The organism is Streptomyces sp. CA-106110 (assembly GCF_050936285.1).
In the GTDB taxonomy this organism is placed as follows: domain Bacteria; phylum Actinomycetota; class Actinomycetes; order Streptomycetales; family Streptomycetaceae; genus Streptomyces.
In genome coordinates this window covers 9,765,518-9,990,097 of record NZ_JBNJNB010000001.1, presented here as the reverse complement: position 1 = coordinate 9,990,097, position 224,580 = coordinate 9,765,518, and the positions used below count along the sequence as shown (strand labels likewise).

Genomic DNA, 224,580 nt, shown 5'->3' with positions numbered 1-224,580 from the left:
CACGGCCGCGACGGCCGTACAGCCGAGGAGAAGGGGTCTCGCATGGTCAGCAGGCGGAGCTTCGGCAGACTCGCGGGCGCCGGCGCGGTCGCGGCATCCCTGACCGGGGTGTCCTCGACGGCGTCCGCACAGTCCAAGGCGGGCGGAACGCCGGCGTCGGAGCCCACCGCCGCCAACCAGGGGCATCCCTCATTCGGAGCACTGCGGCAGATCAAGGCCGGCGTTCTCGACGTCGGTTACGCCGAGGCCGGCCCCGCGCACGGGCCCGCGGTGATCCTGCTGCACGGCTGGCCCTACGACATCCACAGCTACATCGAGGTCGCGCCCCTGCTGGCGGCGAAGGGCTACCGGGTGATCGTGCCCTATCTGCGCGGCCACGGGACGACGCGTTTCCTGTCCGGAAAGACCTTCCGCGACGCCCAGCAGTCGGTGGTCGCCCTCGACATCACCGCCCTGATGGACGCGCTGAGGATCGAGAAGGCCGTCCTCGCCGGCTACGACTGGGGGGCACGGACGGCCGACATCATCGCGGCGCTGTGGCCCGAGCGCTGCAAGGCCCTGGTCTCCGTGACGGGGTATCTGATCACCAACCGGGAGGCCAACAAGCAGCCGCAGCCGCCCCAGGCCGAGTGGGCGTGGTGGTACCAGTACTACTTCTCCACGGAACGCGGCCGGCTCGGGCTGGAGAACAAGCAGTACCGGCGCGAACTGGCGCGGCTCGTCTGGAAGTTCAACTCACCGACCTGGAACTTCGACGACGCCACCTTCGACCGCACCGCCGCCGCGTTCGACAACCCGGACTATGTCGCCATCGTGATCCACAACTACCGCTGGCGGCTGGGGCTGGCGGCGGGCGATCCGCGCTACGACGGCCTCGAGCAGCGGCTTGCCAAGGGTCCCGTGATCGGGGTGCCGACGGTCACCCTCGACGGCGAACGCGATCCGTTCACCCCCGCCGGGGACGGTGCCATGTACCGGGACAAGTTCTCAGGCCCCTACGCGCATCGGACCCTGAAGGGGATCGGCCACAACGTGCCCCAGGAGGCTCCGCAGGCGTTCGCCGAAGCGGTGGTCGAGGCCGACACCCTGCGGCGCGGTTGACCCGCGAGCCGCCCGGCGCAACGGCCGGTCCACCGGCGGGCGGGACGATCCCCTCTCCCGCCCGGCGAACCGGCCTCCTGCCAACCCCCGTCCGATGCGCGAGCGCCAGGAGACCCACGTCAGCGTGCGGCAGAAGCGTCTCTGACTGGCTTGGCGAGTCTGAGCGTTGCTCAGCCTTGGGAGCCAATCGCCTTCGTGCTCTGGTACTGAACGACAGGAGCCGCCAGCCCGCGTAGCACGTCCCTCCGGACGCTGGTCGACCGGGCCGCAATGCCCGACCGAGGAGGGTGCCCAACGTCGCCTGGGCGCCGGGCGTGCGCGTAGCACTCTGCCACAGGTTCACTACGCTTCGCTAATCCAACTGGTGAGCCTGTACCTGCTTCTTGCGCGCACGGTAGGCCTGAGCCTTGAGCTTGTTCCCGCACGACTCCATGCCGCACCAGTGCCGGCGCATGCCGCGCGAGCGGTCGATGTAGACGCGCGTGCACTCCGGATTGCCGCACTCCTTCATCAGCGGCACGTCCGGTCCGCTCAGCAGCTCGACGGCGTGGCGCGCCACGGTGGACAGCGCTTCTTCGGGAGTCGCGTCGGTCCAGCGTCCGGACGGGGTGAGCTGGGGCGTGGCGGGCGGCTTGCGGGCGGCGCCGTTCACCACCGCCAGTGCCGCGCGGTCGTACTCCTCGCCCGCGACCCTGGCGGAGACCAGTTCGTAGATCGCCTCACGGACCTCGATCGCCCGCTCGACGTCGGACTCACGGCTGGGAGTGACGGCATCCAGGATCCCGGACTCGACGTACCACGCGTCCAGGCGGTCCGGCGACACCAGCATCTCGAACCGCACCGTCCGGCGCGCGCGGAGCGTCGCGGCGAAGTCGAGCGCGGGACTCCCGCACGGAAAAGCGTGCTCCAGTTTCACAACACCATTCTGACAGGTGACGCAGGCAACCACAACCGCCCGTCACCTCTCAGACAAGTGATGCACCCTCGCGAGTGACGCCGGGCGCGGTGACACCCAACAGGGCCAGGCAGTTCGCCCACAGGGCATCGAGGCGGTGCGTGTCGTTGTAGAGCTTGGCGAAGAGCACCTGACCTTCGAGCTGGGCGACCACGGACCGGGCGGCCTCGTGACTGTCCGGGACGGTGACCTCGCCGCGCTCGCGGGCCTCCTCGACGACCACCTCGACCAACTCGACCTGCGCCTCGAAGATCTGCTGCAGCCGAGCACGGATGGCCTCGGTCTGGTTGCTCATCTCCAGCGTCAGATTCCCGAACAGGCAGCCCGAGACGGTTCCACAGGTCTGCTGCCCGGCGCGCTGCTCCGCCTCGGTCGCCTCGAACAGCCGCCGCAGGCGCTCCAGGGGCGGCCTCTCGCCCCCCAGGATGCCGATCCAGGCGTCGCGCTGGCCGGCCCAGTGCTCGTCGAGAACTGTGAGGGCCAGCTCCTCCTTGGAGTCGAAGAAGTAGTAGAAGCTGCCCTTCGGCACACCCGCCGCCTTGCAGATCTCGGCCACCCCCAGCGCGGAATAGCCGCGCTGCTCGATGAGCGACTGCGCGGCGGCGAGGATCCTCTCCCTGGCATCACTGCTGCGTCCCATGTTGCAAGTCTACGACCGGTCGACTACATTTTTACTAGACCGGTCGTCTATTCCTTCCTCAGTACGTCAGGAGACCGACACCATGACGGATCGCATGACCGACACCAGCACTGATCCCGTACGCGAGATCCTCGAGCGCTGGAAGGCCGCCTTCGACGGACACCAGGTCGAGACGATGGCCGGCCTGTTCACGGACGATGCGCTCTTCCAGGGGTTCGGACCCGAGGTCACGTCCGGGCGCGACGCGGTGCGCGCCTACTACGACGCGGTGGCGGACGACCGCTCGGCCGACGTCACCGTCCTGAGCACGTACACCATCGGCGATCAAGTGGCCGGCGGCTTCGCGGACGTGACCTTCAAGGACCCGCACGGCTGGGAGGCGCCGGTCCATATGTCGCTGGTACTCCAGCGCCAGAACGACGCGTGGCGGATCCGGCAGTACCACGTGTCCCGGGTCATCACCGACCACTGACACGCCTGCCCTACCGACGTGGACGGGAGTCAGAAGCCCTCGCGGATGCGGGCCTTGATTCCGGGCGCGATGGTGAGTCGTGAGGGGTTGCGCCCCGTTCACGCGCCGGGCGCCCGCCCCTGCACACGACGGAAAAAGTGGGCGGAGGCCGAGCGATGGACATCAAGGGATCGGTGGCTCTCGTCACGGGCGCCAACCGCGGCATCGGCAGAGCATTCGCACGGGTGCTGCTCGACCACGGGGCGCTCAAGGTCTACGCCGCCGCGCGGGACCCCGAAAGCGTGACCGATGCCGATGTCACGCCGCTACGTCTGGACGTCACCGATCACGATGAGGTCGCCGCGGCCGCCGGCACAGCGGGCGACGTGACGATCGTGATCAACAACGCCGGTGTGGGCGGCTGGGAGACCAAGCTCATCGAAGGCCCCTTCGACGGGGCCCGCCAGGCCCTCGAGGTCAACTTCTTCGGCACCTGGGCCGTCGCCCGCGCCTTCGCCCCGGTCCTGGCCAGGAACGGGGGCGGCGCCCTGGTGAACATCCTGTCGGTGGCGTCCTGGCTCCCCCGGCCCGGATGGCCCGGGTACGCGGCGTCCAAGGCGGCCGAGTGGTCGCTGACCGGTGCGCTGCGCGAGGGGCTGCGGGACCAGGGCACCCTGGTCGTCGGAGTGCACGCCGGGTTCGTGGAGACGGACCTGTCCTCCTGGGTGGACGTGCCCAAGCTCAGCGCCGAGGACGTCGCCGAGCAGACCGTTCAGGCCCTGGCCGACGACCGGGTCGAGGTACTCGCCGACGAGCGCACAAGGGAGGTCAAGGCAAACCTGTGCCGCCCCCTCGACGCCGAGCCTTTCTGAATACCGGGGCCGAACGGCCTGACTCCGGCGGCCGACCCCCGCAACACGCCAAGGCCCCGCACAACCCGTGTCCGACCGGCGCGCGCATCTCCTACGCCGCACCGCGTTCGGGTGACCAGCCGCGCAACCCGCAGTCTGCCCGCCGCCCGCCACGGCCCCGCACCACACGGCAGCCTGCTCACTCCCGCGCAACGGCCCCGCGCATCCCGGTGAGCCGTCTGCCGGGCACCGGCAGCTCTCTACCGCGCTCGCCGAACTCCTCTCGATTCCGGGGACGACCCGCGAAATCCCGGCGGCCGTCCGCCGCACACGCCAAGGCCGGCGCAACCCGTAGTCCGTCCGCCGCACGCAGCGGCCCCGCACCACACCGCAGCCCGGTCCCTCACACGCAACGGCCCCGCGCATCACGTACGCCGCACGGCATACGAGTCACTCGCCCCGCACGACATCAGTCGCCCCGCGCATGCAGGCGCCGCACGGCTCACCCGTCACTGCCCTCGCGCCGCACCGCACATGCGTCACTGCCCCGCGCATCGAGAGGCCGCACGGCACACCCGTCACTGCCCCCGCCATATGTTGTCGAACGCCGCCTTCTCTATGTCCCGCCGCTGCCGTACGGCCGTCAGTTCCGTCACCGCGTCGTCGACGGCGCCCAGTACCGTCGTCACCGCCTCGTCGGTGTCGTCCGGGAGTCCGTCGGCCGGCATCTCACGGATCCCCGCGGTCCCGGCGAGCGTGGCCAGTACGGGCTCCCCGGCGGCCCAGCGGTCCGTCGCCTCCCGCCGGGCGGGCGAGTCGATCAGCACCGCCTCACCGGTCCAGGACGGCAACCAGCGACGGCGCTGCCGGGCGAACAGCCCCTCCTCCTCGAAGGCGGCGAGATACGCCGAGGACAGACCGCGCCCTCTGCGCCACAGCCAGTCCTCGACCGACTCGTACGGGCTCTGCCGGACGAGTGACGACGCGGCCTCCTGCAGCATGCGGTCGTCCGTCACCGGCGGGTCTGCCGGGACCAGCAGGTCCCCGTCCAGCGAAACGGCACGGGCGTCCATGAGGTCGAGCAACTCGGCCCCCGCGAGCGAAAGCGACAGGTCACCCGGTTCGGCAGGACGGCCCGGGGCAGCGTCCAGGGCGACGATGAGCAGGTCCCGTGCGATGGTCATGCGTGGCTCCACGTCTCGGACTTGGTGGCAGCGCGTCGCTGAGCGCCCGCCCCGTCAGCCCGACCCTAACGCGGCCGGCTCAGGTGCGGTCTGCCGAGGCCGGAGCGGCGTCGACGGCCGTCGACGGGCTCTCGGAACCACCGTGCCGTACGGCCGCCATGTGGTGCGGGAATCCGATCCGGAGGACTCCCGACGCGAGGGCGGCGGCGAGGACCACGGCAGCGGCCAGCAGCAGGGCCCGCTGGTAACCGTGCTGGAGCAGCGGGGCGACGACCAGCGGACCGAGGATCTGGCCCACGGAGTACCCGGTGGTCAGCAGGGCGACGGACCGCGGATACCGCAGCTGGTCGCCCGTCGCCAGCGCGAGGGTGCTGACACCGATGAAGGTGGCGCCGAACAGGAGCGCGGAGAGCAGCGCGGCCGCCACCGACCCGAGCACCGCGGGCAGGGCGATACCTACCGCCTGGACGACGAGTGCGGCCAGCAGCAGGTCGGGCCGCGACCAGCGGCGCCCCAGCCGGGCCCACAGGGCCGCTGACGGCACGGCGGCGAGACCGACCAGTACCCAGGCGCCGGCGCCGACCCAACCCGGTGAGTTCTGCCCGATCGCGGCGACGAGGAAGGTGCCCGCCACGATGTAGCCGACGCCTTCGAGCGTGTAGCTGGCGAACAGCGCACCGAACCAGCGGTGCGTGGACGTCCTAGGACGCCGGGCCGTGGCACCTGCGACGGCCGGGGGCGTCCGCTCGGGACGCAGGTTCCAGGAGACGGCGGCGAGTGCGGCGCAGAGCGCGGCCGAGGCCCACCAGGCGGCTTGCCAGTCGGCGGCGGTGCGCAGCACGAGGACCAGCAGCCCGGACAGCGCGATACCCGCGCCGACTCCGCCGAACGCCCAGCCGGGCAGATGGGCGGGGTGCTCGCCCAGGTGGCTGAGCAGGGAGTTCGCCGCGATGACGAAGATCAGGGCGCTGGCGATCCCGGCCAGTAGTCGCAGTACGAGCCACACGGCCGTGCTGTGCGTCGCGGGCATCCCGGCCAGGGTGAGGGTCAGAGCGACCAGGCAGGCCCGAAGGGCGAAGGGCGAGCGGATCAGCGCGGGGGCGAGGATGCCCATCAGGGCCCCGAGGAGATAGCCGGCGTAGTTGGCGGTGGCCAGGTTCGCGCCCGCGCTCGCGGAGAGTCCGGCCTGGGCGTGCATGAGAGGAAGGATCGGGGTGTAAACGAACCGGCCCACTCCCATACCGGCCGCGAGTGCGGCGGCCGCCCTGGCGACATGCGCCCAGGGTGAGTTCACGGGGACGTTCGTTCCGGTGGCTGAAGGGCGCTGGATGCGCGCACTCATGAGGGAGTCCTCTGGAGGTGGTCCGGGGAGCGTGGAACCGCAGGCGTCGCCGGCCTTCGCCAACGAGGGCGTGAGGGGGCGGGGCTTCGGGGTCAGGACGCCGAGCCGGTCCGGCCAGGGTCGTTGGGGTGGGATTCGAGCGGCGTGACGGTGAAGGTCATCCACGGGCTCAGCGGCAGCGTGCCGAGCACCTTCTCGTGCAGTTGTGCCTCGTCGGCGGCACGCCAGATCCCGTAGCTGCGCAACTCGCCGACCGGGCGCCACAGCCGCACGAGGTGGCCGGTGGCGGCGAGTTCCCTCGCGCGCTCGGCTTCGGCCGCGCGCCGTCGGTCGACCTCTTCCTGGCCGGTGCCCTCGGGAACCGTGGTGGTGATCTCGACCAGGAACTCACGCATGCTCATCGCTCTCCAAAGTGGGTGGGCAAGCCCCCCGTGCGACCGGGGTGCCGAGGCAGGGCCACGAGCCCATCGTGTCCCCGCCGCCGCGAACGGCGCCACGACCGGCCATCTCGCTGCTGGTAGGCGCAACCTCTCAGCGCCGTAGCATGGCGAGCGTGGAACTGCGCCAACTGCGGTACTTCCTCGCGGTCGCCGAGGAGCTGAACTTCGGCCGGGCCGCCGAGCGGCTGCTGATCGCCGGTCCTTCGCTGTCACAGCAGATCAAGGCGCTGGAACGCGACCTCGGTGTGAAGCTCTTCGACCGTGACCGCCGTTCGGTGTCCCTGACCGCGGCCGGGTCGGCCCTCCTGCCGCACACCCGCGCCCTGGTGGAGCGGGCGGACGACCTCAAGCGGCGCGCCGGTCTCCTCGCCGGCTCGGAGGCGGTACGGCTCGGTTACGTCAACTGGCTGCCCCCGGACCTGACCACCCGTACCGCCTCCGTGGCCCAAGTGCACCTTGACGCGTGGGTCGCGCCCTCGCACACCCAGGCCGCCAGGGTCGCTGACGGCAGCCTCGACGTCGCCGTGTGCTGGATACGCCACGAGGATCTGGAGCGCCTGGATCTCAAGGCCCGGCTCATCGGCGCGGACCGGCTGTACGCCGTCGGCCCCGGTGCCGCAGAGCGCGATGTACGGGTCCGGGACACGACGGTTCTGATCGACGCGGACACCACGTCCTGGGCGTCCTGGAACGTATTCGCCGAGGAACTGTGCGAGGACACAGGTGCCCGGGCCGTCTCCATCACCGACGGCGGCATCACCGGTCCCGCCTTCTTCGACCATGTGCGCCGCTGCCGCCGTCCCGTGATCAACTCCCCGAAGGGCCAGACCACTTCCCTGCCGCCCGACCTGGTACGGCGCCCCCTGGTCGGCCCGAAGGTCTACTGGACGTGGTCGCTGGTGTGGCGCGGCGGCGAGCAGCGCACATCGGTCCTGGCCGTGGTGGACGCCCTGACCGAGGGGGTCGGCGATCTCGGCATCCACGCCCCGGACGCCTGGCTGCCCGACGGCGACCCCTACAGACTCTGACGGCCCCGGAGACCGGGGCCGCTCGAGAACATCCGGCCGCGCTCGGCCATCGCCGGATGGTTTCGGCACCGGCCGTACCGCCGCCGGTGGACCGGGCGTCTCAGGAAGCCATGTCGAGGACCATGCGGAAGCGGGCGTCCCCGGAGAGCATCCGCTCGTAGGCGTCCATCGCCCGCTCGAACGGCAGTGTCTCCACCATCGGCCGGATGTCCTGCGCCAGGCAGTAGGCGAGGTTGTCCTCGTTCTCGATGGACGACCCGGTGAGGCTGCCGGTGATGCTGCGCGTGCCGAAGATCAGGCTGATCGTGGACACCGAGAGGGGGTCGGGCGCGGCGCCGACCACGACCAGGTTTCCACCCGGCGCGAGGCCGTCGACCAGGGGGCTCATGGAGGCGCCGCTCGACGCGGTGGCGACGACGAGCGCCGCGCCGCCCAGGTTCCGCAGGGCCGCGGCGGGGTCCTCACGGGTGCTGTCGATGTACTCGTGGGCGCCCAGTTCCCGTGCCAGCTTCTCCTTGTCGGTCCCGCGCGCGATGGCGGCGACGCGGTACCCGAGACTGCGGGCGTACTGCAGGGCCAGGTGCCCCAGTCCGCCGATGCCCTGCACGGCCACCAGGCTGCCCGCCCGGCTGGCCTTCTGCTGGAGGGCGATGAACGTGGTCAGGCCCGCGCACAGCAGCGGCGCGGCCTCGGCGGCGGTCAGGCCGTCGGGGATCCGGACGAGGCCGCTGGCTCGTGCGTAGACCACCTCGGCGTAGCCGCCGTCGACGGTGGTTCCGGTCTGTGCCTGGTTGACGCAGTTGACGAAGTCGCCGCGGCGGCACGGCTCGCACTCCCAGCACTGGCCGCCGAGGAACCCGACGCCGACCCGGTCGCCCGGCCGCCAGGCGCTGACGCCGGGGCCCACCGCGTCGATCACCCCGACGATCTCGTGTCCGGGCACGAGCGGCTTCGAGGGGTCGGGGCGCAGGCCCTCCACCGCCAGCGCGTCGGTGTGGCAGACGCCGCACGCCTCCACCCGCAGCCGGACGTGCCCGGGTGCGGGCTCCACCAGTTCACGTTCCACCAGCCGCAGTTGGTGGACTCCGGTGGCCTCGAAGGCTCGATAAGTGGACATGTCGATACTCCTGAATAGCCTGTCGGTCCCGTGAACCGAACAGTGGATGTGATGGGGCCGCCGGCGCTCAGCACTCAGTGCAGGACGACGCCGAAGACCATGTGGAAGAAGCTGTCGAAGGGAACGGAGGACTTGTCGGCGCGGGCGACGAGCAGCGTGCCCTCCCAGGCGCTGAGGATGAACCGCGCGGCGTCGTCGGCATCGAGGCCGGCAGACACTTCTCCCGATTCCCGCGCCTCGGTCAGCACCTGGGCGATCAGGGCGGCCCATTGGTCGAAACCCCGCCGCACCGCGGCCCTGATCACTTCGTTGTGATCGCCGACCTCGGCCGCGAAGTTGCCCACGAGACACCCTTGCGAGAACCCGCTGTCGACGACGGGCCGCCGGAGGAAGTCGAAGTGGGCCCGCAACCGCTCAAGGGGGGATCGCCCGGGTGCGGTGAGGATGTCGAACCGCAGCCCGGCGCCGTAGCGGTCCAGCGCCTCCAGCGCGCTCTCCTCCTTGCTGGAGAAGTGGTTGTAGAACGACCCCTTCGGAGCTCCGGCGGCCGCGGTGATGTCGTTGATGCCGGTCGCATGGAAGCCACGCAGGTGGAACTGCTCAAGGGCCGCCTGCGCGATCTGCTCGCGCTTGGACGCTCGCGCCATCGGATGTCACCTCGTTCTGCCGTACGCCTATATGGCCGGTCTACTTGAAACTAATATGACCAGTCTACTTGGAATTCGTCAAGCGCCTCGGCATCCTCACCGGACACCACTCGACCGGAACCACGGAAGACTCGAAATCGGCGCCGCGGGACCGGAGCCCGACACCTCCGTGCGCTGTCGCCACCGACCCCGCCCGAACATGGGCGGCGCCCGGTCAACCGGACAGCGCCCCGCCCTCCGCAGGCGCAGGGGCGCCACGGCCGTCCTTGAGCACGAACTCCACATCGTCGAGATCGACGGCCTCGCCATGATCGTCCACGAATGCGACACCCAAGGGCCGCAGCGTGCTGCGGCTGCGGCGCAGGGCACTCGGTCCGCTCACGGGCGGACGGTGCCGGTCCCCCCATTGCTGGATCGCGCCGAGCACCACCAGCAACTCACGCCCGGCCGGCGTCAGGTGGTAGTCGAACCGGGCCCGGCGCCCCGGCTCCTGATAGGTGCGGCGCTCCATCACACCGCCCTCCACCAGCGCCGCGAGGCGCTGCGTGAGCAGGTCGGTGGCGATGCCCAGGGCGTCGCGGAAGTCGCTGAACCGGGTCACGCCCGCCATGGCCTCGCGGATGACGAGCAGGGTCCAGCGGTCCCCGAGGAGGCCCAGGCTCCGCTCGATGGAGCAGACGGGCTGGTCCGGAGTGATCTCGGGTCGCTTCGCTCTGGCCATGGTGACCAACCTACATGACTTGGAGAATCCAATCCACGTGCTAGCTTGGAAGAACCAATTCAGCTGGGGCCCATGGCGCCCCGGCTCTGAGCCGGGAGGCGACCCATGCGCATCAACGGACAGACAGCCCTGGTCACGGGCGCGAACCGCGGGATAGGCGCGGCTCTGAGCCAGGCCCTTCTGGACCGCGGTGCCGCCAAGGTGTACGCGGCGGTGCGCAACCCGGAGACCGTGACCGACCCCCGGCTGACACCGCTGCGGCTGGACGTGACCGACCCCCGGGAGGTCGCGGCGGCGGCCGAGGCCGCCCAGGACGTCACGATCGTGATCAACAACGCCGGACAGACCAGTGGCGGCACCCACCTCCTGGACGGCGACCTCGACGGCGCCCGCCGTGCGATGGAGGTCAACTTCTACGGCACCTGGTCGGTCTCCCGCGCCTTCGCTCCGGTCCTCGCGGCGCACGAGGGCGGAGCGCTGGTGAACGTGCTGTCCGCGGCCTCCTGGTGGGCGATCGAGGGAGCACCCGGATATTCGGCCTCCAAGGCGGCGCAGTGGTCGCTGACCAACGCGCTCCGCCAGGGTCTGCGCAAGCAGGGGACCCAGGTGCTGGGCGTGCACTGCGCTTTCGTCGACACGGACCTCAGCGCGGGAGTGGACGCCCCGAAGCTGAGTGCGGACGAGGTGGCCGAGCAGACGCTTCGCGCGCTCGAGGACGACGCGAACGAAATCCTCATCGACGAGTTCACCAGGAAGACCCGCGCGGCGCTCGCCGGCGGCATCGCGGGACTGCACGAGATCGGTTTCTGATCCGGCCGCTCTTTACGTTCGCGGTCGTCGGGGCGGCTTCCGGCTGCCCCGACGACCGTCCGGGCATCGGCTTGCGGCCCTTGGCGATCAGGACACCGCTCCCGGTGACGCGGCCTGCGTGTGCCACCGGACCGGCCGGACCGGTTCGGGTGACCGGACACCCCAAGGGCGACGGCCCCGCCCCGGCCGCAGCGGATGCGGCCCCGGCGGGGGACGCCGATGCTGAAGGAAGGGGGAAGACCCGGGAAGACCTGGGAAAACCCGCAAGGAGGCCACGATGTCCGTGATGGACAAGCTCAAGCGGATGCTGACGGGCCACGGGGAACACATGGGCGAGAGCGCCGAAAAGGCCGGCCGCATCGCCGAGGACAAGACCCGGGACATGACCGGCGGTCAGGTGGACAAGGGCCCCGACGCCCTCAGGGACCAGATGCGGCCCCCGCAGGACCGGGACAACCCGCCCCAGCCGTAGACAGCGAACTGACGCAGCGTCACGTTCGCGGACCCCCTCACCGGGCGTCCGCGGCGAGGCTCTAACGTGTGCCGCGTGACTGCCTTTGCCGACGAAGACATTCCCGGCCGCTACGGCCCCTCCGCGACCACCGAGGCCGACCCCCGTCAGGTGGGGCGGGTGAGGACCGAGTACTCCCCCGCGCACGACGGCGATCCCGACCCCGGGGAGATCGTCTGGACCTGGGTGCCGTTCGAGGAGAACGACGGACGGGGCAAGGACCGTCCGGTCCTCGTGGTCGCCCGGGAGACGTCCGGCACGCTGCTCGCCGTGCAGTTGTCCAGCAAGCAGCACGACCACGACCGGGAGTGGGTGGCGATAGGCAGCGGGCCCTGGGACCGGTCGGGGCGCGACTCCTGGGTGGATGTCGACCGCGTGCTGCGACTGCACGAGAACGGAATGCGGCGCGAGGCGTGCGCGCTGGACCGGATGCGGTTCAACCTCGTCGTACACCGGCTGCGGGAAAGGTACGGCTGGAACTGAGCGGCGGGGTCACGGGGCGCACACGTCGGCGAAGGCCTGTGCGAACGCGGCCCGTGTCGTGGTGCCCGGCGTGCGGTCCAGCACGCCGAAGACGATCTCCTCGAAGCAGCCCTCGAACCGCCCCTCGACCAGCAGTTCCCGAAACGCCCCGGCCACCTGTGCCGGGTCGTTCTGGAACACCCCGCAGCCCCAGGCACCCAGGACCAGCCGCCGGTAGCCGCAGACGACCGCGGTCTCCAGGACCCGTTCGGCCCGCACCGCCAGGGCACCCGGCAGTTCGGTCACGCGCTGCGGCGTCCTGCGGCGCACCACTCCGGCGTTCGGCGCCGCGGCGGTCAGGAAGCCGGCCGGGTACGGCTCGTCGAGCAGACGGCCCCGGTCGTCGCGGAAGACGGGCACGGCGGGCGAATGGATGACGCGGTCCGTGTAGAACGGGTCGCGGTGCGCCCGGTGGTGGTCGTAGAACTCCCTGACCTCACGGACGCACGCGTACAGCGCGGAGGCCCGGCACAGGGCCTCCTCCTGGGCCTGCGCGCCGTTCAGATAGCCACCGCCCGGATTGCGCGCGGAGGCGAAGTTCAGCACGGCCACCCGCTCACCCGAACGGCTCAGCAGGCGCCGGGCGGCCTCCAGACTGCTCTCCCCGGTGACCTCGAGGACGGTCGGGACGGTGCTGGGCTGCGGTGTCCGCACCGGATCCGGTCCGAACATACGCGTGCCGCTCCGCGCGGCCTCGACCGCCGCGGCGATGGCCACCGTCCGGCCACCGGCCGCGCGATAGGCGCCCGCAGCGACGATCTCCTCCGTCTGCTGCGCGATTCCCCGCAGGCGCGCGCTCACGGCGCCACCCCCGTGGGCGCCGTGAGCGCAGCGCGCACGGCCTCCTCCGGTCCACCACCGGTCTCCCCCGTCGTGCTCACGCAGGAATGGTGAGCGATCCTGGACCTGCGCCGCAACAGAGTTTCCCGCCCCCGAAAACAACCGATTTCGCCCCGACCAACAGAAAGCGATGGCACCGCAAAGCCCACTGGGCACCCTTGTGCGAATCGACGCCAAGGTCTTGGGTGGGACGAGTGAAACCGGCCCGGTCGATCAGGCACCGGGTCGAAGGCATGGTGGAATCTCAGGAGGATCCCGACATGTCCGATTCGGTGAGTGACTGTACGGAGCCCCGCTCCGCCGTCACCGACGCCGAGGTGGAGGCGCTGGTCCGCGGCATCTGCTTCAAGACCGGACCGCCCCGCTCGCTCGGTGTCGAGGTGGAATGGCTCGTCCACGAGCTGCGGAGACCGTGGCTCCCTGTATCACCCGAACGTCTACGAGCGGCCTACGCCGCACTGCGGTCCCTGCCCCTGAGTTCGGCGCTCACCGTCGAACCCGGCGGCCAGCTGGAGCTCAGCTCAGCTCCGGCCGCCTCCCTGATGGAGTGCATAGGGGCCGTCTCCGCCGACCTCGAGGCGGTCCGCGCGCTGCTGTGTGAGGCCGATATCGGCCTCAGTGGCTACGGCCAGGATCTCTGGAACCCTCCACGCCGCTTCCTTCGTGAGCCGCGCTATGACGCCATGGAGCGGTACCTGGACCGCACCGGCCCCGAGGGTCGTTTCATGATGTGCTCCTCCGCCTCCGTCCAGGTGTGCCTGGACGCCGGATACGAGGAGCCGGGCCCCCTCGGGCACGGGCGGCGTTGGTGGCTGGCGCACCAGCTGGGCGCGGTGTTGGTCGCCGCGTTCGCGCACTCTCCGCTGTCACGCGGCCGGCCCACGGGCTGGCGCTCGACGCGGCAGTTCGTGTGGGCCGCCATGGAACCGGGGCGCAGCAGCGCTGCGCCCCTCGGCGGCGACCCTAGGGTCGCGTGGGCCCGGCATGTGATGGACGCGCCCGTGATGTGCGTCCGGGCCGAGACCGGCCCCTGGCGTGTGCCGGACGGTATGAGTTTCCGGGACTGGACCCGGTCCGCGGACCCGCCGGGCCGCGGTGACCTCGACTACCACCTCACGACGCTGTTTCCTCCGATACGGCCCCGCGGGCATCTTGAATTCCGCATGATCGATGCCCAGCCGGGCGACGACGGATGGATCGTGCCGCTCGCTGTGACGACCGCGCTCTTCGACGATCCGCAGGCCGCCGAGACCGCCTACCGGACGGTGAAACCCCTGGCGGAGCGGGCTGGTTCACTTCCGGCTCCGTGTAATCCGCTGTGGGTCGCCGCCGCCCGCGACGGTCTCAGCGACCCCGAGCTGCACGAGGCCGCCGTCGCCTGTTTCGCGGCCGCGGCCGAGGCGCTGCCCCGGCTCGGCGCCACCGCCCGCGTGCGGCGCCTGGTCGCGGAGTTCACCGACCGCTACGTGGCCCGGGGCCGCTGCCCCGCCGACGATCTGCTGCTCCAGTTCCACGGGAAGGACACCCGTTCCGGCGGGGAGGACACCCGGTTCCACGGGAAGGACATCCGCACATGACCGACGACCGGTCACCGACAGACCCGGAGAAGCTCCGGGAGCGTGTACTGGACGCGCTGACCACGGCCCGCGACCGTACGGCGCTCCTGACCACCTGTGTCGACGAACCCGACCTCATGGCCCAGCACTCACCGCTGATGTCACCGCTGGTGTGGGACCTCGCGCACATAGGCAACCAGGAAGAGCTGTGGCTGCTGCGCACGGTCGCGGGACGCGAGGCCATGCGCCCCGACATCGACGGGATCTACGACGCCTTCGAGCACCCGCGCGCCGCGCGGCCCACCCTCCCGCTGCTGCCGCCCACGCAGGCCCGGCGGTACGCCGCCGAGGTGCGCGGCCGGGCCCTGGACGTGCTGGAGAGCACGCCGTTCGAGGGCCGGCGCCTGACCGAGGCGGGCTTCGCCTTCGGCATGATCGCCCAGCACGAACAGCAGCACGATGAGACGATGCTGATCACCCATCAGCTCCGCCGCGGGCCGGGGGCGCTGACCGCACCCGATCCGGAGCCGGTGGCGCCGTACGACGGTCCCTGCGAAGTCCTCGTGCCCGGCGGACCGTTCACGATGGGCACCTCGACCGAGCCATGGGCACTGGACAACGAACGGCCCGCGCACGAGCGTCTGGTCCCCGGCTTCTACATCGATGCCACCCCGGTCACGAACGCCGCCTACCAGGCGTTCATCGAGGACGGAGGGTACGGCGAAGAGCGCTGGTGGACCCCTGAGGGGTGGGCGCACATCCGCACCAACAACCTCGAGGCCCCGCTGTACTGGCGGCGCGAGGGCGGGCAGTGGCTGCGGCGACGCTTGGGGACCACCGAGGTGGTGCCGCCCGACGAGCCCGTCCTGCACGTGTGCTGGTACGAGGCGGACGCGTATGCGCGCTGGGCGGGGCGCCGGCTGCCCACCGAGACGGAGTGGGAGAAGGCGGCGCGCCACGACCCGGACACCGGCCGGTCCCGCCGCTACCCGTGGGGGGACGCCGACCCGGGGCCCGAGCACGCCAACCTCGGCCAGCGTCATCTGCGTCCGGCGCCGGCCGGCAGCTATCCGGCGGGCGCCTCACCGCTCGGCGTACGGCAGTTGATCGGCGACGTGTGGGAGTGGACGGCGAGCGACTTCCTGCCGTACCCGGGGTTCACCGCGTTCCCGTACAAGGAGTACTCGGAGGTCTTCTTCGGGCCCGAGTACAAGGTGCTGCGCGGCGGTTCGTTCGCCGTGGACCAGGTGGCCTGCCGCGGCACGTTCCGCAACTGGGACTATCCGATCCGGCGGCAGATCTTCTCCGGATTCCGTACGGCGAGGGATGCCTGATGTGTCGTCATCTGGCTTTTCTCGGCGCTGAGGAGCCCCTCGGCCGGATACTCATGGAGCCTAAGCACAGCCTCTACCGGCAGTCGTGGGCGCCGCGCAGGCAGCGCTATGGAACGGTCAACGCCGACGGCTTCGGGGTCGGTTGGTACGCCGCCGGCGATCCGGTGCCGGCCCGGTACCGCCGGATGGGACCCATCTGGAGCGACCCGTCCTTCGCCGATCTGGCGCGGGTCGTGCGCTCCGGCGCGTTCCTGGCCGCCGTACGCGACGCCACCGAAGGGTGTGCCGCAGGGGAGGCCGCCGCCGCCCCGTTCGCCGCGGGCCGCTGGCTGTTCAGCCACAACGGGGCCGTCACCGACTGGCCCCGTTCGGTCGCGGACCTCACCCGCACCCTGCCGCCCGCCGAGTTGCTGTCGCTGGAGGCGCGCACCGACTCCGCGCTGGTCTGGGCGCTCGTGCTGAACCGGCTGCGCACCGGCGACGAGGCGGGACAGGCGCTGGCCGACACCGTGCTGGAGATCGGCGAGGCGGCCCCCGGCTCCCGGCTCAACCTGCTGCTCACCAACGGGGAGACGATCGCCGCCACCGCATGGGGGGACACGCTCTGGTACCTGGCCGAGCCCGGCCGCACCGTCGTGGCCTCCGAGCCCTACGACGACGACCCGCAATGGCAGGAGGTGCCCGACCGCACACTGCTCGCGGCCACGCGCACCGACGTCCTGCTCACCCCTCTCAAGGATCTCCGCGACGACATGGCATCCGTACCACGCGAGGAGCCGAGCACGTGAGCCCGTTCCATCTCACCCGCACCCTTCCCGAGGACGCCACAGACGCCGCGCTGCGCGCCGATGTGCTCCACGGCCTCACCCGCATGCCCAAGACACTGCCGCCGAAGTGGTTCTACGACGCTCACGGCAGCAACCTGTTCGAAAAGATCACCGAACTGCCCGAGTACTACCCCACGCGCGCCGAGCGCGAGATCCTGATCGACCGCGCCGGGGAGATCGCGTCCGCGACCGGCGCCCGCACGCTGGTGGAGCTGGGCTCCGGCTCGTCCGAGAAGACCCGGTACCTGCTGGACGCGCTGACCGGCCTCGACACCTATGTGCCGGTGGATGTGAGCGAGAGCGCGCTCACCCAGGCCGGCCATGCGCTGATCGCCGAACGGCCCGGACTGAACGTCCACGCGCTCATCGCCGACTTCACCGCCGGCCTGGAGCTGCCGGACACACCCGGGCCGCGCCTGGTGGCGTTCCTGGGCGGCACGATCGGCAACCTGGTGCCGGACGAGCGGGCGGCGTTCCTGACGTCCGTACGCTCGCTCCTGGCGCCCAAAGACGCGCTGCTGCTCGGCACCGACCTGGTCAAGGACGAGTCGGTGCTGGTGGCGGCGTACGACGACGCGGCCGGGGTGACGGCCGAGTTCAACAAGAACGTGCTGACCGTCGTCAACCGTGAGCTGGGGGCCGACTTCGACCCCGGCGCGTTCGCCCATGTGGCCCTGTGGGACCCCGAGAACGAGTGGATCGAGATGCGGCTGCGGGCGCTCAGGGCGCAGACCGTGAAGGTCCCCACCCTCGACCTGGCGGTGGACTTCATACGCGGCGAGGAAATGCGCACCGAGGTGTCGGCGAAGTTCCGCAAGGACGGCATACGTCATGAACTCGCCGCAGCGAGACTGGCGTTGACCCACTGGTGGACGGACACGGACGGGAGGTTCGCGCTGTCGCTGAGCGTGACCCGCTGACCGAGCCGGTCCCGGATGACGCCGGTCCGTGCGGCGCCCGGTGACGGGCGCGCGGCCTGCCGCCGGCGCGTATTCGGGTGTTGCGCCGGGAGGCGCGGATCCCGCTGCCCAAGCGGGATCCGCGCCTCCCGGCGCGTTCGCCACAGAGGCCTTGAAGGGTTGTCCGCGCCGTCCGTGGCCCCGTTACCTTTTCCGTGGCCCCGCAATGGGGCGCCTGGCCCCCGGGCCCGGTATGGCTGTTTGCCCCCTGTCGAGGTGATGACCTGGGGGGTGTTGCCGCCGGGCTTTGGGGCACCGCTTGACCGCTGATGAGGGGCCTGACGACCGCCTGGCCCGGTGCAACGCCGGACCGCTTGTGGGCGGGGATGTCTGCGTAACGTGGTTGCCGGCGTGTGGTGCCGCAGGGACGGCCGGGGGGAGCACGAGTGACGAGGGGCACGCGTACATGGTCGACACCGCCGGGATAGATCTCTTCCTCGGCCTGGACCTGGGCAAGGAGTTCCACCACGCCCACGGTCTGACGTGCGAAGGGAAGACCGTCCACGACAAGAGACTGCCGAACACCGAACCGAGGCTGCTGGAGCTGTTCAGCCGGCTGGTGACGAAGTTCGGCACCGTCCTGGTGATCGTGGACCAGGTCGCCAACATTGGCGCGTTGCCGCTGACGGTGGCCCGCGCGGCAGGCTGCCGGGTCGCCTACCTGCCCGGCTTGTCGATGCGCCGGGCCGCCGATCTGCATCCGGGCGAGGCCAAGACCGACGCCCGTGACGCCTACGTGATCGCTGAGACCGCCCGGAGCATGCCGCACACCCTGCGCGCGGTGGACCGTGACGACGAGGCGCTGGCCGAGCTGACCATGCTCACCGGCTACGACAACGACCTGGCCGGCGAGGTCAACCGCACCACGAACCGGCTGCGCGGCCTGCTCTCCCAGATCCATCCTTCCCTTGAACGCGTCCTCGGCCCCCGCCTGGCCTACCCCTACATCCAGGTTCTCCTTCAACGGCACGGATCCCCGTCCAGGCTGAAGAAGCTGGGCCGTGCCCGCTGCGAGGCCCTGCTCAAGGCCCACGGCTCACGCAAGGCCCACCACCTGACCGCAGAGATCTTCGACGCGCTCGCCGAGCAGACCCTTGTCGTTCCGGGCACCGAGGCCAGCGCCGTGATCGTGCCGGGACTCGCCGCCCAGCTCGCCGCCGCCCACACCCAGCGCCGCCAGGCCGAGCAGGAGATCGCCGCCCTGCTGGAGGCCCTCCCTCTTTTCCACCTCCTGACGTCCCTGCCCGGCCTGGGCGTCAGGACCACAGCCGCCGTGATCGTCGCGATCGGTGACGGCACTTCCTTCCCCACCGCCGGACACCTCGCCTCCTACGCCGGACTCGCCCCGGCCACGAAGTCCTCGGGCACCTCCATCCGCGGCGAGCACGCACCCCACCGCGGCAACCGACTCCTCAAACGCGCCCTGTTCCAGGCCGCGTTCGCCGCGATCGGCTGCAAGTCCGACCCGTCCTCCCGGATCTACTACGACCGTCAACGCGCACGCGGCAAGACCCACACCCAGGCGATCCTCCGCCTGGCCCGCCAGCGCGTGAACGTCATCCACGCGATGATCCGCACCGGCGCCCTCTACGAAGCACGCACCCCGGGCGACGTCGGCCTCGCCGCCTGACGACCCCACCGCCCCGCCCTCCAGGCCCCATCACGCCCGCGCACCGGCATGGCCACTCCGGCTCCGCCGGCCACCGGGCTGCCCATCAGCCACCCGATCCACCGGGAACGTCCCGATCCCGCTTCGCGGGACGTTCCCGAAAACCAGGATCAACCCCTGCGAACCGACCCCACCGGGGTTGACGAAACAGATAGGGGCACCCCCCCCCGCACGACCCCCCCGCACGACCCCATGTCTCGCGATCCGCCGCATCGTACGGCACGGTGGAGTGACGTGTGACACAGCCGCCACGCGGAGAGGAGCACCCGCATGACCGACCACACCTACCGGGTCACCGAGATCGTCGGCAGCTCGCCCGAGGGCGTCGACCAGGCCGTTCGCAATGCGATCGCCCGTGCCTCACAGACCCTGCGCAACCTGGACTGGTTCGAGGTCACTCAGGTCAGGGGCCGTATCGAGAACGGCGAGATCGAGCACTACCAAGTCGGCCTGAAGGTGGGCTTCCGCATCGAGGGCGGCGAGTAGCAGGACCCGTCAGGTGCGCCCCTGCCGCTCCTGCGCGTCCTTGAGCGCGACGGAAGGGGTTCCCCAGCGCGCGCGTACGACGGGGAAACCCGCCCGTTCCGCGTCGTGGCAGACCAGTTCGTCGTCGTCCACGAGCATGCGGATCTCACTGCCACGGGCCAGCTCGTGCAGAATCTCCAGCTTGGTGAAGCGGGCGGGCCTGCGGTCGGTGTCCGGCCGCATGTACAGGCGCCCCTCGGGCAGGCCGTGGGTGGTGAGCCACTCAAGGGTGTCGTTCCGGTAGCGCGCGGGCCGCCCGGTCAGATAGACGATCTCGCACGACTCGGCGGTCTCCCGGGCCAGCGCGACGCCCTCGGCCAGCGGAGGGTCCTGCGGCGCGGCCGCGAAGAACGCCGCCCAGTCCCGCGGTTGCGCCTCCAGGAAGCGCTGCCTGTGCGCGGTGTCGGCGAGGGTGTTGTCGAGATCGAATACGGCGACCGGCCTGCTGTTGTCCGTCACCCGGCCCACTCTAGGGTGATCGGCGAGGTCCCCCGTACGAACCGCCCGCCCAGCCGCCCCCCGGTCGCCCCGGGTTCACGCTGTTCGACAGCAATGCACACGGCCCCCACCTCCACAGACCACCACTGGGCGAGTCGCCGGTGTGCACCGCCTGTTCCTCGCGGCCGCCGGACTTCTCCCCGCGTGACCCCGTTCCCCCCTCGTGACCAGGCATGTTTCACCCCGTTCAGTACTGACTCACGCCTGATTCTCGTACAGCAGTGGTATATGACCCATCCATGGCCAAACCTCACGTTGCGAACCGCACGCCGGTATCACAGGGTCAAGGTGTGAGCGCAATCCCGCCCGCCCCTGTCACCGAGCGCGCCGGGGGCGCAGCCCCTCGCGTCCGCCTGCCCTTGCCGAACCGGCTCATGCCCGGTGCCGCCCAGGCCCTCGCCCTGTTCGCCGCCATCCGTCTCGCCGGGATCGGCGCGATCGCCCTGGCGAACCACCTCGCCGGTCAACCGCTGTTCAAGGGCTTGGCTCATTCTTGGGATTCACGCTGGTACCTGCACATCGCCGAGTACGGCTACGGCACCCACGTCCATGTCATCGCCGCCACCGGTGCAGTCCAGCGGGACTGGGCGTTCTTCCCGCTCTACCCGGGACTCATCCGGGCCCTGTCCACCGTCCTCCTGCTCTCCCCGGGTGCCGCCGCCCTGTTGGTCGCGTGGAGTGCCGCCGGAGCAGCCGCCTACGGCATCTACGCGATCGGCCGTCATCTGTACGGACGAGCGGTCGGGACCGCGCTCGTCGGCGTCTGGGCGGCACTGCCGTGCTCCGTCGTCCTCGGGATCGCCTATACGGAGTCCCTGCTCACCGCACTGGCCGCCTGGTCCTTGTACGCCGTGCTGACGGGCCGGTGGCTCTGGGCGGGCACACTGGCCGCGCTTGCGGGCCTGTCCCGGCCCACCGGGTTCGCGGTGGCCGCCGCGGTGAGTGTGGTGGCGGTGCACGAGATCGTCAAGCGACGCGGCCGGGTTCCGCTCGGACTGTGGATCGGCACCGCGATCGCCCCGCTCGGCTGGGTGGGCTTCGTGCTGTGGGTCGGGGACCGCACGGGCGACCTGTTCGGCGGCTACTTCACGGTGCAGCGGGCCTGGGACTCCCGCTTCGACTTCGGCCTCGGTTCGCTGCGCTTCATCAAGGCGCTGCTGCTGCACGGCGGCCGGGTCACCTACCCGCTGGCGCTGGTCGTCGTCGCCGCGGCCGTACTGCTGTTCTGCCTGCTGTGCGTCGAGCGGGTCCCCCTGGCGCTGGTCGTGTACGCGGGCACGCTCCTGCTGATCACGGTCGGCGGATCCGGCCCGTTCGCGTCGAAGCCGCGCTTCCTGCTGCCTGCCTTCCCCTTGCTGATCCCTCTGGCGCTCGCCTTCGCCCGGAGCTGGAGAGTCCGGCCCAGGAACGCCGTACTGCCGGGTGCCGCCCTCGTCATGGTCTCCGTGGTCTACGGCACCTACCTCGTGACGGCCGGCCACACACCGCTGTGAACGGGGACCCGCCACACCCCTGGCATGCCGGGCCGCGACCGTACCGGTCAACGGGCCCGGTGCGCGGGGGCGGGGGTGCGGCACCCGGTCCTGACGGCCCCGCCGAGGCGGTACGGGCCCGTCCCGCCTCAGCGGTTCGGGTCGGCGTTGCAGATGTCCGCGAGCGCCGAATCGGGGTCCTCCATGGCGGCGAGGTCGCCCAGGCTGACGATGCCGACCGGGCAGCCGCCGCTCTCGACCACCGGGAGCCTGCGCACCGCGTACCTGCTCATCAACTCGCCCGCATGGTCGGTGGTGTCCTCGGGGGTCAGGGTCACCACGGGCGGACGGGTGCACACGGCCCCCACGGTCGTGGAGTGCGGATCGCGGTCCTCGGCGATCGTCCGGATCACGATGTCCCGGTCGGTGAGCACCCCGAACAGGTCGCTGTCGTAGGTCACGAGGACATCGCCGACATCCTGGTCCCGCATCAGGTGGGCCGCCCGCGCCACCGAGGTCATCGGCTCGACGGCGACCGCGCCGCGGGACATCACGTCACGTATCTGCCTGGTCATGGGAACCTCCCGGATCGTCTCGTCGGAGTACGTGCCCCGCCCTGCCCTCCGTCCGCCTGAGGGTCGGAAGCGGCGCGCCAGCCGCTCCAGCGGCGGACGGCGACCGCGATCACCGGTCCGTCGGGCGGGTTGTCCCGGTACTGCGGGTACTTCCGGACCAGATGTGCCAGGGCGGCCCGGTACTCGTCGCGGTCCTCCTGGGCCGTCGCCTCGGGCCGCACGATGCGGGCGTCCCCGTCCGCCCGCACCCACCACAACCGGTCCCAGTCCTCGTCGTACGCGTCCGCCAGCAGGCACACGGCCGGGCGGGCGGCGATATTGCTCAGCCGCCGCAGCCGCTGGGAGCTCTTCGGTTTCCGGTCGACGGCCATGACGATCCCGTCGTCACCGTGGTGGGCGAACACCACCGGTACGAGGTGGGGGCGCCCCACGGGGTCCACCGTCGCCAGCCGCGCGACGCGGGCTCCGGCGAACCGCCGCCGCGCCTCGTCCTCTGCCATCCGCGGCACTCCCGTTCCTCCTCCCGGATCGGTGGCGCCGTCGATGTACCCGCCCGTCCTCTGTCGTCGTCCGGCGCTCGCGGGTACCCGACGTCCGGCTCTTTACACCGTCTCACCCTCTGTCCGGGGCGTCGCCCGCAGAGCCGGGCCAGGCACCCCGGCAGGTCGGCCCGGGACGGGGCGGAGCCCACTGGAGGGCCGCATCCGTGTGCGACGGGCGAGCCCGTGGACCCGGCGCCCGCCTCCATGACAGCCGCCGGACCGCCCGGCCCTCGGACCGACCAGGGAAGGAGGCCGCCGCGGAGTTCGACGTGATCGTGGAGATCCCCGAGGGATCGCGCAACAAGTACAACATGGACCACGAACTGCACCGCCTGCGCCTGGACCGCATGCTGTTCACCCCCACCAGTACCCCGCCGACCACGGCTACGTCGACCACACGATCGGCGGCGACGGTGACCCTCCCCCACACTCCGTGCGGTGGGACCCCCGGACGCACTCGTCCTGGTCGGCGACCCCACCTTTCCCGGCTGTGTGATCGAGTGCCGCGCCGTCGGCATGTTCGTGATGAGGGACGAGAAGGGCCCCGACGAGAAGGTCCTCTGCGTCCCGGCACACGACCCGCGCTACACGGCCGTGCAGGACATCGACGACATTCCGATCTTCGACCGGATGGAGATCACCCACTTCTTCGAGGTCTACAAGGACCTGGAGCCGGGCAAGTCGGTCGAGGGGTGGCGAAATGGTCGTTTTCGGATGTGCAGGAGCGTACGTGGGTGTGCAGGAGCATGTACTGGTTCGTGGTGTTGTAGCGCACTCGCCTCGTATGGCGGCCGCTGATGAGTTCCTAACGGTGGTTTGTTAGTTCGGGGGGTAGAGGTTCAGGGTCTGTCCGGTGGTGACCGCGTCGATCAGGGCTTGGAGTTCGGGTGGAGGGGGCGCGTTGGACCAGGCCCGCCACCAGCGTTGCAGCACGATCGACGGGGTCAGCCAGCCGCGGACGGCGCGAATCGCCTTCGGCCAGCACGGCGGTGGGGGCGGGGCCGGCAGTGCCGGGCCCCTCTCTCCAGCGTCGGCTTCCGGCACCAGTGTTGACGTACTCTCAGGTCCCGCACTGGTGCGTCCTGCTTCCCAGCAGAAGGCGAACGCGCAATTGACCAGGGTCTGGTGGCGGCGGATCGCGACATTGGAGCGCACCTGGAAGTCGGCCCACCCCAGCTCGTCCTTGACCTGCTTGTAGCCCTGCTCGATCCAGTTTCGAATCCCGTAGATCCGCACGACCTCGGCCAGGTCCGCGGGCGGATAGGGGGACTCGGCCGCGCGGGGCGAGCCGGGGCGGGGCAGGTCGGTGGCCAGGTACCAGGTGGCCTTCTCCGGCAGGGTGGACGGATCGGCGGTGGCCACCACCAGCCGCGTCAGGCCGTCCGGACCCCAAAAGCCCAAGGTGGCGTCGGCGGCCCACCAGGTGGCGGTGTGCCCGTCGCGGAAGGTGCGCACCACCGGCGTCCAGGCGCCGGGCTCCTCGGGGCCGTGCCAGGCCAGTTCGCGGGCGGCGTCCACCGGGGTGCGGGCCTGGTCGCCGTAGGCCCACACCCCGCGGCGGCGCTTGACGGCCATCACGAACGGCACCTTGGCGGCGTGCAGCTCGCACCGGAAGTCGTCCAGGTCCCCGTAGGCGCCGTCGGCCACCGCCGCCCGGAACGCGATCCCCAAGGACCTGGCCTGACAGGCCAGTTGGGCGGCAATCTTCCACTTGGTACGGAAGGCCGGGTCGCTCTTCCCCCGCGGGAAGTGGTGGGCCGGGGTGTAGGGCACGGCGTGCAGCGGGTAGTAGAGGCGCTCGTCGGCCCACAGCGTGGTCACCGTGACCATGGCGTTGTCGGTCTTGCCGTACCGGCCCAGCCACTGCCGGCCCACGTGCGCGGTGGCAGTGCCGTCCTTGCGGTCCCCGGAGTCGTCGATGACCAGCACCCCGCCGGCGTGCGGGGCGGTCGCCTCGCCCTGCAGCAGCAGCTCCAGCCGCCGGGCGTTGACCCGCTCAGGGTCCCAGGTCGACTCGGACAGGAAGAACTGCAGCCGCTGCACCGCCGGGTGCTGGGCCCCCACGACCGGCTCCGCCCCGGCCAGGCAGGTCAGCGTCTTGTTCCGGTCCCGCGGGGCCAGCAGCCCGGTCAGGTACTCCCTAAACCCGCGCCGCTGCGCCAGCGACGAGAACAGGTCGTCGAACCGGGCCGCGTAGCCCTCCAGCGGCCCCGGCGCCGGCGGGCACGGACGCCTCGCGGTCACCATCGCGACCACCTCCGAACAACATCGCCCCCGCCTACCGGCCTACCGCACGTTCCGCCCCAGGTCAACAAATCACCGCTAATGCCGCGTTCCTCAAAGCAGGTAGGCGAACTTCCGGCGCAGTCGGCGGTGCGGTGGTGGTGGTCGTCCCCAAACCCACGGGTGGGCACGGGTGTTGAGTTGGGCGGTGGCCACCCTCATGGCGTAGGCGATCTCGCCGGGGTCGGCGAAGGTCTGCCCGGCCAGCGCGGCCTTGCGCAGCAGCCGCCACCAGCCCTCGGCCAGGTTCAGCCAGCACGCGCCGACGGGGATGAAGACCTGATGGACCCTCGGGTGCTTCCGCAGCCACCTGCGGACGGGGCCGCTGGTGTGGCTGGAGAGGTTGTCTGCGATCACGTAGAGCCGGCCGCGCGGGTTGGCCCGGGCGATCTCCTGCAGTAGCCGGAGCCAGCCGGCGGTGTTGCGGGACGGCGCGCAGAGGGTCACCTCCTGGCCGTCCGCCGGTCGCAGGGCCCCGTACACCCGGGTCTTCTCTCGCCCGCGGGAGTATTCCAGCGGCGCCTTGATCCGGTGCCCGCCGGGAGACCAGCCTGGGGCGGGGGCGAAGGTCCGCGGGATCACCGGGCCGAGCTCGTCCGCGCAGATCGCCGTGGAGCGCGGCGGCGGGTCGGTGTACAGCCCGACGACCCGCGCCCTTTTGGGGCGAACTCCGCATCGGTGCTGTGCGCCCAGGACCGCGGGTGCCGCCAGTGCACCCCCTCTGCCCGCAGGATCCGGCGCACCTGGCTGCGGTGGACGTCGATGCCCCGCTCGCGGGCGACTTCGGTGAGCGCATCCAGCGTCCACTCGCCCGGCCCGGCCTCGTCGGCAGCCTTCAGGACGCCGCCGGGACCGGGCACCGGGCGCCCGGGCGGGTCACTTTCGGCCAGAGCGATGATCACCGAGCGCTCGGCCTCGGTCAGCCGGCGGGGGCGTCCGGGGACCGGCCGGTCGCCGAGCCCGTCGATGCCCTCGGCGTTGAACCGGTGCAGCCGCTCCCGCACGGTCTTGGGATGGCAACCCAGTTCGGCGGCGATGGCGGTGACCTGCTTCCCGGCCCAGCTGAGGCTGATCATGCGGGCTCGCAGGATCCAATCAGCGGGGGCATGACGAGCGCCGGCCAGCTTGCGGATCTTGCGCTCCTCGTCCGGATCACGCGCCGGACGCGCGTACAGAGGCGGATACACGGCACAGTCCTTCACCACGCATCATGCGCCCCCTGACGCCCAGCGGTCCACACCCACTTTGAGGAACGCAGCACTAACGGACGTCAAGCAGATCGTGGTGATCTCGGGGGTTGGTTCGTAGGGTGGTTGTCGACGGGCCGGTTGCCGGAGCGCTTCGCGACTCCTTCTCGCGCCGGCTCGTCGTTGGGTTCTTCAGTTGCTGGGCTCGCCGTCGAACGTCGACTTTCGCTCGGGCGGTTTTGTCGATCTTGTAGCGGGTGGCGCAGATGGTCCGGCCTTCGGCTTCGGTGATCTCGCGTCCGTCGGTGTCGCGGAGTTCGTAGAGGGTGCCGTTGCGCCAGCAGGCGGCCAGGCGGGTGACCAGGACGGCGGCGAGTGTGCAGAGGGCGGAGTTGTGGTGTTTGCCCTTGCCTGCGACGAGATCGTGGTAACGGGCGGCGAGGGTGGGATCGACGTGCCGGGCGATGTCCGCGGCCTTGAACAAGGTCTCGCGCAGTCCGGGATCTCCTTGGCGGGTGGGTGGGCCGTTGCGGCCGGTCAGTCCGGACTGGCTGACACGGGGAACCAGGCCGGTGAAGGCGCGGATAGCGGCCAGGCTGGCGAAGCGGTTCGGGTCGCCGAGCCGGCCCAGGATGCCCGCGGCCGTGATGACGCCGAAGCCGGGCCCGGAGGCGATGACCTGGCCGGGGTCGGCTTCTTCGTAAAGGATGGCGATCCGGTCCTCCAGGGTGATGATCTGCGCGTTCAGGTGAGCGGCCATGCGGGCCTCGCCGGCGATGTCCTCGGCCAGTTCGGCGAAGTCCAGGGCGCCGTCGGGCCAGATCTCAAGGCTCTGCCGGGCGGCAGCCGTGATCTGTTCCGCGTGCTCCTCGCGCCACTGGCCTCGGCTGTGCCGGATCAGCAGGGCGGCCAGGCGTTTGCGGCCCAGTCGGCGGATGGCGTGGGGGTCGGCTCCGGTTTTCTCCAGCACGGCCAGCGCGGCTTTGGAGTAGGCGCCTGTGCCCAGGGCGTCGGCCCAGGCGGGTCCGAGCAGCTCCAGCAGGGCGTCGAGCCGGTAGAAAGTGGCCCTGCGGCGTTCGACCAGCGAGCTGCGGCGACGGACGGCTCGTCGCAGGGGGTCGGCCGGCCCTGTGTCTGACAGGTCCCGCAGTCCTTCGGGGTGCAGCAGTGGCAGCCGCGCGAGGATCCGGGAGTCGAGCCGGTCGTTCTTGGTGTGCTTGGAGTAGTAGTCGCGCAGGTCAGCGGACTGCTCCGGCGGCACCAGGACCACCTTGGCGCCACGGTGGGCGAACCAGGCGGCGAGCGGGACCCACGCGTTGCGGGTGGGCTCCATGATGACGGTGACGTCGTCGGTGGAGGGCAGGCCGTCCCATAACCGTTCGAGGTCGTCAGCGGTGGTGGTGAACCGCCGTCCGGAGAACTGGATCTGCCCGGCGGCGTCGGTGCAGGTGGCCCGGTGCGAGGCCCGGCAGGCCACATCGATTCCCAGGTGCAGCTTCAACAGATGCCTCCGTCCCGCAGCAGGTGCTGTCCGTGTCCGGAGGGCTTCCGCCACAACCAGGCACGTGCTCGGCAGGGTTGTGCTGACCGGACATTCGGTAGCAGAGGTCCACGCGCTTGCCGTGGCCACGGGTTCCCAACAGGGACGCACGTGCGTCGGGGGTTCAACCAGCCGTCGATCAGCGTGGAGAAGTCGCCTGCAGTCAGACGCTTCGGTCAGTGATCCAGCCGTGCCGGAAGAACCGGACCCGACGCACCCTACGCAGCCCCCGAGGATCCCGGGAAGCCACCGTCAACGCTAAATGTCAGTGCCCGCCCGTACCGTTCTTCCTGTTGCCGATCAAGCGTGATGGAGGGAGTACATCGATGCCTGACGAGGCGCTGCGCACGATCGCTGCTCCCTTCGTGGCCGTCGGCCCGTCGGGCGTGGCGATCCGAACCCGTCTGGGCCACCTGAGCGCCGAGGACGAGCGGGTGCTGCGCCTGGTGGGCGCGCATCTTGGCTCGCTGGCCTCTAAGGACCTCAAACGCCGGTGCGCTGAGGGCCTGGAGCACTCCGCGGAGAGGTGGGCGGGGCGTAAGCGGGCCCTGACAAAGGAGTCTTCGTCGCGTTGGGCCGGGAGCATTACCAAGGCCACGCATGATCAGTGGGCGCTGTCCAGGCGTGCCCAACTCGCGCACATCCACAGCCTTGAGGCGGGCGTGCGGACGATCGCGCACCGCCTGTCCCTGCCGATCGGCGAGAAGGGAAGCAGGCGGGGGTCGGGCGGCTACCGCAGCGCCAAGGAGTGGTTCGCCAAGACCCGACGCCTGCGGGTCCTTCACGACCGGCTCAGTGCCCAGCAGGCCGACCACGCCGTGGGCCGCGTCCGCATCGTGCGCGGCGGGAAGCGGCTCGCGCGCAACCGGCACCACCTCAAGGCCGCCCAGCTCACGCAGGCCCAGTGGCGGCAACGCTGGGAAGCATCGCGCTGGTTTGTGCAGGCGGACGGGGAATCGGGCAAGCGGTTCGGCAACGAGACGATCCGCGTCACCCCGGACGGCGCGGTCTCCCTCAAGCTCCCTGCCCCGCTCGCCCACCTCGCCAACGCCCCCCACGGCCGGTATGCGCTCACCGGCGCTGCCCTCTTCCACCACCGCAGCGACGAGTGGGCCGACCGCATCACCACGAACAAGTCTGTGGCCTACCGCATCCACTACGACACAGACCGCGCCCGCTGGTACCTCACCGCCTCCTGGACCATCCCACCAGTCAAAACCGTCCCCCTGTCCCACGCCCGCACCGGCGGACTGATCGGCGTCGACACCAACGCCGACCACCTCGCCGCCTGGCGGCTGGACGAGCACGGCAACCCATGCGGCCAACCGCGCCGGTTCTTCTACGACCTGTCCGGCACCGCGAACCATCGTGACGCCCAGGTACGGCATGCACTGATCCGGCTCCTGCACTGGGCCCAACGCCACGGCCTGTCGATCGCGATCGAAGACCTCGACTTCACCGCGGAGAAAACCCGGGAGAAACACGGCCGCCGGAAGCGGTTCAGGCAGGTGATCTCCGGCATGCCGGTGTCCAAGCTGCGGGCCCGGCTCATCAGCATGGCAGCCGAACTCGGCATCCCCATCATCGCCGTCGACCCCGCCTACACCAGCAAGTGGGGCGCCCAGCACTGGCACAAGCCCCTTTCCGGCAAGAACCGCAAGACCACCCGTCACGATGCTGCGAGCATCGCGATCGGCAGGCGCGCCCTCAGGCACCGCATCCGGCGACGGACGGCACCGCCCCCACACGACCAGAGCGATCGTGCGGGGCATCGGACCGCCCAGGCCGGACACGGCACCCGCGGGCGTGAGGAAACCCGCCCCCGCATCCCCGGACCACGGACACAATCCGTGTCGCCGGACGCGGCGCGAACGCGGGAGACCAGTGCATCCACCACCGTTCGGGATGCGCCAGTTGACCAGGACTGGGTACAAGACTCACCCCTGCTCACTGACTAGGAACGGTCCCACTGGGAGGGACGTGACCAGGCCTATGCGGAGATCGACGCGTCCCGCCGGCGCGCCGCCGAGAGCCGAGGCGTGCACGGTCCAGAGTAATGACGGCCGATCGCCGCTCCCGTGCCTGGGCGTTCACTTGTTCCGCCTCGACTGCGGGCACACCTGGGACACCGTCTTCCGGGTCACGTTCTTCGCCGACCCGGCCGCGAACCTCCCGAACGAGGCGGGCATCAGCCGCAGTTGATCAACTGCGCGGTGGCGGGCCCGGTACGCCCGGCGACGTTGCCGTGGCGCCACCCGCGTCCGCGTGATTCGAGGCGTTCGCCTCTCACCGACCGGCGCCCTGTCGGTCGCGCGGAAGCACCGTGACGCGACGGAAGTTGCAGGCCGCGGGCGGGTTTCCGGCCGGAGGCGTCTGGTGTGCCTTGAGCGCCACGCTGACCAGGCTCAGCAGCAGATCCACGTCGGCGTCGCAGTCCAGGTGCACCGTCACCCATCGTGAACCGGGCACCATGCGGATGGCGGTCGAATCGGCGAGGTCGCCGTAGATGCGCTCGATGGCACGACTGGTGAGATGCAGGTCCGCCTCGTGGTCGGTATGGAAATGGACGATCTCGCTGTACCGGGAGCGGAGCGCCCGCCCGACGCCGCAACTGGCCGGACCTGGCGTGAGGTCGGGCCAGGCGTCGAGTCTCTCCAGGGCGCGCTGGGCCAGAGTCATGTGCCCATCGTCGTCCCCTTACCGCTTCGACACCAGAGGTTGAGGGTTCCGTAACCGGGACGTGAGGTTGACCGCCCCGAAAGCGAACCCCCCTTCGATCGGCGTCCGTGAGTACTGCTCACACACGCAGCCGGTACGGCAGCATGCACACCACCACGTCGGTGCGGGCCCGCAGAACGGTGGCGAGCAGCAGGCCGCGCTGGTTCTGGAGGATCTCGTAGCGGCGGTGACGGGGTTCCACCTCGGGGATCAGGACGGCGATCTGCCGTCCGTCCTGGGCGACGCGCTGCACGTAGTCGACGATCGGCTGGACCAGGGAGCGGTGCGGGCTGTCGATGACGTCGAGGCGTACGCCCGGGTCCCAGCGGTCCCATGCCTCCTGCAGGGCGCGGGTCTTGTCCGGGTCGGCGTGGACGGCCACCGCGACCACCTCGTCGCCCAGGGCGAGGGCGGCGGCGATGGCGTGCCGGGCGAGCTTGCTGACCTCGCCGAGCGGGACGATCACGAGGCTCTCGGTCCGCCGGTCCGGGGGATCCGGGATGCGGCCGAGCCCCAGTTCCTCCCCGACGGCCGTGTAGTAGCGCTCGATGCGGTTGAACAGCAGCATCATCAGCGGTACGGCGATGACGACCACCCAGGCGCCCTCCAGGAACTTCGTGGTGAGGAGGATGACGCCGGCCAGCGTGGTGAGCAGTGCGCCGGTGCCGTTGATGAACGCGCGGCGCAGCCATCCCTCGGGTTGCTCGGTCGCCCAGTGCCGTACGAGACCGATCTGGCTGAGGGTGAACCCGATGAACACGCCGATCGCGAAGAGCGGGATCAGCCGGTGGGTGTCGGCGTCGACGGCGATGAGCAGCACGGCGGCCAGCAGGGCCAGGGCCACGACACCGTAGCGGTAGACCGGGCGTTCGGTCCGCAGCCCGAACAGGTGTGGCAGGCGGTGGTCGCGGGCGAGCAGGCTCATGAGTACCGGCAGTCCGCCGAAACTGGTGTTCGCGGCGAGCAGCAGCACCAGGGTGACGATGAGATTGGTGGCGTAGTAGGCCCAACCGGTGCCGTAGGCGCCGGCGGCGAGTTGGGCGAGGACGGTGACCTCCCCGCGCGGGGCGACGTGGTCGCGGCGGATGAGCACGGCGAGGCCGATGAGCATCAGCCCGAGCAGTGCGCCGAGCATGAGTTCCGTGCGCTGGGCGCGTTTGACCCGGGGGGTGCGGAAGGTCGGTACGGCGTTGGCGATGGCTTCCACGCCCGTGAGGGCCGAACAGCCGGACGAGAACGCCTTGAGGATCAGCAGCAGCCCCAGTGACTCGTGCGCGGGGAAGGACTGCTGGGTGCCGACGACGGCCGCGGGATGGGAACGGAGCAGACCGAGGAGGACGATGCCGAGGATGGCCACGATGAACAGCACGGTGGGCAGCATCAGCACTCGGGCGCTCTCGGCGACGCCGCGCAGGTTCACGCCGGTGAGCAGGGCGAGCCCGATGAGGCAGATGACGAGCTTGTCGTGGGCGAGAGCCGGGAACGCGGACGCCAGGGCGTCGGCGCCCGCGGTGAGGCTGACGGCGACGGTGAGCACGTAGTCGACGACCAGACTGGCCGCCGCGAGCAGGCTGGTGGTCTTGCCCAGGTCCTTCTTGGCGACGGCGTAGGCGCCTCCGCCATCCGGGTGCACCGCGATGACCTGACCGTACGACACCACCAGTGCCGCGAGCAGGAAGGTGATCGCGAGAGTGATGGGCAGCGTGGCGGTGAGCGCCCCGGTCCCGGCGGCGACCAGGGCGAGCACGATCGCCTCGGGACCGTACGCCACCGAGCTGAGCGCGTCCAAGGAGAGCGCGGCCAGGCCCTCCAGGCTTGTCAGATGGTGCTTCTCGCCCTCGCCCGGACGCAGGGGGACTCTCGGTCTCAGCTCTCGACGTGCCAGGCCATACGCCATCGGGACCTCACCACGGCCGGTCGGACGGTCCCCAACAGTGTCCGCTGCGGTGCCTTCGGGCGCGTCCCGGCAGATGCGACCGGGCGGGCCAGTGGTGAGGAGCACTGGCCCGCCCGGGGTTCGCGGATTCCTAGAGCAGCCCCTCCGCCAGCGACCCCAGCGAGAGGGCCGGCAGGAAGTTGAGCAGCGCCAGGATGAGGGCGGCACCGGTGGCCAGGGCGACGAAGTTGACGCCGCGGGCCTGGAGGGTGCCGACGGTGACCACACCCGGCTGCTGGCGGGCCAGCCGGCCGGCCAGGGCGAGCAGGAACACGATCGGCACATAGCGCCCGATCAGCATGGCCGCGGTCATCAGCAGGTTGTGGAAGTCGGTGGCGCCGTTGAAGCCCGCCATCGCGCTGCCGTTGCTGTTGACGTTGGACGTGTAGGCGTACACCAGCTCGGTCAGGCCGTGCGGCCCGGGGTTGCCCATGGACGACTGGCCGTCGCCCAGCGCCACGGCGAGCGCGGAGAAGCCCAGGATCGCGGTGGGGGCGACCAGCGCGTACAGGACGACGTAGCGCATCTCCGGGAATCCGATCCGCTTGCGCAGGTACTCGGGCGTCCGACCGACCATCAGACCGCCGATGAACACGGCGATCATCACCGCCACGATCAGGCCGTACAGACCGCTGCCGGTGCCGCCGGGGGCGATCTCGCCGAGCATCATCGCCGACAGCAGTACCCCTCCGCCGAGGCTGGAGAAGCTGTCGTACGAGGAGTTGGCCGCGCCGTCCGCCGACCCGGTGGCCGCCACACCGAAGAGCGTGGAACCGGGAACCCCGACGCGGGTCTCGGTCCCCTCGTACTGCCCGCCGACCGCCGCCGTCACGGTGCCGGTGTGGGCGCTCTGCGCGAGGCTGCCGGCCGCCAGCAGCAGGCCGAAGAGGATGCCGACGACCGCGAGCAGCGTCCAGCCCTGCCGCAGCGAGCCGATCATCCGGCCGTAGGTGCGGATGAAGGCGGTCGGGATCAGCAGCATCAGCACGATCTCGATGGCGTTGGTGTACGGCGACGGGTTCTCGAAGGGGTGCGCGCTGTTGACGTTGAAGACGCCGCCGCCGTCGCCGGACATCAGCTTCAGCGGCTCCCAGGAGCCGACCGGGCCGCCGAGCAGGGTCTGCTGGCCGCCCGCGACCGTGGTGACGGTGTGCGCGCTGCCCAGGTTCTGCGGAACACCCAGGGCGATCAGGATGATTCCGAAGACGATCGACAGGGGCAGGATGATCCGGAAGATCGTACGGATCAGGTCGACCCAGAAGTTGCCCAGCTGATGGGTGTCCCGGCGCACCAGGCCCCGGATGAGGGCGAGCGCGGCGCAGATGCCGACGGCGGCGGAGGCGAAGGCCTGGACGCCGAGGCCCGCCATCACCGCAAGGTGGCCGGTGGTGGACTCGCCCGCGTAGTTCTGCCAGCTGGTGTTGGTGGTGAAGCTGACGGCGGTGTGCAGGGCGAGCCGCCACGGCACGCCCTCGTGGCCGGTGGACCAGGGCAGCTTGCCCTGGAGGGTGAAGAGGGCGAAGAGCGCCGCGATGCTCATCAGGCTGAAGGCGAGCAGCGCGAACAGGTAGTGACGCCAGTCCTGCTCACGGTCCGGGTCGATGCCGCTCACCTTGTAGAGGGCGCGCTCCGCGCGTTTGTGCGGACCGCCGTCGAGGGCCTTCGCCATGTAGTCGCCGAGCGGCACGTGCAGTGCGACGACGACCGCGAGGATGAGGGTGGCCTGGAGCCAGGCGTACATGTTCAGGCCCCCTTCACGGGATGTGTGCGGTCGAGGGCCGCGTTCAACTGGACGACGTTCACGGCCGGTTCACCGAGGAATCCGAACCCGCGGTCAGTGGTGAAGTGGTCGATCAGCGTGCGCAGGGCCGCCTCGCTCAGTCCGCGTTCGCGGGCGACGCGCGGTGTCTGGAGCCGGGCGTAGGCGGGGCTGATCTGCGGGTCCAGTCCACTGCCGCTCGCGGTGACCGCGTCGGCCGGGACCTGGGGGTGGGCGGGCGCGTCACCGCGGTTCGGGGTGACCACTGCCTTGGCGTAGTCCTCCCCCGGCTTGGCGCACTCGACCGTGACGGCCTCGTATGTGGCGACGAACGGCTTGGCGGGGCACGCCTGGTCGAGGCTGACCACACGGGTGGCCTTGCCGGTCGTGCCGCCGTCGCGGAAGACGCCGAGCACGGCGCCGACGCCGTCGGCCGTGCAGTACGGCCGGGAGCCGTCGACGTGCTCCAGCTCGCCGACCGCCTTGCTGCGGGAACAGACCTGGGTGAGCAGGCTCTGCTTGCCGGAGTCCGGCTGTCCCTTCACCGGCAGGACGTCGACGGTCGACTCGGGGCCGAGGTTGCCGGCCGCCGAGGCCGAGGCGTCGTATCCGGTGCCGGCGTTGGAGGGCCGGGGCTGGAAGTAGTACGGGATCGGGTTGCCCTTCGCGTCGAGGAAGGACTGCCCGATCAGTTCGCTGCCGGCCTGCTTTCCGCCGGCACCGGTGAGCGGGGAGCCCTGCGCGGCCTGGCGCAACCCCGGGATCTGGGCGATCGCGGTCATGCCCAGGGGGTAGGCGAGCCCCACGAGCAGGGTGAGCACGATGACCACCCGGATCGCCGCCACGTGGTGGCCGACCCAGGCGGGCATCCTGGAGAGGAAGGTCATGGTCAGATCCCGGGGATGAACTGGACGACGGCGACGTCGATGAACTTGATCGCGAGGAAGGGCAGGATGAGACCGCCCATGCCGTAGATCCACAGGTTGCGGGTGAGCAGGGAGTCCGCGCTGCTGGGCCGGTAGCGCACTCCGCGCAGGGCCAGCGGGATCAGCGCGACGATGATCACCGCGTTGAAGATGACCGCGGACAGGATCGCGGACGTGGGCGAGTGGAGCCGCATGATGTTGACCGCGTTGAGCGCCGGGTAGACCCCGCCGAACATGGCCGGGAGGATCGCGAAGTACTTGGCGATGTCGTTGGCGATCGAGAACGCGGTCAACGCGCCCCGGGTGATGAGGAGCTGCTTGCCGATCTCGACGATGTCGATGATCTTCGTGGGGTCGGAGTCGAGGTCGACCATGTTGCCGGCCTCCTTGGCGGCCGACGTGCCCGTGTTCATCGCCACGCCGACGTCGGCCTGCGCGAGTGCGGGCGCGTCGTTGGTGCCGTCACCGGTCATGGCGATCAGGTGACCGCCCGCCTGCTCCTTCTTGATGAGCGCGAGCTTGTCCTCGGGCGTGGCCTCGGCGAGGAAGTCGTCGACGCCCGCCTCGTCCGCGATGGCCTTGGCGGTGACCGGGTTGTCTCCGGTGACCATGACCGTGCGGATGCCCATCCGGCGCAGTTCGGCGAAGCGTTCCCGCAGGCCGGGCTTCACTACGTCCTTGAGGTGGATGACACCGAGCAGCCGGGCCGGGCCGTCGCCAGCCTGCTCGGCGACCGCGAGCGGGGTGCCGCCGGAGGCGGAGACCTGCTTCACGCAGACGTCCAGGGCCTCCGATGCGGTGCCGCCGTTCTCCTGCACCCACGCCGCGACCGCGGACGCCGCGCCCTTGCGCAGTCGCCGCGCTTCCGGCCTGAAGGCTCCCCCGTCCAGGTCCACGCCGGACATCCGGGTGGTGGCACTGAACGGCACCCATACGGCGTCCTCGGGCGCGGACGGCTCCAGACCGAACTTGTCGCGCACGTACTCGACGATCGAGCGGCCCTCGGGCGTCTCGTCGGCGAGGCTGGACAACGCGGCGGCCTCCGCGAGCCGACGACCCGTCACGGAGTCGATCGGGAGCAGCGCGCTCGCGCGGCGGTTGCCGTAGGTGATGGTGCCGGTCTTGTCGAGCAGCAGTGTGTTGACGTCGCCCGCGGCCTCCACCGCGCGCCCCGACATGGCGAGCACATTGCGTTGCACCAGCCGGTCCATGCCCGCGATACCGATGGCGGACAGCAGGCCGCCGATGGTCGTGGGGATCAGGCAGACGAGCAGCGAGACCAGGACGATGCCGGTGACGCCGTCGGCGTTGATCGCCTGCGTGTCGTGCGCGGCGGCCATGAAGTCCTTGGAGAAGATCGCCATCGGCTGGAGTGTGAGGACCGCCACCAGGAAGACGAACGTCATCATGACCAGCAGCAGGTTGAGCGCGAGCTCGTTCGGCGTCTTCTGCCGGTTGGCGCCCTCGACCAGGGAGATCATCCGGTCCAGGAAGGACGCGCCGGGCTCCTGGGTGATGCGGACGACGATCCGGTCCGAGAGCACACGTGTGCCGCCGGTGACGGCCGAGCGGTCGCCGCCCGACTCGCGGATGACCGGCGCGGACTCGCCGGTGATGGCCGACTCGTCGATGCTGGCGACGCCTTCGATGACGTCGCCGTCGCCGGGGATCAGCTCCCCTGCCTCGACGACCACGACATCACCGCGCCGCAACTCGCCCGCGGCGACGCTCTCCTCCATGTACGAGCCCTGGGCGGCGCCGGGCTGCCAGCCCACCACCCGCCGGGCGACGGTCTGACGGCGCATCCCACGCAGGGTGTCGGCCTGGGCGCGTCCGCGGCTCTCGGCGACGGCCTCGGCGAGGTTCGCGAAGATCACGGTGAGCCACAGCCAGGCGGTGATCAGCCAGCCGAACCCTGACGGGTGCGCGATGGCGAGGCCCGTCGTCAGGGCCGCACCGATCTCGGTGACGAACATGACCGGGTTGCGGGCCAGGCTCACCGGGTTGAGCTTGCGCAGAGCGGCGGGCAGGGCCTGCCACAGCTGCTTGGGGTCGAGCAGCCCGGCGCCGATCCGCCGTGAGGGGCCGGTGGCGCGAGGTGGTGCGGCGTCTGCGGGTTTCTCCCGCACGGGAGCGGGCGCGGTCATCAGAAGCGCTCCGGCTTGATCAGGGCCACCACCAGGTAGGCCAGCAGGGCGATCGAGACGATCAGCCCCACGATGTTCTCGGCCGTCACAAAGACCTCACACGTAGTACTGGGTAAAGGGTTGGGGTCACCTCCGGGCGAGGGCCGTCGTCGACTCGCCCGGAGGTGGTTCAGAGAGCCGGCGGGCTAGAGCCCGACGTCCCGGCTGCGGATGTCGTCCAGCGACTCGCGGCGGACCAAGAGGCGCGCCTGACCGTCGCGGACGGCGACCAACGGCGGCCGGCCGACCATGTTGTAGCCGGACGCCATCGACAGGTGGTAGGCGCCCGCGACCGGGACGGCCAGCAGGTCGCCCGGGTGGATGTCGTCGGGCAGTTCGACGTCCGAGGCGAGCACGTCGCCCGCCTCGCAGTGGCGGCCCACCACGGTGACCGACGCCGTGGGCGCGGTGCTGTGCCGGCCCACCAGCCGGGGCGCGTAGCGCACGCCGTACAGCGCGGGCCGCGGGTTGTCGCTCATGCCGCCGTCCACCGCCACGAACGTGTGGGCGCCGGTGCGCTTGACGGCCAGCACGTGGTACACGGCGACGCCCGCCGGACCCGCGATGGCGCGTCCCGGTTCGATGATGAGGCGGGGCACGGGAAGCCCTGCCGCGGCGCACGCCTCGGTCAGTTCCGCACGGACCTTGCGGGCCAGCGTGGTGAGGTCCAGGGCCTCCTCACCGGGGCGGTAGGCGATACCGTGGCCGCCGCCCAGATCGAGCTCCGGAAGCACCACTCCGTGCTGCTCGTGCAGCCGGGCCATGAGTCCGACCATGCGGCGCACCGCGAGCAGATACGGCTTGACACTGGTGATCTGCGATCCCAGGTGGCAGTGCAGACCGGTGAGTTCGAGCTGCGGCTGGTCGAGTATCCGGGCGATGGCGTGCTGGGCGTAGCCGTCGGCGATGGACAGCCCGAACTTCTGGTCGTCCGTGCCGGTACGGATCTTGTCGTGACCGCCGGCGCTGATGCCGGGCACCACGCGGACCATCACCTTCTGGCGTCCGCCGGGGCCCACGGCCGCGGCCAGCCGCGCGATCTCCGACGGGCTGTCGATGACGATGCGCCCGACGCCGAGGCGCAGCGCGGTCTCCAGATCACGCGGGGACTTCGCGTTGCCGTGCAGCACGATCCGCTCGGGCGGAAAGCCCGTGGTGACGGCGAGTTCCAGCTCTCCGGCCGAGCACACGTCGAGGCCGAGGCCCTCCTCGTCCATCCAGTGGACCATGGCGCGGCACATGAACGCCTTGGCCGCGTACAGGACTTCGGCGTCGGGGAAGGCGTGCCGGTAGGTACGGCAGCGGTCGCGCACCTCGGCCTCGTCAAGGACGTAGACCGGGGTGCCGAAGCGGTCCGCCACCTCGGCCAGGGGTACGCCGCCCACCGCGAGGTCCCCGCGGTGCTGCTCGGTCGTCGAGGCGGGCCACACCGACAGCTCGCCGGTGGTGGTGACGGTGGGTTCGTGGACGGTGGTCATCTTCCCTACCTCTTTCAGCCGATCCACAACGCCAGGGCCGAGACGAACGCGGCGGCCCCGGTCACCCGCAGTACCCCGACGGCCTGCGGATCCCAGGTACTTGTGCGCGAGTGGCGCACGGGCGGCTTCTCCGGAACGCGGGGCAGGTCACCGGTGCGGGTCGGCGCGGGAGCCGGCGCCGAGAACTGGGGGTCCACCGTGACGGTGGAGACGCCGAGCGGTGCGGCCAGCGCGCGCAGCGCGGGCTCGGCCAGCCTGATCCAGGCCTGGTCGGGGCCGAGCGTCGCGGTCAGACGCTCCTCGGAGGTGAATCCGACGGCCGTACGCTCGCCGAGGGGGGTGCGGAAGAGCCGGGCCGCACAGCCTGACGAACCCGGCCGGACCGGTACGAACAGTGGTCCGGCCGGGAACCGATCAGAGGGCTCCGGGTCGTCGCCGCACAGGATGTCTGCCATGGGATGCCTCCTGGAGGATCCGATGTGAGTCACGAGATGGGGGGTGTGCCCGGGACGCGGGGAGGCGGCCTGGGGCTCGCCGATGACGCTATGCCCGGCCCCCCGGGATTCCGGATGTCTCATGACGCGATGCTGACGGCGATCGGGGCGACGCTGACGCAATGCTGATACGAGGTCCGATCGGACTTCGGAACGGCCGTCAGAGGAGCGCCAAGAAAGGGTGCACGTCCTGTTCGCAGGCCCCCCACCAGGGATGAGATGAAGACAGCCCCCTTCGGAGGGCTGCCCACGGAACACCCCGCGGGCGCGTGCGAAGAAACGGTGGAGTCATGTCCGATACCGGCGCCCCCTCGACCGCTGCCCGGGTTCTGGTGGGAGTGAGCGGCTCGCTGGGCAGTCTCACCGCCCTGCGCCGGGCCGCCGCGGAGGCGCGGGGCCGGGGCGCCGAGCTGTGGCCGGTGCTGGCCTGGGAGCCGCCCGGAGGGGACATGGCCGCCCGTCGCGGCCCCGGTGCGACCGTGATGGTCGAGGCATGGCAGGACCTGGCCCGGCAGAGGCTGCTCAGCGCCCTCGATGATGTCTTCGGCGACGCCGGGCCCGGCGTCGCGATGCGGGCCCTGGTCGCGCGGGGCGCCCCTGGCGTGGCGCTGGTGGAGATCGCCGATCGCGAGAGCGACGTGCTGGTCGTCGGGGCCGGACGACGCAGCCTCTGGCACCGGGCGTGCTCGCGCTCGGTGAGCCGCTACTGCCTGGCCCACGCCACGTGCCCGGTCTTCGCGGTGCCGCCCTCGCCTCTGGAGGCCGAACTCTCGGCGATGAACCGCCGCAACATCTTGCGGCTGGGCCTCGACACGTGCCGTCTGGCCGAAGAGGCGGCACATGTGACGGAGGGCGGCGGCCGGCGGTGGAACTCCTGAGCGTGCTTGGTCACTGAACCGGGCTGCCCCCACTGCCGCACGCTCGGCACGGCTCCGTCACGGTGGCCGGAAGACGACGCGTACTTTTCAGTCATGCCGTCAGGAAGCCGTAAATTCAGGGTCCTTGAGCGCATGAAACTCGTCAACGGACCTCGCCAGAGGAACCCGGGCGCAGTTCCTTGTACGGCGTTGGTCATTGCCGACCCGTGCTTGGGGTGAAGTCGCTCATGTCCGACCTCGCGTTCATCGGCCTCACGATTCTGTGCTTTCTCGCAATTGCCCTGGTTGCCAGGGGAGTTGATCGTCTGTGACTGCCGGAGACATCATCGGGCTCGCCGCTGCGGCGGCCCTCGTCGTGTATCTGATCATCGCCCTGGTGAAGCCGGAGAGGTTCTGATGCGCGATGAATGACACTCTCGCGGGCTGGCTCCAGATCCTGCTGCTGGTCGCGCTCCTCGCCGCTTCGTACCGTCCGCTCGGCGACTACCTGGCACACACTCTCACCTCGCCCCGCCACCTGCGTGTCGAACGGGCCGCCTATCGGCTCGGCGGCGTGGACGGCGACACCGACCAGACATGGCTGCAGTATCTGCGCAGCGTGCTGGCGTTCGCCGTGGTGAGCATCCTGTTCCTGTACGGCTTCATGCGCTTGCAGAACCATCTGCTGCTGTCCATCGGGATGAAGCCCGTCGATCCCGACGGTTCGTTCAACACCGCGGTCTCCTTCGTCACCAACACCAACTGGCAGTGGTACTACGGCGAGAACGCCATGGGCCATCTCGTGCAGATGATGGGCCTGGCGGTGCAGAACTTCGTCTCCGCCGCCATGGGCATCGCGGTCGTCGCCGCTCTCATCCGCGGCTTCACCCGCAAACACACCGACCGCGTGGGCAACTTCTGGGTGGACCTGACCCGGGTCACCTTCCGGGTACTGGTGCCGATCAGCTTCGTCTTCGCGATCATTCTGGTCGCGGGTGGCGCGATCCAGAACTTCGACGGGATCCATGCGATCTCCACCATCGCGGGTGACCACCAGTCGCTCACCGGCGGCCCGGTAGCCTCGCAGGAGGTCATCAAGGAGCTGGGAACGAACGGCGGCGGCTTCTACAACGCCAACTCGGCCCATCCTTTCGAGAACCCGAACGCACTGACGAACCTCTTCGAGATCTATCTGCTCCTGGTGATCTCGTTCTCGCTGCCGCGCACCTTCGGCCGGATGGTCGGCGACAACCGTCAGGGCTACGCGATCCTCGCCGTGATGGCGGTGATCTGGATCGTCTCCGTGGGCGTCGTGACGGCCAACGAGCTGCACAGCACGAGCAGTCCGGCCGGCCACGCGGCGGGCGGCATGATGGAGGGCAAGGAGCAACGCCTGGGTATCTGGGCCTCGGCGCTGTTCGCGGTGTCGACGACACTCACCTCGTGCGGCGCGGTCAACTCCTTCCACGACTCCTACACCCCGGGCGGCGGCGGCCTGCTGATCTTCAACATGCTGCTCGGCGAGATCGCACCCGGCGGCACCGGATCGGGTCTGTACGGCATCCTGATCATCGCGATCGTCGCGGTGTTCGTCGCCGGGCTCATGGTCGGCCGGACGCCGGAGTACCTCGGCAAGAAACTTCGCGGCCGAGAGATGAAGTTCGCCTCGCTGTACATCCTCACTACGCCGGCGGTCGTGCTGATAGGCACGGCGGCGGCGATGGCCTCCGCCGGCGCGCGGGCCAAGATGCTCAATCCGGGTGAACACGGTTTCTCGGAAGTCCTGTACGCGTTCACGTCCGCGGCGAACAACAACGGCTCGGCCTTCGCGGGCCTCACCGTCGACGGAACCTGGTACAACACCGCGCTCGGCCTGGCCATGCTCTTCGGCCGCTTCCTGCCGATGGTGTTCGTACTGGCGCTGGCCGGTTCGCTGGCCCAGCAGCAGCCCGTCCCGGTCACCGTGGGCACCCTGCCCACCCACCGCCCGCAATTCGTCGGTCTGATGCTCGGCGTGATCCTCATCGTCGTCGGGCTCACCTACTTCCCGGCTCTCTCCCTCGGCCCGATCGCGGAAGGGCTGTCCTGATGTCGCTGACCACCGCCAACCGTCCGGCCGCACCGCACGACGGCCGTTCCGTGCCCGAGCAGACCCACCGGGTCCAGGGTGGGTTGCTCGACCCGAGGATGCTCTGGCAGTCGCTGCCCGACGCATTCCGCAAGCTCGATCCGCGTACGCTTGCCAAGAACCCCGTGATGTTCGTGGTGGAGGCGGGCGCGGTCCTGACCACGGGCTCCGCGATCGCACACTCCTCGGTCTTCGCATGGCTGATCAGCGCCTGGCTGTGGCTGACCGTCGTCTTCGCCAACCTCGCCGAGGCGGTCGCCGAGGGCCGGGGCAAGGCACAGGCGGACACCTTGCGCAGGACCCGGACGGCGACCGTCGCCCGCCGGCTGACCGACTGGCGCCCCGGCGCCACCGATCCTGCCGAAACAGCCGTCCCCGCCGCCGAACTGAAGCTCGGCGACCACGTGGTGGTCGAAGCCGGCCAGGTCATCCCGGGCGACGGCGACATCGTCGAGGGCATCGCGAGCGTCGACGAGTCGGCGATCACTGGCGAGTCGGCCCCGGTCATCCGTGAGTCGGGCGGCGACCGGTGCGCGGTCACAGGCGGGACGAAAGTGCTGTCCGACCGGATCGTCGTCCGTATCACCTCCAAGCCGGGCGAGACCTTCATCGACCGGATGATCGCGCTCGTCGAGGGTGCCGACCGCCAGAAGACGCCCAACGAGATCGCGCTCAACATCCTCCTCGCCTCGCTCACGATCGTCTTCATCCTGGCCGTCGTGACGCTCCAGCCGATCGCGATCTACGGCGACGCCAAACAGAGCATCGTCGTGCTCGTCGCCCTGGTGGTGGCGCTGATCCCGACCACGATCGGCGCCCTGCTCTCGGCGATCGGCATCGCGGGCATGGACCGGCTGGTGCAGCGCAACGTGCTGGCGATGTCCGGCCGCGCGGTGGAGGCCGCAGGGGACGTCAACACGCTGCTGCTCGACAAGACCGGCACGATCACGCTGGGCAACCGGCAGGCCGCAGAGTTCCTGCCGGTCGGCGACCTGGAACTGAGCGCGCTGGCGGACGCGGCCCAGCTGTCGTCGCTGGCCGACGAGACTCCGGAGGGCCGCTCCATCGTCGTCCTCGCCAAAGAGCGCCACCAGCTGCGCGGCCGGAGCCAAGGCGAGCTGGAGGGCGCGGAGTTCGTGCCGTTCACCGCGCAGACCCGGATGTCCGGCGTGGACCTCGCCGACGGGCGTCGGCTGCGCAAGGGCGCCGCGACGGCCGTGATGAAGTGGGTGCGGGACGCGGGCGGACACCCCACGGACGAAGTCGGGCCGATCGTCGACGCGGTCGCCGCGAGCGGCGGCACCCCGCTGGTCGTCGGGGAGGTCACCGGCGACGGGGCGCACATACTCGGGGTCATCCACCTCAAGGACGTCGTCAAGGAGGGCATCCGCGAACGCTTCGACGAACTGCGGCGCATGGGCATCCGCACGGTCATGATCACCGGCGACAACCCGCAGACCGCCCGCGCCATCGCCGAGGAGGCCGGCGTCGACGACTTCCTCGCGGAGGCTACTCCCGAGGACAAGATGGCGCTGATCAAGCGGGAGCAGGCGGGCGGCAAGCTCGTCGCGATGACCGGTGACGGCACCAACGACGCCCCGGCCCTGGCGCAGGCGGACGTCGGCGTGGCGATGAACACCGGTACGTCGGCCGCCAAGGAGGCCGGCAACATGGTCGACCTCGACTCCAACCCGACCAAGCTGATCGAGATCGTGGAGATCGGCAAGCAGCTGCTGATCACCCGTGGCGCGCTGACGACGTTCTCCATCGCCAACGACGTCGCGAAATACTTCGCGATCCTGCCCGCGATGTTCGCCGCCAAGTTCGGCGGACTCGATCATCTCAACATCATGGCGCTGTACAGCCCGAAGTCCGCGATCACCTCGGCGATCATCTTCAACGCCCTGATCATCGTTGCGCTGATCCCGCTCGCCCTGCGCGGTGTGCGCTACCGCCCCTCGGCGGCGGCGGCGCTGCTCAGCCGCAACATCTATCTGTACGGCTTCGGCGGTCTGGTCCTGCCGTTCATCGGGATCAAACTGATCGACCTCGTCGTCCAGTTCATCCCCGGACTGCACTGAAGGGGCACCCCGACATGTCATCGCCGCTGCACAGGCATCTCCCGGCACCGGTGCGCAACCACCTCTCCGCGCTGCGGATGCTGCTGGTGATCACCGTCGTCACGGGACTGATCTACCCGCTGGCCGTGACCGGCGTCGCCCAGGCGCTCTTCCACGACCGGGCCAACGGTTCGCAGATCAGGACCGACGGCAAGGTGGTCGGTTCCAGTCTCCTCGGACAGAGCTTCGACCTGCCCAAGAAGAACCCGGACGATCCGAACGAGGCGCCGCGTCCGGATCCCAAATGGTTCCAGCCGCGGTTCTCGGCGAGTGGGTACGACCCGACGCTCACCGGCGCCTCCAACCTCGGCCCCACGAATCAGGAGTTGGTGAAGACGATCGAGCAACGCCGGGCCGAGATCGCAAAGTTCGACGGCGTGGACCCGGCCGCGGTCCCCGCCGACGCAATCACGGCGAGCGGCTCCGGACTCGACCCGCATATTTCGGTCGCCTACGCGAAACTCCAGATCGCCCGGGTCGCCGAGGCGCGGGGTCTGGACGAGGCAAAGGTGAGGAAGCTGGTCGACGACCACGTCCAGGGCCGCATCCTCGGTTTCCTCGGCGAGGAGCGGGTGAACGTGGTGGAGCTCAACCAGGCCCTGAGTACGTTGGGCTGACCTGGAGGAGCCCCCATGGAAGAGGCCAGCGGGCCGGCCGGCACAGGCGCCGACCGGCCCGGCAGGCTCACGGTCTATCTGGGTGCCGCCCCAGGCGTGGGCAAGACCTACCGGATGCTCGACGAGGGGCACCGCAGGGCGGAGCGGGGCACGGACGTGGTGGTCGGATACGTCGACTGCCACGGCCGCCACCGCACGGAGCAGATGCTGCGCGGGCTTCTGGTGATCCCGCGCAGGGTGCGGCCGTACCGGGGTCATCTCTTCGGCGAGATGGACGTGGACGGACTGCTGACCCTGCGCCCCGAGGCGGCCCTCGTCGACGAATGCGCGCACGCCAACGTTCCCGGCGGCCGCAACGCAAAACGCTGGCAGGACGTGAGGGATCTGCTGGAGGCCGGTATCGACGTGGTCACCACGGTCAACGTGCATCATCTTCAGTCCCTGTCCGACGTGGTGGAGAGGATCACGGGCGTGGCAGCCCCGGAGACGGTGCCCGACGGCCTCGTGCGCCGGGCCGATCATGTCGAACTCGTCGACGTCGAGCCGGAGGTGCTGCGCCGCCGCCTCGTGCACGGTGACATCTACCCGCCGGAGCTGATCGACTCGGCCCTCACGCACTTCTTCCGCCCGGGCAACCTCGCCACGTTGCGCGAGCTGGCGGCGCTCTGGGCGGCGAACCGGAAGCTCGACGCCGCGGACGCAGTGCCCGCACCGTTCGTGTCTCCCGCCGCCAACCTCCGGACACTCACTGCCCTCCGGTCGGGCGGGCTGTTCACGCGACCGAGGCCCGTCGCACTGGGAGACGTCCTGCCTTCCGCCGTCCACACGGTCCGGGCCGCGACCGGGATCGACGCATGCGTCGAGGTCCGGGGCGTGGCGAACGTGCCCGCCGTGTTCGCCGACCCGGAGCTCCTGGAGCGGGTGGTGAGCACACTGCTGCACTACACGATGCGCGAGGCCCCGCCCGGAGCCACGGTCCTCCTCAAGGCCCGCACGTCAGCGCGACGCGACCACGTGAACCTGCTGTTCAGCACCGGGACCGCGACCGTGGTGGCCGCGACCGCCGACCCGCGGTCAGGGGACGGCGGTCCTGCCCGCCTGGCTCTCGCCCTGACTCAGGCTCTCACCGCCGTGCTGCGGGGCACCGTCACCCCTGGGCTCACGCCCGGAGGCGAGCCGGCCCTGACACTCTCCCTGCCCGTAGGGCCCGGCCCGGACGACGCCGGGCGAACACCGTGACACGGCTCCCGAGCGTGGAGGACGGCCCGAGAGACACGTCAGAAGATCGCCAAGATGGGTTCCGGGAGGTGCACTCAGTCCCCGACCGGGAGTGAGATGGAGGGCGGACTTCGTACCGTGCGAGAAGACGACAGGAGCCATGAACGATTCGGCCACTCCAACGGCTTCCGGGCGTCCCCGGGTGGTTGTCGGCGTGAGCGGTTCGCCGGGCAGCATCGCCGCGCTGCGCCGGGCGGCCCGGGAGGCACAGCGCACCGACGCCGAACTGTGGGCGGTGGCCGCTTGGGACGTGCCCGGTGGCGACGTCACGGCAGGGCGCTCCTCCGCCCCGCCTCTCCTGGTCGAACAGCGTGAGCGGCGCGCCTTCGTGGCGTTGCTCGACGTGGTCGACCGGCTCTTCGGCGACGGTGGTCCGGGGGTGCCCGTCCATCTCGCGGTCGGCCGGGGTCCGGCCGGCCGCGTCCTGGTCGAGACCGCCGACCGGGAGGACGACCTCCTGGTCGTCGGAGCCGGGCGGCGAGGCCGCCTGCGTCGTCTCTTCTCCCGCTGCGTAAGCCGCTACTGCGTCGACCACGCCGTCTGCCCCGTCCTCGCGGTACCGCCGTCCGCGCTCGAAGCCGTGCTGGCCGCGGCACGCCGCAGAAGGATCTGGCGGCTGCGCCTGGACGTCGGACGGCTGAAGGAGGAGCACGCGCCCGGTGCGGGGCCCGGGGCGTAGGGCGCGGCGCACCGGCGGCATGTCATCGGCCGACGACCCGGTCGGCGGGTGGTCGGCCGATGAGATGCCGCCGGTGGTGGCAACTCGCCCCGGCGGCCTACGTCGTGGCTGTCGTAGCGGGCGCAGAGGGCTGTGGTGCCCGCTGTTCCGCCACCGGCAGGGTGAGCACCATCGTCAGACCGCCGCCCGGGGTGTCCTCGGCGTCGAGCGTGCCGCCGACGGCTTCGGCGAAGCCGCGGGCCACCGCGAGGCCGAGTCCCACGCCGGCGCCGCGCGGCGCGTCGCCGTAGCGCTGGAAGGGCTCGAAAATGCGTTCCTTGGCCTCGTCCGGTACCCCCGGGCCCCGGTCGACGACCCGCAGTTCCACACGGCTGCCGAGGGCGCTCGCGGACACCAGCACGGGTTCGCCCTGCGGGCTGTACTTGACGGCGTTCTCCACGAGGTTGGCGACCACGCGCTCCAGCAGTCCCTTGTCCACCGAGACCATCGGGAGGGTCTCCGGGATGTCCATCTCGACGCTCGCGTCCGGTACCCCGCCCAGCGCGATCGGAACGACCTCGTCCAGATCCACCTCACGGATGATCGGGGTGACGGTGCCGGTCTGCAGGCGCGACATGTCAAGGAGGTTGCCGACCACGTGGTCGAGGCGGTCGGCGCCTTCCTCGATCGCCTCCAGGAGATCCGCGTGGTCCTGTTCGGACCACTCGACGTCATCCGAACGCAGCGAGGTGACCGAGGCCTTGATGCCCGCCAGCGGGGTGCGCAGGTCGTGGCTGACCGCCGCCAGCAGGGCGGTGCGGATCCGGTTGCCCTCGGCGAGGGTACGGGCCTGGTCGGCCTCCTCCCGCAAGCGTCGCCGGTCCAGGACGACGGCGGCCTGGGCCGCAAAGGCGGCCAGCACCCGGCGGTCCTCTGCGGGCAGCACACGGCCCGTCAGGGCGAGCGCCATGTGGTCCCCCACGGGCATGTCCACATCGGCTTCCTCGGGGCACGGCGAAGGCCGCGGCCCCACACTGCCCGCGCAGGTCCACGGCGCCACGTCGCTCTGCCGCTCCAGCAGCGCGACCGACTCCATGCCGAAGGTCTCGCGCACCCGTTCCAGCACGGCTTCCAGGCTGGTCTCACCCCGCAGCACGTTCCCCGCGAGGAACGAGAGGATCTCCGACTCGGCGCGCAACCGGGCGGCCTGCTGGGTGCGCCGGGCCGCCAGGTCCACCACCGAGGCCACCGACAGGGCTACGCCGACGAAGATCGCGATGGCCACGATGTTCTTCGGGTCGGCGATGGTCAAGGTGTGGACGGGAGGGGTGAAGAACCAGTTCAGCAGCAGCGAGCCCACCACCGCGGAGGCGAGGGAGGGCACCAGCCCGCCGAGCAGTGCCGCCGCCACCGTCAGGGACAGGAACAACAACATGTCGTTGGCGAGGCCGACTTCGGGCGAGACGCTGGTCAGCAGGAAGGTGAGGAGAGCGGGCCCGAGCACGCCCACCAGCCAGCCCCAGATGATGCGCACCCGTCCGAGCCGCGCGACACGGGGTGCCGGCAGTCCGCGTCCCTTGCCCACCTCGGCGTGCGTGATCAGGTGGACGTCGAGGTCGGGGCCGGACTCCCGGGCCACCGTCGCGCCGACGCCCGGCCCGTAGACGTACTGCCAGGCCTTGCGGCGCGAGACGCCCAGCACGATCTGGGTGGCGTTGACACCGCGCGCGAAGTCCAGCAGCGACGCCGGGACATCGTCCCCGACCACATGGTGGAAGGTGCCGCCCAGGTCCTCGACCAGGGTGCGCTGGACGGCGAGTTCCTTGGGTGAGGCCGAAGTGAGGCCGTCGCTGCGGGAGATGTAGACGGCCAGCACCTCGCCGCCGGCGCCCTTCTCCGCGAGCCGCGCCGCGCGGCGGATCAGGGTCCGCCCCTCCGGACCGCCGGTGAGCCCGACCACGATCCGCTCGCGCGAACCCCAGATCTCCGACACCTGGTGCTCACTGCGGTACGCGTTCAGGTACTCGTCGACCCGGTCCGCCACCCACAGCAGGGCCAACTCGCGCAGTGCGGTGAGGTTTCCGGGCCGGAAGTAGTTGGACAGGGCCGCGTCGACCTTGTCCGGCTTGTAGATGTTGCCGTGCGCCATCCGGCGGCGCAGCGCCTGGGGCGACATGTCGACCAGCTCGATCTGGTCCGCCCGCCGCACCACTTCGTCCGGCACCGTCTCCTGCTGCCGAATGCCGGTGATCGACTCGACGACGTCGCCGAGGGACTCCAGGTGCTGGATGTTGACGGTCGAGACCACATCGATCCCGGCGGCCAGCAACTCCTCGACGTCCTGCCACCGCTTGGCGTTGCGCGACCCGGGGATGTTCGTGTGGGGCAGTTCGTCGACCAGCGCCACCTGAGGCCTGCGCGCCAGGACGGCGTCGATGTCCATCTCGGTGAAGGTGGTGCCCCGGTACTCCAGCTCCTTGCGCGGTATCTGCTCCAGTCCGTGCAGCATCACCTCGGTGCGGGGCCGGTTGTGGTGCTCGACGAACGCGACCACGCAGTCGGTGCCGCGTTCCACGCGCCGGTGTGCCTCGGACAGCATCGAGTAGGTCTTGCCGACACCGGGTGCCGCACCGAGGTAGATCCGAAGCTTGCCGCGTGCCATGTTCATCCTTCGAAGCGGTAACCCATGCCGGGTTCGGTGATGAGGTAGCGGGGGTGCGAGGGGTCGGATTCCAGTTTGCGGCGCAGTTGGGCCATGTAGACCCGGAGGTAGTTGGTTTTGTTGCTCTGGGAGACCCCCCAGACCTCCTGGAGCAGGTACTTCTGTGTGACGAGCCGCCCGGGGTTGGTGACCAGGATCTCCAGCAGGTGCCACTCCGTCGGGGTCAGCCGCACGTCCCGTCCGCCCCTGGCGATCCTCTTGGCGAGAAGGTCGATGGTGAAGTCGTCCGTCTCCACCCGCGTCGTCCCGGGCGTGAGCGGCACGTCCTCCGTCCGGCGCACGGCGGCCCGCAGCCGGGCCATCAGTTCGTCCATGCTGAACGGCTTGGTGACGTAGTCGTCGGCCCCGGCGTCCAGCGCGGCGACCTTCTCGTCGGACGCCTGACGGGCCGACAGCACGAGGACCGGGACGCGGGTCCAGCCGCGCAGCGCCTTGATCACGTCCACGCCGTCCATGTCGGGCAGACCGAGGTCCAGTAGCACCACGTCGGGCTGGCGCGCGGCCGCCAGACGCAGAGCCGTCGCGCCGTCGGGTGCCGCGTCCACCCCGTACCGGCGCGCCTGCATGTTGATCACAAGGGCCCGTACGAGTTGCGGGTCGTCCTCCACCACCAGCACCCGGGTCATGACTGTGCCTTTCGTGTCGTGCGTGGAGCCATGAAGCCGACTGTGCCGAACCGGCTTCATGGCTGCGGGAGTCGGCGCCGGGATGCCTCCCGGACCGCCGACTCCCGCTAGGGCCGTAACGCCATCAGCTCTTGGACACGAGACCCTTGAGCGCGATGTTGAGCTCGAGGACGTTCACCCGGGGCTCCCCGATGAAGCCGAGGGTACGGCCGTCGGTGTGGTCCTTGACCAGCTTCTCCACCTGGGCGATGGGCAGACCGTTCTTCTCGGCGACGCGGTGGACCTGGATCTCCGCGTACTGCGGGGAGATCTCCGGGTCCAGGCCGGAGCCGGAGGACGTCACCGCGTCGGCGGGGACGTCGGACGGCTTGACGGTGTAGCCGCCGACGGAGTTGTCCTTGACGACCGCGGCCTTGGCGTCCTTGACCCACTTGATCAGGTCGGCGTTGTCACCGGAACGGTTGGTGGCGCCGGACAGGATCAGCTTGTACTGGGTGTTGACGCTGTTGGCGCCGAGGCCGTTCTGCGGACGGCCCTGGAACCACTTCAGGTCGGGGTCCGGGGTCTCCTGCCCCTTCTTCAGCGGCAGGTTGTACGCCTGACCGATCAGCGAGGAGCCGACGACCTTGCCGTCCGCCTTGATCTCGGAGCCGTTCGCCTTGTTGTTGAACAGCCCCTGGGCGATGCCGGTGACGACCAGCGGGTAGATGACGCCGGTCACCAGGGTCAGCACGAGGAGGGCGCGCAGGCCCGCCCCGAGCAACCGGGCGGTGTTCGAAACGGAATTGTTCATCGCGATCAGCCGATTCCGGGGATGAGGGAGATGATCATGTCGATGATCTTGATGCCGATGAAGGGGGCGATCAGGCCGCCGATACCGTAGATCCCGAGATTGCGGCGCAGCATCTTGTCGGCGCCCACCGGCCGGTACTGCACGCCCCTGAGGGAGAGCGGCACCAGCGCGATGATGATCAGCGCGTTGAAGATGACCGCGGACAGGATCGCCGAGTCCGGGGAGGACAGCTGCATGATGTTCAGCTTGTTCAGGCCCGGGTAGACCGCCGCGAACAGCGCCGGGATGATCGCGAAGTACTTCGCGACGTCGTTGGCGATGGAGAACGTCGTCAGCGCGCCACGGGTGATCAGCAGCTGCTTGCCGATCTCCACGATCTCGATCAGCTTGGTCGGGTTGGAGTCGAGGTCGACCATGTTGCCGGCCTCCTTGGCGGCCGACGTACCGGTGTTCATCGCCACGCCGACGTCCGCCTGCGCCAGGGCCGGGGCGTCGTTGGTGCCGTCACCGGTCATCGCGACGAGCTTGCCGCCCGCCTGCTCCCGCTTGATCAGCGCCATCTTGTCCTCGGGAGTAGCCTCCGCGAGGAAGTCGTCGACGCCCGCCTCCTCGGCGATCGCCTTGGCGGTCAGCGGGTTGTCACCCGTGATCATGACCGTGCGGATGCCCATGCGCCGCAGTTCGTCGAACCGCTCCCGCATGCCGTCCTTGACGACGTCCTTGAGGTAGATGACGCCCAGCACGCGGGCACCCTTGTCGTCCTTGACGGCGACCAGCAGCGGAGTGCCGCCCGCCTCGGAGATGCGGTTGGCGATCGTGTCCGCGTCCTCGGCGACGGAGCCGCCCTGCTCCTGCACCCAGGCCATGACCGAACCGGCCGCACCCTTGCGGATCTTGCGTCCGTCCACGTCCACACCCGACATACGGGTCTGGGCGGTGAAGGCGATCCACTCGGCACCGGCCAGCTCGCCCTGGTGACGCTCGCGCAGACCGTACTTCTCCTTCGCCAGGACGACGATGGAGCGGCCCTCGGGGGTCTCGTCGGCCAGCGAGGAGAGCTGGGCGGCGTCCGCGACCTCGGACTCGGTGGTGCCCCTGACGGGGAGGAACTCGGCGGCCTGGCGGTTGCCGAGCGTGATGGTGCCCGTCTTGTCGAGCAGCAGCGTGGAGACGTCGCCCGCAGCCTCGACCGCACGGCCGGACATCGCGAGGACATTGCGCTGGACCAGGCGGTCCATGCCCGCGATACCGATCGCCGACAGCAGGGCGCCGATCGTGGTCGGGATGAGACAGACCAGCAGGGCCACCAGCACGACCATGGTCAGGTGCGTGCCCGCGTAGTTCGCGAGCGGCGGCAGCGTGGCACACGCCAGGAGGAAGACGATCGTCAGCGACGCCAGCAGGATGTTCAGCGCGATCTCGTTCGGCGTCTTCTGCCGGGACGCGCCCTCCACCAGGCTGATCATCCGGTCGATGAAGGTCTCGCCCGGCTTCGTCGTGATCTTGATGACGATGCGGTCGGACAGCACCTTCGTACCGCCGGTCACCGCGGACCGGTCACCGCCGGACTCGCGGATGACGGGGGCCGACTCACCGGTGATCGCCGATTCGTCGACGGACGCGACACCCTCGATGACGTCGCCGTCACCGGGAATGATGTCACCGGCCTCACAGACGACCAGGTCACCGATCTTGAGGTCGGTACCGGGCACCCGCTCCTCGGTCTTGCCGTCCTGCAGCAGCCGGCGCGCCACCGTGTCGGTCTTGGCCTTGCGCAGGGTGTCGGCCTGCGCCTTACCGCGGCCCTCGGCGACGGCCTCCGCCAGGTTGGCGAAGATGACGGTCAGCCACAGCCAGGCGCTGATCGCCCAGCCGAACCAGTCGCCCGGGTCCTTGAAGGAGAACACCGTGGTCAGGATGGAGCCGACCCACACCACGAACATCACGGGGGACTTGATCATCACCCGCGGGTCGAGCTTGCGGAAGGCCTCCGGCAGTGACTTGATCAGCTGTTTCGGGTCGAAGAGGCCCGCGCCGACACGGCCCTCGGCGGTCTTGTGCCCGGTGGGTACGTCGCTGTGCGGCGCCCGGGTCGGAGTGGCTGTGGACACTGTGTCCTCTTGCTTCTCTATGCGAGTGGTCATGACGCCAGCCCCTCGGCCAGCGGACCCAGCGCCAGCGCCGGGAAGTACGTCAGACCGGTGATGATCAGGATCGCGCCCACCAGCAGACCGGTGAACAGCGGCTTCTCGGTGCGCAGGGTGCCCGCGGTGACCGGGACCGGCTTCTGCTCGGCCAGCGAGCCGGCCAGCGCCAGGACGAACACCATCGGCAGGAAGCGGCCGAAGAGCATCGCCAGACCCAGGGTGCTGTTGAACCACTGGGTGTCCGCGTTCAGACCGGCGAAGGCCGAGCCGTTGTTGTTCGCGGCGGACGTGTAGGCGTACAGGATCTCGCCGAATCCGTGCGCCCCGCTGTTCGTCATCGAGTGCGCCGGGGTCGGCAGGGCCATCGCGAACGCGGTGAACACCAGGACCAGCGCCGGGGTGATCAGGATGTATATGGCCGCAAGCTTGATCTCGCGGGAGCCGATCTTCTTGCCCAGGTACTCGGGCGTACGGCCGACCATCAGACCGGCGATGAACACCGCGATGATCGCCAAGATCAGGATGCCGTACAGACCGGAGCCCGTGCCACCGGGGGCGATCTCGCCCAGCATCATGCTGAGCATGGTGATGCCGCCGCCGAGGCCGGTGAACGAGGAGTGGAACGAGTCCACCGCACCGGTCGAGGTGAGGGTGGTCGCCACGGCGAAGATCGACGAGCCGCCTACGCCGACCCGGACCTCCTTGCCCTCCATCGCACCGCCGGCGATCTGGAAGGCCGGGCCGTTGTGCGCGAACTCGGTCCACATCATCAGCGCGGTGAAGCCCACGAAGATGGTGCCCATGGCCGCGAGGATCGCGTAGCCCTGCTTGACCGAGCCGACCATGATGCCGAACGTGCGGGTCAGCGCGAACGGGATCACCGTCAGCAGGAAGATCTCGAAGAGGTTGCTGAAGGGCGTCGGGTTCTCGAACGGGTGGGCGCTGTTCGCGTTGAAGTAACCGCCGCCGTTGGTGCCCACCTCCTTGATGGCCTCCTGCGAGGCGACCGCGCCGCCGTTCCACTGCTGCGAGCCGCCCGTGAACTGGCCGACCTCGTGGATGCCGGCGAAGTTCTGGATGGCACCGCAGGCGACCAGGATGACCGCGGCGACCACGGCCAGCGGTACGAGAATGCGGATCGTGCCGCGGACCAGGTCGGCCCAGAAGTTGCCCAGGTCACCCGTGCGCGAGCGCGCGAAGCCGCGCACCAGCGCGACGGCGACGGCGATGCCGACGGCCGCGGAGACGAAGTTCTGAACGGCCAGACCGGCGGTCTGCACGACGTGGCCCATGGCCTGCTCGCCGTAGTACGACTGCCAGTTCGTGTTGGTCACGAAGGACACGGCGGTGTTGAACGCCTGGTCCGGGTCGATGGCCTGGAAGCCGAGCGAACCGGGCAGGACACCCTGGAGCCGCTGCAGCAGGTAGAGGAAGAGGATGCTGACCGCGGAGAAGGCGAGCACACCGCGCAGGTACGCGGGCCAGCGCATCTCCGTGTTGGGGTTGGCACCGATGCCCTTGTAGATCCACTTCTCGACGCGCCAGTGCTTGTCGGAGGAGTAGACCTTGGCCATGTAGTTGCCGAGGGGGACGTAGCAGAGCGCCAGTGCGGCGATCAGGGCGAGCAGCTGGAGCACGCCTGCAAGTACGGGACCCATGTCGTTTCTCAGAACCTCTCCGGGAAGATCAGGGCGAGGACGAGATAGCCCAGCAGGGCGACGGCCACGACCAGACCGACAATGTTCTCGGCAGTCACAGCTTCGTCACCCCCTTGGCGACGAAGATCACCAGCGCGAAGCACGCGATCGTGGTGACGACGAAGGCCAGATCGGCCATCGTGAACTCCTGGGTTGAGGTTCGTTGGACAAGGACGGTTAAGAGAAACAGCCCCCTGGCCGGTTTCGACTTCCGTTGACGGGTCCCTTACGGCCCCCTGCACGCCTTTGACGGGACTCTTACGGCGGCTGCCGTGACCTGCGGGGAGGCGGCGCCGTCCCGTTCGGAAATTCGTCAGAACAGCCGGAAGCGCAGCCTGCAGATGACCGCGTCGGTCTCCCGTCGCACGGCGTGCGCCACGAGGGCTCCCCGCTGGTTCTGCAGCAGGCGCTGCCACAGCCGCTCCGGCTCCGCCTCCGGGATCAGGACGGTCACTCGAGTGGCCGGTTCACTCACGCAGACCTGACGGACGTACGCGGCGATGGGGCGCCCGATGGAGCGGTGCGGGGAGGTCAGCCGGACCAGCGGCACACCGGGGTCCCACTCGGCCCAGGCACGCTCCAGGGCGTGCATCTGGGCGCGGTCCTCCGGGTCGGGGCAGCAGACGGTGACGGCGCGGACCTCGTCGCCGAGCGAGGCGGCGGTCGTCAGGGCCTCGGAGGTCAGGCGGGACAGCGAGGAGACGGGCACGACCACGACCGAGCGGTCCCGGTGCGGGGTCTCGGGGATGCGGCCCAGGCCAAGGCGCTCACCGATCCGGGTGTAGGCGCGGTGCACCGTCTCGAAGGCGAGCACCAGCACAGGCACAGCGATCACGACCAGCCAGGCGCCGTCGGCGAACTTGCTCGCCGTGACGACCACGCCGGCGACGCCGGTCAGCAGGGCGCCGAATCCGTTGAGCAACGCCTTTCCGCGCCATCCCGGCCCCCGCTCCCCGCGCCAGTGCCGGACCATGCCGACCTGGGCGATGGTGAAGCCGATGAACACGCCGATGGCGAAGAGGGGCACCAAGGTGTTGGTGTCACCGCCCGAGAACACCAGCAGCCCGGCGGAGACCAGGGCGAGGGCGAGCACGCCGTGGCGGTGCACCTGCCGCTCGGCTTTCAGGGCGAAGACGTGCGGCAGGTAGTTGTCACGGGCCAGCAGCTTCAGCAGAACGGGAAGGCCGCCGAAGGAGGTGTTGGCGGACAGGGCCAGCAGGATCATCGTGGCGAACTGGATGACGTAGAACGCCCAGTTGTGGCCGAACGAGGCGTCGGCGAGCTGGGCGAGCACAGTGACGCCCTCGACCGGCTGGAGGTGGAACCTGGAGATCAGCACCGACAGGCCGATGAGCATCACGCCGAGCACGGCGCCGAGGGCGACCTCGGCCCGCTGGGCACGCTTGACGCGCGGCACCCGGAAGGAGGGGACGGCGTTGGCGATGGCCTCGACGCCGGTCAGTGCGGCACAACCCGAAGCGAAGGCTTTCAGCAGCAGCAGGGCGCCCACGGTGGACGCGTTGTCCGCGAGGACCGAGGCGTGCCCGGCCGCGGAGAAGGTGCTCGCCGGCGCGGACCGGAACAGACCGACCAGGATCAGCACGAAGATCGACCCGACGAACACGACGGTCGGCACGATGAACGCCTTCGCCGACTCCACGATGCCGCGCAGGTTCACCGCCGTGATCACTGCGAGCACCGCGAGGCACAGCCACAGCCGGTCGTCGTACAGGGCCGGGAAGGCGGAGGTCAGGGCGGCCACGCCGGCCGTGACCGCGACGGCGACGTTCAGCACGTAGTCCAGCACCAGGGATGCGGCCGCCACCAGGCTCGTCCGCGCGCCCAGATGCGTCTTGGCGACGGCGTACGAGCCACCGCCGTCCGGGAAGGCCGCGATCACCTGCCGGTAGGAGGCGACGAGTACGGCCAGCAGTCCGGCGATGGCCAGCGTGACGGGAAGCGTGAAGCCGAGGCCGTGCGCGCCCGCGGCGGCCAGCACGAGGACGATCGCCTCGGGTCCGTACGCCACCGATGCCATCGCGTCCAGGGACAGCGCCGCCAGGCCCGTCGTGGCGGTGAGCCGGTGACGCTCGCCGGTATCGGGCGGTTCCTCGTCGGCCGGTACGGCGCCCGGGTCGGCGGTCAGAACGGACATCGGCGGTTGCTCCTTCGTGCCGGATCGACATCCGCGCGCGGGCGGTCGCACGCGGACGCACCAAGGTTGTGTCCCGCGCACGCCGCCACCGGCCGGTCCTTGCGCGTTCTTCGCGCTCAACCCGCCGAGCTTGACGACGCCTTGACGCCTGTGTGACGCGGGTAACTGCCGCCCGCCGCTTCCGCTGCATCAAGAACGGCCCCAGACCCGTCAGAGTCGTATCAAGGCGCGTTGCGGCGGCTCACGCGGTCCTTATCGTCGGCGCTATGGGAAGCAGCAACGACGCGCCGAACGCCACAGTCGGCGCGCACCCGCAGGAGGGCGACCACGCGGTGTACGACCGCCGCTGGTCCGCAGACCTGCACAGCTCGATCCGGTGCGCTGCCATGCTCCTCGCCATGCTGCTCCTGATCGACTGGGGCTCCGGCAACGCGACGTGGTGGCGTGCCGCGCTGTGGCTCGCGCTCTCGGGGCTGCTCTTCGTCGTGCTCTTCCCCCGGCGGGTGACCGCGGGCGAGGGGTGGCTGGCCTCGCGCGGGCTGCTGGGCACCCAGCGGGTCCGGACCGACATGCTGGTGTCGCTGCGCTCCCTGGAGGGCGTCTCCCAGCGACTCGTTCTGCGGGACGCGCTCGGCAGCCGGGTCGAGCTGGACCCCCAGGTGCTGGTGAACAATCCCGACCTCTGGTACCGCCTCCACGAGGACGTACGCAAGTCCGAGGACCTCGGCTCCCTGCTGTGCGGGGCGACGGCACTGCGCCGTGTCCAGGAGCGGATCGAGCGCGAGACCGCCCGGACCGTGTTCAGGATGTCCGGTCTGGAGTAGCGGCCCCCGCTGCCCCGTCGCGTGGTCGCCACGCCCCCGTTCCGTCCCCTGGATTGCGGGCCTGCGCCCCGGTCAGTCCGCCTTGCTGTGCGCCTGGGCGGGGGTCTTTCCGGTCCAGGAGTGGAAGGCCCGGTAGAAAGAGTTGGGATCCTCGTATCCGAGCAGGAACGCGATCTCCCGTACGGTCAGCCCAGAGTGCGCGAGGTAGTGGCGGGCCAGGGCCTCACGCGTGTCGTTGAGCACCGTCTGGAAGGTGGTGCCCTCGAGGTTCAGCTGCCGTTGCAGGGTGCGGGTGCTCACGGTCAGCGATCTGGCGACGGCGTCCATCGACACACTGCCGGCCGGGAGCAGCTCCAGCAGGGCCGCCCTCACCCGTTCGGCCGCTGTCGCACCCGATCGCAGCTCGGACAGCCGGCGTCGCAGTTCCGGTTCGAAGAACTCCCACATGCCCTGGTCGGCGGTGAGGAACGGCCGGTCGGCGTCGGCCGCCGAGAAGGTGATCGACTCCCGTGGGCCGCGGTCGACGGGGGCGCCGAGGAAGTCCAGGTACGGGCGCGGGTCCGCGGGCGGCTCGAGTGTGCTGATCCGCAGCGGGCGCACCGGTGTCCTGGTCCCCGTCCTGGCGAGGATCACCCAGAACGCCAGTTCCGTCGTTGCCAGGACGGCCGGGGGCTGAAGCGGCGGTGGCCACCGGTAGGCAACGGTGATGTCGTCCGGTGTCTCGGTGACCTGGACGGACATGGGTCCGATGAGCTGTTTGTACACGGCGATCCGGTGAGTCGCCGCTCGCAGGTCGGGGCTGCACAGGGCGGCGAACAGCAAGGGGTCGAAGACCTCCGGGGACAACGCCTGACCGATGGTGATTGGCAGCCGCGGGTCGTCGGCCTCCGCTTCGATCGCCCGCCACAAGGCGAAGTATTGCTCGGACGTCAGTTGGGCGGGGGTCCGCGCGAACAGGTCCGCCGGCAGCCCCGCCCGGCGCAGTACATGGGCGGGCGAAATGCCGAGGTCCGACAGCAGGGCGCGGACGGGGGCGTGGACGGTGAACCGGTCAGCTGCCACGGTACGGACCTCCGTCACGTACGGCCCGGGCCGCGAGTGCCGCCACGGACCCGCGCGGCGCCGGAGCGGACGCGGACGGCTGTGCGGCGCGGCCCGGGTCGGGGAGGTACATCAGACCGCCCGCATCACCATGCGGTCGAACATCCGGTCGCCGAGCCACTTGCGCGCGGTGATCAGCGGCCTGCCGTACTTGCCGGCCACATAGCGGGTCCTGGGCCGGCGGGCGGTGATCGACCGGACGATCACATCGGCCAGACGGGACGCGGACGTGCTGCGCCCGGGCCGGTAGCTCTCCCGGGTGGACACCGCCAGCTTGTGCGCGAGATCGCCGTAGGCGGTGAATCCGGAGCGTTCCAGCATGGGCTCCACCATCACCTCGCCGAATTCGGTCTCGATGATGCCCGGCTCGATGATGACGACGTCGATGCCGAGCGGGGCGAGCTCCAGGCGCAGGCAGTCCGACCAGCCCTCCAGAGCGTGCTTGGTGGCGTGGTACCAGCTGCCCAGCGGCGTGTAGATCTTTCCGCCCATCGAGGAGATGTTCACGATCCTGCCGGCGCCCTTCTTGCGCATGTACGGCAGTACCAGCTGGGTGAGCCGGGCCAGGCCGAAGAGGTTGACCTCGAACTGGTAGCGGGCGTCGTCGACGCTGGTGTCCTCCATGGCGCCGTACATGCCGAAGCCGGCGTTGTTGACCAGGACGTCGACCCCGCCCTGGTCCGCGACGATGCGCTCGACCACGGCCGCGATGTCCTCCTCCTTGGTGATGTCCATCCCGAGCGTCACCGCCCCCAGCTGCTCCAGGTCCCGCATCCGTTCGACCCGGCGGGCGACGGCGTAGACGGTGAACCCCTTCTCGAGGAGTTTCCTGGCCGTCTCCAGGCCCATGCCGGACGAGGCTCCGGTCACCAGTGCTGTAGGCATGACTCTCTTCTCTCCGTGTCGCTTCGCGGTCGATGACCCGGCTGCTGCCACCGAGAACGCTACGGACGGCCGGTGCACCCCGCACTGGCAGAAGGCGCCATCCTGCTCGCACAGCGCGCCAGATCCTGCGGGCGCCGTCGGCCGGTCCACGGCCGCCACGAACGGTTTCGCGTCGGCGGACACTGAGGCGCTTCGCCGGGAGATCCCGTCAAGGCCGGGCGTGAGCGGCAGGCGCCGGCGGAGCGAGGTGGTCGCGGGTGGGTGAGGAGCCCGTCCAGCCGCGGCCGCCCCCCGTGCCGCGCGGCTCCCGGATGCCGGCCGGGCCGGTCATGAGAGGCCACCCACGCTCTGCGCGCCCTGCCGACGGGGCTGCTGGGACGGCTCGGCGACGGGCAGGGACAGCACCATGGTGAGTCCGCCGCCCGGGGTGTCCTCGGGGGTGAGGGTTCCGTTCATCGCCTCGGCCAGGCCCTTGGACAGCGCGAGGCCGAGGCCGAGGCCGGTTTTGTTGTCGGTGTCGCCGAGGCGCTGGAAGGGCTCGAAGAGCCGGTCGCGGCCGGTGGGCGGCAGACCGGGGCCGCGGTCGATGATCCGCAGCTCCACACGGCCTGCGAGGGCGCTGGCGGTCACCAGGACGGTGGCACCGGCCGGGTTGTGGCGGGCCGCGTTGCCCACCAGGTTCGCGATCACACGCTCCAGCAGGGGCGGATCCACCAGCACCGGCGGGATGTCCTCCAGGTTCCCCGCCTCGACCCCGGAGAAGTCCGCCATCGCCATCGGCAGTACCTCTTCCAGCGTGGTGACGCGCAGTTTCAGAGTGAGAGCCCCTGCCTCGAGACGGCTGAGGTCGAGGAGGTTCTCCACCAGCCGGTTGAGTTTCGCCATGGACTCGTCGGCGGTCGCCAGCAGCTCGTCCCGGTCCTCGGGCGAGAACTGCACGTCGCGGCTGCGCAGCGAGGTGACGGCCGCCCAGCCCGCCGCGAGCGGGGTGCGCAGGTCGTGGCCGACGGCGCGCAGCAGCGCCGTACGCATCCGGTCGGCGGCCTTGACCGGTTCGACCTCGGCGGCGGCCTCGGCCAGCCGGGCCCGCTCGACGGCGGATCCCACATGCGCGGCGAAGGCGGCGAGGACACGCCGCTCGGAAGTCGACAGGGTGCGCCCGCGCAGCGCGAGGAAGGCGCCGGGACCCGCCGGCACAGCCGTGACACCCTCGGCATCCGGTGGTTCGTCGACCAGTTCGGCCGACTCCATCCCGAAGGTCTCCTGGGTACGCTCCAGCAGGGCCGGGATCGTCTGGCCACCGCGCACGATGCTGCCCGCCAGTGAGGACATGGTCTCCGCCTCGGCGGCAGCGCGTGCCGAGCGCCGGGACAGACGCAGCGAACGGTCGACGACGGCTGCCACGACGGCGGCCACCACGGCGAAGACGGCGAGTGCGATCAGCGCGTTCGGGTCGCCCAGCGTGAACTGCCCTATGGGCGGGATGAACCAGTAGTTGAGCAGCAGGGACGCCGTCACTGAGGCGATCACCGCCGAGACGACCCCGCCGATGCAGGCCACGCCCACCACGGCCAGCAGGAAGAGCAAGGCGTCGCTGGTGAGGTTCAGCGTGCCGCGCACCTGGGCAAGGGCGACGGTGAGCAGCACCGGGAGCACCAGGCCGGCCACCGGTCCGGCGATCAGGCGGCGTGTCGACAGGGTGCGGCGACGCGACGGCAGCAGGGTGCCCCGTCCGGCGCGCTCGTGCGTGACCTGGTGGACGTCGATGTCCCCGCTGATCGCGGTCACGGTCTCCCCCGTGCCCAGACCCGTCAGGAACCGCTCCAGACGCCCGCGACGGCTGGCACCGAGGACCAGTTGAGTGGCGTTCTCGGCGCGGGCGAACTCCACCAGGGCGGTGGCGACATCGTCGCCGACGATCGAGTGGTAGCTGCCGCCGAGGTCCTCGACGAGCCGCCGCTGCCGGGCCAGCGAGGCGAGCGAGACCCCGGCGGCGAGCCCGTCGCTGCGGGCCACGTGCACGGCGAGCAGATCGCCGCCGGCGGAGCGGTCGGCGATCCGGGCGGCCCTGCGGATGAGTGTGTCGCCCTCCGGGCCACCGGTGAGGGCGACCACGACCCGCTCGCGTGTCTCCCACACCCGGCCGATGGCGTGTTCGGCCCGGTACGCCTGCAGTGCGTCGTCCACCCGGTCGGCCACCCACAGCAGGGCCAGCTGGCGCAGCGCGGTCAGATTCCCGGGCCGGAAGTAGTGGGCGAGGGCGGCGTCGATCTTCTCTGGCGCGTAGATGTTGCCGTGCGCCATACGGCGGCGCAGCCCTTCGGGAGGAATGTCCACCAGTTCGATCTGGTCGGCCCGCCGTACCACCTCGTCGGGCACCGTCTCGTGCTGCGGCACCCCGGTGATCTTCTCGACGACGTCCTTCAGGGACTCCAGGTGCTGGATGTTGACGGCGGAGATGACGTCGACCCCTGCCGCCAGCAGCCGTTCCACGTCCTGCCAACGCTTGGGGTTGCGCCCGCCGCCGGGAACGTTCGTGTGGGCCAGTTCGTCGACCAGGGCGACGTCGGGCCGGCGTTCCAGCACCGCGTCCAGGTCCATCTCGGGGAACACCCCCTCGCGGTACTCGCACCGCGCCCGGGGCACGATCTCCAGCCCCTCCAACATCTCCTCGGTGTGCCGACGGCCGTGGCACTCCCCGAACCCGACCACCACGTCCGCGCCCCGGGCGGCCCGGCGCCGCCCCTCGTCGAGCATGCGGTAGGTCTTTCCCACTCCCGGGGCGGCCCCGAGGTACACCTTCAGTCGTCCGGGCCGTACGTCACTCATCGCAGCCGAGGCGCTCCGCTCACTGGCTCAACTCCCACGGAGGGGAACAGGTCACTTCTCGCAGTCACTGCTCCCACGGAAGCCGTTCCGTGACCTCGTCGGCACGGCCGTTAGCGGATCCTTGGCGCCGCCCATGTGGACCTTGACACTGTCTTGACGAGTGCAGGAGCCGATAGGGTGAAGGCGGTGTGCCGGGAAGTCTGGTCGGCGAGGAGCCAACGTGGCTCCGTTCGAGCCCAGGGGACGGCATGCGCAGCGTAGGGACGGTTCTTTCACTTGTGATATTGGCCACCATCGTGGCGACCTTCGCGCGACGGTGGCGTATCCCCGCGCCCTCACTGCTCGTGGTGGCAGGCTTGGCCGTCGCCTTGCTGCCGGGAACCCCGGAGATCCAGATCAGTCCCGAGGTCATCGGGCTCGTGGTGCTGCCGCCGCTGCTGTACGCGAGTGCCGAGGACATGTCGTGGCGCGAGTTGCGCGCCGTGTGGAAGCCGGTCGGAATTCTCTCCGTCGGCCTCGTCCTTGCCTCGGCGGCCGCGGTGGCCGCCGTGGCGTCCCTGGTGACGCCGCTGCCCTGGCCCATGGCGTTCGTCCTCGGCGCGGTTCTGGCCAGCACCGACCCGGTGGCGGTCACCGCGCTCGGCCGGCGGCTGGCGCTGCCGCCCAAGGTCCAGGTCCTGGTCCAGGCGGAGAGCCTGTTCAACGACGCGACCTCGCTGGTGCTGTTCCGGGTCGCGGTGAGCGTCGCCGTGGCCTCCGCGGCCGCCGACTGGGGCGCGGCGGGCGGCGAGTTCATGCTGCTCGCGGGCGGCGGCACGGTGATCGGTGCCGCGCTGGCCGGAGTGGTGACCCTGATCCGGCGGCGCACCGAGGACCCGGTGCTGGAGACCGTGATCGCCCTGGTCACGCCGTACGCCGCCTACGTCCTCGCGGAGGCCGCGCACACCTCCGGCGTCACGTCCGTCGTGGTCGCCGGGGTGGTCCTCGGCGGGCGGGGCGACCGGCTCACCAACGCCCGCATCAGGCTCCAACTGCACGCGGTGTACGGCACGGTGGTGTTTCTGCTCGAGAGCGTCGTCTTCAGCCTGATCGGCCTCGCCCTGCCCGCACAGGTGCGGGCGCTGTCCGACGGCGACCGGACCTGGCCGCTGTACGCGCTGGCCGTCGCCGGAACGCTCATCGCCGTGCGTCTGCTCTGGTTGGCGCCCCTGTCCGCGGTCGTGCAGCGCAGGGGCGGGATCCAGCGCATGAACTGGCGGGTGCCGATGGTCCTCACCTGGGCGGGCACCCGAGGGGTCGTCCCCCTGGCCGCGGCGCTGTCGATCCCGGTGACCACGGCACACGGCGCCGCGCTGTCGCAGCGGCCCCTGGTGCTCGTCCTGACGACGTCGGTCGTGGTCGTCACCCTCGTCGTCCAGGGCTTCACCCTGGCCCCCGTCGTCCGCCGCTCGGGCATCGCGCTCGAACCCGACCACACGGAACGCGAGGAGGCGGCGGCCCGCTGCAGCCTGGCCGGGGCCGGTATCCGCCGCCTGGACGAGCTGGCCGCGTTGGACGCGGCGCCGGACGTCGTCCTCGACCGGCTCCGCCGGGCTCTCAACGCCCGCCTCGACGACGCGCGCGACCGCCTCACGGACACCAACGGCGTGGTGCCCGCCGAATCCGCCGACCTGGTCTACCGCCAGCTGCGCCGCGACCTGATCGCGGTCGAAACGGTGGAACTGCAGCGCCTGTACGACGAGCACGCGATCAGCGACACCACCCGCAGGCGCCTGCAGCGCTCCTTGGACCTGGAAGAGGCCAGGCTGGCGGACGCCTGAGAGCGAGGAGGGCTCAGCGGAACTCGGCGAGCCGGGGCCGCAGTCCCAGGGCGGTGAGGGCGGCGGCCGCGAGCAGCAGGCCGCCCGCCCACGGCAGCAGTCCGCTCACGCCGGAGCGGCCCTCACGCACTGAGGACGCGAAGTGGGCCCGGTTGATGTCCGTCAGCTTGTCCAGCGCGGCCATCCATTCCCCGAAGTGGGCGTTGGAGGTGCCGGGCTCCCAGCCCATGCAGAACTCCGCCGCCTCGTGCTCCTTGCCGGCCGCGAGCAGGGCGCGGATCTTGCGGTCGTCGCGCTGGTACACGGCGTAGGTGCCGACGGTCCGCTCGGCCGCGATCCGCTCGCCGGGGAAGGTGATGTTGTCAAGTTCGCGCCGGAATTCGCCGGTGAAGCGCAGGTCGTGGTGGTCGGTGCGGTAGGCGTTCCAGGTGGCGGCAAGTCCTGCGTCGTACGTCGCGAGGGTGGCACCCTTGATGCCGTACAGCTGCTGGGACTTGATGAGGAACGAACGCGCGTACTGGTCGTGGCGCTCGGGGTCGAGGAGGTAGCGGCTCTCGTCGGCGTTGGCGTCGTAGGCGATGGCCCGGGCGCGGGAAAGGGCGACGACGGAGTCGAAGGCGTCACGGCGGGCGCTGCGCAGGTGTTCCGCGGAGGCGGAGAGCATCTGTGATCCGAGGATCACCGCGAGGAGGGTGCACACGGTGGCGGCGAGCACACCGGGATTGAGGATCCGGTGGAAGCGGCGGGCCAGATACCACTGCAGTACGGCCAGCACGGCGAGGAGCAGCGCGCCGAGGATCAGCACGGCGGTGAGCTGCGCGGACAGGGTCGAGCGGGCCTGGGCGTACTGTCCGTTGAACTCCGTGTTGTTGGACTCCACCAGCCGCCGCGCGTCCGGCAACAGGCTCCGCTGGAGCAGATCCGTCGCCGTGCGGTAGTCGGCCAGTGCGGCCGTCTTGCCGCCGCTGCGCGCGTCGTTCTCCAGTGCGCGGCCGATCAGTTCCTGGTACTCGGCGAAGTCGTCGGTCAGCGACTCGACGGTCCGCTCGTCGGCTGGGGCGCCCTGGGCTGCGACGGCCAGGGTGCGCAGGTCGTGGCCGATCTCGCGGCGCGCGGCCCCATAGAAGCCGACGGCCTTCTCGTACGGCGTCACAAGGCGCCCACGACCTGCGTCCCCGCTGGACAGCAGGATGTTGGCGGCCTGCGCGTCCATGTCGTTGAGGGCGAGGTTCAGGTCGGCGGCGCTGGTGGTGCGGGGCGCGTCGCGGCCGGCGACGGAGTCCCAGGTACCGGTGGCGGCCAGGCCGGCCAGCAGGAGCAGCAAAGCCAGGGCGGCGGCGAGCGAGACCGTGACCGCACGCAGGAAGCGCAGGCGCGCGGGCAGAGTGGCCCAGCAGCGGCGGCGCAGAGCGGCCCACGCGGCCACGGTCTCGCGGCGGAAGCGAGGCCTCCGCCCGCCCGGTCGCGGCCCCCCTCTTGGCCGCGAACCGGTCCCCCCCTCGGGCGGGACGACCGTCGGCTTTCGTGGTGGCGCGCCTTCCCCTTGCGGGGCACGCGCTGTTCCGGCCGTGATGGTCACGGTCCCTCCCACGTCAGACCACGGACGGTCGCCCGTCCCCCGTTGCCGCTCAGTCTGCGACCGGTTCCGGCCACGGACGACCTGCGTTGACGCGCCCCTGACGCTTTATCAAGCTGCTTTGACGGGACTTTGACGGGCCGCCCGCGAGTCCCGTATGAGCGCCGCAAATACCGCGCTGAGCAGGTAAGTTCAGACGCCTCGCGCGGTCGGGCTCTCCTTCCGCCGCCACAGAGCCGCGGACGTCGGCGGACCAGTCCTGCCGTTCGCCGGCATCAAGCTGATCAGCGTGGTGATCTTGCCGGAGCCCAGCCTCCACTGAGCCTCACCTCCGCTGAGCGAGAAGGCCCCGTCAAGAACGCGTATGCGCACGTCAGATCGGCGTATGGGATCACGTGTCGGGCTTGTCCTGGACCTGCGGAACGACTTCGATGGACGGCGTGAACAGCGCATGGCTTCTCTTCGACCGGCCGCCGAGTCCCGGCGTGACCTGTCGTGCGCCTCGCTGCCCGGAAACGCCCGTGTCCGCCGTCGTCCGCTGACGCCGACGCGTTTTCCGTAGCCCTCGGGGCGCCGTGATCCACGTCCGGCGCCCCTTTGTCGTATCCGCACATCACCGGCCGCCCGCGCGGGCCGAGCCGGCGTGCCCGCATCCCCGGAATGGACCATGTCCGACCTTTCGTCCCGTACCGTTCTGATCACCGGAGCCACCTCCGGCATCGGCCTGGAGACCGCCCGCCAGCTCGCCGAGCGCGGCGCCACCGTGCTGCTGCACGGCCGTACCGTCGAGGAGACGCAGGCGGCCGTCGACCGTCTCGTCGCCACGACCCGCATCGATGCAGCCCAACTGCGGCCCCTTGCAGCCGACTTCGCACACCTGGAGGAGGTCGAGGCGCTGGCCGACCGCGTCGTGCGTGAACACCCGCACCTGGATGTGCTGGTGAACAACGCCGGCATGGCGGCACCGGAACGCCACACCATCACTGCGGACGGCAACGAGATCGCCTTCCAGGTCAACTTCCTCGCGCACTACCTGCTGACCTGCCTGCTGGAGCCGGCCCTCACCAGCGAGCCGGGCGGCCGGGTCGTGAACGTGTCGTCCTCCCTGCACCGGACGGCGTCGATCCAGTGGTCCGACCCGAACCGGGCCCGCCGTTACTCGCGGCTCGCCGCCTATGCCCAGTCCCAGCTGGCGCTCACCGTTTTCGCGGCCGACCTGCGCGTCACCGCCGTCTCCGTGCACCCGGGCATCTGCGACACGGCGCTCCTGTCTCTTTACGGGCTCGAAGGCGTCGCCCCCGCCGAGGGTGCCGCCTCTGTGGTCCGGCTGTGCGACCCGGCGGTGGAGATCGTCAACGGCGCCTACTACGACCGCGACGAACGCATGGACCCGGCACCGGCGGCGCAGGAGGAGCGCACGGTCAAGCGCCTCAACAAGCTGGCGGACCTGCTGGTCGGCCGCAGCGCTTGAACAACACATCACAGAACAGGAGTTGACCCACATGTCCAAGCGAGCCCGGAAGAAGAAGGCCCGCCGCAAGAAGAAGGCGAACCACGGCAAAAAGGCCAACCAGGGGTAACGCCGACCCAGGGCGGGGCGAGCGTCCGGCCACGGGCGCTCGCCCCGCTCCATCCGTCCTCTATCACCGCCGAAGCGTCTTCGCCGTCCGAGCTCCTTCGCCGTCGAAGCGTCTTCACCGTCCTCACGTGGAGGCGTCGATGATCGAACTCGTACCCGACCAACTGCCGCCGCTCACCCGCTGGCTGCCCGCGGGCTCGCCGGGGCCGGCCGTCGTCGGCGAACACGTACTGAGCACCGGCATCGGCCACTGGTGGGCGGACCGGCCGGTCCAGCCCCGTGCAATCGCCGTGTCCTGCGCGGGATTCACCGTGCTCCGCGGGACGCCGGAGGTGCTCACCCCCGAGGCCCTGGCACCCCTGGCACACCACTACATCGACGCCCCGGCCCGCTTCCTGCCCACCCTGCGGGCAGCCTTCGACCGTCTCACGCCCTGGGAACGCATGGTCTGGACCCTGCAGGTCGATCCGCAGCCCGCCCCCACCCCGCGGGGCGTGACCGTACGCCGTCTCGGCCGCGGGGACGCCGACGCCCTGGCCGCGCTCGGCCCCGAGGCGGAGTGGATCCACGCCCCCTGGGGCGGCCCGGCGAGCCTCGCCTCCTCCGGTCACGGCTGGGCGGCTGTGGACGCGACGGGCCGGCTGCTGACGGTGGCCTGTACGCACTTCCGCGGCACCAGGTACGAGGACGTGGCCGTCTTCACCCGCCCCGAACACCGCCGCCACGGTCTCGGCCTCGCCTGTGTCACCGCTCTCTGCGCGGACATCACCGCACGCGGTCACATCCCGAGCTGGAACTGCTCGGTCCACAACCGGGCCAGCCGTCTGCTCGCCTGGACCGCGGGTTTCAGGCTGGTGCGCGAGTACGTCCATCACGCGGCGGGAAGCCCCCTCGCAGCCGGGGGAGACCACCTGCGTCATGACGCAGCGTGTTCGCCGCGGGCAGGGCGGTCCGCCGCACGCACCGCGTAACAGTACAAGTGGCGGCCTGCCGTTTTGATGCGTTCCTGATATCGCTTCGACGCATCATTGATGTCCGACCCGTCGTTCTTAACGGAAGCTTGACACCCCCGCCCCACGCATCCGTGGGCCCAGGCGTCACTCTCCGCATACGCTGGTGCGGCCGTCCGTGTGACGGCCCAGTCCCGCACCGAGCCGTACACCAGGAGAGCATTGCCGATGGCCACCACCGAACACCCACCTGCGAGCCGCTTGCGGGCGTGGATGCTGGAGGGGCTGTCCGACATGGGCAAGGGCTCCGCGACTCCGCACGCCCAGCCCGAGTCACCGCACAAGGGCCAGCCCTGGTGGCGGGTGATGTGCCTGACCGGCGTCGACTACTTCTCCACCCTCGGCTACCAGCCCGGCATCGCCGCCCTCGCCGCCGGACTGCTCTCCCCCATCGCCACCATCGTCCTCGTGATCGTCACGCTGGCCGGCGCCCTGCCGGTCTACCGGCGGGTGGCGCAGGAGAGCCCGCACGGCGAGGGCTCCATCGCCATGCTGGAAAGGCTGCTGTCGTTCTGGCAGGGCAAGCTCTTCGTCCTCACCCTGCTGGGCTTCGCCGCCACCGACTTCCTGATCACCATCACACTCTCGGCCGCCGACGCCTCCACCCACCTGATCGAGAACCCGCATCTGACCGGCACCCTCCACGGCCACCAGATGATCATCACCCTGGTGCTCATCGCCCTGCTGGGCGCGGTGTTCCTCAAGGGGTTCCTGGAGGCGATCGGCGTCGCCTTCGCCCTGGTCGGTATCTACCTCGCGCTGAACGCCGTGGTGGTCGTCGTGGGCCTGTGGCATGTGGCCACCGCCGGCCATGTGGTCACCGACTGGACGGGCGCCCTTACCACCGAGCACGGGAACGTCTTCGTCATGATCGGTGTGGCGCTGATCGTCTTCCCGAAGCTGGCGCTGGGTCTGTCGGGCTTCGAGACGGGTGTCGCCGTCATGCCGCATGTGCAGGGCGACGCCGGCGACACGGAGGAGCGGCCCACCGGCCGGATCCGGGACGCCAAGAAGCTGCTGACCACCGCCGCGGTCATCATGAGCGGCTTCCTCATCACCACCAGCTTCATCACCACCCTGCTGATCCCGGAGAAGGAGTTCCAGACGGGCGGCCAGGCCAACGGCCGCGCGCTGGCCTACCTGGCGCACGAATACCTGGGGAACGCCTTCGGCACGGTCTACGACGTCTCCACCATCGCGATCCTGTGGTTCGCGGGAGCCTCCGCGATGGCCGGCCTGCTCAACCTGATGCCGCGCTACCTGCCCCGCTACGGCATGGCCCCGCACTGGGCGCGCGCCGTGCGGCCCATGGTCATCGTCTTCACGCTGGTCGCCTTCCTGGTCACCTGGATCTTCGACGCCAATGTGGACGCCCAGGGCGGCGCCTACGCCACCGGTGTGCTGGTCCTGATCAGCTCCGCGGCGATCGCGGTGACCATCGCCGCCCGCAAGGCCGCACAGCGCAGATGGACCATCGTGTTCGCGATCATCTCGGCCGTCTTCCTCTACACGACGGTCGTCAACGTGATCGAGCGGCCCGACGGTGTGAAGATCGGCGCCTGCTTCATCGCCGGGATCATCCTGCTCTCGCTGCTCTCCCGCCTCGCCCGCGCCTTCGAGCTGCGGGTGACCAGCGTGACCCTGGACACCCTGGCCGAGCGCTTCGTCCGGGACATCGCCAGCCGCAAGATCCGGTTCATCGCCAACGAGCCGGACAACCGGGACGTCGCCGAGTACCGCGCCAAGATCGAGCAGATACGCGCCGACAACGACATCACGCCGCAGGACGACTTCGTCTTCGTCGAGGTGACGGTCGGCGACCCGTCGGAGTTCGAGGCCGGTCTGACCGTCCGCGGCGAGGTGCTGCACGGCCGCTACCGCGTGCTCACACTGGAGTCGTCCTCCATCCCCAACGCCCTCGCCGCTCTGCTGCTGCACGCCCGGGACATGACCGGCTGCATCCCGCACATGTACTTCGAGTGGACCGAGGGCAGTCCCTTCACCAACTTCCTGCGCTTCTTCCTCTTCGGCCAGGGCGAGGTGGCACCCGTGACCCGGGAGGTGCTGCGGGAGGCAGAGCACGACCGCAAGCGGCGGCCGAAGGTCCACGTCGGCTGACGCGGCGCACACACGGACGGCGCCCGGTCCATGGGCACGTGGCGCCGGACCCGCCGACCCGGGGTCAGCAGCCGGTCGGTGAGGTCCGCGCCGCGGGCCGGCGCAGCAGCCACTGGGCAAAGGTGCGCCGCGGAGAGCGCACCACGACCCGGCCGTACCGGATGTCGCCCGCCAGCTCGATACGCAGGGACACCGGCACCCCGGTGCCACCGGCCCCCTGTGTCCTGACCTTGGCGTAGCTCACCGTGAGGGAGTCGGTGTCCACCACGATTCCCGGACGGGTCATGAGCACCAGGGAGCCGCCGAGCATGTCCAGGTCGATCCGCAGGGCACTCTGCGTGATCACCGCCTGGGTGAGGTCGAGCGTGACGTCGCCCCACGACGAGCGGATCTCCATCCGGCGCGGGACCACCCAGCCGCCGTCCCTCCGGGCCGAACTGCCCTGCTGCTCGATGCGGATGAAGTCCTTCGCCGGGGCGGCGGGCTCGCCTGCCGCCCCGGCGACGGCCGGCAGATCGGCCGTGAGGACGGACAGCTCGCCGACGGTGCGCGCGGAGAGTGCTGCCTCCAGCCTGTCGTCGAGTTCCTCGGAGGTCAGCCGGCCGTCCCCCGCCGCGATGCGCAGCACGTCGACGACCCGGTCGCGGTCCGCGTGCGAGGCCCGCAACCCGAGTGACACTCCGGACCCCGCGAACTCCTCGGCCCGCGAGAGCTCTCCCGCCATACCGCTCACCCCGCAACTGTCGGAGACTCCACCGGGCGACGACACCGGAGCACCCGCCGTCATCGCCACGCTCTCCGAGTAACGCTATATCGCGTCATAGCTCCGGGCCAAGCCCGCGTCCACCCGCACGCCCGGGTGGGGCAGCGCACTCCAGAACACCGGCGGGTACGGGACCGTCGGTCCGTCGCCGAAGACGTGCGCCGAGGGTCCCGGCCCGTCCATGGGGCCGGGACCCTCGGCGCCGGCCGAGATCAGGCCGTTCCGAGCGCCGTCCGGAGGACGGCGACCGCCTGGCCGATGGCCGCACCGGCGGCGTGGGTCTCGCGCAGCGCGTTGAGCATCACGAAGTCGTGGATGACGCCCTGGTAGCGCACGGCGGTGACCGGAACGCCTGCCTCGCGGAGCTTGCCCGCGTAGGCCTCGCCCTCGTCGCGCAGCACATCGGCCTCAGCGGTGATCACGAGCGCCGGGGGCAGGCCCACGAGCTGCTCGGTGGTCGCGCGCAGCGGGGACGCGGTGATCTGGGCGCGCTCGCTCTCGTCGGTCGTGTACTGGTCCCAGAACCACTCCATGGCGTCGCGGCGCAGGAAGTAGCCGGTGGCGAACTGGTGGTAGGAGCCGGTGTCGAAGGAAGCGTCGGTCACCGGGTAGAAGAGGACCTGCTGCACCAGCGGGACGTCGCCGCGCTCCTTGGCCATCAGGGTCAGCGCCGCGGTCATGTTGCCGCCGACGGAGTCGCCGGCCACCGCTACGCGGGCCGCGTCCAGGCGGTGGCCCGCACCGTCGGTGACGATCCAGCGGGCGACGGCGTAGTTCTGCTCGATGGCGACCGGATAGCGGGCCTCGGGTGAGAGGTCGTACTCGGGGAAGACGACCGCGGCGCCGGTGCCGACCGCGAGTTCGCGCACGAGACGGTCGTGGGTGTGGGCGTTGCCGAAGACCCAGCCGGCGCCGTGGATGTAGACGATCACCGGCAGCACGCCCGTGGCTCCTGCCGGGCGGACGATACGGGCGCGGACCTCGCCGGTGGGGCCACCGGGCACGGTGATCCACTCCTCGTCCACGGCGGGCTTCTCGATCTCACCGGACTGCACCTCGTCGACGGCCTTGCGGCCCTCGGCCGGACCGAGGTCGAAGAGGTAGGGCGGGTTGGCGGTGGCTTCGGCGAAGGCCTGCGCGGCGGGCTCGAGGACGGGGCGGGGGCCAGTGGCGTCGGTCATGGCGATCTCCTGGGATCCGGTGCCGCGGGCAGACCCCACCGGCGTTGTCACCGGGGGCTGCGGCACATCAGAAGAGTAGCGCTCGATTAAGTCGTGCACAACCGGTTCGCTCTCGATAGAATGGCGACAGGCGCCGAAAGCTAGGGTGGAAGACCGCTGTGTGGACCACCGGACCGAGGAGCGATGCCATGAGCGCACCGACGGCCGAACCGGCCGAGGAGGGTTCCCTCCTTCTGGACGACCAGCTCTGCTTCGCCCTGTACGCGGCATCCCGGGCGGTGACCGCGCGCTACCGCCCCCTGCTCGACGCACTCGGCCTCACCTATCCGCAGTACCTCGTGATGCTCGTGCTGTGGGAGCAGGACTCGATCTCCGTACGCGACCTGGGCCAGGCCCTCCAGCTGGAGTCCAGCACCCTCTCACCACTCCTCAAGCGCCTGGAGGCGAGCGGCCTCCTGCACCGGGAGCGCCGCCCGGAGGACGAACGCTCCGTCGCCATCCGCCTCACCGACGCAGGGGCCCGGCTGCAGGAAAAGGCGCGCGACGTGCCCCTCGCCATCGGCGACGCCATGGGCCTGACCCCGGAACAGGACGCCCTGGCCAAACAGCTGCTCCGCCTCCTGACCGCCAACGTCACCGATCACTGAGGCCGCCGGGACGGGGAATCGCACACCCTTCAGGGCGTTGAAGCCGTTGTGAGCTCAGTGATCGAACAAACCCGCTTCTCGGTACTCGACCGCTCGCGCATCCGCGAGGGCCACGAAGGAGCCGAGACCCTGCGCGACACCGTGCGTCTGGCCCAGGAGGTCGAGTGGGATACCACCGGTTCTGGGAATCGTAGACACCCCCATAGCAGCGGCCGGAGCCTTCGCCCCAAGACGTGAACGCAGAACGGCCCCTGAACTGCCCCAGCAATGGGGACAGGACAGGGGCCTGTGTGAGCCTGACGCGCTGCCAGCGGGCAGGCACCTCCGTCAGCGGGAGGACTGTTCCTCCCGCTTCAGCACGTAGGTCCCCATGCCCTTCTCGCTGCGAGTCAGCCCCTCAGCACGGACAGCCTCCATGGCGCGCTGCGCGGTGCTGTTGACGACGTCGAACTCAGTGGCAATGGCGACGATGCTTGGCACCTTGCTGCCGGGCGGGTAGGTACCGTCCTTGATCCGCTGAAGGATCACGTCCCTGATCTGCGGCCACATCGCGCGGGTGCGGTCGATCTCCATGCAGTACACCGAAGTGCACTTCACTATTTCCTGCATCTTGCGTGCACTTCAGTACACCGAGATACACTGAGGCTTGGGAACGAAAGCGGCCCGGCGGAGCGGCGAACTCCCCGGGCCTGGCCGACTGACTGGAGTCGACATGACAGAGCGTACTTGCGACGCGCACGTCCCCGCGGGCCTGGCGCAGAACCTGACAGGTGATGCCGCGGAGCCTTGCTTCCTGGTCCCTGGTCACGACCAGTGGACGGACCACACGAACGCCCATGTGACCTGGCCCCGCCGCGCTGGCCGAGCCGCGCTGGCCACGGAGGCCGTGGAGGTGGTGGCAGCATGAACGCCCTTCGACGCCTGCCCTGGCAGGACAACGGCAAGGATGCGTACACGCCCCAGGGCAGCGGCATCGTGAACGCAATCGCGGACGCCATGGAAACCAGCATCCTGGTGACATCGCGGGAGGACGCCCGGCGGGCCCAGGCTCTTGCAGCGGACTCGGCAGCGTCGCGCGCTGAACTCCGCATGGCTGTTCAATACCTCGTCCGTGCCGTGGAAGACGCGGCCATGGTGGCTGACCTTCGTGGGGAGCGTCTGGGCATCGACAGCGAGGAGGACGCTGTACGTCGCTCCGCTGCCGCGCAGTTCCCGGCCGTCGCTACGTTCCTCGCCAGCGAGAGGGACCGCGATGAGCGCTGACGCCAAGGAAGCGGACATACAGCGCAACTTCAGGCTTGCCGAACTAGCGGAGGCTGAGCGGCGGTCACGTGCGCTGTGGGCCCGCATCAGGGCCGCCGAGCACAACGCTATGATCCGCGCACACCGTAACGGCCTGGAACGGCTCGTCACCACGAGCACATACGACCGCTCGGCGCTCCTGGACTCGTACCGGCGGCTCGCCCGGGTGGCCGGGCTAGGGACGGCCCAGGGCCCGGCCCGCGAGCGTCAGAGGCCGAGGTCGCTGAGTCCCGGGTGATCGTCGGGTCGGCGTCCCTGTGGCCAGTGGTAGAGGCGCTCCGACTCCTTGATGGGGAGGTCGTTGATGCACGCATAGCGCTTGAGCATCAGTCCGTTGTCGTCGAACTCCCAGTTCTCGTTGCCGTAGGAGCGGAACCAGTTGCCCGAGTCGTCGTGGCTCTCGTACGCGAAGCGCACGGCGATACGGTTGCCGTCGAAGGCCCACAGTTCCTTGATGAGCCGGTACTCCAGTTCCCGCCGCCATTTGCGGGTGAGGAAGGCGATGATCTCGTCACGGCCGTCGATGAACTCAGCGCGGTTGCGCCAGCGGGAGTCGACCGTGTAGCCAAGGGCGACCTTCTCCGGATCACGGGAGTTCCAGGCGTCTTCCGCCAGCCGCACCTTCTGCACGGCCGTCTCCCGGGTGAAGGGCGGGAACGGCGGGCGCGATTCGCTCGTCATGTCATCTCCGTCGTGAGAACGCTCGTTCTCCAGCTGACGGCCACGGTATGAGAACGACGGTTCTCACGCAAGGACGGTACTGCCGAATGGCCGCCGGAAGGCGGTTCCCCGGCGCGGGGCCCGGGTTGTGTGGCCGGGCCCGGCCGTCACACCAGCGGGATCGTCACCTCGTCCTCGACCGGTGGGTCGACTTCCTGGCGCAGATTGCCGGTCGCCGCGAAGCAACGCAGCCGGACCGCCTCCGCGGTGACGTCGAGGCGCAGGAAGTTCTTGAAGAACGGCGGGCTGTAGGTGGCCGAGCCCGGGGAGAAGAGCCGGGTGTAGATCTTGCGCACGGGGAGCCGGAAGCGGGAGGCCCGTTCGGGACGGCGCCCCGCCCCCAACAGTCCTGCGACCAGTCGGACGCGCGGTGTGACCCGGACCGGGCCCCCCGGGGTGCGGGTGGGCGGAATGCCGAGCCGCTCGGCGATGACAGCCATCGCCTCCGCCTCGGTGAGGGTGAAGAAGCGGCGCAGCCGCAGACGGCGCCCGTAGAGCCTGCTGTAGAAGGCCAGCGAGTCGCCCCGCAGCGGATAGCAGCGGAAGTCCTTCTCGGTCACGTTCGCGATGGACACGCGCGGGATGGTGTGGGTGGCGTGCATGAACGCACCGCCGCCGCCGGAGACCACGTACTGGATCGTGCGGCCGTCCACCTCCACCGGATAGCGCTGGTAGTTGTGGATGTCGCCGCCTATCGCCGCGACGTAGTGGTGGTCCGGGTCGCGGACGATGTCGTCGACCGTGCCGCCGCCCTCGATGGGACAGGGGTGGTGTTCACCGTCCACGTACAGGGGGGAGCCGGTGACGAGGATCTTGGGGCGGGGGCCCTTGGAGACCTCCCGCAGCCAGCGGCCCTGTTCGGCGTCGATGGTGCCCAGCAGGCCGGTGTCGATCCCGATGATGCGGACGCGTCCGGCGTCGATCGCCCAGTAGGGGCCGGGCTGAACGGCCTGCTGGGCCGGGTCCGGGCGCAACGCCTGTGCTTCTTGGATGAGTTGCCCGTCCGGCTCGGCCGGTCTGTGCCATAGCAGGGAGCGCAGCCCGGCCCGGCTCAGCGGGCACGGCGCGGGGGCCGGTGCCGGCGGCTCGGCGTCGCAGAAGACGCGCATGAACCCGTACAGGTCCTCGTACCAGTCGTGGTTGCCGGGTATCGCGTAGATGGGCGCCGGATACCCCTGGTAGGGGCGGAAGAACTTCGTGCCGTAGTCGGCGGTGGTCCCCACCGGATAGATGACATCGCTGGCGATCACCGCGAAGTCCGTGTCCTGACCTATCTTCAGGAAGCCGGGCACCACGGCGTATTGGGGGTCGTCGCCCTCGCCCGTGTCTCCGAGGACCATGAACGAGAAGCGGTCCGCGGTGTGCCGCCGGATCACCTTGTCGGTGGGCGCGCCCGCCGCTTCCTGCTGCTTCACCCAGCGGCTTCGGGTGCCTCCGGTGGGGTCGCCGAACCAGGAGGCCAGCACGCCGTTGCGGGCCGCCCAGAGCGTCTTGGGGTTCAGCCAGTAGACCTTCTCGACCTGACGTGGCATCAATGCGCGGTATTCACCGCGCTCTTCGGCGCCCCACCCGGCGCCCTCGGCCGTATCGCGTGAAGATTCGGACACCGGTGAACCGTAGCAATGGCCGAGACAAGGGCCGAGATCAGGTCCCACCCGGACGGCCTCGAACGGGCCGTGCACGTCGACAGGGGCGGCCGGCTCGTCGGAGGTCAGCGCGCGGGCGCCGCACCTCCATGCGTCCGTCCGCCCGGGCCGGGACACCTCCCGGCCCGGGGACGGGCGTCAGAACATCAGTGATGTGCAGGCAGGTCCGCGTGCCCGCCGGCCGGCAGGTCCAGGGCCCGCTCCGCGGCGAAGGCCAGGGCCCGACGGTCGGTGCCGGCGTCCGGCACCAGCAGCGGAGTGACCCGGACCTCCGCGACGAGCCGCCGCGCCGAGACGACCCGCCACACCGACGTCAGCAACGAGTCACTGCCCACGAACGCGGGCGCCGTGGTGGCGGAGCCCCCGTCGAGCCGGTAGTGCAGACGCACCGGCTGCACCGGGACACCCGCGTCCAGCGCCGCCTGGAAGGCGGCCCGGCGGAAGTACCCCTGCGCCCGCCCGCACCAGGTGCTCCCCTCGGGGAAGACCACGATCGCCGATCCGGCACGCAGGCCGTTCGCGATGCGGGCGACCGTGTCGGGCAGCGCCCGCAGCCGGTCACGATCGATGAACAGCGCCCCGCTGCTCGCGGTGAGCGCACCGGCCACCGGCCACTGCCGGATCTCGGTCTTCGCCAGCATCCGGCCCGGACGGACGGCGGCCAGCAACGGGATGTCCATCCAGGAGATGTGGTTGGCGACCATCAGCAGACCGCCGTCCTGCGGGGCGGCACCGGTGATCCGGAGCCGGACGCCCGCGGCGCGCACCACCGCCCGGCACCAGGCCCTGATGATCCGCGCGCGCCGTGCGGCGGAGAGCAGGCGCGCCGCCGGGAAGAGTGCGATCCCGGCGATGAGCAGGGTCAGCACGCTCACCAGCCGCAGGACGGCGAGCGGTGCGGTGGCCGCCGAGGCCGTGCCGTCCACGCAGGATATGGGCGAGCACGGTGCGCTCGGCAGCCAGGCGCTCACCGGGGCAGGGGCCCTGCGGCCGCTGCCGGGGCGCGGTCGCTCGGTGACCGGCGCGACGGCGGGGAGCGCCGTCGCGTTCGCGAGCAGCGCCGCACGGCGCGGGCGCAGCGTCAATCCGGGGCGGGACATGTCCCTCACACCGATCCGGGTGTTCATCACGCCGGGACGAGCGAGAGGAAGTGCCGCAGGTAGCGCGAGTTGACCCGGCGCATCGACAGCAGGACGTACAGGTCGGCGACGCCGAAGTCCGGGTCGTGCGCGGGCTCGCCGCACACCCAGGCGCCCAGGCGCAGATAGCCGCGCAGCAGCGGGGGCAGCTCGGCGTGCCCGGCCGGGGCCTCGACCTCGGGGCGCCAGGGCAGCAGCGGCTGTACGCGGTACTCCTCGGGCGCCAGGTACTTGTTCCGGACGCGCTCCCAGGTGCCGGCGGCCATGGTGCCGCCGTCGGCGAGCGGCAGGGAGCAGCAGCCGGCCAGCCACTCGTGGCCGCCGTCGACCATGTAGCGGGCGATGCCCGCCCAGATCAGGCCGATGACCGTGCCGTCGCGGTGGTCGGGGTGCACGCAGGAGCGGCCGACCTCGACGAGCCCGGAGCGGATGCCGTCGAGCGGAGTGAGGTCGAACTCGCCCTCCGAGTACAGCCGCCCGGCGACCGCGGCCCGCTCCGGCGGGAGCAGCCGGTAGGTGCCCACGACCTGGTCGGTCACCGTGTCGCGGACGAGCAGGTGGTCGCAGTACGCGTCGAAGGGGTCGATGTCGAGGCCCGGCTGCGGCGTGGACAGGAGGGCACCCATCTCACCGGCGAAGACATCGTGGCGCAGCCGCTGTGCGGCCCGGACGTCGGCCTCGTCACGGGCGAGGCTGACGGTGTAGCGCGTGGGTGCCACGGGCGATGGGGGGATGGCGAGCGTGGAAACGCCGGTCATGGCTCTCTCCTGGTCACGGGCCGGTTCGGCGGTGCGTCGGCAGACCGTGTCAGTGCGATCTGCGCGATCCTGTTCTTCCGATGCCGGTTGGCCTACGCGTAACCGCAGCCAGGAGAGTGGATGTGGGAATGTTGAATGCCAGGGGTCGCCTTTCCGCACGACTGTCGGCGGGACCGGGGTTGAGCACCACGCCCGGTCCCGCCCGTCCGCACCGTGCCGGCGAACGTCGTGCGGCCGGCGCCGCCCCGTCCCGAGCGGCGCCGGCCAGTCTCGGTGCTAGCGACCGCCCGACTTGCGGGTCGCGCGCAGCCACTCCTTGTTCATGTTCGTGATGGAGACGAGCGGGATGCCCTTCGGGCACGCGGTGGCGCACTCCCCGGTCAGCGTGCAGCCGCCGAAGCCCTCCGCGTCCATCTGGGCCACCATGTCCAGGACCCGGGTCTCGCGCTCGGGCGCGCCCTGCGGCAGCACATTGAGGTGGTTGATCTTGGCCGAGGTGAACAGCATCGCCGCGCCGTTCGGGCAGGCGGCCACGCAGGCGCCGCAGCCGATGCACTCCGCGTGTTCGAAGGCGAAGTCGGCGTCCGCCTTCGGCACGGCCGTGGCGTGGGCCTCGGGCGCGGCGCCGGTCGGGGCGGTGATGTAGCCGCCGGACTGGATGATCCGGTCGAAGGCCGAGCGGTCCACGACCAGGTCCTTGACCACCGGGAAGGCCGAGGCCCGCCAGGGCTCGATGTCGATCGTGTCGCCGTCCTTGAAGGACCGCATGTGCAGCTGGCAGGTGGTGGTCCGCTCGGGGCCGTGCGCGTCGCCGTTGATGACGAGCGAGCAGGCGCCGCAGATGCCCTCGCGGCAGTCGTGGTCGAAGGCGACGGGGTCCTCGCCCTTGAGGATGAGCTCCTCGTTGAGGGTGTCGAGCATCTCCAGGAAGGACATGTCGGTCGATATTCCGTCCACCTCGTATGTGGACATGGCGCCTTCTGCGTCGGCGTTCTTCTGCCGCCAGACGCGCAGGGTGAGCTTCATGCGTAGCTCCGCTGGGTGGGGTGGACGTACTCGAAGACCAGGTCTTCCTTGTGCAGGACGGGCGCCTCGCCGGTGCCCGTGAACTCCCAGGCGGCCGCGTAGGCGAACTCGTCGTCCTTGCGGGCGGCCTCCCCGTCGGGGGTCTGGGACTCCTCGCGGAAGTGGCCGCCGCAGGACTCGGAGCGGTGCAGCGCGTCGAGGCACATCAGCTCGGCGAGCTCCAGGTAGTCGACGATGCGGTTGGCCTTCTCCAGCGACTGGTTGAACTCCTCGCCGGTGCCCGGCACCTTGATCCGCCGCCAGAACTCCTCACGGATCTGCGGGATGCGCTCCAGGGCCTTGCGCAGTCCCGCGTCGGTACGGGCCATGCCGCAGAACTCCCACATGAGCTCGCCGACCTCGCGGTGGAAGGAGTCCGGGGTGCGGTCGCCGTCGACGGACAGCAGCAGGTTGAGCCGGTCCTCCGTCTCGGCGAGCACCTCCTGGACGGCGGGGTGGTCGGTCGTGACCTGGTCCTGGTGCGGGTTGCGGGCGAGGTAGTCATTGATCGTCGACGGGAGGACGAAGTAGCCGTCGGCGAGCCCCTGCATCAGCGCGGAGGCGCCGAGGCGGTTCGCGCCGTGGTCGGAGAAGTTCGCCTCGCCGACGGCGAACAGGCCCGGGATCGAGGTCTGCAGGTCGTAGTCGACCCACAGGCCGCCCATCGTGTAGTGCACCGCGGGGTAGATCCGCATCGGCACCTCGTACGGGTTCTCCGCGGTGATCCGCGCGTACATGTCGAAGAGGTTGCCGTACTTCTCCTCGACCTTCTTGCGGCCCATGCGCTTGATCGCGTCCGCGAAGTCGAGGTAGACGCCCTGGCCGCCGGGTCCGACGCCACGGCCCTCGTCGCAGACGTTCTTGGCGGCGCGGGAGGCGATGTCGCGGGGTACCAGGTTGCCGAAGGACGGGTAGATGCGCTCGAGGTAGTAGTCGCGCTCGTCCTCGGGGATCTCGTTCGGCGGCCGGTTGTCGCCCTTCGCCTTCGGCACCCAGATCCGGCCGTCGTTGCGCAGCGACTCGCTCATCAGCGTGAGCTTGGACTGGTGGTCGCCGGTCCGCGGGATGCAGGTGGGGTGGATCTGTGTGAAGCAGGGGTTGGCGAAGTAGGCGCCGCGCCGGTGGGCCCGCCAGATGGCGGTCGCGTTGGAGTTCATCGCGTTGGTCGACAGATAGAAGACGTTGCCGTAGCCGCCGGAGGCGAGGACCACGGCGTCCGCGAAGTACGTGTCGATCTTTCCGGTGATCAGGTCGCGGGCGACGATGCCGCGGGCCCGCCCGTCGATCACGATCACATCGAGCATCTCGGTACGCGGATGCATCTCCACGTTGCCGGCGGCGATCTGCCGCGCGAGCGCCTGGTAGGCGCCGAGGAGGAGCTGCTGGCCCGTCTGGCCGCGGGCGTAGAAGGTGCGGGAGACCTGCACGCCGCCGAAGGAGCGGGTGTCGAGGAGCCCGCCGTACTCGCGCGCGAAGGGCACGCCCTGTGCCACGCACTGGTCGATGATCTCGACCGAGATCTGGGCGAGGCGGTGGACGTTGGACTCGCGGGCCCGGAAGTCGCCGCCCTTGACGGTGTCGTAGAAGAGGCGGTGGATCGAGTCGCCGTCGTTGCGGTAGTTCTTCGCGGCGTTGATACCGCCCTGCGCGGCGATCGAGTGGGCGCGGCGCGGGGAGTCCTGGTAGCAGAACTGGACCACGTGGTAGCCCTGTTCGGCGAGGGTGGCGCCCGCGGAGCCGCCGGCGAGGCCGGTGCCCACGACGATCACCGTGTGCTTGCGCCGGTTGGCCGGGTTGACCAGCTTGGCCTCGAAACGGCGCTTGTCCCAGCGCTCGCCGACCGGGCCGGACGGGGCCTTGGTGTCGGCGACCGGCTCACCGGTCGCGTAGTCCGCATAGGAAGTCATCTCTAGCTCACCACTCCGGTCATGACGCCCACGGGCACGGCGATGAAACCGGCCGTGAGCAACAGCGCGAGGACATTGGCTGTGGTCTTCAGGGCGCGGTCCCGGGTGCGGCTGCCGACGCCGAGGGTCTGGGCGGCGCTCCAGAAGCCGTGCTGGATGTGCAGGCCGAGGGCGAGCATCGCCACGATGTAGATGACGTCGCCGTACCACGTGGAGAAGGTGTCGACGACGTTCTGGTACGGGTGGCCCTCCTGGAAGCCGCCGGAGTGCACGGTGCCGGTGGTCAGGTCGAGGATGTGCCAGACGATGAACAGGCCGAGGATGATCCCGCCCCAGCGCATGGTGCGGGTCGCATAGCTCGCCCGCGGCCTCGTGTGCACGTACTTGCTGGGGCGCGCCTTGATATCGCGGCGGCTGAGCTGGTACGCGGAGACGGCGTGCGCGACCACGGCGACGATCAGCACGATCCGGATGATCCAGAGCGTCCACTCGTAGTGCACGAAGGGCTCGCCGATGGTGCGCAGCCAGTGGGCGTAGTGGTTGAAGTCGCCTGCCCCGAAGTAGATCTTCAGGTTGCCGTACATGTGGGCGACCAGGTACAGCAGCATGATCAGCCCGCTGACCGCCATCACGGTCTTCTTGCCGACGGTCGAGTCCCACACGGTGCGTGCCATGGACGGCCGTCGGTCCGTCCGCGTTGCCAGAGCCATGGCAGAACGCTAGGGCGGGGGGTTGTCATCGGTCCAAGACATGGTCCGCCTGGTTTCGATAGGCAGGCCCTATGCTGGTGAGGTGCAGTTCCAGCAGCTCCAGTACTTCGTGGCGGTCGCCGAGACCCGGCACTTCACGCGGGCCGCCGACCTCGTCCATGTCGCCCAGCCGTCGCTGTCGCAGCAGATCAGGGCGCTGGAGCGGGAGCTGGGCGCCGATCTGTTCCTGCGGGCGCGTGGCAACATCACGCTCACGGACGCGGGCGAGGCGCTGCTGCCGCTGGCCCGCCGCATCCTCGCCGACGCGGAGACGGCGCGGCACGAGGTGCAGGAAATGGCGCAGCTGCGCCGCGGCCGGGTGCGCCTGGGTGCGACGCCGAGCGTGTGCACCGGACTGCTGCCGGACGTGCTGCGCGCCTTCCACGACCGCTACCCCGGAATCCAGCTGCTGATCGAGGAGGGCGGCTCCCACGACCTGGTCCGGGAACTGGCGCGCGGCGCCCTCGACCTGGCCCTGATCGTGCTGCCCCTGCCCACCCCCTCCCCCGCGCTGAGCACGGTGGAGCTGCTGCGCGAGGATCTGGTGGTGGTGTCCTCGCCCGACGAGCCCAGACCCGGTGGCAGCCGCCGCACCGTGCGTATCGCGGACCTGGAGGGCGAGCGTCTTGTCATGTTCCGCCATGGCTACGACCTGCGGGAACTGACGGTGGCGGCCTGCCGCGCCGAAGGCTTCGAGCCGGAGTTCGCGGTGGAGGGCGGTGAGATGGACGCGGTCCTCGGCTTCGTACGGGCGGGTCTCGGCGTCGCCGTCGTCCCGCGCATGATCGCCACCCGCTCCGGACGCGGTCTGCGCGTTACCCCGCTGGCCCGGCCCGGCCTGTACCGCACCATCGCCCTGGCCCACCGCAGCGACGTGGCCCCGCCGCGCGCGGCCAGGGAGCTTCAGCGGATGCTGCTGGAGCGGTGAGCGGCCGGCTTGCGCTCCGGGGACCGGACGGCGGCGCCACCGGGGGCCGTGCCTACCGGCTTCCCGTCAGCCGGGATCCCTCCGGGGTGCGGCGATAGAGCACGGCCCGCCCGGACCGGGCGCGTGCGACGAGTCCCGCCCGGTGTAGCACGCCCAGGTGGTACGACACCGTTGCGGGACTGAGGAAATGACGTGCCGCGAGTTGCGCGGTGGAGGCCGGTCGCGCCAGCGCCGCGAGCAGCCCGGCGCGGGTGGGTCCGAGCAGCCTGGCCAGCTCGGCGGAGGAGGTCGTCGGCGCGGTGGGCCTGTCGCGCGCGGGATAAGCCACCATCGGCGGCCTCTGCCCGTCCCGCACCGGGTCCACGGACACGCCCGGCCCCGCCGCCACGAGCGACGGCACCACGACGACCAGGGGCACGGCGAGCCCCACCGTGAACCGGCTGTCGACGCGCAGCGTGCCGTCGGCCCACCGGATACCGGGGTGCAGCGAGTTGAAGAGCCGGGCCGCGCCACGCCGCGCCAGCACACCGGCGCACCGGTCGACCTCCGATTCGAGGGCGGCCTTCGCGTCCTCCCAGTGCGGGGCGAAGGCCAGGTCCCAGTAGCGCCGGAGTTCCTCCGCGGCCTGCCGTGCGACATAACCGCCGCCCCGGGCCATCGCCCGTCGTACCTCCGGCGGCAGCTCCGACCCGGCCAGGCCGCTGCGCGGGCGGCCGTCGCGCAGCGCTTCCAGCTCGCCCACGACCCGCTCGGGCGGCGTGGACCGGACCCGCTCCAGTTCCTCCTCGACGGTGGGTGCGGGCCCGGACGGATGCGGACTGAGGAAATCCGGCACATACCCGCCGCCGTCCAGGGCCAGCTCCGACAGCAGCGGCAGACCGGCACGGCGCAGCACGCGCCGGGCGCGTGTGACCCACGGATCGGCGTCCGAGCCCGGGCACACGCCCCATGGCAGCAGCGTCGCCGCGACCTCGTGCAACGGTGAGACCGCGAAGCGGGAGCGGGCCAGCCCGGCGGCGTCCACGGTGAGTTCGATCACGGCTCCCCCTCGCCCAAGTCCCTTTGTCCCGTGTCCCTTTGCCCCGTGTCCCTTCGAATCTGCTCGAATCGTGGCACGAAAGCTGCCCCGGGGGGCCTGCTCCGCGCAGTCTTGTGGCCGACGAGGACAAGGGGGCGCGGAGGCGCGCGAGAGCCGGGGGGATGCCGGGGATGCGGAGAACACAGCGGATCGGGAAGGCACGGGTGCGCGGGATGCGGAGGCCCAGAGCGCTGGCGACGGTCGCGCTGGCCGCCGGCGCGCTGATGCTGTCGGGGACCTGCACCTCGACAGCCCAGGACCGGGCGGCCGCGGCGTCGGCCGGGGAGCACGGGGGACTCTCCGGCGTCGCGGCCTGCCCCGGGCTGGAGGGCTTCAGCTGCGGCACGCTGACGGTCCCGCTCGACCACAGCGGCGGCGTGCGGGGCCGGCTGGGCCTGCAGGTCGCGATGGCGGACAACGTGAAGGCCCCGAAGGGCGTACTGCTGTTCCTGACGGGCGGTCCGGGGCAGCCGGGTGTGCCGTTCGTGGAAGGACTGAGCAAGAAGCTGGCGCCCTTGCTGAAGGACTACCGGCTCGTCATGGTCGACCAGCGCGGCACCGGTGCGGGCGCGCTGCAATGCCCGCAGCTGCAGAAGGAGATGGGGTCGTCCGATCTCACGCCGCCCACCGCGGGGGCGGTGACGGACTGTGCCGCGGCCATCGGCCCCGACCGCCGTTTCTACGGTACGAACGACACGGTCGCCGACCTGGATCTGCTGCGCCGGGCGCTGGGCGTGCGGAAGATGACGCTGGACGGTGTCTCGTACGGCACGTACACCGCCGAGCGGTACGCCCTGGCGCACCCGCAGCACGTGGCCCGGATGGTGCTGGACTCGGTGGTGCCGCAGACCGGCTACGACCCGATGGACCGCGCCGCCATGCGAGCGGCGCCGCGTGTGCTGACGGAGGCATGCGCGGCGATCGGCTGCCATACGGACCCGGCGACGGATCTGGCCAAGGTGGTGGACACGTACGGCAACGGCGTCGACGTCCTGGACACCCTGACCACCTGGGAGTTCGTGGACCCGGACTACGCGGCGATGATCGACGCCCTGCACCAGGCAGCGGGCGGCGACCCCGGAGAGCTGCAGGGCCTGATCGCGGGCGTACGGGAGGGAAGCGCGGCCACCGCGGAGGAGCTGAGCCAGGGGCTGCACGCCTCGACCCTGTGCCTGGACGGGCGCTATCCGTGGGGCAGGGCGGACACACCGGTGGCGGGGCGCCAGGAGGCGCTGGAGAAGGCGGGCGCGGACCTGACGCCGGCCGACTACGGCCCCTTCGACGCGGCCACCGCGACGGGCCTCGGCTCGATGCTCAGCTGTCTGCACTGGCCGCGCACTCCGGTGCCGCCGCTGCCGCCGGAGCACCGCCGGCTTCCGGGCGTACCGGTACTGCTGCTCGGCGGCGACCGGGATCTGTCGACGCCGCTTGAATGGCTGTACGACCAGAAGAAGCTGACGCCGCGAGCTCGGGTCGTGGTGGTGCCGGGTGCCGCGCACTCGGTGCAGAACAGGGCGGCGAGCGACAAGGGCCGCCAGGCGGTGTTCGACTTCCTCTTGAGGCGCTGACCATGGAGTGGCTCATCGCACGATCACGGGGGCGGGAGCCCGGGCAGCGGCCCGGACGCGGTCGTCAGAGACACACATCACCGGGCCGGTGACACCGAGAGCGGAACGGACAACGACGAGGCCCCACCGGGGATCCGGGTGGGGGCCTCGTCTCTACCTGCCGTGCGGCCGCGCAGGACTCGGACTTCGTCCCGAAGCATGTCGGGCGGCGCTCGACCCGCGTTCGGCGCGGCCCTCGCGGAGCGAGGGTCAGGCGGCCTGTCCGGTCGACGCCGCGGCGGCCGTCCGTGCGCTGAGCACGGTCCGTCCACGGTCCGATTCCGGGAAGCGGTCGAGCATCGCGCGCAGTTCCCCGGCACCGACATCGGCGCCGAAAGGCTCGGTGCCCGGTTCGAGCCGCACTCCCTCGGCGAGAGGGCCCGCCACGACGGGGTCGAAGCCGACTGCGTCGACGAGGTGCGCGACGGTGGCGAGGTCGTCGGGATCGTCACCGGCGATCGCGATCGCCTTGCGTCCCGGCGCCCCCGCGGGCCGGGCCTCGTCCTCGAGGTCGTGGTACCCCATGTGGTTGAACGCCTTGATCACACGCGCTCCGGGCAGGTACGCCTGCACGATCTCGCTCGAGGAGGTGAGCGGGTCGGTGAGGTCCTCGCGGATGCCGTCGACCTCCCACCAGTAGTTCATCGCGTCGATGACGAGCTTGCCCCGCAGCGCTTCGGCGGGAATGCTGCGGTACTTGCCGAGCGGGAGCGCCAGGACGACCACGTCCGCCTCCGCCGCGGCCTGCGCGGCGGCGACCGGGACAGCGCCGGGCGTGAGGACTTCGACGGTGAGGGCGATCTTGGCGGGGTCGCCGGATCCGGCGATGAGCACGCGATGGCCGGCTGCCAGGGCGAGTCGAGCCAGCACGGTCCCGACCTTGCCCGCGCCCAGGATGCCGACGGTGCGCACAGTGGCGGTGTCCATGTCTTCTCCGTTCATGGCGTCAGCCGGCGAGGATGTCGCGGACCATCGGGACCACCTTGGTGCCGTACAGCTCCACGGCGCGCAGACGGGCGCTGATGGGTTGTGCCCCCGTGGTGTAGATGAGGTCGAACCGGCCGACGCCGAGTGCCTTGATGGCGCGGGCCATCTTGCGGGCGACCGTCTCGGGAGAGCCGATGTAGAGGGAGCCGTGCTCGATCTCGGCGTCGTACTCCTCCTTGCGGATCGGCGGCCAGCCCCGCAGCGCGCCGATGCGGTCACGGATGACCCGGTAGTGCGGCCAGTGCAGCTCCCGGGCCTCCTCGTCCGTGTCGGCGATGAAGCCCGGCGAGTGCATCCCGACCGGATGAGCGGTCGTGCCGAACTTGTCGGTGGCGCGCTGGTAGAGGTCGATGTACGGCGCGAAGCGCTCCGGGGTGCCGCCGATGATGGCGATCATGAGCGGGAACCCGTACTGCGCGGTGCGGATGACCGACTGGGGCGTACCGCCGACTCCGACCCAGGTCGTCAGGTGCCCGGACTCGGTCTTGGGGAAGACGTCGGCGTTGTCGAGGGGAGCCCGCTTGGTGCCGCTCCAGGTGACGGGCTTCTCCTCCAGCAGCTTGGCGAAGAGCTCGATCTTCTCCTCGAACAGCACGTCGTAGTCGCTCAGGTCGTATCCGAAGAGGGGGAACGACTCGGTGAAGGAGCCTCGCCCGAGGATGACCTCGGCCCGGCCGTTCGAGAGCGCGTCCACGGTGGAGAAGCGCTGGAAGACGCGGACCGGGTCGTCGGAGCTCAGCACGGTCACACCGGAGCCCAGACGGATGCGGTCGGTACGGGTGGCGATGCCGGCGAGGACGGTCTCGGGAGTCGAGATCGCGAACTCCGGGCGGTGGTGCTCACCGAGGGCGATGACGTCGACGCCGGTGTCCTCCGCGAGAACGGCCTCGTCGACGACCTGCCGGATGGCTCGTGCGTCGGACACCGGGGTCCCGGAGTCGTCCTGCGGCACATCACCGAACGTGTCCAGACCGAAGACGAGATCAGACATGGGTGGGCTCCTTCGTGAGCAGTTGCTTCACCCGCGGGGCGACTTCGCGGCCCAGCAGCTCGATGGTGCGGGCCCGGGCTTCGCGGGGCAGGTTCAGTACGTCGTACTTGAGGTCGAAACGGCTCAGCCGCAGGTCGCGGGCCATCGTGGCGATCTTGCGGGCGACGGTCTCGGGTGAGCCGACGAAGAGCGCGCCCGAGTCGACCTCCTGCAGGTAGCGCTCACGGGTCGGCTTGTAGAACCCGCGTTCCGCCGCGAGTTGGGCCACGAGCGGCTGCCAGTACGTCCACCAGGTCTCGAGTGCCTCCTCGTCGGTGTCCGCGACCATCCCCAGCGAGTGCTGGGCGACCGGTCGCCTGGCGTGTCCGAGCTGTTCGAGAGTGCGGTGGTAGAGCTCGACATGGCCGGCGAACCGCTGGGGGCGCCCGCCGATGATGGCCAGCATGAGGGGCAGGTCGTAGCGGGCGGCGCGGACCACGGAGTTCGGGCTGCCTCCCACACCGATCCAGGTGGGGATGCCGCCCGGCGGCATCCGGGGATGCAGCTGCTGCTCGACGAGCGGCGGCCGGAACTTCCCCGACCAGGTCACCGTCTCCTCGCGCTGCAGACGCATGAACAGGTCCAGCTTCTCCTCGAACAGCTCCTCGTAGTCGGCGAGGTCGTAGCCGAACAGCGGGAACGAGTCGGTGGCTGATGCCCGGCCGAGTACGAGCTGGGCACGCCCGTTGGAGACGGCGTCCAAGGTGGAGAACTCGTGGTAAAGCCGCACCGGATCGTTCGTGCTCAACACGGTCACCGAGGTGCCGAGCCGGATGCGTTCCGTCGCGGTGGCGATCGCGGCGAGCAGGACGGGGGTGGCGCTGTCGTTGTGGCCCCGGCGGTAGTGCTCACCGATGCTGAACACGTCGAGCCCCACGGCTTCGGCGAGCTTGGCCTCCTCGACGATCAGGCGAACGGTCTCGGCGTCGCTCAGCGTGCCGCCGCCATCGGTGGCGACCTCCCCGAACGAGTTGAGCCCCAGTTCGAAGCCTTGGGCCGTCATGGACTCCTCCTGCTGCGCTCTCCGGCCGCGTGCGGCACGACCGACAACTACTTGACGCGTCAATTATCTCTCGATGTGGTTGACGCGTCAACTACAGGCGGCTGTGATGGCTCTTCCCGTGTGCGAAGAGCAGGGCGGTGCCGACGGTCACGGGGCCGGCGCAGTGCAGGCCGGCTTGGGTAAGCGTGGCGCGGTGGATCTTGCGCCGGGCAGGCGCACCGGGATGCGGACCCGGCCGTGGTCCTCAGCAGGGGCGCCCTCTTCGTTCACCACGTGGGGACGAGGTTCTGGGCCGGGCAGCGCGAACGTACGTCGCCGGACTCGGCCTGCACCATGACGTCGCCGAGGCCGTGGCGGAACTGCGCGACGGTGAGAGAGACCGCGCGCCGCCGGCCGGACCGGTCGCCGAATACGGGCAGGGCGAATCGCGGGTGGGCCGGTGAGCCCTTCGCCCGCGACGCGGCCCGTCCTCGTGCGGGGCCCGCCCCCCGTGCAGGGGCGGACGGATCAGCCCGTCAGCCGGTCGCGTCCACCAGTGCCAGGTCGTGGAGTCGCTCGGGCGGGCCCGGGCGGGCGTAGTACCAGCCCTGGGCCGTGTCGCAGCCGAGGATCCGCAGCTGTTCGGCCTGGGCGCCGGTTTCCACGCCCTCGACCGTGACCGCGAGGTCCAGGCTGTGGGCCAGGGAGACGATCCCTTCGACGATCTTGAGATCGACGGGGTCCGCCGGGTACTGCTGCATGCTCTGGGTGAAGGAACGGTCCAGCTTGAGGACCCGGACCGGCAGGCGGCGCAGGTTGGCGAGGTTCGAGTAGCCCGTGCCGAAGTCGTCCAGGGCGATGTCCACCCCCATCTCGGCCAGCCGCCGCAGGGGTTTGAGCAGGTCGTCGTCGGCACCGATGAGTGCCGACTCGGTCACCTCGAGGCAGAGCGCGTCCGGTTCGAGGCCCGACTGCTGCAGGATGTCGACGGTGTCGGAGACAAGCCCCGGATGGCTGAGCTGGCGCGGTGACAGGTTGACGTTGATGCGCAGCGGTCCCGTCTGGGCGTACTTCTCCTGCCAGGCACGGGCCTGGCGGACCGACTCGGCGAGAACCCAGCGGCCCAGCGGGACGATCAGCCCGGTCCGCTCGGCGAGCGGGATGAAACGGTCCGGGCCGAGCACACCGTATTGCGGGTGCAGCCAGCGCACCAGTGCCTCGGCGCCGTGCACGGTGCCGTCGCCGAGGTGCACCAGCGGCTGGTACTCGATGAAGAACTCGCCCCGGTCCAGGGCCGTCGGCAGCGCCGTCGTCAGTCCGTGCCGCGTGATGACGCGGGCGTCCGCCTCCGGGTCGGCGAGCTCGAAGCGGTTGCCGCCCGCGGACTTGGCCCGGTACATGGTGATGTCGGCGCTGCGCAGCACCTCCGCCGGGCCGCGTTCCCCCGCGGGTCCCTCGACGATGCCGATGCTGCCGCGCACGGTCAATTCGCGTCCGTCCACGCTGATCGGGGTGACCAGCGCGTTCAGGATGCGCCCGGCGAGCTCGTCCACCTCGCGCTCGGTGTCGGGCCCGGTGGTCAGCGCGACGAACTCGTCCCCGCCGAGGCGCGCGACCATCTCGCCCGGCGCGGTCGCACAGGCCTGCAGCCGGTCGGCGACCTCGACGAGCAACCGGTCGCCGGCCGCGTGCCCGAGGCTGTCGTTGACGGTCTTGAAGCCGTCCAGGTCGAGGTAGCACAGTCCGAACCGGTGGCCCTCGCCCGCCGCGAGCGCCTTCTCCAGACGCTCGAAGAAGAGGGTGCGGTTGGGCAGCCCGGTGAGGGCGTCGTGCGTGGCCTCGTACCGCAGCCTCAGATTCAGCAGGCGCCGCTCGGTGGTGTCCTCCATGAGCGCGAGCTGGTACTGCGGGCAGCCGTCCGCGTCCCGAAGCAGGGACACGGTGAGGTTGGTCCACAGGACCGTTCCGTCGGGCCGGTAGAAGGCCTTTTCGACGTGGTAGTGGTCGCGCTCGCCGCGGACCAGCTCGTCGTACAGCCGCCAGACCTGCGGCGCGTCCTCGGGGTGGGTCCACTCGGTCACCTTGCGGCCGCGCACCAGGTTCTCGGAACCGCCGAACATGCGCAGCAGCGCGCCGTTGACCTGGAGGACGTTGCCACGGAGATCCGCGATGCCGATCCCTATGGCCGCGCCCTCGAAGACCGCCCGGAAGCGGGCCTCACTGGTGTGCAGGGCCTGCGCCACCGCGCCCTGGGCGGTCAGCGCTGCCTGTGCGATGGCGTCCTGCTCGGCCAGCGTGCGCTCCCGCAGGGCCCCGGCGAACCCGGCGGCCATCGCGTGCTGCAGCCGCGAGGAGCGGGTACGCAGCGCCTCCAGGGCCTCCGCGGAGGCGTCCGGGTCGCCGCAGTAGAGCACCAGATAGGCGCCGATGCAGTCCAGCGTGCGGCTGAGCGCCTCCGGGTCGGTGCAGTGCGCTTCGATCAGCGCCGCGCCGATGCCCTTGGCCACGGTCGCGTCGAAGGTCCTTGCCCGCAGCGCGTCACTGAGCCGCAAGGCCAGTGGCAGCAGCCGTTCCTCGAACTCCGGACGGGTCAGCGACGTCGAGGTGACCGGGAAGACCGCCCGGCTCCAGATCGTCGCGAACCTGCGCAGTCTGTCCTCCGGTCCCCCCGGTTCCGCGGTCACGCCGAGCGCCCCACGCCCGCGAATCCCGCGAAGGCATAAGGATCCTCGTCCTCGGGTGCCGTGTCGGGCCGCCACTTCGGCATCGGCACCAGCCCGGGTTCCACCATGTCGTACCCCTCGAAGAACCGCGCGATCTCCTCGCGCGAGCGCATGATCAGCGGATTTCTGATGTCCTTGTACACGTCGACCGCGCCCTCGGCCCGCTCCTGCGGGAGCGGGATCCCCTCGTACGACGCGTGCGTGACGATGAGCAGGCTGCCCGGAGCCAGCGCGTCGCGCAGCTCGGCCACCGCACCGTACGGGTCGTCCATGTCCTCCACGAAGTGCAGTATGGCAACGAGAAGGACCGCAACTGGCCGGTTCAGGTCGATCAGTCGCTCCAACTGAGGGCTCGACAGGATCTCCTGGGGCTTGCGGAGGTCGGCCGCGACGACGTCCACGTCGTCGTTGCCCCCGAGAACGGCCTGGCTGTGGGCCACTGCCACCGGATCGTGGTCGACGTACACCACGTGCGCGCCGGGGTGCGCCTGTTGGGCCACTTCGTGGACATTGCCGAAAGTCGGGATGCCGGAGCCGATGTCGAGGAACTGGGTGATGCCCTCCCCGGCGGCGAAGCGGACCGCGCGGCGCATGAACGCCCGGTTCGCCTGTGTGATCTTGGGGAGCCCCGGCAGGAACTCCATCACCTTGCGCGCCGCCCGCCGGTCGACCTCGAAGTTGTGCGAACCGCCCAGGTAGAAGTCGTACATACGGGACACGCTCGGCACCGAGATGTCGATGCTTCGTGGGGCCCAGGCGGGGCGCTCCATGTAGCTCTCCATGGCTAGGCGACGGGTGGCCGATCCGGTGTTCGAGCTGAGGCTACTGATCGTCCGCCAACGGAGCGAGCAAAAACGGAAATTGACCGTCCGTTCCCGGTCACAGTGCGTTGCTTATGCGACGGAGGGCGGTTTGGGTCTGCCTGCGGCTGTTGGTTGGTTGTGGGCGGGCGCGCGGGTGCGCTCGCGCGTGCGGGTTCGTCGTGGGTGGGCGCGCAGTTCCCCGCGCCCCTGACGCCTTCGGCCGGTGCGCCTCCGGTCCGCTCGCGCGTGCGGGTGCGTCGTGGCTGAGCGCGCCGTTCCCCGCGCCCCTTTCGGGGCGCTGCAGGTCCGTCTGTTTCGACGGGTACGCCCCCGGGGGGTGAGTGACCGGTCCGCTCGCGCGTGCGGGGCCGTCGTGGCCGATCGCGCCGTTCCCCGCGCCCCTGACGGGGCGCTGCAGGTCCGTGCGCACGGTTGCCCGCCTGCCGGACATGCCGGAGGTCCACCCCCCTTCGTGTGGTGTGGAGGGGGGTGGACCTGGTCGTGCGCGTCTGTGTCCCGTTCGTCCGGCACTGCTGTTCGGGTGTCCGCTCCCTCCGCTTCCTTGCCGACGGGCGAGACGCTCGATCAACCCTGGGGAGGCGACCTCTACTTGGACGCGCCGACCGGCTTTCCGTCGGGCCGGACGGCGTACCACGTGCCGCCCACGCCCTGCCCGTTGGTGTCTCCGGGCGCCTGGTCGCCGGAGAAGGTGTAGATCGGCCAGCAGTTGACGGTCATCTGCTTGGCGCCGTCCGGGCGGGTGAAGCCCATGAGACCCTTCTTCTTGACGCCCTTGGTGTCGTTCGCCGCCACAGGGGCGACGACCGGCCACTTCTCCAGGCACGCGCCTGTGCAGTTCGAGACCGACTTGGGCCAGGCCTGGTCCTTCATGAAGCGGTAGACCGTCATGCCGTTCTTGTCGACCACGATCTCGCCGAGCTTGGGGTCGTTGCGGACGGACAGGCCCGGCAGGGCGGCGCCCGCCTTCTTGCCGGTGGGCGCAGTCGCGAACCAGGTGCCCTTGACGCCCTGACCGTTGGTGTCGCCTGCCTTGACGTCCTTGGCGTAGCGGTACATCGGCCAGCCGGCGATGGTCAGTTGCTTGGTGCCGTCGGTGCGGGTGACCTCGCCGAGCAGGGACTTGTCGATGCCGGAGGCGACCGTGGCGCCGTCGGCGGGAACCGGCGGCCAGGCCTTGGCGCAGTCGCCGTCACAGTTGGACTTCGGCGGTTCGGCCGTGTCCTGGTCGAAGCGGTAGAGGGTGAACCCGGCGCCGTCCGTGACGATCTTGCCGAGCTTGGCGTTCTCGATGACGGCCAGCTGACCCGCGGACTGACCGCCCGCGGGGGCCGAGGCGCTCGGGGCGGTGGTGGAGTCGGCGCCGTAGCCGTTGCCGGGGTCCGTCACGCTCGAACCGAAACCGCCTGCGGCAGCGGTGGCCCCCACGTTCTGACTGCCCGTGGACTGGGTGCCACTCTCCTGACCGCACGCCGTCGTGAGCGCCAGCACGGCCGCAGCTGTCGCCACGAGGGAGGCGCTCCGCCAGGATGTCTTCATTCTCAACTCCCGCTATCCGCTTGGGTGTTCGGCTCCCTCTGGGCGCCGTGTATGGCCCTAGGTACGCGCGGGAGCGCCCCAAGCGTTCAATCGGGCCCCACTTTTCTTTCCAGAACCTGTGACGCGTCCCGGCCACTCGTCGCCCACACCCCCCTTTTCGCACATATGCACCCAACCGGTCGTCACGCAAGCATGATCGGGCAAACCATCCGAAGCGGGATCTCCTTCCTTCAGGGCAATTCCCCAGCACCCGGGCGTACCCGGGCACCGACGCGCCGATGATCTCGATCGTGCATCGACCCGAACGGACCGGATCCGCCCTCCTCACAAGGGTGTTGGCCCAGGTGACGCTGGTGTGGATCCTTGTGGGCGCGCCCGCGGGCGCGGCGTCGGCGGACGCGTGCGCGTACGCCTCCACGGGCTCGGGCGGCACGGACGCGGTGGCGATCGCGGGGGGCGACATCCTCTTCCCCCCGTGCACTTCGCCGAGTCCGAGCCCCACCCCGACGCCGAGCCCGACGCCCACCCCCAGACCCACGCCCACCCCGAAACCGCGGCCTACACCGAGACCCGCGCCGCCGCCTCCTCCGCCGCGCACCGCGGCACCGCCTCCCCGGCCGCGGCCGGCACCGGTGTCCCTGCCCGCACCGAGACCCACTCCGCCGCCCCCGCCCCGGCCGAGCCCGCGCCCCGCCGCGACCCCGGTGCACTATCCGGCATACCACGCGGTGACCCGCCCGCGACCGCCGCGCGACGGTCCCTCACCTCTCGTGTTCACCCTGCTCATCGCCGCGCCCGCGGTGTTCGCCGTCGCCGCGCTGCGTCCGCGCTGACCTCTGGAGGCACTCCTTGTCGGAATGGCTTGTTCTCACCCTCGCGATGGCAGCCGCCTGCGTCGTCGTGATCGTGGTGACGTTCCTGCGGCACCGTACGGCGGCGGAGGACGACGATCCGTCCGAGACGCCGGACGTGATCGAATACATGACGATGTGGATCGGCGTGGTGTACGCCATCGTGCTCGGCCTGGCCATCGCCGGGGTCTGGGAGGCCCGCAGCGCCGCCCAGGACCACGTCCAGGCCGAGGCGCAGGCGCTGCACGAGATCTCCGAACGGGTGCGCGTGTATCCGGCCGACGTGCGCGATCGCGTCCGCGCCGATGTCACCACGTACGTCGGCCATGTGGTGCACACCGAGTGGAAGACCATGTCGGACCACGGCAACGTCACGGCGCGCGGCGGGGAGCTGCTGCAGAAAGTCCGTCAGGACGTCACCGACTACGAGCCGAAGAACGACTTCCAGGCGCAGTCGTACCAACCGCTCCTCGATCAGGTGGCCGCCGCCGACGCGGCACGGGCCGCACGCGCCGACGCGACGGGCTCGACCATGCCGCCCGTGGTGTGGTTCGGGCTGATCGCGGGCGCGGTGGTCACCATCGGGATGGTGTTCGCGCTGCAGATTCGGCGCACTCCACGCGAACTCGTCCTCGCCGGGCTGTTCTCCGCGCTCATCGCCTTCCTGCTCTTCCTGATCTGGGACTTCGACGCCCCCTACAGCAGAGGCATCGCGGCCTCGGCGGAGCCGTTCCTGTCGTTGTTCCCGCACCTGCACGGCTGAGCATCTCCCGGTGCCGGTCCGGCCGGGGCGGGGCGGGCGCTGCTCGCGCCCGCCCCGCCGCGTACTCCGCCTCCCCTGTGCGGCGCACGGGCTTGCCCCATTCGCGCTTCTGAGATCGCGCGCCCGCACCCGCTTTCCTAGCGTTCCGATCATCGAGGTGCATTTCCGGTGCAGGCGGAATCGGTCCGCAGCAAGGCTCCTCGGGGACCTGGAGGCTTTCATGGGCGCGATACGCACACTCTCGGCCACAGTCCTGGGCGTCACCGCCCTGACCCTCACTGGATGTACGTCGACCGGAGGGGGTGACGACGACTCCAACGCGGCCTTCGCCTACAACCTGCAGCCGGAGAAAGTCTCCCCCGGCGGCCGGCTCGCACTGCCCGTTCAGGGCTGCAAGGACGATGCCACCGTCTACTCGGGCGTCTTCGACACGGTCACGATCCCCAAGGGGCGCACTACGGCGACGGCCACCGTCGACCGGAGCGCCAGACCCGGCTCCACGTACGACGTGACGTTCCGATGCGGCCAGGAGTACGGCCACCGCCGGCTGGCCATCGCGGCGTCGAGCGAGGACAACGACGCGAACGGGGACGGGTACCGCAAGACAGGCGGAGGGAACGGAGGGGGATACAACGGGAACGGCATCGGAAACGGCGTCGGGAACGGATACGGGATCGGGAACGGATACGGCGTCGGAAACGGATGCGGCGTTGGAAACGGATGCGGCGTCGGAGACGGGATCGGGAACGGATACGGCGTCGGAAACGGGATCGGGAACGGATACGGCGTCGGAAACGGATACGGCGTCGGAAACGGCGAGGGCTACCGCGGGAACGGGGGCGGCGGCGGGGGCGGATACGAGCAGCACGGCGTGCAGGCAGGCGGCGGGGGCAGCGCCGGCGGCTTCGACCCGAAGAAGATCGGTCTTGGCGCAGCGCTCATCGCGGGCACGGTCGGCGCGGCCTGGCGCATGACACGCCGGCGGAGCGCATCCGGGTCCTGACGCGCACCGCCTCCCCTCGACCGACCGCACCCCGGAGCCCATCGGGTTCCGGGGTGCGGTCTGTTCTGGTGCCGGGGCAGGCTCGGGATCCGGGCCGGGATCAGCTCTCGTCGTCCGACCGGCCACGCCACCACACCACCCCGCCCGCGATGATCGCCGCCGCCACCAGGCTGCCGCCGATCGCCATGTCGGTGGGCGTGGCGCCCGAGGACGTGCCGTTGGCACCGCGACGGACCGCGTCCCCTGTGCCGAGGACGGCGTCCGGCGGGAGAAGGGTTCTCTGACCGGGGGCGGCGACGGCGGTACCCGGCTCGTCCCGGGCCGTGGCCGCCGGTGCGGCGATCCCGAGAGCCGCGGCCGCGATGGCACTGACCGCCAGGGCAGGACTGGTATGCATGAGGCCTCCGTGGGAGGCGCCCCGGGGACCGTCCCCCGGTCGAATGGGAGAAAGCACCTCCTCGACGAACCCTCGAACGCGATACGCGCGAGCGCATGTCGAGGGTGGCCCGACCCGATGAGAGGACAAGCGGCGGACCGGACGGGCGGGCTGACGTCACCGTAGTTCACGACGTGTCAGAAATGCGGCTGATCCGGGCAACTCGGACGGCGCACCGCAGAACCGCCCCCCGCCACCCGTTCGCTCTCTCCCCGTCGCTCACACAGTTCGCTGCGCCTAGCGTTCTTCTTGTTGCGTGACGGACGCGGTGACGGCCGCGTGGAGAGGGGAATCGCGAATGTCTGCGTCCGAGTCGGCCGGCAAGGAGAAGCGCGCCCCGTGGGGCGTGATGGCCCTCGTTCTGCTGACGGGCCTCGCTCTCGTGCGCAACGGATCGGGCGTGGTGCACGTGGGCCCGCCGCAGCCGGCCTCCGCGGCGGCCCCGGGTACCAGCGGCACCCAGAGCCCCACCAGGACTCCCGCCCCCCTGCCGTATTCCGTGGTCAGCCGCGTCAAGATCCCGGCGATCCAGGTCGATGCCCCCGTCATGCCGGTGGGCCTGGACGCGTCAGGCTGGGTGAGCGCGCCGCCGTCCGAGGACCCGAACCTCGCGGGCTGGTTCACGGGCGGGGTCTCGCCCGGTGAGAAGGGCACGGCCGTGATCGTGGGGCATGTGGACAACAAGGAGGGGCCCGCCGTCTTCTACGGACTGGGCTCCCTGAGGCAGGGCAACCGCATCGAGGTCCGGCGCCTGGACGGGAAGACCGCCGTCTTCGAGACCTACGGCAACGAGGTCTTCGACAAGGCGCACTTCCCCGGCGCACGCGTCTACCGCAGCAAGGGCACCCCGGAACTGCGTGTCATCACATGCGGCGGCGGATTCTCCGAGGAACACGGTTACGCGGGGAACGTGGTGGTTTTCGCCCGTCTGGTCCAGGTGCGCTGAGCCGGACCGGCCGCATGGATTCCCCCGCCGCCCGCACAGCCCCGGACCTGCGACTTCCGATAGCCTCACTGCCGTGAAGGAACAGCACTCGCATCGGTTCGAGCGCGGCACCGACGGGCCCAAGGTCATCGTCGTCGGGGTGGACGGCTCCGACTCCTCGCTCCGGGCCGCGGCCTATGCCGGCGGACTGGCCAGGCGGCAGCGTGCGCTGCTCGCGGTCGTGTACGTGCAGCCGGTGATGGCGGCGGGGGCGGCACTCGGGGTGCCGGTCGCCGAGACGACCGACGCGATCGCCGAGGACCTGGTGAAGTACATCCGCGAGGCCACCGAGCGGGTCAAGGACATATTCGAGGTGCGCTGGGAGTTCCACACCTTCCGGGGTGACCCCTTCAACGGGCTGGTCAAGGCGGCCGACGAGCTGAAGGCGGACGCGGTCGTGGTGGGCGCCTCCGAGCAGGCCGGCCACCGCATCGTCGGCTCGGTGGCGATCCGGCTGGTGAAGGCGGGGCGCTGGCCGGTCACGGTCGTACCGTAGAAACAGCCTCCCGGCGGGGCCGGACCCGCCCGCGAGGCGGCGGCCATGAGTGGTCGCGCCCGGGCGCGAGGGCATGCACGCCGTCTTCCGTCCTTCGCCCCTCTGCGCCATCATGATCCGCCGTCAGCAGATTGCCGTCTGCGAAGAGGTGAGGCTCATGGCCGGGCTCAAAGCGGGCGAGGGGATTCTCCGCCGCAAACCCATCGAGCACATCGAGGAGACGGAGGCCCGTGAGGGCACCCGGCTCGACCGTTCGCTGGGGCTGTGGCAGCTGACCGCCATCGGTGTCGGCGGGATCATCGGGGCCGGCATCTTCACCCTGGCCGGTACCGTCGCCAACGGCACGGCGGGTCCCGCGGTCCTCGTGTCCTTCCTGATCGCGGGCGTGGCCAGCGCGGCCGCCGCACTCTCGTACGCCGAGTTCGCGGGCCTCATCCCCAAGGCGGGGTCCGCCTACACATACGGCTACGCGGTGCTCGGCGAGTACGCCGGCTGGTTCATCGGCTGGGATCTGCTGCTGGAGTACACGGCGATCGTGGCGGTGGTGGCGATCGGCATCTCCGGCTACTTCGGCTTCCTCGTCGGGGAGATGGGCGCTCATCTGCCGGCCTGGATGCTGGGCGCGCCGGGCACCGGAGCCGGTCACCGGGTCGACCTGTTCGCGGTCGTGCTGTGCCTGCTGATCGCGTGGCTGCTGAATCTCGGCATCCGCAACGCGGCCCGTTTCGAGACGACGGTCGTGGCCCTGAAGGTCCTCGTCGTCCTGCTGGTGATCGCCGTCGGCGTCTTCCACATCGACACCGCCAACTACCACCCGTTCTTCCCGTACGGCGTCGGCGGTGCGTTCACCGGCGCGGCGACCGTCTTCTTCGCGGTCTTCGGGTACGACGCGATGTCCACCGCGGCCGAGGAGTCCAAGGACGCGCAGCGCCACATGCCGAAGGCGATCCTGTACTCGCTCGGCATCGCGATGGTTCTGTACGTGGCGGCCTGCCTCGTGCTGACGGGCATGCAGAACTACAAGCACATCGACAAGGAGAGCGGCTTCTCCAGCGCGTTCAAGTCGGTGGGCCTCGGCGGTCTCGCGGATCTGATCGCGGTCGGCGCCATCGTCGGCATCCTCACGGTGATGTTCACGTTCATGCTGGGCGTCACCCGGGTGTGGTTCTCGATGTCCCGGGACGGGCTGCTGCCGAAGTGGTTCGCGAAGACGCATCGCACACGTCATGTCCCCACGCGTGTCACCTGGATCGTCGGGGCCGCCTCCGCCGTCATCGCAGGGTTCCTGCCGATCTCCGAGGCGGCCGAACTGACCAACATCGGGATCCTGCTGGCGTTCGTCGTGGTGTGCGTGGCGGTGATCGTGCTGCGCTACCGGCAGCCGGAACTGCCGCGTACCTTCCGCACGCCGTGGATGCCGTTCGTGCCGGCGCTGGGCGTGGTCTTCTCGCTCTGGCTCATCACGTTCCTGCAGTGGCAGACCTGGGTGCGCTTCGCCGTGTGGTTCGTGATCGGCCAGGTCGTCTATTTCGGTTACTCCTACAAGCACTCCGGGCTGGCCAGGACCGGCACGTCGCGGTGAGACGGCACCGCCCCCGGCCGACCGCTCGCCGCACCGTTCACCGATGAACAGCGACCGCCCACCGCACAGCCCGGTCGCGCACCTGTCCGGGCGACGTGCGGCGCGTTGCCATACGCGCATGACGGCCGGAACCACCACCCGCACCGGGACGACCGCCGAGCACGAGCTGGCCGAGCTGCAGCGCGAGCACGGCCGCCCCCTCTTCGCCCTGCTGCTCAGGCTCTCGGACGGCGACCGCCAGCGCGCCGAGGATCTGCTGCAGGAGACGTTCGTACGCGCCTGGCAGCACCCCGAGGCGCTGCGCGCACACGATTTCGACTCCGTGCGCCCGTGGTTGCTCACGGTCGGCCGACGGCTCGCCATCGACGCCCGGCGGGCCCGCCAGGCGCGTCCCGCAGAGGTCGGGGACGCCGTGCTGGAGAACCTCCGGGTGATCGCCGACCACGCGGAACGGTCCGCCGCGATGCTCGACGTACGCGAGGCTGTGAAGACTCTCACGCCCGAGCACCGGGATGTGCTGGTGCAGGTGTACTTCCAGGGGGCCAGTGTGGCGGAGGCTGCCGAGGCCCTGGGAATCCCGCCCGGTACGGTGAAGTCTCGCGCGTACTACGCCCTGCGCGCCCTGCGCAGGGTTTTGCCGGGTTACGCGGCCGACCTGCGGTGAAACCGAAGGCCGAGTCAAGCCTCCGTAAAGCGCCTTGCTGCCGACCATGGTTGAGCACTCAGCTTGCATCATCCGTGTTCCGGACTGGGGGCCCGGGTTCGGGCGACGCGCACGTACCGGAGGAAGGCAGGAAGGGATGCTGCACAGAGGCCAAGAGAGCACGGACGGCACCGGCGGCGGTGAACTGGCCGTCCCCATGGCGTGGCTGTACGCCGAGTACATCGCGGACGAACTGCTGCGGACCGGCGACCTCATGCCGCCGACGTCCTTCGAGTTCCGCGCCGGGCGCGACGCCCTGGCACTGACCATCTTCCTGTCCGACACCGGCGGCGAGCTGTCCGGGATCCGGGTGGTCTCACAGCTGGAGACCTGGCTTTCGCTGACGGCGTACGACCAGCCCTGGCAGGACTGGGTGCGCGAGCGGATGGCCGAGCTGACCGCCGAGGCGGTCGCGACGGCAGGCCCCGCACCGGATCTGGAGCTGGCGTCGGCGGCCTGGCGCTGGCTGGAGGAGACCGAGCTGCTCGCCCCTGACCTGGACGCGGTGCCCGGCGGCGCGGCCGTGGTCGGCGAGGACGACGGCCCCAAGGTCTGGACGCCGGCCTGGCAGCTGGGACTCCCCCTCGGGCATCTCGCCATCCATCTTTTTTGAGCACGGACCAATCCGCAGACCCGACGGCTCCGAATGTCTTGGCCGCGATTCGGTAACGGCCTTGAGTGATTCAGCCGTCAGGTCCGTACCGGTGAGCAACAGCAACACCACCCCCACCCTGCTCACCGGCATGAGGATTTGGTATGAGGTCCCTGGAACGCCATCGCGACGTCGGCGCCTACGCGCTCGGCGTGCTGGACGAAGCGGAAGCCTTTCGCTTCGAGGACCACCTCATGGAGTGCCCCAGTTGCACGGCACACGTGAGCGAGTTCCGCCCCGCGGCACGACAGCTGATGCTGTACCGCCAAGCGACCCCGCGGTCCGTGCATCCCTTCGCGGCCCCCGGGCCGCGCCTGTTGGAGCGGCTGCTCGAGGAGGTCACGGCCAAGCACCGCAACGAGCGCAGGCGCCGGCTGTACGCGGTCGCCGCCGCCGCGGTGTTCGCGGTCGGCGCGCCGGCAGCCGCGCTGGCGACCGGGCACGGCTCGCCGTCGGCGGCCACGGCCATGAGCGCCACCGACCCCGACACGGGCGTGTGGGCGGAGATCACCACACAGGACCGGCTCTGGGGCAGTCAGGTCGACGTCACGGTCAAGGACAAGTCCGGACCGCACCCGTGCCGGCTGGTGGTGATCGGCAAGGACGGCACGGAGCACACGGTGACGAGCTGGATGGTGCCCTCGGACGACGGCAAGGCGACCTCCATGCAAGGGGGCTCGGCGCTGCAGTCCGGGCAGATCGACCGCTTCGAGGTGCGCACCAGCGACGGGCAGCACCTGGTCACACTGAAGTCCCGCTGATCGGGTAGGACCGCGCGCCCGTGTCCCGCCGCCGACAGCCCGCGCTACTTCAGCAGCCGTGACAACCGGCGGTCTGCGAGCGGCTTGCCGCCCGTCTGGCAGGTGGGGCAGTACTGCAGCGAGGAGTCGCTGAAGGACACCTCGCGGATGATGTCCCCGCACACCGGGCACGGTTCCCCCGTGCGGCCGTGAACCCGAAGGCCGCTCTTCTTCTCCGCCTTGAGGCGGCCGGCGGCCAGACCCCGCGAGCGCTCCACCGCCTCGGTGAGCGTGGTCCGCAGCGCCTCGTACAGGTGCCCCGTCTCCTGCGGCGACAACGACGCGGCCAGTTTGAACGGGGACATCTTCGCCGCGTGCAGAATCTCGTCGCTGTAGGCGTTGCCGACACCCGCGATCAGGCTCTGGTCGCGCAGTGCTCCCTTGATCTGCCGGCGCTCGCCCGCGAGGAGCTGCGCGAGCCGCTGCTCGTCGAAGTCGGCGGCGAGCGGGTCCGGGCCCAGCCGGGCGATCCCCGGGACCTCCTGCGGATCGTGTACGACGTACACGGCGAGCCGTTTCTGGGTGCCCGCCTCCGTCAGGTCGAAGCCCTCACCGGTCTCCAGCGCGACCCGGAGGGCGAGCGGGCCCTTGCCGGGACGGGGCACGCCGTCGGGCAGGCGGTCCTTCCACTGGAGCCAGCCCCCGCGGGCCAGATGGGTGACGAAGTGCAGTCCGTCGGCCTCCAGGCCGAGGAACTTGCCGTACCGGCCGACCGCGGTGACGGTGCGGCCCTCGAAGGCGTTGACCGGCGGGTCGTACGTCTTCAGGACACTGATGGCCACGGGCAGCACCCGCACCACCTCGTGACCGACGACGTGCTCGGTCAGGAAATCCTTGAGCGCTTCGACCTCGGGCAGTTCCGGCATGTGTACCAGAGTGCCATCTGCCGCCGGCGACGGGCCCCGTCCTTGGGTGTCAGCCGCGTCGCGGGACCAGGAACTCGCACCACACGACCTTTCCATAGCCCCTCGGCTCCACCCCCCACACGTCCGTGAGCCGGTCGACGAGCAGCAGGCCGCGGCCCGAGACGCACTCCTCGCTCGCCTCCCGGCGCCGGGGCAGGGCACTGGAGATGTCCTCGACCTCCACGCGGAGCCTGCGGTCGTGCCCGGTGACGATCCGCAGGGTGACGGTGGCCGAGCCTTCGGTGTGCAGCAGGACATTGGTGATCAGCTCGTTGGCGACCAGTTCGATCTCCGAGGACCGCTCAGCCACCCCCCAGGCGCTCACGGCGGCGCGGATCGCGCGGCGGGCCCCGGTGAGCGCGTCCGGGTCGCCGGGCTCCACGTGCTGCTGGAGGCGTCCGCCGGACCGCTGGTACAGACACCCGCGCCGCAGCAGCAGGATGGCCACGTCGTCGTCGCCACCTCGCTCCTCGGCCACGTCGATGAGCAGGTCGGCGAGGTCGCGCACATCGTCCGGGCCGGCGCAGACGAGGTCCCGCAGGATCATCATGCCGTCGTCGATGTCGGCGCCCGGCTCTTCGATCAGGCCGTCGGTGCACAGCAGCAGGGTCTCGCCGGTCCTCAGCTCGACGGTGGTGACCGCATATTCGAGGCGGTCGAATTCGGCGGACAGCCCGAGTGGAAGCCCGCCCTCGATGGACACGAGCCGGCAGCCGCCACCGGGCAGCCGCACCAGCGGCTCCAGATGGCCCGCGCGGACCACCTGCACCACTCCGGTGGACAGATCGGCCTCGGCGTACAGGCAGGTGGCGAAGCGCTCGGTGTCGAGTTCCTTGAGGAAGACCGAGGCGCGGGCGACCACGGTGGCCGGTGTGTGGCCCTCGGCCGCGTAGGCGCGCAGCACGATGCGCAGCTGGCCCATGACCGCGGCCGCGTGCGTGTCGTGGCCCTGGACGTCGCCGATGACCGCGCCGACCCGCCCGCCGGGCAGCAGGATCACGTCGTACCAGTCGCCCCCGATGTCCCGGCCGAGGGCACCGGCGCGGTAGCGGACGGCGATGTCGGCGCCGGGCACGCAGGGGATGGAGCGGGGAAGCATCGCCTGCTGCAGCCCCTGGGCGAGGTCCTTCTCCTGCTCGTAGAACATGGCGCGCTGCAGGCTCTGCGCGATGCTGCCGCCGAGCGCGATGAGGATGTTGCGTTCCTCGGGAGTGAAGCCGTACCGGTCGTCGTACAGCAGGCCCAGGCCACCGATGGGCCGTGCCTGCACGATCAGCGGCAGATAGGCCGCCGAGGTGATGCGCAGGTTCGTCAGACTCGGCCACAGGACGGGGTAGCGCTCGGCGAACTCCTCCGGGGACTCGATGAACCGCGGGGTGAGGGTGCGCACCGCCTCGCTCATGGGGTACGGCTCGTCGATACGGGTGACCAGCGTGCCCGGTACGGAGCTGCCCGCGGGTCCCTGGACGACGAGCCGGAGGCGGCCCGCCTCCACCAGTCCCACGACGAGGCTGGTCGCACCGAGGTGGGTGAGGCCGCGACAGTCCTTGAGGACGTCGATGACGTCCTGGACGGTGCGGGCCTGGGCGAGTGCCGCGCTGGTGATCTGGACGACGTCCGTCTGCCGGCGCAGGGCCTCGTCCTGGGTCGTCTGCTCGGTGCGGGTCCGGCTTTCGCGCAGTTCCTGGGCGGCGTCGCGGACGATGCCGATGATCCGGCGCGGTCTGCCCGTCCCGTCGCGCCGGATGTGGCCCTGGGCGTGGGCCCAGCGCAGGGTGCCGTCGCGGTGGCGGACGCGGAAGTACGTGCCGTAGTTCTCGCTGCCGTCCTTGATGGCCCGGGAGATCAGGGCGTCGAGACGCTCGAACTCCGTCGGCGGGATGCGTGCGGAGAGACTCTCGGGGCGGCCGTCGTATTCGTCGAGGCGCACGTCGAAGATCTCATGGGCCAGGGCGTCCATGTGGAACAGCCCGGTGTCCAGGTCCCAGTCGAAGCTGCCCATCTGGTTGAGCGCCAGGATCGGATCCGGGTGGTCGGGCCAGTCCTTCGGGAGTGACAGGGCGCCCGCTCCCTGATCAACCATGGGGCCACCTTGCCAGGATTTACCCGAATATTCGACTTCTGCCACTCTGTCCCGCGGGCCTGCCGGTACGCCGCCGGTTCAGTGGCCGAGTATCCGGGCCGGGCTGTCCAGCAGAGGGCTCTCGGTGCTGGTGGCCTGGGGGACCGGACCGCCTCCGTCAGCAACGCCGGACGTCTCGGGCACGCCCGCGGGGCCCGTGTCCTCGCCCGGCGAGTACAGGGAGGCCGACGCGTCCGGGGCGGAGGGAGGGGAGGCCGGAGCCGAGGGGGAAACCAAGGGGTGCGTCGGCCGTCGGGGAGGCCGCCGGAGCCGTCGCGGCGGCCGGAGGCGCGGCCGCCGTGGCAGACGGTGTGCCCGAGCCGGAGGGGGCCGACGACGGAGCCGCGACGATGGTGGGGGCGGCGCAGTCGTCGCCCCGCTTGGTGGTCTCGGCCGGGGACTGCCCGGACTGCGACGGCTGCCCCTTCGGCGCGACGGTCACGGTCGCGCCCGGCGTCACACAGTCGAGCCCGGACCGCGCCGGCAACCGGCTCTTCTCGTACGGCGCGGCACCCGTCCCGCTCGGGGAGGGTGTGTCGAGCGGCGGCGCATCGCGCTCGTCCGGAACCTCCTCGGACTCGTACGCGTGCTCCTCGGGCTGTTCGGTCCGCGTGTCCTCCGTGTCGGGCGTGCGCATCCTGTCTTCGGACGACCCCGAGTCGCGCCCGGGCGGCGGTGGTACGACCACGTCCCGGCGCCCGTCGTCGCCGATCCGGCGCTCGATCCAGGTGTCCTTGTCCTCGATGTTGATGATCATGATGTTCAGGATGGTCTGAGGGGCCGGGGTCACCACGACCACCTGCCCGGGCCGGTAACCGGACCAGGGACGGCCTTGGATGGCGGGGGTGCCCTGCAACCGTGCGGGTTCGCTGATGGGGTTGCCGCCGGCGCAGCGCACGCGGGGCACACCGCGGTTGTCGACGAGGACGGCGGTTCCGGCCTCCAGGACGGACTGCCGGGCGGTCGCCTGTCCGTCGCGAAGGCCGTGCAACGTGACCAGAGTGTCGGCGCGCAGGACCACCGAGGTCAGTCCGCGCAGACGGTCGCGCAGGGACGCCTGGTCGATGCCGGCCGCCTGCGCGAAGGCCCGGGCCTTGGTGGCGTCGGCCGTCAGAAGGGCGATCTGCCGCTCGATGTCACAGCTGGGAGCGGACCGGGTGCCGCCGTAGAGGCCGGGCGTCGCGCCGGAGACCGAGCGTGCCGCCGACAGCGCTTCGTCCACGGTCGACTCCGGCAGCCGGGTGACGGGACGCGGCGAGGCGGCGGATCTGACGGTGGAGTCGGTGAAGGAGTCCGGATCGCTCGCCTCGAACGGCTGGAGGAAGACCTCACCGCCGGTCGGGACGGCGGATATCGGGTCCGCGCCTCCGCATCCGGCGCAGAGCAGGGCGGTCGCCGACAGGGTGCCTACGGCAGCGAAGGCCCTGGCGGGCACGTTCCGCTTCCTGGCGGAGCTCCTGGGTGTCCTGGGGGGTGCCTTTCGCGAGTGGATGGACGTCTTCACCGGTTTCTCCCGTTTCGTCCAAGGCGATTCGTCCCTCATTGTCTGCGCCACTCACTTGGGTTACGCAAGCCGAACAGTGGTGTACACAGAGTCACGAGCCCATCCGCCCCCACACGGGGTACTCGGGCACACTGAACGGAGAGGAGCGGTCGCCGTGGACTGGTTCGTCGCGCCGGAGTACTGGATGAGCCGGCTGGTCTTCCAGCGGGCTCTCGCGGTCGTGTACCTCTTCGCCTTTCTGACGGCCGCGCTGCAGTTCCGCGCGCTGATCGGGGAGCGCGGGATGCTGCCGGTGCCCCGCTATGTCGCCCGGCTCCCCTTCAAGCACGCGCCCAGCGTCTTCCACTTCCATTACTCCGACCGTTTCTTCGCCGTCTGGGCGTGGACCGGCTGCGCGCTGTCCGCGGCGCTGATCGCCGGAGTCGACCATCAAGTGCCGCTCTGGGCGGCGATGGTCATCTGGCTGATTCTCTGGGCGATGTATCTGTCGATCGTCAACGTCGGCCAGACCTGGTACTCGTTCGGCTGGGAGTCGCTGCTGCTGGAGGTCGGGTTCGTGGCCGTCTTCCTCGGCAACGACACGGTGGCCCCGCCGATCGTCGTGCTGTTCCTGCTGCGCTGGATCCTGTTCCGGGTGGAGTTCGGCGCCGGACTGATCAAGATCCGCGGGGACGCCTGCTGGCGCGAGCTGACCTGTCTCGACTACCACCACGAGACGCAGCCGATGCCGGGCCCGCTGAGCTGGTTCTTCCACCATCTGCCGAGGCCGTTGCACCGGGTGGAGGTGGCGGCCAACCATGTGACCCAACTGGTCGTTCCGGTGCTGCTGTTCACCCCGCAGCCGATCGCGACGGCCGCCGCCGCCCTGATGATCGTCACCCAGCTGTGGCTGGTCCTGTCCGGCAACTTCGCCTGGCTGAACTGGATCACGATCGTACTGGCCCTGTCGGCGGTTCAGTTCCCGTCCGCAGCCGCGAAGCCCGCCGGACCGCCGCTGTGGTACGAGGTCGTGGTCCTGGTGGTGGCCGTAGGCCTGGTCGCCCTCAGCTACCACCCGGTGCGCAACATGATCTCGCGGGCCCAGATCATGAACCGCTCCTTCGACCCCCTGCACCTCGTGAACACCTACGGCGCGTTCGGCAGCGTCAGCCGTGTGCGGTACGAGGTGGTGATCGAGGGCACGGCGGACGACGCGCCGCGTGAGGACTCCGACTGGCGGGAGTACGAGTTCAAGGGCAAACCGGGCGATCCCCGGCGCTGGCCGCGCCAGTACGCCCCGTACCACCTGCGGCTCGACTGGCTGATGTGGTTCGTGGCGCTCTCCCCCGCGTACGCGGGCGCCTGGTTCGGCGCTCTGGTCGAACGCCTCCTGGAGAACGACCGCGACACGCTGCGGCTCCTGCGCCGCTCCCCGTTCCCGCCGGACGCGCCTCCGCGCTACGTACGCGCCCGGCTGTTCCGCTACCAGTACACCAGCTGGCGGGAACTGCGGGAGACGGGGGCGTGCTGGAAGCGGACCTACGTACGCGAGTTCATGCCGCCGACCCGGCTCTCCGTCCCAGCGGCTCAGAGCCGGTAGACACGGGCCGCGGTGCCCTCGACGACCATCGCACGCTCGTCGTCACCGAGGCCCAGGGTCAGCGTCCGGGCCGTCCGCGACACCTCCGCGTATGTGGCGGCCAGCGTGCACACCGGCCAGTCCGAACCGAACATCAGCCGGGCCGGGCCGAAGGCGTCCAGCACGGTGTCGGCGTACGGCTGGAGATCCCGCGGGTTCCACTCCTTCCAGTCGGCCTCGGTCACCATCCCCGAGAGCTTGCACACCGTGTTGGGCAGGGCGGCCAGGTCTCTGATGTCCGACGCCCATGGTTCAAGGGCACCGGAGGCGATCGGCGGCTTGCCCAGGTGGTCCAGGACGAAGGTCAGCCCGGGCAGCGCGGCGGCCGCCTTGACGCACGCGGGAAGCTGGTGGGGCAGGACGATCAGGTCGTACACCAGACCTGCATCGGCGACCGCGGCCAGCCCGCGCCGTACGTCGGCGCGCAGCAGCCATCCCGGGTCCGGTTCGCCCTGGACCTGGTGGCGGATCCCGCGCAGATACGAACCGCCGGGCAGTTCGCGCAGCCGGGCCAGGGCCTCGGCGACGTCGGGTGCCGTGAGGTCGGTCCAGCCGACGACTCCGGCGACGAGTTCGTGCTCCTGGGCCAGGGCCAGGAACTCCGGGGTCTCCTCGGCCACCGTGATCGTCTGCACCAGCACGGTCCGGTCGACGCCGGCCGCGCGCGCCTCGGGCTCGAGGTCAAGGACGGTGAAGTCCCGCCGTAGCGGAGCCAGTTCGGGCCCCGTGAGCCAGTCCTGATCGCGGACGGCGAGGTCCCACACATGGTGGTGGGCGTCGACGGTCACGGCAGCTCCCACACGACGGGCAGGCCGGCGTCCGCGCCGTCGCTCGAGTAGTCGTGCACGACGTCGAGCAGCTCCGCCATCCGCGCCTGCCAGGCGACGTTGACCGGCAGCTTCTCCAGCTCGGCCAGCAGCCGCGCGTAGTCCTCGCACTCCAGGACGTGGAAAAGGTCCGTCCCGCTGCGCCAGATCGACCAGGAGGTGACCCCGGCCGCGCGGATCGCCGCCGTCAGTTCCTTCGGCACCTCCCGATGGGCGGCCTCGTACTCCTCTATACGGTCGGCACGCACCTTCGTGTGCAGAGCGACTCTCATGACGGCTCCTCGGCGTGGGGCTCGGGGACGGGGGCGTCGGCAGGCAGCAGGTTCGCGTCCTTCAGTTCCTGCCAGAACGCGGCCGGTGCTCCGGCCGCGAACTGCTCCGCGCAGTCCAGGACCTCGGCCGCCGAGCGCGCCCCGGCCAGTACGCTCACCACGGCCGGATGGGCGGAGCAGAACGCCAGCGCCGCGGCCCGCAGCGTGGTGCCGTGCCGTTCCGCGAGCGCCTGCAGCCGCAGCGCGCGGTCCAGCAACTCCTCCGGCGCGCTGGCGTAGTTGTAGGTCGCCCCCGGCCGCGGATCGGCCAGCAGGCCGGAGTTGAAGGCGCCGCCGACGACCACGGACACGCCGCGCTCCAGCGCCGCGGGCAGCAGCCCGGCCAGTGCGCGCTGGTTGAGCAGGGTGTACCGGCTCGCGCACAGCACCACGTCCACATCCGTGTCGTGGACGAACCGGGTGAGCATCTCGGCCTGGTTCATGCCCGCGCCGATCGCGCCCACCACGCCCTCGGAGCGCAGTTTCTCCAGCGCCGGATAGCCCTCACCGAAGGCCTGCTCGGCGTGGTCGTCCGGGTCGTGGAGGTAGACGACGTCCACCCGGTCCAGGCCGAGCCGTTCGAGACTGCTCTCCAGACTGCGTCGGACGCCGTCCGCGCTGAAGTCCCAGACGCGGCGGTGGGTGGCGGGAACGGCGAAGCCGTTCGCCAGGTCGTCGCCGCCCGCGCCGGTCGGCTCCAGCAGGCGGCCCACCTTGGTGGAGACCGTGTACCCGGTGCGCGGATGTTCGCGCAGGGCGGCGCCGAGGCGGCGCTCCGACAGGCCGAGACCGTAGTGCGGGGCGGTGTCGAAGTAGCGGATCCCGGCGTCCCAGGCGGCCTGCACCGCCGCGTACGCCTGCTCCTCGCCGACCTCGGTGTAGAGGTTGCCGACGGCGGCGGCGCCGAAGGCGAGTGCGCCGACCTCGACGGCGCTGCGGCCGAGCGCGCTCACCGGCCCGCCGGTCGCAGTCTCAGGCCCTGCATGCCGCCGTCCACGGCGAGGGCGATGCCGGTGGTCGCGCCGGACAGCGGGCTGGCCAAGTAGGCGATGGCGCCGGCCACTTCGTCGGCACTGACCAGGCGCCCGGTGGGCTGGCGGGCCTGGAGCGCGGTGCGTTCGGCGACCGGGTCGGGGGCGGCGTCGAGGAGCCGGCCGACCCAGGGAGTGTCGACCGTACCGGGATTGACGCAGTTGACGCGGATGCCCTCGCGGACATGGTCGGCGGCCATGGCAAGGGTCAGCGAGAGGACGGCTCCCTTGCTGGCGCTGTACAGCGCCCGCTGCGGCAGCCCCGCCGTCGCCGCGATGGAGCAGGTGTTCACGATCGACGCGTGCGCCGACTCGCGCAGATGGGGCAGCGCGGCGCGGGCCCCGCGGACCATGCCCAGGACGTTGACGTCGAGCACCCGCCACCATTCCTCGTCGTCGTTGTCCTCGACGGTGCCCTGGGCGCCGATGCCCGCGTTGTTGACCAGGACGTCCAGGCCCCCGAGGTCGGCGACGGCGGCGGCCACGGCCGCGCGTACCGAGGCGTCGTCGGTCACATCGGCCCGGTAGGCGCGCAGCGGCTTGTCCACCGATGAGGGATCGCGGTCCAGTACGGCCACCTGGGCGCCACGCTCGCTCAGCAGTTCCGCGGTGGCCCGTCCGATGCCGGAGGCCCCGCCGGTCACCAGGACCCTGAGGCCCTCGAAGTCGCTCATGCCGCATGCCCCTTCTTGCCGTCGAGGTCGGCGGCCCAGAAGGTGCCGCCGGGGAAGGTGTACTGCGCGATGGACTCAGGACGCATCACCGCCGAGAAACCCGGCGCGGTGGGCGCGATGTAGTGCCCCTCCCTGACCGCCACCGGGTCGAGGAAGTGCTCGTGCAGATGGTTCACGTATTCGATGACGCGGTCGTCGGTCGTGCCCGAGAGGGCGACGAAGTCGAACATCGACAGGTGCTGCACCAGCTCGCACAGTCCGACCCCGCCCGCGTGCGGGCAGACCGGCACCCCGAACTTCGCGGCGAGCAGCAGGATCGCGAGGTTCTCATTGACGCCCCCGACGCGGGCCGCGTCGATCTGCAGGACGTCGATCGCGCCGGCCTGGAGGAGCTGCTTGAAGACGATACGATTCTGCACGTGTTCGCCGGTGGCCACCTTCACCGGGGCCACCGCCTTGCGGATCGCGGCATGGCCGAGGACGTCGTCGGGGCTGGTCGGCTCCTCGATCCAGTACGGATCGAACTCCGCGAGCGCACTGGTCCAGGTGATCGCCTGGTCGACGTTCCAGCGCTGGTTGGCGTCGACGGCGATACGGATGTCCGGGCCGACGACGGACCGGGCGACCCGGCAGCGGCGCATGTCGTCGGCGAGGTCCGCGCCGACCTTCAGCTTGATCTGCCGGAACCCGTCGTCGACGGCCTGTGCCGCCAGCCGGGTGAGTTTCTCGTCGCTGTAGCCCAGCCAACCCGGTGACGTGGTGTAGGCAGGGTAGCCCCGCTCCAGCAGCCGGGCGGTGCGCTGCGCGGCGCCCTCCTTGCCGCGGCGCAGCAGGTCCAACGCCTCGTCGGGGGTGAGCGCGTCGGTGATGTAGCGGAAGTCGATCTGGCGGACCAGCCACTCCGGGTCGGCCTCGGCGAGCAGCTTCCACAAGGGCTTGCCGGCACGCTTGGCGGCCATGTCCCACACGGCGTTCACCACCGCGCCGATCGCCATGTGCATCACGCCCTTCTCGGGCCCGAGCCAGCGCAGCTGGCTGTCGGCGATCAGATCGTGGAAGAGCGATCCCGGATCGTCGCAGATCGTGTCCACGTCCCGTCCGACCACATGTCCGCGCAGCGCCTCGATCGCGGCGACCTGGACCTCGTTGCCCCGCCCGATGGTGAACGTGAATCCATGACCCTCGAGCCCTTCGGCGGCGTCGGTGCGCAGCACGAGATAGGCGGCCGAGTAGTCGGGGTCCGGGTTCATCGCGTCGGAGCCGTCGAGCTCCCGGGAGGTCGGGAAACGGATGTCGAAGGTGTCGACCGCGACGACACGGGCGGCAGTTGGGGACACAGGAGGCCTTTCGGTCCGGAGCACTGGGTCGTACACGATGTGGCTTGTCGTACGGCGATGTACGACAACGAGGAGGGTCAGTCCTGGGCACGGCCCGTCGTCACGCGCGCGATCATCAGGGCGACCAGGATGATTCCGCCGTAGATGGCCTGGATCCAGAACGACGGCACCTGCGCGAGAGTGAGCAGGTTCTGTACGACGCCCAGGAGGAGCACACCTGTCAGGGCGCCGAACATGGTGCCCTTGCCGCCGTCCAGGCTGATGCCGCCGATGACCGCCGCCGCGAACACGGTGAAGATCATGTTGTTGCCCTGGTTGGCACTGATCGCGCCCACATAGCCGGTCTGCATGATCCCGCCGATGGACGCGAGGCAGCCGGCGACGACGAACACGCCCAGCATCACGCGCTCGACGCGGATACCGGCCGCGCGGGCCGCGTCCGCGTTCCCGCCGATCGCGTACAGGGCGCGGCCGACGCGGTGGTAGCGCAGGACGAGACCGGCGACCGCGAAGGCCACCGCCGCCAGCCACACCGACATCGGGACGCGCAGGAAGGTCGTCGTGGCCAGGGTGAAGAACGCGTCGGGCATCCCGAACAGCGTCTTGCCCTTGGTCGCGCCGACCAGCAGGCCGCGCAGGACGATCAGCATGGCCAGAGTGACGATGAACGCGTTCAGCTTGAACTTCACCACGAGGATGCCGTTGAAGGCGCCGATCGCCGCGCCGACGACGAGGATCGCGACCAGCGCGAGCCCGGCGGGCCACTCGGTACCCCAACCGGACTGGGCCGCGGGCAGCACGAGCAGGGCGCCCACCGCCGGCGCGATGCCGACCACCGACTCGAGGGACAGGTCGAACTTGCCGGTGATCAGGACGAGCGACTCGGCGAGCACGACCATCGCGAGGGCCGCGGAGGCGCCCAGGATCGAGACGATGTTGCGTTCGGTGAGGAACGAGTCGTTGACGAACGCCCCCAGCACCAGCAGGAGCAACAGGGCCGGGACCAGGGCGAGTTCACGGGCCCTGCAGAGCAGGACGGCCTTGGCCGAGCGGGGGCCGGTGACCGGGACGGGCGTGAGCGGCGGGGCCTTGGTGTCAGCCATGGTCCACTCCTTCGATGGAGGCGATCAGCTCGTGGTCGTGCCAGCCCGCCGGGTGCTCGGCGACGATCCGGCCGTGGAAGAGGACGAGGACGCGGTCGCAGCGGCGCAGGTCGTCGAGTTCGTCGGAGACCACGAGCACGGCGGTGCCGTCCTCACGCGCGCTGTCCATCCGGGCCAGCAGCGACTCCTTGGACTTCACGTCGACACCCGCGGTGGGATTGATCAGGACGAGCAGACGCGGGTCGGAGGCCAGGGCACGCGCCATGACGACCTTCTGCGCGTTGCCTCCGGAGAGGTCCGACACGGGCTGGTCGGGCCCCTCGGCGTGAATGTCGAGGCGCTCGATCAGATCGGTGGCGAAGGCGCGTTTGCGCCGGCTGCCGACGAACCCGTACCGGCCGAGGCGGCCGAGGACACTCATGGTCGCGTTGTCGCCGACGGTCATCCCGGCGACGAGGCCCTGTTCGTGCCGGTCCCGGGGCACGCATCCGACCCCCGCCCGGAGCGCGGCCTGAACGTCGCCGAACGGAAGCGGTCGGCCGTCGAGACGGGCCGTGCCACTGGTCGGGGTGTGCAGTCCGGCCAGGGTCTCGGCGAGTTCGATCTTCCCGCTGCCGCTGGAGCCGGCGAGCCCGACGACCTCGCCGTGGCGGACGCTGAAGCCGATGTCCTCGTACGACGGGGCGGTGAGCCCCTGCGCTTCGAGGGCCACCGGCGCGTTGTCGGGCACGGCGTCCCGCGCGATCGCCGTCGCCCGCTCCGCGAGGCTCTCCCCCGCCATGGCCTCCACCAGGGCGGCGCGGGGCAGGTCCGCGACCGGGGCGGTGGTGATCCAGCGGGCGTCACGCAGGACCGTGACGGTCTGGCAGACCTCGTACACCTCCTGGAGGTGGTGCGAGATGAACAGGAAGGTGACACCGGAGTCCTGAAGCGCTCGCATACGTCTGAAGAGGCGCTCGATCTCGCGGTTGTCGAGCTGGGCGGTCGGCTCGTCGAGGATGATGAAGCGGGCGCCGAAGCTCAGCGCCCGGGCGATCTCCACCATCTGGCGGTCCTCGACCTTGAGATCGGCGGTGCGTGCGTCCGGGTCGACGCGCACGTCCCAGGTGGCGAGGACCTCGGCCGCCTCCGCCTTCAGCCTGCGCCAGCTGATGAGCCCGCCACGCCCGGTCGGCTGCCGGTTGATGAGGAGGTTCTCGGCGACCGTCAACTCCGGTACGACCGTGGGCTTCTGGTAGACGCAGGCCACCTTGCAGCGCCAGGCGTCCCGGTCGGCGAGCGCGGGTGCAGGCTCGCCGTCGAAGCGGACCGTGCCCTCGTCGGGGGCCTGGAGGCCCGTGAGGACGTTGACGAGCGTGGACTTGCCGGCGCCGTTGCGGCCGACGAGGGCGTGGGACTCGCCGGGGAACACGGTGAGCTGCCCGTCCTGGAGAGCGACGGTGGGACCGTACCGTTTGACGATGTCCCGCGCCTCAACGAGTGGGGTGCTCATTTGACCGTGTTGCCCCAGAGTTTGGGGTCGTCGACGTTGTCCTTGGTGACCAGCGGGGCGGGCAGCTGGTCCTCCAGGATGCCGCTGGGCAGCTTGACGATCTCGGAGTCGTGATCGGTGGGGCCGGGCTTGAACGTCTTCCCCTGCATCGCGGCCTTGATGTAGTACATGCCGTACTTGGCGTAGGCGTCCGCGGGCTGGGAGACCGTGGCGTCGATCTCACCCTTGCGGATGGAGTCGAACTCCTGCGGGATCCCGTCGTTGGAGACGACGACGATATGGCCCTTCTGACCCGCCGTCTTCAGGATGTTCTTGGACTTGAGGGTCTGCAGGGTGGGCGCGAGGTAGACACCGCCGGCCTGCATGTAGATCCCCTTGATGTCGGGGTTGGCGTTCAGCAGGGTGTCGAGTTTGGATGCCGCGGTGTCGGACTCCCACTTGGCGGGGATCTCCAGGACCGTCAGCTTCGGGTACTTCTTCTTCACACAGGAGCGGAACGCTTCGGACCGGTCCCGGCCGTTGACGGAGGCGAGGTCGCCCATGATCTGCACGACCTTGCCGCTGGTGATGTGCTGCCCGAGGTATTCGCAGGCCTTCTCGCCGTAGGCGACGTTGTCGGCACGCACCACCATCGCGACCTTGCCCTTGTCGGGCGCGACGTCGACGGCGACCACGGGGACGCCCTTGCGTTCGGCCTGGTCGAGTCCGGCCTGGATCGCGGCGCTGTCCAGCGGGGCGACGACCAGGCCCTTCACGCCCTGGTTGAGCTCGTTGTTGATGTCGGTGATCTGCTGCGAGGGGTCGCTGTTGGAGTTGACGGTCCCCAGGGCGTCGACGCCTTCCGACTTCGCCATCTTGGGCACGTAGTCGTTGTACGACTGCCAGAACGGCGAGGTCAGCAGGGGCAGGATCACTCCGACCTTGCCGGTGCCGCCGCCACCGGCGCCGGAGGAACCGCTGTCCTTGGTACTGCCGCATGCCGTGAGCGCCAGGGTGCAGCAGGCGGCCGCGGCCGTCGCGCGCACCGCCCACGGGGAGATCCGCCTGTCTTGCCTTCCGCTCCGCACAGTACTGCCGGCCATCTGTCGGCTCCTCATCGAGCGTGATCGAGCAGTTGCCCGCATACTTATCAGACCACTCGGCCGGTACAACACCCTTCGATGCCGAGTTTTCCCGCCTCTCGGCCATAGTGGTCGGACCACATCGATGGTTAGACTGCAGCGCACGGCGACAGGAGGAGTGGCGTGGACGAGACCCCGACCGGGACGGAACCGGAGAGCACGGCGGCCGCTCCGCAGAAGGGCACCGTGACGGAACGCGCCATCGAGCAGATCAAGGCGATGATCGCCGGCGGCCGGCTGGAACCGGGCGAGCGGCTGCCGACGGAACGCGATCTGGCGGCTCGACTGGGCATCTCCCGCAGTTCGATGCGGGAGGCGATCCGTGCGCTCACGGTCCTCGGCGTGCTGGAGGCCCGGCACGGATCGGGCATCTATGTCACCCAGTTGGAGGCGGGCGACCTGCTGGAGACCTTCGGCGTGGTCGCGGACCTCTCGCGCGGGCCACGCCTGGTCGAACTGCTGGAGGTCCGGCGCATCCTGGAGTCGACCGCGACCGCACTGGCGGCGGCCCGGATCTCCGACGAACAGCTCGCCGAAGTGGAGAAGCACCTGACGGCGATGAACGCGACGGACGACCCCGAGGAGATCCTCGCGCACGACCTCGCGTTCCACCGCGAGATCGCGGCGGCGGCCGGCAACGAGACCATGGCGGCGATCCTGGAAGGCCTGTCCTCACGCACCTTCCGCGCCCGCGTCTGGCGCGGCTACCAGGAAGAGGGCGCCTTCACCCGTACCCGCCGCGAGCACGCCGCGATCCACCGGGCCCTGGTCGCCCACGACCCGGAGGCGGCACGGGCGGCCGCGGCCGCGCACGTGGGTGAGGTCGAGCAGTGGCTGCGGGCGCAGCTCGGCCCCTAAGAGATATCCCGTAATGCGGTTCGGTGCGTGCCTCACCACCTCCGGGGCTTCAGTTAGCTGATGTCGATCTTGAGGTTGTGAAGCGCCGCGACGCCGGCGACGGCGTGGTTGATGGCGTCGCCGCGGCGGCGGCATTGCCGCAGGATTTGATGGTCTTTGAGGCGTGCGATGGTGTGTTCGGCTACTGCTCGCCGTTTCCGGAACCGTTTGTAGGTCCGATCTTTGATGATGCGGCCGTCTGGTCCGCGACGTGGTGTTCTGATGTGAGCGCAGCCGCGGTAGCCGCCGTCGCCGGCGAGCCGCGGGTGAGCTGGAAGGGTCCGGCCGAGAGTTTCCCGGAAGACGACGATGTCGTTGCGGTTCCCTGGCCATGCGTCACCGAGTGCGACGATGCGTCTGTCCCGGGCCCGGCAGACGACCTGCACGTTGACGCTGTGCCGGTAGTTCTTGCTTTTCGCGGTGTGGGTGTGGTCGTGGACGGGGATGAGGGTGCCGTCGACGACCCACAGCTCCCGCCGGTCACCCGGGGGCGGCCCCAGGAGTTCCCCGAGGAGCGGTGCGAGAGGGGAAATCACGCGGTGCACGGTGGAGTCGGTTGTTTCGAACAGTGACGCCAACTGCTGCCTTGTGAGGTTGGTCCGGTAGGCGAGGACGAGCAGCAGGACCCGGTCGGGGAACGCAAGCGCCCAGTTCCGGCCGTGGTCGGCCTCTGGTCTCCGTTCCCACGGCTGCTCGACGAGGTGCTGCATCTGTGGCCCGGTGAGCCCGGTCCAGGCGCGGAGTTCAACGCTCGTGCAGCGGGCCGGAGTCAGGCGCATAAGGGCACCTTAGAACGCCAAGCACGTCCGTCGCCCAGCCGTTGTCAGTGGGCGTCTGTAGCTTTGGACTTGCTTGCCGGAGCTGTCAAGTTCCGGACAGGGCATCGCCGTTGCCGTAGACAAAGGAGGTGGGATGCCGTGAGTGCAGAGCTGCTCGACCCGGTATCTGCCTGTGACGTGTCGGCCCGCCGGTTCCGTGGGAAGAACAAAGGCAAGCGGTGGACGCGTGGCGACGGCACCGAGCTCGCGGTAATCCGGCTGCCGCTCGAGGTGAGAGGGCTCGACAGCCAGTTGCGAGTAGAGCAACTGTACTGGGCGATGTGGTCGGTCAAACGCGCGCTACGGCGCGATGCCCGGGCCGCGGTCGACGCGTACTGGGCCGGGGACGTGCGCCGCGATGTCGACGCGAAAGGGTGGCGTGTCGAGCTGGGCCTGTCCCGTGCGGGCATGGAACGCCGCGGGTACCGACACATGGAACGCTCCCGGCATCTGGGCCGGCACGTCACCAAAGCTCTGGTGATGCATCAGGCCGACGAGGTGTGGGAAGGCGTCAGTCGGCACCTGTTCCCCGATGAGTCCGGTCGCCGGTTCGGGCGGCCGAGGACCGGCACCTGGTGGGACTACACCCGCATCCCCGGCCGTGCCCGCTCGCACACCACGGCCCGCAAGTGGGAGACGTTCCCTCTGCACGGCACCCTTGCCGGGCATCTGGACGCCTACCGGCACCGGGACCTCGACCAGGCCATCACCACCCCGGAGCAGGCAGCCGGGCTGCCGCCGGCCACGAGTGTTCTCGCGCAGCCGCGGCGCATGCCCGTGCCCGCGAGGCCCCGCCGAGTGGAGACCGGCGACGTCAGCGCGAAGGGAAAACCAAAAACCCGGGCTGCGACATGGTGGGACCACACCGGCCCGCTCGCCCTGGTGTTCACCGGCGGCGCCGACTCCCAGCGCGGCGACCTCGTCCTGCCCGTGCGGCTGCCTTCCGGGGCCGGCCGCTGGCCGCGGCTGGTGCACTTCCTGAACAATCCGACGACGTGTTGAACAATCCGACGACGTGGCACAAGGTGGACCTGGTCCGCCGCCGAGACGCCTCGTCTCCTGGTGGGTGGGCATACGAGGCGCACCTGATGGTCCTCACCAGCGGATACGCGTCCCCAGCCACGAAGGCGCGGCGGGCTGCCGCAGCCGACCTGAACCGGGTCGGTGGGATCGACGACAACGTCTCCAACCTGTCCGTCGTCTCCTTCCCAGACACCTTCGACCCCGCAGACGGACAGGTGCACTCGACCAGGGTCGAGCTCACCGACGCCGAGAGGGCCGCACTGGAAAAGGCCCGTCGCAAGGAACGGGGCCGCAAACGTGCCCTCGACCGGTCCCGCCGCGCCACCAACCCAGGCCAGTACGCGCCGTCGAAACGCCGGCAGGCCCGAGCCGCACGACGCAAGACCGCCGGACTCCCGGAACGGCACGTTCACGTTCCGGGCGGCGCGCGGGCGGCGAACAAGGCCGGAGTACCCAAACAGGCAAACCGCAGGGACACCCTCTCGGCCGGCTACCGCCTTGACCGGGCCAGGCTCGCCGAGGCCGCGGCCACTGCGGCCGCAGCGAAAGACCACCGCGCACGGCGCATCGCTGAGCGGATCGTTGGCGCTCATGGCGTCAACCTGACCGTCGAGGACTGCGACATCCGCACCTGGTTCCGGCTGTGGGGCCGCGCCCTGCAAGCCACCACACCTGGCCGGCTCATCGCCGCGATCGGCAAAGAATGCGAGAAGACCAGCGGCCGCCTGCTGCGCGCGTCGACCTTCACCACGAAGCTGTCCCAGACCTGCCTGTGCGGCGCCCAGGTGCGGAAAAGCCTCGCCGACCGGGCGCACACCTGCACCTCCTGCGGCCTGGTCGCCGACCGCGACATGGTCTCCGCCGCACTCGCCGCGCACGTCCGGGTTCAAAACCCGGACGATCCCAGCACTGCGGGCCTGGACACCGTCCAGGCCCGCACCACACAGATCTTGTTCTCACCAGGGCTGCAAGAAGCCCTGTCGAGTCAACCGCAGCGAGGTGGCCGCCCCAGCAGGGGCCGCACCCACGCGGCAGCCCACGATCCGGGAATCCCCGGCCGGCAGGCCTCTGCTCGACGAAACACCCCCGACCGGCACCGGCCCACCCCGAATGAGACCCGACCCGCGAATCAGCGGCACAAGGACCACGTCGGAACAGCCGCCCACACAGGAAACACCGCAGCCCGCGGCGGTATCCCTGCGCGGGAACTGATCGGGTGGCATCCCAATACGGGATGACTCTTAGAGCCTGTCGGGTGGCTGATCATGCGCGAAGCGTGACGGCCGCGATCTGCCCTCTGGGCATGGCGACGGCCCCGGAATGATCACGTGGTGTGTGCCAGTGCGACAACTCCGAGGCCGTCAGCGGCCCATGCTATCCGTCCAGCCTGACCGATGAGATGTGGGAGATCATCCAGCCGCTCCTTCCCATGCGTGACCTGCGGAAAGGCGGCGGGGTGCGCAAGTACCCGGATCGGCTGGTGCTCGACTCAATCTTCTACGTGCTGCGCTCGGGCTGCCAGTGGCGGATGCTCCCGCGCGACCTGATGCCCTGGGACGCGGCCCACCGCTGGTTCACCAAGTGGCGCCGGGACGGCACCTGGGACCGCGTCCACGACGAGCTGCGCCGTCAGGTCCGGATCGGGGCCGGACGCGATCCCGAGCCGTCAGCCGCCGTGATCGACGCCCAGTCGGTCAAAACCAGCGAGGGCGGCGAGGCGCGTGGATTCGACGCGGGCAAACGAACGACGGGGCGGAAGAGACATCTGATCGTCGACACGATGGGCCTGCTGCTGGTCGTCACCGTCACCTCCGCGTCCGTGCAGGACCGCGCAGGAGGCCGCACCGTCCTGGCCCGGCTCGCCGCCGGCTTCCGCACAGTCAGTCTGGTGTGGGCCGACGGCGGATACGCCAACTCTGTTGATTCCACGCTGCTTTCATGGGCTCGCAACGCGCTGGACATCGTCGTCCAGATCGTGAAGCGGACCGACGACGTCAAGGGTTTCAAGGTCCTGCCCCGCCGCTGGGTGGTGGAGCGAAGTTTCGGCTGGCTGGTCCGCAACCGCCGACTGGCCCGCGATTACGAACGGCTGACCGCGACCTCCGAGGCCATGATCAAGGTGGCGATGATCCGCCTGATGCTCGTCCGGCTCGCCGGGCAGCCAACGCGGTGGAGCCACGAATCCCACCGCAAGACCGCCCGAACCAAGACCGTCGAAGACCTCATCGCAGCGTAATCAACCAGCCACCCGACAGGCTCTTAGGGGCATTCCTCGCTCGCGGTCGCTGGGCTCGCGGGAGGCTGCGGATCCGGATGGCCACAGCGCGGAGACGGAGTCCGGCGCGGCAGCTCTCGGGCGCCTCGTCGTAGCACCGACGCGCCGGGCCGCAGGGGTGGTTCGCCCGGCGGGGCCCCCACCCGGCTCCCGGTGCGGCACCGCGCGCCGGGCGCGCGGTGCCCCACGTCCGCCTCAGGCCCGCTTCAGCCGCAGCGTCACCAGCTCGAACGGGCGCAGCCGCAGCGTGATCCGGCTGCCTTCGCGATGCGGTACGGGCGCGTCGGTGAGCGGCCGCTCCAGCAGGTCCGTCGCCACCACCGCCGCCACGTCGAAGTCCGCGGTGAGGGTGGCCCGGGTACGGCCGCCGCGGGACTCGTGGAACCGTACGACGACGTCGCCGCTGCCGTCGTCGGCCAGCTTCACGGCCGTGACCACGACCGCGTCCTGAGCCACCGTCACCAGCGGCGGCACCTCGGCCGCGCCGGTCAGCCGCCGTTCCGGCAGGTTGATCCGCCAGCCCTCGCGCACCGCGTCCCCGATCGACGCGCCCGGCACCAGCGCATGCCGGAACCGGTGGAGGCCCTGGTCGGTCTCCGGGTCGGGGAAGCGCGGGGCGCGCAGCAGGGAGACCCGGACGGTTGTGGTCGTGCCGGAGTCCGTCTCCCGCACCGTCCGGGTCACGTCGTGGCCGTACGTCGAGTCGTTCACCACGGCCACCCCCCAGCCCGGCTCCTCCAGATGCACGAAACGGTGGTTGCACGCCTCGAACTTCGCCGCCTCCCAGGAGGTGTTGGTGTGCGTGGGCCGGAAGAAGTGCCCGAACTGGGTTTCCGAGGCGTACCGTTCGGCGTGGGCGTCCAGGGGGAACGCCATCTTCAGGAACTTCTCCGTCTCGTGCCAGTCGACCTCGGTGTCGATCTCCAGCCGCCTCTCCCCCGGTGCGAGGGACAGCACCTGGATGACACGGGAGGCACCGAAGGACCGTACGACGCGGACCGACCCGCCGTCCTCGTCCGGGGCGATCTCATCCGCGTCCACCAGGTCGGTGACCGTGTTCCGGTAGAAGGCGTCCACGTCCCAGGCGTCCCACTGGTTCGGGAAGTCGGGGTGCAGTTGCAGCAGGTTCGCGGCCCGCCCGGGTGCGACCGTCTCGCGTTCGGCCTCGATGTCGTACGCGGAGACGACCAGTCCCCGTGCGTCGATCTCCACCCGCAGCAGCCCGTTGTCCAGCACGAAGCCGCCGTCCGGCCGCGCCGTCAGCGACACCTCGCCCGCGGCGGCGGGTGTGCCCGCGCCGCCGGCCGGTACCCCGGCGCGGGTGTGCGGGGCCGCGTTGAATACCAGCGGCACCGTGCCCTCACCGGCCAGGGACCGCTGCGCCGCCTCGATGATCCCGTTCAGTTCCCCGGCGACCCTGTCGTAGGTCGCCCGCGCCTCCCGGTGCACCCAGGCGATCGACGAGCCGGGCAGGATGTCGTGGAACTGGTGCAGCAGGACCGTCTTCCAGATGCGGTCCAAGTCCTCGTGGGGGTAAGCGAATCCGGTCCGCACCGCCGCCGTCGCCGCCCACAGCTCGGCCTCCCGCAGCAGGTGCTCGCTGCGCCGGTTGCCCTGCTTGGTCCTGGTCTGGCTCGTGAGCGTGGCGCGATGCAGTTCCAGGTACAGCTCGCCCACCCAGACCGGCGGGTGCGGGTACTCCTCCTGCGCCTTCTTGAAGAACGCCTCCGGTGTCTCCCACACCACCGTCGCCGAGCCCTCGAGGTCGCGCAGGCGCGCCGCCTTCGCGACCATCTCCCGCGTGGTGCCGCCCCCGCCGTCGCCCCAGCCGGTGGGCGCGAGGGAGTGCCTGGCCACTCCCTTGTCCTTGAAGTTGCGTGCGGCGTGGGCGATTTCGCTGCCCTTCATCGAGCAGTTGTAGGTGTCGACGGGCGGGAAGTGGGTGAAGATCCGGGTGCCGTCGATGCCCTCCCACAGGAAGGTGTGGTGCGGGAACTTGTTGGTCTGCGACCACGAGATCTTCTGCGTGAGCAGCCACTTGGAGCCCGCCGCCTTGATGATCTGCGGCAGCCCGGCGGCGAAGCCGAAGGTGTCGGGCAGCCACGCCTCGTCGTTCTCGATGCCGAACTCGTCGAGGAAGAAGCGCTTTCCGTGCACGAACTGACGGGCCATCGCCTCGGATCCCGGCATGTTGGTGTCGGACTCCACCCACATACCGCCCGCCGGCACGAACCGGCCCTCCGCGACCGCCTTCTTCACCCGCGCCCACACCTCGGGCCGGTGCTCCTTCACCCATGCCCACTGCTGTGCCTGCGACATGGCGAACACGAACTCCGGCTCGTCCTCGATGAGCGCGGTCATGTTCGACGTCGTACGGGCCACCTTGCGCACCGTCTCGCGCAGCGGCCACAGCCACGCCGAGTCGATGTGCGCGTGCCCGACGGCGCTGATGCGGTGCGCGGAGGGGGCGGCGGGGACCGAGAGCACACCGGCCAGCCGGTCGCGGGCCCGCTCGGCCGACCCGCCGACGTCCTGCAGGTCGACCGCGTCCAGCGCCCGCTCGACCGCGCGCAGGATCTCCCAGCGCCGCGCCGACTCCACCGGCAGCTCGGCCATCAGCTCGCCGAGCACCTCCAGGTCGAGCACCAGCTGCCACACGGTCTCGTCGAAGACGGCGAGATCCATGCGCTCCAGCCGGTACTGCGGCTCGCTGCCCGCGGTCTCCTTGTCTCCCAGGAGCGTGGGCCGGAAGGGGTGGTAGTCGAGGATGACCGGGTTGGACGCCGCCTCGATGTGCAGCTCGACCCGCTCGCCGCCCTCGACCGGGGAGCCGATCCGCACCCACTGGTTGCGCGGGTTGAGCCCCTTCACCGGGGAGCCGTCGGGCCGGTAGACGAGGCCCTCGCACTGGAAGCCGGGCATGTTCTCGTCGAACCCGAGGTCGAGCAGGGCCTCGACGGTCCTGCCGGCCCAGGCCTCGGGAACGGCGCCGGTCACCCGGAACCAGCTCGTGCCCCACGGGGCGCCCCAGCGTGTGCCCACCGTGATCGGCTCGCTCGGGGCGGCCAGGCCCTCGGCGACGGGTACGGGCTCGCCGGGCGCGTGCCACACCGCCACCTCGAGCGGTACGGACTCGGGGTACACGGCGGGGCGGATGCGCTCGTCGAGGACGCGCCTGAGGCGGGCTTCGACCAGGGTGCGGTCGTCATGCATGGGGTGCTCCGTGGGGTGAGGGTGCGGGTGTTACCAGTGGTGGGTGGTCGTGACCGGGGTCGAGACGTTGTAGAGCTCCCCGACCGCGCGCAGTTCGAATCGCGCGACGCTCTCGCCCTGCTCGGCCGTGAGCCCGCCGACGTAGTACGCCGACTGGCATGTACCGCCGAGGAAGCGGCGGGTGCCGTCGGGCAGGACGCGGTGCAGCTCGTAGTGGCGGCCGGCGGATGCGGCGGCCCGGTGGACGGCGGCGGGCGCGGCCCGCCAGGCGAACCGCAGGTTTCCGCCGTCGGCATCGGTGACCCGCAGACCGACGGGGGCGGCCGGGGCCGTCACCGCGTCCCGGACCGCGAGGCCGCCGAGCCGCCAGCGCACCGGGCCGCCGTCGCCCGTCAGGCGCACCGCCAGCGTGCGCACGGTACCGGACAGGCCGGTCAGCGGCACGGTGGTGGTCTGCCAGCCGTCGCCGGCGGCCAGCGGGAAGTAGGTGTACGAGGGTGCCTGCCCTGGGGAGCCCGGCTCGGCGGTGGCGACGGCCAGTTCGGCCCGGACGTCGCCCGCGTCGGCCCGATGGGTCAGCTCGACGGTCGTCCCGGGACGGATCGGCAGCCGGGTCGCGTAGAGGTCCAGGGTGGCGGGTGCGTCCAGAGCGCCGGAGATCAGCAGACTGCTGCCGCCGCGCCAGGCGACCGAGAAGTCGAAGGCGACGGAGGGGCGGGTGCCGCTCGTGCGGACGACCCAGCGGCGGGACGGCAGCCGGTCCTGGAGGCCCAGGTGGTTCCACGGGGTGTCCGAGGTGACCTCGCCGTTCTCGTACCACTTCATTCCGTGGCCGGTGTTGAAGACGGTCGCGAACGGGAGCGCGCCGACGGTGGAGCGGTCGGCGACCGACACGGCCGGGGCGCGCCAGTTCACCGTGGTGTCGGGCCTGGACGGGTCGAGGGACGCGCCGGTCCAGAAGAGGTCGTCGGCCGTGTGGAAGTCACCAGGGGTGCGGGTCGCGGGCAGGTGGTTGCGGGTCCACTCCGGCCGGTAGAAGCCGATGGACGTCACCTGCGCCGCCGTGGCCGGCACGATCGCGTCCCAGTTCACGAAGGTGTTCGTACCACCCGACTCCACGTCGACGCCCGCCCACAGCTCATAGCGGCTGCGCCCGAGCTGCCCGGCCAGCGTGCCCGAGGACGCCAGCGAGCTCTGCGACCATCCGAAGTCGACGAACATCGAGTCGGCGGACTGGAAGAACGCCTGGTTCTGGCTGTCGAGGGCGCCCTGCCAGGAAACCGTGCCGTTCACCGTCATCGCGTCGTACCAGGTGACGCGCAGCCCCTTGGCCGTGCCGAGCGCCTTCAGCTCCTTGACGAAGCCCAGCATGGCGGCGCCGAGCGCGCTGTTCCCGCCGCCGGTCTCGGCGTTGACGAACCAGCCGTCGAAGCCGTACGCCTGCGCGACCGCGACGAGCTGCTTGGCGAGCGAGTAGTGCCCCGTGCCGTCCTTCTGCACCAGGTCCCGCGTCCACTGGAGCTGTCCGCCGTAGGCGACGGGCGGCAGGAATACGGTGCCGAGGACGCGGACGCCGTGCCGGTGCGCGGCGTCGACTATGGGCGCGTTGGGCGCGAGGATCAGGCCCTCGCCGGCGGAGCCGCCCCAGAAGACCAGTTCGTCAAGGTAGGCCCAGTGGGTGAGGGCGTAGTAGTCGGCGGTCGGCGCGCCCTGGGAGGGGTTGGAGGAGGTGGGTCCGAAGGAGACGAGCGACTGGATACGGGCCTGGCCGGAGCGGGCGGTGGTGTTCACAGGGGCCGGGGTGAAGCGGGCGGCGAGCGGCACGGAGGCGGCGTTGAAGGCCAGGTCGGTGTCCGTGGCGGCGCTCCACGACTTCAGGCTGCGCCAGGTGATGCCGGGCTCCGGGGTGCCGGCGGGCAGGGAGTCCGGGTACCAGTAGGAGGCGTACGGCTGCAGGTCGCGGTTCGCGGCGGAGGCGATGGGTGCGGGCAGCGCGGGGGTCAGCGCGGCTGCCGCTCCGGCGAGCAGGACCGTGCGTCTGCTGAGGTTCACTGTGCGCTCCGTTTCGTCGTGGGGACGGTGTGGGGACGGGCTACTCGGTGACCTGTTCGGGGGTGACGACGTCGGTGATGCCACGGGCCGCGAGATGCTCTGCGTCGTCGGCGCGGCTCGCGAGAACGGTGGTGGGGCGGGCGCCGTCGGCGGTCAGCCGGGCGAAGGCCTCGAAGACCGGGCCGCCGGGGGCGCAGACCGAGCGGCCCGGGGTGGTGTCGACGACCAGCGCGGTGGTGCGGCCGGCGGGCTCGGAGGCCGGCTGCTCCTTGATGATCCGGGAGAGCGTCCGCGCGGCGGGCTTGGGCCGCCGGTCGTTGGTCAGCAGACCCAGTCCGTACTCGAGTTCGGGAAAGTCGGCGAGGTCGCGGCTGACGTCGTGCGAGCACCACCAGGTGACGCCCCACAGGGCGGGGCAGTCGAGGACGTTGCGCACCGTGGCCTCGGTGAAGGCCGCCGCGTGCTCAGGAGGGATCAGCGGGGCGGGCGCGCCGACCTCCTGGAGCCATACGGGACGGTGCGGGTCGTCCGCCCAGGCCTTGGAGAGCTCGACGAGGTAGGCCGCGTGGTGCTCGGTGGCCGTTCCGGTGCGGCCGTGGCGCTGGGCGGTGCCGTTGAACACCCAGGAGTGCACGGCGGTGAGGTCGCCGAGGCGCGCCGAGTGCTCGGGGGTGAAGGGCTGGTCGTCCTGGTACCACGCGGCGTCGTACGAGGCGTGCAGATGCAGCTTGCCGGGGGCGCCCTCGGCGCACGCGGCGAGCAACCGGGTCAGCCACTGTCCGGCCTGCTCGGCGGTGATGCGGTCCGGGTTGGGATGCGGGCCCGCGGCGAACTGGTTGACCTCGTTGCCGATCGTCATGCCGATGAAGTTCGGCCGGTCGGCCAGGGCCGCGGCGAGCGTCCGCAGGTAGGCGGCCTCGCCTTCGACGACCTCCGGATCGGTGAAGATGTTGCGCCGGTGCCAGGTCTGCGTCCAGGCGGGCAGGAAGTCGAAGCTCGACAAGTGCCCCTGCAGGCCGTCCACATTGACGTCGAGTCCGCGTTCGGCCGCCGCGTCGGCGAGCGCGACGAGCTGTTCGACGGCGCGGGGCCGGATCAGGGTGCGGTCGGGCTGGAAGTAGGGCCACAGCGGGAAGACCCGGATGTGGTCCAGGCCCAGTGCGGCGATCGAGTCGAGGTCGGCGCGTACGGAGTCCAGGTCGAAGTCGAGCCAGTGGTGAAACCACCCCTCGCTCGGGGTGTAGTTGACGCCGAAGCGCACGGCATGGGGCATGCGGATTCCTTCAAGCAGTGGTGCGCGTACGGAGGTTCAGCCCTTGACGGCGCCCTCGCCCACGCCGCGGAAGAAGTAGCGCTGCAGGCAGGCGAAGAGGACCATGAGCGGCGCCACCGCGATGACGGTACCCGCGGCGACGAGGCGCTCGTCGTTGGCGAAGGTGCCGTGCAGGTAGTTGAGTCCGATGGTCAGGGTGAACTTCGACGGGTCGCTCAGCACGATCAACGGCCACAGGAAGTCGTCCCAGGAGAACATGAACGCGAAGATCGCGACGACGGCCAGGGTCCCCTTGACCGAAGGCAGCGCGATCCTGACGAACCGCTGCCAGGCGTTGGCGCCGTCGACGAACGCGGCCTCCTCGATCTCGAACGGCAGGTTGAGGAAGGCGTTGCGCATCAGCAGCACGTTCATGGCGCCGACGCTGCCCGGCAGGACCACGCCGACCAGCGTGTTGTTGAGGTCGAGCTCCCGCATGGTGGTGAACTGGGCGATGATGATGCTCTCGGCGGGGACCAGCATCGCCAGGATGAAGACGAGGGTGGCGACCCTGCGCCCCCGGTAGCGCAGCCGGGCCAGCGCGTAGCCCGCGAGGGCCGAACCGACACAGTTGGTCACCACGTTGGCGGTGGCGACCTTCAGGGAGTTGAGGGCGTAGTCCCACACGGGGATGGTGTCCGAGACGCGCGCGTAGTTGTGCAGCGTCGGATGGGCGGGCAGGAAGGAGGGCGGGGAGCTGAAGATGTCCTCGGTCGGGCCCTTGAGCGAGGTGGACAGCTGCCACAGGAACGGGCCGACCGTCAGGGCCAGTACGACCAGCAGCAGCACATACCGGAGGACCAGTTCCCACACCCGGATGCGGCGGCCGTGCTCGTCGGTGACCGGTCCGCGGCGTACGGCGGCCGGGACCGGAGCCGGGACCGGCGGTGCCTTCTCGACGACGCTCATGCGTCCTCCCTCCGGTCCGCGCGCAGGACGAGCAGCATCAGCGCCACGGTGACGACGAACACGACGAGCGAGATGGCGGAGGCATAGCCGACCCGGCCCGTGAGGCCGGTGCCAGTGCGCTGGACGAGCATGACCAGGGTGGTGTCCTCGCCGGCCGGGCCGCCGCTGGGACCGGCCATCAGGTACACCTCGGAGAACACCTTGAAGGCGGCGACCGAGGAGAGGGCGGCGACCAGCACCATGGTGGAGCGGAGCGCGGGCACGGTGACCGTCAGGAAGCGCCGCACCGCGCCCGCGCCGTCCACGGCCGCGGCCTCGTGCAGTTCACGCGGCACATTGGCGAGGGCGGCCAGATAGATGATCATGTAGTAGCCGAGGCCCTTCCAGACCGTGACGGCCATGGCGCTCAGCAGGAGCAGCCACTGGTCGCTGAGGAAGCCGACCCGGCCGACCCCGATCGTCTCCAGCAGCGAGTTCACCAGACCGCGCTCGTCCAGCAGCCACACCCAGATCAGGCCCACCACCACGATGGAGGCGACCACCGGGGTGTAGAACGCCGAGCGGAAGAACGCGATACCGGGGATGTTCTTCTGCACGAGCAGAGCCAGCAGCAGCGGCAGCACGACGAGCGCGGGGACGACCAGGAGAACGTACAGCGCGCTGTTGCGCAGGCCGATCCAGAACATGTCGTCGTGCAGCAGCTCGCGGAAGTTGGCGAGTCCCACGAACCGGCCCGGGATCAGGGTGCGGCGGTCGGTGAAGGCGTTCACCACGGTGGAGACGAACGGATAGAGGATGAAGGCGCCGGTCACCACCAGCCCCGGGGCTGCGAAGAGCCAGGGGCTGGTGGGCAGTTGGCGCCGCACCCGTGACACGGTGGAAGTGGCCATGCTGGTTCAGCCCTGCTGCTGGAGGAGCTGGTCGCAGGCCTTGACAGCGTTGTCGAGGGCCGCCTTGGGGCTCTCCTTGCCCTGCAGCGCCTTGGCGACCTCGTTGCGCAGCCCGGTCTTCATCTGGTCGCTGAACAGGACGGGCGTGTAGTTGACCGCGTTCTTCAGGGACTTGGCGGCGGCGATCCTGACCCGCGTCTCGTCCGTGCCGTCCTCCTTGGTGAAATACGGGTCGTCGAGGGAGCCGGCCGTGCTCGGGAAGATGGCCACCTTCTTCGCGAACGACATCTGGTTCTGCGCGTCGGTCACGTAGTGAGCGAAGGCGACGGCGGCCGGGGTGTGCTTGGTGCGGGAGTTGACCATCACACCCATCACGTACATGTTGACGTGGCCCGTGCTGGTGATCTGGTCGGTGATCCCGATGTTCTTGTACAGGTTGGGCGCCTGCTTCTTGAAGTTCTCGAGGTCCAGCGCGCTGCCCGGGTTCATGGCGACGGCATCGGTGAGGAACTTCTTGCCGGAGGACTCGGGGGTGGCGGTCAGGGCCTGCGGGTCGAGCGCCTTGGCGTCGTACAGCTCCTTGTACTTGGTGAGGAGTTCGATGCCCTTCGCGTCGTTGAAGGCGAAGCCCGTGCCCTGCTTGTCCATGAGCTCGACGCCGTATCGGCCGAAGTCCTCGATGGTGGGCACGTTGGCCAGGGTGGCGACCTTGCCGTTGCTCTTCTTCGCCATCTGCAGGGCGTCGGCGAAGAGTTCGTCGTACGTCCTCGGGGGCGTGTCCGGGTCGAGTCCGGCCTTCTTGAAGAGGTTCTTGTTGTAGAACAGCGGCCCGGTGTTCAGGTACCAGGGGAAGGCGTAGGTACCGGTCACGCCCGGTGTCTGCTGTCCCGTCCAGGCCCCGTCGAGGTACTCGGGCCGGTACTTGGCGGCCGCCTTGTCCAGGTCGAGGGCGAGTCCGGCCTTGACGATGGGGGCGAGCAGGTCGGGCGAGACGTTGACGACGTCGGGCAGGGTCCCGCCCGCCGCGTCCGCGCTGAGCTTGTCGGCGTACCCCTCGGCGGGCTGGTCGATCCACTTCACGTGGGTGCCGGGGTACTTCTTCTCGAAGTCGGCGATCAGGCCGTCGAAGTAGGACTTGAAGTTGGCGCGCAGGTTCCAGGTCTGGAAGGTGATGTCTCCCTCGACCTTGCCGGATGCGTCGGTGGATCCGCTGCCGTCGTCCGAGGAGCCGCAGGCGCTCAGCGGCAGGACGAGAGCGGCGAGGGCAGCGACGGCGAATGTTCTGCGGGACGGAGTGGGCACGATGACACGACTCCCTTGGGGCGTCGGCGGCTGGTGTCGCCAGCGACCATGCACGGCACGTTCGAGAGAAGTCAATGGATTTGCCTCAGCTAATGAAATTCCCCGTTCATTAGTTCAGGTCAGAGGCGCTGCCGAAAGATACTTGCTCACGCTACTAATGCGCTTTAGAGTCTTGGTACTCAAGCGCATTAGTCCACTCACAGAAAGGGGCCGCCGTGCCCGCCAAGCGGTCCCCCGCACGCCGTCCGACCATGAAGGACATCGCGCAGCGCGCGGGAGTCTCCGAGAGCGCCGTCTCCTTCGCGCTCAACGGACGCCCCGGCGTCTCCGAGGTCACCCGCGACCGGGTGCGCCGGGTCGCCGAGCAGCTGGGCTGGCGGCCGAGCACGGCGGCGCGTCAGCTTTCCGGCGAGGGCGCGGCCACGGTGGGCCTGGTGGTGGCGCGCCCGGCGGACACCCTCGGCGTGGACTCCTTCTTCCTCCAGCTGATCTCCGGAATCCAGGAAGTACTGGCGGAGCGTCACCTGGGCCTCCTCTTCCAGGTGGTGGAGGACGTGGACGCGGAGTGCGGCGTCTACCGGCGCTGGTGGGCCGAGCACCGGGTGGACGGCGTGATGGTGGTGGATCCGCGTACGGACGACCCGCGCCCCGATCTGCTCGACGAACTGGGCCTGCCCGCCGTGGTGATCGGCGGAGTGCCGGACGCGCGCCATCCGGGACTGTCCACGGTCTGGGCCGACGACGCGGGAGCGATGGCCGCGGTGGTGGACCAGTTGTACGCGCTCGGCCATCGCAGGATCGTGCACATCGCGGGCCTTCCGGGACTCGCGCACACCGAGCGCCGGATCCGTACGCTGCGCACCGAGGCCGAGCGGCGGGGCCTCGCCGAAGTGCGGTCGGTGACCACCGACTACTCGGACGCGGAGGGCGCCGCCGTCACCCGCCGCGTGCTGGCCGACGACGCGCCGCCGACCGCGCTGGTCTACGACAACGACGTGATGGCCGTCGCCGGGGTCACGGCCGCCGTCGAACTGGGATTCTCGGTGCCGGCCGACGTCTCGGTGATCTCGTGGGAGGACTCGGCGCTGTGCCGCATGGTCAAGCCGTGGCTGTCCGCGCTCTCGCGTGACACGGTGGAGTTCGGCCGCAAGGCGGCGGGTGAGCTGACCGCGCTCCTGGACGGGGGCCCGGCCCGCACGGTGCAGGTGCCGGTACCGCGGCTGATCGAGCGGGAGAGCACCGGGGCGGCGCTCGCATCCCGTCCCCGTCCCCAGGGCGGCGAATCCCCGGGATGAGGTCGCCGGAGCGATGTGGGAGGGGGCAGGGATCGCCCTGACCGGACGACCGTCACCCCGCCCGCCCCCCTGTCGGACCGCCCTGGCGCCCCCGCGATGCACCCCGGTCAGGAGGTTCGCCGCCCACGACCCTTCCTGCTCAGCCTTGCCACTCCACCTTGAAGACCCAGACGTACCGGCCCGCCTTCCGGGCCGCCTCCGGTACGTCGATCACCAGGGAGCCGGCCCGTGTGGTCCAGGTCAGTGGCCGGTCGTGGCCGAGCATGGTCACCTTGTCGCCGCTGCGGACCGGCACCGGTGCCTCGATGGTCAGGGTGCTGCCCGGTTCCGTCAGCGAGTGGATGTAGAACGCCTCGTTCTCCCGGACCGTGAAGCGCAGATCCTCGCCGAGCTGCGCCATGCGCGACCAGTAGGTCGTGTCGTAGATCGCCTCGCCGTTGGTCCGCAGCCAGCGGCCGGTCTCGCGGAGCCGGGTCTGCATGATCTCCGGAATGGTGCCGTCGGCGCGCGGGCCGATGTCGAGGAGGAAGTTGCCGTTCTTCGACACGATGTCGACCAGACTCCGCACGACCTCCTCGGCCGTCATGTAGCGGTCGTCGGGGGTCGCCTTGTTGTAGCCGTAGCTGAAGGGATCGAGGCCCCGGCTCGCCTCCCACTTGGCGACGACGGTGTTGTCGTACGTCGTGTACTCGGGGGTCGTGAAGTCGTGGAAGGCGATGCCCGAGCGGTCGTTGACGGCCACCTCGTACGGCTTGGGCCGGTTCTTGCCGTGGTTGAAGAACTCGGCGAGGACGGTAAGGCTGTCGTTGGCGCCGGCGATGTCGCACCACAGGACGGCCGGGTCGTAGCCGTGGATCAGCTCCAGCATCTGCTGGGCCTGGTAGTCCTTCACATAGTCATTGCCCGCGGTGTATCCGGTGTACGGGAGCGGCTCCAGGGTGTACGGATTGCGCGGGCCGTGGCCCGTCCACGGGTTGTCGGGGTTGAACCACTCCGGCATCGAGAAGTACAGGCCGCGGTGCAGCTCGGGCGTGTACTTCCGGGACGCGTCGAAGAGCTCGCGGACCAGGTCACGTCGCGGGCCCATCTTCACGGCGTTGCGGTCGGAGACCTTCGTGTCCCACAGGGCGAAGCCCTCGTGGTGCTTCGACGTCAGCACGTGGTACTGCGCCCCCGCGTCCCGGAACAGCTCCACCCAGGCCCGCGGGTCGAACCTCTCCGCCGTGAACATGGGGATGAAGTCGTCGTAGGCGAAGTCCTTGCCGTAGGTCTGCGCGTGGTACGCGTACACCGCGTTGTCTGGGCTCTGCATGTGGTTCCAGTACCACTCGGCGTACTGCGCGCCGACCGGCGACCAGGCGGGCACGGAGTAGACGCCCCAGTGGATGAAGATGCCGAACTTCGCGCGGTGGAACCAGTACGGCGCCTGGTGGCCGGCGAGCGACGCGCCGGTGGGCCGGTAGTCGGGCACCCCGAGGGTCAGTTCACGGGTGGCGGAGGTGACGCGCTGCCCTCGGCCGTGGAGGGTCACCGTACCGCTGTGTGCCGTGCCCGGCGTGGTGCCGGCGCGGTTGCGGATGCCGATGCGGACCCGGGCCTGTTCGCCGGGGTCGAGTCGTCTGATCCGGGCCGGCTCGACGGTGCGGCACCGGGTATGTCCACGCTCACGGCCACGTCGTCGCCGGCGAGGACGGGCAGAGTGCCCGCGTTGACCACGGTCGCCTCGACGCTCTGGGCACCGCTGGACTCCAGGAGCGAAGAGGTCGAGTATGCGTCGCGCAGGGCCAGCGCCCGTCCCTGGGCGGCGGGTTGCAGGGAGAGCGCGAAGATGTGCAGGGACGTCCTGCCGGCCTCGGCGGGGTTGGTGGCGGGCAGCGTCAGGGCGACCGCTTCGCGCTGCGGGTCCATCCAGACCTCGGCCGTGCCGAGGCCCACAGGGTGCATGTCCTTGGTGCCGTCCGGTGTGTACCGGTACGGGACTGAGAGCGGGCCGCCCCCGCTGTACCAGTCGCTGCCGCCCAGACCGGCGGTCGTGGTGGAGCCGTCCGCGTAGTGCACGGTCGCCGTACCGGAGGCGTTGCCGTAACTGCCCGCGGTGAGGAACAGCGCCGACAGGTAACGGCCCTTGGGCAGGTCGATGCGCTGGCCGAGGGCCACCACATTGTTCCGGGCGCCCGCGGCGGAGGACGCGAGGACGAAGGAGACGCCGTCCACGTCCACGCTCCCGGTGGGGAGTTCCTCGCCGGGGAAGGTGTAGCCGGAGCCGTCGAAGTCGCCGCCGCGGGCGGAGGCGGTGTCGATGCCATCGTTGTCGAACTGGGCGTCGAGGGGGACGGGAACGGGTGCGGGGACCTGCGCCCATTCGGGCCCGGGGGCTGCGGCTCCGCCGGACCGCGCGGCGGCGGGCGAAGCCGAGAGGGCGACGGTGGCGCCGGCGGCAGCCAGTGCGGCGGCACCGAGAACCTGACGTCTTGGATATGTGCTCATGAGCGCCTCCAATTCATCGGATGTCTGATGATTGAACTGCCGCGGAAGACTGTCAATGGGGCCTGCAGCGACGGGATTTGAGGCAGTGATCGGATGTTCCCGCGTGGCGTGCCGACCGTGACGGCGACGAGTCCCGCCAGACTCTCGACGCGGTACCGCCCGGCAGTGCACAGTGCTCCTCGAACTCGCCAGTAAGTTCCCCCATCCACCACGCCGAGGACCGACAGGGAGCGCCCGTGACCACCTGGGCCGGCCGGACCGCCGCCGAGATCGCCGCCGCCGTACGCGAGAAGCGCGCCACGCCGCACGAGGTGGTGGCCGAGCACCTGGCCCGGATAGAACAGCTCGACGGCCGGGTAGGCGCCTTCCGCCGGCTACGCGCGCAGGCCGCGCTCGCCGAGGCCGACGAGGTGGCCGCCCGCGCCGATCTGGCCCAACTGCCCCTGGCCGGCGTGCCGGTGGCCGTCAAGGACAATCTGGCCGTACGCGGCGAGTCCACCCGCAACGGCTCGGCCGCGACCCCGGACACACCCGCGGACGACGACCACGTCACGGTGGCCCGGCTGCGCGCGGCGGGCGCGGTCGTCGTGGGCCTGACCAACGTGCCCGAACTGTGCGTGTTCGGCACCACGGAAGGGGTGCACGGGACCGCCCGCAACCCCTGGGACACCTCCCGTACGGCGGGCGGCTCCTCCGGCGGCAGCGCTGCGGCGGTGGCCGCCGGCATGGTGCCGATCGCGCTCGGCAACGACGGGATGGGCTCGCTGCGCATCCCGGCCGCCAACTGCGGACTTGTCACCCTCAAACCCGGCCACGGCACGGTCCCGGCGGGCATCGGCAACGGAGACTGGTTCGGCATGTCCGAGAACGGCCCGCTGGCGACGACGGTCGAGGACGCACGGCTGATGTTCGACATCCTGGCGGGCACACAGGGCACGGGCAAGCCGCGGAACGGTACCCACACGATCGCGCTCTCGCTCCGCAGTCCCCTGCTCGGCGTGACCGTGAGCCGGCCCTACGCGGACGCGACACGCGCGGCGGCCTCGCTGCTTGCGAGGGCGGGGCACGAGGTCCGGCCGGCCGACCCGCCGTACCCCTGGTGGCTCGGCACGACGTCACTGGCGCACTGGACGGCGGGGACCGCGGTCGACGCGGAGGACCTCGACATACGGCGGCTGGCCCGGCGTACCCGGGTGCACGCGGCGGTGGGCCGCCGCTTCGTGGAGCGCGTGCGATCCGGCGACCGCCGCGAGCAGCTGCGCCGTGCCCTGGAGCCGTTCTTCGCTGCTCACGATGTGCTGCTCACTCCCGCGCTCGCCCGCCGGGGTCCGGCAGCGGAGCCCTGGCACGAGCGGGGCTGGCTGCGCAACGTGCTGGCCAACACGCAGTACTCCCCCATGACGCCTCCCTGGAACCTCACGGGCTGGCCCGCCATGGCGGTCCCCTTCGGCGCACTTCCGAGCGGCGCGCCCTGCGCCGTACAGCTGGTCGGGCGGCCCGGTTCGGAAGCCGAACTCCTTGATGTGGCCGCACAGTTGGAGGCGCTGCACCCCTGGCAGCGTACGGCGCCGCTGAGTTAGACCGGGCCCCCGCGCCGGGCGCTGCCGTTCGCGCATGGCCGCACATCCCGCATGCGCTCCAAGTGACGTTGCGCAGAACCGCGGCTGCGGCGCCGGCGGGCCATCTCCTCTTCCTCCGCTCCTCCCTAGATCGCGCGGTGCCGGCCGCCTCGCATCGGCGCCGGAGGCGGCGCGGGCCGCACCAGCGCTGTTTCCGATCGCCGCCGGTGGGGACTCGACCGGAAAGCCGGACGGAGCGATGGCGGCGCAGCCCCGCCGCCATCGGAGGGAAGGAAGATGAAGGTTCGTGAGTGCATACCTGAGTGAGAAACCCGTCGACCACCCGACCGAGTCGGGCTGGGCGCAGTCCCGCGACCAGCAGGAGGGAAGCCCTCGCACCTGCGTTCCGGCTGTCGGGAACGCGCCGGCCCCCGAGATCTGCCGTGGCCCGGACTGGAACATCGTCAGGGGCGAGGACTGACGGACCACCTGGGGTGTGTCGAACCGGTGCGCCAGGGGACTCGGAGGGCCGGTGCCGATCCCGGCACGCCAGACCTGAGGAGCGGGAGCATCAGGATGCGAGCACTGACCTGGCAGGGCCGGCGGGACGTGCGGGTGGAGACCGTCCCCGACCCCCGGATCGAGAAGCCCGACGACATCATCGTGCGGATCACGTCGAGCGGGATCTGCGGTTCGGACCTTCATCTGTACGAGCTTCTGGGCCCCTATCTCGACCCGGGCGACATCCTGGGCCATGAGCCCATGGGCGTCGTCGAGGAAGTCGGACCGCAGGTGCACGCGCTCGCGCCGGGAGACCGTGTGGTCATCCCGTTCAACGTCTCCTGCCGTGACTGCTTCATGTGCGATCAGGGTCTGCACTCGCAGTGCGAGACGACGCAGGTCAAGGAGCGCGGAACGGGCGCCGCGCTGTTCGGGTACACGAAGCTGTACGGACAGGTGCCGGGCGGCCAGGCGGAGTTCATGCGGGTGCCGTTCGGCAACAAGCTGCCCATCAAGGTGCCCGAGGGCCCGCCGGACGACCGTTATGTGTACCTGTCCGATGTCCTGCCCACCGCCTGGCAGGCGGTGGAGTACGCGGCGCTGCCTGAGGGCGGGAGCCTGGTCGTCCTGGGACTCGGTCCCATAGGCGACATGTGCACCCGGATCGCCCGGCACCGCGGCGCCGGACCGGTCATCGGGGTGGACCTGGTCGACGAGCGCCTGGAACGCGCGGCGGCGAACGGCGTCACCTGCTTCGACCTCCGGCGGCACGGAGGAAGCGACCTCACCGAGGCCGTACGGGACCTCACCGGCGGGCGGGGCGCGGACGCCGTGATCGACGCCGTCGGCATGGAGGCGCACGGGGCGCCGTTCGCCAAGGCGGCCCAGTGGCTGACCGGCCACCTGCCCGACGCCATGGCGCAGCCCCTGATGGAACACGCCGGTGTGGACCGGCTCGGGGCCCTGCACACGGCCGTCGACCTGGTGCGGCGCGGGGGCACACTGTCCGTCTCGGGGGTGTACGGCGGGGCCGCGAGCCCGATGCCGCTGCTGACGATGTTCGACAAGCACATCCAGGTGCGCATGGGCCAGGCGAACGTCTGGAACTGGGTGGACCGGATCCTTCCGCTGCTCACGGACGACGATCCGCTCGGCGTGGACGGCTTCAAGACCCACGCCGTACCGCTGGAGGACGGTCCCAAGGCCTACGCGATGTTCCAGGCCAAGGAGGACGGGATGGTCAAGACCCTCCTCAAGCCCTGACGACCCGCCCCGTGCGCGTCCGTCCCCGATCGCGCGGGAACCCACTACCCAGCTGGAGCACCCATGCCCACCACGCTGTCGGATCACGACCTCAGAGAGATCGCCGACCGGCTCACCGCCGAGGCGGACACGCTGCGCGTGGAGCTCTCGGCGGCCGAGGCGAAGATGCCCGCGCTGTACACGGACTGTGACCTCGACGCGGCCGACGTGGGCGCGCGGGTGACCGCGTTCGAGGCTCTGCGCGCGGACGCCGACCGCGCCCGGACGATGCTGGAGCGGGTGCTCGCCGCCCTGCACCTGGTGGGCACGCCCGGCTTCGGCCGGTGCACGGCCTGTGGTGCCGTGATCGACCGGGACCGGCTGCTGGCGGTACCGCACACGCAGGTGTGCATCGACTGCGCCCGGGCCGGGGCGGGGGCGCGGGCCGGAGGGGCCTGACGGCGGATTGACTCCGTCGGGCCCGCCGACGGGCAGCCGAGGCGATCGCGCCGTCACTTCCATGGAGGAGTAGCGGCGCCATGAGCTTCCCCCAGCCTTCGCCGGGGCCTGTCCGCCCGTCGGCACGAGACGGGCTCTCAGACGTCCCGCGGCTCCAGGGGGCGGGTGGCCGGGCCCTGCAGGACACGTCCGTCGAGTCCGAAGCGCGAGCCGTGGCAGGGGCACTCCCAGGCCTGTTCCGCACGGCTGAAGGCGACCAGGCAGCCCAGGTGGGTGCAGCGCGCCGACAGCGCGTGCAGCCTTCCGCCCTCGTCGCGGGAGACGGCACACACATGGGCACCGATGCGCGTGACCGCGCCCTCGCCCGGCGCGATTTCGTCGGCCGACGGTCCGGTCAGCGGCGGCAGCCGGTCCGCCACGAAGTGCTGGGCGACCTGTGCCTGGTGCCTGAGGAAGGCGGGCGCCTCCCGCACGACCGAGCCCACACGCCGCGGGTCGTAGAGCTTCGTCCACGGCGGCTCCCGCCCCTGTATCAGGGCGGACAGCAGCAGTCCCGCCATGATGCCCCCGCTGAGCCCCCAGCCACCGAAGCCGGTGGCCACATAGGTGTGGCGGCTCGCCGCGTGCAGGGGCCCCACCAGGGGCACCGTGTCCGTCGAGTCGTTGTCCTGGGTGGCCCAGCGGTAGGTGAAGTCGAGCGGCCCGAAGTGCTCGGTCGCCCAGTCGGCCAGCCGTGCGAAGTGCTCCTCGCTGTCCGTCGTTCCGGGTGTGAAGTGTTCACTGGTGAGGATCAGCAGACGTGCGCCGTCCCGGTAAGGGGCGGTCCGGAGCGAGCGCGTGTTCTCCTCAGGCGTGAGGTACATGCCCCGGGGGGCGCGCCCGGTGTCGATCGGCGCTGTCAGCACGACCTCGCGGCGCGGGGAGAGGCGTGCGAAGAGCATCGCGCGGTCGAAGACCGGACAGTGCGTGGCCACCACCACGTCCCGCGCGGTCACCGTGTGCCCGGCCTCGGTGCGCAGGCGGCAGGGTTCGCCCTCGTGCAGAGCGACCACACGGGTCCCTTCGTACAGCTGTCCGCCGTGGCGCTCCAGCGCCTCGGCGAGTGCGAGCAGGTATGTGCGCGGATGGAACTGCGCCTGATCGGCCGCCCTGACGGCGCCCGCCACGGGGAAAGGCAGTTCGGTTTCGGTGACGAAGTCGGCGGCCAGCCCCGCCTCGCGCGCGGCCTCCGCCTCGGCGCGCAGCTGCGGAACGCGTTCCTGATCGAGCGCATAGGTGAAGGCCGGCGCGTCCTCCCAGTCGCAATCGATGCCGAGCTCGTCGACGAGTTCGGCCGCTCTGCGGATCGCCTCCGTCTGGGACCGGCCGTACAGCGCCGCGCCTTCGATGCCGCGGGTGCGGCGCAGGCGCTGGTACACGAGGGAGTGCAGGGCGGTGAGCTTCGCCGTGGTGTGACCGGTGACGCCGGCGGCGAGACCGCCGGCATCCAGCACGGCGACGCTGCGGCCGGCCCGCGCCACTTCCCAGGCGGTGCTGAGACCCGCCATACCGCCTCCGACCACGGCCACGTCGACGGTGATGTCCTCCGTGAGGGCCGGTCGCGGCGTTCCGGGCGCCGTCTCGATCCAGTACGACGCCTGCCTGCCGGTGTGCTCACTCACGGGGGCCGGGTTCCCCGAAGCGGATCTCCGATGCGCGGACCGCGTCAGGGCAGCGCCGAACGGGTGAACAGCACGTCGACGCACTCACGGGCGCCACGGCGTGTCCGATGCGCGAGGCGCCTCCCGCTCGGCATGCGTATCGCCCTCAGAGCGCCCGGTACATGATGTGCAGCCCCACCCTGCCGAACCGGGGATGCTCGTACGCCTCGGGAACGGTGCCGAGGATCGTGAAGCCGAGGGACTCCCACAGCCGTACCGCGGGGTTCGTCTCCACGACCGCGTTGAACACCATGCCGCGGTAGCCCTCGGCCCTCGCGACGGTCAGGACGTGTTCGGCGAGGGCACGCCCGACGCCGCGGCCCGCGCGGTCCGGGTCGACCATGAAGCCCGCGTTGGCGATGCGGGCGGCGGGGCCCGCGTAGTTGGGCGTGACGTAGGCGGAGCCCACGACCGCCCCACTGTCGTCCTCCGCCACGTACACGTCCTTGCCCGGCGCCATCCACAGGGCGCGGGCCGCGTCCTCGGTGGTGTCCGGGTCCCAGGTGTAGGTCTCGCCCGCGGCGACGATCCGGTGCCAGAAAGGCCAGATCCGCGGCCAGTCGTCGGCCGCGGCTTGTCTGATCAGCATGGGCGCGAGTCTGGCACGCCCATGCTGTCAGCGATCACGACGGATCCAGCGAGCTCAGTCCACGCTCGGCAGGATGTGGGGTTCGGCCAGGTCGTCCTCGTAACCGGCCAGTCTGATGGGGGCCGAGCGGGCCCACACGTCCAGGCTGCCGAGCTTCTTCTCTGTTCGCCTGCCCCCGCGCTCCCCGCGTTCCTTGGGGCGCTGATCGTGATTCATCTTCTCCGGTGTCACCGCGCACTCCTTATGTGTCGGGTAACCCTTGGGACGTACCGGCCCAGTCGGCCTGTGCTCTCGGCGTCCGCTCGGGTCTGAGTCAAGAACTGTTCGGACGCGGTGGCGCCGGCTACTCGTACGAGAGCAGGCCATGGTGATCGGCTTGTCCCGGGGCGGACCGTGGGGTGTGGGTAGCTCCCCAATGGCTGTCCGCACCGTCCAGATTAACCAAATGAGCGGACGTCCGCTCGATGGGGCTGAAACAACCAGGTAACTGTCTTGGGTCATCCGGCACCCATTCGGCCGCGTTCTCGGGCGATTGGATGGCAATCGTCCCTTTTGCAATCCACCCATTCGGCGCAATCCTCGAACTGCTCACCGGTACGGCAAGTGTACGGACCGTGCTCAGTTCAAGTCCCGTTGGCCGCGTCGCAAGCTCGCCATGATCTGCTGCAGTCCGGCAACGGCTTTTCTCGCGGGAGGACTGACGCATGGAGCTGCGCAGCGTCGAGGAGCTGATGGATCTGCTGCACGCCTGCCGGGGTGCGTGGGACACGCCGGATCGCAGTGGCGACCCGGTCGATCTTCACGACCACGCCCTGCAGACCGCCGCACTGCTGCGCCGGAGTCACCCCGCCGACAAGGAACTCCAGGTGGCGGGTCTGGTGCACGACATAGGCCACCTCCTGCGGCCGGGCGACGACGCCGGGCACGCGGACCACGCGGCCGACGCGGTACGGACGCTGCTCGGCGAGCGTGTCTCCCGCCTGGTACGCCTGCATGTGGCCGCCAAGCGCTATCTGGCCACGGTCTCGCCGGGGCGCGGGCTGTCCCCGCAGAGTGCGCTCACCATGGCCCGGCAGGGCGGACCCATGTCGCGTGCAAAGGCGATGGCGTTCGAACACGACCCACTGGCGGAGGACGCGGTCACCCTGCGTCAGGCGGACGACGCGGCCAAGGTGACGGGCCTGGACGCCGGGGTGATGGAGGACTGGCGGACGGTACTGGAGCTGGTGGCGGCCCGGCACGCCCGGCTGGGGGCCGTGGACTGAGGACGAGCACGGCCCGATTGACGGCCGTGTACTGAGAAGCGCGCCGACACGCCGCGCGCTGGGCTCCCGAGCCCAGGCAGGCACTTCTGTGGAGCGCGCGGCGGCCCGGGGCGAGTCACCCCACCGGACAGGGTGCGACACGCTGCCGTCGGCCTAATCGGCTGCGTGGAGCGTCCGGCCGTTCACACTGTGCGAGGTGCGCCGCCGACACGGAATCGCCCTGGCATATGGCCGCGTGATCGGCAGGTGGATTACGGGCCATGCAGGCTGGTGTCTGGGCACGTCCCTGGTCCTGCATCTTCTGGCCGCGGTCCTCTTCTCCCCCGAACCGCTGGATCTGCGGGTCTACCGGGAGGCCTCGCCCCTGGTGCTCTCCGGCGGTCTGTACGACTACCGGCTGCACACAAGTCCGCCGATCCCCGTGCTGCCCTTCACCTATCCGCCGTTCGCGGCCCTGGTGTTCCTGCCGCTCGCGCTCCCGCCCTGGGCGGCCCTGGTCGTCCTGTGGCAGGCGGCCTCGGTGGCGGCCGTGGGCGTGATCTGCCTCTGCGCCGACCGGCTCCTGCACCCGGACCGCGGCAGCTCCGCGAGGTCCCGTGTCCTGGTGTGGACGGCGGCGGCCCTGTGGCTGGAACCCGTACGGCACACCCTGGACCAGGGCCAGGTCAATCTGCTGCTGGCCGCCCTGGTCCTGGCGGCGCTGGCGGTGTCCCGCACCGCGATGACCCGGGGAGCGGTTCTCGGCCTGGCGACCGCGGTGAAACTGACTCCGGTCTTCGGCGGCCTCTACCTGCTGGCGACGCGGCAATGGCGGGCGGCCTTCTGGGCGCTCGTCGCCGCGGGCGGCGCCACGGCCCTGGGCTGGGTGATCGCTCCACGGGAGTCGGCCCGCTACTGGTTCCGCCTGGTGAAGGAAACCCAGCGCATCGGCCCGGCGTGGTCCGTGCGCAACCAGTCGCTGCAGGGCGCACTCGACCGGCTCCTCGGGCACGACACCGCGGCCTCCGGCGCATGGTGGGCGGCCCTCGCGCTGGCGACCGTGCTCACGGCGTGCGTCCTGTGGAAGGCCGGGCGACGCGGGGACCTGCTCGGTGTCCTGGTCACCGCTGAGCTGTACGGGCTGCTCGTGTCCCCCATCTCGTGGAGCCACCACTGGGTCTGGTGTCTGCCGGCCATGATGTGGCTCGCCCACGGACCCGCCCGGCGCCGGCCCCTCAGTCTTGTGGCGCTGGCGGCGTGGACCGTCGCCACCGCCACACGACTGGTTCCGCTGCTGATCCGCGTGGAGGACCGCCTGCCGCAGCACAGCCCGTACCCGGCACTTCTGGCCTGGCCCGGCACGGCCTACGCCGCGTGCGCGCTGCTGACGATCCTCGCCGTCGCCACCACCCGCGAAGAGGCCTCCGGCAGACGGGCGGATCAGCGGGAGCCCGCGGCCTTCGGTGCGTAGAACCGGTCGCGGACGCGCCCCAGCCAGCCCTCGGCCGCCGACTCGTCGGGCCGCAGCGGCAGCGCGCTGCGCGTGTCGTCGAAGGCGTTCTCGTAGTACCGGAGCAGGGACCGCGCGGCTGTGGCGTCCGCGGCGACTCGCTCACCGAAGTCGTGGTATTCCTGCGGGTTCTCGACGCGAATGGTCAGACGTCCGGTCGCGTACAGTTCCAGACCCTGGTGGCACAGCCGCTTCAGGTGACGGGCGTGTTTGGCGGTGCGTCTGCGCGTTTCCGTCGAGACGGGTCCGGCGCCACGCGCCTCGAGCCTCCTGAACTGCTGCCTGGCATAGCCGAGATAGGCGTCCCGGACCCGCTGGGCGCACAGCAACGACGTACGGATGCCGGTCAGCTCGTCACCGAGCGGGGTGCGCACCTCGTACAACTCGGCAGGCAGCCAGACCAGTTCCATCGCGGTCGGGTTGCCGCCGAGAGCGAGCCGGCACCACTTCGCCGCCTCGTGGAAGGTGCGGTCGGGGGCCGTGCCGACATGGGACTCCTTCGGCCGGTGCAGGCCGTGCAACTGTTCCGTAGGTGCCGCGAACACGCCGAGCCGGTCGACGTCGGACCCCGCGTGGGCGAGTCCGTACGCGGTCGAGCCGACGATGCCGGACAGCAGGACGTTGGGGACGGTCACGTTCGGCCGCCTTCCTCGGTTCGAGCAATCGCGACGGCTCCGGGCCGGCCGGGCCCGGAGGCGCGAGCCGCTCCTTCCGGCATCCGGACGAACTCCGCGGAACGCGGCTCATGCACGGGAGGCTATGCGCCGGCGGCCGGGCGGTGCCAATGATTTTCGCACTCCCGTACGCCATCGCCGACCGGGTCGACGGCGGAACCAGCGGCAGAACGTCGTACGTCCCGGAGACCTCTCCGGGACGTACGACGTTTACGACCGGCTGCGGTCACCCGCGCCACATCACATATGACGTCACGCGCATCACCTCACTCGTGACAGCGACCTCGACCTGATTCCGTCACGGGAACAGCGCGATCCCCACGGCGATCAACAGGACGATGCAGGCGATCAGGCCTACGGTGGCCCAGGTCCCGCGGTGCTTCAGCGGGGCCGGCTGCCTCCCGCCGCGCGGCCGGTCCTCCGGCAGTGCGGCATTCACCGGACGGTCGGACGAATAGAACTGGTCGTCGCTCGGATACACGTTGCGGGGGTCTCCGGCGGCGCGTGGATCGATCTCGTGCGGCATGGCCATGAGAACTCACTCCTTGCGCGGTGCTCACGAGAGCTCGAGTTCCCGCCCGGCGCCGAGTCATGCCCCACGGATGGCGCATCGCCGCCCTCGGGAGGCCCGCCCGGTGTCACCACTTGCCGGGCGCGTAGTCCTTCAGGAAGACGCCGTACAGGTCCTCGCCCTGCTCGCCGCGCACAATCGGATCGTATACCCGTGCCGCTCCGTCGACGAGATCGAGCGGAGCGTGGAAGCCCTCGTCAGCCAGGCGCATCTTGTCCGGATGCGGGCGCTCGTCGGTGATCCATCCGGTGTCGACGGCGGTCATCAGGATCCGGTCCCGCTCGAACATCTCCGCGGCGCTGGTGCGCGTGAGCATGTTCAGGGCGGCCTTGGCCATGTTGGTGTGCGGGTGACCGGCGCCCTTGTAACCGCGGCTGAAGACGCCCTCCATCGCGGAGACGTTCACGATGTACGTGCGCCGGGCAGGGGAGGCGGCCAGTGCGGTCCGCAGACGGCTGATCAGGATGAAGGGCGCCGTCGAGTTGCACAGCTGCACCTCCAGCAGCTCGACCGGCGTGACCTCCTCCACCGGCTGGATCCAGGTGTTGGTGTCGTGCAGATCGGGGACGAGGCCGCCGGCGTCGATCGCCGTACCGGCCGCGATCCGCTCCAGGGAGGCGGAGCCGGAGACCAGGGCGAGGTCGGTCACGGCCTGCGCGGTCAGCGCGCCGCCCCCGGCCACCGGCAGAGCGGCCACGGCCCCGGAGCCGAACGTGCCGATGACCTCGGCGGACGGCAGCTCACCCGCCGGCAGCGGCGCGGACTCGGCGGACACCAGCTCGCTGTAGGCCTGCGGGGAGCGGCGTACGGTCTGGGCGGCGTTGTTGATCAGGATGTCCAGCGGGCCGTCGGCGGCCACCGAGTCGGCCAGTGCCACCACCTGGGCCGGGTCGCGCAGGTCGATGCCGACGATCTTCAGCCGGTGGATCCACTGGTCACTGTCGGGCTGGGCCTTGAACCGGCGGATCGCGTCGTTCGGGAAACGCGTGGTGATCGTGGTGTGGGCGCCGTCCCGCAGCAGCCGCAGCGCGATGTACATGCCGATCTTGGCGCGGCCACCGGTGAGCAGGGCGCGCTTGCCGGTGAGGTCGACGCTGGCGTCGCGACGGGCCCGGTTCTCCGCGGCGCACTGCTGGCAGAGCTGGTGGTAGAAGTAGTCCACCTCGACGTAGCGCTGCTTGCAGACGTAACAGGAGCGCGGGCGCCTGAGTATCCCGGCGATCTGGCCCGCCTCGGTGACCGACGACGGCAGGATGCCCTCGGTCTCGTCGTCGATGCGCTGCGCGGAGCCGGTCGCCGTGGCCTCGGTGACCTCCTTGTCGTGGGCCGTCTTGGCGGCCCGGCGCTCCTGGCGGCGGCGCTGCTTGACCATGCGGTAGATGTGCGAGGTGGCCCGGCGCACCTTGATCGCGTCGGGGTGGTCGACGTTGATGCCGTCGAGTTCCTCCAGGACGCTGAGGCAGACGGCCAGGCGTTCCGGGTCGATGCCGGGCCCGTACGACATCTCGTCCATGACCTCCGGGCCGACGCCCGTCAGGCCGTCCTCTGTCACCGTCATCGCGCTGCCGTTCCTCGCTCACCTGCGCAGCGCTCCGACCGCGCTCGCCTCCGAACGGAGAATTTTACGGAGCGCCGGGCCGGGTCTCCAAACCCGCGAAGATCAGCACAATTGCGAGCGGACGCGCGAGACCGCGGGGGACGCCCGGCCGGAAGCCCCGGACGGGACGGTTCCGGCCCTGCGGACGCCCCACTCGACGCCCCGCCCGACCCGCTCCACCAGGGGCCGGGCAGCGCCGAGGGCGGCCGTGCGCCAGGCACGGCCGCCCTCGGTCCGGCCACGGGGGGGCCCGCTCAGGCGCGGCAGGCCGCCAGCAGCGTCTCCATCTCCTCCGGCACCGCCCGGGCGAGCCGCTCCAGGTCCGGTACCGCCCGGGCGTCGGCGACGAGCCCGTAGTGGACACGGCCCCGGTACGTGGAGACCGCCACCGCCAGGGACTGGCCGCTGGCCAGCGGGGCCAGCGGGTACACCTCGGTGAGCGGGTTGCCGCCGAGCTTCAGGCCGAGGCTGGGCAGCGGCACGCTGGTGACCAGGATGTCGAACCAGAGCCGGGCGGCCTGGCTGACCAGTGGTCCGCCGATCCTGTGGCCGAGGGCCGGTACGTGGTCGGCGAGCAGCGCCACGGCACCCGCGCCCCGGTTGGGCCCGGCGTCCTTGTTGCGGTCCATGGCCGTGCGCACGGTCCGCAGCCGCGCCAGCGGGTCCGGGTCGGCCACCGGAAGCCGTATCAGATAGCCGGAGAGCCGGTTGCCGTGTGGATGCGCGCTGCGCGGACGGCGGTTGGAGACGGGGATCAGGGCGCGGGGCTCGACCCCCGCGCTGCCGTCGCCGCGCTCGTCCAGCCAGCGGCGCAGTGCGCCCGCCACGACCGCGATGAGGACGTCGTTGACGGTGCCCCCCGCCGACTTGCGCACCCGGTGCACATCGTCGAGTTCGATGACGACGCCGGCGGTACGGCGGGTGCCGCTCGGCTCGGAGGTGAGCGCGGACGACGAACGCATCCCGAAGGTGGACAGGGCGACGGAGGCACCGATGTCCAGAGCGCGGCCCATGTCGGCGAGGGTGCCGCGCAGGAGGGCCGGGAGCCTGCGCACGTCGGGCAGAAGCCGGCGGGGAGGCTCCTGGCGGCGCGGCCGGGGAGCCGGCAGGTCCATCGGGTCCATGACCGCGGCGGCCAGTGTCAGGGCGCGCAGTCCGTCGGCGAGCGCGTGGTGGAACTTGAACAGCACGGCGAAGGAGGTGCCGTCCTCCCCCGGTAGCACATGCGCCTCCCACGGCGGCCGGCCGCGCTCCAACGGGCGTTCCATGAGCCGTCCGGCGGCCGCATGGAAGTCGTCGGTGGGAGCGTGCAGCCGCACATGGTCGAGCGGGTCGAAGTCGGGGGCCGGTTCGCGTGTCGCCCCGCCCAGGGCGAGCGCGAGGCGTGCGGCGGCGAGGTCGCGCTTCATGCGTACGTCCGGCAGCCAGACGTCGCGGATCCGCATGCGCAGGCCCGGTACCGCGGCGGCGCGGGCGGCCAGCAGATCTGCGGCGTGGGCGCCCGCGGTGGGCGAGTTGCATGCGAACACACCGATGGCACCGAGGTGCATCGGATGCCGCGTGGACTCGATGTTCCAGAAGGCAAGGTCGAGTGGTGCGAGCAGGTCGGAAGTCAATGGCTTGCCTCGCGTCGACGACGGGGGAGCAAGAAAGTCAACCGCGCAGAGGCGATTACGGTCAAGTACGATCACGCTACATACAGTTAACGGCAGATTAAGTCCCGCCCTGGCGAGAAGGGCGGGACTCAAGCGATGCAAGAGGTCACATCAGTGCAGGTGGCGCCGCGTCGGGTGACGTACCCCACCCGGATGGCCGAGCCCCGACGATGAACTCCAGCCGGCTCGGACGGAGCAACGTGTCGCTGGTGACGTACGTCTGTTTGTACGCCGTTCCGTTGACACGCACGCCCTGGACGTACCGCTGGGTGTCCGAGGTGCCGGGCGCGGTGATGGTCAGACCGCCGCCCGGGTAGTACGCCCGGTCCAGGACCAGGTCGACCCGGTCGAAGACCGGCGTGGTCAGTCCCCAGGTGCGGTAGCCGGGCTGCACCGGGAAGATCCCGATCGACGAGAAGACGTGCCAGGCGGACATCGTGCCGAGGTCGTCGTTACCGGTCATACCGGTCGGCCCGTCCGTGAACAGGGTGAGCGCCGCGTGCACCACGTCCGTCGTCTTCCACGGCTGGCCGGTGGAGAGATAGGTGTACGGGGCGATGAGGTCGGGCTCGTTCTGCGGGTTGTACTTGTCCGCGTTGTAGTAGGCGTACGGCCCGTTCACCCACACCTTGCGCGCGGTCCCCGCGGGGTCCTTGAGCAGTTGGTCGTAGGCGAAGAAGGCGTCGAGCCGGTCGTTGGCCGCACGCTCGCCCCCGATGAGGCTCACCATGCCGCGCAGGTCCTGCGGCACGAGCCACTGGTACTGCCAGGCGCTGCCCTCGTGGAACCCCTCGCTCCTGGCCGGGTCGGAGGGCCCGACGAAGGCCCCGGAGGCGTCCCGGGCGCGGAAGAAGCCGGTAGAGGGGTCGAAGATGTTGCGGTAGTTGCGCGACCGGGCGGCATAGCGCGCGGCGTCCGCGCGATGCCCGAGGTCTCGTGCCATCTGGGCGAGCATCGCGTCGGAGAGCGCATACTCCAGGGTCACCGATCCGCCGTGGTGGTAGTCCGAGTCGCCGGGCTTGGTGTACGGGCGGCCCTTGATGTACGGCGCGAAACCGTGCGCGATGTACTCACGGTTCGCCTCCCGCCCCACGTACATGGTGTCGGCGGGCGGGACGCCGCCGGCGTTCTTCTTCAGCGCGCGGTAGGCCCGCTGCTCGTATCCCTTGAGCAGTCCCTGCTGGTAGGCGTTGGTGAGGAACGGGGTGACCGGGTCACCGCTCATGATGTTCGTCTCCACCGTGCCGAAGCCCCACTTGGGCAGCCAGCCGCCCTCCTCGTCGATCTTGAGCACGGAGATCGCCATGTCGCGCGCCTCACGCGGCGCGAGCAGCGACAGGAGCTGGGACTGGGTCCGGTAGGTGTCCCACAGGGACCAGTTCTGGTAGTACGTGAACCCCTGGGTCCGGTGGATCTTCTGGTCCCAGCCGGTGTAGCGGCCGTCGGCGTCGCTGCCGATGTTCGGGGCGAGGAAGGACCGGTACAGGGACGAGTAGAAGGGGATCCGCAGAGCGGGGTTGCCGCCCTGCACCCGGACGTCGTCGAGCCGGCCCTCCCAGGCGCGCCGAGCGGCCTCCCGCACCTGGGCGAACGAACGCGCGGGTGCGGAACGGAGGTTGACCTCGGCCCCGCGCGGATCGACGTAGGACAGCGCGGTGGTCGCCTCCACGGTGCGCTCGTGCCTCGCGTCGAAGGTGACGTAGGCGCCGTTGCGCCCGGGGCCCGACGACGTGGTCGCATCGGGGGTGATCGAGTCCTGATACCACGTGCCGTGCGCGGTGAAGGGCCGGTTGAAACGGGTGACCGTGTAGACCGTGTAGGGCCGGGTGGACCGGCAGAAGCCGGTGCCCGTGATCGTGGTGCGCACGGTGCGGTCGTCGAGGATCTCGACCTTGGACGAGACGTTCTTGTGCAGCGCCTGGCCCGCGTTGAGCAGGACATTGGCCTTGCCGGTCGCCGGGAACGTGTAGCGCTGGACGCCGGTGCGCTCGGTCGCCGTCAGTTCGGCCCGGATGCCTCCTCCGAGTCCGACCCGGTAGTAGCCGGGACTCGCCTGCTCGTCGTCATGGCTGAACGTGGCCGCGTACTTGGCGTAGTCCGTCTCGGTGACGTCACCCGTCGTCGGCAGTACGGGCAGGTCACCTCCGATGGCGCAGCCGACACCGGAGAGGTGGATCAGGGAGAAGCCACGGATCCGGTTCTGGGTGTAGTCGTAGCCGGTGCGGTGCCCCGTGTCCGGCGAGAGCTGCACCATGCCGAACGGCACGGCGGCGCCAGGGAAGGTGTTGCCTTCGTTCTGTGTGCCGATGAAGGGGTTGACCAGGTCGGTGAGCCTCCCGCCGGACGGCTGGGCGGCCAGGGCGGCCGGCGGGGCGAACAGGGCCGAGACAACCAGCGCACCCGCGGCACACAGGCGCAGACGCCGGGTCCATCTCATCTGGGAAGACCTCCGGAGGTTCGACATCGATGTCCCACATGGTGGTGGCGCGCTGTCGGTTTCCGGCGGAACCAGCGGGTTTGTCCCTGGACGCGTCGCCCGGCACAGGGCCCCGGATACGCAGGCCGCAGGCACCCGGCATCCGGCGCGAGGAAGCGTGCCGGCCGAGAAGTCCTTTGCGCCCGGCTGGAGTTCACCGCCGGCGGCTCCGGGTCCCGTCACCTCCGCACCCACGACGGTTGCGCCAGGCCGGGCCGCAACCACGGCGGGCCGGCCGTCGCGATGGGCCGCCCCATCCACGACCGAGCCGCTGTGCGGACCGGTCGGCCCGGGCTCATTGGCGACGATAGACGGCACGACGCGCGCCCCGCCTGCCGGGGAACCGGCCGTGTGCGTCATTCGGGTGGCCGTGCCGCATCCCGGGAGTCCGCCGTCGCGGAGGCGGCGCCTTCGTGATCTACGGTTGGCTGCCGCAGGACCGGACCTGGCCGGCACCTGCTCTGTGGTCCAGCACGACGCCCGGCTCCGGCCTCCGGGACCGTACGTCCAGGTGCGGGCGCTGGACGCGCACGGCAGAGTCCTCAGGGCGTCGAAGGTCGTGAAGCTGCCCGGCTGACGGACCGTGAGCAGTACTCCCCCGGCCGTCTACGGAACCCGCTGCCCCTTGCCCAGCGCGATCACCCCGTCCTTGGACACCGTGTACAGCTCCGCGTCCCGCTCCGGGTTGACACCGATCGTGGCGCCCGGCGGCACCTCGACGTTCTTGTCGAGGACGGCGCCGCGCACGATCGCCCCCCGCCCGACGTGCACGTTGTCGTGCAGTACCGACCCCTGGACGACGGCGCCCGGGTCCACCACGACGCCCGGCGACAGCACCGAACGCGTCACCTGGCCCCGGATCAGGCATCCGGCGCTGATGATCGACTCGCTGGCGATCCCGCCCGCGTTGAAGCGGGCGGGCGAGAGCTGACCGGAGTGGGTGTAGATCGGCCAGCTGCGGTTGTAGAGATTGAAGGCGGGGCGCTCCGCGATCAGGTCCATGTGCGCCTCGTAGTACGCGTCCAGGGTGCCGACGTCCCGCCAGTAGCCCTGGTCGCGGCTGGTCTCGCCGGGCACGTGGTTGGCGCTGAAGTCGTAGAACTGGGCCTCGCCGCGGTGGGTGAGCGCGGGCAGGATCGAACCGCCCATGTCATGCACGGAGCCCGGGTCCTCGGCGTCCCGCTGGAGTGCCTCGATCAGCGCCTTGGTGGTGAAGATGTAGTTGCCCATCGAGGCGTAGACGCACTCGGGGTCGTCGGGCAGACCGGGGGGATCGGCGGGCTTCTCCAGGAACCGCTCCACGCTCTGGCCGTCCGTGCCGGGGCTGATCACGCCGAAGGACGAGGACTCGGCGCGCGGCACCCGTATCCCCGCGACGGTCACGCCGGCGCCGCTGTCGATGTGCTGGGCGAGCATCTGCCGGGGGTCCATTCGGTAGACGTGGTCGGCGCCGAACACCGCGACGTACTCGGGCTGTTCGTCGTAGATCAGGTTCAGCGACTGCAGGATCGCGTCGGCACTGCCGAGGTACCAGCGCGGGCCCAGCCGCTGCTGGGCCGGGACGGGGGTGATGTAGTTGCCGAGCAGACTGGACATCCGCCACGTCGTGGTGATGTGCCGGTCCAGCGAGTGCGACTTGTACTGCGTGAGCACGCAGATGCGCAGGATGTCGCCGTTGACGAGGTTGGACAGGACGAAGTCGACAAGGCGGTAGGTACCGCCGAAGGTCACGGCCGGTTTCGCGCGGTCAGCGGTCAGCGGCATCAGCCGCTTCCCCTCCCCGCCGGCCAGTACGATTCCCAGCACCGAAGGTCCACCGCGCCGCATGCCGCCGCCCCTCTACGCCCGGTTGTTCCGCTCTCTGTTCACTTACTGCCCTGTTCGAGGACTTCCTCGTACAGGCGAACCGTGCGGCGGGCCACCGTGTCCCAGCCGAACTCCCGGACCGCGCGCTCGCGTCCGGCCTCACCCATGCGCTTGGCGGCCACCGGGTCGGCGAGGACGGAGTCGAGGGCGCGTGCCAGATGCTCCTCGAAGTCGTCGTCCACGTCGACCAGCAGACCGGTGCGGCCGTCGTCCACGACCTCCGGAATGCCGCCGGTGCGCGAGGCCACCACGGCCGTGCCGCACGCCATGGCCTCCAGGTTGACTATGCCGAGCGGCTCGTACACCGACGGGCAGGCGAACACGGCGGCGTGGGTGAGGAGCTGGATCACCTCGGGACGCGGCAGCATCTTCGGGATCCAGTGGACGCCCTCGCGGCTCCGGCTCAGCTCCTCGAACAGGTCGCGGAACTCGCGGTCGATCTCGGCCGTGTCCGGCGCACCCGCGCACAGCACGACCTGGACCTCGGGGTCGATGTTCCGCACCGCGCGCAGCAGATGGGGCACGCCCTTCTGGCGGGTGATACGGCCGACGAACAGGACGTAGGGGCGGCTCGCGTCGATGCCGAGACGGGTGAGGACGTCGGTCCCGTGGTCCGGCTGGTACAGCGCGGTGTCGATGCCGTTGTGCACCACGTGGACCCTCGCCGGGTCGAGGGCCGGGTAGCAGCCGAGGATGTCCTCGCGCATGGCGCCGGAGACGGCGATGACGGCGTCGGCGGCCTCGATCGCGGTGCGCTCGGCCCAGCTGGAGAGGGCGTATCCGCCACCGAGTTGCTCGGCTTTCCAGGGGCGGAGGGGTTCCAGCGAGTGGGCGGTCATCACATGCGGGATGCCGTACAGCAGCTTGCCGAGGTGGCCGGCGAGATTGGCGTACCAAGTGTGGGAGTGGACCAGTTGGCGGTCGTCGAGGACGGCGGCCATGGAGAGGTCGACGGAGAAGGTGCGCAGGGCGTCGTTCGCGGTGTCCAGGGCGGGCCACGGTCTGTGGCGTATGACACCGCCCGCCCCGCCCTCGCCCCAGCAGTGCACGTCCAGGTCTGTGAGGGCGCGCAACTCCCGGGCGAGGAACTCGACGTGAACGCCCGCGCCGCCGTACACGTCCGGCGGGTACTCCCGGGTCAGCAAGCCCACACGCACCCGGAACCCCCTGTCTCAGCGGCTGGTTCCCACATGGTCACCCACATACCCCGGTTGCGGAAGACCATCCGTATCTCAGTCTCGGCCCGGTGGGCGGTCGAAGCAGCAGTCGCCGCACACCGCGCCGCCCGGCAGCCGGTAGTACAGGCAGCAGCTGCGGCGCCGTCCGGTGGCAGGATCGAGGGTCCCGGCCAGGTCGGGATGGGCGAACAGCCCGGCGGCCAGCGCGCGGGCCCGCTCCCCCACCTCGGTACGGCCGTGCGCCCGCGCCCACTGGACGATCATGCGCGCGCTGCCCGCGAGGGCGGAGCCCGCGTTGCCCCACAGCAGCCCTGCGGGCAGGCGGTGGCGTGAACTCAGGGCGGCCGCGAGCGGGACGAGGTGGCCCTCGCGTACCACCGAGTCCAGCGCCTCGGCAGGCAGCGGGCGCACCTCGCTCAGCCACAGGTCCTCGGGCGCGCTGCCGTCCGGATCCCAGTGCAGCAGCCGGGGATCGAGGTCGGGCACCCGCCCGTACAGCGCGGCGCAGCCGAGGGCGACGGAGCAGAGCCGGGCCGCCAGTCCCAGGTGGGCGATGGAGGCGGCGACCCGGGCTTCCGGCGCGCGCAGGCTCCGGGCGACCTTGCGGGTGCGAAAAGTCAGCGGATCCCCGTGAACATCGGCTGCGGCATCGAGTGCGGCGGGTGCGTACGCCTGTGCGAGGGTGGGCAGCGGGCCACGCGGCGGTTCCCCGGTGCGCAGTACGAAGAAGCCGCCGAGTCCGCCCAGCGCGCCGAGTTGGGGGTCGACGTCCACGAAAGTCAGTAATACCAAGCTGTCCAGGGGCTTCAACCAGGGGGGATCCCGGCATTGTCACCCCTCTTGGGGAGGAGTGGAACCCGGTCGTACTCCATCGGCAGTACGACCCGATGCGTGCTCAGGTACGACGACGGGAAGAGCCGCGCACGGCATCGTGTTCATCATGGAAGCCGACTGTTCGCTGCGCCGGGCTCCCCGCCCCGGCCCCGCGCGAAGGAGGCGCTCGTGAGCGCCCTCGCGTTGTCCGTAGTGCTGTCGTTCGTCTCCGCCGTGGCATACGCGGGCGGGGCGATCGTGCAGGAGCGGGTCGCCGAGTCCTCGCCCGGCCAGGCGTACGCACCGCTGCGCCGGGCCGCCTGGTGGGGCGCCATCCTGCTGAACGGTCTCGGTGGGCTGCTGCACGTGGTGGCGCTCGCCTACGGTCCTCTGAGCCTGGTCCAGCCGCTGGGCGCGCTGACCATCGTGTTCGCGTTGCCGATGGCGGCGCTTTTCGTCGGCCGCCGGGCCGGGACGACCGCCTGGCGGGGCGCCGTCATGGCGACCGTGGGCCTGGCCGGTCTGCTGGCCCTGGTCGGTACCTCCGACGCCCGGTCCCTGGACAACGCCCAGCGCGTGCTGGTGGGCCTGGTCACCGCCGGCGGCGTGGTGGCGCTGATGGCCGCCGCCCGCGCCACGCAGCGGCATCCGGCGGTGCGCAGTGTGCTGCTCGCGGTCGCCTCCGGCGTCGCGTTCGGCATGTCGTCGGTGTTCACGAAGACGGTCGCGGTGGACTGGACGAGCGGGGTGCTGCTCGCGGATCTGCCGAGCCTGGCCGCGATAGGCGTGTTCGCGACGGCCGGCCTGCTGCTGTCGCAGGCCTCCTACCGGGGTGCGGGCCTCGCGGCGCCACTCGCCACGCTGACCGTGGTGAACCCGGTGGTCGCCGCCGCAGTCGGCATCACCTTGTTCGGGGAGGCGTTCCGCTACGGCACGACGGGGACCGTGCTCGCACTCACCTGCGGGGTCGGCGCCGCGGGCGGCCTGATCCTGCTGACCACCGAGCGGATCGACAGCGAGCACCGCGCGGCGATGGCCTGCGACCTCGTGCCGGGAACCGGCGCGGAACCGGAACCGCGCCGGGAAGCGCTCGTCCCGGTACCCGCGCAGGCTCCCGCCCCGGCCGAGGAGGAGGCGTTCGTACCGCCGCCGGTCCACGAGGGCCCGCACGAGGACCCGGTGGCGGCGGACGGCGGCCCGGCCGTCCCGTACAGTGCCTTCTACGGGGGGCCGTTCGTGCCCCTGCCCATGCTGGACCGGCACCGGGTCCGCATCAAATCCTGACGCCACCCGCCCGGAGGTAGGCGACCGGATCGATGTCGCTGCCGAACCCGGGCCCCGTCCGCACCTCGAAGTGGAGATGCGGACCCGTGCTATTGCCCGTGGACCCGGAGCGGCCGATGCGCTGACCCGCCAGCACGCTCTGCCCGTCCTTCACGGAGATCGCCGAAAGATGGGCGTACTGCGTATAGCGGCCGTCGGCGTGCCGGACGACCACCTGGTAGCCGAAGGAACCGCCCCAGCCCGCGCTGACGACCTGGCCCGCCGCCACCACCTTCACCGACGTACCGGTGGGCACGGGGAAGTCGACACCCGTGTGGTAGCCCTTCGACCATGCCGTCCCCGCGGCGTGGTAGGGCGTACCCATGGCGGCATGGACCGGGGCCACCATGTCGTGGGTCGTGGCGCTCCGCCCAGAACCGGTCTTCTCGGTCGAGGACTTGTGGGCCCGCGGGTGCGTCGCCTCCTTGTGGGCCCGAGGGTGCGTCGCCTCTTTGTGCGACGGGGCCTTGGCGCCCAGGCTCAGCCGCTGTCCCGGCAGGATCAGGTCCGGGTCGGCGCCGACCGTTCCCCGGTTGGCCGCGTACAGCCGCTGCCAGCCGCCCTGGACGTGATGGGTGTCGGCGATACCGGAGAGCGTGTCGCCGCGCACCACGGTGTACATCTCGGCGGTGCCCGCCCGGGACTGGGGCGTCGTCTGCGGTGTCACGTCGCGGAGGGCGTGCTCGGTGGTCCGCGTCGAGGAGGCCGAGGTGCCGGTTCCTGGAGCGGCACCGGTGGGAGTGCCGCCGCTCGAAGGAAGTTGAGAGTGGTGGGTGAGACCGGCGTGTCCGGAGCAGACCGGCCAGGCGCCGGGGCCCTGACCCTCGAGGCCCTTCTCGGCCACGGCGATCTGCTGGTCCTTGGTGGCGAGGTCCGCGCGCCGGGCGTACGCCGTGCCGCCGTAGGCCTCCCAGGTGGACTGGGTGAACTGCAGGCCGCCGTAGTAGCCGTTACCGGTGTTGACGCTCCAGTTGCCGCTCGACTCGCAGGCGGCGACCTTGTTCCAGGTGTCCACGTCGGCCGCGTGCGCCACGCCGGCGCCGATGAGCGGGATCGCCATGCCGGCGCCCCCCGCCGTGACGGTGAGCGAGGCCCGGTTGATCCTCGTCGGCTGATACCGGCGGTGCCGGCCGCGTGCGGCCATGGAGACCCCCTCGACATGCGCCAGGAGGAGAAAAAGTAAGGGCGGCGAACTGGCCATGACAAGACGGCTATCGGCCGCTTCGTCCCGCCAACTGACCGGGAATCGGCCCCTCTTGCCGATGCGGCGAACCGTCGGGACGGGCGGACGTCGCCCGCAGCGGGGACACGCGGATGTGCGACGGGCGTACCGGCACGTCAGGATGGTCACCGGGCGATACTGACGACCACGCCAGACACCACACCCCCCGAGGATGTGTTCGGAACCGAACCGGCACCCCCGATTCCAGGACTTCTAGGAGCCAACCGCTATGAGCACTTCAGCCCAGATCGGCGTCACGGGACTCGCGGTCATGGGCCGCAATCTCGCCCGCAACTTCGCGCGCAACGGCTACACGGTCGCTCTGCACAACCGGACCGCGTCGAGGACGCACGACCTCGTGAAGGAATTCGGGCACGAGGGCGACTTCGTGCCGACCGAGACCGCGGAGGACTTCGTGGCGGCGCTGGAGCGGCCGCGGCGCCTGATGATCATGGTGAAGGCGGGCACGCCGACCGACGCGGTGATCCAGGAGTTCGCCCCGCTCCTGGAGCCCGGTGACATGATCATCGATGGCGGCAACGCGCACTTCGCCGACACCCGCCGCCGTGAGAAGCAGCTGCGCGAGCAGGGCATCCACTTCGTCGGTAGCGGTATCTCGGGCGGCGAGGAGGGCGCGCTGCACGGCCCGAGCATCATGCCCGGCGGATCGAAGGAGTCGTACGCCTCCCTCGGCCCGATGCTGGAGAAGATCGCCGCGAAGGCGAAGGACGGCGCACCGTGCGTCACGCACATCGGCCCGGACGGCGCGGGCCACTTCGTGAAGATGGTCCACAACGGCATCGAGTACGCCGACATGCAGCTGATCGGCGAGGCGTACCAGCTGCTGCGCGACGTCGCCGGCTACTCCCCCGCCGAGATCGCGGAGATCTTCCGCACCTGGAACACCGGCCGCCTCGACTCGTACCTGATCGAGATCACCGCCGAGGTGCTGTCGCACGTGGACGCGGCGACGGGCAAGCCGTTCGTGGACGTGGTCCTCGACGAGGCCGAGCAGAAGGGCACCGGCCGCTGGACCGTGCAGATGGCGCTCGACCTCGGCGTACCGGTCTCCGGGATCGCGGAGGCGGTGTTCGCCCGCTCGCTGTCCGGCCACAAGGCGCTGCGCGAGGCCTCGCGGGGCCTGGTGGGGCCGAAGGCCGCGCCGCTCGGCAAGGACGAGGCGGCGGCCTTCGCGGACCGCGTGGAGCAGGCGCTGTACGCGTCGAAGATCGTCTCGTACACCCAGGGCTTCCACGAGATCACCGCGGGCAGCGACGAGTACGACTGGGACATCGACCTCGGCAAGGTGGCCTCCATCTGGCGCGGCGGCTGCATCATCCGCGCGGCCTTCCTGGACCGCATCCGCGCCGCCTACGACGCCCGCCCCGACCTGCCGAGCCTGCTGTCCGACGAGACCTTCGCGCAGGAGATCGCGGCGGCGCAGGACGACTGGCGCGAGGTCCTCGTCGCCGCGACCCGCCAGGGAGTCCCCGCGCCCGGTTTCTCCGCGGCGCTCGCCTACTACGACGCCCTGCGCGCCGAGCGGCTGCCCGCCGCGCTGACCCAGGGGCAGCGGGACTTCTTCGGGGCGCACACCTACCGTCGGACGGACCGCGAGGGCTCGTTCCACACACTGTGGGGCGGGGACCGGTCCGAGGTCGAGGCGTAACGGCCGCACGCCACCCGTGACGGTGACCCGGAACGCGGGTCACCGCCGCGCCGGCCGAGGCGTGCTCACTTCAGGGGCGGCCCCGGTTCGGGCTGGGGCACGGGGTCCGGGCCCGGCGGTTCAGGGATGGGGGAAGGCGGCGGCTCGGGGGTGGGCCGCTCAGGGCCGGGCACCGGTTCGGGTCCCGGCTGCGGGCGGTCGGGGCCGGGCCCCGGCGGTGCCGGGGGCACGGGGTGCGGTCCGGGAGGCACAGGTTCGGGTCCGGGCGGCTCGGGTCCCGGGCCCGGCGGAACCGGTTCCGGTGTGGGGCCCGGGTCAGGGGTCGGCTCCGGTCCCGGAGTCGGTCCCGGTCCGGGAGTCGGTCCCGGCTGTACGGGATCGGGGAGCGGGCGGGTCATCGTGTCCTCCAGCCATTCGGTACATCGGCCCTGGACTTGTCCCCCGGGTACCCGGGCCCCCCGCAGGCACTCACCCCATAGCGGGACGGGAGGACGGCCGGGCGGGGTACGTCGCGGCGACGGCGGCGGCCGCCGCGAGGCCCGGCTCGGGGCTCGACAGCACCGGGACGGCCGTGGTGGTCAGCCGGCGCGCCGGGGCCATGGACGCCTGGGCGAGGACGATGGCGTCGGCGTCGGTGACCGTGTCGGCGGCGTCGGCCACCCTGCGGAGGTATCCCTCGACGTCACCCGTCTCGAAGCGGTGCCAGGCGCCCTCCACGAGCAGTGGGCGCACCTCGACCGCCCTGCCCGCCGCCTCCTCCTGGATCAGGGCGGACGTCGGCCCCAAGGTGCTCTCCACGGCGGCGATCACGGTGATGCGGGGGCCGGCCGCGACCGCCGCTGCGGCCATGGGCCGGTCCACGCGCAGCACGGGCACACCCACGTCCACGCCCTCGGCGACCCCGCCGATGGTCGAGCAGGTGCACAGTACGGCGCGGGCACCGGCCGCGACGGCCCGCGCGAGCAGGTCCCGGATGTCGCCGGCCACGGCGTCGGGGCCCTGCACCCGCGCCCCGGCCAGCAGGTCCTCCGCCACGAGGTGCGTCAGCGCGAGCCCCGGATGGGACCGGTCACGCAGTTCCTCGAAGACCGGGACGTGCACGGGCGAGGTGTGCAGCAGGGCGAGTGTGCCGTGGGTGCCGCTGTCGCTCACGGTCGGTTCCCCTCCGCCGGTCAGGCCGTGACGGCCTGCGGGCTCCGCTCCTGGTCCGAACCCGGTACCGGGGCGGACGGGTCCGTGCCGAGTGCCACGATCCGGTTGTCGCCGTCCACGTGCACGACCCGGGGCCGCAGGCTCCTCGCCTCGGCGTCGGACACCTGGGCGTAGCTGATGACGATCACCAGATCGCCGGGGTGCACGAGATGGGCCGCGGCCCCGTTGATGCCGATGACACCGGAGCCGCGCTCACCCTCGATGACATAGGTCTCCAGCCGGGCGCCGTTGGTGATGTCGACGATGTGGACGAGCTCCCCCGGCAGCAGATCGGCGGCGTCGAGCAGGTCGGCGTCGATGGTCACGGATCCGACGTAGTGCAGGTCGGCCTGGGTGACGGTGGCACGGTGGATCTTGGACTTGAACATGGTGCGCAGCATGCAGTGCTCCTAGTGGTGGCTCTCTGCCTGCTCTGTGCAGGTCAAAGGCGTGCGTTCACTCTACAGCGGCGGATTTGAGTGCCTGCCGTGCCGCACTCACCGCTGGAGCCGTCCCCATTCAGGCACATTCGCCGGTCAGGGCAGCGTCCACCACCGGACCGTGACGAGGTAGAAGACGACAGCCCAGAAGGCCATCGCCACAGCGACGACACCGAGACCACGGAGGTTGGTTCTTGCCGCCGGTTCGTTCGGGGGTGGCCGCAGCCACCGCCCGAGCAGCGGGTTCACGTAGTAGGGCATGGTCAGGAAGCTCATGATGAAACTCGACAGCAGGTTGCCCACGAGCAGGCCGATCCAGAGCGGCATGTGCAGCGGGGACAGAGCGAGCGTCAGCAGCACGACAGTCGGGTACAGGCCGACCCAGATGGCGAGGGAGGTCCTGGTCTCGGAGGGCGGCGGCGGTGCCTCCTTGCCGTTGCCCTCGAAGGCGAACCAGCTGCCGAACGAGTTGTCGATCGTGTGCAGCTTGAAGTCGCTGAACTTCTCACCCTCGGCCAGGACCTCCTGCCGTTCGGGCGACGTCAGCCAGGCGTCGAGGTGCTCGGCGCTGTCGTAGCGGTACAGCGTGGTCCATTCCTCCTGAAGCCCCTCGATGGGGCGGAAGAGCTCGGTCCCGCGAAACCCCTCGAACTTGCTCTCCTCCTGGACCATGTGGTGCTGCCAGTCGAGGAAGTCGTCGACCTGGTTCGGGGGGACGCGATGGGTGACCACCACGGTGACCAGCGGATCCAGTGACTGGCTGCCGCTGCTGACCACCTGCTGGGTCGCCGGCCCGTCGAAGTACTTGGCCCCGACGTCGAGATATGTCTGCCTGGTCCCGCTGTTGATCCACGCCTGAAGATGCGCCACCGAGTCGAACCGGTACACGACGACCCAGTCGGGTTGCAGCGGTGTCGGCGGGGAGATCTCGGCGCCGAGGAAACCGGGGTAGTAGGCGGCCGCGGCGTTGAGGTCCTCCTGCCACGACTCGAACTCCCGATCAAGCCCGGGCAGGACCTTCTGACCGATGATCGCCGTCGCCGCGGCGGCTAGGTTCTTTTCGGTGTTCATGCGGCTCAACCTGTCGACACCGACTGCTCCGCAGGGAGTCGGCCGTAAATGCGTTCCGGAGTCAGCGGCAACGCACGGTAGCGGACGCCTGTCGCGTCATGCACCGCGTTCGCGAGCGCGGGGGCGACCGGGTTGATACAGCACTCGGCCATCCCTTTCGCCCGCATGGGCCCCGTCGAATCCGCCGAGCTCACCAGGAGGACCTCGGTACGGGGGATGTCGGCGTAGGCGGGGATGCGGTAGTTCCGGAGGTTCGGATTGACCATGACGCCGTTGTCGTCGACGTGATGGTTCTCGGTCAGCGCGAAGCCGATCCCCTGCGCGACACCGCCCTCCACCTGTCCCCGGACCTGCGCCGGGTTGATGATCACTCCGGCGTCCGCCGCATGCACGCTGTACAGGATCCGTATCTCACCCGTCACGCGGTGCACGGCGACCCGGAACCCCTGTGTGTTGGAGGTGACGCTCCGGGGCGAGCCGTACGCCTTGCGTGCGGCGGTGAATCGGATTCCACGCGCCCGGGCCGGCGCGACGAGTTCGGCCAGCGACACCCGCCGGTCCCCGCAGACGACACCGTCGTCGTCCATCACGCACATCACGACGTGGACGCCCGTGTGCGCCGCGGCGAATTCCAGGATGCGGTCGCGCACGGCGTTGGCCGCCCGCAGGACCGCGTTGCCCGCCACGAAGAGGCCGGCGCTCGCGAAGGCACCGGTGTCGAATCCCGTGCGGTCGGTGTCGGACTGCACCAGACGGATCCGCGAGGGCGTCGTGCCCAGCTGGTCGGCCGCGATCTGGACATGGGCCGTGGAGGTTCCCTCCCCGAACTCGGCGGTCCCGACGGCCAGTTCGTAGATGAGGTCGTCGCCCAGGGTGACCCAGGCCTCGGAGAGGTGTTCCGTCGGGGGCGCGGTCTCGTGCAGGGAACTCGCCACGCCGGCTCCGACGAGCCACTCGGGGCCGGGAGGCGGCCGGTCGGCCGCACGGGCCAGGGCGTCGCCGACCAGGTCGATGCACTTGGCGAGTCCGTCCTCGGTGAAGACCACGTCGTCGGGGCCGTCGTGCAGGGCCACCAGGGGCTCGCCCGGCCGAACGATGTTGCGCCGGCGCAGTTCCAGCGGGTCGATGTGCAGGGCGCGGGCCAGTTCGTCCATCGCCGACTCCACCGCGAACGCCGGCTGCGTCATCCCGTACCCGCGCAGCGCCCCGCTCGGCACGGTGTTCGTGTAGACGGAGTACGCGTCGTACTTCTTGTGGGGGCAGCGGTAGATCATGACGGCGGCTCCGCCCGCGTACAGCGTTTCGCCGCCGTGGTTCCCGTAGGCGCCGGTGTTCGACACGTTGCGTACCTGGAAGGCGGTGAGCGTTCCGTCGGCCTTCGCGCCGAGCTTGACGGTCAGGGTCATCGGATGCCGCGGCGAGGCCGTGGTGAACTCCTCCTCACGGGTGTACTCGAGGCAGGTGGGCCGTCCGGTGTCCAGGGTGGCAAGTGCGACCAGGTCCTCGGCGATCACCTCCTGCTTGCCGCCGAATCCGCCGCCGACGCGCCTGCAGAACACCCTCACCTGATCCGGGCGCAGCGCGAACAGGTACTCCAGTTTGACCTTCGCGATCGACGGTGACTGCGAACTGGTGCGGACGTTCAGCCGACCGTCCTCCATCCAGGCGATGGAACCGTGGGTCTCCAGGTGCGCGTGCTGCACCCGCGGTGAGAAGTACGTGCCTTCGTGGACCACGTCGGCTTCAGCGAATCCTGCGTCGACGTCGCCGATGTGCGAGTGAAGTTCGAGCAGGATGTTGTGGACGGGGTCGCGGACGAACGGATCGTGGGAGCCGTGCAGCTGGGGTGCGCCGTCGGCCATCGCCGCCTCCGGGTCGAACACCGCCGGCAGCACCTCGTAGTCGACCGCGAGACACCGGCAGCCCTCCTCCGCCGCCCCGACCGTGTCGGCCAGGACCGCGGCGACGCGCTGGCCGGCGAAGCGGACCGTGTCGTCGAGGATGCAGGTGTCGTCCGGGTCGACCAGGTGGTCGGTGTGGATCGCCGTGGTGAAGTGTCTGCGGGGTACGTCTTCCCAGGTGTAGACCCGGTGCACGCCGGGCACCGCGAGGGCGGCGCTCTTGTCGATCGAGAGGATCCGGGCGTGCGCGTGGGGCGAGTGCAGCACTTTGAGGTGCAGCATGCCGTCGATGTGCGTGTCCATGGTGAACTCGGCGTGACCCGTCACCACGTCGTGGCCCGCGGGAGCGCCGATGCTCGTCCCGACGGCCTTGCCCGGTGCTGCCGTCTCCACCGCACTGACGCCCTTCACGGCGTCCTCGATCGCCCGGTATCCGGTGCAACGGCAGAGGTTGCCCTTCAACGCCCGTGGCAGATCCGCCTTCTGGTCCTCGGTGAAGGTCGCCGACGTCATGATCATCCCCGCGGTGCAGAAACCGCACTGGAACCCCGGGGCGTCCTCGAACTGCCGCTGCATGGGATGCAGGGCGCCGGGCCGTCCAAGTCCCTCGATCGTGGTCACCTCCCGGCCCTCCGCGCGGAACGCAGGGGTGATGCAACTGTGTACGGGTGTGCCGTCCAGCCACACCGTGCAGGCGCCGCAGTCGCCCGCGTCGCACCCCTTCTTGACGCCGAAGTGGCCGAGCTCGCGCAGGAAGGTGCGCAGGCACTGGCCGGGGGCTGGTTCCCGGTCGAATGCCTTGCCGTTCACGATGTAGCTCATGCCAGGTCCCCAGCCGTGAGTTCCCGGCAGATCTCTTCGGCGAAGTGCCGTGTCAGATGCCGACGGTGGTCAGGGGTTCCGTTGGGATCGGCGAACCAGACGTCGGCAGGCACGGCGTCGATGCTCTGCCGCAGGGTTCGGGCATCGGGCAGAGAGTCGAAGACGATGCGGACGGGCCGTGTGGTACCGGCCGTGACGGTGAGCACCAGGTCACTCGCTCCCAGCCGTTGCGTGCCGACGAGAAACACCGTCGAACGGCCGAGCCGGGTCAGCGCGAAGCGACGGTGCGCGGTGCGTTTGCGCAGCGCGTGCTCCGGAATGGTGATGCGTCGGAGGATCTCCCCGGGGGCGAGAACGTTGCGGTGGTCGCCGGTGACGAAATCGAGGGCGTCGACGAAGCGCACGGAGCCATCGGGCGCCCACAGTTCGTACTGGGCCTCCAACGCGACCGTCAGCGTGATCATCGGGCCGGCGGGCAAGGACATGCAGATATTTCCGCCGACGGTCGCCGCGTTCCAGACTTTGAACGAGGACAGGAATGCCTCACAGCTTTTCCGGAAAAGAATTCCAGCGGTCCAGCCCTCCGGCCATGGGAAGGCGTACAGGTCGCGGACAGTGCATGTGGCGCTGATCTCCAGGCCCTTGTCCGTCGGAACAAGGGGCTCCCAACGCAACGCCGTCAGGTCGATCAGCCGTCGCAGGTCCGGCTGCTCCGTGGAATAGAGCCATGTTCCGCCTGCGAGCCAGGCGTCACCATCGCGCCAGTCCATGCCTGGCCGCTCGGACGGTCGCCGGACTACTTCGGTGATGGTGTTGAGGTCCATGAAAGCCGACCCACGGGAAACGGAATGCGGGAAGACAACTGTCCCTGGCACTGCTGGAGTGGATTTCCTGCTGATCGAGCAGGTGTTGGCCGCCATCCCGCACCGTTCGGGGCGGCTGAGCCGCGAGGGACCGGCGGGCCCAGAATCGTGCGTCATCAGCTTATCGCAGTATGTGGACGAGGGCCTGGCTGAGGACAGCTCAAAGTAGCCGACCCACCCCGGACAGTCACCCTGCTCGTCGGGGTCGCATCGTCCTGCGGCACGCATACCGCCACTGGGTGTCCCGTACCGAGTCGTCCGTCCTCGCCGTATCACTTCTTCTTCAGCGCGGACGGTTTGTGCACCGCGGATCTGCGACGTGGCGCTGTAGCCGCACCGGCCGGCCCCACCGGCCCGGCGTTCGCGGCGCGGTCATGTCGCGGTGTTCCGCCGCCACAACGGCGGAACACCGCGCACCGGACAGTGAACGACTGCCGTGTCCGGTCTCATCGCCCGTCGTCATCGAGGGGCCTGTCCCGACGATGGGAGCCGTAGAACTCGCTCTGCCGCGACATGATCTCGCGCATCGAGGTGCCGCGCGGAACCCCGTAGACCGTTCCGGGGAAGTCCAGTTCCCGTTGCACGGCCCAGATGTCCTCGTGCCGGTCGGGAGAGATCAGCCGGGCCGGGTCGCCCACGGCGATCCAGCCGATCGGCACGACGGTCCCCGGCTCGAGCCGGGAATTGGCGTGCACCACCCCGTTGATCCGCACCTCGGCGCCGGCGCCGACGACCGCCCCGGGGAAGAGGGAGGCGCCGGTGGCGAGGAACTCCTCGTCCTCCAGGCGTGCCCCGTTGACGTGCGCGTGCGGTCCGACCATCACGGCGTCCCCGATCTCCGCGGGACGCCCCGACCGTCCGCGCACCAGCGCGTTCTCCATCACCACGGTGTTCTCCCCGACCGTGACCTCTCCGTCCTCCGAGGTCAGCACCGCACCGTGCAGCACACGCGCACCCTCGCCGAGGACAACGGCCCCGCACAACGTGGCGGAGGCCGCGACATAGACCGAGTCCGGTACGACAGGCCTGCGGCCCCGGTGCTCGATCAGCATGTATATCCCCTCCAACGCAAGCACCGGCCCATCACCGGCAGAGACCAGCCGTCTTCCCCGCCCCCGCCAGGCAGAGGATCGCCTGCGCCGTGTCCGCGGGCACCTCCCGGGACGAGACTCCGGGTAGCCCTCGCCCGGTGCCCGAAACGCCCCTGGTCTTCACGCAGAGCGTCCCTTCGGGGGTGCGAACCGGGTGAGAACGGGAGCGACCGCACTCTGCGACACCCCCGGCGATGTGACGTCACTCACAGTTTCGAACCTAGCCGAACGACATCTGCGCAGCTCACGGGGCACTGGTGAAGGATTCGGAGCAATCGGGAAAATACGGAACATTGGTTCTCGTCTCATGGCAGGCGTTCGCTGTTCTGTATGGCCCACGAGATAGCGACGGCCTTGCTCCCCTTGGGTTCTAACGCTTGTCGCAACATTCCTTGATCATTGTGGAGTGTTGATGGCGAGGCGGGGACGTAAGCGCAGGCTGGAGCTCGAGGCCGAGTACTGGCGCCTTCTGGCGGCCGGGGTGGGCAGCGTCGAGGCGTGCAGGCGCCTTGGGATCGGGCGCAAGACGGGCTACCGATGGCGGGCGGAGAACGGCGGCCTGCAACCGGACTATCTCCCGGAAGCCTCACGTTCGGGCCGGTACTTGTCGCTGTTGGAGCGTCGGAGGATCGCCTCGTTGCGTGGTCGCGGCCTGGCGATCCGGGAGATAGCCAGCCTGCTCGGACGGGCACCGTCGACGGTCAGCCGGGAGTTGCGGCGCAACAGCCGTCCACACGACTACGGCAGATACGACGCCGACCTGGCCCACCACCGCGGCCGCGAACGGGCCGGACGTCCCCGACGTTCCAAGCTGTCCACGGATCCCGAGCTCAAAGCAGAGGTTCAGTCCAAGCTGGACATGGAGTGGAGCCCTGAGCAGATCGCCGCCCATCTCAGGACCCGCTGGCCCGACCGTCCCGAGCGGCACCTCTGTCACGAGACCATCTACCGAGCCCTCTACCAAGGTGCCAGGGGTGGCTTGAGCAGGACCCTCACCAGGAAACTTCGCACCGGCCGGCCGCTGAGAAAGCAGCGCCGCCGCCCCGACCAGCGCATGCCCCGATTCGTTGCACCCGCCGTCCTCATCGACCGTCGGCCACCGGTCATCGAGCTGCGCGAGCGTCTCGGTGACTGGGAGGGCGACCTCGTCGTGGGCGCCCGCAGCCAGTCCGCTGTCGCCACGCTCGTCGACCGGCGAACCCGCTATCTCCGCCTGGTCCCGCTGCGGGAGGGGCACTCAGCCGGCCAGTTGCGTGACGCCCTCATCGCCGCCCTCAGCATGCTGCCGGAACGGGCGCGTCGAAGCCTCACCTGGGACCAGGGCTCCGAGATGGCCCGTCATCATGAACTCGCGCCCTACTTCATCGACGGGATCTTCTTCGCACGCCCCGGCAGTCCCTGGGAGCGAGGGACGAATGAGAACACGAACGGCCTGATCCGGCAGTACCTGCCCAAGCGCACGAACCTGTCTCTGCACACCCCTGACGACCTCCGTGTCATTGAGCACCGGCTCAACAATCGACCCGCAAGACACTGAGTTGGCAGACCCCGGCTCAGGCATTCGCCGCGGCTCTGGCACTCTGAGCCTGCACCGTTGCGACGATCATGCGAATCCGCCCCCGTCTTTTTCGCCCTGCTGCTCGGCTACGGCGCGGGCAGGCGCGGAGTCATCGACAACCAGAACGTCTCCTCCATCAACCACTTGGTGATGACGTTCGCCATTCCGGTCTCGCTGTTCGTCTCGATCTCCTCGCAGAAGCGGTCCGGCATCACCTCGCACGGCGGATTCATCGCCGTGACCGTCATCTCCATGCTGGTCGTCTACGCGGTGACGCTGCCGCTCCAGCTGAAGGTGTTCGGAGTGGGCACGGGTGCGGCCGCGGTGCAGTCCCTCACCATCGCCTTCCCGAACTACGCCTCCATCGGACTGCCGCTGTCCGCCGCCGTCATCGGTGCCCAGGGGGCCGTCGCCGTGGCGATCGCCATCGCGCTCGGGTCCATGACCATCTCGCCGCTCACGATCGCCCTGCTGGAGGGCGCCAAGCTCGGCCCTGACGCGCCGGGCTCCACGCTCTCCCGCTTCGGCTCCGCGCTGGGCAGGTCGGTCCGCAAACCGATCTTCCTGGCCCCGGTGCTGGCCTTCGTCCTGGTCCTCGCGGGTGTGCACATGCCCGACCTGGTCGAAGAGACCCTGACCCCGATCGGCATGGCGGGCGCGGGCGCGGCCCTGTTCCTGACCGGTCTGATGCTCTCCGCACAGAAGGTGACCTTCGGCCCCAACGTGGCCTACGGCATCGTCATGAAGAACGCACTGCTGCCGCTCTTCGCGTGGGGGCTGTGCGTCCTCTTCGGTCTCGGCCGGCTCAACACCACGGAGGCCGTCCTGCTCACCGCGATCCCCTCCGGATTCTTCGGGCTGGTCTTCGGCGCCCGGTTCGGCGTCCGGCCCAAGGTGTCCGGCTCCACGCTGATGCTCTCGACCGTGGCGGGCATCGTCTCGCTCTCGGTGGTCATCGGCCTCCTACCGCAGCACGTGTGAGCCCGGTTCCGCCGTCCTCGGCTCCTCCGGGCCAAGGCCCTGCCGCCGCCCCTCGGCGGCAGGTGCAGACCGCCCCTCCCGTCGAAAGGCCCTGTCACAGCAGAACCGAAAGGATTCCCATGGCGCACGACTCCACCGCCCGTGTCTGGGACACCCGCCGCGCCGACAAGACGCGGCGCCTGGCCCGGGTCTCCCCCCTCGCCTCGGGCAAGGTCGTCCCCACCGAGAAGGCGACCGACGCGCTCGAAGCCCTCCTCGAACCCGGGGACAAGGTCATCCTCGAGGGCGACAACCAGAAACAGGCCGACTTCCTGTCCCGCTCGCTGGCCCGCGTCGACCCCGAGCGGGTGCACGACCTGCACCTGCTGATCTCCTCCATCTGCCGACCCGAGCACCTCGACCTGTTCGAGGACGGCATCGCCGGCCGGACCGACTTCGCCTATGCCGGTGCCCAGTCCACCCGGATCGCGCAACTGCTGGCCGACGGCAAGATGCAGGTCGGCGCGATCCACACGTATGTCGAGCTGTACGGGCGGCTGTTCGTCGACCTGATCCCCAAGGTGGCCCTGGTCGCCGCCAACGCCGCCGACCGGGACGGCAACCTCTACACCGGTCCCAACACCGAGGACACCCCGACCCTCGTCGAGGCAACGGCCTTCCGGGACGGCATCGTCGTCGCCCAGGTCGACGAACTGGTCGACGGCACGCAGGACCTGCCCCGCGTCGACATCCCCGGAGGCTGGGTCGACCTCGTCGTCCCCGCCGACCGGCCGTACCAGATCGAGCCGCTGTTCACCCGCGACCCGCGCCACATCACCGAGGTGCAGATCCTCATGGCGATGATGGCCATCCGCGGCGTCTACGAACGCCACCAGGTCACCAGCCTCAACCACGGCATCGGTTTCGACACCGCCGCCATCGAGCTGCTCCTGCCGACCTACGGCGAGTCCCTCGGCCTGCGGGGCAAGATCGCCAGGAACTGGGTGCTCAATCCCCATCCCACGCTCATCCCGGCGATCGAGTCCGGCTGGGTGGAGTCGGTGGTCGCCTTCGGCGGTGAGGTCGGCATGGAGGAGTACTGCGCCCGGCGCCCGGATGTCTTCGCCACCGGCCGCGACGGCAGCCTCCGTTCGAACCGCATGCTCGGCCAGAACGCCGGTCACTACGCGGCCGACTTGTTCATCGGCGCCTCCCTCCAGATCGACCGGGACGGCAACTCGTCGACGGTGACGCACGGCCGGCTCTCCGGCTTCGGTGGCGCCCCGAACATGGGCGCCGACGCGCGGGGCCGCCGTCATGCCTCACCCGCCTGGCTCGACCTGGCCCACGGCGAGGACGACGTCCTGCGCGGACGCAAACTGGTGGTGCAGGTCGTGGAGACGTATGCCAAGGGCGGTGTCCCCAAGCTGGTCGAAGCCCTGGACGCGGTGGACGTGGGAAAGTCCGCCGGGCTGCCCGTCGCCCCGGTGATGATCTACGGCGACGACGTCACACACGTCATCACCGAGGAGGGCATCGCCTACCTCTACAAGGCCCGCGACCTTCAGGAGCGGCGCGAGGCACTGGCCGCCATCGCAGGCGTCAGCCCGATCGCGGGCAAGCACGACCCGAAGCGTGAGGAACGGCTGCGGCGGGACGGCCTCATCGCCACTCCCGCCGATCTCGAGGTCAGCCCTTCCGACGCCAAGCGGTCCCTGCTCGCCGCGAAGTCCATCGACGACCTCGTGACCTGGTCGGGCGGCCTGTACAACCCGCCGGCCACGTTCCGCAGCTGGTGAGCGCCGCCATGACCCTCGCGCTTCCGATCGCATCGCCAGGCGTCCTGGCCGACAAAGCGATTCAGGCACTCATCGATGAAGCGACCCTCACCCCCAAGCCCGGCCTGGTCGACAGGCGGGGTTCCGGTGCCCACCACGACATGGACCTGGACCTGTTGCTCGCCTCCGCCGTGAGCCTGCGCGACGGGTTCGCCGGCATGGCCGAGGCCGCCCGGCGCATCGAGGTCCCGGGCCCCGAGCTGCGCGGCGAACTGGCCCGTATCGGGCGGGCGGCCGAAGTCCGGATGCTCAAAGTCACCGGCGGCGTCAACACACACCGCGGCGCGATCTGGACGCTCGGCCTGTTCACCGCCGCGGCCGCACTGGGCGCGCCGGACCCCTGCCGTACAGCCGCGTCGATCGCCTCACACGCCGATCCCGCGGCACCCGGCCTCGCGCTCAGCCACGGAGCGCTGGCCCGGACCCGCTACGGCAGCGGCGGGGCCCGCTCCGAAGCGGCCGACGGCTTCCCGCACGCCCGCCTCGCCCACGCCACCCTGCGCGACACGCGGGCGCGGGGCGCCGGTGAGACCCAGGCCCGGCTGGACGCACTCATGGCGGTGATGGCCTCGCTGGAGGACACCTGCCTGCTGCACCGCGGTGGCCGCGAGGGCCTGGCGCTCGCCCGCATCGGGGCCCGCCACGTCCTGCGCGCCGGCGGCACCGCCACTCCGGCCGGCCGCGCCCGGCTCGCCGCACTGGACGCCGCGCTCACCGCGCGCCGCCTCTCCCCCGGCGGCAGCGCCGACCTGCTCGCCGCCGCTCTCCACCTGGACTCCCTCGACTCGCCCTGCCTTTGATGGAACTGACGATGGAACAGATCACTCACACGTTCCCCGGATCCACACCGCTCACTCGCCGCGCCCACGTCGGCGTCGTCGGGTCGGGCGACCTCGAAGTGCTCATCGAACCCGCCGACAGCGGGGCCATCGTCGAACTGCGCACCAGTGTCGACGGGTTCGGCGGCACCTGGCAGGCGGTCCTGGAGCGCTTCTTCTCCCGTACCGATGTCGCCGCCAAGGTCCAGATCAACGACTTCGGGGCCACGCCCGGCACCGTCGCGCTCCGTCTCGCGCAAGCAGTGGAGGCCGCCAAGTGAGCACCCGAACCGGCGTTCAGGCCGTCACCATCGCCGACGCGTTCACCGAGCTCTCCGCCCGCGACCGCGCCGGCGCCCTCCTCGACGAGGGCAGCTTCCGCGAACTGCTGGGCCCCTTCGACCGGCTGGAGTCCCCGCACCTCGCACCGCAGGGCATCGTCCCGCAGAGCGACGACGGCGCCGTGGTCGCCCGGGGCACGATCGACGGCCGACGTGCCGTGGTCGTCGCCCTGGACGGCAGGTTCCAGGGCGGCGGCATCGGCGAGGTCAACGGCGCCAAGCTCGCCGGCAGCCTCGAACTCGCCGCCCAGGACTGGGAGAACGGCACCCCCGTCCGTCCCGTGCTCCTCCTCGAGACCGGCGGCATCCGCCTGCAGGAGGCCAATCTCGGCCTGCTCGCCATCGCCGACATCCACGCCGCGATCGTGCGGCTGCGGCAGTACACGCCGGTCGTCGGCGTCGTGGCGGGCATGGTCGGCTGCTTCGGCGGCATGGGCATCGCCGCCGGGCTGTGCAGCGACCTCGTGATGACCCGTCAGGGCCGTCTCGGCCTCAACGGTCCGGAGGTCATCGAGCAGGAGGCCGGGGTCGAGGAACTCGACTCCCGGGACCGGGCCCTGATCTGGTCCGTGATCGGCGGCGAGCAGCGCACGGCGGTCCGTCTGGCCGACCGGCTGGTCGACGACGACACGACCGCGGTACGGGACGCCGTGCGAGCGGTGTTCGGGGCCGGCCGCGCCGCCGCACCGCGCAGCGACCGCGTCGACGAGGCGCTCGCCCTCCTCGGTTCCCTCGACCCGGCCGTTCGGCTCACTCCGCAGGACCTACGGGACAAGGTGAAGGGACAGGCCAAGTGACCACCGTGCATTCCCGAGGCCGCGACTGGTTCGAGCGGCTGACCGGCACCACCGGCGGACCCATCGGCTCCGTCCTGTCCGCCGAGGCCGATCTCGGCGGCGAGCAGGCCGTTTTCCTCGCCGTCGTCCCCGATTCGGCCGGCAGGTTCCCGCGCGCCCACGACGGCGAGGTCGGCCTGGAGGAGGGCTGGAACCTGGCCGCCGAGATCCGCAGGACGGTCGCCGCTGACGCGGACGGCACGGCCAAGCGGCCCGTCATCGCCGTGGTCGACGTGCCCAGCCAGGCGTACGGCTACCGCGAAGAGCTGATCGGCCTGCACCAGGCGCTCGCCGGGGCCACCGGCGCGTACGCCACCGCCCGACTCGCCGGGCACCCGGTCGTCGCCTTCGTCGTAGGCGAGGCCATCTCCGGCGGGTTCCTCGCGCACGGCCTGCAGGCGTCCCGCCTGGTCGCACTGGACGACGACGCGGTCCAGGTGCAGGTCATGAGCAAGCAGTCCGCGGCCCGGATCACCCGCCGTACGATCGCCGAACTCGACGAGGTGGCCAAGAAGGTCCCGGCCACCGCCTACGACGGCGCCTCCTTCGCCAAGCTCGGCGCCCTGCACCGACTGCTGCCCGGCGACGCCGACGTCACAGCCGTCCGCGAGGCGCTGGCCGAAGCGGTCGCGGACGCCCGCGAGGGCCCGCGCGACCTGTCCACCCGGCTTGCCTCGCCCGAGGCGCTGACGTCCCGTGCCGCGTCCATCGAGGTACGACGGCGTCTGGCCGCCGCCTGGGAGGGCTGACGATGACCGGCGACCTGCGGACCGCCGGCCTCGCGGACGACGTGGGACCAGCGCCGCATGACCTGCTGCGCCTCAGGGGCCCCGGCTGCCTCGTCCCCGCGCCGTGTACGGAGCCGGCCGTGCCCGCCTGGGTCCTCGAGAGCCTGGAGCGCACGCCGTGGGTGGTTGTGCGCCGTGCTCGGCGTACTCCCGTCGTGGTGCCCGTCGGGGTACGCGGATCCCGCCGGGGACAGCGCTGGGCGGCGTATGTCGCGTCGAGCGCCGTACGCGAAACAGTCCGCCCCGAGCAGCTGACCACCGTACCCGCCCCTCGTGATCTGCCGGTCTTCCGCGCGGTGGCCGCGCTGGAGAGTATGGAACGCCCGCACTGGGCTACCGCCTGGGGGCCAGGCGGCAGCGCCGGTTTCGAACTTGCGACGGGCCGTCCGGCGGCGCGGGCCGGCAGCGACCTGGACCTCGTCGTACGGGTGCCGCATCCCGTTCCGCCCGGCGGCGTCGCCGGGCTGCTCGCGGCTCTCGCCGGCCTGCCGGTCCGCGTCGACGTCCAACTCCAGTCCCCCTGGGGCGGGTTCGCCGCCGCCGAATACGCCCGCGGCACCGGTGAGGTGCTGATGCGCACCGACGCCGGCCCCTTTCTCGTCGTAGATCCCTGGCGTCGTCCGGAGCCGCGATGAGCAGCGTCTTCCTCTTCCCCGGCCAGGGCGAGCAGTTCCCCGGCATGCTGCACGACCTGCCCGCCCACCCGGCCTCCGCGGCGGCCCTCGACGACGTCTCCGCCGCACTCGGCCATGACGTCCGCACCCATGACGACGAGCGCGCCCTGCGCTCCAACGCCTCAGTGCAACTGGCCCTGTTCGCCGCCGGTGTCGCCTCGTGGCGCACCCTGGACGCCCTGGGTGGCCGCCCCGACTACGTCGCCGGGCACTCGAGCGGGGCCTTCGCCGCCGCCGTCGCCTCGGGCGCGCTCGCCCTGCCCGACGCGGTCCGGGCGGTACGGGTCCGGGGGCACGCCATGGAGTCGGCGTACCCGCACGGATACGGCATGGGCGTGGTCCTCGGCCTCGACGAGCAGACCGTGATCCGTCTCGCCGAACAGGCCACCCGGCACGCCGAGCCGGTGTACGCCGCCAACGTCAACGCCCCCCGGCAGATCGCCGTCTCCGGCGCCGAGGCGGCCGTCGACCGCCTCCTGGCTCTCGCGCTCGCGCACGGAGCCGTCAAGGCCGAGCGCCTCGCGGTCGACGTTCCCTCCCACTGCCCCCTGATGTCAGGCCCCGAACGGGAGTTGGCCGCCGTCCTGTCCGGTCTCCCGGTGTCGCGCCCCCGCATCCCTCTGGCCGGCAACCGTGGCGGCCGCACGCTGCGCATCGCATCCGCCGTACGCGAGGACCTTGTGCACTCGGTCGCCCACCCGGTCCGCTGGCACGACGCGACCAGCGTCCTCTACGAGCGGGGCGCCCGCCTTTTCGTCCAGATGTGGCCCGGAGACTCGCTGGCCCATCTCGCTCAGGCGGCTTTTCCCGACGTCCGCAGCACGAGCATGCGCGCCGGCTCCCCGGAGCACATCCTTCAATTCGTCCGCAGGGAACGGGAAACGTCGACGATCTGACCTCGGTCGGGCAGGTTCGGTACAGCCGTGCGACGGCTGAAGGTCATGGTCGAGTCAATGCGATGCGGCCAGGGCCGCGTCCAGCGAAAGCGTGCCTTGTGCCCCGTCAGGCGGAGGTGTCGAGCACCCAGATGTGGGTGCAGTTGGGGCACTGCAGATGGACCACGTGTCCGGCGTTGGACAGCAGATAGCGCCAGTGCACTCGGCAGGTCCGGCCCGCCAGGCAGTTCTCGCAGTTCTCGTGGTCCCGGCATCGCGGGCACGGGAGCCAGGCCCGGCGCGCCTTGTCGGCGTGGGGATCAATCGGCAGCACGGGCGTCACCGAGGCCCGCGGGCAGCACTCCGGCTGCCACCAGGCGGTCGTAGATCTGCCGCTGGTGCTCGTCGAGGCCGGAGTAGAGCATGCGATACGCCGCGTCCTCGTCGGCCATGGCCGTGATCGGGTCCCAGTGGGGCCCCATCGCCGTGTAGAACTCCGCCCGCCGGCGCGCTTCGTCAGCGGTGAGATCCATCTCGAATATGTGATGGTCGTGGGTGTTCTCGTGGGCCATGAGCGGGCTTTCCTGGAGGAAATGGAAAACTATCCGCTCCTTCCTACCAGGGTTTGTCCGATTTCCGGACAGATCTGGAGCGAGATCCTGGTCACGTGACCGGGGCGCCTTATCCCAGGATCATCACGACTGGTCAGGGCCCGGCTACGCTCCGTCGGTCGCACTCGCTGTCAGGGATTCCCGCACCTGTAGGTGGTAGATCCGGAAGGCCCGCCCGATGACGGGCTGGGCCACGTTCCGGACCTTGACCCCGCCGCTCGTCATGCCGTGTTCCGTGCCCGCGTGCGCGTGTCCGTGCACCGCCAGGTCCGCGCCGGCGGTGTCGATCGCCTCCGCCAGCAGATAGCTGCCGAGGAACGGATAGATCTCCAGAGGTTCACCGGCCAGGGTCTCCTGCACGGGCGAATAGTGGGTGAGGGCGATACGAACCTCACAGCGCTGTTCGTCCAGTTCCTCCAGAGCCTGCCGCAAGGCGTCGGCGCTGCGGTGTGAGCACCGCACGAACTCCTTCATCAGCGGCTCGCCGAACTCCCCGGCATTGCGGCCGACGAAGCCGCCGCCGAACCCCTTGGTACCTGCCACACCGACGCGCGTGCCGGCGCAGGTCAGGGTGGTGGCGCTGCCCTCGAGGACCCGTGCGCCGCCGGTGCCCTCCAAGATCGCCGCGATTTCCTCCGGGCGCTCGTCGTGGTGGTCGTGATTGCCGAGGACCGCCACGACCGGGACCGGCAGGTCCCGGATCTCCCTCGCCACCACCCCGGCCTCCTCCGGGGTTCCGTGGCGGGTGAGGTCCCCGGCCAGCAGCAGGAGGTCCGCGCACTCCGACAGGCTCTCGAAGGCGGGGCGAAGCGCCCCCTGGCTGCCGGGCCCCATGTGGATGTCCCCGACGGCTGCCACCCGGATCATGCGAGCTCCTCCGCCTGGTCGGGCGCCGAGTTCTCGGCGACCACGAGGTCGCAGTGGACCGGGACTCCGGCGAGTTCCTCGCGGATGGTGCCGAGGACCTCCTCACGGCACTGAACGGAGGCGACGGTGCCGGTCACCATCACCGCCTCGCCGCGGACCTCGATCCGTACGCCCAGCTCACCGGCGTGCCCTTCGGCCAGACGTTCGAGGAGATGGGCGACGCGGTACTCCGTGTTCTGCGCGGCCTGGGCACCGGGTGCGCCCTCTGCGCTGTGCTGGTTCATCACGTCTCCTTCTGCGGGGCGATGACGTCGAGGCGTTCGAGAAGGAAGAAGAAGGCGGCAGGCATGGGATCGTCCTCGCACTCCCGGCGCATCCGGTCCCAGTCGACCTTTTCGCGCAGCGCGCGGGCCACGGGGAGAACCGCGCCGAAGTCGCAGTGGTGCTCCGAGAAGGCGGCGATCAGGCTCCAGAGCAGGTCGGTGGGGGCCAGCGCCGGCATGCGCACCGAGTCGACCGGGAGTTCCCGCGCGCGTGCGAGCATGTCGGAGGTGACGGGCTTATGCGCCAGTTCGAAGATGATGTCGATGTCCTGGCCGAAGCACTCGGCCTTCATCAGCCAGTCCTCCGGCGGCCGGTACACGGTCAGCCCCGCGTCCCGCAGCGTGTCCGTGACCGCCTCGGCGTCATCGGGCGACACACAGAAGTCGGCGTCGTGCTGCAGGTTCTCGCTGCCGCCGTGCGCATAGACGGCGACGCTCCCGGCCAGCGCGAAGGCGTGCCCCTTCCGCTTCAGAAGGACGCCGACCCGCTTGGTCGCCTCAAGAATCGCCCGGCTGTGATCGGGGGGCAGCTGCTCGACCTCCTGCGGCCGCGTCTCGGGCCGCGGCGGCTGCCCGGCCCTCGCCGTCGCCGGGCGCACCTCGGGTTCCTCCGCTCCACGGGCAGGGGGCGCGGGCTCCCCGGACTGCGTCATGACCACCCCCTCTGCCGAACGAGAGCAGTCCGCCGGCTGCGCGTACCGGACCGGGCGGCTGCGTGCACCCGTGTGAGTACCCGGTACCTCCTCGTCGACACGGCTCGGAACCCGGGCGCCGGACAGACCGGGACCGCCGGGTGGTCTCGGGCCGAAGGCGCCTGGCCCTGTCACTCCCAGGAACCTCAGGGAACTACCTGCGGGAACGGGCCGCCCCGAGGATGGACGTGTCACTCCGGGTCGGAACCGGCACACCGTCCGTCGTTGCCGCTCCGGGGAGCAATGTCCAACGTGTGAACGAGAGGAACACCATGGTCACCACCCTCGCCGGCGGTACGGTCACTCTGGCGGACGGCGTGACGGTCTCCCGTATGGGATACGGCGCGATGCAACTGGCGGGTCCGCACGTCTTCGGGCCGCCCAGGGACCGTGACCAGGCGCTCGCGGTGCTGCGCGCGGCGGTGGAGGCCGGCGTCACCCATATCGACACCGCCGACTTCTACGGTCCCGTCGTGGTCAACGAGCTGATCAGGGAAGCCCTCGCTCCGTATCCCGCAGGTGTGCACATCGTCACCAAGGTCGGTGCCCGCCGGGGCAGCGACGGCAGTTGGATCCCGTCCCTGGACCCCGCGGATCTCAAGGATCAGGTCCGCGAGAACCTCACCCACCTCGGCCTGGACACCCTGGACGTGGTCAACCTGCGGGTCGGCGGTCACGACACCACCGACGACGAGCCCCTGTCCGAGCAGTTCGGCGCCCTGGCGGAGCTCCGGCAGCAGGGCCTGATCCGCCACCTCGGGCTCAGCGGTGTCTCCGCGGCGCAGCTCGCCGAGGCCCAGGCCATCGCGCCCGTCGTCACCGTGCAGAACCTCTACAACCTGGCCAACCGGCAGGACGACGCGCTGGTGCAGCGGTGCGCGGACGAGAACATCGCCTTCGCCCCGTTCTTCCCGCTGGGCGGTTTCAGCCCGCTGCAGTCCGAGACCCTCGACAAGGTCGCCACCCGCCTCGAGGCCTCCCGGCAACAGGTCGCTCTGGCCTGGCTGCTCCAGCGCTCGCCGGGCATCGTCGTCATCCCCGGCACCTCCTCGCTCGCCCACCTGCGCGAGAACATCGCCGCCGCCGGCCTGGTCCTGCCCGCCGACGCCGAACTGGACGCCATCGGGGCGTGAGGGACTCAGCCGCACGGCGCGGTGGGGTACGGCGGCGACGGAGGGGCTCCTTTTCCGCGTCACAGCCGGATGATGACCAGGGCGATGTCGTCCCGGGCGCCGCCAGCCACGCCGAGTTGCGTCAGCAGGACGTCGGCCAGGCGCTCCGGGCCGAGGGTGCAGTAGCGGCCGAGGACGTCGGTCAGCCGGCTCAGACCCGTCTCTATGTGCTCGTTCCGGCGCTCGATCAGCCCGTCGGTGTAGAGGACGAGCGTGTCGCCCGGCCGGTAGGGCTGGCAGGCCTGCGGGCGTGGCACGTGCTGGGGCCGGGCGGCCAGCGGCGGGTCGGTCGCCTTGTCGAGCAGTTCGCACGTGCCGTCCCGATGGACGAGGACGGGGGGCGGGTGGCCGGCGCTGCTGTAGATGATCAGTTCGCTGCGAGTGTCGATCAGCGCCTTGACAGCGGTGGTGTTCAGCGCGCCTTCCACCGACCGGGCGTACAGGCCGAGCACCTCCAGTGCCTGGGCGGGCCCCTCCAGCGCGCGGGTGGCGGCGCTCAGCGCGCTGCGGAGCATCCCCATGACGGCCGCGGCCTCCAGACCGTGGCCGACGACGTCGCCGACCGCCACCGCGAACCGGGTCTCGGACAGATCGATGACGTCGTACCAGTCGCCGCACACGTTCAGCGAGCCGGTGGCGGGCAGATAGCGCACCGCCACGTTCTCGTGCCGGGCCAGGTCGGGTGCCTGGAGCATGGCCTCCTGGAGTGCCACAGCCACCTTGCGCTCACGGGTGTGCGCCTGCCGCAGCTCCTCGTTCAGCAACTGCAGCTCGCGCGCCCGTGCGTAGAGCTCGGCCTCCAGGGCCTCGCGCTCGGTGAGGTGCTTGGACAGGCGCCAGTCGCCTCTGCCGTGGGTCAGGATGTACCCGGTCACGTCCTCCACGCGGTGGATGATCCACGTGACCTTCCCCTCGGGGTCGAGGATCGGCGTGTTGACCGGGGACCACCATCGCTCGTCGAATGCGCCGGGTCTGCCCATGATGGGGATGTCGTACTTCTGCAGCGCCATCGTGTCGGGCTGTTTGGAGTTCAGGACACGGTGCAACGAGGCGTTCAGATTGCGCACACCGTCGGCATCCGGGTCGTCGGGGTTCTCCGGGAAGGCCTCGAAGATGTGCTGTCCGATCAGGTCGTCCCGGGTCCGGCTGGTCGCGTTCAGATAGGCCTGGTTGACCTCCACGATGATCAGGTCCGGGGCCAGCACGAGGTAGGGACTCGGTGTGGCGGCGAACAGTGCCGCGTAGTCCATCGTCGGCATCGTCACCGTCTCCCTTGTGCACCGCGCCGCGCTGCGCCACCCCCTTCACGCTACGATCCGCGCAGCTCAGGCGCCCCCCGGAGAGAACGGCACGGTGCGGACACGCGGCCGGGGCACATCAGGAACGGGGACCTGCCGTCTACGCGACGGCTTCCGTCTCCGCTCCGCCCTCCGCCTCCCAGTGCGCCGGCTTCGCGAACTGTGTCCGGTAGAGCTCCGCGTACCGCCCGCCCCTGGTCAGCAGCTCCTCGTGGGTGCCCCGCTCCACGATCCGGCCCGACTCGACGACGAGGATCACGTCGGCTGCCCGCACGGTGGACAGGCGGTGGGCGATGACGACGGCGGTACGGCCCTCCAGCGCCTCCGTGAGGGCCTCCTGCACGGCCGCCTCGGAGGTGTTGTCCAGATGGGCGGTGGCCTCGTCGAGGATGACGACCCGCTGGCGGGCCAGCAGCAGACGGGCGATGGTCAGGCGCTGGCGCTCGCCGCCGGACAGTCGGTAGCCGCGCTCACCGACGACCGTGTCGAGCCCGTCGGGCAGGGCACGTACGAGGTCGTCGAGGCGGGCCCGGAGCAGCACGTCCCACAGGTCGTCCTCGCTCGCCCCGGGGTCGGCCAGCAGCAAGTTGGCCCGCACCGTGTCGTGGAACAGATGGCCGTCCTGGGTGACCATGCCGAGGGTCTCGCGCAGTGATGCGGCGCTCAGGTCGCGGACGTCGACGCCGCCGATGCGGACGGTGCCCTCGTCGACGTCGTACAGCCGCGGGAGCAGTGCCGCGATGGTGGACTTGCCGGCGCCTGAGGACCCCACGAGGGCGACCGTCTGGCCGGGCTCGGCGCGGAAGGAGACACCGTGGAGGATCTCGGCGCCGCCGCGCGTGTCCAGGACCGCTACCTCCTCGAGCGAGGCCAGGGAGACCTTGTCGGCGGCCGGATACCCGAAGCGGACGTCCTCGAATTCCACCGCCACCGGACCGCCGGGGACCTGCCGCGGTCTCGGCCGCTCCTCGATCAGCGGCTTCAGGTCCAGTACTTCGAAGACGCGCTCGAAGCTGACGAGCGCGCTCATGATCTCGACGCGGGCCCCCGCGAGGGAGGTGAGGGGTGCGTAGAGCCGGGTGAGCAGCAGGGCGAGTGAGACGACGGAGCCCGCCTCAAGGCTGCCGCGCAGGGCGAACCAGCCGCCGAGCCCGTAGACCAGGGCGAGCGCCAGGGCGGAGACCAGCGTGAGCGCGGTGATGAACGCCGACTGGGACATGGCCGTCCGCACCCCGATGTCCCGCACCCGGCGGGCCCGCGCGGCGAACTCTTCGGACTCCTCCTCGGGGCGCCCGAAGAGTTTGACGAGCGTGGCACCGGGTGCGGAGAAGCGTTCGGTCATCCGGGTGCCCATCGCGGCGTTGAGGTCGGCGGCCTCCCGTTGCAGCAGCGCCATCCGGCGGCCCATCCGCCGCGCGGGGAACAGGAAGACCGGCAGCAGCACCAGGGCGAGCAGGGTGATCTGCCAGGACAGGGTCAGCATCACGACCAGCGTGAGCAGTAGCGTGACCACATTGCCGACGACTCCCGACAGGGTGTTGCTGAAGGCGCGCTGCGCACCGATGACGTCGTTGTTGAGACGACTGACCAGCGCGCCCGTACGGGTACGTGTGAAGAACGCGACCGGCATGCGCTGCACATGATCGAACACAGCCGTCCGCAGATCGAGGATGAGGCCTTCCCCGAGCGTGGCCGACAGCCTGCGGCCGAGGAGCCCGAGCGCGGCCTCGGCGACCGCGATGAGGGCGATGAACAGCGACAGCCGTACGACGGTTCCCGGGTCGCCGTGCGACACGATCGCGTCGACGACACGGCCGGCGAGCAGCGGGGTCGCCACCGCGAGCAGTGCCGTCACCACGCTGACCAGGACGAACTGCACGATGCGGGGGCGGTGGGGGCGCGCGAACGCGCCGATGCGGCGCAGCGTGGCGCGGTCGAGGGGGCGGCGCTCCCGCTGCGCGCTCATGACGCTGTGCAACTGGTGCCAGGCGGTGGTCTCCATGCTCATAAGACAGACGTTAGGACCTCGAGCAACCTTGAGGTCAAGGGAAGGCGGCGGGCTTCACGCGCAGGGAGACCGGGACGAATGCCCCTGCGACACGGGCACCCGGAAACCCGGTCGCTCCCGTGCCTTGCCCCGCACGTCAGCCGCCGTCCGCACGCCCGCAACCTCACGTTGGTGCGGCACGGAAAACCTCTCCCGGTGTGAGTGCCGTACGTCTCCCTCAGCGACTCGCCGGACGTGTCCCGGTCCGCCAGATCCTGTGCCTGCTTCCGCTGGCCCTCGTGGCCGTGGTCGCGGTACAGCACTGGTCCGTGCTCGTGGAGGGCTTCAAGCAACTGGCGTCCGCCGAGTGGCCCTGGCTGGTGGCGGCCGCCGGCGCCACCTGTCTGACCTGGGTGGCGGCCGCCTTCACCCGCCAGGGCGCGGTCATGCAGCGGCTGCCCGTACGCCGGTTGCTCGCCACCCAGTTCGCGGCGGGCGCGGCCAACCATCTGCTGCCGACCGGTCTGGGAGCGGGTGCGGTCAACCTCCGTTTCATGACGGTGTGCGGGGTGCCGCTGGCCAGTTCGTCGGCGGCGATCGCGCTGTACCTGCTCGCCGAGTCGATCACCCGGACCGGTCTGCTGGTGGCCCTGCTGATCGCCTTCCCGCACGCCCTCCGCCTCGGCACCCTCCTGCCCGCCCCGGCGGTGGGCCCGGTGCTGATCGGTGTGGTAGCGGCGGTGTGCGTGGCGCTCGCGGTGGTGCTGCTCGTGCGCCGGCTGCGCACGGCCGTGTTCTCCTTCCTGCGCGCGGCACTCGGCGAGGCCCGCACGGTGCACACGCGTCCCTCCCGCGCGATCGCCCTGTGGGGCGGGTCGCTGGCCTTCCCGGCACTCCAGGCGGCCGGACTGGCCGCGGTGGGGCGGGCCTTGGACCTGCCGGTGCCGCCCGCGCACATGGCCGTCGCCTATCTGGCGGCGACCATCGCGGTCGCGGCCGTGCCCACGCCCGGCGGCATCGGCTCGGTGGAGGCGGCGCTGATCGTCACCCTGGTCGCGGCCGGCGCCCCGGTGGCCCTGGCGACGGCGGTGGTCCTGGCGTACCGGATCATCACGGTGTGGGTGCCGCTGGTGCCGGGGGCGCTCACGCTCGGGGCACTCGTGCGGCTGAAGGTGATCTGACCGGGGACAGCGGCCGTACTCCCGAGTAACCTCTGCTGGGCCAGCCCTCCGCCGTGTGAAAGGGGCAGCCCGATGCCGGTCCGGACCGAACGCCAGGGGTACGTCACCACGGTCGTCCTCTCCCGCCCCGAAGCCCGCAACGCCGTGGACGGGCCGACCGCCGCCGCGCTGGCCGCCGCCTTCAGGGAGTTCGAGGCGGACGCGTCCGCGCGGGTGGCGGTGCTGTGGGGCGAGGGCGGGACGTTCTGCGCGGGCGCCGATCTGAAGGCCGTGGGCACCGAGCGCGGCAATCGCGTGGCCGAGGACGGCGACGGCCCGATGGGGCCGACCCGGCTGCGGCTGTCCAAGCCCGTGATCGCGGCGGTCACCGGACACGCGGTGGCCGGCGGTCTGGAGTTGGCGCTCTGGTGCGATCTGCGCGTCGCTGAGGAGGACGCGGTGTTCGGGGTCTTCTGCCGTCGCTGGGGTGTGCCACTCATCGACGGCGGGACGGTGCGGCTGCCACGGCTGATCGGTGCCGGCCGGGCCATGGACATGATCCTCACCGGCCGTCCCGTACCCGCCCGCGAGGCCCACGAGATGGGCCTCGCCAACCGCGTCGTGCCGACGGGACAGGCACGCGCGGCGGCCGAGGAACTCGCCGCCGAGATCGCCCGCTTCCCACAGGCCTGCCTGCGCGGCGACCGCGCCTCCGTCCTCGACCAGCAGGGACAGGACGAGACGACGGCGATGCGGGGCGAACTCCGCTACGGCATGGGGGTGCTGGCCGAGGGCCTGGAGGGCGCCGCCCGGTTCACGGCGGGGGCCGGACGGCACGGGTCGTTCTCGGACATGTGACCGCGACGGACGACTGCCGCACGACGGAGCGCACGTCAAGGGCGGCTTCCGAACGGCCCGGTGACGGCCGGGCTCCTGGATACGGCAGGATGACCTTTCGCTGCGGAACGGCGCACACCGCTTCGCAGCGCGATCGTGCATCCCATGGGCACACGGCCGTGCATCCCTGATGCACGGCCGTGTGCCGCCCGTATTCGAGCAGGTGGCAAGGTGACGACTCCTCACATCCGGCCCGGCAGCCCCCTCCCCCTCACGGGAGGTGACCGGTGAACCGCGCACTCACCCTGGACGATCTGGTCGTCGCCGGAATAGCCGTGGCGGCGGGCCTGGCGGCCGGATTCCTGCTGCGCATACTGCTGCGCTGGCTGGGCGGGCATGCGAGCCGTACCAAGTGGAGCGGCGACGACGTCATCGTGGACGCCCTGCGGACGCTGGTGCCGTGGGCGGCGATCGCCGCCGGCACGGCCGCCGCGGCCGCGGTGCTGCCGCTCACGCGGACGGTGCAGCACCACGTCAACCAGACGCTGAGCGTGCTGCTCATCTTCGTCGCGACGGTGACGGCCGCGAGGGTGATCGCCGGCCTGGTGCGGACGGTCACCCAGTCCCGGTCCGGGGTCGCCGGATCGGCCTCGATCTTCGTTAACATCACCCGGGTCGTGGTGCTGGCGATGGGCTTCCTGGTGATGCTTCAGACCCTGGGCATCTCCATAGCGCCGCTGCTCACCGCCCTCGGTGTCGGCGGTCTGGCCGTCGCCCTCGCCCTCCAGGACACCCTGGCGAACCTCTTCGCGGGCATCCACATCCTCGCCTCCAAGACCGTTCAGCCCGGCGACTACATCCGGCTGAGCAGCGGCGAGGAGGGCTATGTCGTCGACATCAACTGGCGGCAGACGACCGTCCGCCAGCTCTCCAACAACCTGGTCGTCATCCCCAACGGGGAGCTCGCCAAGACCAACATGATCAACTACACCCGCCCCGAGCAGCAGTTGACCGTGCTGGTGCAGGTGGGGGTCGGCTACGACAGCGACCTGGAGCATGTGGAGAAGGTCACCACCGAGGTCGTGGCCGAGGTGATGACGGAGATCACCGGAGCGGTCCCGGACCATGAACCGGCCATCCGCTTCCACACGTTCGGCGACTCCCGGATCGGCTTCACGGTGATCCTCGGTGTCGGCGAGTTCAGCGACCAATACCGCATCAAGCACGAGTTCATCAAGCGCCTGCACAAGCGGTACCGGGCCGAGGGCATCCGCATCCCCGCACCGGCCCGGACGGTGGCGCTCCAGCAGGGCTCGGCGGTCATACCGCATCAGCGCGGCGCCGACGACGCGGCCGTCGAGCACGGCGGTCCGCTCGCGCTGTGACACCGGGCTCCTGACGGGCTCCGCGCCGGGCCGCCCTCCGGCCGTCCGTCCGCCCAGCACGCCCCGGCCCGGCCGATCGCCCGGGCCGGGGCCGCTGCCCAGGCGCTCGGCTTCCATGTCCGCGCGTCGCCGGTCATATGCTCGAAAGAGCGTGACACCCCCGACCGGAAAACTCGATGTCTGATCCGACGACTCGCTCGCTCGACCAGCGGCTGGACGTGATCGCACGCCATCCGTTCCGCGCGAGGTTCCATCTGCGCGGACGCGACCTGGCCACCGCCGAACTGAGCGGCCCCGCCCTGTTGCGCCGGCACGCCTACGACCTCATCGCCAGGCGGCTGGCACCGGCCGAGCCGTACAAGGACGGCAAGCAGACCGTTCCTAGGGACTGAGCATGGGTTGCACGGGCTCAGTCGGACGCTCCGAACGGTGTTGGGCGTCCTGGTCTCCCGCGTTCGCGCCGCGTCTGGTCCCAGTGGATCGTGTCCGTGGTCCGGGGATGCGGGGGCGGGTTCCCTCACGCCCTGGGGCGCCGTGTCCGGCCTGGGCGGTCCGATGCTCCTGTCCATCGCTCTGGTGGGCAGAAGGCGGTGCCGTCCGTCGCCGGATGCGATGCCCGAGGGCGCGCCTGCCGATCGCGATGCTCGCGGCATCGTGACGGCTGGTTTTCCTGGTCGTGTGGGTGAGGGGTTTCTGCCAGTGCTGGGCGCCCCACCTGCTGGTGTAGGCCGGGTCCACGGCGATGATGGTGATGCCGAGTTCGGCCGCCATGCTGACGAGCCGGGCCCGCAGCTTGGACACGGGCATACCGGAGATCAACCGCCTGAACCGCTTCTGGCGCCCGTGTTTCTCCCGGGTTTTCTCCGCGCTGAAGTCGAGGTCTTCGATCGCGATCGACAGGTCGTGGCGTTGGGCCCAGTGCAGGAGCCGGATCAGTGCATGCCGTACCTGGGCGTCACGATGCATCGCGGTGCCGGACAGGTCGTAGAAGAACCGGCGCGGCTGGCCGCATGGGTTGCCGTGCTGATCGAGGCGCCAGGCGGCGAGGTGGTCCGCGTTGGTGTCCACGCCGATCAGTCCGCGGGCGCGGGCTACGTCGAGGGGGACGGTCTTGATGGGCGGGATGGTCCAGGAGGCGGTGAGGTACCAGCGGGAGCGGTCTGTGTCGTAGTGGATGCGGTAGGCCACGGACCGGTTCGTGGTGATGCGGTCGGCCCACTCGTCGCTACGGTGGTGGAAGACCACGGTTGGGGCGAGGACGTACCGGCCATGCGGGGCGTTCGCCAGGTGTGCGAGTGGGGCGGGGAGCTTGATGCTCACCGTGCCGTCCGGGGTGACGCGGATCGTCTCGTTCCCGAACCGCTTGCCCGACTCGCCGTCCGCCCGGAGGAACCAGCGCTCAGCCTCCCAACGCCGGCGCCATGCGTGCTCGGTGAGCTGCGCCGCGTCAAGGTGGTGTCGGGTGTTGAGCAGGCGCTTACCGCCTCGCACTACCCGGACTCGCCCCATCTCGTGATCGGCCCGCTCACGCTCCAGCCGGTCCTCAAGCAAGCGCAGTCGCCGCGTCTTTTGGAACCACTCCTGCCGCGTGCGGTATCCGCCAGGGGCCCGCTTCGTGCCCTTCTCACCCACCGGCAGCGACAATCGATGCGCGATCATCTTGATGCTGGCCTCAAGGCTCTGGATGTGCGCCGACCGGGCACGCCGCGCAAGCGCCCACTGATCATGCGTGGCCTTGGTGATGCTCCCGGCCCAGCGCGACGAAGACTCCTCCGTCAGGGCCCGCTTGCGCTCCGCCCACCTATCCGCGGAGTGCTCCAAGCCCTCAGCGCACCGGCGTTTGAGGTCCTTCGAGGCCAGCGAACCAAGATGCGCGCCCACCAGGCGCAGCACCTCCTCGTCGTCGGCGCTCAGGTGTTTTAGGCGGGTCCGGATCGCCACGCCCGACGGGCCGACGGCCACGAAGGGAGCAGCGATCGTGCGCAACGGCTCACCGCGCATCGATGCACTCCCTCCACCACGCTTGACCGGCAACCGGAAGAACGGTACGGGCCGGCACTGACATCGATGCCCGCCATACGACGTGCGCACGCAGCAACACCACGAACCAGAACATGCCCGTGCACACTCATGCACGCTCCGGCACATTTGAAAACGAACAGCTCCCAACCCCCTACCGGGGCCACCCGGTCTTCGTCGCCCAGCACGCGACCGCGACGTGCTGCCGTACCTGCCTGCAGCGCTGGCACGAGATCCCCAAAGGACGGGACCTGAGCCGCGCGGAACGCGCCTATGTGGTGACGGTGATCTGCCGCTGGATCGAGCGGGAGGTGGCGTCGGCCGCGGCGAGAGCCGTCGGCCGGGGCCTGGCCTGACGGGCGGCGGGACGGGCCACAGGACCGCACGGGCCGTGCTTCCGGCGCCGATCATCCGGCAGAGGCGCCCAGGGCGCGGGCCACTGTCGAGCGAGGGCCGCTCACGAGATATCTTGATGTCGAGCAATGTTGCAGACGTGGAGCGGAGCACCCGGTGACTGACTCGACCATCATTTACACACACACTGACGAGGCCCCGGCCCTGGCGACGTATTCCTTCCTGCCGGTGGTCCAGGCGTACGCCTCGCAGGCGGGTGTCACTGTGGAGACCCGTGACATCTCGCTGGCCGGGCGCATCCTCGCGGTCTTCCCCGAGTACCTGAACGAGGACCAGCGGATCAACGACGCCCTCGCTGAGCTGGGCGAACTGGCCAGGACCCCCGCGGCCAACATCATCAAGCTGCCCAACGTCTCGGCGTCCGTCCCGCAGCTGAAGGCGGCCGTGGCCGAACTGCAGGCCCAGGGCTACGCGCTGCCGGACTACCCGGACGAGCCGAAGACCGACGAGGAGCGGGAGATCCGCGCCCGTTTCGACAAGGTCAAGGGCTCCGCCGTGAACCCGGTGCTGCGCGAGGGCAACTCCGACCGCCGCGCCCCCGCCTCGGTGAAGAACTACGCCAAGACCCACCCGCACCGCATGGGCGCCTGGACCTCCGAGTCGAAGACGAACGTCGCGACCATGGGCGTGGACGACTTCCGTTCCACCGAGAAGTCCGCGGTGATCTCCGAGGCCGGTTCGCTGCGCATCGAGCTGAAGGGCGACGACGGCTCCACCACCGTGCTGCGCGAGTCCGTCCCGGTCCTCGCCGGTGAGGTCGTGGACGCCTCCGTGATGCGCGTGGCCGCCCTGCGCGAGTTCCTGACCGCGCAGGTCGGGCGCGCCAAGGAGGAGGGCGTCCTGTTCTCCGTGCACCTGAAGGCCACGATGATGAAGGTCTCCGACCCGATCGTCTTCGGTCACGTGGTGCGCGCCTTCTTCCCGAAGACCTTCGCGAAGTACGGCGAGGCGTTCGCCGCGGCCGGGCTGACCCCGAACGACGGTCTCGGCGGCATCTTCAAGGGCCTCGAGTCGCTGCCCAACGGCGAGGAGATCAAGGCCTCCTTCGACGCCGAGCTCGCCGAGGGCCCGGAGCTGGCGATGGTCGACTCCGACAAGGGCATCACCAACCTGCACGTCCCCTCCGACGTCATCGTCGACGCCTCGATGCCGGCCATGATCCGCACCTCCGGGCACATGTGGGGCCCGGACGGCCAGGAGCACGACACCCTCGCGGTCCTGCCGGACTCCAGCTACTCCGGTGTCTACCAGGCCGTGCTCGACGACTGCCGCGCCAACGGCGCCTACGACCCGGCCACCATGGGCTCGGTCCCGAACGTCGGCCTCATGGCGCAGAAGGCCGAGGAGTACGGCAGCCACGACAAGACCTTCGAGATCCCGACCACGGGCACGGTCCGCCTGGTCGACCAGGCCGGCAACGTCGTCCTCGAGCAGACCGTCTCCGCCGGCGACATCTTCCGCGCCTGCCAGACCAAGGACGCCCCGATCAAGGACTGGGTGAAGCTCGCCGTCACCCGCGCCCGCGCCACCGGCGACCCGGCCGTGTTCTGGCTGGACGCCACCCGGGCCCACGACGCCAACCTGATCGCCAAGGCCGAGCAGTACCTGCAGGAGCACGACACCGAGGGCCTGGACATCCGCATCCTGGCCCCCGTCGAGGCCACCAAGCTGTCCGTGGAGCGCATCCGCCGCGGTGAGAACACCATCTCCGTCACCGGCAACGTGCTGCGTGACTACCTCACCGACCTGTTCCCGATCCTGGAGCTGGGCACCAGCGCCAAGATGCTGTCGGTCGTCCCGCTGATGGCGGGCGGCGGCCTGTTCGAGACGGGCGCCGGCGGCTCCGCCCCCAAGCACGTCCAGCAGCTGGTGAAGGAGAACTACCTGCGCTGGGACTCGCTGGGCGAGTTCTTCGCGCTCGTGCCGTCCTTCGAGCAGTACGCGAAGGCCACCGGCAACCAGCGCGCCCAGGTCCTCGCCGACACCCTCGACCGCGCCACGGCGACCTTCCTCAACGAGGACAAGTCCCCGACCCGGCGCGTCGGCGGCATCGACAACCGCGGCAGCCACTTCTACCTGTCCCTGTACTGGGCGCAGGAGCTGGCCCAGCAGACCGACGACGCGGATCTGGCCAAGGCGTTCGCCCCGCTCGCCGAGACGCTCGCGGCCAACGAGCAGAAGATCGTCGAGGAGCTGATCGCTGTCCAGGGCAAGCCGGCCGACATCGGCGGCTACTACCAGCCCGACCCGGCCAAGGCCGCTCAGGTCATGCGCCCCTCGGCCACCTGGAACGAGGCGCTGGCCGCCCTCGCGTAAGGCAGCCCGCACAGCAGCGGACAGCCGCCCCGGCCGGATCCACTCCGGCCGGGGCGGCCGCGTTCTGTCGTCGCCCCGGCGGCCCCTGCCCGCACCCGGTCCACGGCGGGGCTCGCCGCCGCCGGGGCCGATGCCGCCGCGGGAGAACGAGCGCGCCCGCCGTGTCCCACGCCACGTGCACGAGCGCCGCGCCTGGCGACAGGTGGAAGAGCCCCGCGTCGTCCTACGAAGCCGCCCGCTCGCTGGACGTCCCGGCGTCGGGGTGGTCCAGGCCCAGGTGATCGCGCAGGGTCGTGCCCGCGTACTCGGTGCGGAAGACGCCGCGCTCCTGAAGCAGCGGGACCACGGTGTCGGCGAAGACGTCCAGGCCACCCGGGGTGATGTGCGGAACGAGGATGAAGCCGTCGGACGCGTCGGACTGCACGAAGCCGTCGATGGTCCGCGCGACGGTGGCCGGGGACCCGACGAACGTCTGGCGGTTGCCGGTGTTGATCACCAGGTCGCGGATGGACCAGTTGTTCGCTGCGGCCAGCTCTCGCCACTCCCGGGCGGTCGCCAGCGGGTCACGGTACATGCGCACCTGCGCCCGTCCCCGTGCGATGTGGTGTTCGCCGAGGTCCGGGTCGATCTCGGGCAGCGGGCCGTCCGGGTCGTAGCCGGACAGGTCCCGGTTCCAGACGAACTCCAGGTGTTTGATCGCCGTGGCGCCGCTGACCTGTCGGCGGCGCACCTCGCGGGCCAGTTCCTCGGCCTCCGCGTCGGTCTCGCCTAGGACGAAGGTGGCGGCGGGCAGGATCAGCAGTTGGTCCGCCCTGCGGCCGTACTTGGCGAGGCGGCCCTTGACGTCCTTGTAGAAGGCCTGGCCCGCTTCCAGGGTGCTGTACCGGCTGAAGATCGCGTCGGCACTCGACGCGGCGAACTCGCGGCCCTCCTCGGAGTCACCGGCCTGGAAGATCACCGGCCGGCCCTGGGGGCTGCGGGGGACGTTGAACCGGCCGTGGATGTCGAAGTGCTGTCCCTCGTGGACGAAGGCGCCGGCCTTCGCGTCGCGCAGGAAGACACCGGTGGCCTGGTCGGCGGCGATCTCGTCGCCCCGCCAGGAGTCGAAGAGTTCACTGGCGGTGGCCAAGAACTCCTTGGCGCGGGAGTAGCGCTCCTCCTGCGGCAGGAAGCCGCCGCGGCGGAAGTTCTCGCCGGTGAAGGCGTCCCAGGAGGTGACGACGTTCCAGGCGGAGCGTCCGCCGGAGAGGTGGTCGAGGCTCGCGAACTGGCGGGCCACCTCGTAGGGCTCGTTGAAGGTCGAGTTGATGGTGCCCGTCAGGCCGAGGCGGTCGGTGACGGCGGCGAGCGCGGCGAGCACGGTGAAGGTGTCGGGCCGGCCCACCACGTCCAGGTCGTAGATCTCGCCGCCCTGCTCCCGCAGGCGCAGCCCCTCGGCGAGGAAGAGGAAGTCGAACTTGGCGCGTTCGGCGGTCTGCGCGAAGTGCACGAACGAGCTGAACTCGATATGGCTGCCGGCCTTGGGGTCGCTCCACACGGTGGTGTTGTTGACGCCGGGGAAGTGGGCCGCGAGGTGGATCTGCTTGAGCGGCTTGCTCATGGTGGTCTGGAGTCCTTCCGGCTCAGGCTGCGGGAGCGGCATAGCGGTTGGCGGGACGGGCGAGGCCCAGCAGCCCGCGCAGGGTGTCGGCCTCGTAGGCGGTGCGGAAGGCGCCGCGGCGCTGCAGTTCGGGAACGAGTCCGCGGGTGATGTACGGCAGGTCGTGCCCGGCCACGGCGGGCCGCAGCCGGAAGCCGGACAGTCCGGTCGACTGCAACTCCTGGAGCAGATCGGCCAGTTGTGCCGGTGTGCCGGTGAAGATCCGGGCGTCGCCGGTATACGGGTACTCAGCAAGTGCGTCCAGTCGCTCCCGGCGTTCGGCGGCTTCGGCGGGGTCGTCGTCGAGGAAGACCACCAGGTCGCCGAAGAGGTGCAGCGGTTCCCCGGCCCGCCCGGCCGCGCTCTGCTCGGCCCGGATCTCGGCGACGATCGCCCGGGCCTGCTCGGTGTCGTGCGGGGTGACGTAGCCGAGGTCGGTGGAGCGGGCGACGAGCCGGAAGGGCACGGTCTGGTGGGCGAGGGCGGTGACAGGGGGATGGCCCTGCGGGGGGCGTGGCGTGATGGAGGGGCCCTTGACGCTGAAGTGCCTGCCCTCGAAGCCGATGTAGTGCAGTTTGTCGCGGTCGATGAAGCGGCCGGTCGTGACGTCCCGGATCTCCGCGTCGTCCTCCCAGCTGTCCCAGAGCCGGCGCACGACCTCGACGTAGTCGGCGGCCTCGTCGAAGAGGTCGGTCACCAGGTCCTGTGCGGCGGGGTCGCCGTATGCCTCGATACGGGGGATGGTGCGGCGGCCGAAGTGCGCGGCTTCGTTCGGGCGCGCGGTGATCTGCACGCGCAGCCCCGCGCGGCCGCCGCTGACGTAGTCGAGCGTGGCGATCGCCTTGGAGGTGTGGAACGGCTCCGTATGCGTGGCGACCACGGTCGGCACCAGGCCTATGTGCCGTGTCAGAGGAGCGACCCGTGTCGCGGTCAGCAGGGCGTCGAGGCGTCCGCGGACCTGGTCGGTGCGTTCGTCCGGGTCCAGGAAGTGCGAGGACTGCGGGCCGAGGCCGTCCTCGAAGGTCACGAAGTCGATCAGGCCGCGCTCGGCCTCGGCGACGAGGTCCGCCCAGTAGCCGGCGGTGAACAGGCCGCCGGGCCGGGCAACCGGTTCCCGCCAGGAGGCCGGGTGCCAGCCGGTGCCCTCCAGGGCGACGGCAAGGTGCAGAGGGGAAGGAGCAGTTGAGGACACGAGTGGGTGCCTTCCTGAATTCCGTACGGGATCGCCGACCCCTTGCGCAAGCCGGGTACGGCGGCGGGCGAGCGAAGCGGGATGAGAGCCCCGGCCCGGGCCGGGGAGGGGTCAGGAGCGACAGAGCGCGCCGGCCACGCGCAGCAGATCGATGTGGGGCCGGGAGTGCAGGCGGACGGTGCGCGGTGCATGTGTCACGTCCGTCACCTCCGTACGTCGGGCGCGGCGGGCGCGCCGGGCACATCTCCCCGTGATAACGCCCTGGTCGCGGTCTCTGTTCCTGGTGTGCGGCCACCGGCCGGGCATCCGGCCCCGATGGCGGTGCCGGATGCCCACACGGGTGCGAGCTGCGGCCGGTCGCGGTGCCGCGGGGATCAGGAGTTGTCGACCGGCAGGCCGGGCGGGTTGATCTCGGACTTGGTGACGGCCTCGTTCGAGAGGTTCCAGGCGGCCAGCCACTTGGCGTACTGGCCGTTCTCGATCAGGTGGTTGATGGCGTCGGCGAGCGGCTTGGCCAGCCCGCTGTCCTTCTTCGCGGTCGCCGCGATCAGGCCCTGGAGCGTCTCGCCGGCGCCGGAGAACGTGCCCGCGCTCCGGGTCGCCTGCGGCGTGTTCGCGACCTGAGTGATGTGGTAGGCGATACCGGGGTTGGGACCGAAGTACGCGTCGATCTTCCCGCCGGCCAGCGCCAGGTAGGTGCTGTTTTGGTCCTGGAAGTACTTGACGGTGAGCTTCTTGCCCTCCTTGGCCAGCTTGGCCTTCCACTCCAGCAGGATCTTCTCCTGGTTGGTGCCGGAGCCGACGGAGACGGTCCTGCCCGCGAGGTTCTCGTAGTCGCCGCCGAAGTTCCAGGTGCTCTTCTTGGGCACCTCCCAGCCGAGGTTGTCCTGGCGGTAGGAGGCGAACTCGTACTTCTTCTTGCGTTCCTCGGTGTCGGTGACATTCGAGAAGGCGACGTCGACCTTGCCGCTGTCGATGCCGACGAAGAGGTTCTCCCAGGTCGAGTTCCTCACCTCGGGCGTGAGCCCGAGCACCGCGGCCACCAGGCGGCCGAGGTCGGGTTCGGCGCCGGTGAGGCTCTTCTGGTCGCTGCCCACATAGGCCAGCGGCGGGAAGCCGGAGGGCAGGGCGCCGACGCCGATCTCCAGCTTGCCGCTCTTGCGGACGGCCGCGGGCAGCTCGGCGCTGATGGACGTGACCTCGGGCACCTTGAGGGTGGTCTGTTGCGCGGCGCCGTTGGAGAGCCGGCCCACGGTGACCGTGCCGGAGGAGGCGCTGTCCGTGGTGGTGGCGGCGTCGCTGTCGCCCCCGCACGCGGCGAGCCCGGCGGCGAGGGTGACTACGGCGGTTCCCGCGGTGAGACCGCGAAGGATTCGGCGGCGGAGACTGAGCGCAGGCATGGCTGTCCTTGTCCGGTGGGCGGTGAACATGAGGGCGTGGGGGGAGACTTGGGGAACGGCAAGGCCGCGGACTTCAGAGCACCTTGCTCAGGAAGTCCCGGGTCCGCTCGTGCCGTGGATTGCCGAGGACCTCGGCGGGCGGCCCCTGCTCGACGATGCGGCCGCCGTCCATGAAGACCACCCGGTCGGCGATCTCCCGTGCGAAGGCGATCTCGTGCGTGACGATGAGGAGGGTGGTGCCGCCGCCGGCGAGGTCCTTGATGACGGCCAGCACTTCGCCGACGAGTTCGGGGTCGAGGGCGGAGGTGGGCTCGTCGAAGAGGATCACACCGGGGCGCAGGGCGAGCGCGCGGGCGATGGCCACCCTCTGCTGCTGGCCGCCGGACAACTGCCGCGGATAGGCCCCCGTCCGGTCGGCGAGTCCGACCCGGGCGAGCAGTTCGCAGGCGAATTCCTCGGCTTCAAGCCTGGTCAGCCTGCCGGTCGCACTCGGGGCCAGGGCCACGTTGTCCAACACGGTCAGGTGCGGAAAGAGGTTGAAGTTCTGGAAGACGAAGCCGATGCGGCTGCGCTGGGCCAGGATGACCCGCTCGCTCAGCTCCTTGAGGCGGTCCCCGTGCCGGCGGACGCCGATGGGCTCGCCGCCCACGCTGACATAGCCGCTTTCGGGCTTCTCCAGGTGGTTGATCACCCGCAGCAGGGTGGACTTGCCCGAGCCGGAGGGTCCGAGGACCACGGTCACCTCGCCCGGACGTACCGTCAACTCGATGCCGTCCAGCACCCGGTGGGCGCCGTACCACTTGTGCACATCGTGCACCTCGACCGCGGCGGAGTGCGTCTCGAGCGTCTGGGTGGTCATACGGCGGCCTCTCTGCGCGCACGTTCCCGCAGCTCACGCAGACCGGTGCGGAGCCTCTGCAACGGGGTCGGCGGCAGGGTGCGGGTGGCGCCCCGGGCGTAGTGCCGCTCGACGTAGAACTGGACGACGGACACGATGCTCGTGAGGATCAGGTACCAGACGGTGACGACCAGCAGCAGCGGCACGATGTCGCCGGGGTAGGTACTGCCCATGGTCTGCGCCGAGCCGAACAGATCGAGCAGCGAGACGTAGAACACCAGCGAGGTGCTCTTGATCAGCCCGATCAGCTGGTTGACGTAGTTCGGGGTGATGGACCTGAGGGCCTGCGGGAAGACGATTTTCCTGAACTGGTGGCCCCTGGGCAGGCCGAGGGCGGCGGCGGCTTCGTGCTGGCCCTGGTCGACGGAGAGGATGCCGCCCCGGACGACCTCCGCCGCGTACGCGGCCTCGTTGAGGCTCAGGCCGACCACGGCGACGGCCATGTCGGTGGCCAGCCTGGACTCGTCGAAGGTGAGGAAGGCAGGGCCGAAGGGCACCCCGATGCTCAGCGTCCGGTACAGCGCGCTGAAGTTGTACAGGAAGATCAGCACGACGATCAGGGGTACGGACCGCAACGCCCATACGTAGGTCCAGCTGACGGCGCGCAGCACGGGGCTCCGGGAGAGCCGCGCGAGCGCCAGGACGATCCCGCCGAGCAGGCCGGCCACGGCGCTGAGCGCGGCGACTTCGAGAGTGATCAGCAGTCCGTCGACGATGGTGGGGCGCAGGAACCAGTAGGCGAACCGGTCCCACTGGTAGAAGGGGTTCGAGACCAGGCCGTGGACGAACTGGGCCACCACGACCAGCACCACGGCCGTGGCGATCCAGCGGCCGGGGCGGCGCAGGGGCTGTACCTGCTGGGCGGTGAGCGGTCGGCCGGAAGCGTCCGGCGAGGGGTCGCGGACCGGGTGGGCTGGAGCGGTGGGCGTGGCGTCGGCGGTGGCTTCGGCCATCGGCAGGGCGTCGACGGACACGGCTGTGCCTGGGGGTTCAGTCATGGAGGGCTCCGGCAAGTCGGACACCCGGGGACCGCGGCGGCGGTGCGTGGCCACGACAGGCCGGCAGGGCGGGGATCGCTCTGCGGAGCGGGGCAGCGCACGGGGTCGCACGGAACCGGGGGGTGGGCGGACAACGGCACACCGCTCAAGCGGTGTTCGTCACGGAGGCGGGGCTGGTGGAAGTCGTCAGCCCCGACAGCGGGCGCGGCCCGGTGCGGTACACAGTGCGCTGCTGACGCGCAGAAGGTCGACGGCCCGGTTGGCGACGAGCAACTGTGCGTGCGGCTGTACGCAGCACTGAGGACGGCGTGCGGCCGTCCTGGAAGCTGCGTACATGTCCGCCACCTGTCGCTGTCCTGGCCCCTTGGGCCTCGCGCTTACCGAAACGTCATCCCGGTCCGGTCGTCACCTGGGGCACCCCACCGCGGCGCGAGGGTTGCCGGTCAGCAAGCCAGGGCTTGTCGCTGACGCTCATGACCGTTCTGAGCCGTAAGTAAGTCAGGCCCCGGAACCGATGTCAATGTGCGTCCATCAGGTGATACATCGGCCTACGGACGGACACACCGTCAACTGGCCCGTACCGGTGCGCTGTCGGGCACGTACGCGGCCCAGTCGAGGATCTGCACCGCCGCCCCCGCGGCCTCGAGACCACGACAGCGCGCGTGGTGCCGGCGGGCGATGCCGTCGAGGTCGAGGTGCGGGCCGAAGGCCGGACGGGCGGCCAGCCGGCGGGCATAGGCCCACAGATGCGGGTGGCCGGCGATGCGGTGCACCGCACCTGCGTCCAGGTGCCAGCGGTGCACGGTGTCCAGTTGCACCAGGCTCACCCACAACTCAACGTCGGCGGCGGTGAGTTGATCGCCCAGCACGTATTCCTGACGTTCCAGCCGGCCCTCCAGCGCCCGCAGGGTGCACAGCAGCGAGGTGAGCGCGGCGGCCCGCTCCTCCGCACCGGCGTCGGCGCGACCGGCGCGCTGTGCGGCCGCCTCGAGGCCCTGCTCGCACAGGCGGCGCACACCCTCGAGCTCCGCGTCGGCGCCCTGCGGGTACAGCGCATCGCGGCCGGCGCCGAAGTGCCGGGCCAGGTCGCGCATGATGTCCGGGGCGTGCGTGCTGACGATCCGGCCCGACCACTCGTCGCTGAGCACGGGCGCGACGGCCGCCCCGGAGTAGTGGTGGGCGCTCGCCTCGTACAGCGGGCGCAGCGCGGAATGCTCGCCGCCGGGGCCGTCGGGCACCGCGGGCAGGAGGGTCACGGGGCAGACCTCGTCGAGACCGAGGAGGCTGTGGGTGACGGCTGTCCGCAGACAGTGCGGACAGGAAAGCGACAGATGGAGGCGGTAGCGGCGGGGTACCGCGTAGTGACCGCTGCGTGCGTCGCGGCCGATGCGGCCCCGGAAGGCCGGGACGGACGACGGCGGGAGTGCGGTCAGGGCATGGGCGGACATGTCTCTCCCCGGGTACTGGTACGCGAAGATGCGGAGGATGGCGGCCCGGCGGGCAGGTGACGCTCCCCGGCCCGCACGGCGGGGCGCGGGGTTCCGGCACGGCCGGTTCAGCTCGAGGCGCCGGCCGCGCTGCAGACCCGCAGCAGATCGATGTGACGGCGGGAGGTCAGAAGAAGGGACTGCCGACGTGTGCGGTGCACACGGCCGATGACCGGCTCCAGGCGTCCCATGTTTCCCTACCTATCGACTAGGAAATCCCCACTGGAGTGTCGAGCGGGCTCCGGTCTGCGTCAAGGGGGCCGTCCGCAGTGTGAGAGCGAGGGGGCCCGTCGCATCGGATCGCGGTGGTTCGTCCCCGGTCGGTCCGGCCCATTTCCCCATCTGTCGGGCCCGTGTCCATATCTGGACGGCCGGTAGACTCGGGGACCATGGCCGACTCCCCCGCCCCCGCCGACCTGCCCGCATGCGAAGGGTCGGCCGAGGACACGCTGCTGCCGGCCGAACTGCGCGCCTGGATGCAGTTGCTGGCCGCTGCCGGGGCGATCGAGCAGCGGCTGCGTTCCCAGGTCAAGGAGTCGCTCGGGGTCTCGCATGACGAGTTCCTGGTGCTGTGCCTGCTCGCCGACCAGCCCGGCGCCGCTCTGCGCATGTCGCGGATCGCCAAGTCGTTGGGCCGCCCCAAGACCCGTCTGACCTACCAGATCGCCTGTCTGCAGCACGCGGACCTGGTGACCCGGCGTTCGGTGTGCGGCGACAAGCGGGGCATCGAGGTCGCCCTCACGGACAAGGGTCGGCGGCTGCTGCGGGAGGTCTCTCCGGCGCTGGCCGAGACCGTCACCGAGGCCGTGCACGGGATGATCGACGACCGGCAGTGCGAGTCGCTGCGCGGCCTGCTGCCCGAGGCCTCCGCCGCCGGGTCCGACACGGCCGTCTGACGGCCGCACAAGGGCGCGTCACGCCGCGTCGCCCTCCACCTCTGACAACCGGCGGTACGGGTTGCCCGCAGGTTGCCCACCCGTGACGGCCGCCGGTAGGGGCTCCCCCACGCGCGGCGGAGTCCGCAAGGCCCTGGCACCGCGGACTCCGGACGGCCCGGCCGGGCCGGACCGCCCTCCTGTGGCGGCGGGAGGCCGCCGTAACTGCCCGGGCCTCAGCCCAGTTCCCCGTCCAGCCACTCCAGGATGTCGGGGGTGACGGGGTCAGTGATGTCGGCGAACTCCTCGTGCTTCTTGAGGAACTTGGCGACGTAGGGGCAGACCGGCACGATCCGCTTCCCGGACTCCCGTACGTCGGTCAGCGCCTGCTGGACCAGCTGCGAGGCCAGACCCTGTCCGGCGAAGGCGTCGTCGACCACCGTGTGGTAGAAGACGCGCTGGTCGCCGCGGTCGCGGTAGGCGGTCAGACCGGCGCGCCGGCCGTCGACCAGGATCTCGTAACGCTGCTTGACGTCTACCCGCTCGACGGTGGGAGCGGCGGACGGCTGGCTCATCGGGATGCCTTTCGTCTGGAGGTCAGCGGCGCGCTGGGTTCTTGCGCGGCGTGATGACGGCGTTCGGCAGGGCGGGGGCGGGAAGGCGATCTCCTGGGTACCCCTCGACCGCGCCGAAGCGGTCGGAGGCGTTCTGCCACTCCTCGCGGGCCCGCACGATGTCGTCATGGCTGCGGCCGATGAAATTCCACCACATGACGATCTCTTCCTCGAAGGGGGTGCCGCCGAGCAGAACCGCCCGGGCCGTGTCCGCGGACTCGTTGACCAGTGTCAAGGTCTCGGTGCCCGGTGCGGCGTACCCCAACTCCGCCGGGTACAGCAGGGTGCCGGCCATGCGGACGTCGCCGTGGTCGACAAGGAGACCATGCTCGAAGTCCGGGTCCACGGCGAGCGTGATCGCCGCACCCGCATCGAGGACGATCTCGGCGCCGAGCAGCGGTGTGAAGGTCCGCACCGGGGAGGCGTGCCCGGCCAGGGAGCCGAGGAAGACCCGGAGTTCGGCGCCGTCGATCCGGAGTGGCTCGGGTACGTGGTGCTGGAAGTCCCGTGCGGTGTGCCGGTGTTCCCCGGGGAGTGCCACCCACAGCTGCACACCGTGCAGGACGGTGGTTCCCGGTGTCGACACCTCCGAGTGGCTGATGCCGTACCCGCCCGTCATCAGGTTCAGCTCACCGGGCCGCACGAAGGCGTGGCTGCCCAGGCTGTCACGGTGCTCGATCTCCCCGCTGAACAGCCAGCTCACCGTCTGCAGCCCGGTGTGCGGGTGCGGGGCGACGTCCATGCCACCGGTCTTCACCACGTCGTCGGGGCCGTAGTGGTCCGCGAAGCACCAGGCTCCGATCAGGGTCCGGGCCCGCTGGGGCAGCGTGCGCCGCACCGGCATCGCCCGTGGGCCGCCCAGCGGCACCTCGCGCGGGGTGAGCACCTCTATCTCCGGCACCTTCGCCTCCCGCCGGTCGTCCACCGCCGCTCCGCAGCGCATTTCGGCGGACTCCGCCTCGACGTTGCTCATGGATCAGCGCCCTCCGTCCCTGGATGGTTTTACATTCAACAATTATACAGGGATCATAGAACGATGATCCCGCCGGCGCAGCCGAGCACCGAGCCCCGAGCGGCGAACCCGAAGGAGTCCCAGTTGAGCAGCCGTACGACAGAGTCCGCGGGCCGACGGATCTTCATCGACAAGCAGAGCCCGAAGGCCTACCACGCCCTGCTCGAGACGTCCGAGGCCGTGCGCTCCGTCGCCTCGGAAGCAGGGCTCGAGCGTATCCTCGTGGAGCTGATCAACCTCCGGGTCTCGCAGCTCAACGGCTGCGCCTACTGCCTCGACATCCACACCAGGGCAGCCCTGCGCGCGGGCGAGACCATGCAGCGGCTCGGCGTGCTGGCGGCCTGGCGGGACACGGAACTGTTCACGCCCGAGGAACGCGCGGCGCTCGCGCTGGCGGAGTCGGTCACCGAGGCGTCGGACGCCGCGGCCCAGGAGTCCGCCTACGACGCGGCCCGCGAGGTGCTGACCGACGACCAGATCTCCGCGGTGATCTGGGTGGCGATCACGATCAACGCCTTCAACCGGGTCTCGATCATGAGCAAGCACCCGGTGCGGGCCCGCGTCCCACAGTGACGCACCGGGCCCGGCACGGAGGCACGGGGCGTGCAGGATGCGCTCATCTCCTGAAGAGATGACCGTTATCAAGAACCATCGCCGTGAACAGGGAAGCGACCGGGGTACTCCGACGCTTATGCCGTCTGTGAGCACCTAGGACGCTGCTCTGTCACCGCACCGCACGCCGAGCCCTCCCGGCTCCTTCTGCGAAGAGGGGCCCGTGTCCCAGTCCATCGATGTCCGAACGTCACACAGGCGCACCACAAGCACGGCACCGGCTCACGGTGTGCCGGGCCGGCTGATCGCACTGCTGGCCGCCGCCTGCGGTATGACGGTTGCCAACCTGTACTACGCGCAGCCCCTGCTCCCCTCGCTGCGGGACGTCTTCCACCTGAGCGAGGCCACCGCGGGACTGTTGATCACGCTCACCCAGGTCGGCTACGTGATCGGCATGCTCTTCCTGGTCCCGCTCGGCGACCGGCTGGAGAAGCGCTCCCTGATCACCACCCTGCTGACCGTCACCACCGTCGCACTGGTGGCGGCGGGCCTGGCAACCGGGTTCCCCATGCTGCTGGCCGCCTCCCTGATCAGCGGCACCACCTCGGTGGTCGCCCAGATCCTGGTCCCCTTCGCCGCGAGCCTCGCCCCCGACCACGCGCGCGGGCGGATCGTGGGCCGGGTGATGAGTGGCCTGCTGACCGGGATCCTGCTGTCGCGGGCGGTCAGCAGCCTGGTCTCCGAGCTCGCCGGCTGGCGCGTGGTCTACCTCGGCTCGGCCGTGCTCATGGCCGTCCTGGCCGTGACGCTGCGCGTGGCACTGCCGCAGCACGAACCCACCACGACCGTGCCCTACACCCAGGTGCTGCGCTCCACCCTCGCACTGCTGCGCACCCACCCGGCACTGCTGCGCCGCGGCCTCTACCAGGCGGCGATGTTCGGGGCGTTCAGCGCCTTCTGGACCACCGTCTCCTACCTCCTCACCGGCCCGCGCTTCCACTACTCGGCCATCGGCGTCGGTGTGTTCGCCCTCGTCGGAGCCGCCGGTGCGGCCGTCGCCCCGCTCGCCGGACGCTGGGCCGACCGCGGGCACGCACGGCCCGCGACCGGCATCGCGTTCGCCGTCGCCGCGCTGGCCTTCGTCGTCGCGGGCCTCTACGGGCACAGCATCGTGCTGATCGCCCTGGCCGCCGTCCTCCTCGACATGGCCGTCCAGACCACCCTCATCGTCGGCCTGCACACGATCTACCAGCTCGCCCCCCACGCCCGGGCCCGCCTCAACTCCGCTTTCATCGCCACCTTCTTCATCGGCGGCGCAGTCGGATCCCAGCTCGGCTCGATCGCCTACCGGGCCGACGGCTGGGGCGCGGTCAGCCTCCTCGGCGCAGCCCTGCCGGTCCTCGCCCTGCTGTACTGGACCACCGAGTGCCGGGCCGCGAGCAAGGCGACGAACGGTGTGACTCCCGGTTACAATTCCAGTGACGTACAGTGAACGCCTGGCGCCAAGGACCGAGGGGCATGGGTGATTCCGGAACCGCTGCGGTTCGCCGTCCTCGGACCGCTCCGGGTCGTCCGGGCAGGCGCGGAGCTGAGCCCCGGAAGCCCTCAGGAAAGGGCCCTGCTGGCACTGCTGCTGGCGCGGGCCGGGGAACCGGTTTCCGTGGCCGAGATCGTGGAGGCGCTGTGGGGTCCTTGTCCTCCACAGAGCGCGGTCAATGTGACGCGGCGTCACGTCGGTACGCTGCGGCGCCTGCTGGAACCGGACCTGCCCGCTCGCGCGAGCGGCCACTGGCTGCTGCGGAACGTGGGCGGATACCGGCTGCGGACCGACACCGGCTCCCTCGACCTGCTGCGCTTCCGCGAGCTGTGTGAGCGGGCCCGGCAGGCCACCGCCCAGGGGACGCCGGCCCCGGCCGTGGAGCTCCTCATCGAGCCGCTGTCCCTGTGGCGGGGTCCCGTGGCCGCCGACATTCCCAAAGTGGCGCGCGCTCACACGGCGTTCCGCTCACTCACGCACGAACGCGCCGCCGCCGCTCAGGAGGCCGCCGACGCCGGTCTGTCGGCCGGCATCCCCGGATCGGTCCTGCCCGAGCTCCGCCGGGCCGCCGTCGACCACCCGCTGGACGAGCCGCTGCTGGCCCGGCTGATCCTCCTACTGGCGGCCTGCGGCCTTCGGACGGAAGCGGTGCAGACGTACGAGCGCGCACGGACCCTGCTGGCCGACGCCCTCGGCATCGATCCAGGGCCGGAACTGAAGGCCGCCGACGAGAGAGCACGGCACGGCCTCGCCCCCCTCGGTCTTCGCCGCCGATGTGCCGGCCGACGTCACAAAGGTCCTGGCGGTGGCCCAGCGTCCGCTGGCCGCCTCGGCGTTCGCCGACAAGGCCACCGCGGCCGGGCGGCGGACCCGGCCGTCCTGGGCTCTCGTGTCGGGCGCCGACCAGGCCATCAACCCGGAGGTGCAGCGCTTCGGCGCGAAGCGGGCGGGTGCCACCGTCGTCGAGATCGAGGGCGCATCGCACGCGGTCGCGATCTCGCGGCCGAAGGAGGTCGCCGGCCTGATCCGCGACGCGGTCCGCGCCACGGGCTGAGCGACCGCACCGGGGATCGCGCGGGCGCCCTGCCAGGCGCCAACGCGATTTCCGTTGCCGCACACTCGCTCTTCCTGCGGCTGGCGCCTTCCGCCGACCGTCGGACTTTCATGGTCTTCAGAACGCGTGAAAGGCGGCTGTCCTCCGGGACGGCCGCCTTTCACGCACTGGTTCGGGGCGCGCCGGGGCGGCCCGAGGACGCGGACGTGCCCCGAGCCTGCGGAGACGCGGCGTGCCTAAGCGGTACGGAACCGGAAAGCGCCGGTGCCGCCGCCCAGCGTGAGCCAGACGTACTCACCCTCCCGGACGAGCCGCAGGGCGATGTACGCGCATCCGGGGCAGCGCGCGGTCAGGCCGGGCTCGGGCCCGTAGACGTGCAGCCCGGCGAGCGGGCCGGACAGCGCGCAATCCGGGCAGCGCCACCAGGCCGTGGTGGGCTCCACGGCAAGGATCTCGGAGAGCGGGCCGGCGAGGCAGTTGCCGTCGAGGTGGGTGGTGACGTCTGCCATGAGGACCTCCCGTGCGGGTCGTCGGGTCATCCGAAGCGCTCGGTGCGGATGGTGGCGGGGTCTCGCCCCAGGCCGGTCAGCAGGTCGCCGACGGCCTCGACGAACCCGGTGGGCCCGCAGACGTAGACGGGGCTGGCCGGGAACAGCCGGGCCGTCAGATCGTCGAGGTCGGCCGCGGTGACGCGGCCGGGCGCGCGTGTGCTGTCCGGCGGGGCCTGCCGGGTGTACACGATGCGGACGTCGAGGCCCTCGTCACCGTCGGCCAGGTGGTCGCGGTACCAGATGTCCTCGGGCGTGCGCACCGAATACAGCAGATGGAAGGGGCTGCGTGAGTCGGCCTCACGATGTGCCCGGATCATGGCCACCAGGGGGACGACACCGGAGCCGCCTGCCACCAGGAGCACCGGGTCGGTCTGCCCGGTGCGCCACACGAACCAGTTGCCGAGCGGCCCGCGGACTTCCACGTCCGCCGCCGGCGGCAGGTCGTCGGCCAGGTAGGGCGAGACCTCCCCGTCGGGCACGGCCTGCACGCCCAGTTCGATCGTCTCGCCGTCCGCGGGCGCGGCCAGGGAGTAGCTGCGCACCGCCTGGTAGCCGTCGTCGGCGGTGAGCCGTACGTCGACGTGCTGACCCGCCAGATGGCCGGGCCAGCCGGGCACCTCGAAGACCAGCGAACGGGCGGTGGGAGTCTGCGGCCGCCGCTCGACGAGCCGCGCCCTGAGCCACGGGATACGCACGGTCAGTCCCCCCAGTTGCGCTGCTCGCGCCACGGGTCGCCGTAGTTGTGGTAGCCGACCGACTCCCAGAAGCCGGGATCGTCTTCCAGGGTCAGCCGCAGCCCGTGCACCCACTTGGCGGACTTCCAGAAGTAGAGGTGCGGCACGAGCAGGCGTGCGGGTCCGCCGTGTTCAGGTGAGAGGGGGTAGCCGTCGTACGTGTGGGCGATCCAGGCCTTGCCGTTGAGCAGGTCCTCCAGTGGGAGGTTGGTCGTGTAACCGCCGTAGCTGCTGACGACGACGTAGTCCGCGGCCGTCTCGACGTCCTCCAGGAAGGCGTCGAGGGGCACTCCGCGCCAGTGCGTGTCGAACTTCGACCACCGCGTCACGCAGTGGATGTCCTGGACGGTCTCCTGCTGCGGCAGGGCCATCATCTGGTCCCAGGTCCAGCTGCGTGCCTCGCCGAGCTCCGAGGTCACGGTGAACGTCCAGTCCTCGGCAGCGACGCGCGGCGTGGGCCCCGCGGACAGCACGGGGAACGACTCGGTCGGGTACTGCCCGGGAGGCAGCCGCTCCGCCAGGGAACGGGCGCGCCCGCGGAAGCCCGGTGAAAAGGAATTCACAGCATCGTCTCCTGAGCCGAAGTGCAGGCCGATCAGCCCGGCCACCTACGGTTCAGCACTCAGTGTCGGGGGTCTGGAGCCGGTTGACCACTCGGCCGGGCACGACCCCAGAGATCCGCGGTGCGCGCGTCTGGCCCGGTAGCGCACTCGGTCGGTTCCGTCAGCGCACTGTTCGCTCCCCGGCCGCGGAAGCCGGCGGGATCGTCTCGCGGTCCGGCGGGGTACGTCTGGGATGTGGAGCCCATCCCGCGCGCCGCCCAGTTGGAGGCGCTGACCGGCCTTCTCGACGAGGCGCTCGCGACCCAGGTCGCGACGGACAGCGCGGTGGCCGCCTGCGGTGAACCGGGACCCGTCTCCGCACAGGTCGCCCGGGACTGCGGCCGGCAGAGCGTCACCCTGCAGCGGCTGCTCGGGCGCCTGCGGCGGCTGCCGGTGACGGACCCCGACCTCCTCGACGCCAAGCTCCACGCGGTCCGCTTGCTCGCCTATCAGCAGTGGATGGTGCGCGAGGCACTGGATCTCGCCTTCACCACGCACCCGGATGCCCGGACGGAGGCCGCGCGGCTCGGCCTGAACGGTCTGGGCCGCCCGGCGGACGACCTGCGCCGTTTGCGGGAAGCTCTGCCGAGCCCGGGCGACGGGGCGTGAGGTGCGTACCGGCCGGCTTCGCCCCCAGCGGAGCGGCGGCAGACCCCGCCCGGAGACCGCATGTGCACGGGCGCCATCACCGCGTCGGGGGACGGATCGGCTCCCGTCCGTGTGACTTGCGGCTGACCTGGACAGACACGCGGACAACACGAGGTGTGGACCGTACGATCGGGCAATGCCCGACACGACCGAAACCACGCCCGGCTGGCTGAGTCCCGACGAACTCGAGCTCGCGCGTGCGCGTATGCCCATCCTGTACGTGGAAGCCGTGCCTGTGCGCGTCGACGACAGCGGTGAAGTCACCAGCATCGGACTGCTGCTGCGGATCGGTCCCGACGGGACCGTCAGCCGCACGCTCGTCTCCGGGCGGGTCCTGCATCACGAGCGGGTCCGCGACGCCCTGCTGCGTCATCTGGAGAAGGATCTGGGGCCCGTGGCGCTCCCCCGCGTCCCCCCGTCCCTGCAGCCCTTCACCGTCGCCGAGTACTTCCCGACCCAAGGGATCACACCGTTCCACGACCCCCGCCAGCACGCGGTGGCCCTCGCCTACATCGTGCCGGTCGCCGGCGACTGCCGCCCCCGCCAGGACGCGCTCGACCTCGTGTGGTTCAGCCCGCAGGAAGCCGCCTCGGCGCTGGTGCAGAACGACATGCCGGGCGGGCAGGGCGTCCTACTCAAGCAGGCGCTGGCCCACGTCGGCTACCTGGCCTGAACGGCGGGTCCGCCGGCCCGGTCCGCCGGGACTGAGGCCCCGGGCCGGCGGTCCCGACGACAGCATCCCGCCGAACGACAAGTAGGCGGCCACGCCCTTGTCCGAGCAGCGGCTGCTTGGGCTACGGGTGTGGCGTGGCGCGCCCCGTCACCCCTTCAGCGACGCGGCCGCCTCGGCCGCCTCCGCCGTGACCTGGGCGGCCGCGCGGGCGGCGCGTCCGGTCACCCGCCAGGCGAGCATGCGCAACGCCGTGGGCGGAGCCGGAGGGAAGACACCGAGCTGACCGAGCATGGTGATGTCGTCGCGCACCGCCTCGTGTCCGACGACCTTGCCGTCGCGCACGTCGAGGACATGGATCTGCTCGTAGTCGATCTCACGGCCGGTGGGCGGCACGGCCTGGTCGAGCGCGCCGTCGCGGAACCGGACGAACGCGCCGGTGTGACGGCCCTGCATGCGCAGCCGTACCCAGACCTGGTCGTCGTTGCGGGCGACGCCGAGGACGGGGAAGCGCAGGTCGCTGAAGGCGTACCGCATCCACGCACCCGAGGCGAGGGTGCCCGCGGGTCCGGGGAGCGCGCAGGCCGGGGGTGCCACGGCCGCTTCGCGGTTACGGAAGTCCTCGTGCACCACTTCCAGTGCCAGTGCCGGATCTCCGGTCGCAAGGACCCGGAAGAGCCCGTCGGCCAGTTCCGCGGCATCCATACCCATTGCTTCCATGCCTTTCAGCGGTCGTGCGAGGCGTGCGCCTCGGTCGCGGGGACGGACGGGGCAGCACGGGACAGGACATCCCCTTGCTCCACCACCGCTCCTCAGATTGAGGTTATAAGGCGCCTAATGAATAGTGCAATCATGTGATCACTTTCACTAGGATGACGCCATGTCCTCTCCTCGCCGCTATGTCTCCCCGCTGCGCGAGCAGGCCGCCGCGCGGACCCGTGCCCTGATCCTCGAGCGGGCCACGGAGCTGTTCGCCGAGCGCGGGTACGGCCGGGTGACCGTCGCGGACATCGCCTCGGCGGCCGGCGTCGCGCCCAAGACCGTCTTCGCCAGCGCCGGCAGCAAGGGCGACATCCTGGACCGGATCGTCGAACAGGGCGAGCGCGACTCCGGCTACGAGCAGTCCCTGGCGGACCTGCTCGCGCTGCGCACGCCCCAGGCGGTCCTCGAACGGCTCGCCCGTGGCACGCGCTTCGGCAACGAGAGCCAGTTCACGGTGCACGAGTCGATCCGCAAGGCGCTGCCGGTCCACGAGAACGGGGAGGCGCTCTGGGACCGCTACACCGCGGTCTATCGCTCGGTACTGAGCGCCGCCGCCCGCCATCTGCACACTCTCGAACCGCGTCCCCCTTACTCGGTCGAGGAGACGGCGGACCTGCTGTGGTTCTGGTTCGGCCCGTCGGGCTGGCGCACCCTCGTGGTCGAGAACGGCTTGTCGTGGGACCGAGCCCAGGACCTCCTCCACCGCACGGCGGTCGCCACGCTGTGCTGAGGGGCGGCATGCCTCCGGCGCGGAACGCGGAGCCTCCTGCCGCCCTGTGCGCCCGCGGTCAGGGCCTTTCCGCGCACCGCTGATCCAGCGCGGTCGTCAGCAGGCCGTCCCGGATGCACGGCATCGCGAATGTGACGCTGCGCATCCCGGCGCGGGACCCTCGGGCAACGCCCTCCGGCAGCCGACACAGCGCGCCCACCTGGAAAGAAGCCGGCGCTCTGTGAGGCAGTCAGCGGTGGGCGAGGGGGCGGCAGCCGGACCCTCGCCCACCGATTTGCCATTCCGTGTAGTACGGTGCTCAACCGATAAGCTGCCGGTCTCGGGGAGGGCGCCGTGGCGCTGGAGGCCGCTGGGGTCTCGGATGTCGAGGAGTCGGTGTACCGACTCCTCGTGACGTCGGGGCGGGCCTCCGCCACCGATGTCGCCCACAGAACGGGACTGAACGAGGCAGAGGCCGCTCATGTCCTGCACACGCTGGCCTCCAAGGGGATGGCGAGCCACACGGACGGCAGGCCGCGGTTCTTCCGGGCCACTCCCCCCGACGTGGCGCTCCTGCCGAGGCTGAAGCGCAGCGCCGATGCGCTGGACCTCGCCCGGGCCGAGGCCACCAGTCTGCTCGAGTCCTACCGGGACACCATGCGCAGGCAGGACGCCGGCGAACTGATCGAGGTCATCACCGGCGCGGAGGCGCTGCGCCAGCATCTGCGCCAGATCCAGGCGAGCGCCCACGACGAGATGCTCTGGTTCTGCAAGACCCAGTACGTGGCCATGCCCTCGGGCAGCAACACCGCGGAGTTCGACGCCCTGGCCCGTGGGGTGCGCTACCGCGTCGTGTACGAAAAGGCCTTCTTCGACGACGAGGGAGCCGTCGACAACGTGGTGGCGGGCGTGCGCGCCGGAGAGACCGCTCGCGCGGTACCGCATCTGCCTTTGCGCCTGGCGATCGCGGACCGCTCCATCGCCGTCTGCCCGCTCGTACCGGGCGGGCCGCGCGGCAGCGCCGAGGAGCCCACCGCGGCCCTGGTCCGGGACAGCAATCTGCTCGCCGCCTTGATCGCTCTTTTCGAACGCTACTGGGAGGACGCCGTCCCGCTGGGCGTCGACGACAGCGGGTCGGTCTCCGGAACCGACGGGGTGACCGGTCCCGACCCGCTGACCGCCACCGACCTGCGGCTGCTCGCCCTGCTGGTCGCCGGTGTGGCGGACAAGGCGATCGCGACGCAGATGGGACTGAGCCGGCGTACCGTGCAGCGCCGTATCCAGCACATGATGGAACTCGCGGGTGCGGCCACCCGCATGCAACTCGCCTGGCACGCGGCCCGCCGGGGCTGGCTGTGACGGCACCCCGCACACGAAGGGCACCCACCGGCCCCTGCCCGTGAAGGCCTTTCGCGCCGTCGGACGACAGGGGTTCCGATCGGTGCCGGCTGGTGCGCAGCGCTGCCGTCCGGGCCGGGCGGCGTGCCGGTCCGTCCGTCAGCGGCGTGGGCCGTGCCCGGGCGGAGGCATGGGACCGCCCCAGCCCACTCGTCCGAAGTCGTTGGGCCACGCGTGGCCGCCCGCAGGCACCTCGCCCTCGCCGACACCGGAACTGTCCGGCGCGATGCTGGTGACCAGCCAGTGGAGGAACGTCCCTCCCGGTGCGTCTGGGTCTTCGCCGACCAGGACCAGCTCCGCTGTGCCCTCCGGTGCCGTCGACCAGGTCAAGGGAGACGAGATGTCGTCCCCCTCCCCGCTGTGGTGGCGTGGAGTCATCTGACGGTCGCCGGACGCCGTGCTGCTGAGTACCCAGTGAACCGTATGAACATCACCAGGCGGGCGCACAAGAGACCCGATCAGCCCAGTTGGGGCGGCGAGGCCCTTCCCGCTGGAACCCTCATGGAAGCACGCCGACCCGAGAGGGAATACGAAATGCCGACGAGGATCCTGCTGGAGGGACGCCCCGGTGTGGGTAAGACGACCGCCGTCCGCCGACTGGCCGTGCTTCTGCCCAGCCGCGCCATCGTCGGCTTCACCACGGAGGAGATCCGGCAGCACGGCGCCCGGGTCGGTTTCGCTCTACAGACGGCGGCGGGACATCGCGCCGTGCTCGCCCATGTCGACTTCCCGGGACCGCCGAGGGTGGGAAGATACGGCGTCAACCTGGACGTGATAGACCAGGAGGCGCTGCCGGCGCTGACGTCCGCTTCGGCGGATCCGGCGCCTGGACAGCTCGTGCTCATCGACGAGCTTGGGCGGATGGAGTTGGCCTCCGCCTCGTTCAGGGAGGTTGTCCGGTCCGTTTTCGAGGCCGACACTGATGTCATCGCGACCGTTCACACGCACAGCGACCCGTTCACCGACGCCCTGAAACGGCGCCCCGGCGTCGAACTCATCGCCGTCACCTGTGCGAACCGGGACGCTCTCCCCGGCGAACTGGCGGCCCGGCTGGAGAACCGGTGACAGGTTCGGACAAAGATCAATAATAGCAGGCGAACACGCAGGTCAGCGCATATGCGGGCTTTTGGGACCCCACACCCAAGCCGCTGTGCGTGTGTGGTCTCGTGGGAGTGGTGCCAGCCAAGGGGACGTACGTCCTTGCCGTGCCCGAGAAGTAGCCGGGCGCCTTCGGCCCCGTGTCGGCCCAGCAGAAAGTCACCTCATGACGACATGCGACCTACAGCGGCAACTTTCCGAGCGGCACAGGTTGCTGCTCTTTCCAGCCACGGCGACTCAAACCTGCGGCTAGCGAGTACCCCATGTGCGGCCCGAGGCAGCCACGTGAAGTGCGCGCCCAGCGGACGACAAAATCAGACATGGGGTCGACCCTCCGCACGACCCCCGTTGTAGGACTGGGAGCAAGCCGACCTCTTGACCAGTAAAAGGAGGGAGCAGTAGGTCACCCGCTTCGGGAGCGCAACCATCTCGACCGGATCGCGCGATGCCCAGTCAACGTCAGTTGACGCTGGCGACGGCGACTGGGAACGGTGCGAGCACGGGGAGCGATAGAGAGGTCCCCAACTGCTCGCACTGACGCACCAGAGGCCCTCCGAAGAGGGCCCCGACCCGCAGAACATCACTGTCGGGACGACAGGATTTGAACCTGCGACCCCTTGACCCCCAGTCAAGTGCGCTACCAAGCTGCGCCACGTCCCGGTGCGACTCCGCGGTGTTCCGCGTGATCGCGCAGGCCAACCCTACCGTACGAGCGTGAGGGGGTCTCACACGGGCGACCGCGCGGTGGCGGCGGTGGCGGGACTACGGCGGGCCGGCCGTGTCCGCCGACGCCGTACGCAAGGCCTCCACCAGACGGGCCGCCGGTTCCGGCAGCGGGTGCGGGAGATGGGCCACGACCAGTCGGCGCAACTCCTGCGGACCACCGCGCACGGACACGATCCGTACGCCCGGCGGTGCCGCGGCGGCGAGCGCGGCCGGCACCGTGGTCACTCCGCAACCCGCCGCGACCAGGTGCAGTTTCGCCAGCCAGTCCCGCGCCGTGTGCGCGATCTCGGGCCGCTCGTCCAGTCCCGGCCACACCCCCAGCAGTCTCTCCTTGCCGGACGAGGGAGCCGCGATCCACCGCTGGCCGCGCAGATCCGCGATGTCGATGAAGTCGGCCCGGGCGAAGGGATGGGTGGCGGGCACGGCGAGCAGCAGGCTGCGTTCGCTCAGCGTCCGCACGGCCAGGGACGACGCCTCAGTGTCGAGCGGACGGTACGGCGGTTCCATGGCCACCAGCGCCAGGTCGAGCGTTCCGGCACGCAAGGCGCGTACCAGGGCGGGCGTGGTGCCCTCGCGGGTGGTGACCGTGATGGCCGGGTGGGTGCGCCGCAGCGCGGCGACGGCCCGCGGCAGCAGAACGGCGCCCGCGCTGGCGAACCAGCCCAGGCGCACCGTGCCTCCCTCGGTGGGCAGCCCGGCGAGTTCGCGCGCCGTGGCGTCGATCTCGTCGAGCACGGCCGCCGCCCGCCGCAGGACGACATGCCCGGCGGCGGTCAGCCGCACCCCGTCCCGGCGGCGCTCCAACAGCGGGGCACCGGCGGCTCGTTCCAGTGAGGCGATCTGCCGGGAGACCGCGGACTGGGTGTAGCCGAGGGCCGTCGCCGCCGCGGTGAGCGTGCCGCGTTCGGCGACCTCCCGGAAGACACGCAGTTCGACGAGGGAGACATCGGTGAAGTCCATGAGTTTTACGCATACCAGAGGTGAGGGACTTTCGTTGGACTCATGGCCGGACCGTTCCTAGCGTGGACGCATGACTTCTCCGCGCATCGCCCTTGTCACCGGCGCCAACCAGGGCCTCGGCCGTGCCCTCGTAGCGGGCCTGGCCGCTCGCCTCGGGCCGGACGACCTCGTCCTGCTGACCGGACGCAACCCCGAGCGGGTGGCCGAGGCCACGGCTCGCATCACCGCGGACCCCGCCACCCGGAGCCGGGTCGAGGGCCGGGTCCTCGACGTCACCGACGCCGGCGCCGTCACCCGTCTCGCCACCGGGCTCGACGAACGGTTCGGCGGGATGGACTTCGTGGTGTCCAACGCCAGTGCCATGCTCACCCCGGACCGTTCCCAGTCCGAGCAGGCGGACGACTTCATCGATGTCGCCAACGGCGGCGCTCACGCCGTACTGCGCTCGTTCCCGCCGGTGCTGCGCCCCGGTGGGCGGCTGCTGGTGGTCGCCAGCTCCCTGGGCACGCTCGGGAATCTCACCCCCGGGCTGCGGCCCCTGTTCGACGGTGCCTCGCTCGACGAGGTCGAGAAGGCCGTCGAGTCCTGGCGGACGGCCCTGCACGCCGGTACGGCCGAGGAGCTGGGCTGGCCCCGCTGGATCAACGTACCGTCGAAGGTCGCCCAGGTCGCGGCCGTGCGGGCGGTGGCGGCCGAGCGCCGGGCCGTGGACCTGCCGGCGGACCGGCTGATCGCCGCGGTCTGCCCCGGACTGATCGACACGCCTCTGTCCCGGCCGTGGTTCTCCGACTTCAGCGGGGCGCAGACGCCCGGACAGGCGGCTGTCGCCGTACTCGACCTGCTGCTCACCGAGGAGACGGACCCCGCAACGTACGGCGAACTAGTCCGGTTCGGCCAGGTCCTGGGCCGCTACGACGGGACACCGCCACGGCTTCCGGAGGGACTACTGATCCCGTAGCCGGATCGGGTCGCCGGCGGGGGCAGGGTCAGGCGAAAGGAGTCGCTGGCTTAGTCGATCGGGTGTGCGAGCCTCGCGTCGTCACCCTTCCCGGGTGAGGAACACGGCGCCCGTCCGGTGCACGCTCACTGGTAAACGGCTGTAGGCAGCAGCCGGGCACCGAATGGAGGTCCACTCATGGCCACCACCCCGTCGCACGACCGCTCGCCCGGCACCCTGGCGGCCGCGACCGGTCTGACCCTGTTCGCCGCCGTGATGCTCTTCATCTCCGGCATCCTCGACATCTTCCGGGGCATCATGGGCATCGCCCGGGACGACGTCTTCGTCACCACCCCCAACTACGTCTTCAAGTTCGACCTCATGGGCTGGGGCTGGGTCCACCTGGTGCTCGGGGCGGTCGCCGTGGCAGTGGGCATCGGCCTGTTCGCGCTGTCCCCCTGGGCGCGGGTCCTCGGGGTGGTGATCGCGTCCCTGCTGATCATCTCCAACTTCCTGTCCATCCCGTACTACCCCGTATGGTCGCTCACGCTGATCGCGCTGTACGGGTTCATCATCTGGGCGCTGTGCGTCGCGCCGAGGGACGCCATCACGCCGCGGTAGGCCGGGCCGGGTTCGCCCAGAGGGACGCTCCCGGGGTGCCGACCGCCCGGCGTACGGCCGCAATGGGAAGAACGGATCCCAAGGAGCCGGAGACCCCATGAGCGTCGTCCAGGACCCCAGCTCCCCCGAACCGGCACAGAAGAGTGAAGGCCCGGTCGGCCCGCGGCGGGAACGCGGGCGCGGCGCGGCACGGATCGCGCGGTGCACGGTCTCGGCGGTCCTGGCCGTGCTCGCCTGTGTGCTGGTGTCGGTCGCCCGTGGCTCACGATCGCGGCGCTGCTGGTCGTCGCGCTGGTCCTCACGCTGTGGAACCACCCACCGTGCTGACGGTCGTGCTCCTGGTGCTCGTCCTGCTGACCGTCCTCGCCCTGGTCGCGCTGCTGGCCGCCAGCGGCAGGGCCACGGCCGACGCACGGACGCAAGGGCCACGCCCGCCCGGGGACGCCCGCTGATCGGCCCTCACCCTCCGCAGGTGATGCCCGCACGGACGAGCCACCTCAGCCTGGTCAGCCTCCTCGTGCCCCTCCTCACCTGAGGCCTACGGCCACCCGCACCGGGTGATGCCGGCGCTCCGCGCCGGACCGACCGTTGGGTGCGTCAGAAGTCACTCCCCCGTCCGCGCCGTCGCACGGGCGGGCCGGCGCCCGGAGGTCGTCGTGAGCAATTACCCCCTGCTCAACGCGTTCCTGACCATGCTGTGGTTCTTCCTGTGGGTCCTGTGGTTCATGCTCCTGTTCAGGGTCATCTACGACGTCTTCAGCGACGACAGCCTCAGCGGCTGGGCCAAGGCGGGCTGGACGGTGTTCGTGTGCGTGCTGCCGTTCCTGGGCGTCCTGGCCTATCTGGTCGCCAGGGGCCGGGGCATGGGCGAACGGTCCATGCGACGGGCGCAGGCCCAGGAGCAGGCGTTCCGTTCGTACGTGCGGGAGGCGGCCGCCTCCGGCCCCGTGGCCGGCACGAGCAAGGCCGACGAGCTGGCCCAGCTGGCCGGCCTCCACGACCACGGCGACATCACCGACGCGGAGTACGAGGCGGCCAAGGCCAAGGTGCTGGTCTCCTGAACGGCCGGTCCGGGCCGGCCCGCGGTGCCGTCCGCGGAGGCTGCCGGGGGCACGAGGAACCGTACGATCGCAAGGGGTTCTCATGCGCTACGAGATCCGCGTCGACGGGCAGATGTCGGAGACGCTGACCAAGGCGTTCCCGGAACTGGAGAGCGTCGTGGTGCCCCACCAGACCGTGCTGTACGGCCAGGTCGTCGACGAGGCACAGCTGTACGGCCTGCTGGCGCGCTGCCAGGCGCTCGGACTGCACGTGGTGGAGATGCGACGCCTCCCCGAGTGATCCGGGCACCCGGCGACCGGGCAGGCGCACGACGGGCGCGTCAGAGCAGATGCAGTTCGCGGGCCCGGCGCACCGCCTCGCCGCGGCGGGTCGCTGCCAGCTTGCGGTACAGGCTCTTCAGGTGTGTCTTGACGGTGTTCACCGACAGATACAGGTCGGCGGCGATCTCCTCCGTCGACATCATCTGCGCCAGCCGTTCCAGTACCTCGTGCTCGCGCTCGCTGAGTGGCTCGGTCACCGGCGCGGAACCACACTCGGCCGGGTCCGCCACCGGGGCGTGCCCGAACAGCGAGGACGGCAGCCAGTCGTGGCCCTGCGCCAGGTCGGGCCGGTGTCGCACCAGCCGGCGCAGCCAGGGACCCGACTCCAGGAACGGCCGCCGCAGGTTCTCCGGCCGTGCCGCGGCGAGGGCCCGGGCGACGAGCTGCTGCGCCTGAGCCGCGTCGCCCAGGGCATCGGCGATCTGGGCCCGGGCCAGCAGCGTCCGTACCGTGATGGCCGGTCCCTCACCGTGCCCGGCGGGGAGCGCCGCGAGCAGGTCGTGTGCCGCTTCGCCGTCACCGGCGGCCAGCCGGGCACGGGCCGCGGCGACGACACTCTCCGGTCCGGCGGCCCGGTCCTCCTCGAGGACCTCGCGCGCGGCCTGCGGACGGCCCTCGGCGAGGTAGGCGCCCGCCATGGTGAGGGCCGTGCGGTCGTCGACCCACGGCGAGGGCTCGGTCAGGGCCGGTAGCCCCTCCTGGTCCTCCAGGAGCCGGAGCGCCGCCTGCGGGTGCCCCCGTGCGAGCAGGAGACGGGAGCGCAGCAGCGCCAGGCCCGCGCTGACCAGGGGGTCGCGGGGCAGCGTCGAGGAGGCGGCGTGGTCGAGGTGGGCGCGTGCCACGTCGAGGTCGTCGCGGTCGATGGCGACGGCGGCCAGCACGAGCTGGGCGATTCCGGTGCGGGCATCGGGCGTCAGTCCCGAGCGCTCGGCTTCCGCGACCGCCTCCCGGGCATGTGCCTCGGCCCGGCCTGGCCAGCCGCGCAGGAAGTCGATCAAGGCGAGCCGGCTGAGGCACTCGTGCCGCGGCAACGCCGTCTCCGGTCCCGCGTCCACCTCCGCGGCGGCGGACAGCGAGGACTGGGCGGCGTCCAACCGGCCCGCCCACAGCTGTGCCGAGCCCAGGTCGGTGAGCATCAGTGCGGGCAGTTCCGGGTGCTGGGCCAGCCGCTCGGCGGGCAGGGTGCGTTCCGCCGCCTCCACGTCATCGGCGGCCGCCTCGGCCAGGTCGGCCGAACCGGTCATCCGCGCTGCCAGGACGCGCAGCAGGGCGCAGCTCAGGCGCAGCGGCGCGCACTCGGAGGACTCCTCGGCGGGGAGGTTCTCCTCGACGCGGCGGAGGTGGGCAAGGCCGCGGTCGACGTCGTGGCGGGCCAGTTCACGGGCGGCGCGCACCAGGTCGGCGGCCGGCCCTGAGGCGTCGGGAGGCATCCGGGCGAAGAGGGCGTCGAGCTGCTCGGCGTCCAGTCCGGTCAGCAGCCGCCCGATCGCCAGCTCGTCGACGAACCGGGTGGCGGCCAGCTCCCAGTCGCCCGCGTCCGCCGCGTGCGGGAGGGCTTCGGTGAGCAGCCCCGTCTCGCTCAGCCAGTGCGCCGCCCTGCGGTGGAGCTCGGGTTCCAGCCCGGGGTGCCGGACGCGCAGATGGACCCGGAGGATCTCGGCGAACAGAGGGTGCAGCCGGTACCACGAATGGCCGATGGCCTCGACGAAGGCGTTTGCGCGCTGGAGTCCCGCCAGGATCGCTTCCGCGTCGTCCCGGCCGGTGAGGGCGTTGGCGAGCCCGGGGTGGATCTGTTCGAGGATGCTCGTGCGCAGCAGGAGGTCCTGGGTCTCGGCGGGCTGGGTGTCGAGCACCTCGGCGAGCAGGAAGTCGGCGAGCGTGCTCTGGCCGGCCTCGAAGTCCTTGAGGAAGGCCTCGGGGTCACCGGCGCCCTGGGCGGCCAGGGTGCCGAGTCGCAGTCCGGCCGCCCAGCCGCCGGTCCGCTCCGTCAGGGCCCGGGTCCCGTCCTCCGACAGGTGCAGGCCGTGGCGGCTCAGCAGCTCGGCCGTCTCCTTCGGGCGGAAGGCCAGGTCGGCGCCCCGGATGTCGGTGACCTCGCCGGCCGCCCGGTAGCGGTGCAGCGGCAGCAGGGGTTCCGTGCGGCTGATGACGATCAGACGCAGTCCCTGGCCCGCGTGGCGGAGCACGAACTGGAGTTCTTCGGCGACCTCCGCCGAGGTGCCCACCCGGTCGAACTCGTCGAGGACCAGGACCAGGGGCTCCTCCCGCAGACTGAGCTGCGCGGCGAGCCTGGTCAGCAGCGAGTGGTCCACCTCGCCCGGGCGGGCCGGGCTGCCGATGTCGTCCCGGGCCGCCAGCCCGTGTCGCCGCAGGGACTCCAGCACATAGGTCCAGAAGACACCGGGCCCGTTGTCCTCGGGCGCCACCGTCAGCCACGCCACCTGCCCGGGGGCTGCTCCCGAGGCGAGCCAGTCGGCGACGAGCAGGGTCTTGCCGGCTCCCGCGGGCCCGTTGACCAGCGTGAGAGGCCCGCGCACGCCTTGCGTGAGCCGGTCCGTGAGGCGGGGCCTGCGGACGAAGGCCTGTGGTGGGACGGGCACGCTGAAGCGCGCGGCGAGGACCGGATCCCCGTTCGGGGCGACGGGCCCTGCCGGAGGGTCCCGGTGGCCGCCGGATGTCGGACGAGGCATGGCACCCACCACGCACCCCAGCTCGTGTATCGGACAAATCCCCTTTGATCTTCGCCCCATGCCCGCGAAGCCGCAACGGAAGGGGTCCGCGCAGCGCGGACCGGCCTCGCGGGTCGTCGCGTCGGCGGACTCTCGGGACGCGCCCCCTGTGCGACGGGCGGAAGCTTCACACGCGGGCCCCGTCTCGCACACGGCGTGTGATGTTCGGGCCCTTGACCGGCAAACAGGCTGGTGAGAAGGGTGACCAGGGCCACCCGCATCCACGGCCGAACCGAGCGCGCCCCCTGTGGCACCACGCCCGGCCGGTGCGCCGGTGTGAAGCGCGGACCCGCGACGAACGCGCGGGTAGGACATCCAGCAAGTCCATGCAGGACCCGTCGCGCCTGGCTTCCCGACCTGGCACGCGACGGAGCCCGCCTCAGGCGAACCTGAAAGGAGGAGCGCGTGGCTGCGTCTCCGTCTGAGATGTGCCCGCACCACAGAAGCCCACACTCCCGGTGGGTTGTTGCCCTCGCGGTCACGGTGATCGTGCTGACCGCGTCGGGAACGACCCCACAATGGATCGCCGTCGCGATCGAACTCTGGGCCTCCGGCCTGCTGCACCGCGACTGACGAACCACCGTGCCCTCGTCCGCGCACCAGGACGGGGGCACAACCTTCCCGGTACGCAACCTACGCTCCGCCCCGGGCAGTCGGGGAACGGCCCACATCCGCCGATACGCAACGTGCGCTTTCCCCACACCAGTTGCGCAACGACCCACCCCCCTTCGCCCGGCCTGCGTGTCCGGACGCGCAACGTCGTTGCAACGTGGCCCGTGCTGGACTCACTGCGTGACCATGGACATGATCCCGCGCGTGGAGCTGACCCCCGCGGCCGCCGAACTGGTGCGGCGGCTGCGGGAGGCCCACGGGCCGCTGATGTTCCACCAGTCCGGCGGCTGCTGCGACGGCAGCGCCCCGATGTGCTACCCCGAGGGCGAGTTCCGCACCGGCGGTTCGGACGTGCTGCTCGCGGAGCTCGACGTGGACGGCGTCGACGAGCCGGTGCGCTTCTGGATGTCCCGGAGCCAGTACGAGGCATGGAGCCACACCCGGCTGATCGTCGACGTCGTGTCGGGCCGGGGCAGCGGCTTCTCCCTGGAAGCACCCGAAGGAGTGCGTTTTCTCATCCGTTCCCGCGTCGTCGAAGCCTGAACACCGTACGAGGCACCACGGTCTGGTGCACTGCCCCTGAGTCCCGAGCAAGTTGACGAGACATCAGGGGGTACCGTGCGGCGTCGCGACCGACGGTTCAGAACGGCACTGACAGTTCTCGCGGCCTGGAGCGCGCTGGCCGGAGCGGCGCTCACGGGGGCCGCACCGGCCGACGGAGCGCCGAGAACCCGGACGGTCGCGCCCGGCATCCAGTACAGCCAGTTCGACATCCCCGCGGCCCACGGGACGACGCGCGCCCACCTGCTCACCGTCGACCTGCGCAACAAGCACGTACGGGTCGACCTGCTGTATCCGGGGGCCGTCGCGGCGCGGGCCTCGGTGTCACGGCTGGCGGACGCGCAGGGCGCGGTGGCGGGCATCAACGGCGACTTCTTCAACATCTCCGAGACCCAGCACCCGGGGGTCGAGGCGACCGGCTCGGCCGTGGGGCCCGCCATCACAGACGGGCACACCCTCAAGGCCGCGGTGCCGCGCGGACAGCGCTTCGGACCCGCGCTGCCACCCGGTACGAGCACCGAGGACGTCCTGGGGGTGGGGACCGACCGCACGGCGCGCCTCGACCGGCTGTCCCTCACCGGTTCGCTCATCACACCGGAAGGACGGCTGCAGCTTCGCGGGCTCAACCAGTACGCGCTGCCGCAGGGTTCGATCGGGGCGTACACCGCGGACTGGGGCAGCGCATCACGGGTGCGGGCCACCTGCGGCACCGACACGAACCGGGGCGGCCCGTGCAGCCACGACACCTACGAGGTGACGATCAAGAACGAGCAGGTCGTCGCCACCGCCGACGCACCGGGCAGGGGTCCCATCGCGCCGGGCACCACGGTGCTGCTGGGCCGTGAGGCGGGCGCGCAGCAGTTGCGCAAGCTGTTCCAGGGCGAGGAGGTTCAGGTGGAGCAGCGCCTGGTGGCCGCCTCGTCCGGCGTTCCCTACCTCTTCGCCATCGGCGGCTTTCCGGTGCTGCGGCACGGCGCACCGGTCTCCGGTCTGGACGGCGCGACATCCGCCGTACGCACCGCGGTCGGCATCCGGGACGGGGGTCGCCGTCTGCTGCTGCTCGCCACCGACGGAGCGGCGCCTTACCGCAGCGGTCTCACCCTCGCCGAAGTCGCCGGAACACTGCGGAAGCTGGGTGCCACGGAGGGCTTCAACCTCGACGGTGGCGGCTCCACGACCCTGGTCACCAGGTCGCCGGGCGCCAGTACGGCGACGGTCCGCAACCACCCCAGCGGAGGCGTGGAACGGTCGGTCGCGGACGGTCTCGGCGTTTTCGCCGACTCCTGAGGTCAGGGGCGCAGACCGCCGACGATCTGAGCTGTCGCCGCCAGCCCCTGGTGGATGGTCGGAGCCATGCTCGAGCTGGCCAGAAAGAAGCCGAGCAGTATGCAGATGATGGCGTGCGAGATCTTCAACGCGCCGTTGCGCATGTAGATCACCGCAATGATCAGAAGCAACAGCACCACTGAGATGGAAACGGCCATCGTCATCCTCCTCCGCCACACCCGCGGCGCGGCCTTCGGCCGCAAGTTTGGCGTAGCGGAGGGTTCATCCGGGCGGCTGACGTGTCCCCCGAACGTGTGGTTCTCGGTCCGATGACGGGAGTTGGGGAAATCGTCCAGGACCTGCGGAATCGCGCACGGCCCGGAAGCGCACCTTCTGCCGGTGCGCGTGCGCCTGTTCGAGGATGCGGCGCGGCTTCTTCCGCCCCGTCTCTGGGGGCCGGCCGTTCCCGAGCCGGTGGCCAAGTGGCGCGGTTCGGGCGGAAGTCGGCCGGCCCGCCGCCGCGCGTTCGCTTCCTCGGGGTTGCGGGCACGGGGAAGGCCCGCCCGGCGGCGGGCCTTCCCGAACGGGGTCTACGACGGCGGCTGGAGGTCGACCAGCCCTGCCAGCGCCTGCCGGTGGTCGCCGGCGGTCCCGTACGCGATCGAATCCGCCTTCGCCCGCTTCAGATACAGATGAGCCGGGTGCTCCCAGGTCATGCCGATGCCGCCGTGCAGTTGGAGGGCCTCCTCTGCGGCGTGGACGGCGACGGGCGCCGCGTACGCCGCGGCGACGGCCACCGCGATGTCGGTGTCGCCGTCGCCCGTGGCGAGCGCGTCCGCGGCGTTGCGCGCGGCCGCCCGCAGACTCGCCACCTCCAGCCACTGCTGGGCCAGGCGGTGCTTGAGCGCCTGGAACCCGCCGACGGCCCGGTTGAACTGCTTGCGCTCCTTCAGGTAGCGCACGGTCTCCGTCAGGCACCAGTCGGCGACGCCGAGTTGCTCGGAGGCGAGCAGTCCGGCTCCGGCGCGCAGGGCCCGCCGCACGGCCTCCGGTGCGTCCTCCGTGAGCCGGTGCCCGGCCGCCCCGTCGAAGGTGACGGTGGCGACCGGCCGGGTGAGGTCGAAGGACACCTGCGGGGTGACGGTCACGGCGGGCGTGTCCGTGGTGCGTACCGCGTACAGGGCTCCGTCCCCGGCCGGGACCAGCAGTACGTCGGCGGCGGCCGCGTCGGCGACCGCGGTCACCGTGCCGTGCAGAGTGCCGCCTTCCTGCTGTACGACGCCGTGCACGCCACCCGGCCGGGCGGACAGCCCGACCGCGAGCGCGGCCACGGTCCGCCCGGACGCCAGTTCCGCCAGCAGCTTCACGGCGTCCTCGCCCTCGCAGGCGAGCAGGGCCTCGGTCGCCACGACGGCGCTCGTGAGATACGGAACCGGGGCGACCGCGCGTCCCAGCTCCTCCAGCACGACGGCGGCTTCGCGGTGGGAGGCGCCCTGGCCGCCCATGGACTCCGGCACGAGGAGCCCGGCGAGGCCCATGCTCTGCGCGAGCGCCTTCCACAGCGCGAGGTCGTGCGGGGCGTCCGACTCGACGCGCGCGATCACGGTGGCCGCGTCGCAGTGGTCCGTGAGGAGGTCGCGGACGGCCGAGCGCAGCGCCTCTTCCTCCTCGGAGTAGAGCAGGTCCGGCTGCGTCGTCATCGGGCCAGGTCCTTCCATGCGACGTCCTTGTCGGTGCGCGGCTCGGCGGGCAGGCCGAGGACCCGCTCGGCGATGATGTTCAGCAGCACCTCACTGGTCCCGCCCTCGATGCTGTTGCCCTTGGAGCGGAGGTACCGGTAGCCCGCCTCGCGGCCGGTGAAGTCGACGAGTTCGGGGCGGCGCATGGTCCAGTCGTCGTACAACAGGCCCTCCTCGCCGAGGAGTTCGACCTCCAGACCGCTGATCTCCTGGTTCAGCCGGGCGAAGGCCAGCTTCATGCCGGAGCCCTCGGGGCCGGGCTGGCCGGCGACGAGCTGCTGCCGCAGGCGCTCGCCGGTGAGCCGCGTGACCTCGGCCTCGACCCACAGCCGGAGCAGTCTCTGGTGCAGGTCGTGGGTGCGCAGTGCGGGGCGCTCGCGCCACGTCCTCGCGACCGGGCCGATCATGCCGCCCTCGCGCGGGATGCGCATACCGCCGATGGACACGCGCTCGTTCATCAGCGTGGTCTGCGCGACACGCCAGCCGTCGCCGATCTCCCCGAGCCGGCGGGAGTCGGGAATGCGGACGCCGGTGAGGAACACCTCGTTGAACTCGGCCTCGCCGGTGATCTGGCGCAGGGGCCGGACCTCGACACCGGGGTCGGTCATGTCGCAGATGAAGTAGGTGATGCCCTGGTGCTTGGGCACGTCCGGGTCAGTGCGGGCGATGAGGATGGCCCAGCGGGCGAGATGGGCGCTGGAGGTCCACACCTTCTGCCCGTTGACCACCCAGTCCTCGCCGTCCCTGACGGCCCGGGTGCCGAGCGCCGCGAGGTCGGAACCGGCGCCGGGCTCGCTGAACAGCTGGCACCACACCTCCTCGCCGGTCCACAGGGGCCTGAGGAAGCGCTCCTTCTGCTCCTCGGTGCCGTAGCGGAGGATCGTCGGCGCCGCCATGCCGAGGCCGATGCCGATGCGCCGCGGGTCGTTGTCGGGGGCGTCGGCGGCTCCCAGTTCGGCGTCCACGACGGCCTGGAGCGAGCGCGGGGCGCCGAGGCCGCCGAGGCCCTCCGGGTAGTGCACCCAGGCGAGTCCGGCGTCGAAGCGGGCCTTGAGGAAGTCGAGGCGGCCGGTGTCGGCAGGCGGGTGCGCGGCCAGCAACTCGCTGGTGCGGCGGCGCAGTTCGGCTGCGTCGGTCATGCGGCTGCTCCGTTCTCCGGTACGACCGCGATCCGGCCGGTGGTCACGCCGTCCGCGACGCGCTGGACGGCGGACGCGGCCTCGCCGAGCGGCACCCGCTCGCTCACCAGGGGCTTGACGGCGCCCCGGGCCGCCAGTTCGGTGAGCTGCTCGTGGCAGTGCTGGATCAGCTTCGGGTTCTTGGTGTTGTAGAGGCCCCAGTGCAGGCCGAGGATCGCGTAGTTCTTGATCAGGGCGTGGTTGAGCGCGGGGCTGGGAATGGACCCGCTGGCGAAGCCCACGACGACGATGCGCCCCTCGAAGGCGACGGTCTTCGCGGACTGTGCGTACGCCTCGCCGCCGACCGGGTCGTAGATCACATCGGCGCCCCGGCCGCCGGTGGCCTCCTTCACGGCCGCGACGACATCCTGCGCGCGCCGGTCGATCACGACGTCGCAGCCCAGTTCCCGGGCCACGGCGGCCTTGCCGGCGCCGCCGACGACACCGATGACGGTGGCGCCCGCCGCCTTGCCGAGCTGCACGGCCGCGCTGCCGACTCCTCCGGCGGCGGCGTGGACGAGCAGCGTCTCGCCCGCCTCCAGACGGGCCCGGCGGTGCAGGCCGAACCAGCCCGTCTGGTAGCCGATGTGCAGGGCCGCGGCCTCCGCGTCGTCGAGGGAGTCGGGGGCGGGCAGCACGGCCGCGGCATCCGCGAGGGTGTACTCGGCGAAACCGCCGTACGGCAGCGCGGGATTGGCGATCACCCGGCGGCCGTCCTCGGTCTCGCCGCAGATCTCCACACCCGGGGTGAACGGCAGTGGGGGCCTGACCTGGTACTGGCCGCGGCACAGCAGCGCGTCCGGGAAGTTGATGTTCGCGGCCCGCACCTTGAGCAGGACCTGGCCGTCGCCCGGCGTGGGCCGGTCCACCTCGTTCAGCCGCATCACCTCGCCCGGCTCGCCGTTCTCGTGCACTTGC

The 224,580-nt window shown here is 70.7% G+C and carries 206 protein-coding genes, 1 tRNA gene, 8 pseudogenes and 1 riboswitch (1 of these 216 running past the window's edge); of the genes and pseudogenes, 93 read left to right on the top strand and 122 right to left on the bottom strand.

Annotated features, from left to right (window positions below; translation table 11 throughout):
• The first annotated feature begins 42 nt into the window (after nt 1-42).
• Nucleotides 43-1,101, top strand: a complete 1,059-nt coding sequence (locus ACQEXA_RS46140; protein WP_432924843.1) for an alpha/beta fold hydrolase — start codon at nt 43-45, stop codon at nt 1,099-1,101.
• A gap of 352 nt (nt 1,102-1,453) precedes the next feature.
• Here ACQEXA_RS46140 and ACQEXA_RS46135 read toward each other — a convergent pair whose 3' ends face one another.
• Entirely contained in the window at nt 1,454-2,017 is a 564-nt protein-coding gene (locus tag ACQEXA_RS46135) for a CGNR zinc finger domain-containing protein (protein WP_432924845.1), read from the bottom strand.
• Between the two features lie 49 nt (nt 2,018-2,066).
• The gene (locus ACQEXA_RS46130) at nt 2,067-2,696 is read right to left on the bottom strand and encodes a TetR/AcrR family transcriptional regulator (RefSeq protein WP_432924847.1); all 630 of its coding nucleotides are present in this window, start codon (nt 2,694-2,696) and stop codon (nt 2,067-2,069) included.
• 82 nt (nt 2,697-2,778) lie between these two features.
• Between ACQEXA_RS46130 and ACQEXA_RS46125 the strand changes: the two genes are divergently transcribed.
• Entirely contained in the window at nt 2,779-3,168 is a 390-nt protein-coding gene (locus ACQEXA_RS46125; protein WP_432924849.1) for a YybH family protein, read from the top strand.
• Between the two features lie 155 nt (nt 3,169-3,323).
• Nucleotides 3,324-4,019, top strand: coding sequence for an SDR family oxidoreductase (locus tag ACQEXA_RS46120; RefSeq protein ID WP_432924851.1), 696 nt, complete (start codon nt 3,324-3,326; stop codon nt 4,017-4,019).
• A gap of 557 nt (nt 4,020-4,576) precedes the next feature.
• Here ACQEXA_RS46120 and ACQEXA_RS46115 read toward each other — a convergent pair.
• The 3 genes from ACQEXA_RS46115 to ACQEXA_RS46105 all read right to left on the bottom strand — a co-directional run bounded on the left by ACQEXA_RS46115 (nt 4,577) and on the right by ACQEXA_RS46105 (nt 6,919).
• Nucleotides 4,577-5,182 carry a GOLPH3/VPS74 family protein gene (locus ACQEXA_RS46115; protein WP_432924853.1) on the bottom strand — a complete coding sequence of 202 codons (606 nt, stop codon included), beginning with the start codon at nt 5,180-5,182 and terminating at the stop codon, nt 4,577-4,579.
• Nucleotides 5,183-5,261: 79 nt separating this feature from the next.
• Nucleotides 5,262-6,524 (bottom strand): YbfB/YjiJ family MFS transporter, encoded by a 1,263-nt coding sequence (locus tag ACQEXA_RS46110; RefSeq protein WP_432924855.1) that lies wholly within the window; start codon nt 6,522-6,524, stop codon nt 5,262-5,264.
• 92 nt (nt 6,525-6,616) lie between these two features.
• A complete protein-coding gene (locus tag ACQEXA_RS46105; protein WP_359396172.1) occupies nt 6,617-6,919 on the bottom strand; it encodes a muconolactone Delta-isomerase family protein in 303 nt (100 codons plus the stop codon).
• A 149-nt stretch (nt 6,920-7,068) separates the two neighbouring features.
• On the opposite strand from ACQEXA_RS46105, the gene ACQEXA_RS46100 reads away from it, so the two are divergent.
• Nucleotides 7,069-7,992: a LysR family transcriptional regulator gene (locus ACQEXA_RS46100; RefSeq protein ID WP_432924857.1), complete on the top strand. Its 924-nt coding sequence runs from the start codon at nt 7,069-7,071 to the stop codon at nt 7,990-7,992.
• Between the two features lie 100 nt (nt 7,993-8,092).
• On the opposite strand, the gene ACQEXA_RS46095 is transcribed toward ACQEXA_RS46100, so the two are convergent.
• The 3 genes from ACQEXA_RS46095 to ACQEXA_RS46085 form a co-directional block, all read right to left on the bottom strand.
• Entirely contained in the window at nt 8,093-9,109 is a 1,017-nt protein-coding gene (locus ACQEXA_RS46095) for an alcohol dehydrogenase (protein WP_432924859.1), read from the bottom strand.
• A gap of 74 nt (nt 9,110-9,183) precedes the next feature.
• A complete protein-coding gene (locus ACQEXA_RS46090; RefSeq protein ID WP_432924861.1) occupies nt 9,184-9,756 on the bottom strand; it encodes a TetR family transcriptional regulator C-terminal domain-containing protein in 573 nt (190 codons plus the stop codon).
• Nucleotides 9,757-9,970: 214 nt separating this feature from the next.
• Nucleotides 9,971-10,477, bottom strand: coding sequence for a winged helix-turn-helix transcriptional regulator (locus ACQEXA_RS46085; protein ID WP_359396003.1), 507 nt, complete (start codon nt 10,475-10,477; stop codon nt 9,971-9,973).
• A 105-nt stretch (nt 10,478-10,582) separates the two neighbouring features.
• On the opposite strand from ACQEXA_RS46085, the gene ACQEXA_RS46080 reads away from it, so the two are divergent.
• The 3 genes from ACQEXA_RS46080 (at nt 10,583) to ACQEXA_RS46070 (ending at nt 12,281) form a co-directional block, all read left to right on the top strand.
• Complete coding sequence (locus ACQEXA_RS46080) at nt 10,583-11,287, top strand: SDR family oxidoreductase (RefSeq protein WP_432924863.1); 705 nt, start codon at nt 10,583-10,585, stop codon at nt 11,285-11,287.
• A 277-nt stretch (nt 11,288-11,564) separates the two neighbouring features.
• Nucleotides 11,565-11,759, top strand: coding sequence for an antitoxin (locus tag ACQEXA_RS46075; RefSeq protein WP_359395999.1), 195 nt, complete (start codon nt 11,565-11,567; stop codon nt 11,757-11,759).
• A 75-nt stretch (nt 11,760-11,834) separates the two neighbouring features.
• A complete protein-coding gene (locus tag ACQEXA_RS46070; protein WP_432924866.1) occupies nt 11,835-12,281 on the top strand; it encodes a type II toxin-antitoxin system PemK/MazF family toxin in 447 nt (148 codons plus the stop codon).
• A gap of 9 nt (nt 12,282-12,290) precedes the next feature.
• On the opposite strand, the gene ACQEXA_RS46065 is transcribed toward ACQEXA_RS46070, so the two are convergent.
• On the bottom strand, nt 12,291-13,121 hold the full coding sequence (locus tag ACQEXA_RS46065; protein WP_432924868.1) for a TIGR02452 family protein: 831 nt from the start codon (nt 13,119-13,121) through the stop codon (nt 12,291-12,293).
• A gap of 299 nt (nt 13,122-13,420) precedes the next feature.
• Between ACQEXA_RS46065 and egtA the strand changes: the two genes are divergently transcribed.
• From egtA to ACQEXA_RS46035, 6 genes are all read left to right on the top strand, one after another.
• A complete protein-coding gene (egtA, locus tag ACQEXA_RS46060) occupies nt 13,421-14,737 on the top strand; it encodes an ergothioneine biosynthesis glutamate--cysteine ligase EgtA (RefSeq protein WP_433132877.1) in 1,317 nt (438 codons plus the stop codon).
• The gene (gene egtB, locus ACQEXA_RS46055; RefSeq protein ID WP_432920264.1) at nt 14,734-16,050 is read left to right on the top strand and encodes an ergothioneine biosynthesis protein EgtB; all 1,317 of its coding nucleotides are present in this window, start codon (nt 14,734-14,736) and stop codon (nt 16,048-16,050) included. Before egtA ends, egtB begins: the two co-directional genes overlap by 4 nt.
• Nucleotides 16,050-16,838 carry an ergothioneine biosynthesis protein EgtC gene (egtC, locus tag ACQEXA_RS46050; protein ID WP_432920262.1) on the top strand — a complete coding sequence of 263 codons (789 nt, stop codon included), beginning with the start codon at nt 16,050-16,052 and terminating at the stop codon, nt 16,836-16,838. Before egtB ends, egtC begins: the two co-directional genes overlap by 1 nt.
• Nucleotides 16,835-17,797 (top strand): L-histidine N(alpha)-methyltransferase, encoded by a 963-nt coding sequence (gene egtD / locus ACQEXA_RS46045; protein ID WP_433132875.1) that lies wholly within the window; start codon nt 16,835-16,837, stop codon nt 17,795-17,797. Before egtC ends, egtD begins: the two co-directional genes overlap by 4 nt.
• A 445-nt stretch (nt 17,798-18,242) precedes the next feature.
• The gene (locus ACQEXA_RS46040) at nt 18,243-19,466 is read left to right on the top strand and encodes an IS110 family transposase (protein WP_433128595.1); all 1,224 of its coding nucleotides are present in this window, start codon (nt 18,243-18,245) and stop codon (nt 19,464-19,466) included.
• A gap of 309 nt (nt 19,467-19,775) precedes the next feature.
• Nucleotides 19,776-19,991: a dodecin gene (locus ACQEXA_RS46035; RefSeq protein WP_359411925.1), complete on the top strand. Its 216-nt coding sequence runs from the start codon at nt 19,776-19,778 to the stop codon at nt 19,989-19,991.
• Between the two features lie 9 nt (nt 19,992-20,000).
• On the opposite strand, the gene ACQEXA_RS46030 is transcribed toward ACQEXA_RS46035, so the two are convergent.
• Nucleotides 20,001-20,489, bottom strand: coding sequence for an LNS2 domain-containing protein (locus tag ACQEXA_RS46030; RefSeq protein ID WP_359411927.1), 489 nt, complete (start codon nt 20,487-20,489; stop codon nt 20,001-20,003).
• A 329-nt stretch (nt 20,490-20,818) separates the two neighbouring features.
• Between ACQEXA_RS46030 and ACQEXA_RS46025 the strand changes: the two genes are divergently transcribed.
• Entirely contained in the window at nt 20,819-22,021 is a 1,203-nt protein-coding gene (locus ACQEXA_RS46025) for a hypothetical protein (protein WP_432924874.1), read from the top strand.
• 128 nt (nt 22,022-22,149) lie between these two features.
• On the opposite strand, the gene ACQEXA_RS46020 is transcribed toward ACQEXA_RS46025, so the two are convergent.
• A complete protein-coding gene (locus tag ACQEXA_RS46020) occupies nt 22,150-22,575 on the bottom strand; it encodes a CBS domain-containing protein (RefSeq protein WP_432924876.1) in 426 nt (141 codons plus the stop codon).
• Complete coding sequence (locus tag ACQEXA_RS46015; RefSeq protein ID WP_359411931.1) at nt 22,572-23,084, bottom strand: TIGR03668 family PPOX class F420-dependent oxidoreductase; 513 nt, start codon at nt 23,082-23,084, stop codon at nt 22,572-22,574. The genes ACQEXA_RS46020 and ACQEXA_RS46015 overlap by 4 nt, the downstream gene beginning before the upstream one ends.
• 344 nt (nt 23,085-23,428) lie before the next feature.
• On the opposite strand from ACQEXA_RS46015, the pseudogene ACQEXA_RS46010 reads away from it, so the two are divergent.
• Nucleotides 23,429-23,810 (top strand): annotated as a pseudogene (locus ACQEXA_RS46010) (inorganic diphosphatase); the annotation flags it as partial.
• Nucleotides 23,811-23,922: 112 nt separating this feature from the next.
• Here the strand turns inward: ACQEXA_RS46010 and ACQEXA_RS46005 are convergent.
• From ACQEXA_RS46005 to ACQEXA_RS45990, 4 genes and pseudogenes are all read right to left on the bottom strand, one after another.
• Nucleotides 23,923-25,361: pseudogene (locus ACQEXA_RS46005) on the bottom strand (IS701 family transposase).
• Between the two features lie 93 nt (nt 25,362-25,454).
• Nucleotides 25,455-26,006: a transposase gene (locus ACQEXA_RS46000; RefSeq protein WP_433134753.1), complete on the bottom strand. Its 552-nt coding sequence runs from the start codon at nt 26,004-26,006 to the stop codon at nt 25,455-25,457.
• Nucleotides 25,979-26,587, bottom strand: coding sequence for a helix-turn-helix domain-containing protein (locus ACQEXA_RS45995; RefSeq protein WP_432924880.1), 609 nt, complete (start codon nt 26,585-26,587; stop codon nt 25,979-25,981). Before ACQEXA_RS45995 ends, ACQEXA_RS46000 begins: the two co-directional genes overlap by 28 nt.
• Before the next feature lie 73 nt (nt 26,588-26,660).
• Nucleotides 26,661-28,088, bottom strand: a complete 1,428-nt coding sequence (locus ACQEXA_RS45990; RefSeq protein ID WP_433132873.1) for an IS110 family transposase — start codon at nt 28,086-28,088, stop codon at nt 26,661-26,663.
• Nucleotides 28,089-28,453: 365 nt separating this feature from the next.
• On the opposite strand from ACQEXA_RS45990, the gene ACQEXA_RS45985 reads away from it, so the two are divergent.
• Entirely contained in the window at nt 28,454-30,085 is a 1,632-nt protein-coding gene (locus tag ACQEXA_RS45985; RefSeq protein ID WP_433132871.1) for an IS200/IS605 family accessory protein TnpB-related protein, read from the top strand.
• A 328-nt stretch (nt 30,086-30,413) separates the two neighbouring features.
• Here ACQEXA_RS45985 and ACQEXA_RS45980 read toward each other — a convergent pair whose 3' ends face one another.
• From ACQEXA_RS45980 to ACQEXA_RS45945, 8 genes are all read right to left on the bottom strand, one after another.
• Nucleotides 30,414-30,806, bottom strand: a complete 393-nt coding sequence (locus tag ACQEXA_RS45980) for a luciferase family protein (protein WP_359410534.1) — start codon at nt 30,804-30,806, stop codon at nt 30,414-30,416.
• Between the two features lie 118 nt (nt 30,807-30,924).
• Nucleotides 30,925-32,742, bottom strand: coding sequence for an APC family permease (locus ACQEXA_RS45975; protein WP_432924886.1), 1,818 nt, complete (start codon nt 32,740-32,742; stop codon nt 30,925-30,927).
• A 130-nt stretch (nt 32,743-32,872) separates the two neighbouring features.
• Nucleotides 32,873-34,522 carry a potassium-transporting ATPase subunit KdpA gene (gene kdpA / locus ACQEXA_RS45970; protein ID WP_432924888.1) on the bottom strand — a complete coding sequence of 550 codons (1,650 nt, stop codon included), beginning with the start codon at nt 34,520-34,522 and terminating at the stop codon, nt 32,873-32,875.
• Nucleotides 34,523-34,524: 2 nt separating this feature from the next.
• A complete protein-coding gene (locus ACQEXA_RS45965) occupies nt 34,525-35,427 on the bottom strand; it encodes a potassium-transporting ATPase subunit C (RefSeq protein WP_432924890.1) in 903 nt (300 codons plus the stop codon).
• 2 nt (nt 35,428-35,429) lie between these two features.
• Nucleotides 35,430-37,613, bottom strand: a complete 2,184-nt coding sequence (gene kdpB, locus ACQEXA_RS45960; protein ID WP_432924892.1) for a potassium-transporting ATPase subunit KdpB — start codon at nt 37,611-37,613, stop codon at nt 35,430-35,432.
• Nucleotides 37,613-37,702: a K(+)-transporting ATPase subunit F gene (gene kdpF / locus ACQEXA_RS45955; protein ID WP_359410529.1), complete on the bottom strand. Its 90-nt coding sequence runs from the start codon at nt 37,700-37,702 to the stop codon at nt 37,613-37,615. Before kdpF (ACQEXA_RS45955) ends, kdpB (ACQEXA_RS45960) begins: the two co-directional genes overlap by 1 nt.
• A 96-nt stretch (nt 37,703-37,798) precedes the next feature.
• Nucleotides 37,799-39,130, bottom strand: coding sequence for a diaminopimelate decarboxylase (lysA, locus tag ACQEXA_RS45950; RefSeq protein ID WP_433132869.1), 1,332 nt, complete (start codon nt 39,128-39,130; stop codon nt 37,799-37,801).
• 14 nt (nt 39,131-39,144) lie between these two features.
• Nucleotides 39,145-39,585 carry an SAV_915 family protein gene (locus ACQEXA_RS45945; protein ID WP_432924897.1) on the bottom strand — a complete coding sequence of 147 codons (441 nt, stop codon included), beginning with the start codon at nt 39,583-39,585 and terminating at the stop codon, nt 39,145-39,147.
• A gap of 329 nt (nt 39,586-39,914) precedes the next feature.
• Between ACQEXA_RS45945 and ACQEXA_RS45940 the strand changes: the two genes are divergently transcribed.
• The 7 genes and pseudogenes from ACQEXA_RS45940 (at nt 39,915) to ACQEXA_RS45910 (ending at nt 47,303) form a co-directional block, all read left to right on the top strand.
• Nucleotides 39,915-40,502, top strand: coding sequence for a universal stress protein (locus ACQEXA_RS45940; protein WP_432924899.1), 588 nt, complete (start codon nt 39,915-39,917; stop codon nt 40,500-40,502).
• Nucleotides 40,503-40,809: 307 nt separating this feature from the next.
• Nucleotides 40,810-40,899: a K(+)-transporting ATPase subunit F gene (gene kdpF / locus ACQEXA_RS45935; RefSeq protein ID WP_432924901.1), complete on the top strand. Its 90-nt coding sequence runs from the start codon at nt 40,810-40,812 to the stop codon at nt 40,897-40,899.
• A gap of 6 nt (nt 40,900-40,905) precedes the next feature.
• A complete protein-coding gene (gene kdpA, locus ACQEXA_RS45930) occupies nt 40,906-42,570 on the top strand; it encodes a potassium-transporting ATPase subunit KdpA (protein WP_432924903.1) in 1,665 nt (554 codons plus the stop codon).
• Nucleotides 42,570-44,690 (top strand): potassium-transporting ATPase subunit KdpB, encoded by a 2,121-nt coding sequence (gene kdpB, locus ACQEXA_RS45925; protein ID WP_432924905.1) that lies wholly within the window; start codon nt 42,570-42,572, stop codon nt 44,688-44,690. The genes kdpA (ACQEXA_RS45930) and kdpB (ACQEXA_RS45925) overlap by 1 nt, the downstream gene beginning before the upstream one ends.
• 14 nt (nt 44,691-44,704) lie before the next feature.
• A complete protein-coding gene (gene kdpC, locus ACQEXA_RS45920) occupies nt 44,705-45,346 on the top strand; it encodes a potassium-transporting ATPase subunit KdpC (protein ID WP_432924907.1) in 642 nt (213 codons plus the stop codon).
• 15 nt (nt 45,347-45,361) lie between these two features.
• A pseudogene (locus tag ACQEXA_RS45915) lies at nt 45,362-46,027 on the top strand (histidine kinase); the annotation flags it as partial.
• Between the two features lie 697 nt (nt 46,028-46,724).
• Nucleotides 46,725-47,303 (top strand): universal stress protein, encoded by a 579-nt coding sequence (locus tag ACQEXA_RS45910; protein ID WP_432924909.1) that lies wholly within the window; start codon nt 46,725-46,727, stop codon nt 47,301-47,303.
• Nucleotides 47,304-47,400: 97 nt separating this feature from the next.
• Here the strand turns inward: ACQEXA_RS45910 and ACQEXA_RS45905 are convergent, their stop codons facing one another.
• From ACQEXA_RS45905 to ACQEXA_RS45875, 7 genes are all read right to left on the bottom strand, one after another.
• Nucleotides 47,401-49,944, bottom strand: coding sequence for an ATP-binding protein (locus tag ACQEXA_RS45905; RefSeq protein WP_432924911.1), 2,544 nt, complete (start codon nt 49,942-49,944; stop codon nt 47,401-47,403).
• Nucleotides 49,945-49,946: 2 nt separating this feature from the next.
• On the bottom strand, nt 49,947-50,630 hold the full coding sequence (locus ACQEXA_RS45900; RefSeq protein ID WP_432924914.1) for a response regulator: 684 nt from the start codon (nt 50,628-50,630) through the stop codon (nt 49,947-49,949).
• A 124-nt stretch (nt 50,631-50,754) separates the two neighbouring features.
• On the bottom strand, nt 50,755-51,423 hold the full coding sequence (locus tag ACQEXA_RS45895) for a potassium-transporting ATPase subunit C (RefSeq protein ID WP_432924916.1): 669 nt from the start codon (nt 51,421-51,423) through the stop codon (nt 50,755-50,757).
• Nucleotides 51,424-51,428: 5 nt separating this feature from the next.
• Nucleotides 51,429-53,567, bottom strand: coding sequence for a potassium-transporting ATPase subunit KdpB (gene kdpB / locus ACQEXA_RS45890; RefSeq protein WP_432924918.1), 2,139 nt, complete (start codon nt 53,565-53,567; stop codon nt 51,429-51,431).
• Nucleotides 53,564-55,228, bottom strand: a complete 1,665-nt coding sequence (gene kdpA, locus ACQEXA_RS45885; RefSeq protein WP_432924920.1) for a potassium-transporting ATPase subunit KdpA — start codon at nt 55,226-55,228, stop codon at nt 53,564-53,566. The genes kdpB (ACQEXA_RS45890) and kdpA (ACQEXA_RS45885) overlap by 4 nt, the downstream gene beginning before the upstream one ends.
• An 8-nt stretch (nt 55,229-55,236) precedes the next feature.
• Nucleotides 55,237-55,326 (bottom strand): K(+)-transporting ATPase subunit F, encoded by a 90-nt coding sequence (gene kdpF / locus ACQEXA_RS45880; protein WP_016434100.1) that lies wholly within the window; start codon nt 55,324-55,326, stop codon nt 55,237-55,239.
• A gap of 254 nt (nt 55,327-55,580) precedes the next feature.
• Nucleotides 55,581-57,422, bottom strand: coding sequence for an APC family permease (locus tag ACQEXA_RS45875; RefSeq protein WP_432924922.1), 1,842 nt, complete (start codon nt 57,420-57,422; stop codon nt 55,581-55,583).
• A gap of 266 nt (nt 57,423-57,688) precedes the next feature.
• Here ACQEXA_RS45875 and ACQEXA_RS45870 point away from each other — a divergent pair, with 266 nt between their 5' ends.
• Nucleotides 57,689-58,246 carry a hypothetical protein gene (locus ACQEXA_RS45870; RefSeq protein WP_432924924.1) on the top strand — a complete coding sequence of 186 codons (558 nt, stop codon included), beginning with the start codon at nt 57,689-57,691 and terminating at the stop codon, nt 58,244-58,246.
• Between the two features lie 72 nt (nt 58,247-58,318).
• Here ACQEXA_RS45870 and ACQEXA_RS45865 read toward each other — a convergent pair whose 3' ends face one another.
• From ACQEXA_RS45865 to ACQEXA_RS45855, 3 genes are all read right to left on the bottom strand, one after another.
• A complete protein-coding gene (locus ACQEXA_RS45865) occupies nt 58,319-59,308 on the bottom strand; it encodes an AraC family transcriptional regulator ligand-binding domain-containing protein (protein ID WP_432924926.1) in 990 nt (329 codons plus the stop codon).
• A gap of 111 nt (nt 59,309-59,419) precedes the next feature.
• Nucleotides 59,420-60,232, bottom strand: a complete 813-nt coding sequence (locus ACQEXA_RS45860; RefSeq protein ID WP_432924928.1) for an oxidoreductase — start codon at nt 60,230-60,232, stop codon at nt 59,420-59,422.
• A gap of 327 nt (nt 60,233-60,559) precedes the next feature.
• Nucleotides 60,560-63,061: an ATP-binding protein gene (locus ACQEXA_RS45855; protein WP_433132867.1), complete on the bottom strand. Its 2,502-nt coding sequence runs from the start codon at nt 63,059-63,061 to the stop codon at nt 60,560-60,562.
• A gap of 248 nt (nt 63,062-63,309) precedes the next feature.
• Between ACQEXA_RS45855 and ACQEXA_RS45850 the strand changes: the two genes are divergently transcribed.
• Nucleotides 63,310-64,881 carry a Na+/H+ antiporter gene (locus ACQEXA_RS45850; protein WP_432924932.1) on the top strand — a complete coding sequence of 524 codons (1,572 nt, stop codon included), beginning with the start codon at nt 63,310-63,312 and terminating at the stop codon, nt 64,879-64,881.
• 13 nt (nt 64,882-64,894) lie between these two features.
• On the opposite strand, the gene ACQEXA_RS45845 is transcribed toward ACQEXA_RS45850, so the two are convergent.
• Nucleotides 64,895-66,307 (bottom strand): hypothetical protein, encoded by a 1,413-nt coding sequence (locus ACQEXA_RS45845; protein WP_432924934.1) that lies wholly within the window; start codon nt 66,305-66,307, stop codon nt 64,895-64,897.
• Between the two features lie 817 nt (nt 66,308-67,124).
• Here ACQEXA_RS45845 and ACQEXA_RS45840 point away from each other — a divergent pair.
• The 4 genes from ACQEXA_RS45840 to ACQEXA_RS45825 all read left to right on the top strand — a co-directional run bounded on the left by ACQEXA_RS45840 (nt 67,125) and on the right by ACQEXA_RS45825 (nt 71,164).
• Entirely contained in the window at nt 67,125-67,928 is an 804-nt protein-coding gene (locus ACQEXA_RS45840; RefSeq protein WP_432924936.1) for an SDR family NAD(P)-dependent oxidoreductase, read from the top strand.
• Between the two features lie 31 nt (nt 67,929-67,959).
• Entirely contained in the window at nt 67,960-68,037 is a 78-nt protein-coding gene (locus ACQEXA_RS45835; RefSeq protein WP_432938966.1) for a 50S ribosomal protein bL37, read from the top strand.
• Between the two features lie 139 nt (nt 68,038-68,176).
• Nucleotides 68,177-69,007, top strand: a complete 831-nt coding sequence (locus ACQEXA_RS45830; protein ID WP_432924938.1) for a GNAT family N-acetyltransferase — start codon at nt 68,177-68,179, stop codon at nt 69,005-69,007.
• 207 nt (nt 69,008-69,214) lie between these two features.
• The gene (locus ACQEXA_RS45825; protein ID WP_432924940.1) at nt 69,215-71,164 is read left to right on the top strand and encodes an amino acid transporter; all 1,950 of its coding nucleotides are present in this window, start codon (nt 69,215-69,217) and stop codon (nt 71,162-71,164) included.
• A 64-nt stretch (nt 71,165-71,228) separates the two neighbouring features.
• On the opposite strand, the gene ACQEXA_RS45820 is transcribed toward ACQEXA_RS45825, so the two are convergent.
• Both ACQEXA_RS45820 and ACQEXA_RS45815 read right to left on the bottom strand, forming a co-directional pair.
• Entirely contained in the window at nt 71,229-71,888 is a 660-nt protein-coding gene (locus ACQEXA_RS45820; RefSeq protein ID WP_432938969.1) for a DUF1707 SHOCT-like domain-containing protein, read from the bottom strand.
• A gap of 251 nt (nt 71,889-72,139) precedes the next feature.
• On the bottom strand, nt 72,140-73,108 hold the full coding sequence (locus ACQEXA_RS45815) for an alpha/beta hydrolase (RefSeq protein ID WP_432924942.1): 969 nt from the start codon (nt 73,106-73,108) through the stop codon (nt 72,140-72,142).
• 188 nt (nt 73,109-73,296) lie between these two features.
• On the opposite strand from ACQEXA_RS45815, the gene ACQEXA_RS45810 reads away from it, so the two are divergent.
• The gene (locus ACQEXA_RS45810; protein ID WP_359404311.1) at nt 73,297-73,755 is read left to right on the top strand and encodes a MarR family winged helix-turn-helix transcriptional regulator; all 459 of its coding nucleotides are present in this window, start codon (nt 73,297-73,299) and stop codon (nt 73,753-73,755) included.
• Nucleotides 73,756-73,803: 48 nt separating this feature from the next.
• Nucleotides 73,804-73,946 (top strand): annotated as a pseudogene (locus tag ACQEXA_RS45805) (LLM class flavin-dependent oxidoreductase); the annotation flags it as partial.
• A gap of 136 nt (nt 73,947-74,082) precedes the next feature.
• Here ACQEXA_RS45805 and ACQEXA_RS45800 read toward each other — a convergent pair.
• A complete protein-coding gene (locus ACQEXA_RS45800; RefSeq protein WP_432924944.1) occupies nt 74,083-74,328 on the bottom strand; it encodes a GntR family transcriptional regulator in 246 nt (81 codons plus the stop codon).
• A 139-nt stretch (nt 74,329-74,467) separates the two neighbouring features.
• Between ACQEXA_RS45800 and ACQEXA_RS45795 the strand changes: the two genes are divergently transcribed.
• The 3 genes from ACQEXA_RS45795 to ACQEXA_RS45785 are packed head-to-tail and all read left to right on the top strand — an operon-like array spanning nt 74,468 to nt 75,295.
• Nucleotides 74,468-74,662, top strand: coding sequence for a hypothetical protein (locus ACQEXA_RS45795; protein ID WP_432924946.1), 195 nt, complete (start codon nt 74,468-74,470; stop codon nt 74,660-74,662).
• Nucleotides 74,659-75,018: a hypothetical protein gene (locus ACQEXA_RS45790; RefSeq protein ID WP_432924948.1), complete on the top strand. Its 360-nt coding sequence runs from the start codon at nt 74,659-74,661 to the stop codon at nt 75,016-75,018. The genes ACQEXA_RS45795 and ACQEXA_RS45790 overlap by 4 nt, the downstream gene beginning before the upstream one ends.
• Complete coding sequence (locus tag ACQEXA_RS45785) at nt 75,008-75,295, top strand: hypothetical protein (protein WP_432940048.1); 288 nt, start codon at nt 75,008-75,010, stop codon at nt 75,293-75,295. Before ACQEXA_RS45790 ends, ACQEXA_RS45785 begins: the two co-directional genes overlap by 11 nt.
• Here the strand turns inward: ACQEXA_RS45785 and ACQEXA_RS45780 are convergent.
• The 7 genes from ACQEXA_RS45780 to ACQEXA_RS45750 all read right to left on the bottom strand — a co-directional run bounded on the left by ACQEXA_RS45780 (nt 75,265) and on the right by ACQEXA_RS45750 (nt 82,966).
• Nucleotides 75,265-75,738 (bottom strand): DUF1348 family protein, encoded by a 474-nt coding sequence (locus ACQEXA_RS45780; protein WP_432924950.1) that lies wholly within the window; start codon nt 75,736-75,738, stop codon nt 75,265-75,267. The genes ACQEXA_RS45785 and ACQEXA_RS45780 overlap by 31 nt on opposite strands.
• Before the next feature lie 146 nt (nt 75,739-75,884).
• Nucleotides 75,885-77,384: a metallophosphoesterase family protein gene (locus ACQEXA_RS45775; protein ID WP_432924952.1), complete on the bottom strand. Its 1,500-nt coding sequence runs from the start codon at nt 77,382-77,384 to the stop codon at nt 75,885-75,887.
• 185 nt (nt 77,385-77,569) lie between these two features.
• The gene (locus ACQEXA_RS45770) at nt 77,570-78,394 is read right to left on the bottom strand and encodes a lysophospholipid acyltransferase family protein (protein ID WP_432938971.1); all 825 of its coding nucleotides are present in this window, start codon (nt 78,392-78,394) and stop codon (nt 77,570-77,572) included.
• A 155-nt stretch (nt 78,395-78,549) separates the two neighbouring features.
• The gene (locus ACQEXA_RS45765) at nt 78,550-79,320 is read right to left on the bottom strand and encodes a GNAT family N-acetyltransferase (RefSeq protein ID WP_359404329.1); all 771 of its coding nucleotides are present in this window, start codon (nt 79,318-79,320) and stop codon (nt 78,550-78,552) included.
• 276 nt (nt 79,321-79,596) lie between these two features.
• Nucleotides 79,597-80,346, bottom strand: a complete 750-nt coding sequence (locus ACQEXA_RS45760) for a succinate dehydrogenase/fumarate reductase iron-sulfur subunit (protein WP_359404332.1) — start codon at nt 80,344-80,346, stop codon at nt 79,597-79,599.
• A complete protein-coding gene (locus tag ACQEXA_RS45755) occupies nt 80,343-82,292 on the bottom strand; it encodes a fumarate reductase/succinate dehydrogenase flavoprotein subunit (RefSeq protein ID WP_432924955.1) in 1,950 nt (649 codons plus the stop codon). The genes ACQEXA_RS45760 and ACQEXA_RS45755 overlap by 4 nt, the downstream gene beginning before the upstream one ends.
• Before the next feature lie 2 nt (nt 82,293-82,294).
• A complete protein-coding gene (locus tag ACQEXA_RS45750; RefSeq protein WP_359404374.1) occupies nt 82,295-82,966 on the bottom strand; it encodes a succinate dehydrogenase in 672 nt (223 codons plus the stop codon).
• 118 nt (nt 82,967-83,084) lie between these two features.
• On the opposite strand from ACQEXA_RS45750, the gene ACQEXA_RS45745 reads away from it, so the two are divergent.
• The gene (locus ACQEXA_RS45745) at nt 83,085-83,969 is read left to right on the top strand and encodes a LysR family transcriptional regulator (protein WP_432924957.1); all 885 of its coding nucleotides are present in this window, start codon (nt 83,085-83,087) and stop codon (nt 83,967-83,969) included.
• 52 nt (nt 83,970-84,021) lie between these two features.
• Here the strand turns inward: ACQEXA_RS45745 and ACQEXA_RS45740 are convergent, their stop codons facing one another.
• A complete protein-coding gene (locus ACQEXA_RS45740) occupies nt 84,022-85,008 on the bottom strand; it encodes an ArsR/SmtB family transcription factor (RefSeq protein WP_432924959.1) in 987 nt (328 codons plus the stop codon).
• 212 nt (nt 85,009-85,220) lie between these two features.
• Here ACQEXA_RS45740 and ACQEXA_RS45735 point away from each other — a divergent pair, with 212 nt between their 5' ends.
• Nucleotides 85,221-86,615, top strand: coding sequence for an alpha/beta fold hydrolase (locus tag ACQEXA_RS45735; RefSeq protein WP_432924961.1), 1,395 nt, complete (start codon nt 85,221-85,223; stop codon nt 86,613-86,615).
• Nucleotides 86,616-86,864: 249 nt separating this feature from the next.
• Here the strand turns inward: ACQEXA_RS45735 and ACQEXA_RS45730 are convergent, their stop codons facing one another.
• The 6 genes from ACQEXA_RS45730 to ACQEXA_RS45705 form a co-directional block, all read right to left on the bottom strand.
• Nucleotides 86,865-87,581 carry an NADPH-dependent F420 reductase gene (locus ACQEXA_RS45730; RefSeq protein WP_432924963.1) on the bottom strand — a complete coding sequence of 239 codons (717 nt, stop codon included), beginning with the start codon at nt 87,579-87,581 and terminating at the stop codon, nt 86,865-86,867.
• 19 nt (nt 87,582-87,600) lie between these two features.
• A complete protein-coding gene (locus ACQEXA_RS45725; protein WP_359404350.1) occupies nt 87,601-88,632 on the bottom strand; it encodes an LLM class flavin-dependent oxidoreductase in 1,032 nt (343 codons plus the stop codon).
• The gene (locus ACQEXA_RS45720; protein WP_432924965.1) at nt 88,625-89,674 is read right to left on the bottom strand and encodes an LLM class flavin-dependent oxidoreductase; all 1,050 of its coding nucleotides are present in this window, start codon (nt 89,672-89,674) and stop codon (nt 88,625-88,627) included. The genes ACQEXA_RS45725 and ACQEXA_RS45720 overlap by 8 nt, the downstream gene beginning before the upstream one ends.
• 515 nt (nt 89,675-90,189) lie before the next feature.
• Entirely contained in the window at nt 90,190-92,337 is a 2,148-nt protein-coding gene (locus ACQEXA_RS45715) for a putative bifunctional diguanylate cyclase/phosphodiesterase (RefSeq protein WP_432924967.1), read from the bottom strand.
• Nucleotides 92,334-93,146 carry an SAM-dependent methyltransferase gene (locus tag ACQEXA_RS45710; protein WP_432924969.1) on the bottom strand — a complete coding sequence of 271 codons (813 nt, stop codon included), beginning with the start codon at nt 93,144-93,146 and terminating at the stop codon, nt 92,334-92,336. The genes ACQEXA_RS45715 and ACQEXA_RS45710 overlap by 4 nt, the downstream gene beginning before the upstream one ends.
• 639 nt (nt 93,147-93,785) lie before the next feature.
• Nucleotides 93,786-94,736 (bottom strand): SCO0930 family lipoprotein, encoded by a 951-nt coding sequence (locus ACQEXA_RS45705; RefSeq protein WP_432924971.1) that lies wholly within the window; start codon nt 94,734-94,736, stop codon nt 93,786-93,788.
• 849 nt (nt 94,737-95,585) lie between these two features.
• Between ACQEXA_RS45705 and ACQEXA_RS45700 the strand changes: the two genes are divergently transcribed.
• Nucleotides 95,586-96,350: a DUF4239 domain-containing protein gene (locus ACQEXA_RS45700; protein WP_432924973.1), complete on the top strand. Its 765-nt coding sequence runs from the start codon at nt 95,586-95,588 to the stop codon at nt 96,348-96,350.
• A gap of 220 nt (nt 96,351-96,570) precedes the next feature.
• Nucleotides 96,571-97,353 (top strand): hypothetical protein, encoded by a 783-nt coding sequence (locus ACQEXA_RS45695; protein WP_433132865.1) that lies wholly within the window; start codon nt 96,571-96,573, stop codon nt 97,351-97,353.
• A gap of 100 nt (nt 97,354-97,453) precedes the next feature.
• Here ACQEXA_RS45695 and ACQEXA_RS45690 read toward each other — a convergent pair whose 3' ends face one another.
• On the bottom strand, nt 97,454-97,750 hold the full coding sequence (locus ACQEXA_RS45690; RefSeq protein WP_433132863.1) for a hypothetical protein: 297 nt from the start codon (nt 97,748-97,750) through the stop codon (nt 97,454-97,456).
• Between the two features lie 337 nt (nt 97,751-98,087).
• Here ACQEXA_RS45690 and ACQEXA_RS45685 point away from each other — a divergent pair, with 337 nt between their 5' ends.
• The 6 genes from ACQEXA_RS45685 (at nt 98,088) to ACQEXA_RS45660 (ending at nt 102,968) form a co-directional block, all read left to right on the top strand.
• Nucleotides 98,088-98,735: a class F sortase gene (locus ACQEXA_RS45685; RefSeq protein ID WP_432924979.1), complete on the top strand. Its 648-nt coding sequence runs from the start codon at nt 98,088-98,090 to the stop codon at nt 98,733-98,735.
• Between the two features lie 73 nt (nt 98,736-98,808).
• A complete protein-coding gene (locus tag ACQEXA_RS45680) occupies nt 98,809-99,270 on the top strand; it encodes a universal stress protein (RefSeq protein ID WP_360997998.1) in 462 nt (153 codons plus the stop codon).
• 157 nt (nt 99,271-99,427) lie between these two features.
• Nucleotides 99,428-100,852 (top strand): amino acid permease, encoded by a 1,425-nt coding sequence (locus tag ACQEXA_RS45675; RefSeq protein WP_432924981.1) that lies wholly within the window; start codon nt 99,428-99,430, stop codon nt 100,850-100,852.
• 118 nt (nt 100,853-100,970) lie between these two features.
• Nucleotides 100,971-101,516, top strand: coding sequence for a sigma-70 family RNA polymerase sigma factor (locus ACQEXA_RS45670; protein WP_432924983.1), 546 nt, complete (start codon nt 100,971-100,973; stop codon nt 101,514-101,516).
• Between the two features lie 136 nt (nt 101,517-101,652).
• A complete protein-coding gene (locus ACQEXA_RS45665; RefSeq protein ID WP_359409185.1) occupies nt 101,653-102,168 on the top strand; it encodes a hypothetical protein in 516 nt (171 codons plus the stop codon).
• Nucleotides 102,169-102,311: 143 nt separating this feature from the next.
• Nucleotides 102,312-102,968, top strand: coding sequence for a zf-HC2 domain-containing protein (locus ACQEXA_RS45660; protein ID WP_432924985.1), 657 nt, complete (start codon nt 102,312-102,314; stop codon nt 102,966-102,968).
• A gap of 44 nt (nt 102,969-103,012) precedes the next feature.
• Here ACQEXA_RS45660 and ACQEXA_RS45655 read toward each other — a convergent pair whose 3' ends face one another.
• The 3 genes from ACQEXA_RS45655 to ACQEXA_RS45645 all read right to left on the bottom strand — a co-directional run bounded on the left by ACQEXA_RS45655 (nt 103,013) and on the right by ACQEXA_RS45645 (nt 107,469).
• Nucleotides 103,013-103,873, bottom strand: a complete 861-nt coding sequence (locus ACQEXA_RS45655; RefSeq protein ID WP_432924987.1) for an Fpg/Nei family DNA glycosylase — start codon at nt 103,871-103,873, stop codon at nt 103,013-103,015.
• 49 nt (nt 103,874-103,922) lie between these two features.
• The gene (locus ACQEXA_RS45650; protein WP_432924989.1) at nt 103,923-105,995 is read right to left on the bottom strand and encodes a SpoIIE family protein phosphatase; all 2,073 of its coding nucleotides are present in this window, start codon (nt 105,993-105,995) and stop codon (nt 103,923-103,925) included.
• Nucleotides 105,996-106,152: 157 nt separating this feature from the next.
• The gene (locus ACQEXA_RS45645; protein WP_433132861.1) at nt 106,153-107,469 is read right to left on the bottom strand and encodes a DUF6777 domain-containing protein; all 1,317 of its coding nucleotides are present in this window, start codon (nt 107,467-107,469) and stop codon (nt 106,153-106,155) included.
• 223 nt (nt 107,470-107,692) lie between these two features.
• Between ACQEXA_RS45645 and ACQEXA_RS45640 the strand changes: the two genes are divergently transcribed.
• The gene (locus ACQEXA_RS45640; protein ID WP_359409175.1) at nt 107,693-109,117 is read left to right on the top strand and encodes a lipase maturation factor family protein; all 1,425 of its coding nucleotides are present in this window, start codon (nt 107,693-107,695) and stop codon (nt 109,115-109,117) included.
• On the opposite strand, the gene ACQEXA_RS45635 is transcribed toward ACQEXA_RS45640, so the two are convergent.
• From ACQEXA_RS45635 to ACQEXA_RS45600, 8 genes are all read right to left on the bottom strand, one after another.
• Nucleotides 109,105-109,944: an amidohydrolase family protein gene (locus tag ACQEXA_RS45635; protein ID WP_432924993.1), complete on the bottom strand. Its 840-nt coding sequence runs from the start codon at nt 109,942-109,944 to the stop codon at nt 109,105-109,107. The genes ACQEXA_RS45640 and ACQEXA_RS45635 overlap by 13 nt on opposite strands.
• Nucleotides 109,941-110,255, bottom strand: a complete 315-nt coding sequence (locus ACQEXA_RS45630) for an L-rhamnose mutarotase (RefSeq protein ID WP_433132859.1) — start codon at nt 110,253-110,255, stop codon at nt 109,941-109,943. The genes ACQEXA_RS45635 and ACQEXA_RS45630 overlap by 4 nt, the downstream gene beginning before the upstream one ends.
• Nucleotides 110,252-111,247 (bottom strand): aldo/keto reductase, encoded by a 996-nt coding sequence (locus tag ACQEXA_RS45625; RefSeq protein WP_432924997.1) that lies wholly within the window; start codon nt 111,245-111,247, stop codon nt 110,252-110,254. The genes ACQEXA_RS45630 and ACQEXA_RS45625 overlap by 4 nt, the downstream gene beginning before the upstream one ends.
• Nucleotides 111,244-111,999: an SDR family NAD(P)-dependent oxidoreductase gene (locus ACQEXA_RS45620; RefSeq protein WP_432924999.1), complete on the bottom strand. Its 756-nt coding sequence runs from the start codon at nt 111,997-111,999 to the stop codon at nt 111,244-111,246. The genes ACQEXA_RS45625 and ACQEXA_RS45620 overlap by 4 nt, the downstream gene beginning before the upstream one ends.
• Nucleotides 111,996-113,336, bottom strand: coding sequence for an L-fuconate dehydratase (locus ACQEXA_RS45615; protein ID WP_432925001.1), 1,341 nt, complete (start codon nt 113,334-113,336; stop codon nt 111,996-111,998). The genes ACQEXA_RS45620 and ACQEXA_RS45615 overlap by 4 nt, the downstream gene beginning before the upstream one ends.
• 77 nt (nt 113,337-113,413) lie before the next feature.
• Nucleotides 113,414-114,439: an ABC transporter permease gene (locus ACQEXA_RS45610; RefSeq protein WP_433132857.1), complete on the bottom strand. Its 1,026-nt coding sequence runs from the start codon at nt 114,437-114,439 to the stop codon at nt 113,414-113,416.
• The gene (locus ACQEXA_RS45605) at nt 114,432-115,931 is read right to left on the bottom strand and encodes a sugar ABC transporter ATP-binding protein (RefSeq protein WP_433132855.1); all 1,500 of its coding nucleotides are present in this window, start codon (nt 115,929-115,931) and stop codon (nt 114,432-114,434) included. Before ACQEXA_RS45605 ends, ACQEXA_RS45610 begins: the two co-directional genes overlap by 8 nt.
• Nucleotides 115,928-117,013 carry a sugar ABC transporter substrate-binding protein gene (locus tag ACQEXA_RS45600; RefSeq protein WP_433132853.1) on the bottom strand — a complete coding sequence of 362 codons (1,086 nt, stop codon included), beginning with the start codon at nt 117,011-117,013 and terminating at the stop codon, nt 115,928-115,930. The genes ACQEXA_RS45605 and ACQEXA_RS45600 overlap by 4 nt, the downstream gene beginning before the upstream one ends.
• Nucleotides 117,014-117,175: 162 nt before the next feature.
• On the opposite strand from ACQEXA_RS45600, the gene ACQEXA_RS45595 reads away from it, so the two are divergent.
• Nucleotides 117,176-117,910: a FadR/GntR family transcriptional regulator gene (locus tag ACQEXA_RS45595; RefSeq protein WP_432925009.1), complete on the top strand. Its 735-nt coding sequence runs from the start codon at nt 117,176-117,178 to the stop codon at nt 117,908-117,910.
• Between the two features lie 53 nt (nt 117,911-117,963).
• Here ACQEXA_RS45595 and ACQEXA_RS45590 read toward each other — a convergent pair whose 3' ends face one another.
• Nucleotides 117,964-118,728, bottom strand: a complete 765-nt coding sequence (locus ACQEXA_RS45590) for a transposase (RefSeq protein ID WP_432920754.1) — start codon at nt 118,726-118,728, stop codon at nt 117,964-117,966.
• Between the two features lie 138 nt (nt 118,729-118,866).
• Between ACQEXA_RS45590 and ACQEXA_RS45585 the strand changes: the two genes are divergently transcribed.
• From ACQEXA_RS45585 to ACQEXA_RS45575, 3 genes are all read left to right on the top strand, one after another.
• A complete protein-coding gene (locus tag ACQEXA_RS45585; protein ID WP_433132851.1) occupies nt 118,867-119,769 on the top strand; it encodes a hypothetical protein in 903 nt (300 codons plus the stop codon).
• On the top strand, nt 119,763-121,028 hold the full coding sequence (locus ACQEXA_RS45580) for a zinc ribbon domain-containing protein (RefSeq protein WP_433132849.1): 1,266 nt from the start codon (nt 119,763-119,765) through the stop codon (nt 121,026-121,028). Before ACQEXA_RS45585 ends, ACQEXA_RS45580 begins: the two co-directional genes overlap by 7 nt.
• Nucleotides 121,029-121,123: 95 nt before the next feature.
• Complete coding sequence (locus ACQEXA_RS45575; RefSeq protein ID WP_433128283.1) at nt 121,124-122,026, top strand: IS5 family transposase; 903 nt, start codon at nt 121,124-121,126, stop codon at nt 122,024-122,026.
• 234 nt (nt 122,027-122,260) lie between these two features.
• On the opposite strand, the gene ACQEXA_RS45570 is transcribed toward ACQEXA_RS45575, so the two are convergent.
• The 6 genes from ACQEXA_RS45570 to ACQEXA_RS45545 are packed head-to-tail and all read right to left on the bottom strand — an operon-like array spanning nt 122,261 to nt 131,743.
• Nucleotides 122,261-125,278, bottom strand: coding sequence for an alpha-mannosidase (locus ACQEXA_RS45570; protein WP_432925017.1), 3,018 nt, complete (start codon nt 125,276-125,278; stop codon nt 122,261-122,263).
• Nucleotides 125,279-125,308: 30 nt separating this feature from the next.
• A complete protein-coding gene (locus ACQEXA_RS45565) occupies nt 125,309-127,330 on the bottom strand; it encodes an endo-beta-N-acetylglucosaminidase (protein ID WP_432925019.1) in 2,022 nt (673 codons plus the stop codon).
• A gap of 40 nt (nt 127,331-127,370) precedes the next feature.
• Nucleotides 127,371-128,603, bottom strand: a complete 1,233-nt coding sequence (locus ACQEXA_RS45560; RefSeq protein WP_433132847.1) for a glycoside hydrolase 5 family protein — start codon at nt 128,601-128,603, stop codon at nt 127,371-127,373.
• A 36-nt stretch (nt 128,604-128,639) separates the two neighbouring features.
• Nucleotides 128,640-129,551: a carbohydrate ABC transporter permease gene (locus ACQEXA_RS45555; RefSeq protein WP_432925023.1), complete on the bottom strand. Its 912-nt coding sequence runs from the start codon at nt 129,549-129,551 to the stop codon at nt 128,640-128,642.
• Nucleotides 129,548-130,441, bottom strand: coding sequence for a carbohydrate ABC transporter permease (locus tag ACQEXA_RS45550; protein ID WP_433132845.1), 894 nt, complete (start codon nt 130,439-130,441; stop codon nt 129,548-129,550). The genes ACQEXA_RS45555 and ACQEXA_RS45550 overlap by 4 nt, the downstream gene beginning before the upstream one ends.
• A 6-nt stretch (nt 130,442-130,447) precedes the next feature.
• Nucleotides 130,448-131,743 carry an ABC transporter substrate-binding protein gene (locus ACQEXA_RS45545; RefSeq protein ID WP_433132843.1) on the bottom strand — a complete coding sequence of 432 codons (1,296 nt, stop codon included), beginning with the start codon at nt 131,741-131,743 and terminating at the stop codon, nt 130,448-130,450.
• A 215-nt stretch (nt 131,744-131,958) separates the two neighbouring features.
• On the opposite strand from ACQEXA_RS45545, the gene ACQEXA_RS45540 reads away from it, so the two are divergent.
• On the top strand, nt 131,959-133,038 hold the full coding sequence (locus ACQEXA_RS45540; protein WP_432925029.1) for a LacI family DNA-binding transcriptional regulator: 1,080 nt from the start codon (nt 131,959-131,961) through the stop codon (nt 133,036-133,038).
• Between the two features lie 139 nt (nt 133,039-133,177).
• Here the strand turns inward: ACQEXA_RS45540 and ACQEXA_RS45535 are convergent, their stop codons facing one another.
• Together ACQEXA_RS45535 and ACQEXA_RS45530 are read right to left on the bottom strand one after the other, a co-directional pair.
• Complete coding sequence (locus ACQEXA_RS45535; protein WP_432925031.1) at nt 133,178-134,569, bottom strand: alpha-L-fucosidase; 1,392 nt, start codon at nt 134,567-134,569, stop codon at nt 133,178-133,180.
• The gene (locus ACQEXA_RS45530; protein WP_432925033.1) at nt 134,566-135,525 is read right to left on the bottom strand and encodes a hypothetical protein; all 960 of its coding nucleotides are present in this window, start codon (nt 135,523-135,525) and stop codon (nt 134,566-134,568) included. Before ACQEXA_RS45530 ends, ACQEXA_RS45535 begins: the two co-directional genes overlap by 4 nt.
• Nucleotides 135,526-135,761: 236 nt before the next feature.
• Between ACQEXA_RS45530 and ACQEXA_RS45525 the strand changes: the two genes are divergently transcribed.
• The 4 genes from ACQEXA_RS45525 (at nt 135,762) to ACQEXA_RS45510 (ending at nt 139,286) form a co-directional block, all read left to right on the top strand.
• Nucleotides 135,762-137,105 (top strand): amidase, encoded by a 1,344-nt coding sequence (locus tag ACQEXA_RS45525; RefSeq protein ID WP_433132841.1) that lies wholly within the window; start codon nt 135,762-135,764, stop codon nt 137,103-137,105.
• 286 nt (nt 137,106-137,391) lie between these two features.
• Nucleotides 137,392-137,565: a hypothetical protein gene (locus ACQEXA_RS45520; protein WP_432925037.1), complete on the top strand. Its 174-nt coding sequence runs from the start codon at nt 137,392-137,394 to the stop codon at nt 137,563-137,565.
• A 95-nt stretch (nt 137,566-137,660) separates the two neighbouring features.
• On the top strand, nt 137,661-138,848 hold the full coding sequence (locus tag ACQEXA_RS45515) for an alcohol dehydrogenase catalytic domain-containing protein (protein ID WP_432925038.1): 1,188 nt from the start codon (nt 137,661-137,663) through the stop codon (nt 138,846-138,848).
• 63 nt (nt 138,849-138,911) lie between these two features.
• Entirely contained in the window at nt 138,912-139,286 is a 375-nt protein-coding gene (locus ACQEXA_RS45510) for a TraR/DksA family transcriptional regulator (RefSeq protein WP_432925040.1), read from the top strand.
• A 137-nt stretch (nt 139,287-139,423) separates the two neighbouring features.
• Here the strand turns inward: ACQEXA_RS45510 and ACQEXA_RS45505 are convergent, their stop codons facing one another.
• The 3 genes from ACQEXA_RS45505 to ACQEXA_RS45495 all read right to left on the bottom strand — a co-directional run bounded on the left by ACQEXA_RS45505 (nt 139,424) and on the right by ACQEXA_RS45495 (nt 141,806).
• Nucleotides 139,424-140,947: an FAD-dependent oxidoreductase gene (locus tag ACQEXA_RS45505; protein ID WP_432925042.1), complete on the bottom strand. Its 1,524-nt coding sequence runs from the start codon at nt 140,945-140,947 to the stop codon at nt 139,424-139,426.
• Nucleotides 140,948-141,092: 145 nt separating this feature from the next.
• The gene (locus ACQEXA_RS45500; RefSeq protein ID WP_359391459.1) at nt 141,093-141,575 is read right to left on the bottom strand and encodes a GNAT family N-acetyltransferase; all 483 of its coding nucleotides are present in this window, start codon (nt 141,573-141,575) and stop codon (nt 141,093-141,095) included.
• A gap of 54 nt (nt 141,576-141,629) precedes the next feature.
• Nucleotides 141,630-141,806, bottom strand: coding sequence for a hypothetical protein (locus ACQEXA_RS45495; RefSeq protein ID WP_359391458.1), 177 nt, complete (start codon nt 141,804-141,806; stop codon nt 141,630-141,632).
• 473 nt (nt 141,807-142,279) lie between these two features.
• On the opposite strand from ACQEXA_RS45495, the gene ACQEXA_RS45490 reads away from it, so the two are divergent.
• Together ACQEXA_RS45490 and ACQEXA_RS45485 are read left to right on the top strand one after the other, a co-directional pair.
• Nucleotides 142,280-142,840: an inositol oxygenase family protein gene (locus tag ACQEXA_RS45490; protein ID WP_432925044.1), complete on the top strand. Its 561-nt coding sequence runs from the start codon at nt 142,280-142,282 to the stop codon at nt 142,838-142,840.
• Nucleotides 142,841-143,036: 196 nt separating this feature from the next.
• Complete coding sequence (locus ACQEXA_RS45485; RefSeq protein ID WP_432925046.1) at nt 143,037-144,290, top strand: glycosyltransferase 87 family protein; 1,254 nt, start codon at nt 143,037-143,039, stop codon at nt 144,288-144,290.
• Here the strand turns inward: ACQEXA_RS45485 and ACQEXA_RS45480 are convergent.
• The 5 genes from ACQEXA_RS45480 to ACQEXA_RS45460 all read right to left on the bottom strand — a co-directional run bounded on the left by ACQEXA_RS45480 (nt 144,260) and on the right by ACQEXA_RS45460 (nt 151,263).
• Nucleotides 144,260-144,964: a nucleotidyltransferase domain-containing protein gene (locus ACQEXA_RS45480; protein ID WP_432925048.1), complete on the bottom strand. Its 705-nt coding sequence runs from the start codon at nt 144,962-144,964 to the stop codon at nt 144,260-144,262. The genes ACQEXA_RS45485 and ACQEXA_RS45480 overlap by 31 nt on opposite strands.
• A 337-nt stretch (nt 144,965-145,301) precedes the next feature.
• Nucleotides 145,302-145,535, bottom strand: a complete 234-nt coding sequence (locus ACQEXA_RS45475) for a hypothetical protein (protein WP_432925050.1) — start codon at nt 145,533-145,535, stop codon at nt 145,302-145,304.
• A 106-nt stretch (nt 145,536-145,641) separates the two neighbouring features.
• Nucleotides 145,642-147,132, bottom strand: coding sequence for an SDR family NAD(P)-dependent oxidoreductase (locus ACQEXA_RS45470; protein ID WP_432925052.1), 1,491 nt, complete (start codon nt 147,130-147,132; stop codon nt 145,642-145,644).
• 293 nt (nt 147,133-147,425) lie between these two features.
• On the bottom strand, nt 147,426-148,787 hold the full coding sequence (locus ACQEXA_RS45465) for a wax ester/triacylglycerol synthase family O-acyltransferase (RefSeq protein WP_432925054.1): 1,362 nt from the start codon (nt 148,785-148,787) through the stop codon (nt 147,426-147,428).
• A 145-nt stretch (nt 148,788-148,932) separates the two neighbouring features.
• A complete protein-coding gene (locus ACQEXA_RS45460) occupies nt 148,933-151,263 on the bottom strand; it encodes a GH92 family glycosyl hydrolase (protein ID WP_432925056.1) in 2,331 nt (776 codons plus the stop codon).
• Between the two features lie 463 nt (nt 151,264-151,726).
• Here ACQEXA_RS45460 and ACQEXA_RS45455 point away from each other — a divergent pair, with 463 nt between their 5' ends.
• Nucleotides 151,727-151,879, top strand: a complete 153-nt coding sequence (locus ACQEXA_RS45455; protein ID WP_432925058.1) for a hypothetical protein — start codon at nt 151,727-151,729, stop codon at nt 151,877-151,879.
• Nucleotides 151,880-151,908: 29 nt separating this feature from the next.
• Here the strand turns inward: ACQEXA_RS45455 and glgC are convergent, their stop codons facing one another.
• The 3 genes from glgC to ACQEXA_RS45440 form a co-directional block, all read right to left on the bottom strand.
• Nucleotides 151,909-153,129, bottom strand: a complete 1,221-nt coding sequence (gene glgC, locus ACQEXA_RS45450; RefSeq protein ID WP_432925060.1) for a glucose-1-phosphate adenylyltransferase — start codon at nt 153,127-153,129, stop codon at nt 151,909-151,911.
• 38 nt (nt 153,130-153,167) lie between these two features.
• Nucleotides 153,168-154,325 (bottom strand): glycogen synthase, encoded by a 1,158-nt coding sequence (gene glgA / locus ACQEXA_RS45445; RefSeq protein WP_432925062.1) that lies wholly within the window; start codon nt 154,323-154,325, stop codon nt 153,168-153,170.
• 75 nt (nt 154,326-154,400) lie between these two features.
• On the bottom strand, nt 154,401-155,120 hold the full coding sequence (locus ACQEXA_RS45440; RefSeq protein ID WP_432925064.1) for a (2Fe-2S)-binding protein: 720 nt from the start codon (nt 155,118-155,120) through the stop codon (nt 154,401-154,403).
• 228 nt (nt 155,121-155,348) lie between these two features.
• Between ACQEXA_RS45440 and ACQEXA_RS45435 the strand changes: the two genes are divergently transcribed.
• Entirely contained in the window at nt 155,349-156,443 is a 1,095-nt protein-coding gene (locus tag ACQEXA_RS45435; RefSeq protein ID WP_432925066.1) for a DMT family transporter, read from the top strand.
• On the opposite strand, the pseudogene ACQEXA_RS45430 reads toward ACQEXA_RS45435, so the two are convergent.
• Nucleotides 156,433-157,152: pseudogene (locus ACQEXA_RS45430) on the bottom strand (M23 family metallopeptidase); the annotation flags it as partial. The gene ACQEXA_RS45435 and the pseudogene ACQEXA_RS45430 sit on opposite strands and share 11 nt — an antisense overlap.
• Nucleotides 157,153-157,335: 183 nt before the next feature.
• Nucleotides 157,336-157,542 (bottom strand): annotated as a pseudogene (locus ACQEXA_RS45425) (transglycosylase family protein); the annotation flags it as partial.
• 391 nt (nt 157,543-157,933) lie between these two features.
• Between ACQEXA_RS45425 and gndA the strand changes: the two are divergent.
• The gene (gndA, locus tag ACQEXA_RS45420) at nt 157,934-159,373 is read left to right on the top strand and encodes an NADP-dependent phosphogluconate dehydrogenase (protein WP_432925068.1); all 1,440 of its coding nucleotides are present in this window, start codon (nt 157,934-157,936) and stop codon (nt 159,371-159,373) included.
• Between the two features lie 468 nt (nt 159,374-159,841).
• Here gndA and ACQEXA_RS45415 read toward each other — a convergent pair whose 3' ends face one another.
• From ACQEXA_RS45415 to ACQEXA_RS45390, 6 genes are all read right to left on the bottom strand, one after another.
• A complete protein-coding gene (locus tag ACQEXA_RS45415; RefSeq protein WP_432925070.1) occupies nt 159,842-160,525 on the bottom strand; it encodes an aspartate/glutamate racemase family protein in 684 nt (227 codons plus the stop codon).
• A gap of 20 nt (nt 160,526-160,545) precedes the next feature.
• A complete protein-coding gene (gene panD, locus ACQEXA_RS45410; RefSeq protein ID WP_359391441.1) occupies nt 160,546-160,965 on the bottom strand; it encodes an aspartate 1-decarboxylase in 420 nt (139 codons plus the stop codon).
• A 135-nt stretch (nt 160,966-161,100) separates the two neighbouring features.
• Nucleotides 161,101-162,075 carry an antibiotic biosynthesis monooxygenase gene (locus ACQEXA_RS45405; protein WP_432925072.1) on the bottom strand — a complete coding sequence of 325 codons (975 nt, stop codon included), beginning with the start codon at nt 162,073-162,075 and terminating at the stop codon, nt 161,101-161,103.
• Between the two features lie 5 nt (nt 162,076-162,080).
• Entirely contained in the window at nt 162,081-164,798 is a 2,718-nt protein-coding gene (locus tag ACQEXA_RS45400) for a molybdopterin-dependent oxidoreductase (RefSeq protein ID WP_432925074.1), read from the bottom strand.
• Nucleotides 164,795-165,622 (bottom strand): FAD binding domain-containing protein, encoded by an 828-nt coding sequence (locus ACQEXA_RS45395; RefSeq protein ID WP_433132838.1) that lies wholly within the window; start codon nt 165,620-165,622, stop codon nt 164,795-164,797. The genes ACQEXA_RS45400 and ACQEXA_RS45395 overlap by 4 nt, the downstream gene beginning before the upstream one ends.
• Nucleotides 165,623-166,107: 485 nt before the next feature.
• The gene (locus tag ACQEXA_RS45390; RefSeq protein WP_432925078.1) at nt 166,108-166,713 is read right to left on the bottom strand and encodes a gamma carbonic anhydrase family protein; all 606 of its coding nucleotides are present in this window, start codon (nt 166,711-166,713) and stop codon (nt 166,108-166,110) included.
• A gap of 451 nt (nt 166,714-167,164) precedes the next feature.
• On the opposite strand from ACQEXA_RS45390, the gene ACQEXA_RS45385 reads away from it, so the two are divergent.
• The 9 genes from ACQEXA_RS45385 to ACQEXA_RS45345 all read left to right on the top strand — a co-directional run bounded on the left by ACQEXA_RS45385 (nt 167,165) and on the right by ACQEXA_RS45345 (nt 175,461).
• The gene (locus ACQEXA_RS45385; protein ID WP_432925080.1) at nt 167,165-168,289 is read left to right on the top strand and encodes an IS30 family transposase; all 1,125 of its coding nucleotides are present in this window, start codon (nt 167,165-167,167) and stop codon (nt 168,287-168,289) included.
• Between the two features lie 57 nt (nt 168,290-168,346).
• Nucleotides 168,347-169,291 (top strand): AEC family transporter, encoded by a 945-nt coding sequence (locus ACQEXA_RS45380; protein WP_433132836.1) that lies wholly within the window; start codon nt 168,347-168,349, stop codon nt 169,289-169,291.
• A gap of 119 nt (nt 169,292-169,410) precedes the next feature.
• Nucleotides 169,411-171,069 carry a malonate decarboxylase subunit alpha gene (mdcA, locus tag ACQEXA_RS45375; protein WP_432925085.1) on the top strand — a complete coding sequence of 553 codons (1,659 nt, stop codon included), beginning with the start codon at nt 169,411-169,413 and terminating at the stop codon, nt 171,067-171,069.
• An 8-nt stretch (nt 171,070-171,077) separates the two neighbouring features.
• The gene (locus ACQEXA_RS45370) at nt 171,078-171,908 is read left to right on the top strand and encodes a triphosphoribosyl-dephospho-CoA synthase (protein ID WP_433132834.1); all 831 of its coding nucleotides are present in this window, start codon (nt 171,078-171,080) and stop codon (nt 171,906-171,908) included.
• A gap of 11 nt (nt 171,909-171,919) precedes the next feature.
• Nucleotides 171,920-172,207 (top strand): malonate decarboxylase subunit delta, encoded by a 288-nt coding sequence (locus tag ACQEXA_RS45365; RefSeq protein WP_432925089.1) that lies wholly within the window; start codon nt 171,920-171,922, stop codon nt 172,205-172,207.
• The gene (locus ACQEXA_RS45360) at nt 172,204-173,064 is read left to right on the top strand and encodes a biotin-independent malonate decarboxylase subunit beta (protein WP_432925091.1); all 861 of its coding nucleotides are present in this window, start codon (nt 172,204-172,206) and stop codon (nt 173,062-173,064) included. Before ACQEXA_RS45365 ends, ACQEXA_RS45360 begins: the two co-directional genes overlap by 4 nt.
• Nucleotides 173,061-173,852, top strand: coding sequence for a biotin-independent malonate decarboxylase subunit gamma (gene mdcE, locus ACQEXA_RS45355; RefSeq protein WP_432925093.1), 792 nt, complete (start codon nt 173,061-173,063; stop codon nt 173,850-173,852). Before ACQEXA_RS45360 ends, mdcE begins: the two co-directional genes overlap by 4 nt.
• Before the next feature lie 2 nt (nt 173,853-173,854).
• A complete protein-coding gene (locus tag ACQEXA_RS45350; protein ID WP_432925095.1) occupies nt 173,855-174,526 on the top strand; it encodes a malonate decarboxylase holo-ACP synthase in 672 nt (223 codons plus the stop codon).
• Nucleotides 174,523-175,461: an acyltransferase domain-containing protein gene (locus ACQEXA_RS45345; RefSeq protein WP_432925097.1), complete on the top strand. Its 939-nt coding sequence runs from the start codon at nt 174,523-174,525 to the stop codon at nt 175,459-175,461. Before ACQEXA_RS45350 ends, ACQEXA_RS45345 begins: the two co-directional genes overlap by 4 nt.
• Before the next feature lie 106 nt (nt 175,462-175,567).
• Here the strand turns inward: ACQEXA_RS45345 and ACQEXA_RS45340 are convergent, their stop codons facing one another.
• The 5 genes from ACQEXA_RS45340 to ACQEXA_RS45320 all read right to left on the bottom strand — a co-directional run bounded on the left by ACQEXA_RS45340 (nt 175,568) and on the right by ACQEXA_RS45320 (nt 177,894).
• Entirely contained in the window at nt 175,568-175,774 is a 207-nt protein-coding gene (locus ACQEXA_RS45340; protein ID WP_432925099.1) for a hypothetical protein, read from the bottom strand.
• Entirely contained in the window at nt 175,761-176,012 is a 252-nt protein-coding gene (locus ACQEXA_RS45335) for a DUF6400 family protein (RefSeq protein ID WP_432925101.1), read from the bottom strand. The genes ACQEXA_RS45340 and ACQEXA_RS45335 overlap by 14 nt, the downstream gene beginning before the upstream one ends.
• Nucleotides 176,013-176,156: 144 nt before the next feature.
• On the bottom strand, nt 176,157-176,918 hold the full coding sequence (locus ACQEXA_RS45330) for a metallophosphoesterase family protein (protein WP_432925103.1): 762 nt from the start codon (nt 176,916-176,918) through the stop codon (nt 176,157-176,159).
• Complete coding sequence (locus tag ACQEXA_RS45325; RefSeq protein WP_432925105.1) at nt 176,915-177,202, bottom strand: hypothetical protein; 288 nt, start codon at nt 177,200-177,202, stop codon at nt 176,915-176,917. Before ACQEXA_RS45325 ends, ACQEXA_RS45330 begins: the two co-directional genes overlap by 4 nt.
• Nucleotides 177,202-177,894: a nucleotidyltransferase family protein gene (locus ACQEXA_RS45320; protein WP_432925107.1), complete on the bottom strand. Its 693-nt coding sequence runs from the start codon at nt 177,892-177,894 to the stop codon at nt 177,202-177,204. Before ACQEXA_RS45320 ends, ACQEXA_RS45325 begins: the two co-directional genes overlap by 1 nt.
• Nucleotides 177,895-178,205: 311 nt before the next feature.
• Between ACQEXA_RS45320 and ACQEXA_RS45315 the strand changes: the two genes are divergently transcribed.
• Nucleotides 178,206-179,066, top strand: a complete 861-nt coding sequence (locus ACQEXA_RS45315) for an oxidoreductase (RefSeq protein ID WP_433134751.1) — start codon at nt 178,206-178,208, stop codon at nt 179,064-179,066.
• A gap of 59 nt (nt 179,067-179,125) precedes the next feature.
• Here ACQEXA_RS45315 and ACQEXA_RS45310 read toward each other — a convergent pair whose 3' ends face one another.
• The gene (locus ACQEXA_RS45310) at nt 179,126-180,364 is read right to left on the bottom strand and encodes a SpoIIE family protein phosphatase (RefSeq protein WP_432925109.1); all 1,239 of its coding nucleotides are present in this window, start codon (nt 180,362-180,364) and stop codon (nt 179,126-179,128) included.
• 139 nt (nt 180,365-180,503) lie between these two features.
• Nucleotides 180,504-182,405 (bottom strand): ABC transporter ATP-binding protein, encoded by a 1,902-nt coding sequence (locus ACQEXA_RS45305; protein WP_432938979.1) that lies wholly within the window; start codon nt 182,403-182,405, stop codon nt 180,504-180,506.
• A gap of 203 nt (nt 182,406-182,608) precedes the next feature.
• Between ACQEXA_RS45305 and ACQEXA_RS45300 the strand changes: the two genes are divergently transcribed.
• From ACQEXA_RS45300 to ACQEXA_RS45285, 4 genes are all read left to right on the top strand, one after another.
• Nucleotides 182,609-183,571 carry a lysylphosphatidylglycerol synthase transmembrane domain-containing protein gene (locus tag ACQEXA_RS45300; RefSeq protein WP_359391417.1) on the top strand — a complete coding sequence of 321 codons (963 nt, stop codon included), beginning with the start codon at nt 182,609-182,611 and terminating at the stop codon, nt 183,569-183,571.
• A gap of 72 nt (nt 183,572-183,643) precedes the next feature.
• Nucleotides 183,644-184,408, top strand: coding sequence for a crotonase/enoyl-CoA hydratase family protein (locus tag ACQEXA_RS45295; protein ID WP_432925112.1), 765 nt, complete (start codon nt 183,644-183,646; stop codon nt 184,406-184,408).
• 266 nt (nt 184,409-184,674) lie between these two features.
• Nucleotides 184,675-185,772, top strand: a complete 1,098-nt coding sequence (locus ACQEXA_RS45290) for a mechanosensitive ion channel family protein (protein ID WP_432925114.1) — start codon at nt 184,675-184,677, stop codon at nt 185,770-185,772.
• Between the two features lie 176 nt (nt 185,773-185,948).
• Nucleotides 185,949-186,164, top strand: a complete 216-nt coding sequence (locus ACQEXA_RS45285) for a DUF4186 family protein (protein WP_432925118.1) — start codon at nt 185,949-185,951, stop codon at nt 186,162-186,164.
• Here ACQEXA_RS45285 and ACQEXA_RS45280 read toward each other — a convergent pair.
• Nucleotides 186,154-187,773, bottom strand: a complete 1,620-nt coding sequence (locus ACQEXA_RS45280; RefSeq protein ID WP_433132832.1) for an IS200/IS605 family accessory protein TnpB-related protein — start codon at nt 187,771-187,773, stop codon at nt 186,154-186,156. The genes ACQEXA_RS45285 and ACQEXA_RS45280 overlap by 11 nt on opposite strands.
• Before the next feature lie 113 nt (nt 187,774-187,886).
• Here ACQEXA_RS45280 and ACQEXA_RS45275 point away from each other — a divergent pair, with 113 nt between their 5' ends.
• Nucleotides 187,887-188,147, top strand: coding sequence for a DUF4186 family protein (locus ACQEXA_RS45275; protein ID WP_432925122.1), 261 nt, complete (start codon nt 187,887-187,889; stop codon nt 188,145-188,147).
• A 154-nt stretch (nt 188,148-188,301) separates the two neighbouring features.
• Complete coding sequence (locus tag ACQEXA_RS45270) at nt 188,302-190,521, top strand: NADP-dependent isocitrate dehydrogenase (RefSeq protein WP_432925124.1); 2,220 nt, start codon at nt 188,302-188,304, stop codon at nt 190,519-190,521.
• Nucleotides 190,522-190,744: 223 nt separating this feature from the next.
• Here the strand turns inward: ACQEXA_RS45270 and ACQEXA_RS45265 are convergent, their stop codons facing one another.
• The 7 genes from ACQEXA_RS45265 to ACQEXA_RS45235 all read right to left on the bottom strand — a co-directional run bounded on the left by ACQEXA_RS45265 (nt 190,745) and on the right by ACQEXA_RS45235 (nt 198,096).
• Nucleotides 190,745-192,121, bottom strand: a complete 1,377-nt coding sequence (locus ACQEXA_RS45265; protein WP_432925126.1) for an NtaA/DmoA family FMN-dependent monooxygenase — start codon at nt 192,119-192,121, stop codon at nt 190,745-190,747.
• Between the two features lie 22 nt (nt 192,122-192,143).
• The gene (locus tag ACQEXA_RS45260; protein WP_433132830.1) at nt 192,144-193,352 is read right to left on the bottom strand and encodes an LLM class flavin-dependent oxidoreductase; all 1,209 of its coding nucleotides are present in this window, start codon (nt 193,350-193,352) and stop codon (nt 192,144-192,146) included.
• 111 nt (nt 193,353-193,463) lie between these two features.
• Nucleotides 193,464-193,658, bottom strand: coding sequence for a putative leader peptide (locus ACQEXA_RS45255; protein WP_432925129.1), 195 nt, complete (start codon nt 193,656-193,658; stop codon nt 193,464-193,466).
• 68 nt (nt 193,659-193,726) lie between these two features.
• Nucleotides 193,727-194,752 carry an ABC transporter substrate-binding protein gene (locus ACQEXA_RS45250; RefSeq protein ID WP_433132828.1) on the bottom strand — a complete coding sequence of 342 codons (1,026 nt, stop codon included), beginning with the start codon at nt 194,750-194,752 and terminating at the stop codon, nt 193,727-193,729.
• A gap of 73 nt (nt 194,753-194,825) precedes the next feature.
• The gene (locus ACQEXA_RS45245; protein WP_432925133.1) at nt 194,826-195,611 is read right to left on the bottom strand and encodes an amino acid ABC transporter ATP-binding protein; all 786 of its coding nucleotides are present in this window, start codon (nt 195,609-195,611) and stop codon (nt 194,826-194,828) included.
• Nucleotides 195,608-196,648 carry an amino acid ABC transporter permease gene (locus ACQEXA_RS45240; protein WP_432925135.1) on the bottom strand — a complete coding sequence of 347 codons (1,041 nt, stop codon included), beginning with the start codon at nt 196,646-196,648 and terminating at the stop codon, nt 195,608-195,610. The genes ACQEXA_RS45245 and ACQEXA_RS45240 overlap by 4 nt, the downstream gene beginning before the upstream one ends.
• Before the next feature lie 368 nt (nt 196,649-197,016).
• Nucleotides 197,017-197,127: riboswitch (SAM riboswitch) on the bottom strand.
• Between the two features lie 87 nt (nt 197,128-197,214).
• Entirely contained in the window at nt 197,215-198,096 is an 882-nt protein-coding gene (locus ACQEXA_RS45235) for a glutathione S-transferase C-terminal domain-containing protein (protein WP_432925137.1), read from the bottom strand.
• A 428-nt stretch (nt 198,097-198,524) separates the two neighbouring features.
• Here ACQEXA_RS45235 and ACQEXA_RS45230 point away from each other — a divergent pair, with 428 nt between their 5' ends.
• Entirely contained in the window at nt 198,525-199,031 is a 507-nt protein-coding gene (locus ACQEXA_RS45230) for a MarR family winged helix-turn-helix transcriptional regulator (RefSeq protein ID WP_432925139.1), read from the top strand.
• A gap of 215 nt (nt 199,032-199,246) precedes the next feature.
• Here ACQEXA_RS45230 and ACQEXA_RS45225 read toward each other — a convergent pair whose 3' ends face one another.
• Together ACQEXA_RS45225 and ACQEXA_RS45220 are read right to left on the bottom strand one after the other, a co-directional pair.
• Complete coding sequence (locus tag ACQEXA_RS45225; RefSeq protein WP_432925141.1) at nt 199,247-199,585, bottom strand: GNAT family N-acetyltransferase; 339 nt, start codon at nt 199,583-199,585, stop codon at nt 199,247-199,249.
• A gap of 22 nt (nt 199,586-199,607) precedes the next feature.
• On the bottom strand, nt 199,608-200,597 hold the full coding sequence (locus tag ACQEXA_RS45220) for a pirin family protein (RefSeq protein WP_432925143.1): 990 nt from the start codon (nt 200,595-200,597) through the stop codon (nt 199,608-199,610).
• A 63-nt stretch (nt 200,598-200,660) separates the two neighbouring features.
• Here ACQEXA_RS45220 and ACQEXA_RS45215 point away from each other — a divergent pair, with 63 nt between their 5' ends.
• The 3 genes and pseudogenes from ACQEXA_RS45215 to ACQEXA_RS45205 all read left to right on the top strand — a co-directional run.
• Nucleotides 200,661-201,209, top strand: a complete 549-nt coding sequence (locus ACQEXA_RS45215) for a carboxymuconolactone decarboxylase family protein (protein WP_432925145.1) — start codon at nt 200,661-200,663, stop codon at nt 201,207-201,209.
• 268 nt (nt 201,210-201,477) lie between these two features.
• Nucleotides 201,478-202,680, top strand: a complete 1,203-nt coding sequence (locus ACQEXA_RS45210; RefSeq protein WP_432925147.1) for an MFS transporter — start codon at nt 201,478-201,480, stop codon at nt 202,678-202,680.
• A gap of 30 nt (nt 202,681-202,710) precedes the next feature.
• Nucleotides 202,711-203,397, top strand: a pseudogene (locus ACQEXA_RS45205) (AfsR/SARP family transcriptional regulator); the annotation flags it as partial.
• Here the strand turns inward: ACQEXA_RS45205 and ACQEXA_RS45200 are convergent.
• Complete coding sequence (locus tag ACQEXA_RS45200) at nt 203,341-203,517, bottom strand: hypothetical protein (RefSeq protein ID WP_432925149.1); 177 nt, start codon at nt 203,515-203,517, stop codon at nt 203,341-203,343. The pseudogene ACQEXA_RS45205 and the gene ACQEXA_RS45200 sit on opposite strands and share 57 nt — an antisense overlap.
• Between ACQEXA_RS45200 and ACQEXA_RS45195 the strand changes: the two are divergent.
• Nucleotides 203,480-203,779: pseudogene (locus tag ACQEXA_RS45195) on the top strand (alpha/beta fold hydrolase); the annotation flags it as partial. The gene ACQEXA_RS45200 and the pseudogene ACQEXA_RS45195 sit on opposite strands and share 38 nt — an antisense overlap.
• Nucleotides 203,780-204,015: 236 nt before the next feature.
• On the opposite strand, the gene ACQEXA_RS45190 reads toward ACQEXA_RS45195, so the two are convergent.
• The 3 genes from ACQEXA_RS45190 to ACQEXA_RS45180 are packed head-to-tail and all read right to left on the bottom strand — an operon-like array spanning nt 204,016 to nt 205,627.
• Complete coding sequence (locus tag ACQEXA_RS45190; RefSeq protein ID WP_432925151.1) at nt 204,016-204,288, bottom strand: DUF6510 family protein; 273 nt, start codon at nt 204,286-204,288, stop codon at nt 204,016-204,018.
• 26 nt (nt 204,289-204,314) lie between these two features.
• Nucleotides 204,315-205,025 (bottom strand): ferredoxin reductase, encoded by a 711-nt coding sequence (locus ACQEXA_RS45185; protein WP_432925153.1) that lies wholly within the window; start codon nt 205,023-205,025, stop codon nt 204,315-204,317.
• Nucleotides 205,026-205,027: 2 nt separating this feature from the next.
• Entirely contained in the window at nt 205,028-205,627 is a 600-nt protein-coding gene (locus tag ACQEXA_RS45180) for a sulfite oxidase-like oxidoreductase (RefSeq protein ID WP_432925155.1), read from the bottom strand.
• Between the two features lie 234 nt (nt 205,628-205,861).
• On the opposite strand from ACQEXA_RS45180, the gene ACQEXA_RS45175 reads away from it, so the two are divergent.
• Nucleotides 205,862-206,275: a hypothetical protein gene (locus tag ACQEXA_RS45175; protein WP_432925157.1), complete on the top strand. Its 414-nt coding sequence runs from the start codon at nt 205,862-205,864 to the stop codon at nt 206,273-206,275.
• A gap of 175 nt (nt 206,276-206,450) precedes the next feature.
• On the top strand, nt 206,451-206,987 hold the full coding sequence (locus tag ACQEXA_RS45170) for an NUDIX hydrolase family protein (RefSeq protein ID WP_359391396.1): 537 nt from the start codon (nt 206,451-206,453) through the stop codon (nt 206,985-206,987).
• Between the two features lie 147 nt (nt 206,988-207,134).
• Here the strand turns inward: ACQEXA_RS45170 and ACQEXA_RS45165 are convergent, their stop codons facing one another.
• Complete coding sequence (locus tag ACQEXA_RS45165) at nt 207,135-207,689, bottom strand: ester cyclase (RefSeq protein WP_432925159.1); 555 nt, start codon at nt 207,687-207,689, stop codon at nt 207,135-207,137.
• 175 nt (nt 207,690-207,864) lie between these two features.
• On the opposite strand from ACQEXA_RS45165, the gene ACQEXA_RS45160 reads away from it, so the two are divergent.
• Complete coding sequence (locus tag ACQEXA_RS45160; protein ID WP_433132826.1) at nt 207,865-208,476, top strand: TetR/AcrR family transcriptional regulator; 612 nt, start codon at nt 207,865-207,867, stop codon at nt 208,474-208,476.
• A gap of 333 nt (nt 208,477-208,809) precedes the next feature.
• Nucleotides 208,810-209,814: a helix-turn-helix domain-containing protein gene (locus tag ACQEXA_RS45155; RefSeq protein ID WP_432925163.1), complete on the top strand. Its 1,005-nt coding sequence runs from the start codon at nt 208,810-208,812 to the stop codon at nt 209,812-209,814.
• Between the two features lie 138 nt (nt 209,815-209,952).
• Here ACQEXA_RS45155 and ACQEXA_RS45150 read toward each other — a convergent pair whose 3' ends face one another.
• On the bottom strand, nt 209,953-210,231 hold the full coding sequence (locus ACQEXA_RS45150; RefSeq protein WP_432925165.1) for a YbhB/YbcL family Raf kinase inhibitor-like protein: 279 nt from the start codon (nt 210,229-210,231) through the stop codon (nt 209,953-209,955).
• A 156-nt stretch (nt 210,232-210,387) separates the two neighbouring features.
• Here ACQEXA_RS45150 and ACQEXA_RS45145 point away from each other — a divergent pair, with 156 nt between their 5' ends.
• Nucleotides 210,388-210,918 carry an NTPase gene (locus ACQEXA_RS45145; RefSeq protein ID WP_432925167.1) on the top strand — a complete coding sequence of 177 codons (531 nt, stop codon included), beginning with the start codon at nt 210,388-210,390 and terminating at the stop codon, nt 210,916-210,918.
• A 619-nt stretch (nt 210,919-211,537) separates the two neighbouring features.
• On the opposite strand, the gene ACQEXA_RS45140 is transcribed toward ACQEXA_RS45145, so the two are convergent.
• Nucleotides 211,538-211,611: transfer RNA gene (locus ACQEXA_RS45140), tRNA-Pro, on the bottom strand.
• Nucleotides 211,612-211,713: 102 nt separating this feature from the next.
• Nucleotides 211,714-212,637 (bottom strand): LysR family transcriptional regulator, encoded by a 924-nt coding sequence (locus ACQEXA_RS45135; RefSeq protein WP_432925169.1) that lies wholly within the window; start codon nt 212,635-212,637, stop codon nt 211,714-211,716.
• Between the two features lie 70 nt (nt 212,638-212,707).
• Here ACQEXA_RS45135 and ACQEXA_RS45130 point away from each other — a divergent pair, with 70 nt between their 5' ends.
• From ACQEXA_RS45130 to ACQEXA_RS45110, 5 genes are all read left to right on the top strand, one after another.
• Entirely contained in the window at nt 212,708-213,595 is an 888-nt protein-coding gene (locus ACQEXA_RS45130; RefSeq protein ID WP_432925171.1) for an SDR family NAD(P)-dependent oxidoreductase, read from the top strand.
• Nucleotides 213,596-213,772: 177 nt separating this feature from the next.
• On the top strand, nt 213,773-214,195 hold the full coding sequence (locus ACQEXA_RS45125) for a DUF7144 family membrane protein (RefSeq protein WP_432925173.1): 423 nt from the start codon (nt 213,773-213,775) through the stop codon (nt 214,193-214,195).
• A 305-nt stretch (nt 214,196-214,500) separates the two neighbouring features.
• Nucleotides 214,501-214,647 carry a hypothetical protein gene (locus tag ACQEXA_RS45120; protein WP_432925175.1) on the top strand — a complete coding sequence of 49 codons (147 nt, stop codon included), beginning with the start codon at nt 214,501-214,503 and terminating at the stop codon, nt 214,645-214,647.
• Nucleotides 214,648-214,851: 204 nt separating this feature from the next.
• Nucleotides 214,852-215,256, top strand: a complete 405-nt coding sequence (locus tag ACQEXA_RS45115) for an SHOCT domain-containing protein (RefSeq protein ID WP_432925177.1) — start codon at nt 214,852-214,854, stop codon at nt 215,254-215,256.
• A gap of 82 nt (nt 215,257-215,338) precedes the next feature.
• Nucleotides 215,339-215,536, top strand: coding sequence for a hypothetical protein (locus tag ACQEXA_RS45110; RefSeq protein ID WP_432925179.1), 198 nt, complete (start codon nt 215,339-215,341; stop codon nt 215,534-215,536).
• 40 nt (nt 215,537-215,576) lie between these two features.
• Here ACQEXA_RS45110 and ACQEXA_RS45105 read toward each other — a convergent pair whose 3' ends face one another.
• A complete protein-coding gene (locus tag ACQEXA_RS45105; protein ID WP_432925181.1) occupies nt 215,577-218,267 on the bottom strand; it encodes a LuxR C-terminal-related transcriptional regulator in 2,691 nt (896 codons plus the stop codon).
• A gap of 444 nt (nt 218,268-218,711) precedes the next feature.
• Between ACQEXA_RS45105 and ACQEXA_RS45100 the strand changes: the two genes are divergently transcribed.
• From ACQEXA_RS45100 to ACQEXA_RS45090, 3 genes are all read left to right on the top strand, one after another.
• Complete coding sequence (locus tag ACQEXA_RS45100) at nt 218,712-218,879, top strand: hypothetical protein (protein ID WP_432925183.1); 168 nt, start codon at nt 218,712-218,714, stop codon at nt 218,877-218,879.
• 225 nt (nt 218,880-219,104) lie between these two features.
• Nucleotides 219,105-219,461, top strand: coding sequence for a DUF779 domain-containing protein (locus ACQEXA_RS45095; RefSeq protein ID WP_432938982.1), 357 nt, complete (start codon nt 219,105-219,107; stop codon nt 219,459-219,461).
• 75 nt (nt 219,462-219,536) lie between these two features.
• Nucleotides 219,537-220,766, top strand: coding sequence for a phosphodiester glycosidase family protein (locus tag ACQEXA_RS45090; protein WP_432925184.1), 1,230 nt, complete (start codon nt 219,537-219,539; stop codon nt 220,764-220,766).
• Between the two features lie 2 nt (nt 220,767-220,768).
• Here the strand turns inward: ACQEXA_RS45090 and ACQEXA_RS45085 are convergent, their stop codons facing one another.
• From ACQEXA_RS45085 to ACQEXA_RS45070, 4 genes are all read right to left on the bottom strand, one after another.
• Nucleotides 220,769-220,963 (bottom strand): hypothetical protein, encoded by a 195-nt coding sequence (locus ACQEXA_RS45085; protein WP_359391369.1) that lies wholly within the window; start codon nt 220,961-220,963, stop codon nt 220,769-220,771.
• A 372-nt stretch (nt 220,964-221,335) separates the two neighbouring features.
• A complete protein-coding gene (locus tag ACQEXA_RS45080; RefSeq protein ID WP_432925187.1) occupies nt 221,336-222,445 on the bottom strand; it encodes an acyl-CoA dehydrogenase family protein in 1,110 nt (369 codons plus the stop codon).
• On the bottom strand, nt 222,442-223,623 hold the full coding sequence (locus ACQEXA_RS45075) for an acyl-CoA dehydrogenase family protein (protein ID WP_432925188.1): 1,182 nt from the start codon (nt 223,621-223,623) through the stop codon (nt 222,442-222,444). The genes ACQEXA_RS45080 and ACQEXA_RS45075 overlap by 4 nt, the downstream gene beginning before the upstream one ends.
• Nucleotides 223,620-224,580: the 3' portion of an NADPH:quinone oxidoreductase family protein gene (locus tag ACQEXA_RS45070; RefSeq protein ID WP_432925190.1), read on the bottom strand. 11 nt of this gene lie beyond the right edge of the window; 961 of the gene's 972 nt are visible here — the last part of the coding sequence; the start codon falls outside the window, past its right edge; its stop codon occupies nt 223,620-223,622. Before ACQEXA_RS45070 ends, ACQEXA_RS45075 begins: the two co-directional genes overlap by 4 nt.

Excerpts from the sequence above, each read along its gene's own strand:
- ACQEXA_RS46140 (WP_432924843.1), top strand. The coding sequence starts at position 43 with ATGGTCAGCAGGCGGAGCTTCGGCAGACTCGCGGGCGCCGGCGCGGTC.
- ACQEXA_RS46130 (WP_432924847.1), bottom strand. The coding sequence starts at position 2,696 with ATGGGACGCAGCAGTGATGCCAGGGAGAGGATCCTCGCCGCCGCGCAG.
- ACQEXA_RS46125 (WP_432924849.1), top strand. The coding sequence starts at position 2,779 with ATGACGGATCGCATGACCGACACCAGCACTGATCCCGTACGCGAGATC.
- ACQEXA_RS46120 (WP_432924851.1), top strand. The coding sequence starts at position 3,324 with ATGGACATCAAGGGATCGGTGGCTCTCGTCACGGGCGCCAACCGCGGC.
- ACQEXA_RS46115 (WP_432924853.1), bottom strand. The coding sequence starts at position 5,182 with ATGACCATCGCACGGGACCTGCTCATCGTCGCCCTGGACGCTGCCCCG.
- ACQEXA_RS46110 (WP_432924855.1), bottom strand. The coding sequence starts at position 6,524 with ATGAGTGCGCGCATCCAGCGCCCTTCAGCCACCGGAACGAACGTCCCC.
- ACQEXA_RS46105 (WP_359396172.1), bottom strand. The coding sequence starts at position 6,919 with ATGCGTGAGTTCCTGGTCGAGATCACCACCACGGTTCCCGAGGGCACC.
- ACQEXA_RS46100 (WP_432924857.1), top strand. The coding sequence starts at position 7,069 with ATGGCGAGCGTGGAACTGCGCCAACTGCGGTACTTCCTCGCGGTCGCC.
- ACQEXA_RS46095 (WP_432924859.1), bottom strand. The coding sequence starts at position 9,109 with ATGTCCACTTATCGAGCCTTCGAGGCCACCGGAGTCCACCAACTGCGG.
- ACQEXA_RS46090 (WP_432924861.1), bottom strand. The coding sequence starts at position 9,756 with ATGGCGCGAGCGTCCAAGCGCGAGCAGATCGCGCAGGCGGCCCTTGAG.
- ACQEXA_RS46085 (WP_359396003.1), bottom strand. The coding sequence starts at position 10,477 with ATGGCCAGAGCGAAGCGACCCGAGATCACTCCGGACCAGCCCGTCTGC.
- ACQEXA_RS46080 (WP_432924863.1), top strand. The coding sequence starts at position 10,583 with ATGCGCATCAACGGACAGACAGCCCTGGTCACGGGCGCGAACCGCGGG.
- ACQEXA_RS46075 (WP_359395999.1), top strand. The coding sequence starts at position 11,565 with ATGTCCGTGATGGACAAGCTCAAGCGGATGCTGACGGGCCACGGGGAA.
- egtA (WP_433132877.1), top strand. The coding sequence starts at position 13,421 with ATGTCCGATTCGGTGAGTGACTGTACGGAGCCCCGCTCCGCCGTCACC.
- egtB (WP_432920264.1), top strand. The coding sequence starts at position 14,734 with ATGACCGACGACCGGTCACCGACAGACCCGGAGAAGCTCCGGGAGCGT.
- egtC (WP_432920262.1), top strand. The coding sequence starts at position 16,050 with ATGTGTCGTCATCTGGCTTTTCTCGGCGCTGAGGAGCCCCTCGGCCGG.
- ACQEXA_RS46040 (WP_433128595.1), top strand. The coding sequence starts at position 18,243 with ATGGTCGACACCGCCGGGATAGATCTCTTCCTCGGCCTGGACCTGGGC.
- ACQEXA_RS46035 (WP_359411925.1), top strand. The coding sequence starts at position 19,776 with ATGACCGACCACACCTACCGGGTCACCGAGATCGTCGGCAGCTCGCCC.
- ACQEXA_RS46020 (WP_432924876.1), bottom strand. The coding sequence starts at position 22,575 with ATGACCAGGCAGATACGTGACGTGATGTCCCGCGGCGCGGTCGCCGTC.
- ACQEXA_RS45985 (WP_433132871.1), top strand. The coding sequence starts at position 28,454 with ATGCCTGACGAGGCGCTGCGCACGATCGCTGCTCCCTTCGTGGCCGTC.
- ACQEXA_RS45980 (WP_359410534.1), bottom strand. The coding sequence starts at position 30,806 with ATGACTCTGGCCCAGCGCGCCCTGGAGAGACTCGACGCCTGGCCCGAC.
- ACQEXA_RS45975 (WP_432924886.1), bottom strand. The coding sequence starts at position 32,742 with ATGGCGTATGGCCTGGCACGTCGAGAGCTGAGACCGAGAGTCCCCCTG.
- kdpA (WP_432924888.1), bottom strand. The coding sequence starts at position 34,522 with ATGTACGCCTGGCTCCAGGCCACCCTCATCCTCGCGGTCGTCGTCGCA.
- ACQEXA_RS45965 (WP_432924890.1), bottom strand. The coding sequence starts at position 35,427 with ATGACCTTCCTCTCCAGGATGCCCGCCTGGGTCGGCCACCACGTGGCG.
- kdpB (WP_432924892.1), bottom strand. The coding sequence starts at position 37,613 with ATGACCGCGCCCGCTCCCGTGCGGGAGAAACCCGCAGACGCCGCACCA.
- lysA (WP_433132869.1), bottom strand. The coding sequence starts at position 39,130 with ATGACCACCGTCCACGAACCCACCGTCACCACCACCGGCGAGCTGTCG.
- ACQEXA_RS45945 (WP_432924897.1), bottom strand. The coding sequence starts at position 39,585 with ATGGCAGACATCCTGTGCGGCGACGACCCGGAGCCCTCTGATCGGTTC.
- ACQEXA_RS45940 (WP_432924899.1), top strand. The coding sequence starts at position 39,915 with ATGTCCGATACCGGCGCCCCCTCGACCGCTGCCCGGGTTCTGGTGGGA.
- kdpA (WP_432924903.1), top strand. The coding sequence starts at position 40,906 with ATGAATGACACTCTCGCGGGCTGGCTCCAGATCCTGCTGCTGGTCGCG.
- kdpB (WP_432924905.1), top strand. The coding sequence starts at position 42,570 with ATGTCGCTGACCACCGCCAACCGTCCGGCCGCACCGCACGACGGCCGT.
- kdpC (WP_432924907.1), top strand. The coding sequence starts at position 44,705 with ATGTCATCGCCGCTGCACAGGCATCTCCCGGCACCGGTGCGCAACCAC.
- ACQEXA_RS45910 (WP_432924909.1), top strand. The coding sequence starts at position 46,725 with ATGAACGATTCGGCCACTCCAACGGCTTCCGGGCGTCCCCGGGTGGTT.
- ACQEXA_RS45905 (WP_432924911.1), bottom strand. The coding sequence starts at position 49,944 with ATGGCACGCGGCAAGCTTCGGATCTACCTCGGTGCGGCACCCGGTGTC.
- ACQEXA_RS45900 (WP_432924914.1), bottom strand. The coding sequence starts at position 50,630 with ATGACCCGGGTGCTGGTGGTGGAGGACGACCCGCAACTCGTACGGGCC.
- ACQEXA_RS45895 (WP_432924916.1), bottom strand. The coding sequence starts at position 51,423 with ATGAACAATTCCGTTTCGAACACCGCCCGGTTGCTCGGGGCGGGCCTG.
- kdpB (WP_432924918.1), bottom strand. The coding sequence starts at position 53,567 with ATGACCACTCGCATAGAGAAGCAAGAGGACACAGTGTCCACAGCCACT.
- kdpA (WP_432924920.1), bottom strand. The coding sequence starts at position 55,228 with ATGGGTCCCGTACTTGCAGGCGTGCTCCAGCTGCTCGCCCTGATCGCC.
- ACQEXA_RS45875 (WP_432924922.1), bottom strand. The coding sequence starts at position 57,422 with ATGTCCGTTCTGACCGCCGACCCGGGCGCCGTACCGGCCGACGAGGAA.
- ACQEXA_RS45870 (WP_432924924.1), top strand. The coding sequence starts at position 57,689 with ATGGGAAGCAGCAACGACGCGCCGAACGCCACAGTCGGCGCGCACCCG.
- ACQEXA_RS45860 (WP_432924928.1), bottom strand. The coding sequence starts at position 60,232 with ATGCCTACAGCACTGGTGACCGGAGCCTCGTCCGGCATGGGCCTGGAG.
- ACQEXA_RS45855 (WP_433132867.1), bottom strand. The coding sequence starts at position 63,061 with ATGAGTGACGTACGGCCCGGACGACTGAAGGTGTACCTCGGGGCCGCC.
- ACQEXA_RS45850 (WP_432924932.1), top strand. The coding sequence starts at position 63,310 with ATGCGCAGCGTAGGGACGGTTCTTTCACTTGTGATATTGGCCACCATC.
- ACQEXA_RS45840 (WP_432924936.1), top strand. The coding sequence starts at position 67,125 with ATGTCCGACCTTTCGTCCCGTACCGTTCTGATCACCGGAGCCACCTCC.
- ACQEXA_RS45835 (WP_432938966.1), top strand. The coding sequence starts at position 67,960 with ATGTCCAAGCGAGCCCGGAAGAAGAAGGCCCGCCGCAAGAAGAAGGCG.
- ACQEXA_RS45830 (WP_432924938.1), top strand. The coding sequence starts at position 68,177 with ATGATCGAACTCGTACCCGACCAACTGCCGCCGCTCACCCGCTGGCTG.
- ACQEXA_RS45825 (WP_432924940.1), top strand. The coding sequence starts at position 69,215 with ATGGCCACCACCGAACACCCACCTGCGAGCCGCTTGCGGGCGTGGATG.
- ACQEXA_RS45820 (WP_432938969.1), bottom strand. The coding sequence starts at position 71,888 with ATGGCGGGAGAGCTCTCGCGGGCCGAGGAGTTCGCGGGGTCCGGAGTG.
- ACQEXA_RS45815 (WP_432924942.1), bottom strand. The coding sequence starts at position 73,108 with ATGACCGACGCCACTGGCCCCCGCCCCGTCCTCGAGCCCGCCGCGCAG.
- ACQEXA_RS45810 (WP_359404311.1), top strand. The coding sequence starts at position 73,297 with ATGAGCGCACCGACGGCCGAACCGGCCGAGGAGGGTTCCCTCCTTCTG.
- ACQEXA_RS45800 (WP_432924944.1), bottom strand. The coding sequence starts at position 74,328 with ATGGAGATCGACCGCACCCGCGCGATGTGGCCGCAGATCAGGGACGTG.
- ACQEXA_RS45795 (WP_432924946.1), top strand. The coding sequence starts at position 74,468 with ATGACAGAGCGTACTTGCGACGCGCACGTCCCCGCGGGCCTGGCGCAG.
- ACQEXA_RS45790 (WP_432924948.1), top strand. The coding sequence starts at position 74,659 with ATGAACGCCCTTCGACGCCTGCCCTGGCAGGACAACGGCAAGGATGCG.
- ACQEXA_RS45785 (WP_432940048.1), top strand. The coding sequence starts at position 75,008 with ATGAGCGCTGACGCCAAGGAAGCGGACATACAGCGCAACTTCAGGCTT.
- ACQEXA_RS45780 (WP_432924950.1), bottom strand. The coding sequence starts at position 75,738 with ATGACGAGCGAATCGCGCCCGCCGTTCCCGCCCTTCACCCGGGAGACG.
- ACQEXA_RS45765 (WP_359404329.1), bottom strand. The coding sequence starts at position 79,320 with ATGACCGGCGTTTCCACGCTCGCCATCCCCCCATCGCCCGTGGCACCC.
- ACQEXA_RS45760 (WP_359404332.1), bottom strand. The coding sequence starts at position 80,346 with ATGAAGCTCACCCTGCGCGTCTGGCGGCAGAAGAACGCCGACGCAGAA.
- ACQEXA_RS45755 (WP_432924955.1), bottom strand. The coding sequence starts at position 82,292 with ATGACTTCCTATGCGGACTACGCGACCGGTGAGCCGGTCGCCGACACC.
- ACQEXA_RS45750 (WP_359404374.1), bottom strand. The coding sequence starts at position 82,966 with ATGGCACGCACCGTGTGGGACTCGACCGTCGGCAAGAAGACCGTGATG.
- ACQEXA_RS45735 (WP_432924961.1), top strand. The coding sequence starts at position 85,221 with ATGCGGAGGCCCAGAGCGCTGGCGACGGTCGCGCTGGCCGCCGGCGCG.
- ACQEXA_RS45730 (WP_432924963.1), bottom strand. The coding sequence starts at position 87,581 with ATGGACACCGCCACTGTGCGCACCGTCGGCATCCTGGGCGCGGGCAAG.
- ACQEXA_RS45725 (WP_359404350.1), bottom strand. The coding sequence starts at position 88,632 with ATGTCTGATCTCGTCTTCGGTCTGGACACGTTCGGTGATGTGCCGCAG.
- ACQEXA_RS45720 (WP_432924965.1), bottom strand. The coding sequence starts at position 89,674 with ATGACGGCCCAAGGCTTCGAACTGGGGCTCAACTCGTTCGGGGAGGTC.
- ACQEXA_RS45710 (WP_432924969.1), bottom strand. The coding sequence starts at position 93,146 with ATGGAGCGCCCCGCCTGGGCCCCACGAAGCATCGACATCTCGGTGCCG.
- ACQEXA_RS45705 (WP_432924971.1), bottom strand. The coding sequence starts at position 94,736 with ATGAAGACATCCTGGCGGAGCGCCTCCCTCGTGGCGACAGCTGCGGCC.
- ACQEXA_RS45695 (WP_433132865.1), top strand. The coding sequence starts at position 96,571 with ATGGGCGCGATACGCACACTCTCGGCCACAGTCCTGGGCGTCACCGCC.
- ACQEXA_RS45690 (WP_433132863.1), bottom strand. The coding sequence starts at position 97,750 with ATGCATACCAGTCCTGCCCTGGCGGTCAGTGCCATCGCGGCCGCGGCT.
- ACQEXA_RS45685 (WP_432924979.1), top strand. The coding sequence starts at position 98,088 with ATGTCTGCGTCCGAGTCGGCCGGCAAGGAGAAGCGCGCCCCGTGGGGC.
- ACQEXA_RS45675 (WP_432924981.1), top strand. The coding sequence starts at position 99,428 with ATGGCCGGGCTCAAAGCGGGCGAGGGGATTCTCCGCCGCAAACCCATC.
- ACQEXA_RS45670 (WP_432924983.1), top strand. The coding sequence starts at position 100,971 with ATGACGGCCGGAACCACCACCCGCACCGGGACGACCGCCGAGCACGAG.
- ACQEXA_RS45665 (WP_359409185.1), top strand. The coding sequence starts at position 101,653 with ATGCTGCACAGAGGCCAAGAGAGCACGGACGGCACCGGCGGCGGTGAA.
- ACQEXA_RS45660 (WP_432924985.1), top strand. The coding sequence starts at position 102,312 with ATGAGGTCCCTGGAACGCCATCGCGACGTCGGCGCCTACGCGCTCGGC.
- ACQEXA_RS45655 (WP_432924987.1), bottom strand. The coding sequence starts at position 103,873 with ATGCCGGAACTGCCCGAGGTCGAAGCGCTCAAGGATTTCCTGACCGAG.
- ACQEXA_RS45650 (WP_432924989.1), bottom strand. The coding sequence starts at position 105,995 with ATGGTTGATCAGGGAGCGGGCGCCCTGTCACTCCCGAAGGACTGGCCC.
- ACQEXA_RS45630 (WP_433132859.1), bottom strand. The coding sequence starts at position 110,255 with ATGAGAGTCGCTCTGCACACGAAGGTGCGTGCCGACCGTATAGAGGAG.
- ACQEXA_RS45620 (WP_432924999.1), bottom strand. The coding sequence starts at position 111,999 with ATGAGCGACTTCGAGGGCCTCAGGGTCCTGGTGACCGGCGGGGCCTCC.
- ACQEXA_RS45610 (WP_433132857.1), bottom strand. The coding sequence starts at position 114,439 with ATGGCTGACACCAAGGCCCCGCCGCTCACGCCCGTCCCGGTCACCGGC.
- ACQEXA_RS45605 (WP_433132855.1), bottom strand. The coding sequence starts at position 115,931 with ATGAGCACCCCACTCGTTGAGGCGCGGGACATCGTCAAACGGTACGGT.
- ACQEXA_RS45600 (WP_433132853.1), bottom strand. The coding sequence starts at position 117,013 with ATGGCCGGCAGTACTGTGCGGAGCGGAAGGCAAGACAGGCGGATCTCC.
- ACQEXA_RS45590 (WP_432920754.1), bottom strand. The coding sequence starts at position 118,728 with ATGCGCCTGACTCCGGCCCGCTGCACGAGCGTTGAACTCCGCGCCTGG.
- ACQEXA_RS45570 (WP_432925017.1), bottom strand. The coding sequence starts at position 125,278 with ATGCATGACGACCGCACCCTGGTCGAAGCCCGCCTCAGGCGCGTCCTC.
- ACQEXA_RS45560 (WP_433132847.1), bottom strand. The coding sequence starts at position 128,603 with ATGCCCCATGCCGTGCGCTTCGGCGTCAACTACACCCCGAGCGAGGGG.
- ACQEXA_RS45555 (WP_432925023.1), bottom strand. The coding sequence starts at position 129,551 with ATGAGCGTCGTCGAGAAGGCACCGCCGGTCCCGGCTCCGGTCCCGGCC.
- ACQEXA_RS45550 (WP_433132845.1), bottom strand. The coding sequence starts at position 130,441 with ATGGCCACTTCCACCGTGTCACGGGTGCGGCGCCAACTGCCCACCAGC.
- ACQEXA_RS45530 (WP_432925033.1), bottom strand. The coding sequence starts at position 135,525 with ATGAGCACATATCCAAGACGTCAGGTTCTCGGTGCCGCCGCACTGGCT.
- ACQEXA_RS45515 (WP_432925038.1), top strand. The coding sequence starts at position 137,661 with ATGCGAGCACTGACCTGGCAGGGCCGGCGGGACGTGCGGGTGGAGACC.
- ACQEXA_RS45510 (WP_432925040.1), top strand. The coding sequence starts at position 138,912 with ATGCCCACCACGCTGTCGGATCACGACCTCAGAGAGATCGCCGACCGG.
- ACQEXA_RS45500 (WP_359391459.1), bottom strand. The coding sequence starts at position 141,575 with ATGCTGATCAGACAAGCCGCGGCCGACGACTGGCCGCGGATCTGGCCT.
- ACQEXA_RS45490 (WP_432925044.1), top strand. The coding sequence starts at position 142,280 with ATGGAGCTGCGCAGCGTCGAGGAGCTGATGGATCTGCTGCACGCCTGC.
- ACQEXA_RS45475 (WP_432925050.1), bottom strand. The coding sequence starts at position 145,535 with ATGGCCATGCCGCACGAGATCGATCCACGCGCCGCCGGAGACCCCCGC.
- ACQEXA_RS45470 (WP_432925052.1), bottom strand. The coding sequence starts at position 147,132 with ATGACGGTGACAGAGGACGGCCTGACGGGCGTCGGCCCGGAGGTCATG.
- ACQEXA_RS45460 (WP_432925056.1), bottom strand. The coding sequence starts at position 151,263 with ATGAGATGGACCCGGCGTCTGCGCCTGTGTGCCGCGGGTGCGCTGGTT.
- glgC (WP_432925060.1), bottom strand. The coding sequence starts at position 153,129 with ATGCGGCGCGGTGGACCTTCGGTGCTGGGAATCGTACTGGCCGGCGGG.
- gndA (WP_432925068.1), top strand. The coding sequence starts at position 157,934 with ATGAGCACTTCAGCCCAGATCGGCGTCACGGGACTCGCGGTCATGGGC.
- panD (WP_359391441.1), bottom strand. The coding sequence starts at position 160,965 with ATGCTGCGCACCATGTTCAAGTCCAAGATCCACCGTGCCACCGTCACC.
- ACQEXA_RS45405 (WP_432925072.1), bottom strand. The coding sequence starts at position 162,075 with ATGAACACCGAAAAGAACCTAGCCGCCGCGGCGACGGCGATCATCGGT.
- ACQEXA_RS45400 (WP_432925074.1), bottom strand. The coding sequence starts at position 164,798 with ATGAGCTACATCGTGAACGGCAAGGCATTCGACCGGGAACCAGCCCCC.
- ACQEXA_RS45395 (WP_433132838.1), bottom strand. The coding sequence starts at position 165,622 with ATGGACCTCAACACCATCACCGAAGTAGTCCGGCGACCGTCCGAGCGG.
- ACQEXA_RS45390 (WP_432925078.1), bottom strand. The coding sequence starts at position 166,713 with ATGCTGATCGAGCACCGGGGCCGCAGGCCTGTCGTACCGGACTCGGTC.
- ACQEXA_RS45385 (WP_432925080.1), top strand. The coding sequence starts at position 167,165 with ATGGCGAGGCGGGGACGTAAGCGCAGGCTGGAGCTCGAGGCCGAGTAC.
- mdcA (WP_432925085.1), top strand. The coding sequence starts at position 169,411 with ATGGCGCACGACTCCACCGCCCGTGTCTGGGACACCCGCCGCGCCGAC.
- ACQEXA_RS45370 (WP_433132834.1), top strand. The coding sequence starts at position 171,078 with ATGACCCTCGCGCTTCCGATCGCATCGCCAGGCGTCCTGGCCGACAAA.
- ACQEXA_RS45365 (WP_432925089.1), top strand. The coding sequence starts at position 171,920 with ATGGAACAGATCACTCACACGTTCCCCGGATCCACACCGCTCACTCGC.
- ACQEXA_RS45350 (WP_432925095.1), top strand. The coding sequence starts at position 173,855 with ATGACCGGCGACCTGCGGACCGCCGGCCTCGCGGACGACGTGGGACCA.
- ACQEXA_RS45345 (WP_432925097.1), top strand. The coding sequence starts at position 174,523 with ATGAGCAGCGTCTTCCTCTTCCCCGGCCAGGGCGAGCAGTTCCCCGGC.
- ACQEXA_RS45335 (WP_432925101.1), bottom strand. The coding sequence starts at position 176,012 with ATGGCCCACGAGAACACCCACGACCATCACATATTCGAGATGGATCTC.
- ACQEXA_RS45330 (WP_432925103.1), bottom strand. The coding sequence starts at position 176,918 with ATGATCCGGGTGGCAGCCGTCGGGGACATCCACATGGGGCCCGGCAGC.
- ACQEXA_RS45325 (WP_432925105.1), bottom strand. The coding sequence starts at position 177,202 with ATGAACCAGCACAGCGCAGAGGGCGCACCCGGTGCCCAGGCCGCGCAG.
- ACQEXA_RS45320 (WP_432925107.1), bottom strand. The coding sequence starts at position 177,894 with ATGACGCAGTCCGGGGAGCCCGCGCCCCCTGCCCGTGGAGCGGAGGAA.
- ACQEXA_RS45315 (WP_433134751.1), top strand. The coding sequence starts at position 178,206 with ATGGTCACCACCCTCGCCGGCGGTACGGTCACTCTGGCGGACGGCGTG.
- ACQEXA_RS45310 (WP_432925109.1), bottom strand. The coding sequence starts at position 180,364 with ATGCCGACGATGGACTACGCGGCACTGTTCGCCGCCACACCGAGTCCC.
- ACQEXA_RS45305 (WP_432938979.1), bottom strand. The coding sequence starts at position 182,405 with ATGGAGACCACCGCCTGGCACCAGTTGCACAGCGTCATGAGCGCGCAG.
- ACQEXA_RS45295 (WP_432925112.1), top strand. The coding sequence starts at position 183,644 with ATGCCGGTCCGGACCGAACGCCAGGGGTACGTCACCACGGTCGTCCTC.
- ACQEXA_RS45285 (WP_432925118.1), top strand. The coding sequence starts at position 185,949 with ATGTCTGATCCGACGACTCGCTCGCTCGACCAGCGGCTGGACGTGATC.
- ACQEXA_RS45280 (WP_433132832.1), bottom strand. The coding sequence starts at position 187,773 with ATGCGCGGTGAGCCGTTGCGCACGATCGCTGCTCCCTTCGTGGCCGTC.
- ACQEXA_RS45275 (WP_432925122.1), top strand. The coding sequence starts at position 187,887 with ATGCCCGTGCACACTCATGCACGCTCCGGCACATTTGAAAACGAACAG.
- ACQEXA_RS45265 (WP_432925126.1), bottom strand. The coding sequence starts at position 192,121 with ATGAGCAAGCCGCTCAAGCAGATCCACCTCGCGGCCCACTTCCCCGGC.
- ACQEXA_RS45255 (WP_432925129.1), bottom strand. The coding sequence starts at position 193,658 with ATGCCCGGCCGGTGGCCGCACACCAGGAACAGAGACCGCGACCAGGGC.
- ACQEXA_RS45250 (WP_433132828.1), bottom strand. The coding sequence starts at position 194,752 with ATGCCTGCGCTCAGTCTCCGCCGCCGAATCCTTCGCGGTCTCACCGCG.
- ACQEXA_RS45245 (WP_432925133.1), bottom strand. The coding sequence starts at position 195,611 with ATGACCACCCAGACGCTCGAGACGCACTCCGCCGCGGTCGAGGTGCAC.
- ACQEXA_RS45240 (WP_432925135.1), bottom strand. The coding sequence starts at position 196,648 with ATGACTGAACCCCCAGGCACAGCCGTGTCCGTCGACGCCCTGCCGATG.
- ACQEXA_RS45235 (WP_432925137.1), bottom strand. The coding sequence starts at position 198,096 with ATGTCCGCCCATGCCCTGACCGCACTCCCGCCGTCGTCCGTCCCGGCC.
- ACQEXA_RS45230 (WP_432925139.1), top strand. The coding sequence starts at position 198,525 with ATGGCCGACTCCCCCGCCCCCGCCGACCTGCCCGCATGCGAAGGGTCG.
- ACQEXA_RS45225 (WP_432925141.1), bottom strand. The coding sequence starts at position 199,585 with ATGAGCCAGCCGTCCGCCGCTCCCACCGTCGAGCGGGTAGACGTCAAG.
- ACQEXA_RS45220 (WP_432925143.1), bottom strand. The coding sequence starts at position 200,597 with ATGAGCAACGTCGAGGCGGAGTCCGCCGAAATGCGCTGCGGAGCGGCG.
- ACQEXA_RS45215 (WP_432925145.1), top strand. The coding sequence starts at position 200,661 with ATGATCCCGCCGGCGCAGCCGAGCACCGAGCCCCGAGCGGCGAACCCG.
- ACQEXA_RS45190 (WP_432925151.1), bottom strand. The coding sequence starts at position 204,288 with ATGGCAGACGTCACCACCCACCTCGACGGCAACTGCCTCGCCGGCCCG.
- ACQEXA_RS45170 (WP_359391396.1), top strand. The coding sequence starts at position 206,451 with ATGCCCGACACGACCGAAACCACGCCCGGCTGGCTGAGTCCCGACGAA.
- ACQEXA_RS45165 (WP_432925159.1), bottom strand. The coding sequence starts at position 207,689 with ATGGATGCCGCGGAACTGGCCGACGGGCTCTTCCGGGTCCTTGCGACC.
- ACQEXA_RS45160 (WP_433132826.1), top strand. The coding sequence starts at position 207,865 with ATGTCCTCTCCTCGCCGCTATGTCTCCCCGCTGCGCGAGCAGGCCGCC.
- ACQEXA_RS45150 (WP_432925165.1), bottom strand. The coding sequence starts at position 210,231 with ATGACTCCACGCCACCACAGCGGGGAGGGGGACGACATCTCGTCTCCC.
- ACQEXA_RS45145 (WP_432925167.1), top strand. The coding sequence starts at position 210,388 with ATGCCGACGAGGATCCTGCTGGAGGGACGCCCCGGTGTGGGTAAGACG.
- ACQEXA_RS45135 (WP_432925169.1), bottom strand. The coding sequence starts at position 212,637 with ATGGACTTCACCGATGTCTCCCTCGTCGAACTGCGTGTCTTCCGGGAG.
- ACQEXA_RS45130 (WP_432925171.1), top strand. The coding sequence starts at position 212,708 with ATGACTTCTCCGCGCATCGCCCTTGTCACCGGCGCCAACCAGGGCCTC.
- ACQEXA_RS45125 (WP_432925173.1), top strand. The coding sequence starts at position 213,773 with ATGGCCACCACCCCGTCGCACGACCGCTCGCCCGGCACCCTGGCGGCC.
- ACQEXA_RS45110 (WP_432925179.1), top strand. The coding sequence starts at position 215,339 with ATGCGCTACGAGATCCGCGTCGACGGGCAGATGTCGGAGACGCTGACC.
- ACQEXA_RS45105 (WP_432925181.1), bottom strand. The coding sequence starts at position 218,267 with ATGCCTCGTCCGACATCCGGCGGCCACCGGGACCCTCCGGCAGGGCCC.
- ACQEXA_RS45095 (WP_432938982.1), top strand. The coding sequence starts at position 219,105 with ATGGACATGATCCCGCGCGTGGAGCTGACCCCCGCGGCCGCCGAACTG.
- ACQEXA_RS45085 (WP_359391369.1), bottom strand. The coding sequence starts at position 220,963 with ATGGCCGTTTCCATCTCAGTGGTGCTGTTGCTTCTGATCATTGCGGTG.
- ACQEXA_RS45080 (WP_432925187.1), bottom strand. The coding sequence starts at position 222,445 with ATGACGACGCAGCCGGACCTGCTCTACTCCGAGGAGGAAGAGGCGCTG.
- ACQEXA_RS45075 (WP_432925188.1), bottom strand. The coding sequence starts at position 223,623 with ATGACCGACGCAGCCGAACTGCGCCGCCGCACCAGCGAGTTGCTGGCC.